Consider the following 230,686-nt stretch of genomic DNA (forward strand, 5'->3'; position numbering starts at 1 on the left):
GACTCGTAGAAGGTGGAGCATCTTCGTACCTGGATGCCGCACTGTCCACGCCGTCGACGAGATGCGCGAGGATCGCCAGACCGCCGATCCCGTCGGCCAGGACATGGTGCAGGACCATCACCGTCGCCGTGTGTCCGTGCGGATCCGCGATGTCGGTGACGAGGAGCGCGCGCCACAGCGGCCGGGACCGAGGCAGCGGTCGGGTGAGGGCCTCCACGGCGAGTGTGATGGCGGCGTCCCGATCACCGGCGGCCGGGCACCGCACCTGCGACAGGTGAGCATCGATGTCGAAGTGGTCGTCGTCGAACCAGTAAGGCCGTCCGAGTCCGGGTGCAGGTCGGATCAGGCGTTGCCGCAGCCGTCGGATGCCGGAGAGCCGCTCGGCGAATGCCGCCCGCAGAGTCGCCGGATCCGAGCCACCCTCGCCGGCGAAGAAGATCACGGCACCGACGTGCAGAGGCACCGGCCCGACGTCGGAGGCGAGTTCGGTCAGGTCGCCGGGGCCGATGCGGTCTATGCGGCTCGAATCCGCCACCATTCGAGGATCGCAGACGGATGGGGCGGAAGAAGCAGTAACCGCAGAGCGTCGTGGATGTCGATCCGCTCGGGGCGATGACCCGCGACATCACCTCGTCGTCGGGCTCGCGCCGCCGACGATGCCCTATTGCTTACGGCGGCGCAGGGGAGCAGTGTGGAACACGGGAAACGACCGGCGACGCCGTGTCGGCGCCGCCCCGAGGAGAGGGGGTGCCGATCGTGTTTGCACGCTCGACCACCATTCACGCCCATCCGTCGTACATCGACTCCGGGATCAAGCACGTACGTGACATCGTCATGCCGGCGCTGGCGGACATCGACGGCTGCCTGGGACTGTCCCTGCTGATCGATCGCGGCTCGGGCCGCTGCATCGCCACCAGTTCATGGCGGGACGAGGATGTGTTGCGCTCCAGCGAAGGCCTGGTCCGCATGCTCCGTGACGAGGCGGCCCGGATGTTCCATGCTGCCACGGAGGTGTCGCAATGGGAGATCGCCGTGATGCATCGCGATCATCATGCGACTCGTGGAGCCTGCTGCCGTGTCACCTGGGTCGAACTCGAACCGGCCCGACTCGATCGTGGAGTGGACATGTGGAAGATGGCAGCGTTGCCGAGGATGGAGGAACTCGAGGGCTTCTGCAGTGCCAGTCTGATGCTCGACCGCGCCACCGGCCGCGGGGTGTCGTCGTTGACTTTCGACAACGCACAGGCGATGGAGAGCAACGGAGACCGCATCGACGCCATCCGGGCCGAGGTGACTCACGCGGCAGACGCGAGGGTGCTCGATACCGGTGAGTTCGAACTCGCCATCGCGCATCTGCACGTCCCCGAACTGGTCTGAACCGAAACGGGAAATATGGAAAACTGCTGCACTGCTGTGGATTCCGACAAACAGTCCGTGCCGCGGCGGGGTGTCATCCGCCGTGTGGTGGCCGGGCATCGTCGATATCGTGACGGTTCTGCAACGACGGCAGTATCCAGAAACCGAAGAACATCACCAGCGCGATGGCAGCTGCGACTATTCCGGCGGGCATATTTGCGACGAAGCTGAAGATCAGCAGGACGACACCGACGATGGCCAGTCCCAGAACGGTGATACCTGCGATCGCCAGTCGTTGTCCGGTCGCGACGAGCGTGGCCAGGGCATGCTGCCGGAACAACAGCCGGTGCAGTCCGACAGGCGCGACCAGCAAGATCACCGCGGTCACCGAGAGAGCGACCGTGACCAGATAGATCACCTTCTGCGCGTCCGACAGCTCCTCGAATCGCTGCTGGAACGGCAACGTGAGCAGGAATCCGGTCAGGAGCTGAACACCCGTCTGTACGACGCGCAGTTCCTGCAGCAGGTTGTTCCAGTTGCGGTCGAGTCGCTGGGTCTCGGTTTCACCGCGCTCCCGGTAGTTCCATGCCGCGTCGTCGCGAGAGCCCGTGTCGTCCATACACTGACAATGCCCCATTTTCGAGGTGATCGAACACGCGCGACACGCCGGGGTCGTGCGGATGCGAAGTACACCGTGTGATCCACCGACCTGGGTAGACGCCGAACCGAGCGCTCTCGAATTGCTCCCTCGTTATCGTCCTGTATCTAATGAACGGGTACGAGCGCGCCGCGGAGGGGAAAGAGGACGCGGCGCAACGCTGAACGATGGGTTGTGGAATGTTCGAAAAGCAAGCTTTGTCGAACCGTCGCCGCACGGGCCGCCGATCCGCGCGGATCGGTGCTGCATTCGTAGGCGCAGCCGCCGTGGCACTGGCCACCGCCGGCCCTGCGAGCGCGGCACCGCTGTGGCCCGGTGGGCCCGAGGTCCCGAGTGTCCAGGAGCTGATCGAAGGACTCACCCCGCCCGGGGTGACGCCGCCGCAGCTCGTTCCCGAGCCGGCCGCACCGTTCTCCGCTCCGTCCGTCAACCCGTCGAACGGGGAGACGGTGGGTGTCGCACAGCCGATCATCATCCGGTTCGACGAGGCCGTCGGAGATCGTGCAGCCGCCGAACGCGCCATCCGCATCACCTCGCAGCCGCCCGTCGACGGGCACTTCTACTGGGCGTCGAACACGCAGGTCCGGTGGAAGCCGTTCGAGTTCTGGCCCGCGAACACCTCGGTCACCGTGAAGGCCGGCGACGCGCAGTCGTCGTTCACCATCGGCGACGCCCTGGTGACGGTGGCGGACGACAACACCAAGACGATCACCGTCACCCGCAACGGTGAGGTCGTCCGCACCATGCCGACGTCCTTCGGCAAGCCCGGTCACGACACCCCGAACGGCACCTACATCGTCGGTGAGAAGTACCGCGACATGTACATGGACTCGTCGACCTACGGAGTTCCTGTCGACAGCCCCGAGGGCTACCGCACCTACGTCGAGTACGCGACGCGGATGTCCAACAGCGGAATCTTCCTTCATGCCGCTCCGTGGTCGGTCGGCGCGCAGGGCAACACCAACGTCAGCCACGGTTGCCTCAACGTGAGCACCGAGGACGGAAAGTGGTTCTTCGAGAACGCGAAGAAGGGCGACCCGGTGATCGTGCAGAACACCGCCGGTGGAACCCTCAACGGCTGGGACGGTCTGGGCGACTGGAATCTCTGATCCTCCGTCGCCCGACCCGATCTCCGTCGCACTGACGGCAAGGCTTTCCGACGCCCCCTGCTCTCCGGTTCGTTTCATCCGGAAAGAGCAGGGGGCGTCGGCTTTTCGATTCTGCTAGGTGGCCACCAGGTCGTCGATCTGGTTGATGGCGGACGAAGCGCCCTCGACCACGCCCATGTCCAGTACCTGCTGGAGTGCTTCGGCGCTCTCGTAGGTGCTGACGTAGATTGCGCGCGTGCCGCCTTCGAACTCTTCGAAGTTGTAGATGCTCCGCGAGACGGGCAGTTCCGGCTTCGGGGTGAAGTCCGGCTCCGCGAAACCGTCGAGGAACGAGAAACTCGTCGGTTCGTCGACGGCCGTGATATCCCAGTAGCCGGCGTACTTCTCGCCGTCGGGGCCGGTCATGTAGTAGGTGGTGCGGGTGCCGGGCTTCAGATTGTGGTCGACCACCGTCGCGGGGAAGGTCGGGGGTCCCCAGATCTTCTCCAGCTGACGGGGATCGGCGTAGACCTGCCAGATGCGGGACACCGGGGCGGCGAACTCGGCGGTGATGGTCAGGGTCAGCTTGTCGGGGTCGTGCCGGACGTCGGTTACAGGCATTTCTCAGCCTTCCTCGGAGGATTCGGATGCGATGAGTTCGTCGATGCGCGCGATGCGACCGCGCCAGACCTGCTCCAGCTCGGTGAGCATGGACGCCACCGACCGCACTGCCGTCACGTCACCACTGGCCAACTGCTCGCGACCGCTGCGTCGCTTCACGAGCAGGCCGGCCTTCTCCAGCACGGCGACGTGCTTCTGTACTGCGGCGAAGGACATGTCGTAGTTCGCCGCGAGAGCGGACACCGAGTGTTCGCCGGCCAGGACGCGTCGCATGATGTCGCGCCGGGTCCGGTCGGAGAGCGCGTGGAACAGGGCGTCGGCCCGGTCCTCGTCGTCTCCGCTCACATCTCCAAATGTACAACCGAATGGTTGTATGTCAAGACTTCGGGGCGATGACGAGCCGGTCGCCGTAGGGTGCGCGATGCTCCTCGTCGAGATCGTCGTCGGTGACGATGGACGTGATCTCGTCGAGGCTCGCGACCCGGGCGAGCGCACGCTCTCCGAACTTCGAATGGTCCGTCACCACGATCGTCTTCTCGGCCGACCGGATCATCGCCCGTTTGATCGGGATCTCCAGCGTGTTGGTGTTCGTGACGCCGGCGGTGGGGTGCACGGCGTCGGCGCCGAGGAACGCCCAGTCGGCCGAATAGTCCGAGAGGAACCGCACGGCGTGGTCCCCGACCAGGGTGTACACCGAGCCGAGGAGTTCGCCCCCGGACACGAGAAGCCGGACATCCGGGAATGCCGCAACGTATTTCGCGATACGCAGGTCGTTGGTGAGTACCGTCAGCGACGCCTTGTGCCGCAGTGCCACGGCCACCTCGTACGTGGTGGATCCGCTGTCGAGCACCACACTGTCGCCGTCCGACACCATGGCGGACGCAACCGCTGCGATGGCCGCTTTCTCCTCGCGACGCACGTCCTTCTTGAGCGCGTACGGCACCTCGAGACCCGCGCCCTCGACCGCTCGGGCACCCCCGTGCGTGCGTTCGACCTTCCCTTCGCGGGCGAGCGCATCGAGATCTCGACGGATCGTGGACGCGTCGACGCCGAGATCGGCCGAGAGGGTCTTCGCATCGATATATCCGTCGGCGAGGATTCGGTGGAAGATCTCACGTCGCCGTGCGGTCGCTGACACGATTGCTCCTAGGGCTCTGGGCACTCGAATTTCTGGGTACTCGGACGCCGTGGTCGGGGTCGGTGCACGACCATAACGCACAGGCGACACACCTTTGCGTGGATATTGACACTGTCTGCGCTCAGTGTGCATGATTTCGTGCAGGATTTGCTCGATTGTGCGTGATCGTTTCGCTGGCACCACGTTGTTCGGAGGTTGCACGGTAATGCTGAAGTTGGGATACAAGGCGTCTGCGGAGCAGTTCGGCCCGCGCGAGCTGGTCGAACTGGGAGTGCTGGCCGAGCGGCACGGGATGGATTCGGCGACAGTGTCGGATCACTTCCAGCCGTGGCGGCACAACGGAGGGCACGCGCCCTTCTCGCTGGCGTGGATGACCGCCGTGGGGGAGCGCACCGAGCGGTTGCAGCTCGGGACCTCGGTGCTGACCCCGACGTTCCGGTACAACCCGGCGGTGATCGCGCAGGCCTTCGCGACGATGGGTTGTCTGTATCCGGGGCGGATCTTCCTCGGTGTCGGTACCGGTGAGGCGCTCAACGAGATCGCCACCGGCTATGCCGGGGAGTGGCCGGAGTTCAAGGAACGTTTCGCCCGGCTGCGCGAGTCGGTGCGGCTGATGCGTGAACTGTGGCGCGGGGACCGGGTCGATTTCGAGGGGGAGTACTACACCACGAAGGGCGCGTCGATCTACGACGTACCCGAGCAGGGCATTCCGGTCTATATCGCCGCCGGTGGCCCGGTGGTGGCGCGGTATGCGGGGCGGGCGGGGGACGGGTTCATCTGCACCTCGGGCAAGGGTATGGATCTCTACACCGACAAACTGCTGCCGGCGGTGGCGGAGGGAGCGGAGAAGGCCGAGCGCGACGTGAACCGGATCGACAAGATGATCGAGATCAAGATCTCGTACGACACCGACCCCGAGCTGGCGTTGGAGAACACGCGGTTCTGGGCGCCGCTGTCGCTCACGCCGGAACAGAAGCACAGCATCGACGATCCGATGGAGATGGAAGCGGCGGCCGATGCGTTGCCGATCGAGCAGGTCGCCAAGCGGTGGATCGTGGCGTCGGATCCGGACGAGGCGGTCGAGCAGGTCAAGGCATATGTCGATGCCGGGTTGAATCATCTCGTGTTCCACGCGCCGGGCCATGATCAGAAGCGGTTCCTGGAACTGTTCGAACGCGACCTCGCACCGCGCCTGCGCGCCCTGGCGTGATGAAAGACCTCGGCAGAAACATGGATACGGAAACGCGAGATGTGACGACCACGAAGGCCTGGCAAGCCCTCGAAGCTCACCGGGACGAGATCGCCGCGGTGTCCCTGCGGGAGCTGTTCGCGATCGAGCCGCAGCGGATACAGGCGTTGACCGCACACGCCGGGGATCTGGTGGTCGACTTCAGCAAACAGCGTCTCACCGCCCGCACTCTCGAACTGCTCCTCCAGCTCGCCGAGCAGACGGGTGTGGCCGCCGCCCGCGAGGCGATGCTCGCCGGTGAGCACATCAACAGCACCGAAGACCGGGCGGTGCTGCACACCGCCCTACGGCTGCCGCGGCAGGCATCGCTGATCGTCGACGGAATCGACGTCGCCGCGCAGGTGCATGCCGTGCTCGACCGGATGGGTGAGTTCACCGACCGGATCCGCGACGGACGCTGGCGCGGCGCCACCGGGCAGCGGATCACCACGGTGGTCAACATCGGCATCGGCGGCTCCGATCTCGGCCCGGCGATGGTCACCGGCGCGCTGCGCCGCTTCCACGACGGGCCCGCGGCACGGTTCGTCTCCAACGTCGACCCCGCCGATCTGACCGCGGCACTGGCCGACCTGGACCCGGCGACGACCGTGTTCATCGTCGCGTCGAAGACGTTTTCCACCCTCGAAACCCTCTCCAACGCCACCGCCGCCCGCCGCTGGCTCGTCGACGCCCTCGGGGAGGACGCCGTGGCGAAGCATTTCGTCGCGGTGTCGACGCACACCGAGCGGGTGGTCGAGTTCGGCATCGACCCGGCGAACATGTTCGAATTCTGGGACTGGGTCGGCGGCCGCTATTCGGTCGGCTCGGCGATCGGGCTGGCGGTGATGTGCGCCATCGGACGCGAGCGGTTCGCCGAGTTCCTCGCCGGCATGCACACCATCGACACCCACTTCGCCACCACCGCCCCGGCACAGAACGCACCGTTGCTGGCGGGGGTGATCGGGGTATGGAATGCGAGCATCCTCGGTTATCGGTCGCGCGCGGTGGTGCCCTATGCGCAGGATCTGGCGCGGCTGCCGGCCTATCTGCAGCAGCTGACCATGGAATCGAACGGCAAATCCGTGCGCGCCGACGGCACACCGGTGGTGTGTCCGACCGGGGAGGTGTTCTGGGGTGAGCCCGGTACCAACGGTCAGCACGCCTTCTTCCAGCTGCTGCACCAGGGCACCGAGATCGTCCCCGTCGACTTTCTCGGCCTGGCCCGTAGCGGCGACGACCTGCCCGCCCGCGACGGGCAGACCAGCATGCAGGTGTTGTTGCTGGCGAACATGTTCGCCCAGGCCAAAGTGTTGGCCTTCGGGCGTGATGCCGACGAGGTCCGCGCCGACGGCGTCGACGAGGCGTTGGTGGCGCACAAGGTGATGCCCGGGGATCGGCCGTCGACGACGATCCTGGCGCCCGAGTTGACGCCGTCGGTGCTCGGGCAGATCATCGCCTTCTACGAGCATCAGACCTTCGTCCAAGGGGTGATCTGGGGGATCGATTCGTTCGATCAGTGGGGGGTCGAACTCGGCAAGACCCAGGCCACCGCCCTGCAGGCGGTGCTCGCCGGCGAGGAGACCCCCGACACCGGCGATGCCTCCACCGACCACCTGATCGAGACCTACCGAACCCTGCGCGACGGAGGGAAGTAAGGACATGCCCGCGCCGAAGTTGCTCTATCTGCCGCCTCCCGTTGCCGAGGAGTGGGATTGGCAGATGGACGCGGCTTGTCGCGACGCGGACGGCTCGTTGTTCTTCCACCCGGACAACGAGCGGGGCGACGCGAGGGAGAACCGCATGGCCTCGGCCAAGAAGGTGTGCGCTCGTTGTCCGGTGCGGCAGAAGTGCTTGCAGTACGCCTTCGATTCCGGTGAACGCTACGGGATCTGGGGCGGGCTCACGGAGGACGAACGCGCCCGGGTGAGAAGGGCCCGCCGGCGCCACACCAGTCGGTGACACCGACCGCTCTCACCCGCCGGAGACGACTTTCCCGATGACCCGGGCGGCCTCTCGGAAGGCCGCCGGATTCGGGCCGGCGAAGTTGAGCCGGAGGTACTGGCCGGTGGGTTCTGCCGGGAACCACTCGTCGCCCGCCGCGACGAGCACCCCGGCGGCCTCGCAGTCGCGCGCGACTGCCTGGGCGTCGGTGTCGTCGGGGAGCCTGCCCCACAGGTTGAGCCCACCGGGCGGTAGTCCGTCGAATTCCACCTCGGGTGCGTGCTCACGGAGTTCGCTCGCGAGGAGGTTGCGGCGGGATTCGAGTTCGCGACGGACTGCCCGCAGGTGGGTCTGCCACGCGGGCTGGGTGACGACGTCGAGCGCGACGGTCTGGAGAACGCCGCTCACGTAGACGGATTCGGCCTGCACGTCGGCGAGGATGCGTTCGCGAGCGGGTCCTCGCGCCACGATCGCCGCGACCCGCACCGACGGTGCGACGCTCTTGGTCAGCGAGCGGATGTAGACGACGTGGCCGGAGTCGTCGCGTGCGAACAGTGGGACGGACGGGGTGGAGATCCCGAAGTCGTGGGCCCAGTCGTCCTCGATGACGAACGCTCCCGCATCGCGCACCGCGTCGAGGACCCGCTCGCCGATCGACGACGACCATTGCGACCCTGTGGGATTCGCGAAGTTCGGTTGCGCGTAGAAGGCGCGCGCCCGGGTCCGGTCGAACGCGCGGGCCACTTCGTCGGGATCGGGTCCGTTGGGACCGCTCGAGACGGGCACGAGTTGTACGCCCGCCTTCGTGGCGGCGAGGATCGCTCCCCAATAGGTGGGTGACTCCACCACGAGGGGATTGCCGGCGCCGACGAGTGCGCGGAAGATCGAACCGAGGCCGCTCTGGCTGCCGGGTGTGATGATCACGTCGCCCGCGAACGGTGGCGCGGTGCGCGCGTTCGTCGCTTCCGTCAGTTCCGTGGCGAACCATGCCTGCAGTTCGGGAAGTCCCGCGGCAGGGGTCCGTTCGACGGCGGCATTGCTGCGGGATGCCCGCGAATACGCTCCGCGGACGAGACGTTCGGGAAGCAGTGTGCGGTCGGGGTAACCGGAGTGGAGCGCAACCACGTCGTTGGCCACCGTGCGCAGGGCAGCAGAGGCGCGGGCAAGCGGGGGAGCTGTTCCGAGCGCTTCCGTCTGCCAACTGTGATCGATCGTGTTCGACATGCGGATCTGCCGTACGAAGGTGCCGACACCGGAGCGGCTCTCCACGAGCCCCCGGGCCTGGAGCGTTCGCAGTGCCTTCTGCACCGTGACGGGACCGACGCCGTACTGCGCGACGAGCGACCTCGTCGAGGGCAGTCGGGCGCCGGGCGCAGCGGTGGCGAGCCACCGGGTCAGTTCCGCGACGAGTTGCGAACTGCTACTGTTCGACATGAGAGTACAGAGTAGCGCTATCATTCCGGACCGGCCAGTGCTATCCCCCGATCCTCGCGGGCTGGCCTGGGGTCTTCTCGGCGTCGCAGGCTTCTCCCTGACAGTGCCCCTCACCCGAATCACCGTCGAGAGCGGGGTGATGTCACCGCTGTTCGTCGCCGCCGGTCGCGCGGTCGTCGCAGCGGTTCTCGCCGCTCTCGCGCTCGCGTTCACGGGACAACGACTCCCGCACGGACATCAGTGGGGCAGAATCGCCGTCGTCGCGGGCGGCGTGGTGATCGGATTTCCCCTGCTCACCTCCTACGCCCTGACCACGGCACCGGCGAACCACAGCGCGATCGTCATCGCAATCCTCCCCGCAGCGACCGCGGTGGTCGCGGTACTGCGTGCCCGCGAACGACCCCCGGCGCCGTTCTGGGTCGCGGCAGCTGCGGGGACGCTCGCCGTCATGGTCTTTGCCGGCCTACGCGATGGAGGCTTCGAGGGCTTCGGCCGAGCCGATCTGCTGTTGCTCGGTGCGGTGGTGGCCGCCGCCCTCGGTTACGCCGAAGGCGGTCTGCTGGCACGGGAGATCGGTGCGTGGCAGACGATCTCGTGGGCACTGGTTCTGGCGTCGCCGCTCATGGTGTCGCTCACCCTCGTCTCGTTCACCGCCGGGCTACCGCAAGGCGATGTGACGCACTGGGCGTCGTTCGCGTATCTCGGCGTCGTCAGCATGTTCCTCGGCTTCTTCGCGTGGTATCGAGGTCTGGCGATCGGGCCGATGGCGCGGGTCGGTCAGGTTCAGCTCACTCAGCCGATCATGACGGTCGGCTGGGCCGCGTGGCTGCTGGGAGAACCGCTGACCTGGGCGGTCGTTGCGTGCGGTGCCGCCGTCGTGCTGTGTGCCGGCACCGCTGTTCGCGTCCGCCGCACCTGAGGTGCGTCAGTCCTTGTCGAGGACGAAATCCCGTCGCGAATCCCGAAGTGAACAGCGACATTCCGTACTTCGACAGCGTGTACGAGGGGTGGACGCCGGCCGGTGGGGCATGTCGACCGTGCACTGTTCCCGTCAGCATCGGGTGCACGTCGAGACAGGCGAGGAGATCATTCCGCAACTCGGTCACGAACCGAACGTAAGTGAACTACTCCCATCAGAGAATGACGTTCTTCCCCTACGCGGTGAATCCCTGCGAGCAGAAGTCCCAGACCTCGTCGGCCGTGATGGGACGGTTCGTGCTGTCGTCGCCCCCGCTGGACTGAGCGATGAACATCACGGTCTGCATCGTCATGGTGGCCATCCGCTTCGGATTCGCCCCTTCGCGCAGACTGCCCTCGGCATCGACCTTCTCCATCAGTTCTGTGAACAGCGCGAGCATGGAGGCGTGCGCGACCTTCACCTCTGCAGGATGGGTGAGCAGCAGCTGCGCCGCGAAGTCGGTGAACAGCGGTCGCTGAGCCGTGGGATCGGGCCGGGACGACTCGAACAACAACTCCACCGCGACACGGAGCTGGTCGAGAGGGGCCTTCTCGCCGGCGGCAGCGGCGCGGATCTGGTCGGCAGAGCGGCTCAAGGCGTCCTCGAAGAGGGCGAGCAGCAGCTCGTGCTTACCGTCGAACTGCAGGTAGAAGCTGCGAAGCGACTGCTTGGAGCGGTCGACGACCTCCTGGACCGTGAAGTCGGTGCTGCCTTTTTCCGTGATGATCGCCTGCGCGGCGTCGAGAAAGCGCTGAACGCGCTGCTCGGCGCGCAGTTTGGCTGTCCGGAGGGAGCGCTCGACTGCGCGTTGCTTCCAGGCCGGTTCTTCCCTGGGGCCCGTCACTGCCGGGATCGCCCTGTGTCGCGGGGGGTGGACATAGGAGCACTGTACCGGAGCGCAGGGGCGCACAGCGGGACCGACCTCCCGTTCCCGCACCGATTCGAGAATAATCCTCTCGCCAGGAGAGAGTGTTATTCTGTCACGCCTACCGGGGCTCGGCGCCGGGAAAGGAGGCAGTCGGACGGTGTGCGACGGCGATCACCTCGTCGTCCACAGCTGTAAGGTCCGGACCTACATCCTTCGGCGCGTGGGGTATTCGCTACCGGAATCGTCGTTCGCTGCGGCAATTTCGGTAGCGGACAACGATTCCGGTAGCGGAGGGGCAGCCCGGAAACGTGTATGTCCGACGTGATTTTCCCGCTCGGATCGTGGAGTGAATCACGTTGTCCCATATACGGACGTGCACCGGAACGAGGTCTTGGAAGGAAGGTTCTCTTCTGAAAGAATAAAATTCCGGACGAGATCGAAGGAGCACTATGACGCCCGACGAGCTGTGCGACAAGTACGCCATCACCGAACTCCTCTACCGCTATGCGACGGCGGTGGACACCAAGGACTGGAAGAAGATGACGTCGGTCTTCACCGAGGACGCCCATCTGGACTACAGCGCCGTGGGTTTTTCGCCCGGACCGAGGGACGACGTGCTGGCGCAGTTGCAGAAGGCACTGTCGTACCTGCCGATGTCGCAGCATTTCATCACCAACGTCGAGGTCGATCTCGACGGCGACCGGGCGACGGTGCGAGCGATGTTCTACAACCCGATGCAACTCCCCGGCGTCGACGGCCTGACCTATTGCGGGGGCAACTATCACCACGAGGTCGTGCGAACGGAAGACGGCTGGAAGAGTTGCCGCCTCATCGAAGAGAGCCTGTGGTTCTCCAACCATCCCGACCCGGCGAAGAACCAGGTGCGCTGATTGCCGATCGTCGACCGGGGTAACCGACCGGCGTGGACCAGTCGGAAGCCCCGTTGCTCGATGCTCTCGCGCAGTACCATCGGCTCGACCGATACGGCTACTCCCCGCCGGGACACCGGCAGGGCCGCGGCGTGGACGACCGGGTCGCGCACGTGCTCGGAAGGGATCCCTTCCGAGCGGATGTCCTCGCTTCGGGCGGCCTCGACGACCGGCTGTCGCGCAACGGTTATCTCAGCAGAGCCGAAGAACTCATGGCCGAAGCAGTCGGAGCCGAGCAGGCCTTCTTCTCGACCTGCGGCAGTTCGTTGTCGGTCAAGGCTGCCATGATGGCGGTCGCCGGCAACGATCCCGGAGGGTTGCTGCTCGGCCGCGACTCGCACAAGTCGATCGTCGCCGGACTGATCTTCAGCGGTGTCACCCCGCGCTGGATCACCCCGCGATGGGACGAGGAGATGCACTTCTCCCATCCGCCGTCGCCACAACAGGTTCGTCGGATGTGGGACGAGTACCCCGACGCAGCAGGGGCGCTGATCGTCAGTCCCAGCCCCTACGGGACGTGCGCCGATATCGGGGGTATCGCCGATGTCTGCCACGAACGTGGCAAGCCGCTCATCGTCGACGAGGCGTGGGGAGCGCACCTGCCCTTCCACGACGACCTGCCGACCTGGGCGATGGACGCCGGAGCCGATGTCTGCGTGGTGAGTGTGCACAAGATGGGTGCCGGTTTCGAGCAGGGCTCGGTGTACCACGTCCAGGGCGATCTGGTCGACGCCGCACACCTCTCGGCGTGCGCCGACCTCCTCATGACCACCAGCCCGAACGTGCTGATCTACTCGGCGATCGACGGTTGGCGGCGCCAGATGGTCGAGCACGGCACCGAATTGCTCGACAAGGCCCTCGACCTGGCCCGGAGCACTCGGGTCAGGATCCGAGGGATCGACGGGATCTCGGTCCTCGACGACCGGCTGCTCGGCGACGAGGCCTCGCACGACCTGGACCGGATGCAGATCCTCATGGACCTCGACGAACTCGGGGTCTCCGGATATCAGTGTGCCGACTGGCTGCGCGAACATTGCCATGTCGACGTCGGCATGACCGATCACCGCAGGATCCTCGCCACGATGTCCATGGCCGACGACGAGGACACCGCCGATCGGCTCGTCGAATCACTCGAGGCGTTGTCCCGGGCGGCGGAGTCCTTCGATGCGCCGCCGCGGATCGATCTGCCGAGTCCGGACGAACTGCAGCTCGAATCCGTGGTGTCCCCGCGTGACGCGTTCTTCGGCCGGACCGAGATGGTGCCGGCAGACCGCGCTGCCGGCCGCATCGCGGCGGAACAGCTCACCCCGTATCCGCCGGGCATCCCCGCGGTGGTGCCGGGGGAGCGACTCGACCGGGCGGTCGTGGACTATCTCCGCAGCGGTGTGGGCGCCGGGATGAACGTGCCCGACGCGACCGACGGTGCCCTCGACGAGTTCCGGGTGGTCGTCGACACGGCGACGGCGTCGATCGACTCGCGGTGACGAAACGAAAAATATTGTGGGCCAGGACCTTTCGGTCCGGGCCCACGACGGTGCGCAGCTTCGATCGGTGACTCAGCCGAGCCGGATCGCCCTTTCGGGACAACCCGCCGTGGCCTCCCGCACGGACTCCTCGTGCTCGGCCGGTACCTCGGACACGAGTGTGACGGCGTACCCGCCGTCGCTCAGATCGAAGACCTCCGGGCAGGCGGCGAGGCAGACACCGTGTCCACGGCAGGCATCGTCGTCGACGAAGACCTTCACTCCGCCTCACCTTCGGCGGGCGTGTACTCGAGGTGTAGTGCGAGCAGGCCGCGCAGGATGAAGGTCGGCAGGTAACCGAACTTCCGGTCGTCCTCGGGGCCGTGCACCTTCTCGGAGATCCGGATCTCGCTGGTGCGCTCGAGCAGGCGCGCGATGCCCACGCGACTTTCCGTGCGGGCGAGCGGAGCACCCGGGCACGTGTGCACGCCGCGGCCGAACGCGATGTGGGTACGGGCGTTCCGGCGGTCGAGGTCGAACTCGTTCGGATCGGAGAACTGGCGCGGATCGCGGTTGGCGGCGCCGTTGACCAGCATCATGATCGTGCCGGCCGAGACGTCGACCCCGCCTACGGTGGTGGAGGTCTTCGTGAGCCGGAAGTCGCCCTTGATCGGGCTCTCGAAGCGCAGCGTCTCCTCGATGAAGTTCGCGATGCGATCGGGTTCGTTCCGCAGAGTCTTCTGGAGTTCGGGCTGTTCGGCGATGATCCGCATCGCGGAGCTCAGCAGACGTACGGTGGTTTCCTGACCGGCGGAGAACACGTTCGCGGCGATGCGGAGGACGTCGTCGACCGGCGGGAGGGTGCCGTCGGGGAAGGTCGCGGTGGCGAGACCCGTCAGCACGTCGCCGGTCGGGTGCGCCCGGCGGTCCTCGATGTACGCACCGAACTTCTTGTACAGGAACTCGAGGGGGTTGAGTTTCAGGGCTTCACCCTCGGTGCTGCCGAGCGAGAATCCCTTCTCCACCTGGATGTTCAGGCCCTCGATGAATTCCTGGTGGTCGCTTTCCGGGACGCCCAGCAGGTCGGCGATGACGAGCATCGCGAACGGCGCGGCGAAGCCGGTGATGTAATCGCCCTCGCCCCGGGCCAGCAGGTCGTCGAGGAGCCGGTCGGCGATGCGTTCGATGAACGCCTCGTTCTCCTCGAGACGCTTGGGGGTGATGAGCCGCATCAGAAGGCCGCGATGGTCGGTGTGCTGAGGGGGGTCCATCGTGGGGAGCTGGTCGTTCATCGGCAGCGAGGGGCGGTGCTCCTCGATGAAGTCGGTGATGTCGTCGCTCTCGGGGCAGGCCGGGAGTCCGGAGAACGGGCCGGTCACCGAGATGCACGACGAGAACGTCTGCTCGTCGCTCAGGACCTGGATCGCCTCTTCGTATCCGGTGACCATCATGACGTCGTGATGGGGTTCGCGACCGACCGGGCATCCCTCGCGGAGGGCGTCGTAGTAGGGGTACGGGTCCTGGACGAGGTCCGGATCGGTGAAGAAGTTCTTCGTCTCGATGTCGGTCATGGTTCCTCCCGGGCCGGGCTGTGGGCTGGTGCGGAGTTCGACCTCGCCCCGCGGCCGTCCCGCGCGCGAAGCCGTGTCTCGCCCGCACATCCAACCACGGCATGGAAAATCCGGCGCGAGGGGATGTTTCGCGCATTTCGGACTTGTGGCCGATAACGTGACAGCCATCGTGAATCTGTATTCGATCTTGAAATGTCGGACCGTCGAAGCGTGGAAACAACAACGCGGCGGGCGGTGTCAGCTGCGGGACAGGGCGGTGGGGTGCGCTTCGGTGTCGACTCCCGGGATGCCGCGTCCGCGCAGCGACGCGCCTGCCGTCTCCGCCACGAAATACAGCGCGACGAGCCCGACCGCGCACGCGCCCATCATGTAGAAGGCCGGGACGAGGTCGTTCCCGGTCCGTTCCACCAACCATTCGTTGATCGCCGGCGCCGTGCCGCCGAACAGCGATGTCGACACGTTGTAGGAGATCGCGAAACCGGCGAACCGAACGTGCGTGGGAAACATCGCGGGGAAGGTCGCCGAGATGGTCGACAGCTGCATCACGTAGAGCAGGCCGAGGATGGTGAAGCCCACGACTGCCCATCCGAAGCCCACGGACATCAGCATGTACATCGGGATGGCGAGAACGAACAGGCCGGCCAACGATGCCGCCCAGAGCGGTTTGCGACCGATCCGGTCCGACAACGCGCCGGCGAAGGGAATGACCGCCATCATCGCGAGCTGGCCGATCAATACCAGGACCAGGGACGCGGTGCCGGTCAATCCGATCCGGTTCTCGAGATAGGTGGGCATGTAGCTCAGCAGCGTGTAGTTGCACACGTTCAGCGCGACGACCAGCCCCATCAGTTCGACGATCGGCCGCCAATATTTCGTGAGCAGGTCCTTGAACTCGGCGCCGACGCTGCTCTCCTCCTCGTGCGCACGCTCGAGCTCCTTGAAGACCGGGGTCTCGTCGAGCTTCGAACGCAGGTAGAGACCGACGAGCGCGAGGGGACCGGCGACGAAGAACGGAAGACGCCAGCCCCACGTCGCCATGAACGCGTCCGTCGACAGCAGATCGATGATCAGGACGAGGCACGCGCCGGCCGAGAAACCGCCCAGTGTGCCGAACTCGAGGAAGCTGCCGTAGAAGCCGCGTTTGCGGTCGGGGGAATATTCGGCCATGAACGTTGCCGCCCCGCCGTATTCACCACCGGTGGAGAACCCCTGGAGCATGCGCAACAGCACAAGCAGCACAGGCGCCCAGAACCCGATCGATTCGTACGACGGAACAGCACCGAGCAATACTGTCGAACCACCCATCAGCAGGATGGTCAGTGCCAGGATCTGCCGGCGCCCCAACCGGTCGCCGAGCGGGCCCCATACGAAACCGCCCAGCGGACGCATGACGAAGGAGACTGCGAAGACACCCAGCGTGAGCAGTGTCGCGGACTCGAGATCGCCGGGGAAGAACGAATCGGCGATATAGGTGGCCGTGTATGCGTAGACGCCGTAGTCGAACCACTCGGTGAAATTACCCATGGCCGATGCGCCGATGGCGCGTCGCACCTGTTCCGGGGGCGCAGACGAGGCCTCCGGCGTCGGGGTGGCGGAACCGGTATCCACGGTCGTTCCCTTCGATCGAGAGATCGAGATCGGTGCCCCCGTGCGTACCCGGGTGGGAAGACCGTGAAACCGACGCCGGCAGAGATTCCTCGAGGCCGGACTCAGGCGGACAGTGCGCTGAGCGGGTGCGCCGACGAGGTGTACCGCACTCGACCACGGCGGTCCACCGCGGAGTCGATGTCGACGGTGCCGAGCCGCTCGTCGCAGATGCGCACGAGTTGCTCGAGTATGTGCGGTTCGAATCGGTTCCACCGGTGCGCGGTCAGCAGACCACGCAGGCGATGGAAGTACTCCTCGGGGGCGATCCCGAACGTGACCCAGATGTCCTCATCGGGCCCGCCGTTCCAGTGCCGCCACTTGACGGCGAAATCGAGCGTCGCAGCTTCGTCGGCCATGACGGAACTCCTGTTCGGTAGGGGGGAGCTCGAATCCCGCCATGCGGTGCGGCTCCAGGCGATCAATTCCTCGGCGGGGACGGGAGCGGGCGAGACGACGAACGCCTTGCTCACCCGGCCGAGCACATCGCCGTCGTCGGCGATGCTCACTTCCGCTCCGGCACAGGGTTTTCCACTCGTGGTGGCGATCTGTTCGACAGTGGCGCCACGACGGGATGTGGGTGGACCGGGCAGCATGGTCACACTCTCTCGCTCGATCAGGTCGAGGACGGCGTCCGTCTCGAAGACCGGGACGGGAATCGTCGTGGCGCCCCGGACGAACGACGCGACGACCGGATCGCGCGCTTCCCGGCTCCCGTCGTCGCTGCATCGCCGGACGTGTGCGTGTCCTGAGGACGGCTGCACACTTTTCCGAGCGGGGGGTCTGTCCGCAGGGTGCGTGAGCCTGCTCGCTCCGGGACGTTTGGATGCGCTCTCCGCGGGGATCCTTCAATGGTCCTGTCCCCTCGACGCCGGGAGCGCCTGTGCCTGCAACGACCGCGACCGTTTCGCCCACCGACGCCGTTCGGCTCCTCGGACAGGTGGCCGTGCCGTTCGTGGCTGTGGGACCGATCGCTCGGCGACGGTGGGCCATGAAGCTGCTCGAGAAGAACCAGTCGGACGCCCGCGTGGTCCGTTTGGTCGCGGATCTGCGTGAGCGGCACGGTGACGGGCCGCTCGTCGTGCCGATCCCCGGACGCACGCTCGCGATCGTCCTGGCGTCGGACGATGTGGATCGGATCCTGCGTACCGACACGGCGTCGTTCACCGCGGCCAACAAGGAGAAGGTGGCTGCGCTCAGCCCGTTCCAGCCCAACGGTGTGCTCATCTCCCGAGGTGACATCCGCGCCCAGCGACGTGCCTTCAACGAGTCGGTGCTCGAACCGGAACACGCCCTGCACCGCCTCGCCGGCGACTGGGTCCCCGTGATCGAGCAGGAGGCGCAGGGGCTGCTCGATCAGGCGAGGTCGCGCGGTGAACTCGACGCCCCGGATTTCGTGCGGGCCTGGTGGCGGCTGGTCCGGCGACTCGCGTTCGGCGACGCCGCTCGTGACGACGAGAGCATCACCGACCAGCTGTGGACGCTCCGCTCGAACGGGAACTGGTCGTTCGCGCATCCCCTTCGGCACCGCCTGCGCGATCGGTTCACCCAGAACCTGCACCACCACGTCACTGCGGCTCCGTCCGAGAGTCTGGCCGGTGTGGTCCGAGACCTCGCAGCACCGGCGTCCGTCGACCCGATCGGGCAGATGCCGCACTGGCTGTTCGCGTTCGACGCCGCGGGCATGGTGGGCGCCCGCACCCTCGCCGTGCTGTCCACGCACTCCGAACAGCGCCTGCGCGTCGAGGCGGAACTGGCGGGCACCGAAGCCGGGACACCGCAGGTCTACGAATACCTGCGGGCCTGTGTACTGGACACGACCCGCCTGTGGCCGACCACCCCGGTCATCCTTCGGGACTCCGTGGAGGAGACCGCATGGAGCGACGGTGCCGGCGGCACCGCGACCATCCCGGCGGGGACGGGCTTCGTGATCCTCTCCTCGGCCTTCCATCGCGCCGACCACCTCCCGTTCGCCGACACCTTCGAACCCGAGATCTGGCTGGACGGCCGAGCCGAACGTCATCCGGCGCTCGTGCCGTTCAGTGCCGGCCCGACGGTGTGCCCCGGACGCAGCATCGTCCTCTTCACGGCGAGCACCTTCCTCGCGTATCTGCTCCGCTCCGCGGACTTCACGGTGGTGTCGAACGTGAAGCCCGATCCGACGGGTCCCTTGCCCGCTACGTTCGACAATTTCGGGTTGCGTTTCGCGGTGCGGTGAACCCCTTCCGGTACCCACTCGGCGCCGTCTCCACGACACCCTGTGCCATGACGTCGCTCACTGTTCGGCCCTGTTCTGCCCCGAACAGGTGAGAGCGATGGTGTCCATGTGACTCCAGTGGGGCAAAACGGGCAGTTTTTGTCCGGTACCGGTCGGTTTTCTGTCAACCCGACACGCTGGCGTAGTCAAACATCGAAGTACTCTGTGATGGAATCGTGACCCTATCGTTACCGAGGGCCTGTCCCAGAGGAACTGTTGTGAGCCGAAATTCTGAATCCACTCCCATCCGAGAAACCACCGACATCCGTCGCCGTGCAGCACGTACCGGCAGGTGGATGGCCGTCGCGGTCCTTGCGAGCGCAGTGACGGTCGGTGGCACGACGGTCGCGAACGCTGCGGGCGACCAGATCCGCACCGAGTCCGGTACGGCATGGACCGGTGCCGGTGAGAACCTGTCCACGGCACCCCAGGTGCTGAAGGTTGCCGATGTCGACGCATCGCACTACACCGAGAAGCTCCGTCGCGCCGCCGACCGTGAAGCGCAGCGCGTCGCCGAGGAGGTCGCCGCGCAGGAAGCAGCGCAGCGGGAAGAGGCCGAGCGGATCGCCCGTGAGGCCGCCGAGCGGGCAGCTCGCGAAGAAGCCGCTCGTCGTCCTGCCCTCGCATTCCCGGCCGCCGGCACCCTCACCTCGGGCTACGGTCCGCGCTGGGGTACGAACCACAACGGCATCGATGTCGCCAACTCCATCGGCACCCCTATCGTCTCGGTCACCGACGGCGTCGTGATCGAGTCCGGTCCGGCCTCGGGCTTCGGCCTGTGGGTGCGCATCGCCCAGGACGACGGTACGACCGGCGTGTACGGTCACATCGACCAGTCCCTCGTGTCGGTCGGCCAGCACGTGCGCGCCGGCCAGCAGATCGCCACGATGGGCAACCGCGGCCAGTCCACCGGACCACACCTGCACTACGAGGTGTGGCAGCCGGGTGGCGCCAAGATCGATCCCATCCCGTGGTTCCACGCGCGCGGCGTTCCCGTGCCCAGCTCGCACCTGGGCTGATCCGGTACTCGACAGCCGTGAACGAAGCCTGAAACGAACACTGCCCCGGCGCATTCCGCGTCGGGGCAGTGTCGTTCTCGCAGCTACCAGATGCGCACGCGCTTCGAAGGGTCGAGATACAGTTCGTCGCCCTCGTGGACGTCGAACGCGTCGTAGAACGCATCGATGTTGCGGATCACGCCGTTGCAGCGGAACTCCGGCGGCGAATGCGGGTCGACCGCGAGTCGGCGGGACGCCTCCTCGTCACGAACCTTCGTGCGCCACACCTGAGCCCATCCGAAGAACACGCGCTGCAGTCCGGTCAGCCCGTCGATGACCGGCGCCGGCTTGCCGTCGAGCGCGATCTCGTAGGCCTTCAACGCGATCGACAGGCCACCGAGATCTCCGATGTTCTCACCGATCGTGAAACTGCCGTTGACACGCTGTCCGGGAAGGGCTTTCGGTTCGAACTCGTCGTACTGCGCGATGAGTGCCGCGGTACGCTTGCCGAATTCCTCGCGGTCCGAATCGGTCCACCAGTTCTCGAGGTTGCCGTCGCCGTCGTACTTCGCGCCCTGATCGTCGAAGCCGTGGCCGATCTCGTGTCCGATGACCGCGCCGATTCCGCCGTAGTTCGCAGCGTCGTCGGCATGCAGGTCGAAGAACGGAGGCTGGAGAATCGCTGCGGGAAAAACGATCTCGTTCATCCCCGGGTTGTAGTAGGCATTGACCGTCTGCGGGGTCATGAACCATTCGCCGCGATCCACCGGGCCACCGAGTTTGCCGAGATCGCGGTCGTACTCGGCGGCGTACCCGCTGCGGTAGTTGCCCACCACGTCGTCGGGCGCGATCGTGACGGCGGAGTAGTCGCGCCAGGTGTCGGGATAACCCACCTTGGGTGTGAACTTCTCGAGCTTGCGCAGGGCCGCCTCACGGGTGGCCGGGCTCATCCATTCGAGGTCGGTGATGGACTGCCGGTACGCCTCGGTGAGGTTGTCGACGAGCACCTGCATCCGCGTCTTCGCCTCGGCGGGGAAGTGCCGTTCGACGTAGAGCTTGCCGACGGCCTCGCCGAGCAGGTCCTGCACGAGCGACACGCCGCGTTTCCAGCGGTCGCGGATCTCCTGCGTACCGGTGAGCGTGCGCCCGTAGAAGGCGAAGTTCTCCTCGACGAAGACATCGGACAGGTACGGGGCTCGCGCGCGCAGCACCCGCCACACGGCCCACGCCTTCCAGTCGTCGAGGTCCTCGCCGGCCCACAGCGCGGCGAACGTCTCGAGGAAACTCGGCTGACGCACCACGATCTCGGCCCACTGTCCGGTGGCCGCGCCGGTAGCGGTGATCCAGCCTGCCCAGTCGAACTGCGGGAGATCGGTGAGCAGCGAGTCGAGCGTGAGCAGGTTGTAACTCAGGTCGGCGTCGCGACGCTTGACCACATCCCAGTGGCCTGCGGCCAGCTTCGTCTCGAGCGCGACCACATTCGCCGCGTCGTAGGGCAGATCGGCGAGCGCGAACATCCGGCCGACGTGTGCGGTGTACTGCTCACGGATCTCGGCGTAGCGGTCCTCGCGATAGTACGACTCGTCGGGCAGGCCGAGCCCGCCCTGCGAGACGTGCACGAGATACCGCTCGGAGTTCTTCGAATCGGTGTCGACGTAGTGCGCGATCGCGCCCGTCACGCCGGCGCGCTGCAAGCGTCCGAGCACCGCCGCGAGCGCAGCACGGTCCGTAGCGTCGGATACCGCTCGGAGTTCGTCACGGATCGGGTCGAGACCGGCGGCCTCGATCGCCGCGGTGTCCATGAACGAGGTGTACAGGTCGCCGATCTTCTGAGCGTCGGTGCCCGGTCCGGCGCCGGACGCCGCGGCTTCCTCGATGATGGCCCGGACGTCGGCCTCGGCCTTGTCGGCGAGCGTACGGAACGCGCCGTCGAGTGCGCGATCGGCAGGGATCTCGTGTTCGGCGAGCCACCGGCCGTTGACGTGTTCGAACAGGTCGTCCTGAGGACGGACCCGCTCGTCGACGTGTCCGAGGTCGATGCCGGAGCGGATCTCCGAGTTCTGCGCGAGGGTCATGCCTCACATCCTTACACTCGATTCGCCCGGCGTGCAGACACCGACGTGCAGATATCTGTGGAAGTGGGCGAACACGCACGCGGCCGGGCGCAGGCTCCTAGCATCGGGCACATGACCGAAGGTTCCATGGCGGAGCCGCCCGCGGCGACCCCGCCGACACAGATGCTGGTCGATCCCCGCTTCATGCCCGTCGCGGATCTGTTCTTCCGAATGTTCTACAAGCCGAGCCAGGGTGGTGGCGCTCTCGCGTGCTGTCTGCACGGTGAACCCGTGCTCGACATCTGGGCGGGCTGGGCCGCGCGCGACAAGCGCTGGACGCGCGACACCGTCGTGCTGTCGTTCTCCACCGGCAAAGGGGTGGCCAGCACGGTGGTGCACCGTCTCGCCGAACGCGGGTTGCTCGACTACGACGCCGCCGTGGCCGAGTACTGGCCGGAGTTCGCTGCGGCCGGCAAGGAGACGATCACGCTGCGGCAACTCATGTCGCATCGCGCCGGACTGCACAAATCGCGAGGTCTCGTGCCCGGCCGCGAGGGTCTGCTCGACTCCGAGGCGGTAGCCGCCGCGCTCGCCGCGTCACCGCCCGATCCTCGCCGATTCCACGGACCGGGCTATCACGCCGTCACCTACGGAAACCTCGTCGCCGAGGTCGCGTCGCGAGTGTCGGGGGTGCCCTTCCAGGAGCTCGTGCGCACCGAGATCGCCGAGCCGCTCGGCATGGACGAGTTCTGGTACCGCGTGCCCGAGGACCAACGGCACCGCATCGCCCGGGTGTTCCCGAAGGTCAACTTCCTGCCGGCGCCGTGGACGACATCTGCGGCGGTGTTGTCGCGCGCACCCGGAGTGCGGGGGCTGGTCGAAGCGGGCATGGCAGAGGGATTCGACGAACTGATGCGCAGTCCGTCGGCTCACGACGCCGTCATGCCCGGATGGAACGGTGTGTTCACCGCACGTGCTCTCGCTCGCATGTACGCGGCGATTGCGAACGAAGGAGCGATCGGCGGTGTCCGCCTGCTGAAAGAGGACACCGTTCAGCAGTTGCTCGAAGTGCAGACCCGGCGGCGGGACTACGTGCTCGGTATCCGGCCCAACTGGCGGCTGGGCTACCACCCCGGATGGGTTGCGCTGCGCGAGCAGCCGCTGCGCTCTGTCGGACACTTCGGATTCGGCGGCTCGGGAGCGTTCGCCGATCCGGAGACCGGGCTGTCGGTCGCATTCGTCACCAACCGCATGGGCAACACCTTCACCACGATCTCCGACGGACGGTTCCCGAGGCTCGGCGCGGCGGCCGTCACCGCTGCGCGCCGCGCAGCGTGATCGGACCTCCCCGGCCACGTCGATCGCCGCGAGGACCCGGTCGCTCCGACGCACGGTGACCGTGGCGCCGCCGGGTCGTGGATCGGGCGGCCGGACGCTCGATGCTCGGTATGAGAGAGCTGGGAGATCCCTGCGAATCAGTTATGCGCGGGGGAACAGCCGGACATTGGCATGCGCGCGCACGTAGACGGTGCCGTCGGCGGCGCACAGCGTCGTCTCGAAGGACGCGAGGCGCCGTCCGGCCCGCACCGCTTCGGACCGCAGTTCGACGACGGGCCCGGGGACAGCGGGCGAGCGGAGGTAATCGAGGCCGATCTCCAGCACGCGATAGTCCTGACCGATGCCGGTCAGCGTCTGTGCGGCCAGACCGGTGACGGCCTCCGCCATCGATACGAGCACACCGCCCTGCACCGAACCGATCACGTTGGCCATCCATTCGCGCGGCGACAAGCGGGCCTGCACGACTCCGTGCTCGGCGGCCGTCACCTCGAGTCCGAGCAGGCCGGCGAGCGGTCCGCGGGGAAGAGTCCCGGTGGAGATGCCCGTGACGATGTCGAGGCCGGGCAGTTCGGCCAGGATCGCCGCATCCGACCACGGTTCCGGCTCACCGCGTTCCGGCACGGTCTCCGCCGCGTCCGGGCCGAGTTCCGTCGGTGTACGCCCGACGACGATGGATCGGCCGACCAGGTGCGCAACGAGAACGCCCTGCTCGTCGTGCACGTCCGTGCGCGACACCGCGGTCGAGTCGTCGTAGTACAGGCTGCTGCCGCGGCCGACGAGGAGGCCCGAGGACGGGAAGGGGTGTGCGAGCGTCGCCGTCACGTGCGACAGCACACCCTGCGGTCGCTCACCGGTCTCCGCGAACCGGGCGATGCCGGCGGGTACGCCCGCGGCGAAGTCGGTGAAGACACCGACGGAGGCGAGGGTGGTCTGCCCGCGGTGGTCGAACAAGTGCGGTCCGACGGCTTGGGTGATCGAGACCGACGCGTCGTCGGCGATCTCGATGTCGACGCCCATCACACGACCGGGACGGTCGACGGAGAATTGTGCGGTCTCGATTGCCATACCTTGCTTCTATCAGGGACGGCGCGGACGAGACCGGGCGGGGAGTGGTTCGCCCCGGTGCAGGATCGCCCCCGGGCTCAGCTCTGCGGCGTCTCCGGACCGCGACGGCCCTCGAGTTCCCGGATCCGCTTCGACGCCTCCTCGAGCCGCTTCTTCCTCTCCGCAGCCTCCGACTTCTTCAGCTCCTCGTAGACCTTCTCGTCGTCGTCGCTGTACTTCAGGATCAGACGCGGAACGCTGAGCGTGACGATCAGCGACGGCCATACGATCCACGCGTAACTCCAGTCGAGGACGATCTGCAGGACGAGGAAGGTCACCAGGGTGATGCCGATGATGATCCAGTCCAGTGTCTCGACCGTACTTCCGCGGTCGCGGAGCGATGCCAGTTCGTCCTCCGCCGACTGCGGCGCCGCAGGAGAGGTGTCGCGGCGAACCGCCGGGGCCGAGACGTCGGGGATCATCCGGATGTGGCCGTCGACCTGCTCGAGAGGCGCCCCGCCGGGCAGCCCCCGGAAGGAGGGGAGCAACGCCGAAAACGTTCGCGCGGAGGATATCTCCCCGGACCGTTCGTAGAACTCGGCGCTGTCGAGGCGGCCCGCGGCGTAGTGCTCGCCGAGCGCGTTCAACGCGTGCATGCGTTCGGCGTCGCTGAGCAGCAGGTCGTCGTGATCGGAGTTGCCGGTCATTTCTTTCCCGCGCTTTCGGAGTCGGTTGTCGAGTCCTCGTTCATCCCTGATCCTAGAGCCGGCGACCGGGCGTGTCCCGGGCGATGATGGCCGCCTGGATCCGCGACTGCACACCCAGTTTGTGGAGCACCCGGGCGACGTGTGTCTTCGCCGTGTGCCGGATGCGCGATGAGTTCGTGCGGGGTGGCCGGTCTGTATCCGTGACACCCCACCGCGTCCCGCACAGGGACGATCGAACACAGGAGAAACCATGTCGCGCATGCTGTTCGTCAACCTCGCCGTCGAGAACGTCGCCGCCTCCCGAGAATTCTTCGACCAGCTCGGATTCACCTTCAACGACATGTTCTGCGACGAGAACACCGCGTGCCTGGAGATCAACGAGCAGACCTACGTGATGTTGCTCGAGAAGCCGCGTTTTCGCGACTTCATCAACGACGACATCTGCGACACCACGAAGGCCCGCGAGGCGCTGATGTGCGTGTCGGCCGACACTCGCGAGGCCGTCGATGCGCTCGTGGACGGTGCCGTCGCCGCGGGTGGCAGCGAATGGGTGACGTCCGGCGGGCAGAAGGCGCAGGAGGAGATGGGGGACTTCGCCCATCAGCGGGCCTTCCTGGACCTCGACGGCCACGTCTGGGAGGTCATGTGGATGGATATGTCGGCCGCAGCGCAGGCGTGGGCACCGGATGACGCCGAGGAGAACGCCACCGCGTAAGGCCGACCGTGCGGTTCAGCGGGCTGCCGGGTCCTCCGGCAGCCCGAATCGGGCGAACAACGCAGTGGTGTCGTCGGAGAAGAAGACGGTGGCGTGCGTGACTCTACCGTCGACGATGTCGAGCACTTGCAGTTGGAAAGGGTGGTGGCGGCCGTCCTCCCCTCGCATGTACAGCCCGAACGCCGGTTGGCCGTTCGCCACGGCGGGAAGCAGCACCTGGTCGCCGGGGCCCTTCGCGGGACAGTTCTTCTTGATGAGGGTGACGATCGCGTCGGGACCCCGGTACCAGCCCTCGAAGGGAGGCATCTCCCAGACGGCGTCCTGGGTGAGCATCTCGACGAGCGAGTCGATGTCGTACTTCTCGAAGCCGTCGACCCAGCGCTGCAGCAACGCCTTGGTCTCGGCGCTGTCGGGTTCGGCGAGCTCGTCGTCGCGGATACGGGCGTCCTTCAGCTGCGCGCGTGCCCGCTGCAGGAGGCTGTTGACCGCGGCCGTCGACGTGTCGAGCGCGGCCGCGACCTCGGTGGCGCGCCACTGCAGGACTTCGCGGAGCAGCAGGACCGCCCGCTGACGAGCGGAGAGATGCTGCAGGGCCGCGACGAACGCGAGACGCACGGAGTCGCGGGAGGCGGCGATGGTGGCAGGATCCGACGGATCGTCGGTGGTGTACCCGGCGGGGAACGGTTCGAGCCAGGGCACCTCGGGACGGGTGACCAGATCCTCGGTGGGATCGGAACTCGGCGCACCGAGCCCGGTGGGCAACGGCCGGCGACTGCGACCTTCGAGCGCCGTCAGGCACACGTTGGTGGCAATCCGGTGGAGCCAGGTGCGCAGTGAGGAGCGGCCGCCGAAGTTCTCGTACCCGCGCCAGGCGCGCAGGTAGGTTTCCTGGACCAGGTCTTCCGCATCGTGCAGCGACCCGCTCATGCGGTAACAGTGTGCGAGCAGTTCTCGGCGGAACGGCTCGGCGAGCTCCATGAAATCGGTCGACGTCGATGTCGAGCCGGTTGATTCCTCGAGCAGTTGTTCGGTCATGAGCGCGATACCCCCGGCTGGTCGGACCCGAATCCGCTACCCGTCAGAGAGTAGTCGGGGGTACCGACAGGCGACAGCGATAATCACGGGGTCTCGATCGGGGCGCCGGATGCAGGTACCGTGCACGCAGTCGCGCCGAGGTGAGCGCGTGGTGGACGGAGTGGGGACAGGTCGTGCACGAGTACACGCTGCGCGAGGGCGTATCGGACGGACCGGGCCACAGCGGACAGGACCACAGCGGACCCGACTGCACCGGACCGGTCGGACCGTACGCGAACGGCCTCCCGCCCGGCGCCCTGGACGTCGAACGACCCGCGCTCGACCGATTCGGGCCGGCCGAGCTCGGGCGGGCCGTGGTCGTCGCCGCCGTCCTGATCGCCTTCGTGGTGTGGGCGGTGCTGCGGTGGACCGTCCGGCCCCGGCAGCACAGCATCGTCGAAGCGGCCGCGCACGGCACCGTCGACGCCTTCGAACATCTCGGACCGACCTTCGTGAAGCTGGGTCAGCTCATCGCGTCGTCGCCCGGATTGTTCCCCGCCCCCCTCGCCGATGCGTGCCTGCGCATGCTCGACGACGTTCCCACCTTCCCGTCCGAGCAGGCCCGCGCGGTGATCGAGGAGGATCTCGGACATCGCATCGACGAGATGTTCGAGTCGTTCGACGACGTGCCGCTCGCCGCGGCATCGGTCGCACAGGTGCACGGTTGCGTGCTACGCGACGGCCGCCGGGCGGTCGTGAAGGTGCAGCGACCGGGGATCGCGCACCGCATGCTCGTCGACCTGCGGGCCGCTTACGTGGGTGCGAAAATGCTGCAGATCTTCGAATTCTTCCGCATCGCGAACACCCCCGGAATCATCCGCGATCTCCACAATGCGACGATGACCGAACTCAACGCGGCCGTCGAAGCGGATCGTCAGGATCGCTTCCGCCGCAACATCTCCGCCTTCGACGACAACCGCTACGTCACGGTGCCCGAGGTGTACTGGCAATGGTGCGGACCGCGGGTGATCTGCATGGAGCGACTGCAGGGCAAGCCGGTCGACCGGGTGGTGCCGGGCCAGGACGATCTCGACACCTCCCTGCTGGTGCGCCGCGGGGTGAAGGTGTGGATGGAGGCGGTGCTGTGTCACGGTCCGTTCCACGGTGACGTGCACGCGGGCAATCTGTGGCTGCTCGACGACGGGCGCGTGGCGCTGCTCGACTTCGGCATCGTCGGCGAACTGCCCGACGAGTGGCGCGCGCTGTTGCGGGCGTTGTTCCGCGCCGCGCTGCTCGACGGGAACTTCACGGCGGTCGCGCAGAGTGTGCGCGCCCTCGGGGTCGCTGCCGATCTCGACGTCGACGACGCGGCGGTCGGACGGCAGGTCGCCGAGATCTTCGGCCCGCTGCTCGGCCAGGACGTGGGGGAGTTGCGGCTCAGTGAGCTGATCGGCGCGCTCGTCTCGCTCGGACGCAAATGGCACACGTCCACTCCCGAGGAACTCGTGTTGTTCGGGAAGCAGCTCGGATACTTCGAGCGTTACGCGACCGCGCTGGCGCCCGGTTGGGTGCTCGGCCGCGATCCGTTCGTCTTCCGGAACATCTTCCCGGAGGAAGTCGCCATAAGAATCGCCGAATCGAACGTGAGCCTGCCCGACTGAGGCAGAACCCCGTTCGGCCTTTACAGGATCCGTCGCGCCCCGTAATTTGAACGATCGTTCGACCAAATTATGGTGCGAGCCACACTGGCTACCGGAAGGACCGCGACCTCAATGGCAACTTCGCAGGACGTCGTACTGAGCACGCGCGACGGAAATGTCGTGACCTGGACGATCAACCTTCCGGAGGCGCGCAACCCGATCTCGGGTGACGCCGTGGTCGACCGCCTCGTCGAGCTCGTCGAGGAGGCCGACCGCGACATCGACACCCGCGTCGTGATCCTCACCGGCGCCGGATCGGCCTTTTCCGCCGGCGGCAACGTCAAGGACATGGACGAGCGTCGCGGCATGTTCGGCGGCGCACCCCACGCCCTGCGGGAGGGTTACCGCCGCGGCATCCAGCGCCTGCCCCGCGCCATCTACCACTGCGAGGTGCCGATCATCGCCGCCGTCAACGGACCTGCCGTGGGTGCCGGTTGCGACCTCGCGATGATGTGCGACATGCGGATCGCCTCGACGACGGCGTTCTTCGCGGAGAGCTTCGTCAAGCTCGGCATCATCCCCGGCGACGGCGGCGCCTGGCTGCTGCCGCGCGCGATCGGTGCGGCGCGGGCCGCCGAGATGGCCTTCACCGGCGATCGTGTCGATGCCGCGACGGCCCTCGACTGGGGCATGGTCTCGCAGGTCGTCGAACCCGAGCAGCTCCTCGACGCCGCGAACGCGCTCGCCGCGCGTGTCGCCGTCAATCCCCCGAACGCACTGCGCATGACGAAGAAGCTGCTGCGCGAGGGCCAGCGCGTCGACCTCGACACGCTCCTCGAGCTGTCGGCTTCTCTCCAGGCCCTCTCGCACCACAGCGAGGACCACCGCGAAGCCCTCTCGGCGTTCCTCGAACGACGCACCGGCGACTTCACCGGCAACTGACATTTCATCCCCAAGAACCCGAGGACACGCCATGCAGCGGACGATCTTCACCGAAGAACACGAGCAGTTCCGGAAGATGGTGCGCGACTTCATCGAACGTGAGGTCGTGCCACATCGTGAGGAATGGGACGAGATGGGCCGTCCGCCTCGCGAGTTCTTCCGTCGTCTCGGCGAATTGGGAATTCTCGGGATCCAGGTGCCCGAGGAATACGGCGGTGGTGGCGAGTCGAGCTTCAAGTTCGATGCCATCGTCTTCGAAGAGGTTGCGCGCGCAGGAGTCTCGTTCGGCTCCTACACCGTGCACGCCTGCCTCATCCTGCCGTACCTGCTCGAATATGCGACCGAGGAGCAGAAGCGCCGCTGGCTGCCCGGCTTCGCCGACGGCTCGATCATGACGGCGATCGCGATGACCGAGCCCGGCACCGGGTCCGATCTCGCGAATATCGCCACCTCGGCGAAGCTGTCCGAGGACGGCTCGCACTACATCCTCAACGGCGCCAAGACCTTCATCACCGGCGGCGTCACCGCCGACCTCATCCTGACGGTGTGCCGCACCAGTCCGTTCGATCCCGAGAACCGCCGCGGCGGACTGTCGATCATCGCGGTGCCCACCGACAGCGAGGGCTTCGCGGTGGGCCGCAAGCTCGACAAGATCGGCCTGCACCAGCAGGACACCGCCGAACTGTCGTACACCGATGTGAAGGTGCCGGTCGAGAACCTCCTCGGCGAGGAGGGTGCGGGCTTCGACTATCTCACCCACAATCTGCCACAGGAGCGTCTGAGCATCGCTCTGAACCAGGTCGGTTTCGCCGAGGCCGCGATCGCCCACGCGATCGCATACACCAAGGAACGCAAGGTGTTCGGAAAGCCGGTCGCTTCCTTCCAGAACACCAAGTTCGTGCTCGCCGAGTGCTCCGCCGAGACCCAGGCGGCGCGGGTGTACGTCGACCACTGCCTCGAACTGCTCGACCGCAAGGAGCTGACCGTCGCCGACGCGGCTCGCGCGAAACTGTTCTGCACCGAGGTCGCCGGACGCGTGATCGACAAGTGCCTCCAATTGCACGGCGGCTACGGCTACATCACCGAGTACCCCATCGCCCGCCTGTACGCCGACACCCGGGTGACCCGGATCTACGGCGGCACCAGTGAGGTCATGAAGACGATCATCTCCAAGGATCTGGGGCTGTAGGGATGTACCCGGGACGTTACGCCGCCGTCGCCCCGGACCGGCCCGCGGTGCACGAGGCCGCGACCGGTCGGACGCTCACCTACCGAGAGCTCGAGGACGCGTCCGTCCGGTTCGCGCACTGGCTGCGCGCACACGACGTCGGGAAGGGCGACCATATCGCGGTCGTCACCGTCAACGACGCCACGGCGTTCGAACTGTACTGGGGTGCAGTGAGGTCGGGCGTGTACGTCACCTTCGTCAATACGCATCTCGCTCCGGCCGAGGCCGCGTACATCGTCGACGACTGCGACGCGAAGGTGCTCGTGGTCTCGTCGCCCCTCGCCGACCTCGCCGAGGCGATCGTGCCGCTCACCCCGAAGGTGGCGCACCGCATCGCATTCGGGGGAGAGGTGCCCGGACATCTGGTGTACGAGGAGGAGGTAGCGGGCCTTCCGGTCACCCCGACGGCGGACCAGCCGCGCGGCAGCGACATGTTGTACTCCTCGGGCACGACCGGCCGCCCCAAGGGCATCGAGCCGGCTCTCTCCGGGGCCCAGGTCGGTGACGAGCCCGGTCCTCCTCTGCTGAAGCAGGTGCGCCGGTTCGGTTTCGACGAGAACACCGTGTACCTGTCGCCGGCACCGATCTACCACGCCGCGCCCCTGCGGTACGGCGTGTCGACGCAGGCGCTCGGCGGCACGGTGGTGCTCATGGACCGGTTCGATCCCGAGCGCAGCCTCGAGTGCATCGAGCACTACCGCGTGACCCACAGCCAATGGGTACCGACGCATTTCGTGCGTCTGCTGAAACTGCCGCGTGAGGTCCGGGATCGCTACGACCTGTCGTCGATGCGGTGCGCGTTGCATTCGGCCGCGCCGTGCCCCGTCGAGGTCAAGCAGGAGATCATGCGGTGGTGGGGCGAGATCGTCTACGAGTACTACTCCGCGACCGAGGCGATCGGCAATACCCTCGTCACGCCGCAGGAATGGCTCGACAAGCCCGGAACGGTCGGGAAGACCGGCGGCCCCGGCACTCTCGGTATCGCACGGATCTGTGACGAGCGTGGCAACCGGTTGCCCACCGGCGAGATCGGCACCGTCTACTTCGAACGGGACGACTTCTCGTTCGAGTACCACAAGGATCCGGAGAAGACGGCGTCCACGCGGCACCCCTTCGAGGAGAACTGGTACACCACCGGCGACATCGGATATCTCGACGAGGGCGATTATCTGTTCCTCACCGGGAGGGACAAGTTCACGATCATCTCGGGTGGGGTGAACATCTACCCGCAGGAGATCGAGAGCGTCCTCGCGCTGCACCCGTCGATCGCCGACGTCGCGGTGGTCGGCGTGCCGGATGCGGACCGCGGCGAACGCGTCGAAGCATTCGTGCAACTCGTCCCCGGTGCAGAGGGATCCGACGAGCTCGAAGAGGCCGTCGTCGAATTCTGCCGGGAGCGACTCTCGCGCTTCAAGTGTCCCCGGCACGTGCGATTCGTCGACGAACTGCCGCGCACGCCGACGGGCAAGATGGTCATGGGCAGGCTCGGCGATCTGATCGCGCAGTACGCCGATACCGGAGCGTCGTCGTGAGAGTGCTGTCGCCGAAACAACGCGTCTTCATCGAGGCGGGACGGAAGGAATTCGTGCGCAACGGATACGGTTCGTCGTCGATCCGTACGATCGCGCAGGAGGCGGGCGTGAGCCTGTCCGCCTTGTACTACCACTACAAGAACAAACAGGATCTGCTGCTGGCGATCCTGCTCGACGGCGTCGACACCTACGATGCCGTCTGCGAGGCAGAACTTGCCCGTGTCGGCGACCATCCGGTCGAGCAGATCCGTGCGTTCGTCAAGGGAAACGTCGTCTTCCGCACGCAGTTCCCCGAACAAGGACGCATGATCGCCACCGAGGTGCGCAACCTCGAACCCGAGGGTGCGCACCTGTACGAGGAGCGCCGGCGTGCCGGTCGGAAGCGGATCCGCGACATCATCGATCGTGGTGTGGCACAGGGCGTCTTCACCACGAAGTATCCCGACGACTGCCGCCGGTCGATCCTGGCGATGGTCTCGGCGATCGCCAACTGGTACGACCCTGCCGGGCCGGACACCTCGGACGAGATCGCAGAACGCTATGCGGACCTGTCGCTGGCGCTGCTGTGTCCCACCGTCACCGGTGGAGAAGGAGGTTCACGATGAGTGCACGACCGGTGCCGAGGGCGGGCACCCCCGACCCGGCACTGACCGAACTCCGCGCCGAGGTACGGGCGTTCCTGAAGGAACAGATCGACGCGGGAGTGTTCACTCCGGGCATCGACACCTGGTTGACCCGATGGAACCCCGGGTTCACGCGTGCGCTGGCCGCCCGCGGCTGGGTCGGCATGACGATTCCCGTCGAATACGGCGGGCACGGACGAACTTTCATGGAGCGGTTCGTCGTCACCGAGGAGTTGCTCGCGGTGGGAGCGCCGGTCGCCGCCCAGTGGGTCGCCGATCGCCAGGCCGCTCCGTCGTTGCTGAAGTACGGTACAGAGGAGCAGAAGCAGCGGTTCCTACCGGGCATCGCGGCGGGTGAGATCTGCTGGGCCATCGGCATGTCCGAACCCGACTCCGGTTCCGACCTCGCGAGTGTGAAGACGAAGGCGACCCGCATCGACGGTGGGTGGCGGATCTCCGGCACCAAGCTGTGGACGTCCGGGGCGCACCACGCCGACGCCTTCTTCGGTCTCGCCCGCTCCGCCCCGCTCGATCCGGCGCACCGACACGACGGACTGAGCCAGTTCATCGTCCTGCTCGACTCGCCCGGTGTGACCATCAGGCCGATCCTGTCGATGTCCGGCGACCACCATTTCAACGAGGTGCTGCTCGACGACGTCTTCGTCCCGGACGATCTGGTGCTCGGGCAGATCGGCGCCGGCTGGGAGCAGGTGACGAGCGAACTCGGCTACGAGCGCAGCGGTCCCGAACGTTTCCTGTCGACCTTCGGGGTGCTCGAGTCCCTCGTGCACGGTGTGGTGGACGGCAACGTCGAACCGGACACCCGTATCGGGGCGGCCATCGGACGCATCGCGGGAATGCATCGCATGTCCACCGCGGTCTCCGAATCACTCGAGCGCGGCGAGAACGCCGAGCTCGCGGCGTCGGTCGTGAAGGTGCTCGGCACGAAGACGGAGGGCGATCTCGCCGATCTCGCCGACGAGATCGCGGGGTACACCACGGCCGACGCGCACCTGGCCGAGCTCGTCCGGTCCGGCGTCATGCAAAGACCGGGCTTCACGCTGCGCGGCGGCACGAGCGAGATCCTCCGCGGGGTCATCGCACGAGGATTGGGGATGAGATGAGCGGGCAGGACCCACTGCAGTCGACGGAACTGCGTGACTTCGCACAGATGCTGTCCGAGGTGTTCGCCTCGGGTGACGACCACCGCATCGGTGAGGTCGTCGAACTCGATCGTGCCCTGTGGAACACCCTCACCGAGCTCGGCCTCGATCGGCTCACCGGTTCGGAGGAGCACGGCGGAAGCGGTGCGGGCTGGCTCGAGGCCGCCCTGCTGCTCGACGCCGCCGGCGGTGCGGCTGCTGCCGTACCGACGGCCGAGAACGACCTGCTCGCGGGGTGGTTGCTCGAGACCGCCGGACTCGAGGTCACGCCGGGTGTGCGTACCGCGGCGGTCCTCGACGCCGACGGCCGGGCACGTCACGTGCCGTGGGCCCGGTTCGCGGACTCCATCGTCGTGCTGTGGGAGTCGCCGCAGGGATGGCAGGTCGCCGAGGTCGCGCGCGGAGACGTCGAACTCGTCGAGGCCGTGAACCTGGCGGCGGAGCCCCGCGACCACCTGTGCGTCGACTTCTCCACACTCACCGGGCGTGACGTTCCGGCAGGTGTCGCCGACGAGTTCCGCTACCGCGGCGCGCTGGCCCGGGCGCTCGCCTCCGCGGGCGCGATGGACCGGATCCTCGAGCTCGTCGTCGAACACACCACGGCGCGAGTGCAGTTCGGTCGCCCGCTGGGAAAGTTCCAGGCCGTGCAGGCGCTTGTCGCCGACATCGCCACCGAGGTCTCGCTCGCGCACGCCGCCGCCGACGCTGCGGTCGATGCCGTTCTCGCCGGAGGATTCGGGGAGGCGTCGACGCGTTTCGCGATCGCTGCCGCGGCGTCGTGCGCAGGTCACGCGGCGTCGGTGGTCGCCCGCAACGCGCATCAGGCGCTCGGTGCGATCGGTTTCACGATGGAACACGAACTGCACCGGCATGCCAACCGTATCCTGTCGTGGCGCAGTGAATTCGGCACCGTCGCCGCGTGGGATTCCGAACTGCTCGCTGCGGCCGGTGAGGCCGGGGACGTGTGGGCCCTCATCACGGGTGGCCCGGCACGCTGACGATCGTGCGGGATCAGGCGGCGTGGCCCGCGGTGTCGTTCTCGGCGCGGTCCGTGACGTCGAGACCGGGGGCCAGGATGTCGAGCAGCATGCGCACCTGACGGGTGGGGGCGACGATCCGGAAGAGGCCGGGGCGAGTATGGCCGGCATCGGCCAGCGTCGAGGCCACCTCGGAGTACATGAAGGTCACCTCGGACAGGTCGACGACGACGTGATCACCCGAGTGCGCGAGGTCGCAGAGCGTCGCGGCGAACTCCGCCCGAGCGGTCATATCGAGATCGCCCTTCGCGCGCAGGACACTGCAGCGACGGGACGGCGAGTGAACGTCGAGGCGGTAGCGCGGCGCGCGGGCGACGGTCGCTGCAGCGGCTCGTGAGAGTGCGCCGGGCGGGGTGACGATCCGGTGGGTGGTGCTCGTACGTGTGCTCACTGCTGTCTCCTGTCGGCGTGGATTCGTGCCGTCCGGTGCGGGCTGGATCCTGAGCAGGCGGGCGGCCTGCTGGGGGTCGGGGTGAGAACTCGCGTCGGGCTTGCACAGAGACTGTCCGATGGATGTTGCTTCCCTACGATCCATTCCATAACGGAATGGTAACGAAAGATCACTGTTCGATAACTAATTCCCCTTGAACTGCAGAAACAATGGAGAACGTAAGATTCGTCGGCCCGCGCGGGCGATCCGTGCCCGGAGGTGGGATGCTGGACCGATGAGCGCTGTTCCTGCCGCCGACGCGGAGACCGCGTTCGGCGGCCTCGTCGTCGAGACGGAGTTCGCCCCGATCCACCGGCTCGACAATGGCGCCCTGTCTGCCGTCGAAGTGCAGCTGCGGGGTCCCGAAGGTTCGTCGTTGCACGACGCGACAGCTTTGAGTGAGACCGCCCGGGCCATGCACGAGAAGTCGGTGCTGGACCGCATCAAATGGCAGCGGGCCGGCAGGTACCCCGACTCGGCGGTGCCGCATCTGGTCACCGTCGATCTCGATTCCCTCGACGAGCTCGGCGAGCTCGGCGATCGCCCGGAACCGGCGAGGGTCGTGCTGATCACCGAGCAGTCGCTGATCGCACGCCCTGCCAGGACGCTGCGCACCATCGCCGCAGCGCGCACGGCGGGCATGCTCGTCGCGGTGGACGGGGTGGGGGCGCGAGCCCAGGCGCTGGCGCTGCTGCCGCTCGTCGAACCGGACGTGATCATCACGTCGCCCGCGTTGATCGGCCGTGCCGCCGACGCCTCGACGGCGAGAGTCGCGCACGCCGTCGCCGCCTATATCGAGTCCAGCAATGCGGTCGTGATCGCGCAGGGCGTCGACTCGGAACTGCATCGCCGCCGCGCTCTCGGATTGGCGGCCCGATACGGTATGGGGCAGCTGTATCGGGTGCGCGCGACGAACAGAGATGCTGCGCAATCGGATTCGGATATCGATCCCCTGCCGCTGCATCCACGTCCGGGTGTCGCGGACGATCCCGCACTCACTCCTTTCGCTCTGGCATCCGAAGGGCGCAGGCGCACAAGCAGCTTCAAGCGGTTGCTGGTGTCGATGAGCAAGCTGCTCGAGACCAATGCGGTGGGAGCCGGACCGGAGACGATCGTCCTCGGCACCTTCCAGCGCGCCGAGCACTTCACGCCGACCTCACGGGCGCGATGGGCGCAGCTCGCCGAACAGGTCGCCTACACCGGGGTCTACGGCGTCGGGATCGATCCCTACGTCGACTCCGCAGTGCACCACGCGCCGTTGGATCCGGACGATCCGATGGTCGACGAATGGAACGTCGTCGTTCTCGGCCCGCACTTCGCGTGTGTGCTCGCCGCGTTCGACATGCACACCGAGGCAGCAGATCTCGACCGTGAATTCCAGTACGTCCTGTCTTACGACCGTGGCACCGTCATCCGGTGCGCCCACAGCATTCTGGCGCGCTTCGAAGGGTGACCCGCGAGGCACGGTTCAGGACGGCGGCGGGGCCTCGGCGGGTGCCGTCCGGGGACGGACCAGGGTCGCGCGCGCCGCGCGGGCGACGGCCCCGCGATCGTAGGAGACGACGTACTCGAACTCCCGCTCACCATCCGCCGATCGACGGTGCAGGTCGAGGGCGGAGAGCGCACACGCGAACGACGCTCCCAGCAGGATGACGTTCCACTCGTCGACGAGGGGATCGTGCGGCTCGATCGGAACGAGGTTCGTGCCCGATATGCCCGCGCCGAAGCCGACCGCGAAGACCGCGACGTGCGCAAGGGCGCCGGCCATCGACATCCAGCGTCTCCTCGCCGCTCCGGTGAAATGGTCGCGGTGCTGGAAGGTGCCCAGCGCGATCACGTCGGCACCGGCCTCTGTGGCTCGGGCCTCGAGATCAGCGCTCATGGAGACCAACAGACCTTTCCCGCTCCGCACGCACTCCCGCCCCGCCGACAGGATGCGGAAAGGGGACGCGGTTGCGGCGTCGAGCGGCGCGCTCCAGGTGGGCTCCCGGAACAACCGGTTGCACCGCGACGAAGGTTCTGTGCCGTCCTCCGGGACAGACAGTGCTGCGCCGCATCCGAAGCCGATGCCGTGAGCGAGCGCGGCCTGGCGATGCAGATCGGAGTCGATGCCCTCGGCGACGACGACCGAGTTCGTGCGCTCGCAGTGTGCCCGCAAGGACAACAGGGTCGTGGCGGCACGCGCATCGGATGCGACGAGCGCCTCCGCCGGCACGACGACCACCTCCGGTTCCACCAGTGCCAGGACGACCGTGGCGCGTGGCGCCGATTCCGCGACGCGCACGGCCACGGCGACTCCGCGTTCGCGCACGGCAGCGATCCAGCGCAGGACCACCGCCGGATCGGCGAACACCTCGTCCTCGTCGACGAGTGCGACGGCATCACGCACGGACGCATTCTCCGCCGCACCGTGGGTGAGCTCGATCAACGGGGCCAGGACGGGGATGTGCCGATCTGCACCGGGATCCGCCGCGATCGACGACACTGCGGTAGCAACCACGGTGCCGTCCACCAGGTCGTGGATCGCGCTCGCGTGCATGACGTGCCGCCTTCCCGCATCACGCGGCGGTGGGTCCGCCGGGCATCACAGGGACGTACGCCGGGCCGCCGAAGGCAGGGTCCGGTGCGTCGTCCGTTGCGGACATCCTGCCAGCCACCGCGTGGGCGCAGTCGACGACCTCCGGTGGGATCACCGCAGATACAGGCGTACCTTGTCGATCTCGTTGCGCAGCAGGTCGATCTCCTCGGCGGTGGGATCCTCGGTGCGCGTGAGGTCGTCGGAGACCGTCAGATCCCAGCCCGTCGCCGCGCGAACCTCGTCCACTGTGACACCGCGGTGGATGCTGGTCAGTACGAGTTCGCCGGACGGATCCTGCCGGGACAACACACCCAGGCTCGTGAACACCTTCGTCACCCCGCGGCCGCGCGGCATGATGCCGACGCCGGCCTGGCGGGCGCGCACCGGGCTCGGCGACGTGCAGAAGTCCAGTTCGGCGGGAAAAGCGCTCGGATCGTGGCGTCGCATGATCACGAAGACCTCGCCCGCGTTGGGCATGATCTCGACGGCTCCGCCGCCACCCGGCAGTCGCACGGTGGGCTTGTCCCAGTCACCGATGACGCTGGTGTTGAGGCTGCCGTAGCGGTCGATCTGCGCCGCACCGAGGAAGCCGACGTCGACGTTGCCGCCTTGCAGCACGTACCCGAACAGCGATGCCATGGACACCACGGATTCGGCGCCGGAGACCACGACGGAGTCGGCGATTCCTTCGGCCATCGCCTCGGGGTGCGCGCCGCAGACGCCGGATTCGTAGATCAGCTCGACGTCGGGGTTCGAGGTGCGGGCGGCGAGGTCGACGGCGAGGGTCGGCAGGCCCACCCCGGCGAAGACCCGGGCCTTGCCGGCCAGGGCCCGCGCGGCGACGGAGACGATCAGTTCGGTGGTGGAGAAGGTTTCGGTGGCAGTCACTTTCGGCTCCCGTAGTCGACGGTCCCGGAGGGGCGCGGCGCGACCTCGAGGGCGGCCCAGTACTCCTCGCCCAGTTTCTCGAGGTATTCGGAGTGATCGCTGGTGGTGAGGACCCATTCCTTCAGCCAGGTGCGCAGCTGCTGGGGGTCCTTGCTGATCGCGGTCCAGCGACGGTAGAACGCACAGTCACGGTCGTAGTAGCCCTGCGCATAGGAGGGATGTGCTCCGCGCGGGCACAGCACGACCGCGTCCACGGCGTGCGACGGGACGAGCGTGCGGCTCGGGTCGGAGCGGATCACGTCGTCGTCGACGATCTCCTCGACCACCACGATGGCCTTCTTCGCCGCGTACACCGCTTCCTGCTGGACACCGGCGATCCCCCAGATCTGGACGTTCCCGGCGCGGTCGGCGCGTTGGGCGTGGATGATCGTCACGTCCGGGTTGAGCGGAGGGACGACGTACACGCTGCCGCCGCCGAAGGGATCGTCCACCGGCCGGATGTTCGGGTTGATCTTCGGCAGGTCGCTGCCCGCATACGATCTCAGGGGGAAGAAAGGCAGCCCGGCCGCCCCGGCCTGGTAGCGGCAGACCATGCCGTAGTGGCTGTACTCCTCGACCTCCAGTGCGACGGGGTCGTGGTTCTCGATGCGCCGGCGGATCTCGTACAGCGACCCCGCCGAGCCGCTCGCGAAGAACGACGCGACGAGTTTCGATACGCAATCGGCGGCGATGAGCTGGTCGGACACGATGTCGGGGGTCATGCGGCACAACGTCAGGTCGCGCCTGCCCTGCCGGATGATCTCGTGCGCCGCCGCGAACGGGATGAGGTGCGAGAAACCCTCGAGGGCAACGGTCGTCCCGTCCTCGACGTAGGTGGCGATCGCTTCGCGCATGGTCATGAGTTTGTCCGGCATACCGGTCGTCCTCCGTGTGGTCGGTGATGCGGTGTCGGGTGTCCGGCGCCTGCAGGCGTGATAATCGACGGGTGGAGATCCAGCAGGTGAAGGCGTTCCTGGCGGTGGCGGAGGAACTGCATTTCGGTCGGGCGGCGCAGAGGTTGCACATGGCCCAGCCGCCGCTCAGCCGCACGATCCGCAGACTCGAGAAGGAGCTCGGTGCCGAACTCTTCGAACGCAACACCCGCAGTGTGCGGTTGACGGAGAGCGGACGGGCGCTCGTGGAACCGGCCCGGAACATCCTCGACGCCTGCCGATCGGCGGAGATGGCGGTGACCGCTGCGGGCTCGGGCCGGACCGGCCGGGTCCGTATCGGTTTCGCCGGTTCGTCCTCGCACTATCTGGTGGGTCGCTGGGCGAAGCTCGTGCGGCGCACTCATCCCGGTATCGAGTTCGTGCTCGACAGTTCGGCCTACGCGAGCGAGGCGCTCAACAAGCTCGCGGCGAGCAAACTCGACATCGGCATCGTGCGACTGTTGTTCTTCCCGCCGGGTATCGCGTCGCGTGTGGTGGCCCGTGAGAACCTCGTCGTGGCGCTGCCCAAGGAGCACCCGCTCGCCGACCGGGAGAGCGTCCGGTTGGAGGATCTCGCGAACGAGGCGTGGGTGATGCTTCCCGCCGAACCCGGATCCATGTTGCGCGAACTGCTGCTCCGGCTCGCCCACGACGTCGGATTCACACCCAGAATCGTTCAGAGTGCCCCGGATTCGCTGTCGTTGATCGCCCTGGTGTCGGCCGGAGTGGGATGTTCGCTGACGGTCTCGTCGGTCGCGGCGAACGTCATCAACCCCGAGGTCGTGTTCGTTCCCCTCGCCGACCACCCCGAGCCGCTCGACGTGCGGCTGGTGTGGCGGGAGGACGACGACAGTGCCGCGCTGCGAGAGGTCCTCCGCCTCTCCGAGGAAGCACTGCCCACTCCGGAGTGACCGGGGCCGGCCGGCGACTGCGCCGGCCGGCCCCGAGTGCGAGCGATCCGTCCTAGGCATGGACGCGATCTCGTGGGGTGTCGTCGGTTCCCGGAGTACGGCGGTCGCGCTCGGCTGTTTCGGACTGTTCGAGGGCGAGTTCCTCGGCGTCGGACTGTTCGGCGACCGAGGGTGCCTTCGGGTCGTACCCGGTGCGCTCGAGCAGGGCCAGGGTGCACACGAGGGAGACCGCGGCGTAGCAACCGGCCGCGATGGCCACGCCGGTGACGTCCCCGGACGAGTTGAGCAGGTACTGCGCGAGCACCGGTGTGCCACCACCGACGATCAGCGAGCACAGCTGGTAGGCCAGCGACAGGCCCGAGTACCGGATGTTCGCGGGGAAGGCCCGGGCCAGGATGCCGGCGATGGCGCCGTAGAACATCGAGTGCGGAATCGTCGCGAGACACATGCCGATCACGGCGATCGCGAAGGTCTCGGTGCGGATGGCGTAGAACATGGCGGGCATGAGGAACAGCTCCGGGACGATCATCAGGAGCATTGCCTTGCGCATGTCGATCCTCGACACGAGGACGGCACCGAAGGGCTGCACGATGAACTGCACGACGAGGGCGATCGCGATGATCGCGAGGAAGGTGCCACGCTCGTAACCGAGTTCGCTCGTCGCCCACGACAGGGCGAAGGTGTTCTTGAAATAGGTCACCTGGGCGAGAGGCAGCGCGCCGGCGCCGAGCAGGACCAGGACCCAGTGCTTGCGCAGCACTTCCTTGATCGGCAACTTGACGGTCTTCTTGCGTGCCAGAACGGCTTTCATGGCATCCGATTCTTCGAGCCTGAGCCGGATGACCATACCGACGATGACGAGCAGCGCCGATAACAGGAACGGGATGCGCCAGCCCCACATCAGGAACTGCGGAGTGGGCAGTGCTGCGAGGAAGAAGAACGCCATCGTCGACAGCAGGTTGCCGGCGGGCGAACCCTGCTGTGCGAACGCCGAATACATGATTCCCTTGCCCTTGGGTGCGTTCTCGCTGGCGATGAGGACGGCGCCGCCCCATTCGCCGCCGACCGCCACACCCTGCACGATGCGCAGGAAGACCAGCAGGACCGGCGCCCACATGCCGATCTGCGCGTAGGTGGGGAGCAGGCCGATACCCACGGTGGCGATGCCCATCATGACGAGTGTGATGACGAGTGTGTTCTTGCGGCCGATCCGGTCGCCGAGGTGGCCGAAGATGACGCCGCCGAGCGGACGGGCGAGGAAGCCTGCCCACAGGGTGACGAACGCGAGGAGGGTCGCGACACCGCTCGAGAGTTCGTCCGAGAAGAAGACCTGGCCGAACACCAGTGCGGCGGCCGTGCCGTAGATGTAGAAGTCGTACCACTCGATGGTGGTGCCGATGAAGGAGGCGATGCCGGCCTTGCGGGCCTTCTTCGCGATCTCCTGATCGGTGGGTGTGGACGAACTCATGCGCCCTCCGTCTGCTACGCCCCGATGGGGCGGGGGAATGTGGTCTGCGTCTCAGCAGAGGGTGTCAGGGCTCGGCTTTACAGTCCAATACCTAATAGGACCCGAATCGATACCGCAGAGGTATTACTGGGGAGTCCGTGTTCGTCCTGGTAGACATGCAGCGACGCCGGATGGGGGAACCGCGAACGCGAAAGGACATCAGGTGACGAGCGACCGAACCGATCGGACCGAGGTGGAGGTTTCTGCCGGCCTGCCGCTGGAGGGCATCACCGTGGTGAGCCTCGAACAGGCGGTTGCCGCGCCCCTCGCGACGCGCCATCTCGCAGACCTCGGAGCCCGTGTCGTCAAGGTCGAACGTGTCGGCGACGGCGACTTCGCGCGCGCCTACGACGGTGCCGTGCACGGCCTGGCCGCACACTTCGTCTGGCTCAACCGCGGCAAGGAATCGTTCGCGGTGGATCTCAAGGCTCCCGAGGGCATCGATGCGGTGAAGGCGCTGATCCGCGGTGCGGACGTCTTTTTGCAGAATCTCGCCCCCGGCGCGGTGGAGCGACTCGGGCTCGGCGCCGAGGACCTGCGTGCGGACCACCCGGAACTGGTGGTGGTCAACATGTCCGGTTACGGCACCGACGGACCGATGCGCGACCGCAAGGCCTACGACATGCTCGTGCAGTCGGAGACCGGCCTGTGCTCGATCACCGGTACGCCCGAGACTGCGGTGAAGACGGGCATCCCCACCTCGGACATCGCCGCGGGTATGTATGCGCTCACCTCCATCCAGGCGGCGCTGTTGCGCCGGCACCGCACGGGCGTCGGCGCGACGATCGACGTGTCGATGTTCGACGCGACCGCCGAATGGCTCGGTTATCCGATGTACCTGCAGATGTATCAGGGGCGGCAGGTCCCGCGGATGGGTCTGTCGCACACGTCGATCGCGCCGTACGACAAGTACCCCACCGCGGACGGGGAGATCCTCATCGGCGTCCAGAACGATCGGGGCTGGCGCACGCTCACCGAGGTCCTCGGCATTCCCGAGCGGGGCGACGATCCGCGCTTCACCACCAATCTCGAGCGGGTGCGTCACCGCGAGGAGGTCGATGCGCTGGTCGCTCGGGCCACCAAGCAGTTCACCAGCGCGGAGCTCGACGAGAAGCTCGCCGACGCCGGGGTACCGGCCGCGCAGCTGCGGGATCTGCGCGGGCTCATCGAACATCCTCAACTCGCAGCGCGCGACCGCTGGCGCGAGGTGCAGACGGAGGCGGGTCCGGTGCGCGGCATCCTGCCGCCGATGAACTTCCGCGACGTCGAATTGCCGATGGGCGCGGTGCCGGGGCTCGGTCAGCACACCGAGGCGGTGCTCGCCGATCTCGGCCTCACGGACGAGCAGATCGCGGGCCTGAAGAGGGCCGGCATCGTCGGCTGATCCGCTCCACGTCGGCTGCTCGTCAAATGTGCGGCCATAGCTTCCGGTGCTTATAGGTATCCGAAGCGACTGCCATCGCCGATTCTGATGGATCCGCACTGCTCAACGATTGACGATCCCCGCCGGGTATCGAAAAATGGCCGTACAAATACTCGTTCGACGAGTGCGGGTCGGCGATGGCCCGATGGGCAAGGAGGCGGCGATGTACGGATCCGGCGACCGCGACTGGGTGGTCGCGGCGCGGTGCCGCGGGGTGGACACGGCGATGTTCTTCCCTCGGCCCGAGGACGGCCGCGGTGCGGTACTCCGGGCCGAGCGGCAGGCGAAGGAGGTCTGTCGCTCCTGCCCGGTGATCGACGCGTGCCTGACGCACGCCGTGCGTACCGGAGAGACGCACGGCGTGTGGGGTGGCATGAACTACGCCGAACGGCGAGCGTTCGAACGCGCGGTGAAACTCGGTCGTCTCCAGTCGGTCTGAGCTCAGCCGACGTTGGTGACGGGGATCAGGGCGCCGGTGATCGAGGCACCCGCATCAGAGATCAGGAACTCGATGACCTTCGCGATGTCGGCCGGTTTGGACCAACGGCTCGTGTCGGCGTCGGGCATCGCGGCGCGATTGGCGGGGGTGTCGATGACGACGGGCAGCAGCGCGTTGACGCGGATGTGGTTGTCGCGGTACTCGAGTGCCATCGTCTCGACGAGCGCCGAGACCGCAGCCTTCGAGGCGATGTAGGACGCGCCGCCCGGGAAGGGGCTGAGCGTCGCGGCGGTGGAGATACAGACGATCGATCCACCGCCGCGGTGGATCAGGTGGGGCAGTGCGGCCTGGCTGACGGAATAGGCGGTGCGCAGGTTGAGATCGAGCTGGGAGTCGAGCACCTCGATCGGGGTCTCGTGCACCCGCGGGCCGGACGTGAATCCGCCGACGAGGTTGACGACGCCGAACAGGGGAGCGTCGGGGTCGTCGCACGCCAGGTTCAGGGCGTCCCCGAGCTGCTGCTCGTCGGAGAGGTCGGCCTGCACGAGCCGCAGGTTCGGATGCGTGCCCACGCGCTCGAGCTCGTCGCGGACCAGCCACGGCACCACGACCCGCCATCCGGTGTCGAGGAGATGTTTCGTCACGGCGCTGCCGAGGCCGCCGGTGCCACCACTGACCAAAACGGTGCGAGCCATGTGCCTGTATCCCTTTCGAGCGTGCCGTTTGTCGTGCTCCGAGAACCCGCCGCACGAGAGACGGCTTCGTACGAAGATCATGACGAACAATCGGAGGAAGGGGAAGGACGGCCGATGGACGACATCGAGGCGGAATTCGTTCACATCGCAGGCCTGCGTGCCTATCTGGCCAGGCCGCTCGGCGGTGCCACCGGAGGAATGCTGCTGCTGCCCATGATCACCGGCATCGACGCCCAGGTCCGCGAATATGCGCACGACATCGCCGGGACCGGCGTGACCGCACTCGTCTGGGACCCGTGGCACGGACCGAGCGCCGACGACACCTCGCGCGAGGCGCTCGCGGAGTCGATGCGTGGTCTCGACGACGAGAAGAGCCTCGAGGAGATGGCGACCCTGCTCGACCACGCGTTCGGTGAACTCCGACTGGAGAAGGTCGGCGTGATCGGATGGTGCCTCGGCGGACGCCTCGCCCTCATCCTCGGCGCCCGCGACACGCGGGTCACGAACGTGGTGGCCTACCACCCGTCGATCATGGTGCCGCCCGCCCCGAATCACACGATCGACGCCGTCGAGCAGGCAGGTCGCGTCGCGGCACCCGTCATGGTGCTGCACGCCGGCGCCGACACGATCATGAGCGCCGAGACCTTCGCGAATCTGCAGGCGGCGCTGCAGCAGCGCGAGACCGGCGCGACCCTCACTCACGTCTATCCGGGCGCCGAACACGGCTTCTCCTCCCGTGGCCGGCACGGCAATCCCGTCAATGCCGATGCCTACGCCGTGTCGTGGCCCCAGGCGCTGAGCTTCATCGGGGATACCGTCCGCTCCTGACGCGGATGGGCAGAATTTTTCGGGAGAAAGGGTTGCACATGGGCGCGTGAGGGCCACGATGGAGCGCATGGCGTCGAGCGCGAAACTCGAACAGGTCGTCATCCGCATCGCCGGCGACTCCGGCGACGGCATGCAACTCGCCGGTGACCGGTTCACCGCCGAGGCGGCCGCCTTCGGCAACGACCTGGCCACCCAGCCCAACTTCCCCGCCGAGATCCGCGCACCCCGGGGCACCCTTCCCGGAGTCTCGAGCTTCCAGATCCAGATCGCCGACCACGACATCCTCACCGCCGGCGACCGGCCCGACGTGCTGGTCGCGATGAACCCGGCGGCCTTCGAGGCCAACGTCGGCGACCTGCCCCGGGGTGGCACCGTCATCGTCGACAGCGACGAATTCACCAAACGGAACCTGAACAAGGCGGGTTACGACGCCGATCCGCTCGGCACCGACGCTGTGGAGCATCTGACCGTCCATGCCCTGCCCATGAGCACGCTCACCGCCGGTGCCGTCGAACCCGCCGGCGTCGGCAAGAAGGACGCGCAGCGCTCGAAGAACATGTTCGCGCTCGGTCTCCTGTCGTGGATGTACGGGCGTCCGATCGCGCCGGTCGAGACGTTCCTCGAGCGCAAGTTCGCGTCGAAACCCGACATCGCCCACGCGAACGTCCTCGCGTTGCGTGCCGGATGGAACTACGGGGAGACCACCGAGGCGTTCGCCACGACCTACGAGGTGGCGCGCGCGTCGCTGCCGTCCGGGACATACCGGCAGATCACCGGCAACACCGCGCTCGCCTACGGTCTCGTCGCGGCAGGTCGCGCGGCGGCGATGGACGTCTTCCTCGGCACCTATCCGATCACCCCGGCCTCCGACATCCTCCACGAACTGAGCAAGCTCGAACACTTCGGTGTGCACACCTTCCAGGCCGAGGACGAGATCGCAGGCATCGGTGCCGCGATCGGCGCGTCCTACGGCGGGGCGCTCGGCATCACCAGCACCTCCGGTCCGGGAATCGCGCTGCAATCCGAGGCCATCGGCCTGGCGGTGATGACCGAACTGCCGCTGATCGTCGTCGACGTCCAGCGCGGCGGACCGTCCACGGGACTGCCGACGAAAACCGAACAGGCCGACCTGATGCAGGCGATGTTCGGGCGCAACGGCGAATCGCCCGTCGCGATCGTCGCCCCGCAATCGCCCGCCGACTGCTTCGACGCGGCGCTCGAGGCCGCGCGCATCGCGATCACCTACCGCACCCCGGTCATGGTGTTGTCCGACGGCGCGATCGCCAACGGATCCGAACCGTGGCGGATCCCCGACATCGACGATCTGCCGCGCATCGACCCGCGCTTCGCACAGTCGCCGGAGGACGACGACCCCGGCTACCTGCCCTACGCCCGCCGTGCCGACACCCTCGCCCGCGACTGGGCGATTCCCGGAACCGCAGGTCGTGAGCACCGGATCGGCGGTCTCGAGAAGGCCGACGGAACGGGCGACATCTCGTACCACCACACCAACCACGAGTTGATGACCCGGCTGCGGGTCGCGCGGGTGGCCGGCATCGACGTCCCGGATCTCGGGGTCGACGACCCCACCGGTGACGCCGAGGTGCTGGTGCTCGGCTGGGGATCGTCGTACGGGCCGATCGGGGAGGCGGTGCGCCGTGCCCGACGGGCCGGGCACCGGGTGGCCCGAGCGCACCTACGTCATCTGGCGCCGATGCCGAAGAACCTCGGTGACGTGCTCGGCCGCTACCGGCGCGTGCTCGTCCCGGAGATGAACCTCGGTCAGCTGTCGTTCCTGCTGCGGTCGCGGTTCGACGCCGACATCCAGCCGGTGACGAAGGTATCGGGCATGGCGTTCCGCGCCGACGAACTCCACGACGCCATCGAAGCCGAATTCGCCGGAACGCTCGCCGACACCGAACGATCCCGGACGCCGGACGCGGTCGCCTCGTCGACGAAACTCGACCCCACAGAAGAGAGGGCACGAGCATGACCGGACTCGTCGGCCACGATCTCGGACTCCGCCCGCACATCGACGCGCTCGAGGGTGTGCCCCGCACCGACGACCCGCAGAAGGCGAAGGACTTCACGTCCGATCAGGAGGTGCGGTGGTGTCCGGGCTGCGGCGACTACGTCATCCTCGCGACGGTGCGGAGTCTGCTTCCCGAATTGGGTGTCCGGCGTGAGAATCTCGTGTTCGTCTCCGGCATCGGATGCTCGTCGCGGTTCCCCTATTATCTCGACACCTACGGTGTGCACTCGATCCACGGACGCGCGCCGACGCTCGCGACCGGACTCGCGGTCACCCGCCCGGATCTGTCGGTCTGGGTCGTGACCGGCGACGGCGACGCCCTGTCGATCGGCGGCAACCACCTCGTCCACGCCTTACGCCGCAACGTGAACATGCGGATCCTGTTGTTCAACAACCGGATCTACGGACTCACCAAGGGCCAGTACTCGCCGACCTCGGAGGTCGGCAAGGTCACCAAGTCGTCGCCCTCGGGCTCGGTCGACGCTCCGTTCAACACCTTGTCGCTCGCACTCGGTGCCGAGGCGAGCTTCGTGGCACGCGCCCTGGATTCCGATCGTGCCGGTCTGACGGACGTGCTGCGCGCGGCGGCACACCACCGCGGTGCGGCTTTCGTCGAGATCCTGCAGGACTGCCCGATCTTCAACGACGGATCGTTCGACGTGCTGCGCAAGGACGAAGCACGGTCGCACCTCATCCCGCTGCGACACGGCGAACCCATCATCTTCGGAACCGACGACGAGCTGTGCGTCGTCAGAAGAGGTTTCGGCGTGCGGGTGGCGCAGCGCGCCGAGGTCGCCGCCGACGACATCGTCGTGCACGACGCGCACACCGACGACCCCGAGTACGCGTACGCACTGTCGCGCCTGTCGGACCAGGGTCTTCGCCACGTCGTCACGGGAATCGTGCGGCAGGTCGGGCGGACGACCTACGACGACGCCGAGCGCGCCCGGGTGCGGGCCGCGCAGGAGTCCGGCACCGCCGACCTGCAGCAGTTGCTGCGGGGTGACAACACGTGGACCGTGCCCTGAGGCCTGTATCCGCTACCGTCCTGGCTGTTCGCCGCCGCAATTGCTGTGGCGGATGGTCGAAGTCGTAGCGGATCGGGCATGTGTGAACAATGTGTTGACAACACCGCGAATATGCGGGGTTGTTCCGGATCGCCGAACGGCACGGCAGCACTCCCGAGCAACGGGCACGGCAGTCGCACCCCGAGATGCTCGACCCGCTCGGCGCCATCCGTCTCGTCGCTGCACTGGCGGGCGGCGTGCACAGTCCCGGTCCCGACGAACCCGACGTCGACGATGCCGACGTCGTCGCCGCGCTGGGCCTCGTCCCCAAGGCGCGCGCCGAGATGGACCAACTCGAGGCGCTGATCCTCCGCATCGCGCGCGAGCGTGGGATGACCTGGCAGGAGATTGCGTTCGGCCTCGGCCTGGGAAGCATTCAGGCTGCCCGGCAGCGCTACGAGCGCCTCGTCAAACGCGTCGATGCGTAACGACGACACCGACGTGGTGTGCGATTTCCCGGAAGATTTCGCGCACGACGTCGGTCTCGACTGGGGCCGTCAGGCCATGAGTGCGGTGAACCGCCAATCCAGGACCGGTGCCGGTTCGACACCGCCGCGGTCACCATTCGCGGCACCGCCGCGGTCACCATTCGCGGCACCGCCGCGGTGCGCGTAGACGAGCGACCGCAGGTTCAACACGCCACCACCCTCGGCGAGGGGTTCGGCGGATTCGACGTGCAGGTCGCTGGTGAGGGTGTCGCCCTCCTGTACCGGCCCGGTGTGGTCGCACGACTTCCAGCCCAACACCGTCACGAGATTCGGCAGGGCGCGGGTCGCCTGGGAGAACGCCAGACCGATGGTGTGTCCGCCGTACACGAGACGACCCGACGCGCCGACCCGCTCGTCGTGGTGCGTTGCCGCGATGTTGAGGCTCAGGCGCGCGAGTTCCGGTGCGCTCGAGACGACGTCGCCGCTGGACTGCAGCACGGCGCCGGCGAGGGCCTTGTCGAAGTGCTCGCCCGGCACCTTCGACCGGTAGACGCCCAGATCCCAGTCGGCGGGTGCCGACCACTGCGGCTCGTCCTGGGGTCCGATGGCCGACAGATCGTCGGAGTACACGACGCGGTCGGGGTCGGGATTCTCGCTCAGCGGCAGCATCGCGCAGCGGTAGAAGTCGAGGACGGTGTTGCCGTCCTGGTCGACGGTGTTCATGCGCAGCGCCGCAAGACCGGTGGGCTTCCGGCCGGGCTTCGCCGAATTCTCCTTCAGGCCCACGACTTCCGTGGTCGTGTAGAGGGTGTCGCCGATGTGGGGGAAGCGATGGAAACGCAGGCCGCGGTAGAAGAGATTGGCCTTGACGTGGTGCGTGACGAGCGTGGACTGGCCGATCGCGATGTCGGTGACGAAGCCGGCATGGGCGACCGGTCCGCCCGCGACGGCAGCGGACAGGTGCTTGTCGAGCGGAAGGCGCAGGCGGTCACCGAGAATGCTCTGGTGCGCGGCGGCGAGACCGTCGGTGAGTGTCACGGCGGGGGCGGTGTCGAAGACCTGTCCGACGGTCAGTTCGTCGAAACAGGGTCCGCCGACGTACGAAGTGGTCATGGTTGTCAGGCTCCGATCTTCGACAGGGTGCGGCGGGCGGCGACGGCGACGGCCTCGTCGAGCATCCGGCCGTCGAGCCGAGCGGCTCCGGCGCCGCGGTTCTCGGCTTCCTCGAGTGCGGCGAGGACCTTGCGGGCGGCGTCGACCTGATCGTCGGTGGGGGTGAAGGCCGCTGCGGCGGAGGTGATCTGCGCCGGATGAATGACCCACTTGCCGTCGAATCCGAGATCGGCGACCCACTGCGCCGAACGACGGAAGGCGTCGTCGTCGGCGATGCCGAGGAACGGTCCGTCGATGGCCTGGACGCCGGCGGCCCGCGCGGCGTGCAACACGCGGTCCTGCACGTACAGCCAGTGCTCGGGCGCGGCGGTACGGGCGCGGCCCAGAGAGGCGCCGAGGTCGGCGTAGCCGATGATCACGCCGGCCACCCGGGGTCCGGCGACGATCTCGTCGATGCGCTGGACGCCGGCGGGTGTCTCGATGAGGGCCTGCACCGGGACGGCCGAATCGGTCCCGAGGATGCGGTCGGCCTCGGCGAGATCGTCGGCGCTCTCGACCTTGGGGATCACGATCGAGGAGAGGGCGTCGCCGAGCGCGGCGCAGGCGCGCAGATCGTCCTCGAACCAGGGGGTGCCGCGACCGTTGATGCGGACGGAGACGGTGCGCGCGGCACCGTGTTCGCGGACCAGTGGAGCCACGAGTTCGCGGGCGGCGTCCTTCTGCGCGGTGGTGACGGCGTCCTCGAGGTCGAGGACGACCTCGTCGGCGGCGGAGGCGAGGGCCTTACCGGCTTTGCGTTCGTCGGAGCCGGGGGCGACGAGAACGGCGCGCCGGCGGAGGTGTTGCTCGGAAGACACGGGGACCTCGGGGAAGTTCGGTCGGCAATGACGGCGCTAAATGTACGGCCATTGTTGGTGACATGCCACCCCTCGGGAGGGTGTGGTCATAGGAAGGTGCAGTCGTTCGTATCACCGAAAACTCTGCAATCACGGCGTCGAATGGCGGTGTTCGCGTTGACAACACCGGAACCTCGTCCACAAAATGGCCGTACAAAGTTTCCCGGGTCCGCGTGGCCCGTCCCCAGCGAAGGATCGCCCGTGAGCTACCTGAACGACGAAGAGACCTTTCTGGTCGAGACAGTCCGCGACTTCATCGACCGGGAGGTCAAGCCGTCGGTGCAGGAGGTCGAGCACGCAGGCGAGTACCCCGAGAAGTGGATCGAACAGATGAAGCAGATCGGCATCTACGGGCTCGCCGTGCCGGAGGAATACGGCGGATCACCGGTGTCGATGCCCTGCTACGTGCAGGTCACCGAGGAACTCGCCCGGGGCTGGATGTCGCTGTCGGGTGCGATGGGCGGACACACCGTCGTCGCGAAACTGCTGACGCTGTTCGGTACCGAGGAACAGAAGCGCAAGTACCTGCCCCGGCTCGCCACCGGCGAGATCCGCGCGACGATGGCGCTCACGGAGCCCAGCGGCGGTTCGGACCTGCAGGCGATGACCACCACCGCCAAGCGGGACGGCGACGAACTGGTGATCAACGGTGCGAAGACGTGGATCACCAATGCGCGTCGCTCGGGGCTGATCGCGTTGCTGTGCAAGACCGACCCGACCGCGCAGCCGCGCCACAAGGGTATCTCCGTCGTGCTCGTCGAGCACGGTCCGGGATTGATCGTCTCGCGCGATTTGCCCAAGCTCGGCTACAAGGGCGTCGAATCGTGTGAGTTGAGCTTCGACAACTACCGCATCTCCGCCGACGCGATCCTCGGTGGCGAGCCCGGCAGGGGCTTCGCGCACATGATGAAGGGTCTCGAGACCGGCCGCCTGCAGGTCGCCTCACGGGCACTCGGTGTCGCGACCGCCGCGTTCGAGGATTCGCTCGCCTACGCGCAGCAGCGCGAGAGCTTCGGCCGGCCCATCTGGAAGCACCAGTCCATCGGCAACTACCTGGCGGAGATGGCCACCAAGCTCACCGCGGCCCGGCAGCTGGCGCGCTACGCGGCGGAGAAGTACGACAGCGGTGAGCGGTGCGACATGGAGGCCGGCATGGCCAAGCTGTACTGCTCGGAGATCGCGATGGAGATCGCCCTGAACGCGGTGCGTATCCACGGCGGTTACGGCTACTCCACCGAGTACGACGTCGAGCGTTACTTCCGCGACGCACCGCTGATGATCGTCGGTGAGGGCACCAACGAGATCCAGCGCAATGTCATCGCGAGCCAGCTCGTAGCACGCGGCGGACTGTGACGACCGGCCGCTAGGATCGGTCCGTCATGGACTACAAGGTGCGGGAAACGGAACCGGCCTACGCGCAACTCGCGCGCCTGCTCCGGGAGGCCGTGGAGGCGGGACGGTACAGCGACGGCACTCGGCTGCCCACGGAAGCCGAACTCGCCGAGGAACACGGGGTGAGCCGGCAGACGGTGCGCCGCGCCTTCCAGGATCTCGTCGCCGACGGCATCGTCTACCGCGTGCCCGGACGCGGCACCTTCGCGAACGAGTCGGGCCGGCGCTATCGGCGCCAGCTCGGCTCGATCGAGGATCTGCTCGCTCTGTCGGCCGATACGGTCATGCAGATCGTCTCGCCGTTGCGGCGCGGGGTCGACATCGATGCGGCGAGCCGGCTCCGCCTCGACACCGACGTGCTGTACACCGCGGTGTTCAAGCGTCTGCACGACGGAACCCCGTTCGTCCTCACCACCGTTCATCTGCCCGAGCACGTCGCGGCACATGTGCTCGATTCGCCCGAGCTGCAAGCGGGCGCGTCGAGCCGGAACACGATGATCGGCCTGCTCGAACCCCATCTCGACAGTCCCATCGTCGAAGCCGCACAGTCCATCACGGTCGCCCTCGCCACCGAACAGGTGGCGACGGAATTGAACTGTGCCGTGGGGCATCCGCTGCTGCGCGTCGACCGGTTGTACTCGGACGACGCCGGAGCCCTCACCGAGCTGTCGGTGAGTTACTTTCTGCCCGAGCACTACACCTACCGCGTCACCCTCCGGCGAGCCGGTCTCTGATCGTCGCCGCAACCACACAGGAGCAACCATGCGGGTCATCAACGGAATCGACGAGGTCGAGAAGGTCGTCGGTGAACACCTCGGCTACAGCGACTGGCTCGAGATCGACCAGAAGCGGATCGACCTGTTCGCCGAGGCCACCGGCGACCACCAGTGGATCCACGTCGATCCGGAGCGTGCCGAGGACGGCCCGTACGGCAGGACCATCGCCCACGGCTACCTGACCCTGTCGCTGCTGCCGGTCCTCGGCACCCAGATCTTCTCGCTCGAAGGGCTGAAGATGAAGGTCAACTACGGCAGCAACAAGGTTCGTTATCCCGCGCCGGTCCCCGTCGGTTCGCGGATTCGTGCCGGTGCGGAGTTCACGTCGCTCGAGCGCACCACCAAGGGCGCGAACCTCGTGGTCGGATACACCATCGAGATCGAGGGAGGGGAGCGTCCGGCGCTGGTCGCCGAGACGGTGGTCGTTCTCGTTCCCTGATCGTCAGGGAATGTCGATCCGGAGGATGCGATCGTCGTCGTCGGCCGGGCTGCCGCGACCGTCCCGGTTGGACGTCGTCAGCCACAGAGAACCGTCCGGCGCGGCGACGACGGTCCGCAGCCTCCCGTATTCACCGCGGAGAAGGCTGGTGACGGTCTCTGCCCCGTCGTCTCCGACGCCGATCCGCCACAACCGTTCTCCCCGCAGACCCGCCATCCACAGACTGCCGTCGAACCACGCCAGCCCGGACGGGGATGCTTCCGAGACCGGCCAGGTGAGTACCGGGTCGACGAATTCGTCGGAGCCACCCATTCCCTCGATCTCGGGCCAGCCGTAGTTCGCTCCGGCCGTCACGAGATTCAACTCGTCGACGTCGTTCTGCCCGAACTCCGACGCCCACAACCGTCCCCGGTCGTCGAACGCGAGTCCCTGCACGTTGCGGTGGCCGAGCGAGTACACCGGCGACGCCGGATCGGGGTTGCCGGGTGCCGGCTCGCCGTCGCCGGTGATGCGAAGAATCTTGCCGCCCAGCGATTCCGGATCCTGGGCGAGTTCGCGCTCGCCCGCTTCGCCGGTGGCGACGTACAGCATCCCGTCGGGGCCGAAGATCATCCGCCCGCCGTCGTGGATCCGGCCGGCCGGGATGCCGTCGAGGATCACCTCCGGTTCCGCGAGGGCGGTGCCGTCGAAGGTGGTGCGCAGTACCCGGTTGTCGCTGTCTGTGGTGACATACAGGTACACGAATCGGTCGTTGCCGAAGGCCGGGGAGACCGCGATCCCCAGCAGTCCCGATTCGCCCTGTGCGAGCGTGTCGTCGATGCGGCCCACCTCGCGGGTCGCGCCCTCGCTGATCTCGACGATCCGGCCGGTGTCGCGCTCGGTCACCAGTGCAGAACCACCGGGAAGAAAAGCAACTCCCCACGGAGTGTCGAGACCGGACGCGACGGTGCCGGTCACGCGCGGAGTACCCGTCCCGGGCGTCGAGGGCTCGGTGACGGTACGGCTCACCCGGGCGGTGCCCTCGTCGACGGACGGACTCGACGGGGACGCGCATGCCCCGAGATGCACGGCTGTTGCTGCGGCGACCAAGCTCGCGAGAAGTGTCCGTGGCATGGGTCGATCCTCTCTTGCCGAGGTCCGTTCCGCCGGCGAATTCCCGGTGCTCGGCGTCAGGACGAGAACGTGAGCCGGACCTGGGTCCTGCCGAGCACCCGCCTGTCGTCGACGGATACCGTGATATCGATGCGTGCGGTGCGCTCCGCCTCGTCGAGGTGGCCGACCTTCGCAGACACCGACAGGACGGCACCGTGCATCGGGTCGACCACCACGGGGCGCGTGAACCGTGTCTCGTAGGAGACGACCGCGGTGGGATCCCCGAGCCACTCCGTGACGGTCTGCAGGGCGAGGGCTGCGGTGAGCATTCCCTGACAGAGCACGCCGGGGAGCCCCTCACCGGCAGCGACGGCGTCGTCGTAGTGGATCGGGTTGAAGTCGCCCGAGGCTCCGGCGTAGCGAACCAGGTCGTTGCGGGTCACCGTCAGCTCGGTCTTCGCGATGATCGCACCGGCCTCGAGCTCGTCGAATCGTCGTGCGGTGCCGAGTGTCATGCGTCGTCTCCTCGGTGAAGCAATGTCGAAGTGACCACCGCGACCGGATCGCCCGTATGGTCCCGGATCTCGCAGACCGTGGACAGGATGTGGCTGCCGGCGCGTTCGGTGACCTCCGTGATGGTGAGCGTCGTGGTGAGATCGTCGCCGGCCACGATCGGGCGCCGGTGCTCGACCTTCTCCGATCCGTGCACCACCCGGTGCAGCTCGAGACCGGTACCCGGCGACTCCAGAAGCTGCGTCACCGAAGGGCTCTGGACGACGGTGGTGAAGGTCGTGGGAGCCACGACATCGGTGAAGCCGGCGGCTCGGGCTGCCTCCGGGGCGAGATGAATCGGATGCGTCGATCGGACGGCGCGGGCGAACTCCCGGATCTTCTCCCGGCCGACGAGATAGGACGTCGGCGGAAAAATGCGTCCGGCGAGGTCGGCGTTCAGCGGCATCAACGCAGCCTAACGGCGTGCGAGGCGGATCGGTGTCGTGTTCGTGACCTACACGAGGTGATCGTGTGGGGACCGCCCCGGAATCACGTGTTGCACCCTCGTGCCGCGACCTTCCATCGCTCGACCACCGTGCCACCGGAGACCGTGATCAACTCGTCCGCGAGATTGACGGCATTGCACACGTGATTGGGAATCACCTGCACCCTCTGCCCCAGATCAGGGCGGGTGGACGGGTTCGGCCACTGCACCGTCGCGTGATGCTCCGACAACGCGGTGATCCGGGCCTCGGGCTCGCCGAGGATGCGTCCGTACCCGGTGGCCCAGGCGGCCCGATCGGCGCCGAGCACCTTCGAACCCGCATCGAGGACGACGATCTCGTCGCGAGCCGAGACGACGGTGGCAAGGACGGTCAGCGCGATGTCCGTTTCGCTCACCGCCCCGAGTTCGAGTTGCTGCGCATCACCGAAGACGTACACGCCGGGGCGCAATTCGGTTGCGACCGTGGGTACCTCGAGTAGCGCCGTAGGGGAGGAGCCACCGCTGATCACGGACGGCTCGATTCCGGCAGCGCGGAGCGACGCGGCGGCGGTTGCCAGTGCGCCGGCCTCCTCCCGGGCGGCGCTGCCCGGCGCGTCGGGTGCGTACGAGTGGCCGGGGAAGGTGAAGACACCGCGTACGTCGAGACCCGCCTCGTGAGCCGCCTGTGCCACGGTTCCGGTCTGCTCGGGCAGCACGCCCGTGCGGTGGTGACCGCTGTCGATCTCGATCAGTACCCCGATCGTCGTGCCGGCGTGTTCTACGAGCTGCCGGGCGCCGGTCTCGGAGTCGATCCCGACGGTGAGCCGCACCCGACCGGCCAGCGCGTGCAAGCGGGCACCGCGAGCCGCGTCGACCCACAGCGGATACGCGACGAACAGATCGTCGAAACCCGCATCTGCGAAGACTTCGGCCTCGGAGACGGTCGCGACGGTCAGGCCGCGGGCTCCGGCATCGAGTTGGCGACGCGCGATCTCGACGCACTTGTGCGTCTTCGCATGCGGTCGCAGCGACAGGCCCCTGGCGCGGGCGGATTCCGCCATGCGCGCGAGGTTGCGATCGAGGATGTCGCGGTCGACGAGCAGTGTCGGAGTGGTGTCGAGATCCATGGCCGAACCGTAGACGTTCGGGACCGGACATTTGGAGAGTGCACGACCTCTTTTTCGTGTTACCCTCCCCCCCATGAGTGGTGCGGGTCACAATTCTGGGGATTTCGACGTCATCGTCCGGGGTGGTCTCTGGTTCGACGGGACGGGTGCGCCGGGCGTCATCCGTAACCTCGGCATCCGCGACGGTGTCGTCGTCACCGCGACTCCCGACGACCTGCCGGCCGGACCGGACACCGAGGTGATCGACGCGCACGGACGCTGGGTGATGCCCGGCTTCGTCGACACCCACACCCACTACGACGCCGAAGTGCTCGTGGGTCCGGGCCTGCCCGAATCGGTGCGGCACGGTGTCACGACCGTGCTCATGGGCAACTGCTCGATCTCGACGGTGTTCGTGCCGCCGGTCGACGCCGCCGACCTGTTCAGCCGCGTCGAAGCGCTCCCGCGCGAGCACGTCCTCTCGGCACTCGAGAAGTCCCGGACCTGGAGGACGCCCCGCGAGTACATCGAGGCGCTGAACACGTTGCCGCTCGGGCCGAACGTGACCGCCTTCGTCGGGCATTCGGATATCCGGGCGTCGGTGATGGGACTCGGGCGCTCCACGGAGGCGGCGAACCGGCCGACCCGCGCCGAACTCGCCGACATCGACGCGCGGGTCGAGGACGCCCTCGACGCGGGCTTCCTCGGCGTGTCCACGATGACGAACCCGTGGGACAAGATGGACGGCGACCGCTACCGTTCGCGCACCCTGCCGTCGACCCATGCGTCGTGGTCGGAATTCCGCCGCCTGCACAAGATTCTGCGTCGGCGCGGTCGCACCCTGCAGGCCGTGCCGAACCTGAACACCAAGTACGACGTCGCCTTCTTCGCCCTCGCCAGCACCGGCATCGGACGCAAGCCGATGAAAACGTCGGTGCTCGCCGCGGCCGACACCAAGGCCGAACGGTGGGTCAACCGCATCTTCGGGCCGATCGCGTTCGCGGCCAACCGGATCGGCAAGGGTGCCTTCCGCTGGCAGCACCTGCCCACGACCTTCGAGGTGTACTCCGACGGCATCGACCTCGTCGTCTTCGAAGAGTTCGGATCGGGCCGTGCCGCACTGCATCTGCAGGACGAACTCGCCCGCAACGACCTGCTGAGCGACGAGGCCTACCGCCGCTGGTTCCGGCAGGACTTCGAGAAGAAGTTCTCACCCCGGGTGTGGCACCGCGACTTCGACGACACCCGGATCGTCGAATGCCCCGACGCCTCGCTCGTCGGCCGGTCGATCGGCGACGTCGCGCGCGAGAGGAGACTGCACCCGGTCGACACCTTCCTCGACCTCGTCGTCGAGTACGGACGGAAGTTCCGGTGGCACACCGTGATCGCCAACGACCGCGCGAAAGTTGCGGACCGGCTCATCCGTACGCCCGGTGTCACCGTCGGATTCTCGGATGCCGGCGCCCACCTGCGGAACATGGCCTTCTACAACTTCGCGATCTGCCTGCTCCGCCGCGTCCACGACGCGGAGAAGAAGGGCGTCCACGACGCCGGGAAGAAGGGCAGGCCGTTCCTGACGCTGCCCGAGGCCGTCCGCAAACTCACCGGCGAACTGGGCGACTTCTACGGAATCGACGCCGGTTACCTGCGGGTGGGGGATCGTGCCGACTTCGTCGTCGTCGATCCTGCCGGACTGAACGCCGACGTCGATGCCTATCACGAGTCGCCGCTCGCGGAGTTCGGCGGAATCCGTCGCATGGTCAACCGCAACGATCGCGCGGTGGCGGCGACGGCGGTCGCCGGCCGGGTGGTCTTCCGTGACGGCAGGTTCGTGCCCGGTTACGGACGCACCGTCGGCACCGGCCGGTTCCTGCGCGCAGGGGTGGAAGAGCGGGGACCCGCGCCGATCCGCACCCCGGCGGGCGAGCCCGTCGCGTGAGTGCACCCGCCGTACGCCGTACCCAGCAGGAGCGCAGGGAGCAGACGATCGGTCGCATCCTCGACGCGACCATCGCCTCTCTCGCCGAGCTCGGCTACACCGCGACCACGATCGGCGAGGTGTGCCGGCGCTCGGGGGTGTCGTCCGGTGGGGTGTTCCGGCATTTCCCGACCCGGCTGGACCTGATGATCGCGGCGGCCGACGCCGTCCGGGAACGACAGTTCGCGAACTTCCAGGCGGGACTCGCGGCGCTCGGTGACGAGCGGGCGGACGCCGTCGAATCGGTGCGGGTGTGCCTCGAACTGCTGCGCACCGCGTGCCGGGCACCGATGAACGCCGCCTGGTACGAACTGCTCGGTGCTGCACGCACCGATGCGGCGCTGCGCGACCACCTGGCACCGATGGCGGAGCGATACCACGCCCAAATCGTGGATTTCGGCAGGTCGCTGCCGGTCGCGGCACGGTTCCCGTCCGACGTCTTCGACACCCTCCTGCTCTCGCTCGTCCACATGTTCGACGGCGAGGCACTCGCGTCGACGGTGCATCCGCAGCCTGAACTCGAGGAGCGACGGATCGACCTCGTGGCCCGAATGCTGACGCTCGTCACATCTGACATAGGTTCGGATGATGAGCACTAATGGATCTGCTCCTCGGTGGTTCGTCGACGCCCTCGCTGCGCCCGTCGAGACGGGGAAGGTCGAGGTAGCCGGTGCGGCCATCGCCTACCGGGCGTGGGGCGAATCCGGCCGGGAAGGCGTCGTGCTGGTGCACGGCGGTATGGCGCATTCGGGATGGTGGGACCATATCGGCCCGCAGCTCGCGGCCGGTCGGCGCGTCGTCGCACTCGACCTGAGCGGTCACGGCGACAGTGACCACCGCGAGCACTACACCCTGGAAGCGTGGACCGAGGAGGTCCTCGCGGCGGCCGAAGCCGGCGGGATCAGCGGCCCGCCGGTCCTGATCGGCCACAGCATGGGTGGGATCGTGTCGTTCGCGGCCTCGCACCTGTACGGCGACAGGCTCACGGGCGTGGTGATCATCGACTCGCCGATCCGCGACATGACGCCCGAGGAACTCGAGATGCGTGCGAAGGCCGTCGCGAGCGCGAGGCCGCCGAAGGTGTACGCCGCGGTGGAGGACGCCGTCGCGAGGTTCCGTCTCGTGCCGCCGCAGGACGACGCCGAACCCTACGTGCTCGAGCACATCGCCCGCGGGGCACTGAAGCAGGTGGACGGGGGCTGGTCGTGGAAATTCGACAATCTCCGGATGGGCCGCGAGGGACGCCGTAGCCTCGAGGTGATGAACCCGGGATGTGCTGTCGCCTACTTCCGTTGCGAACGCGGCATCATCGACGATGCGCTCTACGGGCGGATCGTCGACAATCTGGGCCCGGATGCACTTCTGATCGATCTTCCGGCCTCGGGGCACCATCCGATGATCGATCAACCGCTCGCCGTCGTCGCTGCAGCACGCACGCTGCTGGGATCCTGGGGGAGATAGCCGCATGAATCTGCTCCGACCGGTCGCTGTCCGTATCGGAGCGTTGCCGTGGTTGCCACGGTATTCACGGCCGATCATCGGGGTGGACAAGACCATCCAGCGCGTCACCCGCGGCAGGGTGACACTGCTCGCGATCGCGGGATTGCCGTCTCTCGTCCTCACCGTGAAAGGCCGCAAGACCGGCGAACCGCGTTCCACCCCCCTGTTGTGTGTGCCGCACGAGGAGAAATGGCTCGTGGTGGGGTCGAACTGGGGGCACCCGAAAGCGCCGGCCTGGGCGGTCAACCTGCGCGCGGCCGACCGGGCCGAGGTGCTGTACGACGGGCACGAACATGCGGTGTCGGTGCGGGTCGCGGAAGGTGAGGAACGCGAGCGGCTGTGGCAGGTGCTGCTGCGGACGTGGCCGAACTACGCGCTGTACGCGAAGCGCACCGACCGGGTGCTCCCCGTGTTCGTTCTGACGCCGTTCGGATCCTGATCCGGGATCAGAAGGGGCGGTCGGCTTCCTCCACGCTCACCGGTCTGCGCCGTTCGCGCAACAGGTGCCGCGCCGCCCAGTCGAGCCAGAAACCGAGGAAACCGATCACGACGATCACGGCCATGACCTGGTCGTAGGCGAGCTGGTCGCGGGCGTTGAGGATCTGATAGCCCAGACCGGAACGCACACCGAGCATCTCGGCGGGGACGAGCACGACCCAGGCGATGCCGAGACCGACCCGCAGACCGGTCTGCACTTGCGCGCGGATGGCGGGCAGCACGACGGTGGTGAGCAGTTCGAGACGCGTCGCGCCGAACGAGCGGGCGACCATCGGATAACCCTGGTCGATGCCGTGCACGCCGGCCGCCGTGTTGATGACGATCGGCCAGATCGCCGCGGCGGCGATGAGGAAGAAGACCGGCTGGTGCCCGATACCGAACAGCGCCACCGCGATCGGCGCCCAGGACAGCGGCGAGATCATCCGCAGGAACTGCATGATGGGCATCGTTGCGCGCTCGACCAGCGGGTTGAGTCCGATCAACAGCCCGAGCGGAATGCCGAGCGTGGCGGCGATCAGCAGACCCACCAGCAGGCGCCACAGGCTCGCGAGAGCGTCGGGCAGCAGGACACCGCGCGCGAGCAGATCCACGATCGCCGGGAAGACGTACTGCGGGGCGAACTCCCGCACGAGCGAATCCGGTGCGACGAGCACCGTCGTGACGAACCACCACAGAGCGACGGCGATGACGATGGCGACGGCCTGGGGGACGAACGGCAACCGCCGGGCGGTGCGGGCGGCTTCCGGCGCCGTGCGGGTCGGGGCGCTCACGAAGGATCGACCTCCTCGGTGCGGGTGAGATCGGTGGGAAGGCCGAAGGCATCGGTGCCGTCGACGCGGGTGAGGGACGTGCGGACGAACCGGTCGTCGACGAGATCGCCGTGCACGGTCGCAGGATCGAGACGCGACAGGAAACGCGTGTCGCCGTCGACGACGGTGTCGTGCATCGCCTCGATCAGCGCCGCGGTGAAACTCGGGAACGGGAACGGTTGGTACCCGATACGCTGCGGCTGCCACTGCGGGTGCACAGTGCCGGCCTCGCGGTCGGGATAGGTGAGCGCCTCGGTGATCGCGGGCAGCGGCTGCGGCAGATAACCGGAGGACAGCATCGCGGCGGCGGCCCGACGGTCGGCACCGATCTGCACCTGGGCGGAGACCACCGAGTCGGTGAGGGCCTGGACGGCGACGGGGTCGCGTTCGATCAGATCCTCGTGCACGAGCAGAGCGCAGCACGCATGGTCGCGCCAGACGTCGCCGAGGAACCGGTGGATCCGGCCCACCCCGCGGACCTCGGCGGCGGCGTTGAACGGATCGGCGACGGTGAACGCGGCGATGGACCCGTTCGCCAGGGCCGGGATCATGTCGGACGGTCCCATGACGACGAGTCCGACGGTGCGGGCGGACTTCGACGGCGCCTCCCGCACGACCGGTGTCAATCCGTGCGCCCGCAACAGCTGCTGCAGGGCGATGTTGTGGATCGACCACCAGAACGGGATCGCCACCTGCTGCCCGGCGAGATCGCTGAGGTCGGTGATGTGCGGCGCGACCGTCAGCGCCGAGCCGTTGGTGTGGTTCCAGCCGAGGATCCGCACGGAACTGCCCAGGCTGTACCGCAACTGGACCGCCATGGGCATGAGCAGGTGCACGACGTCGACGCGGCGGCTGACGAACGCCTCGGCGAGCGACGCCCAGCTGCGGAAGAGCACCGGCTTCGCCGCATCGACCACACCGGCGGGATACAGGCTCGACCCGTGCGCGACGAGCAGCGGTGCGGCGTCGGTGATCGGGAGGTAGCCGATGCGCAGCCGTCCCGTGCGGTTGGTGCGGTCGGCGGTCGCGGTGCGCGCGAGGTCGACGACCCCCGCGACACCACCGGCAGCCGCAAGCCCGAGCGCACCGCGCATCAGGGTGCGACGGCTGAACAGACCCGGATCGGTCATGTCGTGGACAGCGACGAATCGCGGTAGTGCGCAAGGATCGCCGGGCGCAGAGCATCGCGGTCGAGTGCCGACATGTCGCCGAGCGTCCATTCCTGTTGCACCACACCCGAACTCCCGAACAGTGCGATGCGGTCGGCGAGTTCGAGCGCCTCGTCGATGTCGTGGGTGACGAGGACCGTCGTGAAACCGAGATCGCGCGCGAGTTCGCCGAGCCACGACCGCAGGTCGGATCGGGTGGCCGGGTCGAGGGCACTGAACGGCTCGTCGAGCAACAGGAGCCGCGGACGCACCGCGACGGCGCGGATGACGGCGATGCGCTGGGCCTGACCTCCGGACAGCTGATCGGGGTAGTAGCCGGCGAGCGAGGAGAGACCGAAGCGTTCGAGGAGCGAATCGGCGTAGGTGGTGTCGAACCGCTCGCGGTGAGCGGCGAACCGCCCGCCGAAGGCGATGTTCTCGCGAACGGTCAGCCACGGCATCAGGAAGGGCTGCTGGAAGACCATTCCCGTGTGCGGACGATTGTCGCCCTCGGTGTCGGGCCAGTCGACGGAGCCGCGGTCGAGGTGATCGAGACCCGCGACGATCCGCAGCAGCGTCGACTTGCCGCTCCCGCTGCTGCCGAGCACGACGAGGAACTCGCCGGTCGCGATGTCCAGATCCACTCCCTGGAGGACCGGGGCGCGGCGACCGGCGAAGCTCTTGTACCCGTTCGTTATTCGTACTGCGACAGTTCCCACCGCAGCTGTCCTTCCGACGGCGATTGAATGGGCAGGAAGGCCGCCTCACGGAATCGGCGGTTGGTGGCGCTCGCCGTCGCGTATCCGGCACCGCCGCGCAGCGTCGCCTCGAGGCGGGTCGCGGCGACCGCGACGACCGAACCGTCGAGGCGCAGACGGATGAACTCTGCGGGAGCGATCGCGCCGGGGTCGGTGGCGAAGCGGTACAGCCGTTCGCGCAGCGAGTCGTATCGGGCCGAGAGTTCTTCGTACTCACCGGTGAATTGTTCGCCGAGTCCGTGCAGGCGGCCTGCGGCCTCGGTGAGCGACGCGCGTGCGATGCCCACGCAGAACGAGGTCTGCAGCATCATGAAAGTGGGCCGGATCGAGCCGCAGAAGCCGGCGAGGTTCTCGGTGAGGATGTGCGACCGAGGTATCCGCACACCGTCGAACTTCAGGGAGGTCGACGCCGTGGCACCCAACGCGAGCAGTTCGGGTGAATCCGCGATGGTGATGCCGTCGGTGTCGGCGCGGACCACGGCGACGAGGCGATCCCCGTCCGCCGTGCGGGCCGGGAAGACGATCACCGAATCGGGAAAGACGTTGGACGCCCAATGGATCGGTCCGGTGACGGTGATCCCGTCGTCGGTCCGCTCGGCGACGAGGGGAAGTTCGCCGAGTCCGGCGAGGTGCTTGAGGGCCGCGGCCATGGCGGTGACGCCGATCGTGCGGCCGGACGCGAGATCGTCCCGATACCGGTCGCGCAGGAACTGCGGTGCGCGATCGATGTATTCGAGTGCCATGCGTTGTGCCCACAGCGAGAAGCCGACGGTGAGCGATGCGGCGGCGACCTCGTCGATGACCGCGACCATCTCGGAGAGACACTCCCCATCCAGCCCCTTGTGGAGCAGGCCCAGCTCGCCCGTGCGGGCGATGTCGGTGCGGATGTCGGTTTCTCCGCGATCGAGAGCAGCGGCGCGATCGCGTACGAATTCTGCGATCGCCGCGCGCTGGTGCTCGCTCGTTCGGTCAATGGCCGCGGTCATCGGGTGCTTATCCTTCGAGGGAGTGGAGACGGTCGATGGGGGTGCTGACGACCTCGCGGGCGCGGACGACCGCGGCCTCGTCGGGGGCGTTGTAGAAGCACAGGCACTTGTCCATGTCCTCGCGGACGTAGGTGCGCAGGAAGCTCACCTCGGGGACGTCGGCGTACTTCGGCGAGTTCGCCTTCTTGCGGGCGAGGTAGGTCTCCATGTCGATCGTGTCGGGGATGTCCCATTCGACGAGGTAACCGGCCTCGGGTCGGGTGGCCTTGATCTGATCGAGCTCGGCGCCGACGAGACGGACCTCGTTCGGCCCGACGATCTCCGCGACGTCGAGGGAGGCGGACTCGAGCTGGGCGGGGCGGCACGCGTCGAACTCGGCGATCGCGAACACGCGCGTGCCACCGGTGGTGACCTGCGATTCGATCAGTTCGCCGCCGGCGGCGACGACAGCCTCGCCGAAGGCCTTGATGGCGGCCTCGGCCCGGCCTTCGGTGGGGACGAGTTCGTAGAGATACAGCGACATGAGGTCACCTTCCGGGAAGTGGAATCGGAACTGTGACCGGTCCGGGCACGGCGGGTCGCCGTTCCGTCTTCGGACGAGGGGGCGACTACGGCATGCGGCACACGCGGGCGAGGCCGGTCAGAAAGGGGAGTGACAACACGCAGCAGTCGACACCCGCACGAGATCCACGTGCAGGCGTCGAGTCAGAAGGCTGTGTGTCACGTGCTCCACCGTACTGTGAATAGAACGGTCTGTCTATCGCGCCGTGTCCGTTACTCTGGGCTCGTGCGTACGTTTGCCGAGGATCGAGCGACCGGCACTCCGAAGGGAGCGGCCGAGCGAGCACCGTCCAAGCCCTCGCCCGCCACCCGTCTGCTCGACACCGCGAGCGCGCTCTTCGCCGAGCACGGTATCCGTGCGGTGGGGATCGACCGCATCCTCGCCGAGGCGGGCGTCGCCCGTGCGAGCCTCTACTCGTCGTTCGGGTCGAAGGACGCACTGGTGCTGGCGTATCTGGACGACCTCGACCGGCGCGACCGGCGGCGATGGCACGCCGCCGTCGAACCGCTCGACGATCCGATCACGAAGATCCTCACCTTCTTCGATCTCGCGATGCAGTCGGCACCGAAGAAGAACTTCCGCGGATGCCAGTACGCCAACGCCGCGACGGAGTTTCCGCAAGAACTCCTCGAACCCGTACTCGCACACCGGGAATGGCTGAATTCGACGCTCGTCGACCTGCTGAATCTCGCCGGGGCGACCGAATCCGAGGTGGTGGCCGGGCGCGTGCAACTGATCTACGACGGTGCCTTGTCCGGCAGCAAGTTCGAGCACTCCGTCGAACCGATCCGGCTCGGCCGCGACATGGCTGCAGCGATCATCGAGACGCACCTCCCCCGCTGACCCGGGGTCCGCGTCGACCCGTGGACTCAGCCTGCCGAGTTGCTCCGCTGCTGTGTGCGGCGCTCCGTGGTCGCGGAGATTGCCGGCCGCGGCACGAGAGCGCGGAAACACACGCTCGCCAACACGAAGGTGCCGAGCGTTCCCAGCACCGCGGCAATGCCCGTCGAACCGGGCCGGCCGTCGATCGTGTAGTCGGCGAGCGCACTGTCGGCGAGCCGGTGTTCCTCGACCTCCCGTGCCATGCAGTCGCCCGAGAGGGCCTCGGCGAGCGCGTCGATCTCGCAACCGCGCGTGGTGGCCACCTCGAGAGCGCCGGGAGTGTCGACGGCGAGCGGCGCCAGGATCCCGGCCACGACGAGCGTGGTGAACGCCAGCCCCACGAACAGCGTCCCGCGAGCGCGCGGATGCGGCGGTGGGGGCGGCGAGGCATTCGCGTCGAAAGGATCGACCGGCAGCCGCGTCAGATGGACCGATTCCGGGGAGACCCGCGCGACGGCGAGCACGACGGCGGCCGTCACCAGCCCTTCGACAACCCCGACCGGAACGTGGGTCGCATACAGGAATCCGATGTTCGACACCGGCACCGTGGAGGTGCCACCGAGTGCGTATTCGACGACGAAGCCCGTCACGGCGGCGAGGACCGAGACGAACCCGCCGACGAACGAGACCAGGCCGAGCGTGACGAACGGTCGAACGCCGCGGTGTTCACACAGTGCGCGCAGTGCCGTGGCGGTGAGAAAACCGGCGGCGACCGCGACGAGCACCATGTTGGTGACATTGGCGCCCAACGCCGACAGGCCGCCGTCGGCGAAGACGAAGGCCTGCACCACCAGGACGATCGTCAGCGCGACCGCGCCCACGAACGGGCCGAGCAGAATCGCCGCGAGTGCGCCCCCCACGACATGCCCGCTGACCGCGGGCAGGACGGGTACGTCGACCACCTGCAGGGCGAACAGCAGGGCGCAGACCGCCGCTGCCGTCGGCACCGTCCGCTTGGTCAGATCGTTGCGCGCGTACCAGGCGGCGATGCTGATCCCGATCACGGCGATGACGAAGAACCACGCGGATGCGCGGCCGGCGATCAGGCCGTCGCCCATGTGCAGGGCGAGGACGTCCGTGCCGGCGAACCCACTCGTATCGACCATCTCCGATGTCCCTCCCACCGACGGAGTGCTCTGCGGCGAAGGCTAGTACCGGCATCGGGGGAGGCGGAGCGTTTTCGAGAGCTCGGCGGGACGGGAGCCTGGGCAAAAAGTGAAACCCGTTCTATATTTGCGTCATGTACGAGTGGTCCGACACAGACCTCATGTTCCGCGATGCGCTTCGCGGTTTCATCGAGAAGGAAATCCGCCCGCACGTCGACAGTCTCGAATCGGGAGAACTGCCGCCGTACGACATCATCCGGAAGTTGTACGCGACTTTCGGCATCGACGAGATGGCCCGGGAGTCGCTCGACCATGCCCTCGCGAAAGAGGAACGCGGAGAGAAGTCTTCGGGATCGTCCGGTGGAACCGGCGGGTCGCCGGGGATGGCGGCGTTGCTCAATATCGAGATCGCCGGGGTGAGTCTCGGGCTCATCGCCTCGCTCGGCGTCAGCCTCGGCCTGACCGCGGGCACGATCCGCAGCCGCGGAACCCTCGCGCAGAAGAAGCGGTGGTTGCCGGAGTTGGTGACCTTCGAGAAGGTCGGCGCATGGGCTATCACCGAACCCGATTCGGGCTCCGATGCGTTCGGTGGGATGAAGACGACGGTGCGCCGCGACGGGGAGGATTACATCCTCAACGGGCAGAAGACCTTCATCACCAACGGTCCGTACGCCGATGTGATCATCGTGTACGCGAAACTCGACGAGGGGGATCCCTCGATCGATCGCCGCGACCGCAAAGTGCTCGCATTCGTGCTGGACAAGGGCATGGAGGGACTCATCCAGAGCCCGCCGTTCAAGAAGATGGGCATGAATTCCTCGCCGACGGGCGAATTGTTCTTCGACAATGTGCGCCTGACCCGCGACCGGTTGCTGGGGGAGACCGAGGAGGGTGGCCGCAGCGACGGCAAGGACAGCGCGCGGGAGTCGTTCGCCGCCGAGCGCATCGGTATCGCCTATCTGGCCCTGGGCATCATCGAGCAGTGCCTGAAGCTGTGTACCGAATATGCGAAGTCGCGGAAGCTGTGGGGCAAGGAGATCGCGCAGTTCCAGTTGATCCAGCTCAAGCTCGCCGAGATGGAGATCGCGCGGGTGAACGTCCGCAACATGGTCTTCAGTGCCATCGAACGCGCGCAGGCGGGAAAGCCGGTGGGTCTGTCGGAGGCCTCCGCGATGAAGCTGTACTCGTCGCGGGCGGCGACCGAGGTGGCGATGGAGGCCGTGCAGTTGTTCGGCGGGAACGGATACATGGCCGAATATCGCGTCGAACAACTCGCCCGGGATGCGAAATCACTGATGATCTACGCCGGTAGTAACGAAATTCAGGTAACACATATCGCGAAGGGATTGCTGGCGCAGTAACCTCCGGATGCAACCGCTCGAAATACGCAAAAAGGACAAATCTCGAGCGGGGGATGACAATTCACCCGATGTGTCGACTATTGTTCGCCATGAGCAAAGTTATGCCGGTCGCCGACGAGGGGAGCGACCGGTTCCAGAGGGGAATCCGAGCGGAAATCGGGGGAGCGATGTACGCGGAACGAAAGGGCGGCGAAAAGCCGTCGGTGACAACGGACGGCCGGAGCGCTCGTGCAGAGCGTACCCGGCAGGCCGTCATAGAGGCTCATATCGCGCTCATCCGAGCGGGAGAGCTCAAACCCACAGGGGCACAGATCGCGTCGCGGGCCGGGGTGTCCCTGCGATCGTTGTGGGGACACTTCGGCGATCTCGAGACGTTGTTCGCCGCAACCGGAACCGAACTGATGCGGCGCCAGGACGACGCCTACGAGCCGATCGATCCGGCGCTGCCGCTCGACGAACGGATCGATGCCTACTGCAGGCAGCGGGCAGAACTGCTCGAGTACATCGCGCCGTTCGCGCGGTCGTCCGAGATTCGCGCCCCGTTCTCGCGCGAGCTGCAACGCAACCGCATGCGCTATCTCGACAGGGCGCGATACGAGATCAGGGCGCTGTTCGCCGACCAGCTCGAGGGCGTCGACGACGCCGTCCGCGCCGACATCGAGAACCTGCTGGGCGTGTCCACGACGTGGCCGACCTGGGTCTCGCTGCGGGACGTGCTGCGACTGTCCGTGCCGGAAGCCGTCGAGGTCATGAAACGGGCAGTGTCGGCGCTGTTGATGGAGGCCTCCGGCGCCGCCCGGCAGCAGACGGTCGCCCGCGCTGCGCAGGAGAAGGCCGCGATGGCGGTGCACCGGATCGCTCCGCAGTCCCGGACTGCCGCGACGATGGCGCCGCGCGAACAGGTCGTCGTCCCGGCCTGACCGGGCAACGCGCCGGTCAGCTCCGGCGGGCGTGTGCCGAGAGGAAGGTCTCGACCGCAGGTAGTGCGGCCGAGACCGTCTCGGCATGATCCACCCCACGCAGGATCGCGAGTCGCGCACCGGGCACGGTGCGCGACAACGCGCGGGTGTCCTCCACCCGCAGGCGATCGTCCGACCCGACGACGGCGAGGACGGGCACGTCGATACCGGCGAGTGTGTCGTCGTCGATCCCCGGTTCCCGATCCGACCGGCGGAAGTAGGCGGCGAGGGCACGCGCGTCGTTCTTCAGGAACGCCGAGCGTGTCGCGGGATCGACAGGCCTGCGACGTCGTTCCTCCCAGACACGGACGAAACCGTCCATGCCGTCGCGTTCGAGCACGTCGACGGTGCCGGGGAAGAACATCGCGTCCATCGACCCCTCCTGGGGCCGGGCACTCCCACCGAGCAGGGTCAGGCTCGCGAGCCGCTCCGGCGCTGCGACGGCCAGTGCGAGACCCGCACGGGCACCGAAGGAATAGCCGACGTAGTGCGCCCGGTGGGCTCCTGCTGCGTCCAGGACGGCGAGCAGATCCCCGACGATCGCGTCCATCGCGTAGGCGTCCTCGTCGTGAGGGGTGTCGCTGCGGCCGTGCCCACGCAGATCGGGCATGACCAGCCGGAAATCCCTACCGAGCGCCGTCACGTAGCCGAATGCGCGCCATACCGCCGACGACAGGGCACTGCCGTGGACGAGCAGAACCACCGGTGAATCCTCGGCGCCCGCCGTGGTGAACCGGATCCGGGTGCCGTCGGCGGGGTTCGTCGCGTGGCTCATCCCAGCAGTATGTCCGAACGGCTCACCCGCCGAGTTCGACCGACCGATCCACCTGCACCTCTTCGAGGAATCGCTCGTCGTGCGAGACCACCACGAGCGCACCGTTGTAGGCGCGCAGGGCCTGGGTCAGATGCGCGAGGCCGGCCAGGTCGAGGTTGTTGGTGGGTTCGTCCAGCAGGAGCAACTGCGGGGCGGGATCGGCCGCGAGCACGATCGCGAGCGCCGCCCGCAACCGTTCGCCGCCCGACAGCGCGCCCACGGGCACCTCGGCGTGACGGCCGCGGAACAGGAAGCGCGCCAGCCGTGCCCGCACCTGTTGCGGAGTCAGGTGCGGAGCACGGTCCTCGGCGTTCTCCGCGACCGAACGGTCGTCGTCGAAGATGTCGAGGCGCTGTGGGAGCACTGCGAAGGGAACGAGCGGGCCCGCGTCGACGATGCGGTGGAGCAGGGTCGTCTTGCCCGACCCGTTGGGGCCGCGCAGTGCGATCCGCTCCGGTCCGACGATCTCGAGCGGTGCGTCCGCCACCCGCCGGCCGGGTGGGACCGCCGTTCCGGGCAGGTCGATGCGGATCTGCGGGTCGTCGCGTACGGCGTCCTGCGCCCGATCGAGGTTCTCCCGCGCCGTACCGAGATCCTCCTCGTGCTCGCGGCGGAAGCGTCCGGCGGATTCCTGCGCCTGCCGCTTGCGCGCACCCATGACGATCTTGGGTTCGCGCTTCTGCTCGTACATCTTCTGCCCGTAGCGTTGCCGTCGGGCGATCGTGACGTGCGCCGCCGCCAGTTCGCGTGCCTGGCGCCGCACGTCGTTGCGGGCGTCCCGCACCGCGGCCCGCGCCGCCTCCTGTTCCTCCGCGACGATCCGTTCGTACTCGCCGAAACCACCGCCGAACAGGCGCAACGACCCGTTGCGCAGTTCGGCGATCGAATCCGTCCCCTCGAGCAGTTCCCGGTCGTGTCCGGCGACCAGCACCGTACCGGGGAACCGGTCGAGCGCGTCCTGCAGTCGCGTACGGCCGTCGGCGTCGAGATTGTTCGTCGGCTCGTCGAGCAGCAGCACGTCCGGTTCGTCGAGCAGGCGTGCGGTGAAGGCGAGCAGCACGGTCTCTCCGCCGGAGAGCTGACCGACGGTGCGATCGAAATCGCCGGTACCGTAAAGGATCCGGTCGAGACCCACGCGATGCATGAGCGCGAGCGCGCGGTCCTCGATGTCCCACCGGTCGCCGACGATCTCGAAGTCCCGATCGTCGATCGATCCGGATTCGATGCGTCGCAGTGACTTTCGGATCTCGCCGATGCCGAGGACGGAATCGACCGGAACCGCCGGATCGAGCGTGACGTCCTGGGGGAGGTAGGCGACCCGCCCCCGTACGGTCGACGAACCCGAGGTCGGGCGGAGTTCGCCCGCGATCAACCGGAGCAGAGTGGTCTTCCCGCTTCCGTTACGGCCCACCAGGCCGATCCGCCCGGCCGGGACGACGGCATCGAGATCCTGTACGGCGGAGGTGCCGTCCGGATGGACGTAGGAAAGTGCGGACAGCGTGATACCGGATGAAGACATGGTGGCTCCCGAAGGGTGAGGGTCGGCTGCGCGAATGCGCGGGGACGGAACCGCTCACAGGAGCAACGGACTTCTCCGATCGACGGGTACGGGATGCGGACACCATGGTGGATCCTGCACCGTCCGGGATGCAACCGAATATTTCACCCCGGCGCCTACCTGCGGTAACAGGCACGGGACCGAAAGTGCGGGCATGATCGGGACCGTGCGGATCCGACTGCTGACCCTGGGTGTCGCGACAGCGACGGTGCTGTCGCTGCCTGCGTGCGCGACCGGCCCCGATCAGCCGGAGACGATCGCGGAGGAATTCGCGGCCGCTCTCGACGTGGGCGACGTCGCGGGGGCGGCCGCGCTGACCACCGACCCGGCGGCGGCGGAAACCGCCATCGGCGCCCTCTTCGAGGGGCTCGGCAACGACGATCCCTCCGTGAGTGTCGCGGGGACGGGCGACGGCGACACCTTCGACCTCGACGTGAGGTGGACCTTCGGGGAGGGCCGCGACTGGTCGTACCGGACCACCGGCAGCGCGACGGAGGATCCGGCGGCCGACGCGTGGCGTGTCCGCTGGGATCCCGCCGTGCTCTCGCCGGAACTGGCGGGCGGCGCATCGCTGCAGTACCTGACCACGGCCGGTGCCCCGCCGACGATCTTCGACCGGGCAGGGCAGCCGCTCATGGGGGAGCAGGTCGTCACCGTCGTGAACCTCGACGCCACCGCCGACCCGGCGGCGGTCGCGCCCGTGCTGGCCACGGTCGTCCCGACCATCACGGCGGAGAGCCTCACCGAGCAGGTCGCGGCGGCCGGTGGCGGTGCCGCGGGGGTCATCACCCTGCGTGAGGACGACCTCGCACCCATCGAGGAGCGCCTCGCTGCGCTGCCCGGCGTGACGCTCGTGCCGCAGACCCGTCTGCTCACCACCGAACGTGCTCTCGCCTCGCCCGTGTGGTCCGGTCTCGCCGAACTCTGGCAGGAGGGACAGGACGCCTCGGCGGGCTGGGTGGTCCGGCGGGTCGCGGCGGACGGTGCCACCACTCGGGTCGCAGGTGAGTCGGGACCGGAGGCCCCCGACCTGACCAGCACGATCGATCTCGGCCTGCAGCGACGGGCCGAGGAGGTCCTTGCGACCTTCGACACTCCCGCGGTGATCGTCGGGATCGAGCCCGCGACGGGCGCGATCCGCACGATGGCCCAGAACGAGGCGGCCGACGCCGAGGGCCCGGTGGCCGCGACGGGTCTCTACCCGCCGGGTTCGACATTCAAGGTGGTGACGACGGCGGCAGCGCTCGGTGCCGGTCTCGCCGAACCGGGCACCGTGCTGCCCTGCCCGGGGGTCGCCTCGATCGGCTCGCGCACGATTCCGAACGACGAGAACTTCGACCTCGGGCCCGTGCCGCTGCACACCGCGTTCGCGTTCTCGTGCAATACGACCATGGGGCGGCTCGCCCTGGATCTGCCTCCCGACGCGTTGCGCGCGACGGCCGAACGGCTCGGTCTCGGCATCGATTACGTCACGCCCGGTCTCGTCACGGTCACGGGTGATGTGCCGGTCACCGACACCGATGCGGCCCGCGTGGAAGCAGCGATCGGGCAGGGAGAGGTGACGGCGTCGCCGTTCGGGATGGCGCTGGTCGCGGCCTCGGTCGCGAACGGCCGGACACCGGCTCCGATGCTCGTCGAAGGGCAGCCGGCCACGCCGGATCGGGACGCCGAAGCGGTGCCGGAGAACGTGCTCGCGGCACTGCGAGAGATGATGCGCGAGACTGTGATCGAGGGTACAGCCGGTACGTTGCGCGACATTCCTGATCTGACGGGGAAGACGGGGACGGCGGAGTACGGTGACAACGTCGGGGCGCACGGCTGGTTTATCGGCTCACAGGATAATCTTGCCTTCGCGGTGTTCGTGGCAGGGGCGGACGGCTCGGCCCCCGCAGTCGAAGCGGCGGGGCGATGGCTGAGGGGGTAGGGCGCGTGGCGCAATTGTGATTGGTTCGTGCACAACGCGTGCTGGTATCTCGTGTGACTGAAGTGAAGGTTGTTACATATGAGATTTCGTGAGTGGCGGGGGAAACGAGGGCGTATCGTCGCGCTCGCCGTATGCCTCGTCGTGGCTGTCGTCGCTCTGACGACAGTTGTGTTCTCGGATTCTCGAAGCGAGGCGCAACGCCTCGTCGACGACTTCGTCGCCGCTCTCGACGATCGGGATGCAGCCACAGCGGCTGCCCTGACCTCCTACCCGAACGCGGCGGAGGAAACGATCGCGCAGATGTACGACGGCCTGTCCGACGGCACCGTCGACTACGACGTCACCCAGCTCGTCGAACTCAACGACGAGTCGGGATACTTCACCCTCTCCGCCGGATGGAACTTCGGCGAAGGTAAGGACTGGTCGTACCAGGTCACCGGAGCGGTACGGAAGCTCGCCGTCGGCTGGCGCGTGTCCTGGGACCCGGAGGTCGTCGTACCCGACCTGTCGGGCGGGCGCACCGTCCACCACGTGCGCACCGACGCCGCGCCGCCGAAGATCTTCGACCGCATCGGCCGTCTCCTCATGGAGGAACAGACCATCAACGCCGTGGTGCTCGATCCCGCGGCGATGCCCGATCCCGCCGACACCACCAACCGCCTCGCCGCGGTTCTCGCGCCGGTCGCACCCGTCGTCACCGCCCAGCTGATGCAGGAGCGGATGGACGAGAACCCCGGCAACCGGGTCACCGCGGTCAAGCTCCGCGACCAGGACTACCAGTTCCTCCAGGACGACATCGTGTCCATCCCGGGTGTCGAGGTGCTCACCACCCCCACCCTGATCAGCGCCGATCGCCGGATCTCCACACCCTTGCTCGATTCGCTGCGTTCGGCCTGGCAGCTCGAACGCGACCGGACGGCAGGCTGGGCGGTCACGCTCGAGGATCCCGAGAGCGGCCCCATCCAGGTGGCCGGTTTCCAGGGCCCGCCGCCTCCGGATCTGCAGGCGACCGTCGACTCCCAGGTGCAGCTCGCCGCGAAGGAAGCGGTCGTCACCGCGGGTACGCCGGCCGCGGTGGTCGCCATTCAGCCGTCGACCGGCGGCATCCTCGCCGCCGACGTCAACAACTGGGCCATGGAACTCGGCCCGGTGCTCACCCACGGTCTCTACCCCGCCGGAGGTGTCCTCGATCCGCTCCGGCTGGCAGCCGGTCTCGAGCGCGGAGTCGACCCGAACGACGTGAGCTCGGACGACATCGCCACGACGGCCCGCAGCCTCGGGCTCGGCGTCGACTACGAGGTACCGGGCTTCGAATTCGAGACCGCGCAGATCGGGCACAATCCCTCCGGAGTGGTCCAGTTCGCCGGATCGGACTCCGACGAGAACCTGATCACCCCCCTCGGGGCCGCGGTGCTGGCCGCCTCGGTCGCTCGGGGCAGCGCCGCTGTCCCCACGATCGTCCAGGGGCAGGAGACCGTCGTCCACGACGCCCCCGAGGCGCTGCCCGCCTCTGTGATCGACGCTCTGCGCGGCATGATGATCGACAACGTGCAGAACGGTCCCGCGTCCTACCTCCGCGGCCACGCCGGTCTCGCGGGTATCGCCGCGGCGAGCGGCGACGACCGGTGGTTCTTCGGTTACACCGGTGGCGACCTGGCCTTCGCGGTCTTCGTCGCCGATGCGGACGGTGGCGACCGCGCGATCAAGATGGCCGACACGTTCCTGCGCAAGCTGAGCGAACCGCTCGTCGGAGACTGATCCGCCGCGCTCGGTACACCGAGGGCGATCGGGACCGCCCCCGGCCGCGTGGCCGAGGGCGGGTGCCCGAGTCGGTGTCTACTGCACGCCGTGCATGAGCTTCTTGATGCGCGGCGAGAACAGGGCGAGCACGACACCCACCGCGATCGACGCTCCACCGATCCACAGGTAGTACGGCACCTCGTCGGTCTCGTCGTAGAACCCGGCGAGAGTACCGGCCATGGCCGTGCCGCAGGCGACGGACAGGTAGAACAAGGCGACCATCTGCGTGTGGAAGTTCTTCGGCGCGAGTTTCGTCGACAGCGACAGTCCGACAGGGGACAGGAACAACTCGGCGAAGGTGAACAGCAACAGGATGAAGACCAGCCCGAGCAGGGGAGCGCTGTTGGCACCGCCACCGGCCATGGGGATGAAGCACAGGAATGCGATGCCCATGATGATCGTGCCGGCCGCGAACTTGATGGGCGACGACGGCTGGCGCGGTCCGAGCTTCGTCCACACGGCGGCGAAGACACCCGCGAACAGGATGATGAAGACGGGGTTGATCGACTGCACCCAGGACGGGGGGAACTCCCACCCGAACAGGTCGCGGTTCAGGCGCGTGTCGGCGTAGACGGCGACCATCGTGAACTGCTGCTGGAAGAGCGACCAGAAGACGGCGCTCGCGATGAACATCGGGATGAACGAGAGTACCCGGCTGCGCTCGATCGACGTGATCTGCTTGCTCGTCAGCATGATGACGAAGTAGGAGACGGTCGCGACGAGCGTCAGGACGACGACGATGTCGGACATGTTGCTCGTCGTGACGAGGCCGGTGAGCGCGGCGACCGCGATGAGGACCACGGCGATCAGGCCGATTCCGGCCGCCTTGGTGCGTGTCTCCGCCGGCAGGGGATGCGGCGGCACCTTGCCGATCTCGCCGAGGTGCTTGCGGTAGATCGTGTACTGCAGCAGACCGAGGAACATACCGACTGCGGCGAGACCGAAGCCCCAGTGGAAGCCGTGGCGATCGGCCAGGAAGCCCGTGAGCAACGGGCCGACGAGCGCGCCGAGGTTCACACCCATGTAGAAGATGGAGAAACCGGCGTCGCGTCGAGGATCCTGCTCGTCGTAGAGATCGCCGACGATCGACGTCGCCGTGGCCTTGAGACCACCGCTACCGAAGGCGACCAGCACCAGGCCTACCCCGACCCCGACGAAACCGGGCAGGACGGCGAGCGCGATATGGCCGAACATGATGAGCACGGCACTGTAGAACAGGGTGCGTTCGGAACCGAGCAACCGGTCGGCGATCCATGCCCCGAGAATCGTCGACAGATAGACCGTGCCGCCGTAGGCGCCGACGATGGAGGTCGCGGCCACCTGGCTGATCCCCAACCCACCCTCGGATGCCGAGTAGTACAGGTAGTAGATCAGGATGCCCTGCATGCCGTAGAAGGAGAATCGCTCCCACATCTCGACACCGAACAGATTGGCCAGGGGCAGGGGCTGGCCGAAGAACCGATGGTCGGATCGGGACCCGGTCAGGGTGGGTGGTTCCAGCGTGGACATGATCTCCACTGTTGCACCGCGCAGGGCGCGAGCGCGAAATATTCGCATATCCCGCGGTCGCATTTCACACTTCGGGTGCGAGTGTGAGACCCGAGACCCGGAGAGACGTTATGCGTCGACCTTGCGGCGCTGGAGGAGTCCGACGACGAGACGCCAGCCCACCAGGAAGAGACCGAGGAAGATCGTGGCGACGATGATGAAGGCGGTCGCGGTGCCCTGGCCGGTGACGGCGCGCAGCAGCATGCCGACCACGAGGGTGCTCACCCACACCAGCAGACCGGTGGGGACGGCGGCGAAGGCGTCGAACTTGTCGCGGTAGAGCCATGCGGTGAGGAACCATCCGACGGTGAGACCACCGAGGAACGGCCACGCCGTTCCTGCGAGCCCCACGAGATCGAGCACTTCGTCGTGACTGGAACGACCGAGCACGGCGAATACGACGACGAGCACGACGTCGGCCACCAACGCCGGGATGTACTTCTTCACGGCTCCAGAGTAGCGGCGACGTGGAAGGAGCAGGAACGCCCGACGCGTGCTCTCGAGCACGATCCGGGCCGGTAGAGCCCGGAACGCCCCTCCCGGAGGAGGGGCGTTCCGCGTGTGAGGGGGCTCAGGCCTGCAGGCCGGCCTCGATCTCGAGAGTGATGGTGATCTTGTCGCCGACGACGGCTCCGCCACCTTCGAGCGGCATCTCGATGCTGATGCCGAAATCCTTGCGGTTGATGACGGTGGTGGCCTCGAAGCCGGCGACCGGACCCTGGCCCATGCCGGGGTTGACGCCGTTGAACTCGAGCTTCAGCTCGACCGGGCGGGTGACGCCGTGGAGGGTGAAGTCGCCCGTGACGATGTAGTCCTCGCCGTCGGCACGGATGCCGGTGGAGGTGAAGGTGGCGACGGGGAACTGCTCGGCGTCGAAGAAGTCGGCGGAGCGGACGTGCGCGTCGCGGTCGGCGTTCTTGGTGTTGATCGACTTCACGTCGATCTCGGCGTTCACCGATGCGGTGCCGTCCTCGGCGACGGTGATGGCGCCGGAGAAGTTCTCGAAGGTGCCGCGAACCTTGCTGACGACGAGGTGCCGGACGGTGAAGCCCACGTTGGAGTGGACGGGGTCGATGGCCCAGGTGCCGGTGGTCAGGCCGGGGAAGGTGGTGGTGGTGGCGGTCGTCATGGTGGTCCTCCTCGATGATTCAACTTTCAACTTCTTGACTGCAACCATGCCACCAAATAGTTGCTTGCGCAACTACATTGTGATGTGAATCACGCAGGTTCCGGATTCTCGACCGGACGACGTCGCCGTTCGAGGGTGCTGCGCTCGTGTTCTGCGCGCTCGGCGATCGGGTCGATCTCGTCGCTGCCGTTGCCCCGGTACATCGCGGCGACCGTACTCCAGCCCGCCAGCGCGACGAACGCGAAGCTCACCATCCGGTACACGAAGACCGCGGCCAGCGACTGCGAGGCGCTCAACCCCGCAGCGGTGAGCGTCGCGATGAGGGTGCCGTCCACGAATCCCAGGCCGCCGGGTGCGAGGGGCACGCTCCCCACGGCCTTCGCCGCAGCGAACGCGATGAACAGGCCGGCCACGGACGGAGAGCCGCCCACTGCCCAGCACGCCAGTCCGAGGCACGCCACATCGGCCGCGCGGTGCACTGCCGACCACGCCACAGCGGCCACGCCGTCGCGACGGGCGAGTTCGACCGCCTCGAGTTGCGCGAGGGTGCGTTCGAAGACGTCGAAGCCGGTGCCCCTCGGCTTCCTCGTGACGCGATTGACCCGGTGGAGAACCCACGCGCCCGCCGACTCGATCGACGTGGGATTCTTCGCGACGTATCGCAGCCCGAACACCAACGCGACCGCCCCGGCGAGCGACAACACGAGGGTCACGGGGCTGATCCGGCTACCGACGGCGAACGCACCGATCATGCCCACCGACGCGAGCGTCGCCGCCGCGATGACGCCGGAGACGGCGAGCTGCCACGACGCGACCACAGGCGTCGCGCCCCACTTGCGCGTCTGCTTGTAGGTGAACGCGGTGGAGAAGACCGGCCCTGCCGGCAGGGTGACCGCCATGGCGGTGCTGCCGTAGATCACCGACGCCGAGCGCCAGTGCCCGACGCGTACTCCGCCTGCCCGGAGCAACCGTTGCTGCACCCCGGCGAAACCGCTGAGGGAAATCATCTGGGCCAGCACGCACGCGGCGAACCAGCCCCAGTGCATCTCGGTGACAGCGCGCCACGAGTCGCTCATCGTCGGCCACAGGTAGATCGCCTCGACGGTCAGCAGGGCGACGAGCGCGACTGCCGACACCCACTTGAGCCACCGGAACGAGCCCCGGCGCGGCGTGGCGTCGGGGCATGGAGGATCGTCGTGCGGCTGCGCCACGCTGTTCACCGTAACCGACCGCAGGGTCGCGGAGAGGGTGCCAGGGGCGTTCCGCCTCGTCGGCAGCTCCCGCGGAACGGGCCGTCACTCGTCCGTCGAACCCTCCGATTCGTCCGTCCGGTTCGCTCCTCCGGGAACACCGGGATAGCGAACCGGCCACGCGAGATGGGTCATCCGCCGCCTGCCGCGCAGCTGCACCTCGTCGCCGAGTTCCCAATGGCTGCGTTCCTCGTCGTCCGCGAAATACAGCGCGCTCGACGACGCGAGAACCCTGCTCGGACGCAGTTTCGCCAACTCGGTCAGACGCGAGGCCTCGTTGACGGGATCGCCGATCACCGTGTACTCGAAGCGCTCGGACGCGCCGATGTTACCGGCCACGGCGAGTCCTGCGGACACACCGATTCCCACGTCGAGCCCGGTGATCTCGTCGAGCGCGAAACGAAGTTCGCGTGCGGCCGCGAGAGCCGCCGTGGGGGCGTCCGGCCGGTCCAGGGGAGCGCCGAAGATCACCAGAGCGGCGTCGCCCATGAACTTGTTGACGAAGCCGTGGTGCCTGTCCACCACCTCCACGACGACACGGAAGAATTCGTTGAGCAGCTCGACGACCTCGTTCGGTGGTCGCTCGGCAGCCGTCGCCGTCGACCCCACCATGTCGACGAACAGCACCGCGACGTATCGGGTCTCGCCGCCGAGTTCGGTGCCGTACTGCAGGGCGCGGCGCGCGACGTCCTCACCGACGTGCTGACCGAACAACTCGCGCAGGCGCCGGCGCTCGTCGGACTCGGCCATCATCCGGTTGAAGCCGACCTGCAGGCGGCCGATCTCGCTGCCGTCGAACACTTCGACCCGCACCCCCGAAGCACCGCGCTGCACGCGTTCGATCGCCCAGCGCAACTGCTTGATGGGGTCGGAGATCTGCGCCGACGTGAGCAGCGACAGCACGAGGGCGAGGCCGATCGACGTCACGGCGAGCGCGAGGACGGACAGAGCCAGAGCGTCGGCGTCGAAGTCGGTGTTCGCGCTCAGCTGGGTCACGCACAGCAGCACGATCCCGGCGACCGGCATGAGCGTGCCCAGCCCCCAGGTCATGGCCAGGCGCGTGCCCACGCCCGGAGCCATCGTCCGGTCGAAGTTGCCCTCGCTCAGCGCCCGCGCGGCGACCGGCCGCAGGATGCGTTCGCCGAGCATGTAGGTGAAACCGAAGGTGCTGGTCGCGGCCATCGCGACGGTGACCGAGACCGCCACTGCGAGCGACGGCATCTCCTCGGCGGTGAGGAAGACGAACAGCACGCCGCCGAGCAGCCACAGTCCGAGGTGGACGATCGCCTGTCGCAGCGGGGCGTGCAGGGCCGCCATCTGTTCCGCCCGAGTGGGCGGGCCGCCGCGGAGCTGCCACCGCACGACAGAGCGCAGCGTGATCGCTGCGGCGCCGAGGCTCACGATGCCGGCGAAGACCAGGTACACCGCGAAGACCGCGAAGTTGCGGACGCGATCGGCGACGATCGCCTCGGTCTCGCCGATAGGGATCCCGTAGCGGACGAAGGCGAACACGAGCAGCGCGCCGAACAGATTCGAGGCGCCCATCGAGGCCATGTAGAGCGGCCAACGACTCCGCAGAGTGGCGGCGACAGCTCGGTACGACCTCAGCACGACTTCAAATCAAACCACTGTGCGGACGGTCACAGCGTGGGGCGGTCACCGTAGGGGGTGCGGAGTGGTTGGATTCACTCGCCACCTACCGAGACGAAAGGTGCGAAACGTACAGATGAGATCGTCTCCCACCGGTCCCGATGCGGATGCACCCTTGTGGCGGGCCGCCCAGGTGTTCCGGCTCGTCACCGTCGTGTACGCCGTGGGATCGCAGTTCTCGACCGTCGTGAACTACACCCGTCCGGGTCTGTCGTGGTTCTTCGTCGGGGTACTCGTGGCGTGGTCGATCGTCTCGGCGATGCTGCTCTCCCACCGGGTACGTCTGCGCCGGACGGTCACCGCGGTGGACCAGATCCTCGCCGTGGCCCTGATGGCGGCCACCAGGCTGGTCGCCGACCACGACTGGTACAGCAACCACCAGACCATGCCGACCACGTTGTGGGTCGCCAACGCCGTGCTGTCGGCGGCGATTCTCGGCGGTCCTCTCACCGGCATCGGATCGGCGCTGCTGATGTCCGTCGTCAGCGCGGTCGTGCGCGACCAGATCACTCTGGATCTGTGGCGGGACGCGACGGCGCCCGTGCTCGTCGCGTGCGGCGTGGCGATGGGATTCGCGACCACCGCCGCGCGCAGCGCGCACCGGCAGCTCGAACAGGCCGTGCGGGTCGCAGCCGCCACCGAGGAACGGGACCGGCTCGCCCGTCAGGTGCACGACGGAGTGCTGCAGGTGCTCGCCCTCGTGCAACGGCGCGGACTCGAGCTGGGCGGGGGCGCGACGGAACTCGCGGAGCTGGCACGGGAGCAGGAGGCCGCGCTGCGGCAGCTGATCTCCGAACAGGACACGCATGTCGACCGCGGTGGCGAGGACGCCGACCTCACAGCCCTCGTGCGGGCCCGCGCCGGTACCGCCGCGACCGTGTCCGCGCCGGCCGATCCGATCATGATCCCCCGCGACCGGGCCGAGGAACTCGCGGCGCTCACGACCGCGGCCCTGTCCAACACGCACTTGCACGCCGGTGCCGGAGCCGCCACGTACATCCTTCTCGAAGATCTCGGCGACGAGCTCGTCCTCAGCATCCGGGACGACGGTGTCGGGATCGGGCCGGGCCGACTCGACGAAGCTCGCGACCAGGGACGCATGGGGGTGTCCAAGTCGATCGTCGGGCGCGCGGAATGGCTGGGCGGCGTCGCGCTGCTCGACAGCGCCGCAGGCGAAGGAACCGAATGGGAGATCCGGGTGCCGAAGGGGGAAACGAATGGCGGAGATCAACACGGAAGCACACGAGAACACCGCACACGAACGTCGTGCCGTCAGCGTGATGGTGGTCGACGACCATCCCATCTGGCGCAACGCCGTCGGACGTGACCTCGAGGAGGCCGGGTTCGTCGTGGTCGCCGAGGCCGACGGTGTCGCGAGCGCCGCGCGACGCGCCGCGGTCGTCCGCCCCGACGTCGTGCTCATGGACATGGCGATGCCCGACGGCACCGGTACCGAGGCGACCCGCGCGGTCCTCGAGGTCTCCCCGGACAGTCGGGTGCTCGTCCTGTCGGCGTCCTCCGAACGGGACGACGTCCTCGGTGCGGTCAAAGCCGGGGCGTCCGGCTATCTCGTGAAGAGCGCCTCGGTGCACGAACTCGTCGACGCGGTCCTCGCCACCGCGCGGGGCCGGGCCGTCTTCACCCCCGGGCTGGCCGGGTTGGTGCTCGGTGAGTACCGCCGCATGTCGAACGACGTCGGCGACAGACTCCCGCCGCCCACCCTGACCGGGCGCGAAACGGAGGTGTTGCGGCTGGTCGCGAAGGGTATGTCGGCGAAACAGATCGCCGCGCGGTTGACACTCAGCCACCGCACGGTGGAGAACCATGTCCAGGCGACGCTACGCAAACTGCAACTCGCCAATCGGGTCGAACTCACCCGGTACGTCATCGAGCAGGGTCTCGAGTGACTGCTGAGGCATACCGAGTGTCCCGTTAAGCTCGTGGGCATGGAACCGAGGGATCTGCGGGTGTCGGACGCCGAGCGCGAGCACGTCGGCGAACTTCTCCAGCGGGCGGTCGGGCAGGGAATGCTCTCGCTCGGCGAGTTCACCGAACGGATGGACACCGTCCTCGCCGCCAAGACCCGAGGCGATCTGAACCAGGTGCTCGTCGACCTGCCGGGCATCCAGATCCGTCCCGAGTTCCAGGAACAGAATCTTCCGGGGATATCGCAGGCGTCCTACCCCGCGCCGACCGCAGCGGCGTTCCCCGCGCCCGGCCAGGCTGCTCCTCTGGTGATCAAGGGGCGTGTCTCCAGCGTCGAACGGAAGGGCCGCTGGCACGTGCCGCCCGCCATCGCCCTGGACACCGTCGCGTCCTCGGTGACCCTCGATCTCACCGAGGCGGTGATGCAGACGCAGGTGGTGCGGATCGATGTGAGCGACTATCTCAGCTCGATCAGCATCGTGCTGCCCGCCGAGGCCACGGCAGACGTCAACGGCGTCGAGAATGTCGCGTCGAGTGTGTCGTCCAAGGTGCGTGGCGGGGCGCCGTACGGACCGCTGCACGTCGTGGTGACCGGCAAGGTTCGCGGTGGAAGCCTCAACGTGACGCATCCGCTGTCCACGAGACTGCGCAAGTTCTTCAACGGCAACTGAAGTCCGACAACACTCGAGGCGACCCGCGAGCGGGTCGCCTCGAGTCGTTTCGGATCGTCAGTCGCGACGCTGCCGGGCGATCAGTTCGCTGACGCTGATCGAGCGGCCACCGTCGGGACCGTGGCGTCCGCGGCTGCGTGAATCCGCGTCGTTCTGTTCCTGCTGCGAGTCGTCCGCTCGTTGTTCCGGTCGCTCGGCACCCCCGGAGCGGGGCGGTTGCTCAGGACCCCGGGACCGCGAGGGCAGAGGCGGACGAGGGGTGCTCTGCGTGGGCGGCTGCATGCCCTGGGTGGGCGGCTGCGTTCCCGGCACGGGCGGCCGGGCCGGTCCCTGTGCCGGCAATCGCGGTCCTTCAGGCCTCGGCGGACGCTGTGCCTCCGGGACGGAAGGTCGCTGGGGTTCCGGCGCCGGGGAACGCTGCGCTTCGCGTGCCGGCGGACGCGGTCCGTCCTGTGCGGGCCGCCGCCGCGGCGCGGGAGGCTCCCCGCCGGGCGAGGTGCGGCGCAACTGCGACAACCAGTTCTCGATCGCCTGCGGGTCCCGTCCCCGGCCGGTGCCGGACTCGCTCGGACGCGAGGCCGGGGCACCGGGCAGAGGCTCCGAATCGCCCGGGACAACGGGTGGCCGGACGAAGGACTGCGGCAGCGGCGGCGGAACCTCCCCGCGCTGACGGCGGGGGAGCGGCGGCACGGCCGACGTCGGCGACGGTTCGGATGCCCGGCTTCCGGGTGTCTCGGACGCACCGCGCTGTGTGGGATCGAGCGCACCGCGCTGCGTGGGATCGAGCGCACCGCGCTGCGTGGGATCGAGCGCACCGCGCTGTGGCAGCGACATGCCGTTCCGCTCGTCCACCTGCGTCCGATCCTCCGCGCGACGTCGCGGTTCCGGTACCGGCTGCGACGGACGTCCCGGACCTGCAGCGGGCGGCGCCGGACGGCTCGCCGGCGTGGGACGGCCGGTCGCGGGTGGCACCCGCTCGCCGTTCCGAGGTGCGGGGGGACGACCCGCAGCGGGCGCTGCGGGACGGACAGGGGGACGACCGGGCGTCTGGCGGCGCACCGGCGGCGGCGTGAGATCTCGGAGTTTGCGCTGTTCGGAAGCCGGACGCGGCGGAGCGATCTTCGGCAGCGGCTGCGTGAGGTCGGAGCCACCCTCGAAGGCGCCCGGGAAGCGATGCGCACCTGTGGCCGCGACCGTCGCCGGACCGAACATGCCGACGGTGATCAGCTCGGGAACGTCCTGGGGCATCAGTTCGTCGGCGAGGATGGGTTCGCCCAGGCCGATCTTCTCCTGGATGCGTTTCATCCATGCCGGAGCCCACCAGCAGTCGTCCCCGAGCAGCTTCATCACGGCGGGCACGAGGAACATGCGGATGACGGTGGCGTCGATGATCAGCGCGGCGATCATGCCGAACGCGATGTACTTCATCATCACCAGTTCGGAGAACCCGAAGGCGCCGGTGACGACGATGAGGATCAGGGCTGCCGCCGTGATGATGCGGCCGGTGTGGGCGGTACCGATGCGGATGGACTCGGTGGTGCTCGCCCCCATCGATCTCGCCTCCACCATTCTGGAGAGCAGGAACACCTCGTAGTCGGTCGACAGGCCGTACACGATCGCGATGATCAGCACGAGCACCGGCGACATGATCGGTCCCGGCGTGAAGTTGAGCAGCCCGGCGCCGTGGCCGTCGATGAAGATCCAGGTGAGGATGCCGAGGGTCGAACCGAGACCCAGGGCGCTCATCAACACCGCCTTGACCGGCAGCACGAGCGAGCCGAACGCCAGGAACATCAGCAGTGTCGTCAGCAGGACGACCACCACGACCATCAACGGCAGGGTGTCGAGGAGGGCTGCGATCGAGTCCTGTTCGATCGCCGGTGTGCCACCGACGAGCACTTCGACACCCTCGGGCCATTCGGCCGCGTGCAGATACTCGATGGTGTCGGCGGACTCGTTGCGGTCGGTCAGGCCGGCCTTGAGTACGCGGACGCCGTCCTTCGCCGGGCCGGTGATCGTGAATTTCTCGACGAGGCCGGGAGCCTCGCTGGCCGTGGTGATGATCTTGTTGAGGTCGCCGCCCTCGGCGCCGCGGACGACGAGCTTGACCGGTTCGGCGCGCTGGCCGGGGAACAGTTCGTCGAAGGTCTCCTGCGCGACACGCGTGGGGTGCTCGGGCGGCAGGTAGGTCTCGTTGATGCCGCCGAACTTGATGCCGGTCAGCGGCATGATCAGCAGCAGCAGGCCGATGACCGTCGGGATGGTCACCTTCATCGGGTTGACCATCACCCAGCGGCACAGGCGGCCGAGGAAGCTGTTCTCGACCTGCTCGTTCGACTGGATCTGCCCGAAGCGCTTCATGCCGAACTTGTCGATGCGCTTGCCGAGGATGCTCAGGATGGCGGGCAGGATCGTGATGGACAGCAGGGCGGCCAGCGACACCGCCGAGATCGCGCCGTAGGCGACCGACTTGAGGAAGCCCTGGGGGAACAGCACGAGACCACCGAGGCTCGTGACGACCATGGTCGCCGAGAACACCACCGTGCGACCTGCGGTCACGACGGTGCGCCGCACCGCTGCGCGTGTGTCGTAGCCCTCGGCGAGTTCTTCGCGGAATCTCGACACCATGAACAGGCCGTAGTCGATCGCCAGGCCCAGGCCGATGAGCGAGACGACCGGCGCGACGAACGAGTTGACCTCGGTGAAGTTGGTGATCAACCGGACGATGCCGTTCGCCGCGACGATCGTCAGGCCGCCGGTGATCAACGGCAGCGCGGCTGCGACGACACCGCCGAAGACGAAGAACAGCAGGATGCCGACCGCGGGGATCGCGAGGATCTCCATGCGCTTGATGTCGTTGGCCATCGTGTCGTTGAGCGCGCCGGAGATCGGTTGCAGGCCGGCGAGCTGCACGTCGATACCGTCGACGGCGAACTCGTCCTTGACCTCGCGGAAGTTGCCGGTCAGTTCCGTGTCGTCCTCGCCGGCGATCGCGACCGACGCGATCGCGTGCTGACGCGACGGATCGGCCAGCGACGGCAGCGACGGCGCGTCGTCGGTCGGCCAGTACGCACCGTTGATCTTGAGAATTTCGTCGGGGTGCTCGGCGACCAGTGAGTTCAGGCTGTCCGTGACCTTCGCCGCGAACTCGGGATCGTCGACCGTCCTGCCCTCGGGCGCCGTGTAGAGCACCAGGACGTCGCCCGCGGTGTCGCGGCCGAAGGTGCCGTCGGCGAGCTTGGCAGCGGCGACGGACTCCGAGCCGGGATCGTCCCAGCCGCTCTGGCTGAGATGATCGTTCAGGCTCAGCCCGTACCCGGCGAGCGCGAGCAACCCCGCGACCATCACCGCGATGACGGTGAAGCGCGCGCGGTAGACGAGCTCTCCCCAACGGTCGAACACGTGAGTCTCCTATTCGGCGACGCTCTTGCGCCCCACCAGGAGAGCAGAAAGCGGTCGGAACGGCTGCAGCCAGGCACCCTCGTCGGGCAGCGATTCCAGGCTGACGCGGGGCAGCGGTTCGCGGAACACACCGGGAATGTCCTCGAGATCGAGGAACTCGATGATCTCGGAGGTCACCGCCCAGCTGGCGTGCTCGCGGAAACCGAGCACCGTGGTGGCGATGCCCTGCTGCGCGAGCAGCTCGAGGGGTTCACGGAAGGCCTGCCCGTCGGCGGAGGCCACCATCACACCGGCGAGACCCTCCCGGTGCCTCAGCTCGATGTGGTGCAGCATGTCGGAGTCGACATCGCTGTCCTCGTCGATCTTCGGCTTGGCGAACACCGCGAAGCCCACATTACGCAGGGCCTCGACCCAGGGGCGGACGACGTCCGCGCTGCCCGGTGCGATGTTGGTGAACACCGTGGCCTCGGGCTCGAGGGTGGCGGAGTGCTGACGCGACAGTTCGGCGGTGCGCCCGAGGAGCCACCGGCCGAGAGCGTCGAAGCGCGGGCGGTAGGCGGCGGTGGGCCGTCCCCCGAGGATCGCGCCGAGGCCCATGTCGAGGTTGGGTGCGTCCCAGACGAGCAGGACCTTACGGACCGGCTCGACGCCGTCGATCGCGGAGGAATCGGTCACGCCGGGAAGCTCTTCATGGACACTCATGCTCCGATCTTCCCCCAGACGAACTCGTTGATCGCGCTCCCCACCTGGTGCGCCTTGTCCTCGAACTTCGTGACGGGTCGCTCGAGGCCGATCGGGGCGGTACCGGAGAACCGGGCGAGTCGAGGTTCGGCGTCGCCCACCTCGGCGATCGCTTCGGCGTAGTCGGCGTGGTCGGTGGCCACGTGCAGCACTCCGCCGGGCTTCAGCCGGTCGGCGATCAGCGCGAACGTCGGGGCCTGCAGGAGCCGGCGCTTGTGGTGGCGGGCCTTGGGCCACGGATCCGGGAAGAAGACCCGCACCCCGGTGAGCGACTCGGTGGTGAGCATCTTCTCGAGCACCTCGACGGCGTCGCCCCGCAGGATCCGCAGATTCTCGATCGGCGCGTCGCTGTCGTAGCTGCGCTCGATGCCCTGCAGCGTCTGGGCGATGCCGGGCTTGTAGACCTCCACGGCGATGAGGTTCACCTCGGGCTCGGCCCCTGCCATGGCGAGGGCAGCGGTTCCCGTTCCGGATCCGATCTCGAGGACGAGCGGTGCGGAACGGCCGAACCACGCTTCGACGTCGAGCGGATCGTCGCCGACCTCCTTGCCGAGTTCGGGCCAACGACGGTCCCAGCACTGCTGTTGAGGGTCGGTCAGCGATCCACGGCGGGACCGGAAACTCGTCACCCTGGGGTACAGGCGGTTCCCGCGGGTCGGGCGCTCGTCGAGCGTCTCGGTGGTGTGCTGATCGGCTTCGTTCACCCGTCCATTGTCGCGTATCTCGGGAGTGTGTGGCGGGAGTGACCTGAGGGACCACAGTGTTTTCTCAGGGAAGCATTCGTTCCGCTGCCCACCGGCGGTCTCTCTGCCACAATCTCCGGCGACGATCGGGGGATCATGACGGGGGAGTTGTGGCATCACCTCGCCGCGCAGGTCGAGCAACTCGACGCGCAGGCCGGGCGGGTCCTGCGCAGCGCGCTGGCCCGGCACGCGGCCGCGCTGCGGGTGCAGGTGGCGGGCCGCGCAGGGACCGGCCGCGCGGTGGTCGAGGCGCGGGTCCGGGAGTCGCTGCCGCACGATGCGGCCGCGGGCACGATCGTCGTCGGAGTGGCAGTGGACACACCGGGCGGTCCCGATCCGGTGCTCGACGCCGACCTCGTCGTCCACGTGGTGCCGCGTCGCCTCGACCCGGCCGTCGCGCACCCTGCCGACCGTGCCGCACTCGCGACCGTCGATCCTCGTCGCGTCGTCCTCGTGGTCTCGGGTGGGGCGGATGCCGCGGAGTGCGCCGTCGTCGCCCGTGCGACCGGCGTGGCCCCGGGGCAGGTGGTCGCGGTTCGCGAGGAGGAGCTGTTCGCAGAACTGATCGCCGCGCGTGCGGCCGTCGCCCGCGGGCTCCGCGACGAGGAGCTGGCCCGGGTCGCTGCGGGAATCCCCGCGGCTCCGCAGGTGCGGGAACTCGTCGAACACGCCCTGGATCTGGTGTCGGCGGGATCGCGGTGAATGCAGCCGACGACGTCCTGCGCCGATGGAACCCGCGCGGATGGATGCAACTGCACGAACCACCCGCGACCGGCGTACGGGTCGTCGGAGTGCCCGGTTCCGGCGCCGGCACGCTGGCATCGGAACTGCGGCACCTCGGCGGTGTGGACATCGTGGACGCCGGCAGGGCTGCTGCCCAGGGGCCCTCGGATCGGGCCGCGGTCACCCTCGTGGTGTTCGACCCCTCGGCCGTGATCGGACGGACCGAACTCGTACTCGTGCGCGCGGCAGCCGCCGAGTCGATCGAGGTGGTCTGTGCCCTGACGGGCATCGACCGTTACCCCGACCGCCGGGCGGTGCGCGACGCCGACGTCGAAATCCTGCACCGGCACGCACCCTGGCTGCCGCGCGTCGTGGTGCTGCCCGTCTCCGCCGAGGCCGCGCGGCGGGCCCGCGAGCACGATGCGAGCGAGGCCCTTCGGCAGACCGCGCTCGCCGGCTCGGGGATCGTCGAACTGCGGGACGTCCTGGCCGCCGCCGTCCGGTCGTCGCACGACCCGCGACGGGTGCGCACAGCGGTCGTCGCCGCCACACGCCCGATGATCGGGGAGGAGATGGAGCGTCTGAGGACGGAGGACGACGGAGCGGACCTCCGCGCCGAACGCTCCCGCCTCACCACCGCTGCACCACCCGCTACCTCCGGTCCCGACCTGCGCCGACTGCAGGTGATGCTGCTGCACGAGGTCGCGGTGCGGGTGCGGGCGGCATCCACCGATGCGGTCGAGGTGCTCGAGACCGCAGACGGGGACGCGGTGGTCGCGACGATCGACGCCCACCTCGACGATCTGTGCGCGTGGCTCACCGACGAGACGACCCGGATCGCACCGGGCACACCCGGCCCGGAAGCCACCCGCACGTCCCGCCCGCCCGGGACCGCGCGGTCGCTGGAGGACACGCTGACGGTGGTGTTCGGCGCGTCGGCGGGGGCGGGCCTCGGCAGGCTGCTCGTCACTCCGTTCGGGAATCTGCCGGGCTGGATGTCGCTGGTGGTCGCGATCGCGTGCGCGGTCCCGGCGGCGGGCTGGTTGATGCGGGTCCGCAGGCGTATCGCGTACCGGGAACGGATGCGCCGCTGGATCGCCGACGAGCTGGCCACCGTGCGCGCGGAGCTCGACAGCCGGATCCGGACCCGCATCCACGAGACGGAACTGCAGTCCACCGCGCTCGCGATCGCCGCGCGCGACCGGCACGCGACCCGCGTGCGCGAGCGCATCGCGGCGATCGACGAGGAGATCACTCGTCGCCGCGGGGAACGGCGCGCCCGCATCGCGGCGTGCGAACGCGACCTCGCGGCGCTCGGACACGACCCGGAACCGCGGGATGCCGGCGTGCGTCGAACCGGATAGAAGCGATCCGGCGACCGCCGGGTCGGAAAGGAAACGATGGCCGAACTCGCCGGCGGATCGGGCGGACCGCCCCATCCGTTCACCGATCCGTTCGATCCTTCCGTGTTCGACCCCTCCGAGGTGGCTACCTGGGCCGATGCCCTCGATCCGGCCACCGACCTCGACGGCGACGGTGTTGCCGAGACGGTGGTCGCCGACAGTGAGCGCTGGGGAGACGGCGGCGACCGGGGCGACGGTCTCGTGGTCGCCACCGACACCGATCTGGACGGCAGCAGCGACCGTCTGTCGGTGATCGCGGACGACGGACGCTACGGAGTGTGGGAATACTGTCGCGAGCTGGACGGATCGGGTCGCTGGAGTCGTCTCGACACAGGTAGCCTGGAATACGACGTACACCACGGAGAAGGGTCGAAGTGATTCATCTCCGGCTGCGTAGCAGGGGGAGGGGACGGTATTGTGTGCACGCTCTGAATCGTTTCTGTGAGATTTCCGACCGGCCCCGAGTGACGCCGGTCGGTCTTCCGACGTTAACCTCTATGAAAAGGACATCCGGCGCCTACTTCGCCGTTCGGCCACGGACGAAGTAGGTGGTACCCCTGCCGAGAGGGGAAAGCCCGGATCTGCCATCGTCTGCACCGACAAAGTGCAGGTCGGCGGCGGGATCCGGTTCCGGGCACACCCCAGGAGAGTTTTGATGACCTCAGCGACCATTCCCGGTTTGAACGGTACCGACGACAAGCTTCCGACCCAGCATGCCGAGTTGCTTGCCTGGGTCCAGGAGATTGCCGAGCTCACCCAGCCCGATCGCGTCGTATGGGCCGACGGCTCCGATGAGGAATGGGACCGTCTGACTTCTCTGCTGGTGGAGGCCGGCACCTTCACGCGTCTGAACGACGAGAAGAAGCCGAACTCCTTCCTCGCGAACTCGGATCCGTCCGATGTCGCCCGTGTCGAGTCGCGCACGTTCATCTGCTCGGAGAACGAGATCGACGCCGGCCCCACCAACAACTGGATGGCGCCCGACGAGATGCGCGCCACGATGACCGAGCTGTACCGCGGCTGCATGCGCGGACGCACCCTGTACGTCGTTCCGTTCTGCATGGGCCCGCTCGGTGCCGACGACCCGAAGCTCGGCGTCGAGCTCACCGACTCGGAGTACGTCGTCGTCTCGATGCGCATCATGACCCGCATGGGCACCGCGGCTCTCGAGAAGCTCGGCACCGACCGTCCGTTCGTCAAGGCGCTGCACTCGGTGGGTGCGCCGCTCGAGGCCGGTCAGCAGGATGTCCCGTGGCCGTGCAACGACACCAAGTACATCACCCACTTCCCCGAGACCCGTGAGATCTGGAGCTTCGGCTCCGGTTACGGCGGCAACGCCCTGCTCGGCAAGAAGTGCTACTCGCTGCGTATCGCGTCGGCGATGGCCCACGACGAGGGCTGGCTCGCCGAGCACATGCTGATCCTCAAGCTCATCTCCCCCGAGGACAAGGCGTACTACGTCGCCGCGGCGTTCCCGTCGGCGTGCGGCAAGACCAACCTCGCGATGATCCAGCCGACCATCCCCGGCTGGCGCGCCGAGACCCTCGGCGACGACATCGCGTGGATGCGCTTCGGTAAGGACGGCCGTCTCTACGCCGTCAACCCGGAGTTCGGCTTCTTCGGCGTCGCTCCGGGCACCAGCGCGGATTCGAACCCGAACGCGATGGCCACCATCGAGGCCGGCAACACCATCTACACCAACGTCGCGAAGACCGACGACGGCGACATCTGGTGGGAGGGCATCGGCGGCGAGACCCCGGCGCACCTCACCGACTGGCTGGGCAACGACTGGACCCCCGAGTCCGGCACCAACGCCGCGCACCCGAACTCGCGTTACTGCACCCCGATGTCGCAGTGCCCGATCCTCGCTCCCGAGTGGGACGACCCGCAGGGTGTGCCGATCTCGGCGATCCTGTTCGGCGGACGCCGCAAGACGACGGTGCCCCTCGTGAGCCAGTCCTTCGACTGGCAGCACGGCACCTTCCTCGGCGCGACCCTGTCGTCCGAGCAGACCGCCGCGGCCGAGGGCAAGGTCGGTAGCGTCCGTCGCGACCCGATGGCGATGCTGCCGTTCCTCGGCTACAACGCCGGCGACTACCTGAACCACTGGATCACGCTCGGCAAGAACGCCGACGAGGACAAGCTGCCGAAGATCTTCTACGTCAACTGGTTCCGTCGTGGCGACGACGGCCGCTTCCTGTGGCCCGGCTTCGGCGAGAACTCGCGCGTGCTCAAGTGGATCGTCGACCGTATCGAGAACAAGGCCGGCGCGCAGTCCACGCCGATCGGCTACGTTCCCACCGCCGCCGACCTCACGCTCGACGGTCTCGATGTCGAGCCCGCCGACGTCGACGAGGCCCTGAAGGTCGATGTCGACGAGTGGAAGGCCGAGATCGACGGCATCGCCGAGTGGTTCGACTTCCTCGGCGAGAAGGTGCCCGCGGGCATCCGCGACGAGTTCGAGGCACTGAAGCAGCGCCTGGGCTGATTCGATCCTGTTACGGCAGATGCCCGCTTCCGGTACCTCCGGAAGCGGGCATCGTCGTCCTTCACGCGTTCTGCTGCGCCGCCCACTCGTCGAGTCGTCGCTGCGCCTCTTCGGCCGGAACGTTCTCGACCCGCGTCATCACGGCCCAGCGGTGACCGAAGGGATCGAGGATCGAGGCGAACCGGTCGCCGGTCACGAAGGTCGACGGCTCCTCGAACACCCGGGAACCGAGGGTGACGGCTCGCGCGAACACGGCGTCGACGTCCGTGCAGTACAGCACGTACGAATGGTCGACGTCGTTCGTTCCGGCGGGCGTGTGCAGACCCATCTCGGGATGCGGATCGCTCAATTGCATTCGGCCGTTGCCGAAGTCGAGTTCGGCATGCACGACCTTCCCGTCGGGGCCGTCCATCCGGTCGACGACGGTCGCTCCGAACGCCTCGCAGTAGAAGTCGATCGCGCGTCCTCCGTCGTGGACGACGAGGAAGGGGGTGAGGGAGGTGTATCCCTCGGGGACCGGATTCACCGAATTCGTCATGGTGCCAGTGTCGGACGGCGACCGTGCGCTCGTATTGTAGAAATCCGACCGGTGAGGATCCGGCTCACGGACGGAAGACCGCGCGCAGGCAGTCGTCCTCCTTGTTCTCGAACATCTCGTATCCGCGTACCGCCTCGGTGAGCGGAAGGTCGTGCGTCATGAGCCAACTCGGGTCCAACCTGTTCTCGAGGACGTGCTCGAACAGGGTGGGCACGTACCGCTGGCCGTGTTGCTGTGCCGTCCGCAACGTGAGGCTCTTGTTCGTCAGGACGGCCATCGGGAACTTGTCGGTGACACCGTAGATGCCGAGCACCGACACCACACCGCCCTTGCCGCAGGACAGGATCGCCTCCCGCAGGGAGGTCGCGCGGTCGCTCTCCATCCGCAGTGCCTGCTTGACCTTGTCGTAGGCCTGCATGACGCCGGTGCCGTGGCCTTCCATGCCCACCGCGTCGATACACGCATCCGGTCCGCGCCCACCGGTGCTCTCGCGCAGCGTCTCGTAGACGCTGTCGACCTCGGTGTAATCCACCGTCTCGGCGCCGACCTTCTTCGTGGCGCGGTCGAGGCGATCGCGGAAACGGTCGATCACGATCACCCTGTCGGCACCCATGATCCTCGCGCTCGCCGCGGCCATGAGACCGACAGCGCCGGCGCCCCAGACCGCCACGGTGTCACCCGGGGAGATGTCGCAGAAATCGGCACCCATATATCCCGTCGGCACCGCGTCCGACAGGAACAGGGCCTGTTCGTCACCGACACCCTCGGGGATCCGGAAGCAGTTGACGTCGCCGAAGGGCACGCGGATGTATTCGGCGTGCGAACCCTGATACCCGCCGAAAGGATGGGTGTACCCGTAGATGCCGCCGGTGGGATAGCCGAGCAGAGGCTGCTGCATGGCGGCGTTCGGATTGGTGGTGTCACACGCGGCGTGCAGTCCGTCGGCACAGTACGGGCACGTCCCGCATCCGATGAACGACGGCACGACCACCCGGTCGCCGACGTGCACCGAGGTCACCTCCGGGCCGGTTTCGACGATCTCGCCCATGAACTCGTGGCCGATCACGTCGCCCTCGCGCATCCCCGGTAGGTAACCGCCGAGAAAGTGCAGATCGGAACCGCAGGTCGTGGTGAGGCGGACCTTCACGATCACGTCGTGCGGATTGACCAGTCCGGGATCGTCTACCGTCTCGACCGACAACTCGTTCACACCCATCCAGCACAGGGCTCGCATCAGGCGTCTCCTTCCGATTCGCGGGCACTCGGACTGCCCTGCAGGGTGGGGATCTCGCCGGTCTGCATGAGGGCGCGCGCACGGTAGAGGGCGGTGAAGGTCCACGCGCCGGTGACCGGGTCGGGAGCGGGAACCTGGGCGCGCAGCGTCATCGCGGTACTGCCGCGCGGTGCGTCGGACACCGCGAGGACCACTCGGGGGCCCGGCGTGTCCGCGTCGTCCTCTCCGACGAATGCGAGCCCCTCCGAGGTGACATCGACCCGGGTGTCCCAGATCGTGGACCTGCCGGCGACGTCCCAGGTCCAGCGCATGCGGTTCGCCTCGACCGTCTCGACCCGCACGTGGTCGCCGAACACTCTGCTCAGGTTCTCGGGATCCCGCCAGAACTGCATGACCTGCGCCCGCGGAGCCGTCACGGTCACCGTCTGCGGTTTCCGCGCGTCGACGGGCCGGTCCCCGGCGCGCCGGACGAGTCCACCGACCGTGTGGCCGGCATGGTTCACCGCCCTGCCCGCGTTGTCGACGACTCTGCTCGCGTTCTCCGCGACCTTGCTCGCGTTCTGCACGACTCTGCCGAAATCGACCACCGTCGTCTCCTCACCGGTACGGACGGACAGGGACCGCCGGTCGCCGGATCGGAGGACGAACGCCACAGTGGGCGTCGGGAAGATCGAGGCGGCCGCTGACGTTGAGTACCCGTGTACGCCGGACCGACACACCGTCGCCGCACTGTGCCCGCGCATGCGCGTGACCGGGGCGGGTGCACGGCTCCCCGGCTGCACAGCACGTATCAGCGAATGATGCAATGGTGTGACGGAAACGACCCGGTCGTCGCTACGACCGCTAGGAGGGATCGGCCCATATGAGCGGTATCTACAACAATGTCACCGAGCTGGTCGGGCGCACCCCGATCGTCAAGCTCAACCGTCTGACCGAGGGGTCCGGCGCGACGGTCGCCGTGAAGCTCGAGTTCTACAACCCGGCGAACAGCGTCAAGGACCGTATCGGCGTCGCGATCATCGACGCGGCCGAGAAGTCCGGTGAGCTGAAGCCCGGCGGCACGATCGTCGAGGGCACCTCCGGCAACACCGGCATCGCGCTCGCGATGGTCGGCGCTGCACGCGGCTACAAGGTCATCCTCACGATGCCCGAGACGATGTCCACCGAGCGTCGCGTCATGCTTCGCGCCTACGGCGCCGAGATCGTCCTCACCCCCGGCTCCGAGGGCATGAAGGGTGCCGTCGCGAAGGCCGAGGAGATCGTCGCGAACACCGAGAACGCGATCCTCGCCCGCCAGTTCGGCAACCCCGCGAACCCGGAGATCCACTACAACACCACCGGTGAGGAGATCTGGAAGGACACCGCCGGTGAGGTCGACATCTTCGTGGCCGGCATCGGTACGGGCGGCACCATCACGGGCGCGGGCCGCAGGCTCAAGGAGTACAAGCCGGACGTGAAGGTCGTCGGTGTCGAGCCGGTCGACTCGCCGATCCTCAACGGTGGCGAGCCCGGACCGCACAAGATCCAGGGCATCGGCGCGAACTTCGTGCCCGACGTGCTCGACCGCGAGGTCTACGACGAGATCGTCGACGTCTCGTTCGAGGATTCGATTCGTATCGCGCGCGATCTGGGCACCCAGGAAGGCATTCTCGGCGGCATCTCGTCGGGTGCGATCGTCTGGGCGGCCCTCGAGCTGGCGAAGCGTCCCGAGAACGCCGGCAAGCTGATCGTCGCCGTCGTCTGCGACTTCGGTGAGCGGTACATCTCCACCCCGCTGTTCGAACACATCCGGGACTGATCGCCGTCGTGGGTATCCTGCACACTCTGCGGGAGGATCTGCAGTCTGCGCGCGGCCACGATCCGGCCGCGCGCAGCGACGCGGAGAACGCCGTCGTCTACTCGGGGCTGCACGCGATCTGGTCGCACCGCATCGCGCACCGGATGTGGCAGGTGCCCGCGCTGAAGGGACCTGCGCGGATCCTCGCGCAGTTCACCCGATTCCTCACCGGCATCGAGATCCATCCCGGCGCGACCATCGGGCGGCGTTTCTTCATCGACCACGGTATGGGCGTGGTCATCGGCGAGACGGCCGAGATCGGCGACGACGTGATGCTCTACCACGGCGTGACGCTCGGCGGCCGGTCGCTGGCGAAGGAGAAGCGTCATCCGACGCTGGGCAACCGGGTCACCGTCGGAGCAGGGGCGAAGGTCCTCGGCCCGGTCGTGATCGGGGACGACAGCGCGATCGGTGCCAACGCCGTGGTCACCCACGACGTGCCGGCGGATTCGATCGCCACGGGCATTCCCGCGACCGTCCGATCCCGCAAGAAGCACGAACCGCTCGTGGATCCGACGACCTACATCGATCCCGCCATGTACATCTGAGGTCGTGTCCTGCCGAGGGGGAGGGTATGTGCGTTCTCGTCGGAGAACTCGCACATACCCTCCCCCTCGACGTACGGGATCAGCCCTCGTAGCCGGGCGGGTAGAGCACGGACTTCAGCTCGCAGAACGCCTCGAGTCCTTCGGGGCCGTTCTCGCGTCCGATGCCGGAATTCTTGAATCCACCGAACGGTGAACCGGGATCGAAGGCGTACCAGTTGATTCCGTAGGTGCCGGTGCGCACGCGCGACGCGATCTCGAGGCCCTTCTCGACGTCGGTGGTGTACACGGAACCGGCGAGGCCGTAATCGGAGTCGTTGGCGATCTTCACCGCTTCGTCGACGCTGTCGTAGGGCAGCACGCACAGCACCGGGCCGAAGATCTCCTCGCGGGCGATGGTCATCGAGTTGTCGACGTCGGCGAAGATCGTCGGCTCGACGAAGTAGCCCTTGTCGAGGTGCGCCGGACGGCCACCGCCGATCACGATGCGGGCGCCCTCCTCCGTGCCCTTGGCGATGTAGCCCTCGACGCGGTCGCGCTGCTTGGCGGAGATCAGCGGACCGATCTGCGCGGCCTCGTCGCCGGGAGGTCCGACGGGGAAGAACGCGGTTGCGCCGGCGACCTTCTCGACCACCTCGTCGTAGCGGGAACGGGGAGCCAGGATGCGCGTCTGGCCGACACAGGCCTGGCCGGTGTTGATCAGCCCCGACATCACCAGCATGGCGACGGTGGAGTCGAGGTCGGCGTCCTCGAGGATGATGGCCGCGGACTTGCCGCCGAGTTCGAGCGAGCAGCGCTTGAGATTGCGCGCCGCGATCTCGCCGATGTGCTTGCCCACCGCGGTCGACCCGGTGAAGGTGATCTTGTCGATGTCCGGATGGGACACGAGGCTCTCGCCGGTGTCCGCGCCGCCCGGAACCACCGACAGCACACCTTCGGGAAGACCGGCCTCGGTGAAGATCTCGGCGAGGAGGTTCACGGCCAGCGGGGCCTCGGGGGCAGGCTTGAGCACCACGGTGCATCCGGCGAGCAGTGCGGGTGCGATCTTGTTCGCGCACAGGAACAGCGGCACGTTCCACGCGATGACGGCGGCGACGACGCCGACGGGTTCGCGGGTGACGCGGGTGCGGCCGAACGAGCCGACCCGTTCCTCGACCCAGTTGAACGAATCGGCCAGTCCGGCATAGAAATTCAGCGTCCCGAGGGCCGGCGTCATCTGCACCATCTGGACGGAGGGGCCCGGCTGGCCGAGTTCGGAACCGAGGACGGCGGCGATCTCGTCGTTGCGTTCCTCGATGAGCGCGACGGCTCTGGCGAGCACCTGCGCGCGTTCGGCCGGCGACGTGCGCGGCCACGGTCCGTCGTCGAAGGCGCGCCGGGCGGCGGCGACCGCGGCGTCGACGTCCTTCGGTCCTGCGACCGGCACGGAGCCGACCCGCTCCTCGGTGGCGGGGGAGAACACCTCGAGTCTCTCGTCGGTCGACGGTGCCACCCATTCGCCGCCGATGAACAACTTGTCGTAGTCGGTCATGTCTTCCTCATCCGTTGCTGTGTGCTCACGTCTCGGATCTCGCGGCCGTCGGGCGCGCCGCGGTGCTGTGACCCCGAACACTAGAACACGTTACAGCCTGAGGCCAGGGGGTCACCAGATCCGATGGGACCGGACGGCCTCACTCCCCGAGGTGGCAGCGCCGGTGCAGCAGGCGGATCTCCTGTTCGAGTTCGTGAGCGGGCCCGTCGACGACGGCGTCCGGCACGACCTCACGGATCGGCAGCGGACGGACCGGGGCCGGAGCCACGCCCATCTCGTCGAGCCACCGGACGAGTTGCTCGGAGGACGCCGCGTAGACGATCCGCCCCAGGCCGACCCAGCCGTGCGCGGCCGCGCACATCGGGCAGTGCTCACCGGAGGTGTAGACGGTGGCGATGGCGCGCCGGTCGGGCTCGAGATGTTCGGCCGCCCACCGCGCGAGCTCGAACTCGGGGTGCCGGGTGCTGTCGCCGCCTGCGACGCGGTTGCGGTCCTCGGCCAGGACCTCGCCGTCCGCGTCGACCAGCACCGACCCGAACGGCTCGTCACCGGTCGAGACCGCCTCCTCCGCGAGTTCGACGCACCGCCGCAGATACTGCAGATCCGTGTCGTTCACCATGGATGTCTCCTTCCTCCCTCGGCTGCACAGTAGAGCGGGGGAGGAGCCGGGTGGCGCGAATCGGCGACCGTCACCACACTGGAGGGTGCCCAACGGTCAGGAGACACGACATGGCGGAGAACAATCCGTTCGGATTCGACCCCGAAGATCTCGACCGCGTGGTGCGGGAGGCCGGAGAGGAACTGCGGGAGCTGAAGGACCGCATCTTCTCGTTCCTCGAGCCACCTGCGGCGCCGACGCGCACGCAGCCACGGCCCGAGACCACCGGTGAGAAGGGCGACGGGGTCTGGGTCGTCTACACCACCGACGACGACGGCGTCGCCCGCGTCGACCAGGTTCATCGCACCGAACTGGACGCGCTGCGCACACTCAAGGGCAACACCGATCCGCGACGCTCGGTGCGGTTCCTGCCCTACGGGATGAGCGTGAGCATCCTCGACCGCCCGAGCGTCACCGAGGACGGGGCCGGCCAGGACGGTGCCACCGAGGACGCTGCTCCCGGCGACGACGCGACCGGCGAGAACTGACCCGGAGGTTCACCCACCGTCGTGGATGTACGAGGCGAGCTGGTCGCGCTCGGTCTGTAGCTCGTCGATGCGGCTCTTGACCACGTCGCCGATACTGACGATCCCGACCAGCCGAGCGTCGACCACGACCGGCAGGTGCCGGATCCGTTGTTCGGTCATGGTCTCGGCGAGACTGTCGACCGAATCGCTGGGCAGGCAGGTCGTCACCGTCCGGGACATCAGTTCGTGTGCCGGTGCCGCAAGGATCGACGGGCCGCGTTCGTGCAGGGCGCGTACGACGTCGCGTTCGGTGACGATGCCGGCGACGGTCTTGCCCTCGCACACCACCATCGCGCCGATGTTGAACCGCGCGAAATCGCCGATGAGTTCGCACACCGTGGTGCCGGGCGCGACCGTGTGCACCGCCGAGCCCTTGTTCCGCAAAATGTCAGCAATCCGCATCCGGTACCGCCGATCCGCTCGCAGAGTATCCCGGCGGACCGCCACAGTTTCCGCCGGGACTCCGATGTGGTCCTCAGAGTAGGCCGGAAAGCACGGCGTGCCCGGTCAGGTTATCCAGTCGTGACCTGCAGCGACGATCGCGGCGCCGGTGAGAGTGCCCAGGGCGCCGAGTTCGGCGGGGACGATCCGCAGGTCCTGCACGAACCTCAAGCGGGCGTGCCGGGCTGCCGATGCGAGCATGGGCCGCCACAGGTGACCGCCCGACTGCGCGAAGCCCCCGCCGACGACCACTCGTCCCACGTCCACCAGTGCGGCCGCCGACGCGATGGCCTGGCCCAGCGCCGTCCCGGCTCGTTCGAGTGCCGCTGCGGCGACGCCGACTCCGGCCTCGGCGTCCGCAGCGAGCGCGACGCCGTCGGGCCCTTGCCAGCCGTGGGCACGGGCCCAGCGCACCGCCGACGGGCCGCTCGCCACCGTCTCGATGCAGCCGACGCCCCCGCACGCGCACACCGTCGTACCGTAGGGCGAGACCACGTGCCCGATATGGCCGGCATTGCCGGTGCGGCCACGCACGATCCGGCCACCGAGTACCAGACCTCCGCCGATACCGGTGCCCAGCACGACGCCGAGCAGGTCGGCGACGTCGCGTCCGGCCCCGAAGCGCTGCTCGGCCAGGGTCGCTGCGGCGCCGTCCATCACCAGGTCCACCCGGGCGCCCGGGAACAGGCCGCGCACGGCGTCGACGAGTGCGAAGCCGGAACTCCACTCGGAGATGTTGATCGGGCCGATCGTGCCGGTCGTCGTGTCGACCGGCCCTGCCGCGGCAATTCCCACGGCGGTCACCGGCCCGGCGCCGATCTCTTCGACCTGCCGTAGCAGTCCCGCGCACGCGCCCCACACGTCGTTCGAGGGGACCGGCACGGACCGGGCTTCGAGCGGGGTGCCGTCGTCGGCGGCGACGGCCGCGGCGAGCTTGGTGCCGCCGACGTCCAGGGCCAATGCGGTCATGGCCACGACATTAAGCGACCGGTCAGCGACGCCGCAGGACCAGTACCAGGTTGCTGACGAGGAACTCCCGGACGCCGGGCACGTGCACGAGCCACCACGCCCACCTCGGGTGGTAGCGGGGAAACGCCGCGAGCAGTTCGCCGTCCGGTGTCGAGCGTGCCCAGCGCAGGCCGTCGTCGGCGCCGACGTCGAACAGCGACACCCCGTACCGGTTCTTCGGTTCCCGGCCGTGCTTGCGGGCGTAACGCCTGGCCGCGTACTCGCCTCCGAAGGCGTGCCACGGACCGGTCTCGTGCCCACCGAACGGACCCCACCACAGGGTGTACGACAGCACCATCAGCCCGCCGGGGCGCGTGACGCGCAGCATCTCGTCGGCCATCGCCCACGGCGTCGCGACGTGTTCGGCGACGTTCGACGAGAAGCACACGTCGACCGCTCCGGTCCGCAGCGGCAACGCCAGCCCGGAGCCGCGGATCGCGCCGCCCACCTGCAGACCGGCGGCGTGCATCTCCGACGGGTCGGGCTCGATCGGAACGTACCGGGATCCCACTTCGGTGAATGCGTCGGCGAAGTATCCGGGACCACCACCGACGTCGACGACCGTGGTTCCCGTCAGATCCGTGCCGGTCAGGCCCGTGTAGAGGTCGCCGATCAGATCGACGGTGTCGCGGGCGAGACCGCCGTAGAACTTCTCCGGTGCCGTCTGCTCGAACCGGAAGCTGCCGAGCAACCCCGCGGAACGGCGCAGTGTGGCGCGGCGGGCGAACAGCCGGGTCACGTCGGTGCGGGGTGGTGTCGTCGAAGGCACGTCCAGTCACCTTAGTGCTGCGCTTGTACTCGTCCCTCACCTGTCGCCGACGGGCACCCGCTACTGTGTCCCTGTCATCGTCCGAGTCACATCTGCCCGGCCGGGTGGTCGAGTCGACACCGGCAGGCTGGTCGAGTCACTACAGGGGGTCGCCGCGTGCGGGAGGTTCTGCTGCTCTGCTGGCGCGACAGCGGGCATCCGCAGGGGGGCGGCAGCGAGCGGTATCTCGAACAGGTCGGAGCGCAGCTCGCGGCGCGCGGCGTCCGGGTCGTCCTGCGAACCGCCGCATACCCCGGCGCCGCGAAGCGCGACCGCATCGACGGCATCACCGTCAGCCGCGGCGGAGGACGGCTCACCGTCTATCCGCGCGCACTCGCCGCGATCCTCGCAGGCAGGTGTGGTGTCGGTCCCCTCGCCGGTGTCCGCCCCGACGCCGTGATCGACACCCAGAACGGCATCCCCTTCTTCGCGCGGCTCGTCGCCGGCGCGCCGGTCACGGTGCTCGTGCACCACTGCCATCGTGAGCAGTGGCCGGTCGCGGGCAGACTGATGGCCACGCTCGGCTGGTGGATCGAGTCGTCGCTGTCGCCGCGCGTGCACCGCCGCAACCAGTACCTCACCGTCTCGCTCCCGTCCGCCGACGAGCTGCGCGCTCTCGGTGTCGACCGGGAGCGGATCGCGGTGGTCCGCAACGGCGTCGACGCCGTCCCCGCCGGTGTCGCGGCGGGTGGCGACGACACGCGAACGGCCCATCCCAGCATGTGCGTACTCTCGCGGCTGGTGCCGCACAAGCAGATCGAGGATGCCCTCGCCGCGGTCGCGGCGCTGCGCGGCACCGTTCCGGGCCTGCACCTCGACGTCATCGGCGGCGGCTGGTGGGAACAGAACCTCCGCGATGCGGCCGCCGAACTCGGTATCGGCGACGCCGTCACCTTCCACGGCCACGTCGACGAAGAGCGGAAACACGAATTGCTCTCGCGCTCATGGGTTCACGTGATGCCCTCGCGTAAGGAGGGGTGGGGACTCGCGGTGGTCGAAGCCGCCCAGCACGGCGTGCCCACCATCGGCTACCGCAGCTCCAGAGGACTCACCGACTCGATCATCGACGGCGTCACCGGTCTGCTCGTCGAGTCGCCCGCCGAACTGACCGCCGCCGTCGCCGATCTGCTCGCCGACGCGGACCGTCGTCGTCAGCTCGGCAACAAGGCCCGCATCCGTGCCGGCGAATTCTCGTGGGAGGCCACGGGTGAGGGTGTCCACGAGGTCCTGTCCGTCACGACCTTCGGGCACACCGTCTCAGGACTGTTCCCGCGCGCCGACGAGCCGTCGTCTCTCACCGACCCGCTGCCCGAGCGCACATCCAGCGCCGCCGGCCAGTACCAGTAGCCACACCACGTGCGCCCCGACCGCCGGCGCCCGGTGGGGTGACGGCGGCGAGGTGACCCCCTCCACCCGGTACAGGCTCAGATCCTCGTCGCGGTAGGCAGTGCCGAGAGCTCCGAGCGTGCTCTGCGCGTCGCCGAGTTCGCCCGGCGTGCCGTGCTCGACGAGCACCCAGCCCACCCCGCGGGCGGCGAGCGCACCCGGGTCCGCACCGGACAACAACAGGGCCTCGACGTCCGCCGCGCGGCGACCCTCACCGTCGACGCTGCCGTCGGCGACGACGAGAGTTCCGGTCTGCAGGACGTCGGCGCGCAGCATCCGCGGGGACGGATCGAGAACCGGCACCGGGCCGGAGAAGTCGAAGACCCGGAACATGCCCGCGGGCAGAACGGCCACATCGCCGTCGCCGGCCGTCACGAGCTGCGACACCCGCTCCCAGCCCGCCGGATACCGCACGGGCCGTAATTGCCCGCCGACACCCCACACCAGGTCGGGGAGCGCGACCAGCACGGTGACGATCGCGGCCGCCGCCCACACCGGTTCGGGCGCCGCGAAGCGCCGCGCGAGGGCCGTCGTGCCGGCGGCCGCGGCGAGCGCGTAGGCGGGCATCGCCCACGCGACCCACTTCTGGGTGTCGCGCAGCAGTCCGGCGCCGGGAACGTGCACCATCGCCCATTCGCCGAGGGCGAGTCCCGGGCCGGTCGCGGCGAGTGCGACGACGAGCACCGCGAGGACGGCCGGCGCGACGAGCGCGACGATCACGGGATTGCCGCGCCGGCGCCACAGTGCCGGCACACCGTACGCCACCACTGCGAGCAGCAGCAGGGTGCCCACCGGCGCCCATCCCGTCGTGCGCGAGGCGGGGACGGCATCGGCGTTCCAGATCCCACCGAGCCCCGCCACCGAACCGATCGTGCCGAGAAGGGGTTCGGCCCGCGCGGCGAACGCACGCACACCGGCGGGATCTGCTTCGGTGCCGCCCCCGGCGAGCGCCGTCGCCACCAGCCACGGCAGCGACACCGTGACACCCAGGGCGAGCGCGGTGCCCACCCGCGGCAGCACCCGCGTCCGTCCACCGGGGGCGGCGAGGACAGCGCATGCCGTCACGATCGCCAGCAGCGCGCCGGTCGGGGTCAGGCCTGCGGAAGCCAGGCAGACTGCCGTCGATGGCCACCCGCCGCGTCGGCGCCGCCGGATCGCGACGGCCGCACAGATCGTCCACGGCAGCGCGGCATACCCGGCGAGCAGACTCCAGTGCCCCTGCAACAACCGCTCGGCGACGTACGGATTCCAGATCGCCACCGTCGCCGCCACGAGCCGGGCACCGGTGCCACTCGTGGGCAGCACCACCGCGACCAGCCGTGCCGCCCCCCATCCCGCGGCCCACAACGACGCGGCCAGAAGTGCCGTGACCGCGACACCGCCGTCGACGACGGTGCTCACCCACGCCAGCAGGGCGTCCTGCGGCACCGCGCGGGCCGCGGCGTCGGACAGTCCGAGTGCGGAATCGGTCGGGAACGACCGGGGAGTGCTCACCGCGTCGCGGAAGAGCAGGTAGCCGGGGGAGACGAGGAACGGACCGAGCACCGCGACGGTCAGCGCCAGCGACCACACCGCGGGCGCTGCCGCCGGCAGTGCCGCCCGGATGGGCATGCGGGACGACTCCGGGCGTGGCATGGCGGCAGAATACGGTGTCGTTCCGGATGGGAGGATGAGCGGATGCCGCGAACACCCCGACGCGCGTCGGAGGGCGCCGAGACCACCCGTGGTTCGACGACGGGTACCGCCGTCACGGGCATGACGTTGGTGACGGTCGGCGCGATGACCGCGAACCTCGCGTCGTATCTGCTGCACCTGCCGGCGGGACGCTGGCTCGGGCCCGCCGGATACGGCGAGTTCGCGAGCCTGCTCGCCGCACAACTCGTCCTCGCCGTGCCGGCCCTGGCGTTGCAGACGGTCGTCGCCCGGGAGGCCGTGCACGGCACGGGTACCGCCGCTCTGCGCCGTCTCGGTTACCGCTGCGCCGTGCTGGCCTTCGTCGTCGCGATGCTCCTCGTGCCCGTCGTGGCGTGGGCGCTCGACACGAGCGTCGGGGGAGCGTTCGGATCGCTCCTCACCGCACCGCTGCTCGTCCTGCTCGCCGCCGAACAGGGTCTGCTCCAGGGGCGGGGCAGGTTCGCTGCGCTCAGTGTCGTCCTGGCCGCCGCAGGCATCGCGAAGGTGGTGCCGGCGGTCGCTGTGCTCGCCGTCGGAGGCGGTCCCGGCGCCGCGCTGTTCGCCGGTGCGATCGGGACAGGTGTGGTCGCGCTGGCCGCGCGCGCGCTGGTGGGCCGGACGTCCGGTGGCGGGCAGGAGCCGGCCCCGACCGCGGGGGCGGTTCTGCGTGCCTCCCAGGTGCAGCTGGCCCTCATCGCGCTCACCTCGCTCGACCTGCTGCTCGCCCGCACGCTGCTCGACCCCGATTCCGCCGGCCTGTACGCCCTGGGAGCGGTCGCCACGAAGGTCGCCTTCTGGCTGCCGCAGGCGGTCGGGGTGGTGCTCTATCCGCGGATGGCGAACCCTGCGCAGTCGGCGGCCGCGGTGCGCTCGGCCCTCACGGTCCTCGTCGCGATCGGCGCGGTGCTCGTCGCCGGGGCCGCGATCTGCGGGCCGCTCGTCCCGATGCTCGTCGGCGACGCCTACGGTCCTGTGCAGGCGCTGCTGTGGCTGTTCGCGCTGCAGGGTGCCTGCCTCGCGGTGCTCCAGGGCGCGTTGCTGTCGGCGATCGCCGGGGAGCGCACCCATCTCGCGCTCGTCGCGTGGGCGGGTCTCGCCCTCGAAGCGGTGCTGATGTTCACGGTGGCATCGACCCTGCGGCAGTTCATCGCCGTCGCTGTCGGTGTGGCCGCCGCGACGGCCGCGGTGGTCGCGGTGCTCGCTCTGCGCGGTGCTGCAGTGGCCCAGTCGTCCACGGACGACGCAGCGACCCGGTCGCACGCGAACGACACCGCCCCCCACCGGGATCGGTGAGGGGCGGCTCGGTTCGTCTACCGGACGATCACTCCTGCGTCGGAGGCTTGCGCAGATCGGTGCGCGGGATCTCCTGCGTTCGATCGGTCGTCCAATCGCGCTGTTGCGCGTTCGGATCGGTCTGGCGCGGGATGACCTCGGTGCGGTCCTCGGTGTGATCGCGCTGCGCGCCGCCCGAATGCGCCGGGCCGACCGTGGTCGTGGCCGGACCTGCCGGGGCGGGACCGCCGGTCGCGGTGGCCGGACGACGGTTGCCGCCGCCGCGCAGGCCGAGCACGAAGCCGACGATCAGCAGGATGACGCCGAGGATGCCGAGGATGATCGGCAGGGTGCGGCCGAACAGCGAGATGGTGTCCTGGCCGTCCTTCGCCTGGCCGATCTGGTACTCGATCGTCTCCTCGTCGAACGGGAGCGTCACGTCGAGGACCGTCACCTCGGGCTTGTCGGCCTCGCGGGCGTAGTACTGGTCCTGCTGCTCCTGGCCCTTGACGACGACACCGGTGACCGGGTCGACCCACAGGTCGCGGATGTTGTTGTACCAGCGGGTCATCGTGATCGGCTCGTCGCCCTCACCGACACCCCAGGTGGAGGCGGGCAGGCTGAGCTTGTAGGTCGGGACCTCGGGGTCGGCCTTCGAGAGGTCGACCGGCCCGATCTCCTGGCTGAAGTGGTAGACCTTCATGCCGTTGATCTCCTCCTCACCGACGAAGTCGATGGGGAAGTTCTCGCGAGCGTTGATGTCGTAGTACGGGTACGACTCCTGCTGGACGTCGAACGGGAACTTGTACTGCAGTCCGGCGCGGTTGTCGATCTCCACCGGCGGCTTGTCGGCGCTCACCTGGATCGTGCTCACGCGCTCCGGGAACTCCTCCTCCGAGACGGGCATGGAGGTCTTCCGGTCGATCGTGAGACGGTCGACGACGGCCGAGACCAGGCCCGTGTCCCCTTGCATGTCGAGTCGTCGCACGGTCTGGCCTGCCTGCAGCGTCATGACCTCGGCGTTCGAGGGATCCTCGACGGTGACGAAGCGCTGCGCGACGATCGGCACGTCGCGATCGACCTGCGCGTTGCCGGCGAGCAGCTGACGGGAATTGAGGATGTCGCCCGTGCCTTCGGCGACCGTGGTCACCTCGAGATCGAGCGGTGTCGTTCTCAGCTTCCCGAGCGTGTACGTCGGCACGAGAATCGCGATCACCAGGAGGAAGGCCCCCAGGCCCACCAGAATCATTGCCAGTATCCGGCCGGAGCTCGAACGCTCAGCCATGCTTTCTCCTCACTCAACGGTCGTCATCGAGTACCCCCACCGGCAGCAGCAGGGCTGCACGGATCGCCTGGCATCCGGCCCGCGAACACCACGTGAGCTCAGACACTAACAGCCCGGTATGGCAATATGCGCGTCCGCTCGCCGCCGGGACGCACAGACAGTCGATCTTCGTCGCCTGCCGGGATCGTCCCGTTCCACGTGATCCTGCTCTGTCCGACTCCGCCCCGGCACGGCACACTGATGCCCGATGACCATCACCACCGACCGGAACCGCAGCGTGAGCGGATTCCTTCCGGCACTCGAAGGGATGCGCGGGTTCGCCGCAGTGGGCGTGTTGATCACGCATGTCGCGTTCCAGACCGGCGCAGTGCACGACCCGCTGATCGGGCGGGTCTGGGCACGTCTCGACCTCGCAGTCGCCCTGTTCTTCGCCCTGTCCGGCTTCCTGCTGTGGCGTCCGCATGCTGCGGCGGCCCGCGGGCTCGGGCCGACCCCCTCGGCCGCTCGCTACTTCCTCTCCCGAGCGACCCGCATCCTCCCCGCCTACTGGACCGTCGTGGTCCTGGTGTTGTGGCTGCTGCCCGGCGCGGGAGGCGGAATCACGGTGTGGTGGTCGAATCTCGCGCTCGCGCAAGTGTTCGTCCCACTCACCCTCACCGAGGGCCTCACCCAGATGTGGAGTCTGTCGGTGGAGGTGGCCTTCTATCTGGTTCTGCCCCTGCTGGCCGTGGCGGTGAGCGGACTGCGCGGGGACGCCGCCCGCTACCGTGTCCCGCTGCTGCTCGCGGTGAGCGGACTGTCGCTGTTGTGGGCGTGGGTGCCGGTCGGCACTCCCGATCACATCAACCACACCAACTGGCTGCCGGGCTTCCTGCCCTGGTTCGCGGCGGGCATGATCCTCGCCGAGCTCGTCTCCGGACCCGAGACGTGGATGCACCGGCTCGCGGCGCGGCGCGCGGCGATGGGACTGCTCGCCGTCGCCGCCTTCGCGGCTGCGGCCACCCCGCTGGCAGGACCGGAGACGCTGACCGACCTCTCACCGGCCGAGTACCTCGCCAAGATCGCCCTGGGGGCGATCATGAGCTTCGCGCTGCTCGCCCCGCTGACCCTCGCGCCGCGCCGGCATCACCGCGTCCTGGCGAGCCCGGCCGCGCTGGCGGTCGGCCGCTGGTCGTACGGCGTGTTCATCTGGCACCTCGCGGTGCTGTCGATCGTCTTCCCCGTGTTCGGGATCCCGGCCTTCGCGGGCCACTTCTGGTTCGTGCTCACGGTGACGATCGTGCTGAGCCTGGCCGTCGCCTCCGTCAGCTACGCGCTCGTCGAGGAGCCGGTGCGGGCCGCCTTCCACCGCTGGGACAGGGCCCGGCGCGGCACCGCTGCCAGACCGACCGCGACCACACCGACGAGCGCCGCGAACTGAATCAGGAACGAATGCCCGACGTATCCGTCGGGTGATCGCCACGGTCCGGTGGACAACAGCGCCATCGCCAGCATCGTCGCGCCGCCGGCGGTGCCCACGAGCACGCGCGACACGAGAGTGGGGCCGCGACGCAGCGCGAGCGCACCGATCCCCACCGCGCCCACCGCCGCGACGACGGCACCGACCCATCCCGCAAGGAGCGTCGCGGCGGCCAGCACACCGGCCAGCGCGACGGTCGACGAACCCCAGGTGCGCGGCATCGGGCCCGGGTCCTCGGTGCGCCGACGGGGCCACAGTGCCGCCGCGAACAGCGGGAGGAGCAACAGCAGTCCGCCGAAGATCCCGAGGCGGTACCAGCGGTCGGTCGCGAACTCGAGGGTCAGCACCTGTTCCGGTCCGGCCGGCACGATCCAGCCCTGTTGCCAGCCGTCCACGACGACCGGCGTGGCCACGGTGCCGTCCGGAGTGCGCGCCACCCAGCCGACATTGGTGCTCTCGGGCACCACCACGAGCCGATCCTCGTCGCCTTCGGGAACCGTCACCTCACGCAGGTTCTCCGTCCAGCGACCCTTCTGCAGTTCGGTCGGCTCCGCAACGGGCGCGTCGGAACCGGGGACGGTGAGCCGCAGGCTCGAGACGACGAAGGCCGCACCGGGCTCGACGTCGATGTCGACGCGGCCGGGGTTCATGCCGACGACGTCGGTGTCGCACAGCGTCGCAGGAACCTCGAGGCCCGCGGCGAGGTCGGCGACGCTCGCGGTGACGGACGTGCGGTAGCTCCGGCCCTCGATGTCGACGACGGGTCCGCTCTCGCAATCGACGGTCACCGTCTCGTCGTAGACGGACTGCTGCGCCCCGATCGGCCCGTCGTCACCGAGCACCGACACCTCCGCGAGCCCGGGCGGGGTGAGCTTCGAGAAACCCAGCACGGTGCGATCGAGGGTGTCGCGCCACCGCACCACCGTCAGCTCGACCCGGTCCGTGACGTGCGGGGTCAGGTCGACGACCGTGTCGTCGTCGCCGAGCTCGCGCACCTGCGGGCCGTTGCCGAGATTCACCGCGACCGTCGACGGTGCGACCGGCAGTGCTCCCAGTGCCGACCTGATGTCCAGCCCGGTCACGCGGTGCTCGCCGGGCAGTTCCAGGGTGAGCGACGGCCGCGGGGCACCCCGTTCGAGCGAGCTCTCCTCGGCGGTCCACGACGTCCGCGGGTCGCCGTCGGTGAGCGCGAAGGCCGACCCCTGCAGGTCGACGACGTCGGCATCCCCGCGCGCGACGACCCGATCGGACCGGTCCACGAGCTCCTCGAGCGCCGGCCCGGGGCGCGCACGCAGGAACAGCTCCGGACGCACCCACGTCTCCTGCGGCACGGTCGGGCTTCGCGTGAACGTTCCGGGTTCCTCCGCGGAGGTGGCGAGCCCGCGCGCGCAGCGCACGCGGTCGCCGGTGTCGACGCAGCTGCCGCGGCCGGGGAACTCCTGGCCGAGCTGCCATCCGCGCACCGTGGTGTCCTCGGCCGGGCCCGGCACCACGATGCGGCGACGGATGTCGATCGGGCGCGGTTCGTTCCGGTCGGTGAAATCCTCGACGACCACCTCGGTGAGACCGAACTGGTTGCCGACCGTGCCGCGTTCGGTGTGCACGGACGTGATGCGGATCCACGACGTCGTTCCCAGCGGGAGTGCCACGGTCTGCTCGCGTCCCGGCTCGCCGACGCGCACCGCCGTGCTGCCCCGGTCGGTGGACACCTCGAGCCACTCGACGGGATCGCCGAGGGCTCCGGAGCTCGTCGTCAGGTGCAGCAGACCCGCGTCGATCGGCCGGTCGAGGTCGAGCTGCAGCCACTGGCCGATCGCCGATTCGAGACCGTTGCTGTGCCAGCCGGTCGTGGGGTCGCCGTCGACCACCGCAGCGGGGCCGCTGGCCACCGAGGTGCCGCCGAGCTGGGTGGCGTCCGATGCCGCGCTCGACACGCTGATGCGGGCGCCTTCCCATTCGGCCCGGACGAGCTCGGTGTCGGGCACCGGATAGTCGGGAACGGCGTTGTGGGTGCGGCGCGGGTCGTCGGCCGCCCGGATCGTCGACGAATGGTGATCGACCTGCCCGTAGTCCGTCTCGCGGTCCGTCGGGGTGTCGGTGATCGTCACCCCGTCGACGGGAAGACCGGCGCGGGCCGCGTCGGCGGCGAGGAGCGTGGGCCCGACGAAATCGGGGTGCGCGGTGTTGCGGCGCAGCAGCGCCTCGGGGCCACCCTGCACGACCGGCGCGTCCGCGACGTCCACGGCGTAGGGACCGAAGGGCGCCCCGGCGGGCTCGGCGACCCGGTAGATCTCCACTGCCGGGTAGACGGGTCGCAGGTCGGCGTCGGTGACGAAGTCGTCGGGGTTGTCGAACACGATGTCGTCGCCGAACCCGGCGACCTTCTCGATGCCCGGCGAGCCCTCGAGCGCCCGGTGCACGAGTGCCGGTCGCGCGGCGGGGGAGGTGTCGGGATCGAGGTCGTTGCGCACCACCAGGAAGCCGATGCCCTGGCCGCGCAGGGTCGCGGCGAGGCCGTCGGACGGACGACCGTCGGCGATGTCGCGCTGCACGGCGTCGAGTGCCCGGATCGCTCCGGGGGGCACGAGCGGGACGGCGTCGCGGACGGCCCACGGCGTCGACGCGAGGGCCTGGAGCGGTTCGTCGCGGGTGAGGCCCCACAGTTGGCTGCCGAACGGCGCGCCGGGAACGATGAGGGCGCGTTCGCCGCGGTCGGTCGTGTTCTCCTCGAGCCACGCCGCCGTGGCATGCCAGTATCCGGGGACCTCGTCGTACGCACCGCGCGGCGCGAGCCGGCCGGTCCACGCGAGCGACGTCGCGAGCGTCGTCGCGACGAGGATCAGCGTCGTCACCGCGACCATCGGATTGCGTTCGGGATGCGCGAAGGCGTTCCGGGCGCGGGACCACGGCACCGACCCCGGCAGGGGCACCGCGCGCAGCAGGTGCGCGAGCCCGAGCACCACCGGCAGCCGCACGAGGGGTTCGAGTTTGTGCACGTTGCGCAACGGCGCGCCGGTGCTGTCGAGGAACGACCGGACCTGCTCGGCGAACAGCGAGTCGAGCTGACCGACGTAGCCGACGCCCATACCGACGAGACCCACCGCGAGGATGAGGATGAGGCGACCGCGCGCGGGCATCGAGCGCATCGCGAGACCGGCGAGCCCGGCCGCGGCCAGGGCGCCGGTGACGAGGACGGCGGCGGGCTGCGTGACGAGGACGGCACCCGCGATGCGTTCGGGGGAGACGAACGGTGTCCAGCTGCTGGTGCCGCGCAGCACCTCGGCGAGCGACGTCCACTCGGTGGTGACACCGGACGATTCGATGAAGTCGAGGAAGGGCGGGCTGACGCGGCCGAGCAGCAGCAGCGGCACCATCCACCACGTCACCGCGACGACGCACAGCGGCAGCCACCACAGGGTGAAGCGCCACCAGCGCCGGTTCGGGCGGTGCGCGGCCCACCACAGGCCCGCGACGAGACACGCCGCGGCGGTCGCGACGGCGTTGATCGCGCCCATGAGGGCGACGGCCATCGCGGATTGCGCGGCGAGCCGGCGGGCAGAGCCGGGATCCGGCGTGTTCAGGTAGCGCACCAGCGGCAGCAGCACCCACGGCGCCACCATCATCGGATGTGCTTCCGACGAGATGGAACCGAGCGTGGTGAGGACGCGGGGGGACAGCACGAACACCGTCGCCGCGATCAGGCGGGAGCTACGGCTCCCGATGCCGAGTGCTTCGGCGAGGCGGACGAGACCCCAGAATCCGGCGACGAGCAGCAGCACCCACCACACCCGCTGGGTGATCCACGGAGGGATGTGCAGCAGTTGTCCCGCGGCGAAGAACGTGCCGTGCGGGAAGAAATAGCCGTACGCCTGGTTCTGCACCTGCCCGAGCGGCGCCACGCTGCTCCACTGGTGAGCGGCGCGCGTGAGGAAGCCGATCGGGTTCTGCGTCAGGTCGTACTTGGTGTCGGCGACGACCAGGCCGGGAACCTGGGCGAAGGACAGGACCACCGCCACCGCGGTGACTGCGTACAGCCACCGCCGGGACAGCGGTTCGGCGGACGGGAGCTCCGTCTCGTCTCGGTACGTGCGTGAACTCGAAGCGTTGCCGGCGCCGTCAGCGGCTGCCGTACTCAACCTGGTTCAGGAGGGACGAATCGGCGTTGCCACTGCGATCGATCTGAGGGCGCGAATTCTCCTGTACGGCGGCCGTCACGCCGAAGACCGCCACGGCGCCGAGTACGGCACCGACGACCACGCTACCCAGGCCCGGTCCCAGGAACTTCCCCATTCCGTCTCCCCATCTCCAGTGACGCAGGCAGTCATCGCCGGACGCCACGCTGTCTATCGGTCCGCGCCAAACTATCACCCCGCACGGCGTTCGCGGACGGTGCGAGCCTCCGAGGTGATCTTCGCGCTCGGCGGGGCGCTCTACACGCCCAGCACACCGAGCAGCGTACGCAGTTTCGCGGTGGTCTCGTCGAGTTCGGCGAGAGGGTCGGAATCGGCGACGATGCCGCCTCCGGCCCAGGCCACGGCACGCCGGCCGTCGGAGCTCAGCTCCGCACACCGGATGGCGACGAACCAGTCGCCGTCGCCCTGCTCGTCGCACCAGCCCACCGCGCCGCCGTAGAAGCGACGGTCGCCCTCGACCCCGGAGATCACGTCCAGCGCGGCCTCGGTGGGGGTGCCCGCCACGGCCGGGGTCGGATGCAGCACGTGGGCGAGGGTGAGCGCGTCGGTTCCGGGGTCGCGGAGGGTGCCCGTGATCGGGGTGGCGAGATGCCAGACATCGGGTGTCGCGGTGAGTTCGGGCTTGTCGGGGATGTCGAGGTCGCTGCACAGCGGCGCCAGCCGTTCGCGGATCCGGTCGACGACGTAACCGTGCTCCGCGAGGTTCTTGCTCGACATCAGCAGTTCCTCACCGGCACGACGGTCCTCGTCCGGGTCGGCCCGGCGCGCGGCGGTGCCGGCGAGCGGACGGCACGTGACGGTCTCACCGTGGCGGCTCACGAGCAGTTCGGGGGTCGCGCCGACCAGTGTGTGCCCCCAATAACGTTCACCCGCCGCACTCAGGTCCAGTGCGTAGGTCGTCGCATCGGGGTGACGTTCGATCATGCGCGCGGCGAGAGCGAGCGGGTCGAGAGGTTCGTCCGCCTCGAGCGCGACCCGCCGGGCGGCGACCACCTTCTCCAATTCTCCGAGCGACAACCGCTCCACGAGCCGGCGCACCCGTTCGACGTGCACCCGGGGCAGGGGGAGTTCGGCGGACACCCGTACCGGAGGCAGTTCCGGCAGGTCGGGTGGGGCCTGCCACGGACCCTCGGTGATCTCCACGTCGTCGGGCTGCGCGAGGGCCACCGGACGGTGCGGCGAGAACGGCAGTGCACCGACGACGAGGGTCGCCTTACCGCTCCGGAGTGCGCGCGTGGCGGAGTGGACGTCGTCGAAGAACCGGCGGGTGCCGGTGGCGTGCACCGAGCGTTCGGCGCGCGAGAGCAGGAATCCGTCCATGGTGGATCGACAATATCCCTGCCTGCACCCGGCGCCGGTGACCCGGTGCGGGGCGTCAGCGCCCCGGCGGCACGATCAGGACCGGCCGGTGACTGTGCCGGAGCACGTGGTCGGCCACCGACGATTGCAGCAGCGAACGCAGGCCGGTGGTGCCGCGGGTGCCGGTGACGATGATGTCGACGTCCAGTTCGTCGGCGGTCTCGATGATCGCCGACCACACCGCGTTGACGACCTCGACGGTGCGGCCCTCGGCGTGCAGACCCGTCGAGCGGGCCAACTCGAGACCCTCGTCGTTGGTCATGCGCGCGTCGGACAGTGCCACGTCCTCGCTGTCCTCGTCGGGCACCCAGTCGGGCTGCATGACACCGGACAGGCCCGACATGCGGGCGGCCTGCCGGACCATCGGTTCCCAGGCGGTGACGACGACGGCGCGGCAGGATTCGAGGAAGCGGCCCGCATACTGCACGGCGCGCTTCGAGTTCTCGGAACCGTCGTAGGCGATGAGGATCAGATCTGCGCCCACCGCGTACCCCCTGGATCGGATTCGGATGTTCGGGTGCACCTTAACCTGCCGGGACGTCCGTGGGGGAGGTTCGAGCTGTGGGTCCTCGAGGTTCGTCCGCTACCGTCGGCACCATGCGGATCCGTCACACTGTCGCCGCCGTGCTCGCGGTCGCCCTCACCACCGCGGGATGCGGTTCGTCCGACTCGGGCGACGACCCGGGCGAGGCGACGTCGAGCTCGGCGACGGCCTCGTCCACGACTACCGCGACCACCACCGAGGCGACCGCGGCCGCGACGTCGGCGACCTGCGGCGACGAGTTGCTCGCCCGGCTGACCCTGCGGCAGAAGCTCGCCCAGCTGCTCAACGTCGGGGTCACCGGTGCGGCCGACGCGCAGGCGATCGTCGAGTCCGAGCAGATCGGCGGCATCTTCATCGGCAGCTGGACCGACGCGTCGATGCTCTCCGAGCGTCTCGTGCCGCAGGTGGCCGCGCAGAGTGCGTTGCCGCTCATGGTCACGATCGACGAGGAGGGTGGCCGCGTGTCGCGCGTGGGCGCGCTGTTCGGTCCCGATCCGTCCGCGCGGGAGACGGCGCAGACGATGACGGTCGACGAGACCTACCGGATGGCATTCGAACGAGGACAGGAACTGAAGTCGCTGGGTATCACGGTCGACTTCGCGCCGGACGTCGACGTGAGCAGTCAGCCCGACGACTCCGTCATCGGCGACCGGTCGTTCTCCGACGATCCCGAGATCGTCTCGCAGTACGCCGGTGCCTACGCGCGGGGACTGCTCGACGCCGGAATCATGCCGGTGCTCAAGCACTTTCCGGGTCACGGCTCCGCCTCCGGGGATTCGCACACCGGTGCGGTGACCACCCCGCCGATCGAGCAGCTCCAGCAGAGCGACCTCGTGCCGTACCGCAGCCTGGTCTCGCCCGAGGTGGGCGTCATGCTCGGGCACCTCGCCGTGCCGGGGCTGACCGACGGGCTGCCCGCGAGCATCAGCCCGGCCGCGGTGGACCTGCTCCGCTCGGGTGCTTACGGCGGCCCCGCCTTCGACGGCGTGATCTTCACCGACGACCTGTCGGGAATGCGTGCGATCACCGACACCTACGACATCACCCAGGCCGTCGAGGCCGCGATGGTGGCGGGTGTGAACCAGGCGCTGTGGTTGACCACCGCCGAGGTGCCCGCCGTGCTCGACCACCTCGAGCAGGTCGTGGCGGACGGCACCCTCTCGCCCGAATGGGTCGACGAATCGGTGCGGACGGTGACACGCGCGAAAGGCGCTCTGGACTGCTGAAACAGTCGGGTTGCTTCGGCGGCAGGCTTCCTACCGTAGAGTCAGAACTTCATTCGAGGAGTCCGGGAGGAGTCATGGCGGGCGGAACCAAGCGGCTGCCGCGTGCAGTGCGCGAGCAACAGATGCTGGATGCCGCCGTCGAGGTGTTCTCCGAACACGGTTTCCACAACACGTCCATGGACGCGATCGCAGGGCGGGCATCGATCTCCAAGCCGATGCTCTATCTGTACTACGGGTCGAAGGACGAGTTGTTCGCGGCGTGCATCGCCCGCGAGGGGCAGCGGTTCGTCGAGGCATTGACCCCGGCGGGCGATCCCACGCTCGCGCCGCGCGAACAACTGCGGGTCGCGCTCGAGTCGTTCCTCGGCTTCGTCGACGAGCACCGGCCGTCGTGGATGGTTCTGTACCGCCAGGCGCTGTCGCAGCAGGCCTTCGCGCCGCAGGTGCAGGGCAGCCGCGACCGGCTGATCGAACTCACCGCGCACCTGCTCGAATCGAGCACGCGCGATCCGGAACCCGGCACGAACTACACGATCATGGCCGTCGCGCTCGTCGGGGCCGGTGAGGCGGTCGCCGATCGCATCGCCGGCGGTGAGATCGACGTGCAGCAGGCCGCGGATCTGCTCGAGAATCTCGCCTGGCGCGGACTCGCGGGCCGCAAGCGTTCCGACCGGTTGCACTGATCTTTCCGGGCGAAACACGTTCGTGTACTGAAGGATTCGGGCGGGACGGAACGCCCCCATCGCGTCCCGCCCCACCCGAAATCTCGGTGCTTTCCCGTCCTACCGCACGGTGGCGGTCAGATGCGGGTAGTGCTTCTTCGGATGCCGCAGCGCGAGATCCCATCCGCCCGCGGCGTACTGCGCGTACAGGCTCAGCGACGACGGCAGCAGGACGGGCTTACCGAAACGCACGGTGTAGGTGACCTTCTCGGGGATGCGTCCCTCGACGGCCGACAGGGCCGCCGCAGCACTCCACATGCCGTGGGCGATGGACGTGGGAAATCCGAATGCCTTGGCGCCCAACGTCGAGACGTGGATCGGGTTGCGGTCGCCGGAGACCGCCGCGTAGCGGTCGATGATCTTCCGATCGACCCGCAGCGTGGAGGTGGGGACCGGTGGGATCTCCTCCTCCTTCGGCTCCGGCTTGGGCTGACCCGACAGCGACGTGCGCTGCTGGTGCAGGAAGGTCGACGTCTGCCGCCATACGAGTTCGCGCCCGACGTTCACCTCGCTGACGAGATCGGCCAGCAGGCCCTTGCGGTGTTCGCGCATGTTCTCCGCGTGCACCGCGATGTCGAGCGGTTCGGTGACCGAGACCGGCCGGAACTGTTCGATCACGTTCTCGGCGTGGACGGAACCCACGGCCGCGAACGGGAAGCCCTTGGACACCATCAGTTTCATCACGAGCGGGAACGTGAGGACGAACGGATAGGTCACCGGCAGCGTGTCGCCGAAACGCAGCCCGCACACCTTGGTGTACTCGGCGAGATTGTCGGGATCGACCTTCAGCGAGCGCAGTACCAGGACGTCGTCGGGCAGGCTGTCGCCCGACGCACCCACCACGGGCAGTGCTCCGAGCACGGCCCGGCTGTAGATGTCGAAGGTCGACGGCAGCGAGGACAGTTCGATCCGTGCCATCTAGGCCCCCAGCATGGACTGGCCGCACACGCGTACGACCTGCCCGGTCACGGCGCTCGACGCCGGGTTCGCGAACCACGCGACGGTCTCGGCGACGTCGACGGTCTCACCGCCCTGCTGCAACGAGCTCATCAGGCGGCCGGCCTCGCGGGTGGCGACCGGGATGGCAGCCGTCATGGCGGTCTCGATGAAACCGGGGGCGACGGCGTTGACGGTGATCTTCTTGTCGGCGAGGACCTCGGAGGTGGCCTGGACGAGGCCGATGACACCGGCCTTGGACGCGCCGTAGTTGGTCTGGCCGCGGTTACCGGCGATACCCGCGATCGAGGACACGTCGATCACCCGTCCGCCTTCCTTCAGCGCACCCTTCTCGACGAGCACCTCGGTGATCTTCTGCGGGGCGATGAGGTTGACGGCCATCACGGCGTTCCAGCGGGCGGCGTCCATGTTCACCAGCAACTTGTCGCGGGTGATGCCGGCGTTGTGGACGATGATGTCGGCGCCGCCGTGCCGCTCGAGCAGGTGCGCGGCGAGCTTGTCGCCGGCGTCGGGTGCGGTGACGTCGAGTGCGAAGGCGGTACCGCCGACCTTGTTGGCGGTCTGCGTCAAGGCGTCGCCGGCTGCCGGGACGTCGGCGACGACCACGGTCGCGCCGTCGCGGGCGAGCACCTCGGCGATCGTCGCGCCGATACCGCGGGCCGCGCCGGTGACGACGGCGACCTTGCCGGCGAGTGGACGCTCCCAGGACTCGGGGGCGGTGGCGTCGCCCTCGCCGATACGGATCACCTGGGCGTCGACGAAGGCCGACTTCGCCGAGAGCAGGAAGCGCAGCGTCGACTCCACCCCGGCCAGGCCGGTGGCCGCCTCGGGGGAGACGTAGACGAGCTGCGCGGTCGCGCCGCGACGCAGTTCCTTGCCGACGCTGCGCGTGAAGCCCTCGAGGGCGCGCTGGGCGATGCGCTCGTCGACCGATCCGGCTTCCTCGGGCGTGGTACCCAGCACGACGACGCGGCCGCTCGGGGCGACATTGCGCAGGGCGGGCTGGAAGAACGTGAAGAGCTGTTCGAGGCCCGCGGGATCGGTGATGCCGGTAGCGTCGAACACGAGAGCGCCGAACTTCGTGTCGGACGGCTCGGCGAACGTGTAGTCGCTCAGGAGGGTGCGGATCGGTTCGACCAGGCGGCCGTTGCCGCCGAGCAGCACAGGGCCGGGCAGCGCGGGCTCACCGGGCTGGTAGCGCCGGAGCTTCTCGGGCTGTGGCAGACCGAACTGCTTGGCGAGGAATGCTCCGGGTGCGGACGAGATGAGCTGGGCGTAGAGCTTGGGTGCGCCCTTGGCTTCGGCCACGATTCCACCTTCTTCGATTCGGTCGTCGGTGCAGTGTTCGACAGCAAGCGTGTTCGACAACAAACTTACCCGTGAGTAAGAATAGTAGCCAGAATTCGAATCCGTCCGAAACCGGGAGACACCAGTGACCACCAAAGCCCGTTCCACGCAGCAGCGCCGTGTCGCCGTTCTCGGAGGCAACCGGATCCCGTTCGCCCGGTCCGACCGCACGTACGCGCGCGCGTCCAACCAGGACATGTTCACCGCCACCCTCGACGGCCTCGTCGGCCGTTTCAATCTCCAGGGCGAGCGGCTCGGCGCCGTCGTCGGCGGTGCGGTCCTCAAGCACGCCCGCGACTTCAACCTCGTGCGCGAGAGCGTGCTCGGCAGCGCGCTGAGTCCCTATACCCCGGCCTGGGATCTCCAGCAGGCATGCGGCACCGGTCTGCAGTCGATCATCGCGGTCGGCGACGCCATCGCCGCGGGACGGATCGAGGCCGGTATCGGCGGCGGCGTCGACACCACCTCCGACGCCCCGATCGCCGTGAACAACCAGCTGCGTGAGTTCCTGCTGTCCCTGAACCGGGCCCGCTCCACGGCCGACCGGGTCAAGCTGCTCGGCAACGTCCGCCCGTCGATGCTCGGCATCGAGATCCCGCGCAACGGCGAGCCGCGCACCGGCCTGTCGATGGGGGAGCACGCCGCGATCACCGCGAAGGAGTTCGGCATCGCCCGCGAGGCGCAGGACGAACTGGCCGTCGCGAGCCACCGCAACATGGCTGCCGCCTACGACCGCGGCTTCTTCGACGACCTCGTCACCCCGTTCCTCGGGCTGACCCGCGACGACAACCTGCGTCCCGATTCGTCGGTGGAGAAGCTGTCGACGCTGAAGCCGGTCTTCGGCAACAAGCTCGGCGACGCCACCATGACGGCCGGCAATTCGACGCCGCTCACCGACGGCGCGTCGGCTGCGCTGCTGTCGAGCGAGGAGTGGGCCGCCGAGCGCAAGCTGCCGGTGCTCGCCTACCTCGTGGACTCCGAGACCGCCGCGGTCGACTACATCCACGGCGGCGACGGTCTGCTCATGGCCCCCACCTACGCCATCCCGCGTCTACTGCAGCGCAACGGCCTGACTCTGCAGGACTTCGATTTCTACGAGATCCACGAGGCGTTCGCCTCCGTGGTGCTCGCCACGCTCCAGGCGTTCGAGTCGGAGGAGTACTGCAAGGGCAAGCTGGGCCTCGACGCACCGCTGGGATCGATCGACCGCAGCAAGCTCAACGTCAACGGCTCGTCGCTGGCGGCCGGCCACCCGTTCGCCGCGACCGGCGGCCGCATCGTCGCCTCGCTGGCGAAGATGCTGCACGAGAAGAAGCAGGAGACCGGAAAGCCCGTCCGCGGCCTGATCTCCATCTGCGCCGCAGGCGGACAGGGTGTGACGGCGATTCTGGAGGCCTGATCGACCCCCTCGGAGATCGTTGAGCAAAAAAGTTCCGTTCGGTGTGTAACGCTCTGCGACGGACCGCGATAGACCCAGCGACCCCGCGCTGCTGCCTGACCCCCGACCTGGTAGCAACGCGGGGTCTTCGCATTCCGGCCGCAGCCGTGCCGAACAGGCGCACTACCCTTGACAGCAGGTAGTTCGGCGCGCGGATTCGACGGCGCGCCCGACTTTGCGAAAGGATCTGGGTGAGCGGCAGCAACGGGACCGACGACTCCCATCACGAGCACGACGACGCACGAACCGAGAATCTCGGTCCGTCGTCGGAGTCCGCTCGTGAGGACGGGGGTGCGTCGGCCCCTACCGAGCGTTTCGAAGCGGTCGATCCTCACCGGCAGGTGGCCGAGCCGACGGCGAGTGATGGCACGGAGCCGACGGCGAGCGATGTTCCGGAGCCGACGGCGAGCAGTGTTCCGGAGCCGAAGGCGAGCGATGTTCCGGAACCGACGGCAGAAGCTGAGGCACAGCAACAAGCTTCCGGCGACTCCCGGAGCGAGAACGAGAATGCGGATCAGGCCCGCACCGACGTTGCAGACGGACCCGCGACCGAGAACGTCCCTCCTTCGGAGGCGCCCACCGCGGTCATCCCCGTCGTCGCGCCCGCGAACCGGGCACCGGGTGACGGATCGTCCGCCGCCACCGAGCGCGTCCACCGCTCGCCGGCGGAGCAGAGCCAGGGACAAGGACACCCGCCGCAGGGCGATCAGCCGACCCGGCAGATGCAGGCGGGACCGCCGCCACAGGGTCCGCCTCCCGTCACTCCTCCGCCCACGGGTGGTCCGGGAGGGGACGGGGACGAGCCGAGCACGCGGGGGTCGAATCTGCCCCGGCGGACGATCGCACTGGTCGTCGGCGGGGTCGTCGCGCTGCTCGCCGTGCTGTACGTGGCCGATCTCGCGATGTCGTCGGGCAAGGTCCCGCGTGGGGTCACCGTCGCGGGGGTCGAGATCGGCGGGATGTCGCTCGACGCGGCCGAGGCGGAGCTCACCGAACAACTGACGCCGCGGCTCGACGCTCCTGTGGACGTCACCGCCGGCGACACTCGGGGACAGCTCGTGCCGTCGGAGGCCGGCATCGGTATCGATTGGCCGGCGACCCTCGACAATGTGGGTGCGCAGCCGCTCAATCCGTTCACGCGATTGGCGTCCTTCTTCGGGAACGACGAGGTAGGCGTGGTCTCCACGCGCGACGAGGCCGCCCTCTCGGCGGCCATCGAGAAGGCAGCCGCCGCCGCTGCGCACGAACCGCGCGAGGGCAACATCGTCTTCGAGGACGGCACACCCGTCCCGGTGACGCCGCAGCCCGGTCAGCAACTCGACGTCGCTGTCGCGGGCGACGTCTTCGCCGAGCGCTGGCCGTCCGGCAACGTGTCGCTGCCCGTCGAGAGCGTCGATGTCACCGTCACCCGCGAGGGCCTCGACCGGGCGCTCGCGGAGGTCGCCGTCCCGGCTGTGGCGCAGGACCTGGTCGTCCGGGGACTCGACGGGGCCATCGGTGTGCTGCCGCGTGATGCGGTGGGCGCCGTCCTGTCGTTCGTGCCCGACGGGTCGGGGGGACTCGAACCGCAGTACGACACCGAGGCCGCGATCGGCATCCTCGCGCCGCAGCTCGCGCCGTCGGAGACCGAACCGAAGGATGCGCGGATCGTCCTCGACGGCGGTCGTCCGACGATCGTGCCCAGCGAGACCGGTGAGATGGTCGACTGGCCCGTCACTCTGGAGAAACTGCCCGACCTGCTGAAGCAGGAGGGCGACCGCAGCATCGACGCGGTGTACAAGAAGGCCGAGCCGAAACTCACCACCGAAGGTGCCGAGAAGCTCGGCATCAAGGAAGTGGTCGCGGAGTACACCACCGGTGGGTTCGAGTACGCGTCCGGTGTGAACATCCGCTTGGCGGCGCAGGAGATCAACGGCGCCATCGTCGAGCCCGGGGAGACCTTCTCCTTCAACGATTACACCGGACCACGTGGTGCGGCGCAGGGTTACATCGAGTCGGGCATCATCGAGGCCGGACGTCCCGGCAAGGCCGTGGGCGGGGGCATCAGCCAGCTCGCGACCACCCTCTACAACGCGACCTACTTCGCCGGCATGGAGGACGTCGAGCACACCGAGCACAGCTACTACATCTCCCGGTACCCGGCCGCGCGTGAGGCCACGATCTACGACGGCGCGATCGACCTGAAGTTCCGCAACCCGTTCGACACGGGTGTGCTGATCCAGACGATCGGCACCAGCTCCGACATCACGGTGCGCATCTGGGGAACGAAGACGGTCGACGTCCAGTCCGTCACCGGCAACCGCACGAACTACACCTCGCCCAACACCATCACGCTGCCCGCCGGCCCCTCGTGCATTCCTTCGAGCGGCGCGCAGGGCTTCACGGTCACCGATACCCGGATCGTCACCGATGCCCGGACGGGTGCGCAGATTTCGAACACGACGCGCACGGTGCGTTACGACCCGGTCCCGGTCGTCAAGTGCGTCAGCCCCGAGCCGGAGCCGAGCGACGAGCCCTCGGGCGGTGAAGACGCTGCGGCTTCCGGCGACGCCGAGGCGGATGCACCCGCGCCGGCACCGCAATCGCCTGCGGCCGGGGAACCCGCGACGGGCGGCCCCGAGGAGGAATAGCGGACGTTCTCGAAATGTGGGGAGGTTGTGTGCGGTTCCGGTGAAGGACTCGCACACAACCTCCCCCTTTTTTTCGTCACTCGGGGAGCTGCGCCGCGTCGGGGTTCTCGCTCTTCCCGAACCCCACTCGGGCTTCTACTCTGGGTGCACGACAACCGTGCGACGGATTGTGGAGACCACGATGTCCCGGTCGGCTGAAAACGTTCCGCCACCTCGACCACGCTCGGACCCGGCCGAGGCGGATCACGATGCTGTGACTCCGCCACCTGCTCGCCGAGCCGCCCCGCGAGTGCTCGAGAGCGCCGTCGGCATGGTTCGTCTGCTTCGCGCACGACGGCTGCACAATCCCCGTAGGAATGTGGGGCAGCGGGTGCGGTTCGCCGACGGCAGTAGCGCTGTGGTGTATCGCGAGACCCGAGTGGACGACGGCAGAGCAGACGACCCGGCCCTACTGGTGGTCGGATTCGTCCTGCGCGGCATCCGCGGTCCCGGTCATCGCGCCTTTCGGCTGGAGAGCTGGCTGAACATTCCGATGTTCGTCGGGTTCCCGGGATTCCGCTCGAAGCTGTGGATGACGCACGACGAGCACGGCTGCTATCGGGGCATCTACGAATGGGACGGCGCCGAGCGGGCCGCTTCCTACGTGCGCGCCTTGAGTTGGGTACTCGGGTTGGTCAGTGTCACCGGCTCGATCAGGGCGCACATCGTGCCGGGAGTGCACCGCGACGAGGCACTGAGCCGCCCGGAACTGTTATCGGGTTCGCACGCAGAGAAGACGAAGACGTGGTGGCAGCCCACGGCCCCGGTCGGCCTGCGCTGAACCGAGTCGACATCCTGGTCGTCGGGGCCGGTCCCGTCGGTGCCGCGGTGGCGCTGCATGCCCACAGGCACGGTGCCGGCGTCTGCGTGGCGGAGCGTCGCACCGAGTTGCAGCGGCCCTCCCGCTCGATGCTGTTGTGGTCGCGCACGCTGGAATCACTGCACCGGCTGGGGGTCGTCCACGAACTCGAATCGCGGTCCCTTGCGCGACTGCGCACACAGCTGCACCTCGGCGAGCGGACGGTCGACGTCGCGCTCGCCGATTTCGCGGTACCGGATCGGTTCCGGCAACCGCTGATGGTTCGGCAGGCGTTCCTCGAATCGGCACTGCACAGGGCAGTGGCCGACGGTGGAGTTCCCTTGCTGACGGGCGCCGAGCTCGACGGATTGTGGAACGACCGGGACGGGGTTCTCGCCCGGTTGCGTACCCGTGGCGGGCACCGATACGTGCATTGCCGGTTCCTGGTCGGTTGCGACGGGGCGGACAGCACGGTGCGCCGCTCGATTCGGATCCCGTGGCACGGTCACACCTATCGCGAGGAGGCGGTACTCGCGGATCTGGACCTCGAGGATCTGTCCCCGACCACGGCTCACATCGGGGCGGGCCCTGCCGGCATCGGCTTCCTCTTCCCGGAAGGGGAGCACGAAGCGCGCTGGCGGCTCGTCGCCACCCGGGCCGCGACCGGAGACGACGTCCCGCCGGGACGCGACGGGCCGCCGGTCTCCGTGTCCGAGATCCGAACCGTGCTCGAGGGAGCGAATCTTCCGGGGCGAGTGGGCGCGGCAGCGTGGTCGACACGCGTACGGTTGCAGCGCGCTCGGGCGGCCCGATTCCGGTCGGGTCCGGTATTTCTTGCAGGGGACGCGGCCCACGTGTTCTCACCTGCCGGCGCGCAGGGAGTGAACACCGGGCTGCAGGATGCCGCCAATCTGGGATGGAAGCTTGCTGTCGCGTGCGGCGGTTCGACCGATCCGGAGCGTCTGCTCGCATCGTACGACGCGGAGCGACGGCCTGTCGCCGACAAGGTCGGCACCCTTACCGAGCTGATCCTGCACGCGGAAGGGGATTCGCGACTGCCGTTCCGGTTCCTCCGTACCGCCGTGCTGCCGGCGGTGGCCCCGGCCGTGCCCACCCTCTTGCGGCTTCATCTGCTCACCGCGACGGCGGGCGCGACGCTGTCGCAGGACTGGGTTTCGTACCGCGCCGGCCCGATCACCGAAGGACATCGGTGCCGCGGGGCCGGCCGACTGCAGGCGGGCGACCCGCTTCCGGACATCGAGGTGGTCACCCGAGGACGAGCGAGGCGGGTGCACGACCTGACCTGCTCACCGGGTATGCACGTACTGCACGGCCCGGCAACACTTCTGCACCCGGTATCCGGGACGGTGCCGGTGACCTGTCATCCGATCGACACATGGCCGCCGCGCCGGATTCTCGCCGTCAGACCGGACGGATACATCGGCTACCGCGACGACTCCGGTGATCCGTCCAGCCTGGATCGGTGGCTGCGCACGGTAACGGGTACGGCCGAGCCTGCCGGGGCAGGGCGGCCCGGCCGATGACGACGGCCGCTGCGACCCTCTTGCCGAGAGTCGCAGCGGCCGTTCGCGCTACCGCGGTGAGCGGTTCGATCAGAACGCGGCTTCGTCGAGTTCCATGATGTCGAGGTCGACGTCGGTGATGATCTGACGCGCGACGCTCAGCTCGGGCAGCACGTTCTTGGCGAAGAAGGACGCTGCCGCGACCTTGCCCTCGTAGAACGCCTTGTCCGCGGCGTCGGTGCCGGCATCGAGCGCACCGAGGGCGATCTCGGCGTGCTCGAGCAGCAGCCAGCCGATCATCAGGTCGCCGAATGCCTCGAGGAATCGGACGGAGCCGAGGCCGACCTTGTACAGCTCGGTGGGCTGTTCCTGCGCACCCATGAGGTACTGGGTGAGCGTCGCGACCATCGTCTGGGTCTCGCCGAGCGCGGTGGCCAGGAGCGTGCGCTCCTTCTTCAGACGCTGGTCGGCATCGTCGCGCTCGACGAACTTCTTGATCTCACCGGCGATGTGGGCGAGCGCCACGCCACGGTCGCGAGCGATCTTGCGGAAGAAGAAGTCCTGCGCCTGGATGGCCGTGGTGCCCTCGTACAGCGAGTCGATCTTCGAGTCGCGGATGTACTGCTCGATCGGGTAGTCCTGCAGGAAGCCCGAACCGCCGAGGGTCTGGAGCGAATCCTTCAGGTACTGGTAGGCCCGCTCGGAGCCGCAACCCTTGACGACCGGCAGCAGCAGGTCGTTGATGCGGTGCGCGAGAGCGGCGTCGGCACCCGAGACCTGCTCGGCGACGACGTCGTCCTGGTGCGCCGCGGTGTACAGGTACACGGCGCGCAGGCCCTCGGAGTAGGCCTTCTGCATCGCCAGCGAACGCCGCACGTCGGGGTGGTGCATGATCGACACGCGCGGCGCGGTCTTGTCGGACATCTGTGTGAGGTCGGCGCCCTGGATGCGCTCCTTGGCGTAGTCGAGGGCATTGAGGTAGCCGGTCGACAGGGTCGCGATGGCCTTCGTGCCGACCATCATGCGGGCGTGCTCGATGACGTCGAACATCTGCGCGATGCCGTTGTGGACCTCGCCGACGAGCCAGCCCTGAGCCGGAACGCCGTGGCCACCGAAGGTGACCTCGCAGGTCGCGGAGGCATTGAGGCCCATCTTGTGTTCGACGTTGGTGACGAACACGCCGTTGCGCTCGCCCATCTCGTCCTTCTCGAAGTCGAAGTGGAACTTCGGGACGAAGAACAGCGACAGGCCCTTGGTGCCGGGGCCGGCACCCTCGGGGCGGGCGAGGACGAGGTGGAAGATGTTCTCGAACAGGTCGTCGGAGTCGGCCGAGGTGATGAACCGCTTGACGCCCTCGATGTGCCAGGAGCCGTCGTCCTGCTTGATCGCCTTGGTGCGACCGGCGCCGACGTCGGAACCGGCGTCGGGCTCGGTGAGGACCATGGTGGCGCCCCAGCCGCGCTCGACGCAGGTGGCGGCCCACTTCTTCTGCTCATCGGTGCCGTTGTCGTAGAGCACGCCTGCGAAGGCAGGGCCGGCCGCGTACATGAAGGCCGCGGGCTGGGCGCCGAGCATCATCTCGTTGACGGCCCACAGGAGGCTGCGCGGTGAGTCGGTGCCGCCGAGCTCCTCGGGGATGCCCATGGACCAGTAACCGGCGTCCCACCAGGCGCGGAACGACTTCTTGAACGGCTCGGGAAGCGACACCGAATGGGTCTCGGGATCGAAGACCGGCGGGTTGCGGTCGGCGTCGGCGAAGCCTTCGGCCGCCGGCCCCTCGGTCAGTGCCTTGACCTCGGCGAGGATGCCGCGCGCGGTGTCCTCGTCCAGGTCGCCGAACTTGCCTGCTTCGAGGACCTTCTGAATCTTCAGGAACTCGAACAGATTGAACTCGAGGTCGCGGAGGTTGCTCTTGTAGTGGCCCATGTCGTCCGTGTCTCCCAGTGTGGTGCGGTCCAGCCGGCTTCAAGTACCGCCCAAGTTATTACTCGTCGGTAACATCTCTATGTTACTCGTCAGGCAACTAACTGCCAAGGGGCGGTTTCCGTGCCACGACGAGCGCGTCGATCGCCGTTCCCGCGTCGGTTTCCCGATAGCGCCGTTCGGCAATCATGATGTCCAGTCCTCCGTCGATTTCGTCGACGAGATCCGTTGGTGTGTAGAGAATTTCCTTGTCCTGCGGTCCGCCCACGCCGTCGTCGGGATTTGTTGCGTCGTGCCCGAGAAATATGAGCATTCCTTCAGGTTTCAGCGCATCGACGGCGCGGTCGAGAAGTGCCTTCCGCTGTGGCGGAGGGAAATGAAGGAAGACCGAGAGAATCAAGTCATATTCGCCGTCGAACGAGTCGGCCGTCACATCACCCCGGACGTAGTGGAGCCGGTCGCGCGAGCGGGACGGTGCCTGTGCGGCGATCCGGCGGGCCTTGTCGAGGGCGACCTCGGAGAAGTCGACACCCACGACTTCCCAGCCGCGCGTCGCCAACCACAAGGAGTGGCGGCCTTCGCCGCAGCCGAGGTCGAGGGCCCTCCCGTGCGGTAGTGACGCCACGTGTTCGACGATCACCGGATTGGGCGGCGTGCCCCAGATCATGTCCGACGTCGCGTACTTCTCGTTCCATGCCTGTGCATCCATGCCCGCGACGCTAGCCCCGCGTCGTGAACGGGACCCCTACTTGCGGTGAGGGTCACGGAAGCACATCGTCGGGGTAGCGCTGTGACGAAATCGTGACCTGCGATATCGTGGACCGGATGCGATGTGCCGACACGCGGTGCGTCGAGGAGGAGGAGTTCGTCTGATGGGTGCACAGATCGCTGTCCCCGCCCCGCTGAGGAACAGCGTGCTGCTCGGTCTGGGTGTGCACCGCCCCGAGCGCATCGTCACCAACGACGAGATCTGCGAGCAGATCGACTCGAGCGACGAATGGATCCAGTCGCGCTCCGGCATCAAGGAGCGCCGCTTCGCCGAGCAGCATCCGAAGGAATCGGTCGTCGACATGGCGACGAGCTCCGCCGAGCAGGCCCTCGCGGCTGCCGGCCTCACCGCTGCGCAGATCGACACGGTGATCGTCGCGACCTCCACCTACCCCTACCAGACCCCGCAGGCCGCGGCGCTCGTCGCCGACCGCATCGGCACCGGCGGTGCCGCGGCGCTCGACATCCAGGCCGGCTGCGCGGGCTTCTGCTACGCCCTCGGCGTCGCTTCCGATCTCGTGCGCGCCGGAACGGCCGAGCACGTGCTCGTCGTCGGTGTCGAGCGCATGAGCGACACCACCGAGCCCACCGATCGCTCCGTGCGCTTCATCTTCGGCGACGGTGCCGGTGCCGTGGTCGTCGGCCCGTCCGACGAGGTCGGTGTCGGCCCCACCGTCTGGGGCTCCGACGGCTCCCAGGCCAACGCGATCCGGCAGGAACCCGACTGGGTCGACTTCGCCACCAACCCGAACCAGAAGCGTCCCTGGATCATCATGGAGGGCACCGCGGTCTTCCGCTGGGCCGCCTTCGAGATGAGCAAGTACGCCCGGCAGATCGCCGACAAGGCCGGCGTGGCCCTCGAGGACCTCGACGCGTTCGTCCCGCACCAGGCCAACCTGCGCATCAACGACGTCATCGTCAAGCAGCTCGAACTGCCCGAGACCGTCGCCGTCGCCGACGACATCATCGAGACCGGCAACACCTCCGCCGCGTCCATCCCGCTGGCGATGGAGAAGATGCTGCGCACCGGCCAGGTCGAGGTCGGATCCACCGCGCTGCTCCTCGCGTTCGGTGCCGGCCTGTCCTATGCGGGCCAGGTCGTGAAGATGCCCCCGCTCGCGAAGTAGGAAGCAGCGGTAGCAGTACGACTCGGTAGCAGTATCGACATATGGCGAGTATTCGCACGTCGTCCGTTCCCCGTTGGGTCTGGATCCTGTGCTTCATCGTGGTCTCCGTGGCCGTCGTCCTCCTCGAACCGATGGGGGACGACGAGCCGGGCGGTACCGGCGGGGGCACGGTCGAGAACCCCTCCGAAGCCCTCGAGGCGCTGGCGGCACTGCCCGTCCGGCCCGCCGAATCGCAGAGTGGCTACGACCGCTCACTGTTCGGCTCGGCCTGGACCGACGAGGTGACCGTCGACCTGGGGCGCAACGGCTGCGACACTCGTAACGACATTCTCCGGCGCGACCTCGTCGACGTCTCCTTCGAGTCCGGGAAGAAGCAGTGCACCGTCACCGCCGGCACCCTCGAGGACCCGTACACGGGGAAGACGATCTCCTTCCGTCGCGGGATCGACACCTCGTCCGCCGTGCAGATCGACCACGTCGTCGCCCTGTCCGATGCGTGGAAGAAGGGCGCCCGCCATCTGGACGATCAGGAGAAGCGGAATCTCGCGAACGATCCGCGCAACCTGATCGCCGTCGACGGCCCCACCAACCAGGGCAAGGGCGACTCCGACGCGTCGGAGTGGCTGCCGCCGAACACCGCCTTCCACTGCGAGTACGTCGTGCGGCAGATCGAGGTGAAGACCGCCTACGAACTGTGGGTCACCCAGGCGGAACACGACGCGATGGCGCGGATCCTTGCCTCCTGTTGATCCCGCCTCCTGCTGATCACCCCTGACGCAGTGCCGCGACGATGTCGTCCTCCGACATCAGTACATGCGCGGCCGCGGGGCCGAGCGGTACGTAGCTGTCCCGGGAGGTGACCCGGGTGATTCTGCCCGGCCACTCATCGTCGACGAGCGCCGCGACGACCGCTTCGGCCACACCTCCGCTGCGACGTGTCTCGTCGGCGACCACCACCCGCTCGAAGCGACGGACGTGTTCGAGCAGCGCGGTCGTCGGCAGCGGCGACAACCATTGCAGGTCGAGGACGGTCGCCGCGACTCCCGCGCGACGGACGGCACGCAGACTCATCGGCACCCCGTTCCCGAAGGTCACCACCAGCACGTCGCGCCCGTTGCCGTAGGTGCACACCGATCCCGGTGGGAGCCCGGCGGTGTCGGGAACCTGCTGCCACAGTCCGTCGCCGTCGTCGTACAGGTCGCGCCCGTGGTACAGCGCGATCGGCTCCAGGTACACGCACACCCGGCCCTCCTGACGGGCCAGCTCGACGCACGTACGCAGCAGGGCGCCGGCCGTGGCGGGTGAGCTCGGCACGGCCAGCACCAGACCCGGGATGTCGCGGAGGACGGCGACGGAATCGTCGTTGTGGAAGTGCCCGCCGAAGCCGCGCTGGTAGGGCAGGCCCGCGATGCGCACGACCATCGGATTGCGGTACCGCCCGTCGGAGAAGAACGCCAGGCTCGCCGCTTCGCCGCGCAGTTGGTCCTCGGCGTTGTGCAGATAGGCCAGGTACTGGATCTCCGGGATCGGCAACATGCCCGCGACGGCGAAGCCCAGTGCGGTGCCGAGGATCGTCTGCTCGTCGAGCAGGGTGTCGAACACGCGCAGGCGTCCGAAGCGCTCCTGCAGTCCTCGGGTGACGCCGTAGACCCCGCCCTTGGCGCCGACGTCCTCCCCGAACACGCAGGCGTGGGGGTCCTCCTCGAGGAGCTGCCCGAGCGTGCGGGTCACGGCCCGGGCGAGGGTGAGCGGTTCGTCGGCCGGATGCGGATCGTCGTCGACGTGCACGAGCTCGGATTCCAGCGGGCGCATCACCTCGGCGGCGGTCGCCAGTCGCGGCGGCCTGCTCAGTGAGTCCGCGACGGAGTCGACCTCGGCCCGCATCCGTTCGTACCGGTCGAGAACCCCTGCAGCATCGAGCACTCCACGCGCGACGAGTTCGCGGGCCGTACCCACCAGCGGGTCCCGTTCGTGATCGGCGGCGAGATCCGACGGATCGCGGTAGGCCGACTCGACGTCGGAACCGGCATGACCGAGGAAACGCACAGCCCGCACGTGCAGCAGGAGCGGAGCCCGGGTCGTACGCACCGTCTCCACGGCATCGGTTGCGGCAGTGAGCATCCCCACCGGATCTGCTCCGTCCGCCGATCGGTACTCGATCCCCGGATACGACGACAGCGACCGCTCGAGCCAACCGGGCGGGGTGGGCACGCTGATGCCGAGTCCGTTGTCCTCGCACACCAGCAGCAACGGCAACGGCAACCCGCGATGACGGCAGTAGGCGGCCGCGTTCAGAGCGCCGGCGGCCGTCGAATGGTTCGCCGAGGCGTCGCCGAAACTGCACACCACCACCGAATCCCACGGCCAGGCCGCGTCGAGCCCGAGACGCCGCATCCGCGGCAATGCGAGGGCCAGGCCCACGGCGCGCGGCAGGTGCGAGGCGATCGTCGACGTCTGCGGCAGGATGTTCAGCGCGGCGTTGCCGAACACCTTGTGCCGACCGGCCGAGATCGGATCGAGCGTGGACGCCGCGCATCCGGCGAGCACGTCGCGGATCGGGGTGCTGCCCTCGGCGAGCGACGCGCGAGCCGCGTAGAAGCCGCCCGAACGGTAGTGCAGCAGAGCGGGATCCGTCACCCGGGTGCACAATCCCAGTGCGGCGTTCGATTCGTGGCCCGCCGACGCGATGGTGTAGAAACCCTCGCCACGTCCTTGCAGGGTGCGGGCCGCGGCATCGAGGTGCCGCGACTGCACCTGGGCGTCGAAGTACCGCACCAGCAGGTCGTCGCCGACCCGCCGGTCGGCCGGCCGTGACGGCGGTGCGTGCCCGGGCAGAGCGCGCACCGCGGTGACGAAACGGTCGTCGAGTTCGTCGGCGGCGGTCACCCCTTCTTTCTACGCCCCGATCACCTCGGAAGGAGGTGGATCGGACCCCCGTCGTTCGGGAACGGCAACGACGTGAAGTTCATCGGCGCGACGTAGTCGGCCGGCACGTGCCAGCGGAAACGCAGCAGCAGATGGTGCAGCACCGTCTTGATCTCAACTCCCGAGAAGTGCATGCCCAGGCACCGGTGCGCGCCGCCGCCGAAGGGCGCCCACGCGTACTTGTGCACCTTGTCCTCGCGGCGCTCCGGCGAGAAACGTTCGGGATCGAAACGTTCCGGATCGGGCCACAATTCGGGCATGTGGTGGGAGAAGTGCATACCGAGATCGAGGAGGGTTCCCTTCGGGACGAAGTGGCCGAGGATCTCGGTGTCCTTCGCCGCGCGTCGCACGACACCCGGCACCGGGGTCACCAGCCGCTGGCACTCCTTGATCACCAGGTCCAGCGAGGTCGGTTCGTCGAGTCGGTCGACACCCGGCGTGGTGGTGCCGAGCGCGTCGGATTCCTCGCGGCAGCGTTGCTGCCATTCGGAGAACTGGCCGAGATACTGCATCACCGTCGACAGGGTGATCGTCGAGGTGTCGTGGGCCGCCATCATCAGGAAGATCATGTGGTCGACCACGTCGTCGTCCGAGAACCGTTCGCCTTCTTCGGATTCGACATGGCAGAGCACCGAGAAGATGTCGTCGCCGTTCCCCGCGCGACGCGCGGGGAGATAGTGCCGGAAGAACTTCTCGAGGCGCGCCCTGCCCACGATGCCGCGACGCCACCGCGTGCCCGGCAGCGGGTAGCGCACGATGGCGGTGGCCGCCTGCACACAGCCGATGAAAGCCCGGTTCACTTCCTCCATTTCGTGATCGGACGAGCCTTCGGCGCCGCCCATGAAGATCTCCGTCGCGAGCCCGAGGGTCAGTTCCTTGAGCGCCGGATACGCGCGGAAACCCTCGCGCGGGATCCAGCCGTCGAGGGTCCGTTCGATCGACGGGTGCATGCGGTCGGTGTAGAGGGCGAGGCGGTCGCGGGTGAACGCCTGCGACATGATGCGGCGGTGCGCGGTGTGCTCGTCGCCGTCGAGCAGCATGAGTCCGCGGTCGAAGAACGGCCCGATCAGGGCGCGCCAGCCCGGTCCGTTGAGCAGTGCGCGGTCGCGGTTCTGCAGGGCCGCGCCGACGGCGTCGGGTCCGAGCAGGACCACCCACGGCCGTCCGGCGAAGCGGAACCACGACACCGGGCCGTGCTCGCGGTAGCGATGTGTATATGCCGCAACGGGATCGCGCATGTATTTCAGCGCGTATCCGACGTAGGGGAGGCCGCTGTCGCCCGGAACGGGAGCGAGGCCGGGAGGTGGGGGAGCAAGCATCTTCGTCACGGGCACATCTCCGGGTGGTCGGATCCGACGCCGGCTGTAGTCGGATTCCAATGTAGCGTGCATCACATCTCGGTTGCATCGATTCGTCCCACGGGACGGACGCTGGTCGGGCGTGCGGGTGCGTGCCATGCTGGCGCCATGGACGTCGAACGCCCGAAACTCGAAGGCACCGTCGCGGTCGGGGAGGGCCGGCGGCTCGGTTTCGCCGAGTTCGGTTCGGCGCAAGGCCGGACGGTGTTCTGGCTGCACGGCACGCCCGGCGCGCGCCGGCAGGTGCCCATCGAGGCCCGCGCCTTCGCCGAACGGAACCACCTCCGCCTCATCGGGATCGATCGCCCCGGGATCGGCTCGTCGACGCCGCACATCTACGAGAACGTCCTCGCGTTCAGCGACGACCTGCGCATCGTCGCCGACACTCTCGGTGTCGACCGCATGGCCCTCGTCGGCCTGTCCGGCGGCGGGCCGTACACCCTCGCCGCGGCCTACGCGTTGCGCGAACGAGTCGTCGCGGCCGCGGTCCTCGGCGGTGTGGCACCGGTCGTCGGTCCCGAGGCGATCGGCAGCAACCTGATGAAGCTGGGCACCTTCGTCGCGCCGGCGCTGCAGACCGCGAGCGTCCCGATCGGCGTGGCGGTGAGCGCGGCGATCCGCGTGGTGCGCCCGTTCGCGTCGCCGATCATCGACCTGTACGGGCGGCTGTCACCCGAGGCCGACCGTCGGCTGCTCGCCCGCCCCGAGTTCAAGGCGATGTTCCTCGACGACCTGCTCAACGGCAGCCGACGTCAGATCTCCGCGCCGTTCTCCGACATCGTCGTGTTCACCCGCGACTGGGGTTTCCGCGTCTCCGACGTGAAGGTGCCCGTGCGGTGGTGGCACGGCGACACCGACCACATCATCCCGATCGAGCACGGTCTGCACGTGGTGGATCTGCTGCCCGACGCACAGTTCCACCACCTGCCCGGAGAAAGCCATCTCGGTGGTCTCGGTGCGTCGGAGGAGATCCTCACTACTGTTCTGGAGTTGTGGGGCGACTGACGCTGCGAGGTAGGTGGCCGTCGGGGGCGACCACGAGTACGGGCACCGCACAATGGCCGCTCAGGTGTTCGGCGACGCTGCCCAGGATCCTGGTGGACATGCCACGACCGCGCCGCCCGACGACGAGGACGTCGGCTCGGCGCTCCTCGGCGAACCAGCGAAGGGATTCGCCCGCCGGGCCGGCCAGAACCGCCATGCCCGCCGGGACGTCCTCCGCGGCGTCGGCAGCGCCCGTGAGTCGCTGCCTCGCCACGTGGAGAGCTTCCGACTCGTCCGTGCCGCCGTCGTCGTACGACACCACCGCGACGAGTTCGAGCACGCCCCCGCCGGGGCCGAACAGTCGACGCGCGACGCGCAGTGCATGGTCGGACTCCGCCGATCCGTCGATGCCGACCATGACGCGGAGATTGCCGGTTTCCGGCGGTTCGGTTCCCCACATCGCGATCGGCGCGGAGGCCACCGACCGGGGTCGACGCTCGACGCGCTCGTAGGCGACCGGAACGAACAAGGGTCCGAGGATCACGGCGATCAGCGTCCACCGCGGGTCGTGGCCCCGCCGCGCCATCCACACCCCGGTTGCCAGCCCGATCAGCACCCACGCGGTGATGAAGACGGCGAAGATCGTCCAGTTCACATTGCCCTCCTGGCAGACGGTGACGAGGCGCGGTCGGCGAGACGCGCAGCGATGACGGTGATCAGCAGCGACCGAACCCGAGGTGTTGCCGGTACCCCGGTCCGGATCGTCACGATCTCCGGTCCTGAAAGACGTCGGGGATACCGTCACCGTCCTCGTCGATCTGCTCGCGCGCGGCGATACGGCGGTACGCACGGTTGCGGGTGGTGAGGACGATCGACGCGAGGACCGCGCTGAGCAGGGATCCGCACAGCACTGCGACCTTCACGTGATCGGCGGCGACTGTGCCGGCTCCGTAGGCCAGGTCGCCGATCAGCAGCGAGACCGTGAATCCGATGCCGCCGAGCAGCGCGACACCGAGTACGTCCGTCCAGCTCAGATCCTCGTCCAGACGGGCGCCGGTGAACCGCGCGACCAGATACGCGACGCCGAAGATCCCGATCACCTTGCCGGCGACCAGCCCGGCGATCACCCCTGCCGAAATGGGGTCGGTGAGAGCGTTCGCCAACCCGTCGAAGCCACCGACGGTGACGCCCGCGGCGAAGAAGGCGAAGATCGGAACGGCGAGTCCGGCCGAGATCGGCCTGATGCGGTGCTCGATGTGTTCGGCGACGGGAATCCTCTTGCCGGCGACCGTCCGGGAGATCGGCACGAGGAAGCCGAGCAGCACACCGGCGATCGTCGCGTGCACACCCGACTCGTGAACGAGCCACCAGGTGACCGCGGCGAGAGGAAGCAGCAACCACCAGGCGTGCACACCGCGCTGCAGTGCGAATCCGAATGCCATCAGCGGCAGCAACGCGCCGGCGAGGTAGAGCAGGTTCAGATCGTCGGTGTAGAAGACGGCGATCACCGTGACCGCGAGCAGGTCGTCGACCACCGCGAGGGTGAGCAGGAAGGTGCGCAAGCCGGCAGGAAGATGGGTACCGATGACGGCGAGGATCGCCACGGCAAAAGCGATGTCGGTGGCAGTCGGTACCGCCCACCCGTTCAACGCCTCGGCACCGCCGCGCATGTTGACCACCGCGAAGATCAGTGCGGGCACGATCATTCCGCCGAGGGCGGCGGTGACGGGCATCGCGGCGCGGCGCAGGTCACGCAGGTCGCCTTCGATGAATTCGCGTTTGAGTTCGACTCCCACCACGAAGAAGAACACCGCCAGCAGCCCGTCGGCCGCCCACGTGCCCAACGACAGGTCCATGTGCAGCGCGGCGGGACCGATCGTGGTGTCGCGCAGTGCGTGATACGAGTCCGACCACGCGGTGTTGGCCCAGATCAACGCGGCGAGCGCGGCGATCAGGAGCAGGATCCCGCCGACGGTCTCCTTGCGGAGGATGTCGGCTACGCGGCGCGATTCCTCCCAGGAACCTCGGGACAGCAGGGGAAGACCGGAGAAGGGGGTGGGCATCACGGATTCCTCGGGGGCAGAGAGATGCGACCGACGAGGCCGGTGCACACCACGGGACACGACTCGCCGACCAGACTTCCCGGCACACCGCTGCCCACCGTACCGTACGGTGCTCTCGGTGTCGTCCGACGACGCCGCATGTCCGGACCGATGCAACTCGAAGGTGCCTGCGGAAGGAACGCCGAATGGTCGATCCCGTCGAGCCGCAACGGTACTCGCCTGCACAGGCGATACATCTGCAGCCGACCGCGTGGGCAGCCGTCGCGGTCGGCGGGCTCATCGGCACCGCAGCCCGTCACGGGCTCGGCACGGCCTTCCCGGCCGGGAACGGCGCGTGGCCGATGACGACCTTCGCGATCAACGTCGTCGGCGCCCTGCTGCTGGGGATCCTGCTCGAGTCGCTGGTGCGGATGGGTCCGGACACATCCTGGCGTCGTGTCGTCCGGCTCGGCGCAGGCACCGGCGCACTGGGCTCGTTCACCACCTACAGCGCGCTCGCGGTCGACACCGACCTGCTGCTCCGCGACGGTGAGTTCGTCGCCGCGGCGACCTATGCGCTGGGCACGGTGTCGGCCGGCCTCGTCGCGACCGGCATCGGTGTCGCGCTGGGAGCGTGGTTCGGGAACCGTCGGGGTGCACCGCGGTGATCGCGGTGTGGGTGGCGCTGGCCGGCAGCGTCGGTGCCGTGACGCGGTTCGTCGTCGACAGCGCGTTGCGCGCCCGGTTCACCGCCTCGCTGCCGTGGCCGACCGTCCTGATCAACATCGCCGGGTCGTTGCTGCTGGGCATCCTGGCCGGCGCCGCGCTGTTCCACGACGCCCCGACCACGATGCTCACGATCGCCGGGACCGGTTTCTGCGGCGGCTACACGACCTTCAGCACGACGAGCGTCGACTCGGTACGCCTGATCGTGCAAGGCCGGTACGCGGGCGCTGCGGCGATCACGTTCGGCACTCTCGCGACCACGATCGCCGCGGCCGCTGCCGGGCTCGGTCTCGCCACCGTGTGGTGATCAACGCGAGCGGTCGATCAGCTCGAGCACCGAGCGCAGCTCGTCGGCGTCGACCTGGCCGGGCGCCGATGCGGTGCCGACCATCCCGAACGTCGCGGCCGATCCGAAGACCTGACCGGCGATCCGCGACACCACACCGAGACCGCCCATCGACATGGTGATCAACGGGCGGTCGGCGTGGTCCTCGTGCATCGTGCGGGTCGCGTCGAGCAGGGTCAGCACGTCGCCGGCCGAGCGGGGCATGACGGCGATCTTGCAGATGTCGGCGCCGAGATCCTGCATCTGCCGCAGCCGCGCGACGATCTCGTCCTTCGGTGGAGTGGCGTCGAAATCGTGGTTCGACGCCACCACCGCGACACCGCGGGCGTGGGCCGCCGCGACGATCCGCTCGACGGCGGCGCGGTCGCGCCGGTACTCCACATCGACGAGATCCACGCTGCCGCTCTCGGCGAGTGCGACCGTCAGATCGGCGTACGCCTCGTCGTCGATCGCGATCTCGCCGCCCTCGTTGGCGGTGCGGCAGGTCGCGAGCAGGGGAGTGCCCTGCAACTGCTCGGACAACGAGCCGGCCTGCGCGACCACGGAGGCGACGTCGTCGACGGTGTGGAAGAAGTCCACGCGCCATTCGACGACGTCGGCCCGATCGGCGACGGCCGCGATCTGTTCGCGCAGCACCTCGGGGGTGCGGCCGGTGACGGGGACGACGATCGTGGGTGCGCCGTCACCGATCACCACGTCCTTGACGCGAACCGGTGTGATCGTTCGTCCCACGTGCCGTCTCCGTTCCCTCGTCCGCTGGCCGGACCTATTCGATCACGTGCGCTTCGAGCCGCTCTCCGCAGCGTCCTCGGACTCCTCGACGACCACGACGGTGTGGTCCTTCGACGATTTCGCGGGGTCGGCGACCGCCTCGCCGCGCGCCACCATGAGCGCTTCGTCGGAGAGCGGGATCTCCTTGATGAAGCACGCGAGGACGAACGCGATGAGCAGGAACGGGATGAGGTACCAGAACACCGGCGCCAGCGAGTCGGCGTAGGCGTCGATGACGCCTTCACGGACGGGATCGGGCAGCAGTCTCATCGCTGCCGGATCGACGGTCGCGGTGGCCTGCCCGGCCTGCTCGGGTGTCGCACCGGCAGCGGTGAAGACCTCGACGAGCTGCTCCGAGAGACGGTTGGTGAAGATCGTGCCGAAGATCGCCACCCCGAGCGCCGCACCGACCTCGCGGAAGTAATTGTTCGAGCTCGTCGCGGTGCCGATCTCGTCGGCGGGCACGGCGTTCTGCACGATCAGGATCACGACCTGCATGATCAGGCCGAGACCCAGACCGAAGACGAACAGCATCGAGCAGATCACCCACAGCGGGGTGTCGCCCTCGAGGGTGGTCAGCCACAGCATGCCTGCGGCGGTGATCAGCGACCCCGCGATCGGATAGATCTTGTACCGCTGGGTCTTGGTGATGGCCAGACCCGACCCGATCGAGGTGATCATCAGACCGGCCATCATCGGGAGCAGCAGCAGACCCGAGACCGCGGCCGACGTGCCCGACGACATCTGCAGGAAGGTCGGCATGAACGCGATCGCGGCGAACATGCCGAGGCCGAGCACGAAACCGATGGCGGTGGCGTTGACGAAGATCGGGTTGCGGAACAGCGACAGCGGGATGATCGGATCCTGTGCCCGCGACTCGACCAGCACGAACAGGGACACGAACACCACGAGACCGGCGCCGAACGACCAGGTCAGCGGATCGGCCCAGCCGCGGTCGGTGTCGCCACCGAAGTCGGTGAAGAAGATCAGGCAGGTCGTGGCGAGCGAGAGCGTGACGACACCGAGGATGTCGATCCTCTTGGTCGGACGCTTCGTCGGCAGGCGCAGCGCGAACCAGGTGATGACGAACGCGATGATGCCGACCGGCACGTTGATGTAGAAGCACCACTCCCACGTCAGGTGGTCGACGAAGAAGCCACCGAGCAAGGGGCCACCGACGGCCGACAGTCCGAAGATCGCACCGAGCGGGCCCATGTACTTACCGCGCTCGCTGGCGGGCACGATGTCGGCGATGATCGCCTGCGACAGGATCATCAGACCGCCACCGCCGAAGCCCTGGATCGCGCGGAAGATCACGAAGGTCCAGAAGTCGTCGGTCGTCGAGCACGCCGCGGACGCGAGGGTGAACACGCCGATGGCGATGAGGAACAGGTGCCGGCGCCCGAAGATGTCGCCGAACTTGCCGTAGATCGGCATCACGATGGTCACCGCGAGCAGGTAGGCGGTGGTGATCCACGCCTGGTGCTCGACGCCGCCGAGCTGCCCGACGATCGTGGGCATGGCGGTGGAGACGATCGTCTGGTCCAGGCTGGCGAGCATCATGCCCGCGATGAGCGCGGAGAAGATGATCCAGATCCGTCGCTGGGTGAGAACCAGTGGTTCCGAGGTGGTGGTCACGGTGTTCCTGTCGGAATAGGAATATCGAGCTGTTATGGGAAGGTGGCCTGCATACGAGTGAGGCGATCGGGAATTGTTGCACTCGGTAACTTCTGCTGCAAGGCAATTCCTCCCGGTCACTCGAACCAGGACCGCGCGGGCGGCTTCACCCACATGATCTTCTCGTCCTCGTCGGTGCGGACCGCTGCCGGATGATCGGGGTGCTTCTGCGCCCACACCGTCTTCTCGTCCATCAATCTCGCGGCGAGCTCCCAGGTCTCCATCGTGCGCGGCGGATGCGCGTCCGCAGCCCGGGCCAGCTTGCGCCTCGTCTCGTCGGTCATGGCGAGCAGTTCGGCTCCCGAGATGCCGCGATTCCATGCATACCGGGCCAGGGTCACGGCCTTGTCGCGACGGTTCTTCTCGGCGCGATCGGTGTGGGCGAAGTCGGCGTCGCTCATGCTCCGAAGGTACGCGTCGCCCCTGACCGAGGGTGTCGTCGACGATGTGCCGAGTTTTCGGCAACGACGACGGTGTCGTGTGCCTACCCTCGATGAGGGGGTTGAGGAGGCGTGATGACGTCCGACGAGATCCCGGAGGGCACACCGGATACGGTCGTGGCGCGTGCCGCCGAACCGCCGAGGGTGCCCGTCGCCGACCCCACCCTCGGCATCGACGTCCCCCGCTCCTTCCGCGGCACACCCCCGCACCGTCTGGTGGCTCTCGGCGACTCCCTGCTGCAGGGCTTCCAGAGCGGCGCGATCTACAACACCGACGTCTCCGTCCCGGCGATCGTCGCCTACGAGCTCGGCACCGGCCTGCGGTATCCGCGCTTCGGCGGGCCGGGCGGGCTGCCGCTGAACGCCGAAGTGCTGTTGCGCCGGATCGAGGAGCGGCACGGGACGACGCTCGACCCGTGGGAACTGCCGGCGGCACTGTTCACGGCGCGCGGCTTCATGGACGAGGTCGAGGACTACTGGGAACGCGGGCCCGGCGCGAGACCACCGCTCGTCGGATATCTCCACAACCTGTCGTGCTTCGGCTGGGATCTGCGCGACGCGCTGCAGAAGACCGCCCGCGACTGCGCGGACCGCATCGGCACACCCCGCGACGACCTCGTGCGGCAACTCGTCGAGAACAACGGGGAACGGGCGGCGCTGTACGTCTATCCGAACGCCGACGAACGACGCCGCGGAATGACCCTGTTCGACGTCGCCCGCGAACTCGGCACCGACCACGGCGACGACACCGGCGAGGGCATCGAGACCCTCGTCGTCTTCCTCGGTTCCAACAACGCACTGCGGACCATCACCGAACTGCGGATCGTCTGGAGCGGCGACGACTTCCGCGACCTCGACGCGAAACAGGCCTACACGATCTGGCAGCCCGAACATTTCGACAGCGAGTTCGCCGAGGTCGTCGCGAAGCTCCGCGACATCGACGCGCGGCACGTGGTGCTGTGCACCGTCCCACACGTCACCATCGCACCCATCGCCCGGGGAATCGGGACGAAGAACGGCTCACCGTACTTCCCGTACTACACCCGGCCCTGGGTGGACGAGCGCCGCTTCGATGCAGCCCGCGACGAACACATCACCGGTGCGCAGGCCCGGATGGTCGATGCTGCGATCGACCTGTTCGACGAGACGATCACCCGGGCCGTCGCCGATGCGCGTCGCGCCGGACTGGACTGGTATCTGCTCGACACCGCCGGCATCCTCGACCGTCTGGCCGCCCGCCGCTACGTCGACGACCTCGAAGCGCGGCCGGCGTGGTGGCAGCCGTATCCCCTGCCGCCGGCGCTCGCCGCACTCGACCCGGTGCCCGACACCCGTTTCCTGTCCGCCGACGGTCACGGTGGTCGCGACAGTGGGGGATTGTTCTCCCTCGACGGCGTGCACCCGACGACCGTCGCCTACGGGATCCTCGCCCAGGAGGTCGTCGACGTGATGGTGCGTGCCGGCGTCGAATTCCGGACGCCGAACGGAACGGTGCGGACCGGTTCCGTCGCCGTGGATTTCGAGCGTCTGATCCGGCACGACACCCTGGTGTGCACGCCACCGCAGAACATCGATTCGACGCTCTCGATCCTCGGATGGGTCGACGAGGTGCTCGACGTGTTCCGGGTGCAGTTGCGTTTCGGTCTGTGAGAGATCAGGTCAGGTTGACGACGTGTTCGTGCGATGCGACGGCGTCCTGCATCTTCTTACGCGAGAGCGTTCGCGGACCGCACGCGCAGCCCGAGGGGATTTCGTCGTCCTCGAACTGTGTTGCCTCGAGGGTGTCCACGAATTCCGAATTGAGTGATGTGCCGTTGTGCGGTGTGGCTTCCCGGTCGCGGTTGCCGCGTCCACCCGGGCCACTGCGGGAGACCACCACCTGCCCCTCGGAAGTCTTGTACACCGCGGCGAGGGTGTGCCCCTTGGGGCAGCGCACCTTGACGACGGCCTTCTCGGTGCGCTGAGGCCCGAGTTCTTTCACCGCCGCCAGTGCGAGCTTGCGACGTTCGGTCGGGGGTGTCGTGGCGATATCCATTTTCCTATTCCACCTCACAGTGCCGGGGTTCACAGGACTTCGGGAGAACCGATTCCGGGTTTGTTTTCAGATGATCTCGTCGGTGAGCCGATGCGGTGTGCCGAATCTGTGTGCGGTGATCGAGACGGCCTGCTCGGCCAGGAACGGCAGCATTTCGATTCGTCCGGCTGCGGTCACCGGATGGTCGAACACTGCGATGTCGCATCGGGTGTTCCATGCGACGGGCGGCGCTGCGCCGATGAGGCGGACACGTGCCGGTGCCACGTCGACCATCCGTTCCTCCCATTCCGCATCGCTCTCCACACGTACACGGCCGTCGAAACCTGCTGTATTCGAACATCTTACGAGATCGACGGCGAAAGCCGAAGAGATGTCCACCGGTGCGCCCGTCCGGGCGGCCGCGCCGAGCACGCGCACGAGTTCGGCCGGCCGTCCACTCTCCCCGAGACGTACGTGTGTGCGAACGGGCCGGTACCGGAACAAGTTCCGCTCCGCCGACAGGCCGGTGACGTCGTGTGGCACAGCGAATTCCGATGCCCACACCCGCTCGTCGTTCTCGAACACCCGGCGCAACGCATCCTCGGCCGGCGCACTGCCCTCCCAGGACCCGAAACCGAAGAGATAATTCGGGCCGCCCGCCTTGAAACCTGCTCCCACCGACGACTTCTTCCATCCCCCGAACGGCTGCCGTCGCACGATGGCTCCGGTGATACCGCGATTCACGTACAGATTTCCCGCCTCGACGCGATCGAGCCAACGGGCGATCTCGTCGGAGTCGAGCGAATGCAGGCCCGCTGTGAGTCCGTAGTCCACCTCGTTCTGGATCGCGATCGCCTCGTCCAGATCGGCCGCGGTCATCACCCCCAGCACCGGACCGAAGAATTCGACGAGATGTGTGCGCGACCCGCGTCGCACGCCGGTGCGCACGCCGGGGCTCCACAGTCGCCCCTCCTCATCGAGGCGTTGCGGTTCGACGAGCCACGACTCGCCGTCCTCGAGTTCGGTGAGCGCGGTGAGCAGTTTGTCCCGGACCGGTTCGATCAACGGCCCCATGCGCGTTCGCGGGTCGTGCGCGGGACCGACCGGCAGCGAACGCACCGCGTCGACGAGCTGATCCCGGAATCGACGCGACGTCGCCACGGACCCGACGAGGATCACGAGCGACGCCGCCGAGCACTTCTGCCCGGCATGCCCGAAGGCCGACTGCACGACGTCGCGCACCGCCGGATCCGGATCGGCGCTCGGCGTCACGACGATCGCGTTCTTGCCGCTGGTCTCGGCGAGCAGCCGCATACCGGGACGCAGCGAGCGGAACAGCTCTGCGGTCTCGTAGGCGCCGGTGAGCACCACCCGGTCGACGCGGGGGTCGGCAACGAGCGTCGAGCCCAGCAACCGTTCGTCGGCGTGGACGAGATGCAACACATCGCGCGGTACACCCGCATCCCACATCGCCTCGGCGAGCACCGACCCGCACCGCGCCGTGAGTGTCGCGGGTTTGAGGATCACGGCCGAACCGGAGGCCAGTGCCCCGAGCGTCGACCCCGCCGGGATCGCGACCGGGAAGTTCCAGGGCGGCGTCACCACCGTGAGGGTCGACGGCACGAACCGCGCACCGTCGATGGTGTCGAGTTCGCGGGCCCGCCCTGCGTAGAACCGCGCGAAGTCGATTGCTTCCGAGACCTCCGGATCGGACTGGTCGAGAGTCTTGCCGCCCTCGGCCGCCATCACCTCGAGCAGATCGGCGCGGCGCGTTTCGAGTACGTCGGCGACCTGCTCGAGAATTTCCGCGCGCTCGGCGCCGCTGCGGGCACCCCACGAGCGCCCGGCGGCGGCCGCGTCGGCCAGCACGCGCTCGAGCTCGTCCTCGGAGGAGAGCATGTGCGCCCGTACCGTGTCGATGCCGAGTTTCGACGACGGTACCCGTTCGAGGATGTGACGACCCCACTCGCGGTTCTGCGGCAGGGAGGGATCGGTATCCGGCGTATTCGCGAACACCGCCGGCGGCGCTGTCGATGGTGGTGGTTCCTGCCGGTTCTGCGTGCGATGGGGGGAGGGGACCGTCTCGTCGAGCGCCGCCACCGACGCGCGGAATCTCTGTTCCTCCCGTCCGAACAGCGCGGGGTCGTCGGCGAGATCGAACACGGCGGACATGAAATTGTCCTGCCCGGACCCCTCGTCGAGCCTGCGCACCAGATAGGAGATGGCGACGTCGAACTCGTCGGGGCGCACGACGGGTGTGTAGAGCAGCAGGCTGCCGACCTGTCGGCGGATCACCTCGGCCTGACTCTGCGCCATGCCGAGGAGCATCTCGACGTCGATCCCGTGCCGCACTCCCCGGCGACCCGCGAGCACCCACGCGTAGGCGATGTCGAAGAGATTGTGACCGGCGACGCCGATCCGCAGGTTCTCGATCCGCTCGGGGGTGAACGCGTAGTGCAGCAGGCGCTTGTAGTTCGTGTCGGTCTCCTGCTTGGTGTGCCATGTGGCGAGCGGCCAGCCGTGCAGCGCCGCGTCGACCCGCTCCATCGGCAGGTTGGCGCCCTTGACCACCCGCACCTTGATCGCCGCGCCCCCACGTGCGCGTCGCGCCGCCGCCCACTCCTGCAGCCGCATCATCGTGCGCAGCGCGTCGGGGAGATAGGCCTGCAGCACGATTCCGGCCTCGAGATGCAGGAACTCGGGCCGGTCCAGCAGGCTCGTGAACGCCGCAACCGTCACCTCCAGGTCGTGGTACTCCTCCATGTCGAGGTTGACGAACTTCGGTGTCGGCGAGTTCGCGGCGAGCCGATAGAGGGGGGTGAGCCGGTCGACGATGTCCGCGACGGTCTCGTCGAACGCCCACGGCGAGTGCGGCGCGACCGCCGCCGAGACCTTGAGCGAGACGTAGTCGACGTCCTCGCGTGCCAGCAGGGCGAGGGTGCCGTCGAAACGGCGCCGGGCTTCGGCGTCGCCGAGCACGGCCTCGCCCAGCAGGTTGAGGTTGAGCCGGATGCCGGGACGACGCAGTCGTGCGATCGCCCGGCCGAGCGCGGCGTCGTCGGTGTCGACGACGAGGTGGCCCACCATCGCGCGGAGAGCGCGGCGCGCGGTGGGAACGACGAGGTGCGGGAAACGGGGGCCGATCGTTCCGCCCGCCCTCACGGCTGCCCGCAGGTGAACGGGCAGGAAATCCGGTATGTTCCGGGACAATTCGGCCAGGGCATGCGCTGCCACCACCGGGTCCTCGGGGCGGATCACCTCGTCGACGAAGCGGACGGTGAACTCGGGTCCGTGCGGGTCTTTCAGGACGTCGGCCAGGTGGCGGGCCGCACGGTCGGGGGCGACATGCGCCGATTCCTCCGCCCACCGGCGGGCCAGGGCGACGGCATCCTCGACGATCCGCACGATGCGCCTCCGATCGACGGCGTTGACGAACCTGACGCCAATCTACCCATCGGAGGCGGTTCGCGTTTGCGGTCCGCGGTCTCGGGAATACAGCGCGAAGGGGACAGTCCCGACCATCGAGGAGACGAGAGTGAACCGTCAGGCCCCGGCGTCGCACGGCGCGTCGGCATCCGCCGACCGCGTCGCGCAGAACGGCGTGTTCGAGAAGTTCGCCCGTGCCGGCTACGTCGGCAGTGGCATAGTGCACCTGCTCATCGGTTACCTTGCGATCCGGGTCGCGTTCGGCCGCGGTGAGCAGGAGGCCTCGCAGTCCGGTGCGATGGCAGAGCTGGGCGCGCAGCCCGGCGGGAAGATCGCGTTGTGGATCGCCGTCGTCGTGTTCGTGATGATGGGTCTGTGGCGCTTCGCGGAAGCGGCCTTCGGCAAGGCGTCGGAACCGGAACGGCCCGACGCCGACACGAAGGACAAGGTGTTCGATCGGTTCAAGGCGTTCTGCGTCGGCGTGGTCTACCTCGCGTTCGCCTACACCGCGTTCGGGTTCGCCCGCGGCAGCGGCAAGTCCAGCGGTGAACAGAACGCGGGACTCACGGCGAAGCTGTTGCAGTCCGGCGCGGGCAAGTTCGTCCTCGTCGTCGCGGGACTCGTGATCCTCGGTGTGGGTGCGTATCACGTCTACAAGGGGGTGTCGAAGAACTTCGTCGACGACCTGAAGGGTCGTCCCAGTACGTTCGTCGAGCGCCTCGGGGTCGTCGGATACGTCGCGAAGGGACTCGCGATCGGTCTCGTCGGTGTGCTGGTGATCGTCGCGGTCTTCCAGGCCGACCCGCAGAAGGCAGCGGGACTCGACGGGGCGCTGAAGACGTTGGGTTCGCAGCCTTTCGGTGCGGTGCTGCTCGTCCTCATGGGTCTGGGTATCGCGGTCTACGGCCTGTACAGCTTCGTCATGGCGCGCGACGCGAAGATGTGACGCTCAGTCGTCCCCGTCGTCGAACCGGAAGTATTCGGTGGCGACGTAGTGGAGGGTCGGTGGGCCCGGCAGGTCGAACTCGATCGCGCCCACCGGCCGCAACTCCCCGTCGTCGTCCTCGCAACTCGCGGTCGCCACATTGCGTCCGGCGGAGATTCCCGTGAACTCGAGGGTCTGGTAGTTCGCGCCGTAGATCTCCGCGGTTCCGGACTCGCCGGTGCCGAGCGCTGCGACGCAGAGGAAGGGATGGTCCTCGTCCGGTGGGGACGTATAGATCAGTTTCAGCACCACGGTGTCTCCGCGGGTGCTGACCGTCCACATTCCTCGGGTGTCGGTGTCCGCTGCGCCCGCGCCGGGTGCGAATCCGGCGAGCAGTGCCAGTGGTGCGAGCAGCGCGACCGTTGCGCGCAGGGTTCTGCGATGGTGCATGGGATCTCCTCGGGACCGGTGAGCCCCCGACGCATTCATCGTCTCCACAGGCATCGGCAGGAGCGGGTGAATCGGATGGTTGTGAAGAAGACGTGACGGCGCCGAGATCGTCGTACCCGGCCCGTGACCCCCGCGGTCACGAAGTGCTGTTGCCGCCCCGAACTAATTGACAATGCAACTAATCGGAGCGATCCTGGTGGTTGAGAACGCAACTACGCCGGGAAAGGGTGGATCGATGACCACCGACGAGCGCCAACGCTCCGACGAGTTCGAGCGCCGGCGTGCAGTCGTTCGCGACGCACACCTGAAGCCGGCCGAATCACGTCCGCGGTCCTCGGCGCGGGGACTGCACCACACCGCGTTGATCAGCAGTGACGTCGAGCGGACCGTGCGCTTCTACCAGGGCCTTCTCGAGTTCCCGCTGACGGAGTTGATCGAGAACCGCGACTACCCGGGGTCGTCGCACTTCTTCTTCGACATCGGTAACGGCAACCTGCTGGCCTTCTTCGACTTCCCCGGTCTCGACCTCGGCCCGTATCGAGAGGTCTTCGGCGGACTGCACCACATCGCGATCAGCGTCGCCCTCCCCACCTGGGAACGCCTGCGCACCAAACTGATCGAGGCGGGAGTCGAACTCGCCGAACACAGCGAGGTCTCCCTGTACTTCCGGGACCCCGACGGCGCGCGGCTGGAACTCATCGCCGACCCGCTCGGCGAGATGTACGGCTCGAAGGTCCTGTAGCGATCGAGGGGGAGGCTGTGTGCGTGTTCGTCCGAACGACGCGCACGCAACCTCCCTCTCGCCTATCGTCGTCGCGCAGGAAGTGGCGCTTTCGACACAGGGAGTCCGCATGACCGTGCACGTGAACGTCGACAACTTCGTCCGGGCCGAGACCGATCGGATGTTCACCGATCTGCAACGCGATGCCGGGGGCGTGAATCTGCTGCTGCACAACCGCGAACCGGCGGCGATCGACCGGCAGACCGTGATCCGCCTCAACCGCGACACCCTGTACAGTTTCGCAGTCGTCGACGTCTCGGAGGGCGCGACGCTCACCCTGCCCGAGCACGGCGACCGCTACGTCTCTGCGATGGTCCTCGATCGGGATCATTTCGTCCGCGCCATCCACCACGAGGCCGGCAGTCACCGTCTCGACGCCGAGTCGCCCCATGTGGTCGTCGCGGTTCGCACCCTGGCGGATCCGGCCGACCCCGACGACCTGAAAGCGGCGGCCGCGATCCAGGACGGAATACGCATCGACGCGGCGTCGGCGCGGCCGTTCACCGCACCCGAGTACGACACGGCGAGTCTCGATGCGACCCGCACGGCGCTGCTCCGACTCGCTTCCGGGCTCACCGGTTTCGATTCGACGTTCGGTCGTCCCGACGAGGTCGATCCGGTGAGGCACCTCATCGGCACCGCGGCCGGGTGGGGCGGTCTGCCGAGCAGCGAAGCCTCCTACATCGGCGTCGCACCCCAGCTCCCGCCGGGGAACTACGAGCTGACGCTCGACGACGTTCCCGTCGACGGGTTCTGGTCGGTGTCCGTCTACGACGCGGAAGGTTTCTTCGCACCCAACCCACGCGAGGCGTACAGCGTCAACAACATCACGGGAAAGCCGAACGAGGACGGTTCGGTCACCGTGCGCTTCGGCGATTTCCCCGAAGGCACGCCGAACGCGATTCCGACTCCGGAGGGCTGGAACTTCCTCGTCCGTCTCTACCGGCCCAGGGCGGCGATCATCGACGGCAGCTGGACGCTGCCGGAACTCACGCCCGCACGGTGACCGCCCCGGACACGCTTGCTATTCGACGATCGGGAAGATCGACTCCCCGTCCTCGGGGGCGCCGCTGATCTGACCGCGGTCGACACGCGAATCCTGCACGATCACCCCGTCGACCTCGTCGGCGAGTTTCGAGTCCTCGGGCGCGCCGGTGGTGGCGTCGTCGATCACCTCGTCGACGTCCTCGGTGAGTTCGTCCTCCGGTGTCGCCGCGACGGGCGTGTCCAGCGGTTCGGCGGGTTCGACGTCGGGTTCCTCCTCGGCGAGGCGCTGGTCCAGCGACTCGCCTTCCTGCTCTTCACGCGGGGTCGTTCCGAACTTGTCGGCGCCGCTCCAGCCCTCGGGCGGGTCGACGATCTCGTCACCGTCGTTGTTCCGCACTTCGTCGGCGTCGAGGCCTTCGCTGGGGCTGAGGGTGTCGCCGGGACCGTCTTCGATGCTCATGTCGAGGAGATACCCGGCCGGTCGGGTGCGAAACCGGCGGCGGTTTCACTCCTGCCGGATGAGGCTATGCCGACGGAACACCACATCGAGGGAGTTTCCCATGGACGAGAACGACCTCTTCCAGCACATCGAGAAGCTGGTGGACGAGGAGAAGACGCTGCGCTCACGAACCGGCGCGGACGGTCCGAGCGACGAGGACCTGCAGCGGCTGGCCGCTGTCGAGAAGAGGCTCGACCAGTGCTGGGACCTGCTGCGGCAGCGTCGCGCGAAGGCCGAGTTCGGCGACGATCCGGACGGCGCGCAGGCACGGCCGGTCGACGAGGTCGAGTCCTATCGGCAGTAGGCGTCGGTGGCGCGCGCGGCGGTCCGGCGCACGAGGTCGACGATGGTCTCGGGACAGTCGGACTGCGGTGCGTGGCCGGCCCAGGGGAGCGGTACGAACCGTGCCCCGGGGATCAGCGGTGCGTACCGCACGGTCTGCGCCGCCGCGACCGTGTCGAGGACGCCCTGCGCGAGGGTGACAGGGCACGAGATGCGGCCGAGGCCTGTGGGCACGTCGGTCAGGACGCCATCCCACAGCATCGACCAGAAGCCGTCGGACTCGGCGAAGCCGCCCTTGACCGACAGCGATTCGGTGTGCGACGTCTTCCACGGCATCGCGCGGAGTCCTGCTGTGAGCGCCGTACGGCCCACGACAGTGCGCGCCATCGGTTCGATGAACGGGCTGCGGGCCTTGTTGAGCAGGCGGGCGGTCGTCATGAGCGCGCCCTGGAAGATCCGCTCCGGGGGCAGTCCGAGACCGGAAGGGGACAGGGCCACCACCGAATGAGCACGGTTGCGCACGGCAAGTTCGATCGCGAGCCGGCCGCCGAGCGAGTTGCCCAGCACGTGCACCCGGTCGAGTCCGTGCGCGTCGAGAGTCTCGACGAGGGTGTCGGTGAGGGCCGCGATCGTGGGACGGCCCTTCTGCTTCGGCGACGAACCGTGGCCGGGCAGGTCGACATTCGGCACGTCGAAGTGCTCGGCGAGTCGCGGGACGAGTGTGGAGAAGTCGTCCATCGTGGCGCCGATGCCGTGCAGGAGGAGGAGAGGTTCACCGGATCCGGTGCGGCGGTATGGCGGTCGTGAGTGCATCGGTTCCATCGTCCTCTCGACGGCGGGCCGGAGTGCCCTGTCGTACAGGTTGTGTGTTCTGTCACATTTAGGGAGGGTGACATGCGATGAGCTGGTCGAACGATGTTTTATAGCCCTTGCTTATCGAATTTCTAGAAACTATCGATTGGCACAATCAATAGTTCGCGGATAACGTCGGAGTCGTCAACCCCATCGAGATGAGTGAGGTTCTTACATGTCGCTGATCAACAAGAAGATCAAGCCCTTCAAGGCCGAGGCTTTCAAGGACGGCGCCTTCGTGACCGTGTCCGACGAGGACATCAAGGACAAGTGGGCGATCTTCTTCTTCTACCCCGCAGACTTCACCTTCGTCTGCCCGACCGAGCTCGGCGACCTCGCAGACCACTACGAGGAGCTGCAGAAGCTCGGCGTCGAGGTCTTCTCCGTCTCGACCGACACGCACTTCACGCACAAGGCGTGGCACGGCTCGTCCGAGACCATCGGCAAGATCAAGTACGCCATGATCGGTGACCCGACCCTGCAGATCAGCACCGACTTCGAGGTGCTCCGCGAGGAGCAGGGCCTGGCCGACCGCGGCACCTTCCTGGTCGACCCGGACGGCGTCATCCAGTTCACCGAGGTCACCGCCGAGGGCATCGGCCGCAACGCCGCCGAACTCGTCCGCAAGGTCAAGGCCGCTCAGTACGTCCGCAGCCACCCGGGCGAGGTCTGCCCGGCCAAGTGGGAAGAGGGCGACGACACCCTCGCTCCGTCGCTGGAGCTCGTCGGCAAGATCTGATTCGTCGACGGAAACCGTTCCGGTGGCACGGGATCGAATGTCCCGTGCCACCGGGCACCGTCCGGGTCCGCTCGGCTCGAGCTGAGAAGTTCGCCGACTCCCATCTCTTCCGGTCACAGTTCTTCCACCTCTGGAGTAGATCCTCATGCTCGATGCCTCCCTTGCCGCCCAGTTGAAGTCCCTCCTCGAGAAGGTCACCCAGCCGATCGAGCTCGTGTCGTCCCTCGACGACCGACCGAAGTCCACGGAACTCGCCGGCCTCCTCGACCAGATCGCCGGCATGTCCGACCTGGTCACCCATGTACGCGACGGTGAAGCCACCCGTCGCCCCTCCTTCCTGATCCGCCGGGTCGGTACCGACATCGAGGTCGAGTTCGCGGGCATCCCGCTCGGCCACGAGTTCACCTCCCTCGTACTCGCCCTGCTGCAGGTCGGCGGCCACCCGTCGAAGGAGGCCGCGGAGCTGCTCAAGCAGGTGCGCGATCTCGAGGGCGACTTCCACTTCGAGACCTTCTTCTCGCTGTCGTGCCAGAACTGCCCCGACGTGGTGCAGGCCCTGAACGTGATGTGCGTGACCAATCCGCGCATCAAGCACACCGCCATCGAAGGCTCCCTCTTCCAGGACGAGGTCGACGCCCGCCAGGTCATGGCCGTGCCGACCGTCTTCCTCAACGGGGAGCTGTTCGGCTCCGGCCGCATGAACCTCGAGCAGATCGTCGGCAAGCTCGACACCGGCTCCGCCGAGCGCGCCGCCGCCGCGATCAGCGAGAAGGACCCCTTCGACGTCCTCGTCGTCGGCGGTGGACCGGCCGGCGCGACCGCCGCGATCTACGCCTCCCGCAAGGGGATCCGCACCGGCGTTCTCGCCGAGCGCTTCGGCGGCCAGGTGCTCGACACCATGGCCATCGAGAACTTTCCCTCCGTCCCCTACACCGAGGGCCCGAAGTTCGCCGCCGAACTCGAGAACCACGTGCGGCAGTACGACGTCGACATCATGAACGTCCAGAAGGCATCGAAGCTCACCCCCGCCCCCACCGAGGGCGGCCTGGTCGAGGTCGAGCTCGAGAGCGGCGCCCGGTTGCTCTCGCGCAGCGTCATCCTCTCCACCGGTGCTCGCTGGCGCGCGATGAACGTGCCCGGCGAGGACGAGTACCGCAACAAGGGTGTCACCTACTGCCCGCACTGCGACGGCCCGCTGTTCAAGGGCAAGCGCGTCGCGGTCATCGGCGGCGGCAACTCCGGTGTGGAGGCCGCCATCGACCTCGCCGGTGTCGTCGCCCACGTGACCCTCATCGAGTTCGACTCGGTGCTGCGCGCCGACGAGGTGCTGCAGCGCAAGCTCCGCAGCCTGCCCAACGTCGACATCATCGTCAGCGCCCTGACCACCGAGGTTCTCGGCGACGGTTCGAAGGTCACCGGCCTGACCTACACCGACCGCACCACCGACGAGTCGCGCACCCTCGACCTGGACGGCGTGTTCGTCCAGATCGGTCTGCTGCCGAACACCGAATGGCTGTCCGGCACCGTCGAACTCAGCCCGCGCGGCGAGATCGTCGTCGACGACCACGGCCGCACCTCGGTGCCGGGTGTGTTCGCCGCCGGCGACTGCACGACCGTCCCGTACAAGCAGATCATCGTCTCCGCAGGTGCGGGTGCGACGGCCGCGCTCGGCGCGTTCGACCACCTGATCCGCACGAGCGCCCCGGCCGAGGGCGAGGAAACGGTCGCCGCGACCGTCTAGACGTCACCGCAGCCCCGTGGCCGTCACTCCCTTCGGGGGTGGCGGCCATGCTGCTTCGGGTGAACTTCTGAGGTTGGGGTCGAGAATGTCGACGGGAGCGACCACAACCTCCCCGTCGTTACGATGTGGCATGGCCGTTGTGGTGATGGGCGTGAGTGGATGCGGGAAAACGACATTCGCGCGGAAGCTTGCAGACGGGATCGGCGGCGTGTTCATCGATGCGGACGATTACCACAGCGCGTCGTCGATCGAGAAGATGCGCGCCGGCCGGGCGCTCGACGACGAGGATCGTGAGCCGTGGCTGCGCGCCGTCGCGGCGGCCACCGCCGCAAGTACCGGGACTCCGGTGGTCGCGTGCTCGGCACTGAAGCGGTCGTATCGAGACATTCTGCGTTCCGGCACTCCGAGCCTCTTCCTGCATCTGGACGTGCCCGTGGACGTCGTGAGGTCGAGGATTCGCGAACGCGGCGGCCACTTCTTCTCCGAGACACTGGTGGCTTCGCAGTTCGAGACGCTCGAGCCGCTCGGGGCCGACGAGGACGGCGTCGCCCTGGACGGCACCCTGCCGCTACCCGAGCTCGTCGATACCGCCTGCTCGTATCTCGTGGACCGGCCGGAACCCTGGGGAGCGAAACCTCGGGACGTCGAATCGCTCAAGTCGCGAGCGCACGATGGTCGCCACAGAGGGGGAACAGGGGACAGATAGGGATCGGCACATCTCATGTGCTGTGGAGCCGATGACGGGAATCGAACCCGCGTATTCAGCTTGGGAAGCTGATGTTCTACCATTGAACTACATCGGCACGCTGGGCGTTCGCCGATTTTCGTCGACTCCCGCCCAAAGCTTCGGAGCACACTGTAGCAGACCCGCAGGGCCTGTGGACGAGCGACCGTCCCGTCCGGATCCGCCGCCCGGTGCCGGCGAGAAGTGCTCGATAGTTTCCTGTGGCACTTGCAATGTCGTGCCGAACATGGCGTCGCGTCCCCTTCACCTGCCGTCATGTGAACGTGCTCGTGTTCGGAGTGGGTTAGGGCGTGACGGTGGAACGCTGCGAAGATGGACTCATGACGACTGGACGGCTCTACGGTGGACGCGCAGGTGAGGAACGGCAGGCCGATCGACGAGCCCAGCTCGTCGAGGCCGGCCTCGACCTCCTCGGCGCCGCCGAGGGCGAGCCCACGTTGTCCGTCCGCGGCGTCTGCAAGCGCGCCGGCCTGGCGTCGCGTTACTTCTACGAGAGCTTCACCGACCGCGACGAGCTGACCGAAGCCGTCTACGACCACGTGGTCCAGCGCATCGCCGAGAGCACGATGGCCGCGGTGACGGCCGCACCGACGAGCGACGACCGCGTCATCGTCCGCGCAGGTGTCGAGAACATCGTCCACGAGATCGAGGAGGACCCCCGGCTCGGCCGCATCATGTTCTCCGTCAGCCAGGCCAATCCGCAGCTGTCCAGGCGGCGCCTGGATTCGACCCGGATGTTCGCCGGCCTCGTCACGGCGCAGGCCGAGAACATCTACGCGGTCGCCCCGAGCCCGCGCCTCGACCTTGCGGCACACTACGTCGTCGGAGGGCTTGCGCAGGCACTGACGGCGTGGCTCGACGGCACGGTCCCGATGGATCGCGACGACGTGATCGAGGAGTGCACCGAGCTGCTGCTGATCATCTCGGAGCAACTGCGTAAGGATCAGTCCACGTAGAGCACCTGTCCGGCCGGCCCCGAGCAGGTTGTTAACCTCTATCCGTGCTGCTCTCCGATCGTGACATCCGCGCCCAGATCGCTTCCGGCCATCTCGGCATCGACCCCTTCGATCCGGAACTCGTGCAGCCGTCGAGTGTCGACGTCAAGCTCGACAGCCTGTTCCGCGTTTTCAACAACACCCGTTACACCCACATCGACCCGGCGGAGCAGCAGGACGAACTGACATCGCTGGTGCAGGTGCCCGAGGGTGAGCCGTTCGTGCTGCATCCCGGCGAGTTCGTGCTCGGGTCGACGATGGAGCGGTGCACCTTGCCGGCCGACCTCGCCGGTCGCCTCGAAGGCAAGTCGTCGCTGGGCCGGCTCGGCCTGCTCACACACTCGACGGCCGGTTTCATCGACCCGGGCTTCGACGGGCACATCACCCTCGAGCTGTCCAACGTCGCGAACCTGCCGATCACGCTGTGGCCGGGAATGAAGATCGGTCAGCTGTGCCTGTTCCGGCTGACGAGCCCCGCCGAGCATCCCTACGGCAGCGCGAAGGTCGGATCCAAGTACCAGGGCCAGCGCGGGCCCACCCCGTCGAAGGCGTACCTGAACTTCGTGCACAAGCACCCCGACGCGCGTCCCAACTGACGTCCGCGTCGGATCCTGCGCTCGGAACGGCCGGATACACCACGGAGGCCGCGATGTTTCCGGCCGGCCCGTGTGCACACGACCGCGCGGGTTAGTCTCTGAACGTGCGCGTCGCTGTGGTTGCTACCACACTTCTGCTCCTGCTCGCGGCCTGCGCGCAGGATACTTCGTCGCGTCCCTCGCCTCCGGAGGATCTTCCGGTGGTCCGCGCGGACGGTGGCCGGCTCGTTCTCGACGACCGTCCGTGGTGGCCCGCCGGGCTCAACGCCTATCAGCTGGGTACGCGCTGGGAGATCAACAGGGGATGCGGTGCCGAGGTGGATCTCGACGAGTTCTTCGGTGCGCTGGCGCCCCGATCGGTGGTGCGTTTCGACGCCTTCCAGTCCCACGCCGTGCACCGGATCGGCGACATGCTCGACTTCTCCGCACTCGACGCCGTCTTCGACGCTGCCGAACGGCACCGGGTGTACGTGATCCCGGTTCTCGCGCCGCAGGACAGTGATTGCGACGCGGGTGGATACAAGCAGGCCGATTGGTACGACACCGGTTGGCGCGACCCGCTGCCCGGTCATGTGCTCGCCTACGACGACTGGGTCGCGACGGCCGTCGAACGGTGGGGATCGTCGCCCTCGGTGGCGATGTGGGAGTTGATCGGCGAACCAGAGACCGCGACCTGCACCGACGACGAATGCACCCTCGAACGACGCGAGTGCTTTCCCGGTGGTGCGCGACTGCTCCGCAACTGGATCGACGAGGCGGCAGGAATCGTCCGCGCACACGACCCGGACCGGCTCGTCACGGTCGGCACCATCGGAGGCGACCAGTGCGGTTCGGCCGGCGACGATTTCGAGATCGTGACGGACGCGGAGCAGCTCGACGTCGTGCAGTACCACGACTACGACGACGCACAGTTCCTCGAGCAGCGGCTCGCCCGGTTGTCGAAGCCGATGCTCGTCGCCGAACTCGGGGTCCGGGCCGGCTCGTGTCTCGACCTACGCGAGCGTGCCGAGATCGTCGACCGCACGCTCACGCGGTACCGCGACCTCGGGGCCGACGGTGCGCTGTTGTGGTCGTTCGTCCCCGACCCGCGGGCGGACGAGTGCACCTACGACATCGGTCTCGACGACCCGGTCCGGTATGTCCTACGGCGTCACCACCGCTCAGGATGAAGCGCGGTCGCTCACGCGGAAGAGCCTCCAATCGGGTTGGTCGGCCCCGTCGTTGGGGATCTCGAGTTCGAGTACGGCGATGTCGCTGCCGGTCTCGTAGATCGTGGGATAACGGCGGTTCACGGCATCCGATGTTCCGCGACCCTCGTTGGGGACGGTCAGGATGTATTCGACTCCGTAGGACGAAGGGCGGTTGAGCACGGCCGTGAAGTCGGAATCCGAAGGGATGACGAACGTCTCGGGGCGTTCGGTGGCCGAGAAGATCGCGAACCCGTAGACCGTGTCCATCAGCACCGAACCCGGTGGCAGGTCCCTCTCGTCGAGGTATTCGGCGATGCGTCGTTCGGTGGAGAACGCCGCGATCACCCGTCGCTGCTGCTCACGCACGTCGGACGGATCATCGTCGTCCGGGAACAGAACCGTGCGCAGCGCGTGTTGTTCCTGCGACAGGGCGGGCGAGCCCATCGCGACGAACGTGATGGGCAGACTGCACACCAGTAGTACCGCACCCAATGGGGCCGCCCCGCTGTGGTCCTCGGCTCTCGGAACGGTGTGCGGGCCGGGACGTCGGGCCGCGAACCGCCCGCGTCGCGGCGCCAGTTGCACGACCCACACGGCGAGCAGCGGGATCGCGCAGATGTAGAAGCGCAGGAACGGGAAGGTCATCCCGCGCGCGTAGGACAGTGCCGCGAAGCCCAGAACCGCGCCGAAGACCACGAACGGTACGAGCGGTTCGAGATCGCGTCGCCGCCACGCGAGCACCGCCACGACCGGAATCAAGAGCGGAAGCGCCGGTCCGAGCACGACGGTCTCGGCGAGCGAGAAGGCGATCGCACCGAGTCCGCCCGACGACCCACCACCGCTCTGCTCGAGGATGGCGGCGTTGCCGTAGGTGGAGGTGAACTGCGCGAGCCCCTCCCCGGTGACGAGCCAGCTCGTGGTGACGAACACGACGAAGGCCAGGGCGAGGGGAGAGGCGACGAGAATGGCGTCCATGATCGCCGGCTGCCATCCGGCGCCGGGAGCGTATCGGCGTGAGCGGTACCGGACGAGCAGCGCGACGAAGACCGTCACCGCCCCACCGACGGCCAGCGCGTCGTACCGCGCGAGATACGCCAGTGCCAGGGCGATGCCCGCCAGGGCGAGGTCGTGGATGTCGTCGGTGCTGCACCACCGGATGAGCCGGCGAGCGGCCCAGCACAACGCGAACAGGAACGGTGCCTCGCTCATCCCGTTCGCGCCGTAGTAGACGATCATCGGATTCAGTGCGAAGGCCGCCGTCACCGTCCACACGAACCACGGGGAACATCCGCGATCGCACGCGATCTTGTGGATCTGCACCGCTGCGCCGGCCATGAACGGTGCCGACATGATCACCGCCGTCACCGAATAGGCCGTCAGTCCGGGGAACCACGCCGACAGACCGGCGAGAGGCACCTGGACGAGTGCGGTGAGCGGCGTGAACACGAATCCGATGGCGGCGAGATGCGGGTCGCGGCTCAGCAGCACCGTCCGCGCAGCGCTCACACGGCTCAGCGAATCCCCTTGGTAGTACTGCACGTCGAGCGCGAGCCACAGACCTGCCGCCAGATAGATCAGGCACGAGGTCCAGAACACCCACCGGCTGCGGGCCTTCACGACGACAACCCGTGGAACGTCTTCTCCCAGTAGGAGGGATTGCGGATGAGCTGATAGGTGCCCTTGATCGCCGCGATGGACATGAGCACCCAGTACAGCGGGACGGTCAGGCACGGCCACCACAGGTTCGCGTGCCCGGTCTCGCGACACGCGACGAAGTTCATGTACATCACGGCGACATTGCCGAACACGAGCGAGATCAAGGCGGGGAAGTAGGCGTACCACGGGAAGATCTCCTCGATGAGATCCGCCTGTCCGAGCAGCCACGACAGCGTCGTCATCCAGAACACCATGTTCAGGCACGCGATGATCGGTGTACCCGCCAGCAGGGTGGTGAACCGCAGCATTCCTGCTGTGCCGATGACTCGCCACAGTCGGACGGGACGGCGCATGTGGACCAGCCAGGTCTGCAGATAGCCCTTGTACCACCGGGATCGCTGCCGCACCCAGTTGATCGGATCGCTGTTCGCCTCTTCCAGTGTGGTCGAGTCGAGAACCGCGGTGGAGTAACCCGATTCGGCGATCCGGACACCGAGATCGGCATCTTCGGTGACGTTGTACGGATCCCACGCACCGATCTCGTCGAACACCGATCGGCGGATGTGGTTCGACGTCCCGCCGAGCGGGATCGGCGAGTGCGACTTCATCAGGCCGGGCAGGATGAAGTTGAACCACAGCGCGTAGTCGGCGGTGAACCAGCCGGTCAGCAGATTCTGGGTTCCGTTGTGGAAGGCCAGCTTCGCCTGCACGCACGCCACGTCGTCGCCGAGGCGGTCGAAGACGACGACCACCCGGCGCAGCTGCAGTGGTTCCGGGAGATCCTCGGCGTCGAAGATCGTCACGATCTCACCCGTCGTGAAGTGCAGTCCGTAATTGCACGCCTTCGGTTTCGTGCGCGGGTCGGCGGCCGGGACGAGCAGGATCTCGACGCTCTCGCCGAGTCCGGCCTCCTCCGCGGCGTCGATCGTGACGGTGTCGTCCTCCTCGAGCAGCAACAGCACCTGGAGCTTGTCGGCCGGATAGTCGAGCGCGGCCATGGCAGCGAGCAGGTCGCCGACCACCTCGGGTTCGTTGTAGGCGGGGACGAGCACCGTGTACGGCGGGAGCCGGTCGTCGGTCAGGGCGAGCGCTTCCTCGTCGTCGACGATGAACTGCGCGTCGCGGGCCATGCCCCGGGTGAAGAGCAGCAACCGGTCGGCCAGGGTCGCGATGTACCCGAAGGTGCACAGCACGGTGAAGACGATCAGGGTAGGTTTCGTCGCTACGACCAGCGAGGCCACGAAGGCCGCGGCGAGTGCGAATCCGAGATACTTCTGCCACGGCACGAATGCGACCGACGCCGACGAGACGGGGCTGCGTTCACGGAGTCCGTGTACGGCCTCGTGCAGGGCCGCCTTCCGGTAGGCGTCGAATTCGATGGTGTTCTCGGCCGGAACATCGTGTCCGGAACCGACGTTCACGCGTCCTGCCATTGTGCCTCCACGAGTTCGCGACCCACCTCGATGAGCATGGAACGGTCCTTGTACTCGGGTTCGGTGTCCTCGACGGTGCCGTTGCCGCGCAGCAACACTCGCATCAGCGTGCGTGCGTTGGCGACAGTGTTCGGCTCGGGCTGCGGGAACGGCGCATCGAGTTCGTGGTTGTCCACCGTCAGCAGGCTCACCCGCTGGGCGACGGTGTCGCTGCGGGTCCAGACGAAGCTGAGCAGGCTCCACGTCAGGAGCAGTGTGTCGTCGACGACGGTGAAGTATTCGGCGGTCACACCGCGACCCAGATCGACGTATTCCTTCGGGCTCACCCGTGATCTGCCCAGTGCGTACATCGATTGGGTGGGATAGACCGCGAACTGGTTCGGGCTGCGCACCTGTAGGGTCTGCACTGCGACGGTGCGGGGGCGCAGCAGCCGATCCCACTCCGGGTTCGGTTCCTCCGCCCGGAGCATCTGCCGGCGCAGCACCGATCCCTGACGGAAGTAGGCGCGCGGCCAGTCGTAGTCGACGGACGACAACTGCACCCATCCGGACGGGACGACCTGGGTGGCGGTGCCCGAATAGGGTGGTCCGACCGAGACGGGTGTCAGGCGCTGGTCGGGGAGCGGCAGGAGTGCGGCGAGCAGGGCGGCCACCGCGATGCACATCGCTCCGCGTACTGCCTGGGCGATCGAGACCGGATTCGGAGGCAATGTGCGCGGTGCGAGTCCGCGAAAGGTCCACAGGTAGGCGCCGGAGCCGACGACCACCGTCGCGATCACCGCCGGGACGTACTGGTCCACGGCGATGGGTGCGTCCGGCCATCGCCGATCGATCACGGCGAGCACGATCAGTCCGATCACGAATGTTGCGGAGCCGTAGAAGAATCCACGAGCCCAGGTACGCCGGGTCGCCAGTCCGATCGCCGAGGCGGCGAGCACGAGGGTGACCACACCGGCGACGAACTTCGTCCCGCCGAGTTCGACGAGCACGATCCGGTACACGACAGGGGAGCTCAGGAAGAGCATCATCCATGCCTCCCAGTAGGCCGCGGTCACCCGCAGGCCGAACATCGCGATGCACGCACCGCACACGAACACCCACGCGGCGAGCACGTCGAGGTGCATCACCTGGTAGGTGGTCGCGTATCTCGGCATCAGCAGGCCCTTGATCGCGAGCGCGATCAGCAGCAGGAGCACCGACGTGATGATGTCGGTCTGCCGGTCGTGGATGGGCAGTTCGTTCCGGCGCCTGCGCGTGACACCGATCGCGACGACCGCGACGAGCGGTGGCACGATCAGGACGTAACCGCCCGTGGTGCCCGTGCGGATCTCCGCGATCAGCTGCAGCCAGGTGGAGTGGAAGCCGATCAGTGTCGCGGCGACTATCACGACCCACCGGATGGTGGTGCGCCGCAGCGCGCTCGTGAAGAACCGTTCGGTGAACGGCGGTTGCTCGACTGTCGTGGTCATCGCGTTCACCGCGACTGCGGGCGGCGCCGGCGGGAGAGCGCCCACACCGCGGCGCCTGCCGCACCGGCGACGAGCAGGACGACACCCGCGACGACCACCGCGGTCACCGTGCTGTTCGTTCCCGACGACGCCGCGTCCACGCCGTCGTCCTGGGCCCGGGGATCGATGAGGGTGATCGGATCGCGGTCGGGCGCGGTGAACAGCACGCTGCCCTCGAGCTCGAACCAGCGGCCGGGCTCGGCGGAGAGCCAGTCGATCGTCCGATCGAGTTCTTCGGGGACGTCGGTGGACGTGGCGACCAGTACGGTGCGTCCGTCCTCGCGCACGACCTGCACGGAGGCGAAGTCCACCTCGGTGCCGAAGGTGAGGCTGGTGCTCTCGCCGGTGGCGTCGCGGACCTCGAACCGGCGGTCCTCGGTGCGGACGAGCGGCAACTCCGACTGCAGTCGGTCGGGGATGACGCCGTTCGCCGCCACGACCAGTGCGGGCGCCGACGAGGTGAGCGCGTCGTCGATCGACACCCAGGTCGGATCCAGCGGGCGCGTGGTGAGCGACTGGAGCCCGGCGACGAGTTCGACGGCACGTCCGACGTCGACGAGTGTGCGAGCGGCGGTGGCGACGTTCAGCTGCGGCATCAGGGTCTGGGGCAGCGACGGAAATCCGGCGGGAACGGGCGGGTCGGCGACGGTGCTCGACACGCGGCTGTCGCCGTCGATACGGAGGGTGACGGGTTGCTGGAGACCGCACTGCTCCTGGGAACCGGTCGTGCGGAGCGCGACGGTGATGTCGGTGAGGCGCCCGAGGGACGAGTTCGGCACCGTGACCATGCGGTCGATGACACCGCTCGAGTCGGCTGCCCATGCGTCGAGCTGGACGTCACCGGCCGAGACGGTGATCAGCCCACCCTGGGTGGCGGGAAGCGGGGTGTAGGAACCCTTCAGATCGATGGCGACATCCCGGACGGGTCGGCCGAACTCGGCCTGATCGAGGAACAGATGTACGTCGGCGATGCCGAGACCGCTCGTCTCGAGATCGGACACCCGCAGGTCGTTCAGGGTGGTCGAGTCCGGAGCAAGGATGGGCGGGACGTCGAAGGTGCCGACGGCCACGTCGGAGCCCACGGCGAAGCCGGACAGGACGCTGTTCACCAGGCGCCCCTGGTCGAGAAGGGTCTCGGCATCGCCTCGGACGTACAGGGCGGGAGGCCCATCGGGAATCGTGCCGATCTCCACACCCGTCTCCTCGCCTTCGCGGACGACGATCTGCCGGACGAACGGACTGTCGGCGGCCGGGGGAATGCCGTTCGGCGGCAGTTCACGCACGTCCACCGGCACCTGACGTCCCGAATAGCGCGCGGTCACGCCGGCGGCGAGATCCAGGGTGACGGTCGACTCGGCGTCCGTCGGTTCTTCTGTCAGATACAACTCGAGGCGTTCGAGGACGGGCGGCAGATAGTCGGCGACCACCGACGGGAGCGTAGGGGTACCGGCGTACCGGATCACACCGTCGTGCAGTCGTACCGAACCGAGGGTCCAGTCGTCGGGGCAGATGTTGTCGACGGCTGTCAAGGTCAGCCCCAGCGAGATCACCGCGGCGTCGTTCTCCACCTTCGCGCCGGTGAGCGGAATCGACAGGGGCACGATGTCGCCGCCGGCCGGCAGTTCCACGCGGGTGAGCAACCGTCCGTCCGAGGTGACGTCGATCCATCCGCGCGCGACGTTCGTGGGCAGTTGGGCTGTGGTGTCCAGGAGAGCGGGGGTATTTCCGGGAGGGACCGGAATTGTGAGCGTGACGACATCGGAATTGCCGCGGAATTCCAGCTTCGGGCCGAGCCCCAGATTGCGGGTCGGGAATGCGACCTCGCCCGGCGAGGCCGGTTCCGTCGGCTCGAGATCCTGTGCTGAAGCAGTAATCGGGTTCGCGCACAACGCTATCGAGGCGGCAAGTGCCAGCATCAGGCTACGGCGGGAACGGCGACCGGTTCGGTGGAATGTCACCCGAACAGCGTATTGTGTCGGATCACGAAAGTATTGCAGGCGCGTCGGCAATTCGTTATGACGTTGCTCTGTTGTAACGAAACGAGGGCCGGTCCCGATTTCAGCCGACGACCCCGAACCGGACGAAACAGGAGGCACCGGTGGCGGAACCGCTGAAGGCGTTGTTCGTGAACGAGAACATCGGTGGACACGCTACGGTGCACCATTCGCTCCGGCGGGCGTTCGTCGAACGCGACGACATCGAGGTGGAGTTCCTCGACGCCCACGGTCCGGGATTCGTGGGCAAGGTGTTCCGCGCGCCGGTGCCCGGACTCGATCGGCTCGATCTCGACCTCCAGGCGCTGCGCGGGCAGCTCGTGCATTCCCGGGGGCTGAGGCGTCGGCTGCAGGAACGTCTTGCCCAGGGAGACATCGACGTCCTCCACGTCTACACCCAGAACTGCATGCTCGGTTCGGCCGACCTGATGCGGACTCGTCCCACGGTGGTCACGACGGACAGCACCAACGAACTCAACGCTTATCTGATCCCGTATCGCACGGCGACCCGGTTCACTCCGTTCGCGGTGCGCGCAGCGGTCCGCTTCGAGCGTCCGGTGCTGGATGCCGCGGACCTGGTGATTGCCAACGGCCGGCGCACCGCCTCGTCGCTGACCGGGGCGACGTACGGATTGCCCGCCGAGAAGGTGCTGACGATGGCACCCGGGATCTGGTCGCCCTTTCTCACCGGGGAACGGGCATTGCCCGATCGTTCGCGGCACCGGCGTCCCACCGTCGTCTTCATCGGCACCAGCATGGAACGCAAGGGCGGCAGCACTCTCCTGCGGCTGCACCAGCAGTACCTGAGGGAGACGTGTGATCTGGTGCTCGTCACACGTGATCCTGTTCCGGATCTGCCGGGTGTGCGGGTGGTGGGTGATCTCGTGAGCGGTGACGACCGATTGTGGGACATCCTCGCCGAAGCGGACCTGATGTGCTTCCCGTCCGGAATGGACCAGGCACCCAACGTGATTCTCGAAGCAGGTGCGGCCGGACTTCCGGTCGTCGCGTCGACGGTGGGGTCGATCCCCGAGATGGTCGTCGACGGCGAGACCGGGCTTCTCGTCGAACACACCGACGACGAGGCGCTCCTCGCGGCACTCCGGATGTTGCTCGCCGACGGGGTGCGGCGACGCAGCATGGGCGCGGCAGCGCACGCGCGGATCGCCGAACTGTTCGATATCCGCACGACCGCCGCGCGACTGACGGAGCTGCTCGGCCGGGTGCACAGGAGGGTCGTTGCGCGGTGAGCGCTTCGCTGCTGTTCGTCGCGCACACCGGTGAGCGGTCGGGTGCCGAGAAGGTGATGCTGGCGCTCGTCGACGTCGCCCTCGCACAAGGCCTGCGAGTCACCGTGGCGTGCCCCGATGGACCCCTGGCCGAGGCGCTCCCGGCCGGGTGCGTGCACGTCGGGTTGCCACGCCTGGGCATGTGGGGTCAGACGGGAACCGGGCGGATCACGGGCCTGGCGAGTCTTCCGGTGCGGTGGCTGGGGGGCGCGCTCCGGCTCCGGCGCGTGCTCGCCGCCGAGCGACCACAGGTGGTGTGCAACTCGTTGTTCGCGTTGCCATCCCTGCGATTCGCTGTCGCAGGTACATCCCATCGCGAACGTGCGAGGTGGCTGGTGCACGACACTCTGTCGTCACGGAAGCAACGCCTCGTCGCCCGCCTCGGCAGAGCAGCGGTGGCGGGTGCCGTAGCGGTCTCCCGCGCCACCGCGGCTCCGGTCCGCGAATGCGGATATCCGGTCGTCGTTGCGCCGAACGGGGTTCCGGTACCGGTTGCACCGTCCCTCGCCGCCCGTCGTGCCGGCTCGGCCGTGCGGGTGGGCATCCTGGCGTCGGTGACGGAGTGGAAGGGGCATCGGGTTCTTCTGGATGCGGTCGCCGAGGTGCCCGAAATCTGCCTCGACGTGGCAGGTACGCCGTTTCCTGGCGACGAAGCGTTCCTCCACGAGTTGCGCCGCCGCGCAGAGCGCTCCGACCTGCGTGGACGCGTGTCGTTCCTGGGGCAGGTCGACCCGGCAGAGGTATTCGCGGTCTGGGACGCGTTGGTCTCGGCCAGTATTGCACCGGAGGCCGGGCCGCTGGGAGTGCTCGAGGCGATGGCGCACGGTGTGCCCGTCGTCGGTACCGATCACGGAGGCACCGCCGAATATCTGTCCGACGGCGCGGGGCTGCTGGTGCCGCCCGGTGACGCGAACACCCTGGCCGCGGTGTTGCGACGGATCGTCGCCGAACCCGAGCTACGAACCGGGCTCGCCGTCACCGCGCGGCGCAGGGTGGAGGACCATCACGATATCGAGGTGACGCTGCCGGCCATGGCGAACGCGCTCTGGGCGACCGGCGTCACGTTGTGAGCCATCCTCGAGTATTGCTTTTGCAACCATGTTGTGATCTCCGGTGTTTGGTGTTGGCGGCGGATTCGCGCACACTGTGAGCCATGTGGGTGTGGATCGCATCGGCGCTGGCGGCGTGGTTGAGCCTTTCGGCTCTCGGCGCGCTCGCGGTCGGTCGGTTCCTGTTCGTCTCCGAGAGGGAGGAACAACTCGTCGAGATGCAGCGCGAGCAGCGTGATTCTGCGAATCCTCCCGTGAGTTCCTGACACGCCGCATCACCGCCGACGCGGTACTCGCGAGTAACAATTTTCCGTGTCTAGACTCGGATCCGCGTCGTCCTCCTGTCCCCCCATGTGAGGACGACCGCACGGGTCGGTTACCCCCATCACCGGTCCGTGCCGAAGCCCCGGCCGATCCACCACCACGATTGCCGGGGCTTCACCTATTTCCGGCGGGAATATCCTGTCGTTCCTGACCGAGCGGACTCCCCGCATTGCGATCGCCCGCTGCGCACGGTGCCGATGGCTGCTGCGTGCCGGGCGGATGGCGCAGGAGCTGCTGGACACCTTCGGTGCCGCGCTCGGTGCGGTTGTTCGGGACCGTAAGGAGGGCAACGGTTTTCCTGAAATCGCTACGCTCGGGCAATGGGTGCGCGAGCTCGTGGATCCGGCTCGTGATCTCGGGCACGTCGATCGGGCCGATCGGACCGACGATGCCCCTCGTCGCGACAGTACCGACATCTCGCGGTAACGTTCCGGTATATGTGCCCGCGTTCTACGCGCGCCGGGCACGGTCGACGGCGTGCCGTTCACGAAGCGGTCGCCGACATCGAAAATACGGGGAGGAAAATCGATGAATTCTGTTGCGAAGAAGGCTGCCGTCGCAGCGTCGGGTGCCGCACTGCTGGCACTGGCAGTGCCGGGCATCTCGTCCGCTGCGGGGCCGAACGTATCGGCGAATGTGGAGAACGGCGCCATCGTCGTCGACTTCGACCTGAGCCGGGCGGACGTCGATCGCGGCGTCACCTGCGTCACCTACGTCCTGAAGCCGGGCACCGTCGACACGGCCGATCCGTCGGGCCGCATCGACGCGCAGCCCGCCGGAACGAGCTTCTCGGTGACCAACACCAGCACCTCGAGCGCGCTGTACATCAAGGACGGCGCACCCTCGCAGGCCGGCCCGGAGTCGATCACCGACGGCACCTACAACGTCTTCTGGGGCTGCCAGGACGCCTCGGGTACGCAGTACGAGAACATCTTCGACGCGTCCGGTCGCCCCTTCACCGGGGGGATCCCCGTGACGGTCGGCGGCGGCGAGTCCGCCCCGCAGGGCGAGTCGGCTCCTGCTCCGCAGGCGAAGTCGGCACCGCAGACCCAGGCCGCTCCCGAGTCCGGCCAGGTTCCTCAGACTCCCGAATCGGAGCAGGAGCCCGTGGATCCTCTCCAGTTCGTGATCAAGTTCCTGCGCGATCTGATCGGCAACCAGTCCTGATCCTCGAGCATGTCCGTATCGGCGGCACCCCCAGGGTGCCGCCGATGCTGTTTCTGTAGTGGCCCGGAGAAGACAGTCCGAGAGTGCGTGAGCCGTGGAAGGGAGGATGTGTGGAGGCCGCTTCGACCGCGACGGGTCTCACATCGTTGCCGCAGCTGCGTCGTTCCTACGGTGAGAGTATGCGTCCACTGACGTCCGGCGGGGGCTGGTCCGCCGGTGACGGCTGGTGGGTGGGCATCACCGGTGCCCCCGACCCCGACTACAACCTCGCTCTCGTCCACGGTGGCGATGTCACCACCCGGGCACATCACGTCTACGAGACCCTGACGGAAGCCGGCAACCCGTCGATCGTCCTGCTCGCCGGAGACGGACTCGGTGCTGCGCAGGTCCTTGCCGACCACAGTTGGGTGTGTGCCGGATCGTTGGATCTGACCTGTCTCGTGGCTCATGACGCTCCCGTCGACCCGGGCTTCCGAACGCTCGGTGAGGCCGATATGGCGGATGCCCGCGAACTCGCCGCCGGGACGTTCGGGATCGCGCCCGGGACTGCTGCCGTCGCCTACGCCGATGCCATGGCACGGACCCCCGGCGTCGAGGTGGTCGGCATCGTCGAGGACGGGGATCTGCAGTGCTGTGCGCTGCTCGTGGACAGTGGGGCGATCCGGACGGTGTGGTCGCTCGGAACTCATCCGGGACGCCGGCGGCGCGGGTTCGCGAACCGGTTGATCAGAGCGGGCGCCGCCCACACCTACGCGCAGCGCGGCCCGGTCGCGATGTGCGGGCTCACCAGGCCGCGCGTCACGCCGCTGTACCTCGCCGCCGGAGCACGCGTCGCGGAGACCTGGCAGATGTGGTCGCGTCCGCGTTGGCTGCTCGGCAGTTGACGGACTGTACGGACGAGTAACGTTTGCCCGATTCGGTGCGACACACTGTCGACCTGCCCAGTGAAGGGCGACAGCGAAAGGCCAGTGCATCGTGTCCGAACGAAGCATCCGCGACGCCGAACTGCGTCGCGAACTCGGTGTCCCACCGACCGTCGATCTCGTGGGTCATGCCCGCGATCTCGCCCGTGTGGCCGTGCCCGCCGCACTCGTTGCCGCCCTCGCCGCGGTCGCGGTGTTCTTCGTTCGTGAGAACGGTCCCGGTGTGTACGAATCATCGCTCGTCGCGGAGATCCGCTCGGCGTCCGCGGTGTCCGGATCCGACGCCACGCTCGGGCAGCTCATCGCGCCGTACGTCGCACTGTCTCAGGACTCGGCGGTCGTGGCCGCGATCGCGACCGAGGCAAACGACGACCCTGCGGGACTTTCATCGAGGATCGACGTGGGGTACGGCTCGTCACCGACCTTGCTCACCGTGACCGCCCGAGCCGATTCTCAGGCCTCTGCAGACCATCTCGCGCAGGTCGTCGTCACCCAGCTCGACCGCGCGCAGACGGATCGGAATCGGGCAGCGCTCGATGCACGCATCGCCGAACTCGACGCCATCGTCGGCGGACTGCGTACCGACCTCGCCGCGAGTACCGCGGCCGACGAGGAGGGTACGGCCGACCCGGCGGTGCAGGCCGACCTCGATGCCCGCCTCGAACAACTCCGCCAGGCGCGCTCGGGCGCAAGCCTCGAATACCTCCAGGTGCTGTCGGTGCCGGCGGGCAGTGGGTCGAAGGTGTCGCCTCAACCTCGGGCCGAAGCCGCGGTGGCGTTCCTCGCCGTATTCGTCCTCGTCGCCGAGTTGCTGGTCGCGCTGAACGGGCGCTTCGGCGCGACGAACGATGCGGCATGGGCCCGGCGCGTCGCGCGTCGCTACCGCTCGGCCGTGCAGGTGGAGAGAGACGCCCGGACGACTCTGCCGCTCGACACTGTCGTCATGCTTCGGCAACGTGCGTCGCTGGGCGACTCCGTACTGCTTCTGCACGGGGACGGCGTGACCATCGACACCGATGCATTCGCCGACGTCGGCGATCGGGTCGTGAGTTGCGGGATCGGCGAGCAGTGGTGGACACGAGTGCACACCGAAGGGCTCGCGCTCGCCGTGGTCGTGCTGCAGGCCGGGGCGGAGGAGCGTGCGGAAACAGAGGACACCCTCCGTGCGCTGGCGGAGATCGAGGTGCCCACGCGTCTCGTCGTGCTCGGTGCCGGACGCGAGTTGATGCCCGTGCTCCCGGCTCGCCGTCGCGGCCCGGCCGTGGAGACCGCTCCCCACGACCCGGCACCCGTACCGTCCGCTCCGGCCCGGGCCGCCGCGCCGCACCCTGTCGTGCCACAGCCTGCTCCGGTACGGCCTGCTCCGGTACCGTCGACTCCCGCACCGCTGGTGGCGTCGCAATCCGAATCGCTGTTCGTGCCGCCCGAGAACCGGGGCTACCCGCAGTACCGCTACGACGAAGGGTACGACTACGGCTACGCGGAACAGCAGGGCTACGTGGAACAGCAGGGCTACGTGGAACAGCAGGGCTACGTGGAACAGCAGGGCTACGGCAAGCACCAGGAGACGTCGCCACGTCACTGATCCGGTTTCCGCTCGAGTTGAATCCCTACCCCGACACGCTATAGTGATGACGGTCACTCCAGGGGATGGGTGTGGCCTGCGCAGCCGAGCACATCGGCGTCACGACGAGGGAATCGATTTGTCTATCTGCATTGCCGGCACCCCGCAGCACAGCACCGCGACGCCGGGAAGCACCGAATGGATCAAGGCTCATCTCGCCCGCATGGACGACGACGTGAGCTCTGTATCGTCCACCGAGGACGTCGCCGCAGAGAGCGTCGTCGACGCGCGTCGTTAGGCTCCTGGTCGACGATTGCGACGAGGAGGGAGCGAGACATGAGGGAATTGTTCCGAGGGCAGCTCGACGACCTGGTCGGACGCCTCGGCGAGCTTGCAGCGGTTGCCGCCGAGGGGCTCGACCTGGCCACTCACGCGTTGTTCGACACCGATCTCGACGCAGCCCAGGCCGCCCTCGATCTCGACGCACGGATCGCCGAACTCGACACCGACTGTTCCGAGCGAGCGGTGCGGATCCTCGCCCTGCAGGGTCCCGTCGCCGCCGACCTGCGGTTGGTGTTCTCCGCGGTTCGTATCACGGGCGATCTCACCCGGATGGGTGAGCTGAGCCTGCACATCGCGCGGGTCGTACGGCGTCGCCATCCCGAGTCGCTGGTGTCCGACCTTCTGCGCGAGGATCTTTGCCGGATGGCCGAACTCGCGGCGGAGATCGTTGCGATCCTGCGCGACGCATTCACCGACTTCGACCTCGAGACGATCAAGGGCACCCATGCCATCGAGACCGAACTCGATGCGGTGCACTCGCGACTGCTCGCCCTGCTCGAGAGCCCCGAGTGGGACGGGGATATCCGGACGGCGGTCGACACTGCACTCCTCGCGCGTTTCTACGGGCGTTTCGGCGACCAGGCCGTCGACGTTGCCGATCGGTTGATCTTCTTCGTCACCGGCCAGCGACCGGCGGCCTGACTTCGGCGCGCGGAGCGCCGGGAACCATGCGATTCTTTCCCCGTGACCAGCGACGAGCGTCTCTCGGTCGGCGGTCCTGGCGTGCCCGGGTTCGACGACCTCGACTTCGACGCCCTGGCGGCGCGGTCCGGTGCCAAGTGGGCACGGGCGGCAGCCGGCGGGTTGACTCCCGCATGGGTCGCCGACATGGACTTCCCGGTCGCACCGCCGATCGCGCGTGCGCTGCACGAGTTGGTCGACCGTAGCGATCTCGGCTATCCCGATTGGTTCCACGGCACGCCGCTGCGCGAGGAGTTCGCGCAGCGCATGCGCACGCGCTACGGCTGGGCACCCGATCCCGGTGCCGTCCGTGAGCAGACGGATCTCATCCAGGCACTACAGCTCGTGCTGCACCTGAGCACCACACGCGGGGACGCGGTGGCGATCCAGACACCGAGCTATCCGCCGTTCCTGGCGTCGCTGCGGCGGATGGGACTGCAGCAGATCGACTTTCCGTTCGTCGATCGAGGTGACGGGTGGGTGCTCGACTTCGAGACGTTCGAGCCGTTGGTGGCGCGGCGTCGTCCGCGGGTGCTGGTGCTCGTCGATCCGCACAACCCCACCGGGCGAGTGCTCACACGTGAGGAACTCGAGCGGATCGCCGACCTCGCCGAACGATTCGACATGCTCGTCGTCAGCGACGAGATCCACGCCGAGCTCATCTACGAACCGCATCGGCACATCCCGTTCGCTTCGCTCGGACCGCAGGTTGCTGCGCGCACCGTCACGCTCACCTCGGCGAGCAAGGCGTTCGATCTCGCAGGGATGCGGTGCGCGGTGGTGCACTACGGGTCCGAGACCCTGCTGAAGCGCCGGGACGCGGAACCCTTCGACCTGTACGGGACGGTCTCGGTTCCGGGAGTGGTCGCCACGCTCGCGGCGTGGCGTGAGGGCGACGCGTGGCAGCGCGATCTGCTGCGCGTCCTCGACCGGAATCGCCGGCGGGTGGACGAGGTTCTGCGCGAACGGATCCCGGACCTGCGGCATCACCTGCCGCAGGGCACCTACCTGACGTGGTTGAACACCGGACCGCTCGGCATCGACGATCCGGTGTCGACCGTGCGCGATCGAGGACGCGTCCTCGCCGACGGCGGGGTGCGGTTCGGCTCCGGAGCGCGCAATTTTCTGCGCATCAACTTCGCGACGTCGGCGCCGATCCTCGATCGGATCCTCGACGGGGTCACCGACGCGCTCGGCTCCTGATGATCACCAGACCGGATCCACTGCGGGCGGGGTCGTGATCTCGAGCGAATCGCTCACGGTCGTGCATGCTTGTGCGGCCGAAGCGACCACGGCGCGTGAAGGTTTCGCCGTGAAGTTCTGGTAGAGCAAGCCGAAGTTCTGCTCTACATCGGCTTGGTTCGTCCCGCGGTCGCGCATCGAGTAGACGAACACCTTCTGCACCCAGCCCAGCCGGCGTGCCTCCGCGATGCCGGTTGCGATGATGTCCGCCTGCCGTTGTGCGCTCACTGCGTTCGAGGCGGTTCCGGTCGGGGCGCCGAACTCCGTCGCCCAGATCGGGGTGGCCGCGTCGCCGTACTGCACCATGGTGTCGCGCATCAGGCGCATGCGGTAGAAGGTGTTCCAGCTCTGTGTGCTCGCGTCGTTCGGCAGCGCCGGATAGCTGTAGGGATGGATCGACAGGATGTCGAAGTACTGCTGTGCACCTCGTGCGTAGAGCTGTTGCACATAGGTGACCGGTGAGATGTTGGTGCCGTCGTCCACAGCGGGGGCGAGGCCACCGTTGAGGATGCGCGCGCCGGGTTGCACGGACTTGATGGCCGGTGCCGCCGCCGCGAGCAGTTCGACATATTTCCCGATGTCGGCCCGGGGCCGGAAGAAACCGGTCAGATTCGGTTCGTTCCAGATCTCCCAATGGCTCACACGGGTCGAATAACGTTGCGCGACCTGGCGGGAGAAGGTGGCGAACGCCGCCGGATCGGCGGGATATCCGTGGGTGTCGGCTCCGCCCGCGACGCGCGCCCAGGCCGGCGTGTACGCGATGATGCCGACCACTTCGAGTCCGCGTGTGCGAGCGCGGTCCACCACGCGGTCCGGGATCGACCAATTCTGTTGCCCGCGGTTCGGTTCGATCACCGACCAGTCGATGTCCACGCGCAGCCACCGAGCGCCCACCGCACGGATCGCATCGAGTTCGCGGTCGAGTTCGGTGTCCGGCAGGTACATCAGCGGGGCGCCGGCCGCGATGCCGATGTCATCACTCCCGCAGGTCGTCGGTGGAGTCGGTTGGATCGGTGGGGCGCACGCTGCGAGTGCTGCGAGGGAGCACGCGAGGACTGCGGTAAGTATGGCGCGTGCTGGACGACCCATCGACTCTCCTGTGGTAGAACGGACAATTCGGGCATCGGTCGTAACGTCGCGCCACCGACCTACGATTCTTCTCGTGGAGCGAGCGGCAGACCGATGCCGCGAATTCACTGTAACGAGGAGAGGACCGGAAGATGCAGGATTCGTGGACTGAAGAATCCGGTGCATGCGCACCGTGAGTTTCGAGATCCACGATGAGGCATCGGCCACCCGGCTCTTCACGGAATGGGACGACCTCGCGCAGGAGCTGGGACAGCGTGTCGCGACCCGGCCTTCGTACGCGCTGGCCTGGAACCGAATGGGACGCGGACGATCGGCGGTGTGCACCGTCCGGCGCGGCGGTCGACTCGTCGGACTCGCGCCCCTGCACGCCCGCACCCGGCTCGGGGTCACCGCGCTCCGGCTGCCGGCCCACGGCCTCGCCACGATAGGAACCTTCCTCGCGACCGACGAGGCGGCACTCGCCGATCTGCTCAACGGCATCGCCGACCGGAACATGGCATTGCAACTCGACCACGTCGATCTCACCGACCCTCTTGTGGAGATGCTGCAGGCCTCGCCTCGCTGGAGCGTCGACATCGCCGGAACCGAACGATGCCTGACCATCGATCTCGCCACCGGCGCCGGCGCCGAATCGTTGCGTGGTCGACGCACACTGAAGACGCTGTCCCGACTCGAACGCTCGCTGGCACGGGAGGGCACCCCGGCCTCCGTCGACGTGGTGTGCGATCCGGACCATCTCGCGCAGAGATGGTCCGACATCACCGCGGTCGCTGCGGCCGCCGACGAGCACAGCGGACGCGACGACTTCTGTGCGCCTCCGTTCACCGCTTTCACCCGGCCGTTGCTCGACGCCGAGGCCCGTGCGGGAAGGTTGCTCGTCGTAGGTCTACTCGTCGGCGACCGGTGGATGGCCCACGAGATCATGTTCCGCACCGGCACGACGGCGGAGATGTGGATCGGCCGCTTCCATCCCGAGGTGCGCCGTCACCAGCCCGGACAGTTGCTGCAGCGACGGCTGACCGATCGGCACGACGAACTGGGCATCAACCGCTTCGACTATCTGCTCGGCACATCCGAATTCAAGGAACAGTGGGCGAACGGTGATTACCGGGTGGGGCGCATCGTCGCCGTTCCCACCTCGCGACCGCACCACCGGTGGACCCTGCGCGCCGCGGACCTCGGAGCCGGTCTCATCCGTCCCCTGCGCCTGGCCGCGCGCGACGCCCTCACGTCGAACCGTTCGTGATCAGAGGCAACCGGGAGTGACCGCCGCCGTGCGCAGCACGTCCCAGGCCGGTTTGGGCGACCCGTCGTACGCGAGGACCCCGAAGTTCTGCTCGCGATCGGCCACGTCGGTGCCCCGGTCGAGCAGACTGTAGACGAACAGTTTGTCCACGAATCCCAGCGCGCGCTGTTCGGTGATCCCGTCGCGCAGGATCTCCGCGTGCTCCGCGAACCCGACAGCGTCGGTGCCCGTTCCGGTGGGCGCCCCGAACTCCGTCGCCCAGATCGGCTTGTCGGAGTCTCCCCTTTCGACCATGACGGTGCGCATCTCGCGCATGCGGTAGAAGGAGTTCCAGTCGGACGTCGACGCATCGGACGGCAGGGCGGGGTAGCTGTAAGGATGCATGCCCACCACGTCGAAGGTCCATGAAACACCCTGGTCGTACAGTTCGGTGAGAAACGTCGTGGGCGCGATGTCCGATCCGTTGTCGGTGGCGGGGGACAAGCCGCCGGTGACCACCACTGCTCCGGGGTCGACGTTGTGGATGGCATCCGACGCCGCAACGAGCAGCTCCGCGTACGCGCCGACGTCGGGTTGCGGTGTGAAGAAGGCCGTCAGGTTCGGCTCGTTCCAGATCTCCCAGTGCGTGACGGTGTCGGAATAACGATCGGCGACGTCGCCCGCGAAGCGTCCGAATTCGCCGGGGTCGGCGGGCATGCCGTGCGTGTCCTCGGGTTCGACCTCCGATGTCCGCGCCCAGCGCGGGGTGTGGGTGAGCAGGCCCAGCACCTGCAGGTCGTGCGACTCGGCCGCGGCGACCACCCGGTCGGTGCCGCTCCAGTCGAAGCGACCACGCGCCGGTTCGATGATCGACCAGTCCATGTCGAACCGGATCCAGCCGGCACCGCTGTCGGCGATCGCCGACATGTACGCCCCGAGATCGGTGTCGTCGAGGGTATCCAGGCCGGAGCCGGTCGCAATTCCCAGGCTTCCGCCCGTCAGATCGGTCCGGCAGTCGCGTGCCTCGGTGCTCTGGGTGCACGACAGAGCGAACACACCGACGAGGGTGACGACGGCGCGGAGTGGCATGGACCGCGGAAGGGACACTGCAACCTCAACGGGACTTGACGAGACCGACGAGGCCGAGCCCGCCGGTGATGGGAAGGACATGGGTTCCGGCCAGAACACAGACTGCCGAGATGACGGCGGTGACGGGCCAGGGGAGATCGTAGCGCTCCGCGAACAGCGACATCCACACGGCCACCGCAACACCCAGCATTGCGATCGCGCAGGTCTCTGCGAAGGGGAACAAGCGCCCGATCCGCACCGTACGGGCCACGACGATCCAGATCGCAACGAGCATCGCGGCCTCGGTGAGCGTGGTCGCCAGAGCTGCTCCGTCGAACGACATGCGGGGGATGAGCACGAGGTTCGCGCAGACGTTCCCGACGAGCGCGGCCGCTGCGACCCAGGGATACACCCGGTGTCGAGCGGTCGCGATGAGCACGGTGAGACCGAGTTGGGTGAGCATCGACAGGGCACTGCCCAGTACCAGCAAGCGCGAGGCGTCGGCGGCGTCGGCGAACCGATCGCCGTAGAGGAGAGAGAGAACGCCGTCGGCCGACGACCAGAAGGCGGCCGCAGCTGTTGCACCCAGCACCGCGAGGAGCATCGCCGCCTCACGTGTGCGGTGGCGGAACTGTTCGCTCTGCGCCGGCCAGGTCGCGACCAGCAGCGTGGTCACGGGACCGACAACCGTCGACGAGACCATCGACAGAAGATCGGCGAACTTGTAGCCGACGGTGTACAGACCTACCGAGTCGAAGGTGTCCATTCGGCCGAGCATGAGGATGTCGACTTTGGACAGCACCGTGAGCAGAGCGAAACCGATGCTGAGCGGGATCGCTTCGACGAGCATCTCCCGCCAGCGCCACAACTGGGCGCGCGCGGCGGGCAGGGGGCCGGCCTTCCCCGCACGTACGCCGCGCACGAGAATGCCCGCCCCGGCGATTTCGTTGATCACGGCCGGCACCACGAGTACGAGCAGCACCGGATTCCACAGCACGGCAGCGATGGTGGCGATCAGTTGGGCGAGTTGGCCGAAGGTCTCGGCTACAGCCACCGACGCCATCCGCAGACGGCTCTGATACATGACGGACAGGGCGTTGTTGGGAGTCGCGATCACCACGACGAGCCCCGCGATCACCGTCGCCCAGACGACATCGGAGGAGTATCCGAGGAGTAGTACGTACCCGATGGCCAGTGCGTAACCGAGCAGACCGAGCACGCCACGCAACGCGATGAACGCGGTGGTGACGTAGGAGACCTCCCATGGATTGCATTCGACGAGCTTGGCGAGCACCACGCGGCCCACGCCGAGATCGGTGACGACGGACAGCAACCCGAGCAGGCCGAAGACGAAGGAGAACTTGCCGAAGTCGTCCGGTGCCAGCGCGCGGGCGACGATCATCGAACCGGCCCAGCCCATCGACGCGACGGCGAGCCGGCTGCCGAGCATCACGACGGTGTTGCGCCGCGCGGCACGCCCGTCGAGCCGGGGTGTCCGGGGTTCGTGGAGAGTGCCCCCGGGGTCGTGCGCCGCGGCGATCCGTTCCATCACGACGGTCTCGGCCATGCGGTCGGCCAGCGAATGTCTGCCCACGGCGGCGGCCTTCTCAGATTCTCAGGCCTGCGATGCGGTAAGCGTCGCGTGTGAGCTCGGCGGTGCGCCTCCAGGTCGAGGTCGCGGCGACCTCGCGTCCGCGTGCGCGCAGCGCATCGGCGGTATCGGTGTCGTGGACGACCACCCGCAACGCCGCGGTCCACGATGTCTCCGTGTGTTCGGTGACGAGCAGTGCTCCGTCGTCGACGATGTCGGGCAGGGCACCGACGGCGCTCGTCACCACCGCGCCCCCGCACGCCATCGCCTCGAGCGGCGGCAACCCGAAACCTTCGTAGCGCGAGGCGTACGCGACGGCGCTCGCCGCGGCGTACAGTGCCGGGAGGTGTGCGGTGGGAACGTAACCGAGACCGATCGAACCGGCCGGCGCGTCGGGTCCGGTGGACCCGGCCCCGGCCAGCACCAGGGGGATGTCGAGGATGCGGCATGCGGCGGCGACGAGCGCGACGTCCTTGCGAGGTTCGACGGTGCCGACCTGCAGGACGAACCGTTCGGGCAGCCGGTAGGCCCTGCGGATGTCCCGCACCTTCTCGGGGGTGGGAGGTTTCGCCCAGACCGCGGGTGCGAGCGGGGTGACCACGGCCTCGCGACCGCACAGGGCATGCAGACGTTCGGCGGTGAAGTTCGAGACCGCGACGAGCACGTCCGCCCGCCTCATGGCATCTCGCAACAGGGCGCGCTCACCGGCGGCACGATACTTGCCGAACGCCCACGGGGTGTCGAAGACGGCCAGGTCGTGGAACGTCGAGACGGTGACGCCCGAACACAGAACAGGGACGTCGACGTCGAGACTGTGGAACAAGTCGACGCCCCACACGGGCATCTTGGCGTAGAGCATCCGTCGCACTCCGTCGGCGACCGGCCGCACGTGCGGGGCCACGCGACACGGCAGCTCGCCCGTCGCGTCATGTTGCACGGAGGCCCGCAGCGCCGCTGCGGGGAGCAGGAGATCGAGCGCGTTCAGGAGTTCCCGGACGTAGGTCTGGACGCCACTACCGGACGGACGGAGTGCGAGGGCGCCGAATCCGATGTGGGGGGCAAGTTTCGGTGAAGTGACCAGTGTTGGGTCAGTGCGCATCCGACAGTTCCTAACAGTAGCCAGAAATAGACGTCGAGAGGGAAGATCTCGAGATAGGTCGCCACCGTGGAGGCGATCGCTGCCGCGACGATCGTGCCGCTGACACCGAGTGCGAGGGCGGAATCCTGCCCGCTCATGATCCGCGATGCGCGCAGCGTCGAGACCGCGGCGCACACGAGTACGAGAACGAACAACCACACCCCCAAGGGGCCCAGTTCCACGGCGAGCTTCATGTAGTAGTTGTCGGGCTGATAGGGCATGAACCCGAACTGCACCGCGGCGTGCAACGACAGATCCGACAGCATGGGGTTGCCGTCACCGAGATGCTTGGATGCGGCCGAGCCGGTCGCGCCGAGTCCCTGGCCGAAGGGGTGCACCCACAGTGACGACAGGGTCTGCGACCACCCGTCGCCGCGTTCGCCGAGACTCGACGAGGAGAACAGCGTTGCGAGAACCGAACTCGGTGCAGCGACGAGGACGATCGGTACGAGCACCGCGATGCTGCCGAAGGCGAGGAACAAAGCCCGGTAGCGGTGGATCGCGAACCACAACAGGGCGACCGCCAGCCCGATATAACTGGCGCGCACGATGGTCACACCCATGCCGAGCAGCATGATCGGCGTTGCGCACAGGAACACCTTGTTGCGGAGCCGATGCGGGTCGGCGAACGCTACTGCGCAACCGACGATCAGGGAGATCATGACGAACAACCCGAAGGCGAACGGCGTGGTGAAGGTGCTGAAACTGCGCAGGATCCCACCGGTGGTGCGGAGATGCTCGTCCCAGCGATAGCCGAGTTCGGCGAGTCGCTCTCCGCCGACGACCTGCTGTGCGAGACCGACCACCGCGGTCAGTACCCCCATACCCATGATGATCGTGACGAGGCGATCGCGGTCGCGGGCGTCGAAGGGCGCGCGCCACAGGATGACAGGGATGACCAGATAGAAATACGTGATCTTGAGCGCCGTGATGCCGGCGAGTCCGGAGACGGCAAGAGCGGACAGTACGCCCATCGCCACCCAGGCGGCCACAGCCGGCCACCACGGATACGACGGAGCGGGAAGTCGGCGACGGTACGGACTGACGAATGTGGCTGCGAGAGTGAGGAGGAGAACGCCTTCCTTCCATGGCGCGAGTGCCTGCCCGCCGGGCACGATCGTCAGCAGACCATGCAGCGGAGTGAGGGCCGCGACGATCAGCAGGCCGTTCTGCGCCCGTAGATACAAGAGCGCGAACAGCGCGATCACTGCCGGAAGGGCGAGCAGCAGGACAGGCGTCGTCACGAGACGCGCTCACTGTTCATCGGCTCGACCGGCACTGTCCCGAACTCGCCGAGGATGGTGGAAGTGACAGCAGACCTGAGGAATTCACGGCCGTCGCGGTGATAGCCGCCGTGATCGCCCACCGGTCCGGCGATGATGTGACCGGTGAATCCGCGGCGTCGCAACCGCATCAGGCCCTCCTCTCCGCGCTGGGATTCGAAGGAACGATGATCCTGGGCCGACAGCACGACCGTGGTCGAAACGTCTGCACGTCGCAGCGCTTCGAGTACGACTTCGGGCACCTGTGTGACGCCGAACCTCCCGAGCAACAGCCACAGCCGGTACGGAAGATGCCTCTGCGCCCACGGTTTGATGCGGGCGCGAAGAGTAACGGAACTGTTGTCGACTTTTCCGGGTGCTTCGGGTGCTTCGGGTGCGGGGGGAGCGAGCATGTTCCGCAGTGACTTCCGTCGATGGGTCGACCACAGGATCATGTTCACGAGTACAGCCGCGCGCGCGTGCCCTCGGATGCCGACCCATGCCGCGTACCATGCTCCGGAGCACAGTCCCATCACGACGAGATCCCCTGGGGCGACGCCGAGCGAGGCGACGGCATCTTCTGCGTCGCGATCGGACGTATCCGAGTACAGCGGAGTGGGGACCGCTCTGTGTGCCGTGCCGGTGTCGCCCACGCCGGTCCTGTCGAAACGTATCGAGGAGACGCCGTGCGCGGCGAGACTGCGCGCGAGATCGACCCACAGTCGGCTCGGCCCGACCCGGTGTTCGTACGCGGTCCCGAAGAACAACACCGTCGAACCGGCGGAGCCCGTGCCTCTCACTCCCTGGGTTCGAAGAGCGAACATCGAGTTCGGGCCGAGGTACTCCGCGCTTTCCGTGATCGGAACTCCGGTGTCGGTAGTCGCGACGACCGCATGTTTCCGGTCGGGGAAGCGGATTTCCGTGGTCGAGCTCGGTGCGGCAGCACCGATCCAGTCGGCGATGCGGCCGAGGTGACCGGTCGGGATCGCCGGGTGGAGGGTGCTGGGTGTGGTGAAGGACTCATGGCCGTGCAAGGAGAGTTCGTCTGCCTCGAGTGCTGCGGCGAGCCGGGCGACCGCTGGCGTTTCACGGGCAGCGGGCCGGGTCGCAAGCAGGGTTCGTGTGCCGGCCAGAGAGCGTGGATCGATCCTCAGAGCGCCGAGCGTTTCGGCGGCCTCGGGGGCGAGCACTCCACCGATCATCGACACCCGTGGATCGTCGGGGTGGTCCATGCCGAGGGCGAGGCGATAGAGAACGCGTTGTTCGCGTAGGAATGCGCGTCCCGAAACGATCGGATCCCACAGGACTGCGGCATCGACCGGACCGCACTGCGGTAGCGAGGTGGCTGCGATCAGTGCTCCCGCGCGCAATCCCACGACGGTGACGTGTGCGGCGCCGCCGGCACGTGCGGTCGCGACCGCCGCGGCGACACTGCGCTGCCATGCCTCGACCGCATCGGGTGAATCCTGATCGCCCGCGGAGTCGCCGGTGCCCTCGTAGTCGAAACGCAATGCCGCGAGTCCGCGCTCGGCGAGTTGTTCGGCGAGGGCCTTGACCCCCCGATAGGTGTCGAGATGTTCCTTGCCGAGAGGCGGGCACAGCACCACCGCACCGCGTGCGCGGCCGCCGGAGGGAAGGTGGACGTGGCCGAGGAGGGGAGACTCGGCGTCACCGAACCACGATGCGTATTGCACATCCACTCCGTGACCTCCACTGTCGAGGGGGTGAAAGACGGGGTGATTTCTCGACCCGTGGTTCAACCCTGAATCTTCTTGTCGTTCGGACGCATTCGGATCGAGGCACCACTCCGGCCCGTTACCGCTCACTCCCGGCAGGGTCATAAAGTACCCCTCGGACGATTCGGGGTTTTCGAAGGGATGGTTGTGCCTGGAATCCTGGTGCACGAATGGATCGCACGCGACGGAGGTTCGGAGAAGGTTCTCGACGAGTTCGTCCGCACCTTCCCCGACTCCGACGTGCTGTGCCTGTGGGACGACGCCGATCGGTATCCGGATCGGACGGTCCACGAGAGCGGCCTGGCGCGCACACCCCTGCGACGGCACAAGGCGCTTGCCCTGTCCGCCATGCCGTACGTCTGGCGGCGGCGACGCGGCTCGTACGACTTCGCGCTGGTCAGCTCGCATTGCTTCGCTCATCACGTCACCTTCCGGAGCGTCCCGAGCGGGTTCGAGAAGTTCGTCTATGTGCACACCCCCGCGCGCTATCTGTGGAATCCCGAGCTGGACGATCGGGGTGCCTCGCTCGCGGTGCGGTGCGCCGCGCCCCCGCTGCGGGCCCTCGATCGGCTCCGCGCGCGGGAGGGTGCGCACTTCGCTGCGAACAGCGATTTCGTGCGCCGGCGCATCGAGCGGGCCTGGGATGTCGAGGCGCGTGTGATCTTTCCTCCCGTCGAGACGACCCGCATCTCGTCGGTGCCCGACTGGCGTGATGAACTGTCCTCGGTCGAATCCGCCCTGCTGGAGAGGCTTCCCGAGATCTTCGTGCTGGGGGCATCGAGGTTCGTACCGTACAAGCGACTGGATTGGGTGATCCGGGCCGCCGACCTCGCCGGGGTGCCCGCGGTGATCGCGGGATCCGGACCGGAGGAGGGCCGGCTGCGGCAGCTCGCCGCCGAGGCGGCGGTACCGGTTCACGTCCTCGCACGGCCGTCCGATGCTCTCCTCTACGCGCTCTACCAGCAGGCGCACGTCTATGTCTTCCCTGCGGTGGAGGATTTCGGGATCATGCCTGTCGAGGCGCGGGCAGCGGGAGCGCGCGTGATCGTCAATTCGCTCGGAGGTGCTGGTGAGACGGTCGCGGAGGGTGTCGACGGCTTGTGCTTCCACGAGGACACGGTGGAGGCCGTCGCCGAGTGCATCGTGGCGATCGACGCGGTGCCGAAGGGGGGCGACGGGTCGGTGGCGCGACTCTCCTCGGAGAACTTTCGCCGACGTATCCGAGACTGGGTGGGCGAGAGAGCCGGACCGGGGTGACTCAGATCATGCTACCGGCGAGTAGCTCTACTCTTGTCGGTGGTTCGTCCCTGTTGTACGGTTCTCCCGGGTCGGGAGCCGTAGGTTGGGATGGGGGATTGCCATGTCTCGATGCCGCCCACCGAACTCCGTTCGATGCTGCTCCCTCGTGCGTGGTCCCGCGAAATAGACCGACTCGCACTCTGTTCGGACCGTTTCGGTATCCGCTCGCGGGTGAATGTTGCCTGCGACACTGTGGCCGTGTGCACTGAAACGAAACTCGCACGTCGTCCGATCAAACGGACAAAAGCACCAAAACGACTATCGGGCTGTCGGGGCCACGCTGTTGGGTGGAGTAGGCAAGCAGGAGAAGCATGGGGATCGGACCCGAGCTGGCGCGCGGCAGTGTGCCGGCCCGTGATACGAGCGGTGGTCGCGGAAGTGTCCCGCGCCGGCGATGGCAGCGGAGTTACCGGAGGTCGTTGACGGTTACCGATACGGCGATCGTGATGGTGACCGTAGCTCTGGCACAGCAGGCCGGCTGGACCATCGATGGGGCGGCCCACAGTGTCGGCCCGGCTGTGGTGGTGGCGGGTATGTGGCTTGCGGTGCTCGCGCTCAACGGATCTCGCAAGGATCCGATCGTCGGCAGTGGTGAGGAGGAATACCGGCTCGTCACGAGGGCCACTGTGCAGACCTTCGGCTTGCTCGCCATCGCATCGTTCGTCGTCGACTCGTTCGCCACCGACCTGAACACGATTCGGGCCTATCTGCTGGTGGCTCTTCCCGTCGGACTGGTCACGTTGCCTCTCGGTCGGCGGTGGTGCCGTCGAGTGATCGAGCGGCGCCGCGTCCGGGGCGAATTCAGGACGTCGGTGCTCGTCGTCGGTTCCGAACACGCGGTGGATGCGATGGTCGGATCGTTCGTCCGCGACACCTCGGCCGGATACCGCGTCGTCGGCGTGTGCACCACCGGGCACACGGGCGACACCGACCGCGTCATCACCGTCGCCGGTCAGGAGATCCCGGTGCTCGGAGCGGAGACGGACGTGATCAACGCCGTCAAGCTCTCCGGTGCCGACACCGTCGCGATCGCGGCCGGAACCCACTGGGGCAACGGCGACATCGGCGATCTGGCCTGGGAGCTCGAGCCCTACCGCGTCGATCTCGTGGTGGCTCCCGGCGTCACCGACATCGCCCTGCCGCGACTGTCGATGCACCCCGTGGGCGGACTGCCGTTCGTGCACGTCGAGGAGCCGCAGTACCGCGGATCGCACCGGCTGGCCAAGACGACCTTCGACCTCGTGTGTGCGGTCCTTGCCCTGACGGTCGCGGCGCCGGGCATGCTCGTGGTCGCCGCGCTGATCAAACTCCAGGACGGCGGCCCGGTCTTCTACCGGCAGGAACGCGTCGGACTGGGCGGCACGGTCTTCCGGATGTGGAAGTTCCGGTCCATGGTCGTCGACGCCGACCGGATGGTCGATACAGTTCGCACGCAGACCGGGCAGGACGACGCGACCTTCTACAAGTCCGCCCGCGATCCGCGGATCACGCCTGTGGGACGGTTCATCCGCCGCACCAGCATCGACGAACTGCCCCAGCTGTTCAACGTCCTCTCCCGCGACATGAGTCTCGTCGGACCGCGTCCCCTCGCGGTCGGTGAGGGGGAGAAGATCCCGGGCTTCGTTCCCCGCCGCATCCTGGTGCGTCCCGGCATGACGGGACTGTGGCAGGTCTCCGGCCGATCCGATCTGGCCGAGGCCGACCGTATCCGGCTCGACCTGTTCTACGTGGCGAACTGGTCGATGGTGCAGGACCTGCTCATCGTCGTGAAGACGGTGCGGGCGGTGCTGGCGAGCGACGGCGCCTACTGACCCGACCGAGCGGCGGGGTTTCGCGGTCGGGGAGCGGGGAACTCTTCGAATTCGTCCTGGAGTGTCGGCAGGAGGAGGAGAAGGTGAACACGTCCGTCCGAAGATTCCATCCCGACCCCGACGACATCCCACTCGTCACGTCACTCGACCAGATCGCCGATCTCGCGACGGATCCGCTGCTGTACCTGAGATATTCGAGGGGACCGGCAGCGGACGCCGAGGACGGACCGAGCCGCGACCACGAGGCGAACCTGACGCTGCCGGGGCTCTCGGTCACCACTCTCGCCCCTGAGCCGTGGTGGCGGCGCCCCGTCAAGGACTGGGTCGCCCGACGTCTCTGCAAGTACACCGAACTCGACGAGGAGGACGGACGCTTCGCGTGGATCCTCACCGGAAGGATGGTCGGACGCGGTCCAGATCACGAACCGTTGCTCGTCGACGTCCGTCCCCACGCGCGGCTGAGCAAGGGTGTCCTGGACGAGGCGAGACACCGGTACGACGAGCATTTCGACGTCGGCAACGATTCACGCAGGAGTGCGTGAGTATCGTTCGCGCAGAACATCGGCAGCCCACCCCGATGCGGCGCGGGGTGGGCTGCCGATGTGCGTGTCACACGAGGTCCCGTGGGATCCGGCGCTGCCAGTTCTGCGCATGGACCCGTCGATCGCCGTGATCGTCGTCGAGTTCGAAGGCATCGAGCTCGGCGTTGATCACGAACTCCTCGGGAGTGGAGGTGAGGATCGTGCGGGTGCGGACCTCGGTGCGCCAGTCGTCCCGTTCGTAGCGGCGCAGGGTGCGGGTCTCACCGCGCACCGAATTCGGATCGTTGCCGCCGAAACTGAACCACTCCTGGGTGCGGCGCCGGATCACGGTGCCGGTCTCGTCGATCCGGAACGACCCCTGGTCGTCGAGGATGTCGAGAGTCGACACGCCGGTCGCGAGGTCGCGGGTGGTCCGCCAGTGGTGTTCACCCGGCTGCAGGAGCGTGATCCCGAGTTCCGGAGCCGTCTCCGGCTCCCCGAATTCGCGTAGGTGTGCGTCCTCCGGTCGCGGTGGCCGTACCGGCAGATGCAGATGTCCACCGGTGTACACCGTGACCTCGGCGGGTGTCGGGGACGGCCACGCCAGGGGGAAGTAGGAGGTGGACAGCGACAACCGGAGGCGGTGCCCGGCCGGGAACACGTGGGCCATCCCGTTGAGCTCGATCCGGATGCGATAACGCCGTCCCGGTTCGAGAGCTTCCGGTTTCTCACTGCTGTCGCGGTGGGTGAGGTTCAGCAACCCGTAGGTCACGCGTGTCGCCTCACCGTTCGGCGCGACGTCGGACAACCGGGCGGCGAGCATCGACACCGGACTGTCCGACGAGACCTCGAGCTCCACCTCGGGGCGACCGAGGATCTCCGTCGTGGTGTCGAGCGCCTCGGTCTCGAAGACGAGCGCACCGCCGTCCTCCTCACGCTGGTCCGACGGCAGGTCGGGCGTCGCAGCGTAGGAGGCCCACTTGCCGGCGAACATGCCCACGCTCAACGGGGATCGGAGCGGCAGCGGCCTCTCGTCGACCGCGAGGGTGCCGTCGTCGTCGGGATGCAGCGCATGCCGATCGAAGGTGAAGCGGCGGTTCTCGATGTTCGGTGACGGCCACGACGGTTCGGCTACCCACCGGCCCGGACGCTCCGCGTAGGACGGGTTCGGTTCGATGGCGTCCTGCATCCAGGCCCGCACCATCGGTTCGTCCATCACCCCCGTGTCGATGCCCTTGAGCCAGTGGTCCCACCACCGCACGACCTCCTGCAGGAAACCGATTGCCGGGCCGGGGACGCCGAGATGCGGATACTTGTGGCCCCACGGCCCGATCAGTCCCTTCCTGGGGACGTCGAGATGTTCCATCAACCGGAAGATGGCGTTGGTGTACCCGTCGGCCCAGCCACCGACGGCGAGGACCGGGCACTGCACGGCAGAGTAGTCCTCGTTGACGGAGGCCCGCTTCCAGTAGTCGTCCCGGTGCTGGTGTTCGAGCCACTTCTCGATCCACAGTCCACTGCCCTCGAGCCGTTCGTGCCACATCTCGCGCCACCGGTCGCCGACGATCGCGGGATCGGGGGGCAGGCTGTTGAAGGCGAACATCACCGTCGCCTCGGACAGGTTGTCGGACAACAGACAACCCCCCATGTAGTGCATGTTGTCGACGTACAGATCCTCGGTGGCGGACGCGCTGACGATCGCCTTCAGGGCCGGCGGCCGGCGCGCGGCGACCTGCAGGCTGTTGAAGCCACCCCACGAGATGCCCATCATGCCGACGGAGCCGTCGCACCACGGTTGCGACGCCAGCCATTCGATGACCTCACAGGCATCGTCGTGTTCGTCGGCGAGGTACTCGTCGCGCAGCACCCCGTCGGAGTCCCCGCTTCCGCGCATGTCCACTCGTACACAGGCGTAGCCGTGGCCGGCCATGTAGGGATGGTTCAGTGCGTCCCGTCCGCGGGTGGTATCGCGCTTACGGTAGGGGATGTACTCGAATACCGCGGGCACGGGGTGCTGTTCGGCGTCGACGGGCAGCCAGATCCTTGCCGCGAGCCGCGCACCGTCACGCATCGTGATGAAGACGTTCTCGATGACACGGACCTCGTTCGGGAGGTCTGTGATCGTGCGCATGCCGACCTCCTCTCAGTTCTCCGGCACCGGATCGAAGGTGAACGGAAGTGCCTCGAGTCCTTGCCGATAGCGCTGCCCGAGCTGTTCGACGCTGTCGGCGCCGATGTACATGGTGCCCAGCTCGTAGCGATAGGCATCCTGGTTGGGCAGGTCGGCGAGCCGGTCGCCGGGAGCGACGTCGATGCACACCAGGGCGCCGGGGATCGTTTCACGCAGGCGCGCGATGTCCGCGTCCGTGGGCACCGACGTGACGATGCCGTCCTCGTAGCGCGGGATGATGCACTTCGCCGCGACGGCGGATTCGCCCTGCCGGTACGGCATCCGGGGCGGCCGGCCGAGCGCGATGTCGATGGCCACCTCGTGGTTGGAACTCCCGTCGACCTTGGCGAACAATTCGCTGTGCGACTGAGAGATTCGCGTGTTGACCTCGATCAGCCAGAGTTTGTCGTTCTCCTCGTCCCACATGAATTCGGAGTTGAAGCAACCGTTGTCGAAGCCGACGTGTCGCAGGTAACGCTCGGTGATGTCGATCATGCGTGCCTGCACCTCGTCGGGCACGGTGCTCGCCGGGTAGTCGAGGCGCTCGAAGCTGTGCCCCGCCGCGTCCTTGCGCATGTCGAAGACACCGTGAATACCGAACTGCCCCTGGAACATCGTGCCCTCGGGAGCGGCCTGGATCCCGCTGACGACCTGCTCGGCGAGGCAGGTGGTGCCGGAGCTCTCCCCGATCTCGTCCGGAAGGTCGACGCGGCGCAGCACTTCGTCGAATGCGTTGCCGACCAGTCCGATCTTCTCCCGGATCTCGACGAGGGCGTCGGCGAACTCCTGCTCGTTGCGGATCTCGAATCCCAGCTGCGAGGAATGCGATTTCACGGGCTTGACCCAGAACGGGAAGTCGAGCTCGATGCTGTCGAGTGCGTTGTCGTCGAAGGGATCGAACGAACTGAACTGCGGGACGCACTCGGGAACGGATTCCTTCTGGGCCAGGCGGCTCCAGTACTTGTGCTCGGTGGCGACGATGCTGCGCAGCGACGGCGAGGGGATGTTGCGTTCGGCGGCCAGGATCGGAGCGAGCACGCTGGTGGGGAAGTCCCAGTGGGCGATGATCCCGTCGACGGTGCCAGGGAAGGCGTCCAGTTCGCGCCGACAGGCGTCGAGAAGATCGTCGAACACGTATTCGTCGGGCTCCACCAGGCTTTCGTAGTCGAGCAACCCGTAGAAGCTCAGCTGGTCGGCGCCGCGTACGGTTTCCAGTTCCTTGCGCTGGATGTCGGTGAGTCCGAGAACGAAGATGTTGGTGCTCATGCAAGAAGCCTTCCCGCTCCCTCGCGGCACGAAACAATCGGATAACGAAACGGACCGCCGGGAAGGTACTTTCACGTGCAACCACCCCGGCTCACAGGAGCCGGGGTGGTTGCATCGAAAGGAAGAATCAGGGAGTGTCGGGGTCGAGGGCGTCCTTGACCTTGCCCACGAGTCCTTTCTCCGTCCCAGTGCGGCGGAGCGGGGCTTTCCCTGGGACCCGTCGTAGGTCGCGTACAGCTTCGGGTCCGGTGGCGGTGCGCTCGCGACATCTCCCAGCGGGACAGGGTCGGCGAGGAACGACATGGGTGTCGTGCCGTCGGGTCCGGTGCCGTGCGCCCAGCGTCCCTGATCCGCGGCTGCTCCGTCCGACAGATGCCACAGGCTCGACGCATGTTCGGAATGTTCCTCGTCGAACAGCGCGTTGGGTGCGATCGGGCTCGGTTCGATGCCGTCGGCCTTCAATTCCTCGATGGCGGCCCAGGGTGGTGGCTACGACCTCGAGTTGACCTACCCGCGGATCGCGCGTCCCGGGCTCGATGTTCCGTGGTCGGTGAAGGTGCATCGCGACGGGGGTTCGAGGGGGAGATCGTCCTCGCGATCGACACGTCCTACTTCGAGATCCTCGAGATGCGAGGGCGCCTGCCCGAACCGGCGTCCGAGACCGCGGGCAACGGATTGGTGCATCTGACCTTCGATCCGCCACCGGGTGACGAGTTCACCTTCGCGCTCGACGTTCGGATCCGCGCCGGGAAACAGTGGGGCGAATCGGGCTCCGTCTCGGTGATGGACGGCGAGAACTCGGCAGTGACAATTTATTTCGATACCTGGTTGGTGCCCTGATGGAGATCGTGATCCGCGCGCTCGTCCTGTTCCTGTTCCTGTGGGGAATCACCCGCCTCGTCGGTCGTTCCACCGTCGGTGAACTCAGTACATTCCAGCTCGTGCTCTTCGTGGCGATGGGTGATCTCGTACAGCAGGGCATCACCCAGGACGACGTGTCCGTGACGACCGCGGTCCTCACCATCGGCGTCTTCGCCGTCCTGACCTTGGGTCTGGCGACCATCAACGCCCGGTACCCGAGGATGCGCGGGATCACCCACGGTGTCCCGGTCGTGATCGTCGAGGACGGCGAACCGGACATGCAGAACCTGAAGCGGGAACGCCTGTCCCTCGACGACCTTCTGGCCGCAGCGCGGCAAGAAGGGATTCGCCGGTTCTCCGACATCGAACTCGCAGTGCTCGAGACGAACGGCCGGGTCTCCTTCTTCACCCGCAGGCGCGCGCAGGACGGCGCGCCGGAGGAGCCGGACCCGGCGTGAGGACGGCCGTCAGTCGGTGCGACGTCCCGTCAGGGCATCGCGCAGACGGTCCACCATGCCGATCCCCGGGCCTACCGTCTTGTGGAACAGTTCGGAATGAGGCGCGGACGGATGCGGTCGGGTCGGCGCCAGCTTCTTGGCGGCCTGTACCTTGGTGCCCACCTCCACGAGCGTGTCGTGCCCGAGGTGTGCCCTCAGTGCCGGAAACTGCTCGGACTCTTCATCGTTCGCGTGGTGGCGTAACAGACTCTCCAGCTTCTTCACCAGGGACGTGAATTCGGCACTCGACGCATCTGCACCCTCGAGTTGCTTCATCACCTGCACGATCTCGTCGTGCTCCTGCTTGTCGTGTTCGACGGCTTCCGTCCCCCCGGGTAGGTGTTTCTCCATTTCCGGATAGACGAACATCTCCTCGGCGACCGAGTGCCTCATCACCTCGGCGATCGCGGCGTCGGTGAGATCCCGGCGCTCGTCCGCATCGAGAGTGGTCTCTGCTCGGCCCAGAAGCTCGAGCATCTCTCGATGGTCGTCGGTGAGGATGGTGACGACATCCGTGTTCTCGTGAGCGGGTTCGTTCATCGTTGTCTCCTTCGAATGGTCAGGATCGTCCGGTATCGCCGGTCTCGGCCGACTCGTCCTCGCCTTCCGCCTGGTCCGGCTGCCGCGGGGCCTTCGAGAGGAGGTTGTCGGGGTCGGCATCGGGATCCTGGGCCGGATCGTACGAATCGGCGGAACCTTCTGTGCTGCTCATGTATGAAGGGGTTCACCGGTGCCGATACCGGCAAACACAGGGATATCGGCGGAACGCAGGGGAGGCGGGAGCCGTGGACGAACCCCGGTCGATGAGGGCGTGGCGAGTGACCGAGCCCGGCCCCGTCGCCGGTCACCCGATGAGCTTCGAATCCGTCCCGCTTCCGGAAGCAGGCGCGAACGATCTGCTGGTGCGCGTGCTGGCGTGCGGTGTGTGCCGCACCGACCTGCACGTCGCCGAAGGTGATCTCCCCGTCCACCGGGCGGGGGTCGTCCCCGGGCACGAGGTCGTCGGGGTCGTCCATCGGGTGGGCGAGGCGGTGGAGGGGTTCGCCCCCGGCGACCGCGTCGGGGTGGCATGGCTGCGGTCGACATGCGGGCGGTGCCGCTACTGTCGCCGGGGCGACGAGAACCTCTGTCCGAATTCGAGATACACCGGTTGGGACGACGACGGTGGATATGCCGAGTTCGTCGCCGTGCCGGCGGCGTTCGCGCTACCGCTCCCCGGCGGATACGACGACGTCGAACTCGCTCCGCTGCTCTGCGCCGGCATCATCGGCTACCGCGCCCTGAAGCGCGCATCCGTCCCGGACGGGGGCAGGCTCGGTATCTACGGCTTCGGCGGTAGCGCCCATATCGCTGCGCAGGTCGCCATGGCGAGAGGTGTCGAGGTCCACGTCATGACGCGGAGCGAGGACGCGCGGACCCTCGCCCGCGAGCTCGGGGCCGCGTCCGTACAGGGTGCTGCGGACGCGCCACCGGTGCCTCTCGACGCCGCCATCCTCTTCGCGCCCGTCGGAGACCTCGTGCTGCCCGCGCTGGAGGCGCTCGACCGCGGTGGCGTCCTCTCGATCGCCGGCATCCATCTCACCGACATCCCGCAATTGAACTATCGATCGCACCTGTTCCAGGAGCGCGAGATCCGGTCGGTCACGGCCAATACCCGCGAGGACTCCCGGGAGTTCCTCGGCTTCGCCGCGAACCACCACATCAGGGTCGCGACGATGCGGTACGGGCTCCCCGACGCCGACCGTGCACTGGAGGATCTCGCAGGCGACCGCGTGCGAGGCGCTGCCGTCCTCGTCCCTTGAGAGTTCGGAGATCGATACTGCTCGGATACGCCCGAGATCACCAAGTCGGGACTTTCTCCCCTACGGCAGAATCCTGTCCGGGGCGACGATAATGGTGTCGGACCCAGGAGGGCCCCTCGGACTTCTCACCTACGAGGAGATGAGGACAATGTCGACATCATCGGCTCACTCTGCAATGCACACCCATCCCGATATCGTCGAGATGCGCGAACGCTACGACCGGATGGGCGAACAGCCCACAGTCCAGGTCACCGACGGATTGATGATGGTCGCCGGGCTGTATGCGGCGGCATCCGCGTGGATCATCGGATTCGCCGACCAGACGGCACTCGCCACCACCAATCTGATCTGCGGGCTCGCGGTCGCACTGCTCGCCATGGCACTCGGTTCGGCCTACGGCCGCACCCACGGCCTGGCGTTCATCGCGCCTCTGCTCGGTCTGTGGCTGGTCGTTTCGCCGTGGCTGGTCAGCGGCGTCGATACCAGCACCTCCATGATCTGGTCCCACGTCATCGTGGGTGTGATCGTGTTCGTCCTGGGCGTGGCCACGGCCGCGATGGGAACCGGTCTGATGGACCGTTCACGCTGACCGGTTCGGTGCAGTAACCCCGGGCGGTGCTGCCGGCTGCAATTCTGAACCGGCAGCACCTGGCCGGGTGCGGCGTCCGGACGCCGCTTCCGGCTACCGGGGGCAATACCCCTCGCTCGAACGCTGCAACCCCGTATTGCGCAGCGGTGGAGGCCGCTCTACCGAACAGGGGACGATGCGCCAGGAGGTCCGGAACTGAGCACCGTGCGCATTCATCGGGTGTGCTGTGGGTCACATCTGATCGAAATGAAGCACTGAAAAATCTTCTGTTGACGAGTTCGCCTAGCCCAATCGACTATTGCTGTACCAAATGACGCGATCGAAGCGGCGCAGACACAATCGGACGCCGCGACGAAGGACGGTGGTACGCAATGACCGAGACCGTGATCCGCGAGAGCGAACGAGTCCCGTACGACCTCGACGACCGATACCGCTCGGGGTCCGGCACCGTGCTGCTCACCGGTGTCCAGGCGATCGCCCGCCTGTTCGTCGAACAACAGGTGCGTGCCATGCGGGAGGGCCGCCGGGTGGCGACCTTCGTCTCCGGATATCAGGGCAGCCCCCTCGGCGGTCTCGACAAGATGCTCCACGGCATGCCGAAGGTCCTCGCCGAACACGACATCACCTTCGTGCCCGGATTCAACGAGGAACTCGCCGCCACCTCCGTGTGGGGAAGCCAGGGGCAGCTCGGCGCCGGCACACCGACCCACGACGGCGTCGTCGGCGTCTGGTACGGCAAGGGCCCCGGCCTCGACCGCGCCACCGATGCCCTGCGCCACGCCAACATGTACGGGGTGAACCCGAACGGCGGCGTGCTGCTCATGGTGGGCGACGACCCGGCGTCGAAGTCGTCGACCGTCCCCGCCGTCAGCGAGCGGTCCCTCGCCGCGCTCGGCATCCCGGTGCTGTTCCCGCGCAACGCCGCCGAGATCGTCACGATGGGCCTGCACGGCGTCGCGCTCTCGCGCGCCTCGGGATGTCTCGTCGCCCTCAAGATCGTCGCGGACGTCGCCGACGGCGCGTGGTCCGTCGACGGCTCCATCTCCGACCTGCCCATCACGGTCCCCGAGGTCGAATGGGAAGGAAAACCCTTCGTCTACACGCAGCGCCCCATGGCCGCGCCCGGCGACAGCGTCATCGCCGAGGCCGACCTCTACGGCCCGCGCTGGAAGGTCGTGCAGGAGTACGGCCGTCTCAACGGCCTCGACGTGATCGAGGTCGATCCGACGCAGGCCCGCGTCGGCCTCGTCGCCACCGGCACCGCCTTCGACGCCCTGCGTCAAGCCCTGCTCGACCTCGGCGTCGACGACGCCGCGCTGCACCGCGCCGGCATCCGTCTGCTGCGCATCGGCATGCCGTACCCGATCGGACCCGAGATCGTCCGCGAATTCGCCCGCGGCCTGGACGAACTCATCGTGGTCGAGGACAAGACCGCCTTCGTCGAGACCCAGATCCGCGAGATCCTCTACGGCACCGCCGGCGCCCCGCGGATCGTCGGCAAGAAGGATGCCGACGGCCGGCCGCTCGTGCCCGTCGACGGTGAGCTCACCGCCGGTCGTCTGCGCGGCCCGCTGCGCCGCGTGCTGCGCGGCCACGTCGAACTCGGTCCCGCACCCCTGCCGCAGCTGTCGCTCGAGGTGCTGTCGACCGCGCGCACCCCGTACTTCTGCAGCGGCTGCCCGCACAACCGCTCCACCGCCCTTCCCGAGGGGTCGATCGGCGGTGGGGGCATCGGCTGCCACACCCTGGTCACCCTGTCCGGCCGCAAGGACAGCGCCGTCACCGGCCTGACACAGATGGGTGGCGAAGGTGCGCAGTGGATCGGCCAGGCGCCGTTCACCGACATCGGTCACATGTTCCAGAACCTCGGCGACGGAACGTATTTCCACTCCGGCCAGCTCGCCGTGCAGGCATGCGTCGCCGCCGGGGTGAACATCACCTTCAAGCTGCTCTACAACGACGTCGTCGCGATGACCGGCGCACAGGACGCCGAAGGCGCCCTGAAGATCCCGGCGCTGACCCACAAGCTCACCACCGAGGGCGTCCGCAAGATCATCGTCTGCTCCGACGAGCCGAAACGTCTGCGCAAGCGCACCCTCGCCCGCGGAACAGAGGTCTGGCACCGCGACCGGCTCGACGAGGCGCAGAAGCTGCTGCGCGAGATCGAGGGCGTCACCGTGCTCATCTACGACCAGCACTGCGCCGCCGACGCCCGCCGCCAGCGCAAGCGCGGCACCCTGCCCGCCCGCACCACCCGCGTCGTCATCAACGAAGCGGTGTGCGAGGGCTGCGGCGACTGCGGTGTCAAGAGCAACTGCCTGTCGGTGCAGCCGGTGGACACAGAGTTCGGTTCCAAGACCCGCATCGACCAGACCTCCTGCAACACCGACTACTCGTGCCTCGACGGCGACTGCCCGTCGTTCGTGACCGTCGAGACCTCGCCCGGCAAGCCCGAGCGCCGCACGGCGCCGACCCCACCGCGGGTTCCGGACGCCGTCGTCGACACCCCCACCGGGACGAGCAACGTCTTCCTCGCGGGCATCGGCGGCACCGGCATCGTCACTGTCAACCAGGTACTCGCGACGGCCGCGCTGCGCGCCGGCTTCGAGGTGGAGTCGCTCGACCAGATCGGCATGAGCCAGAAGGCCGGTCCGGTGGTCTCCCACCTGCGGTTCGCCGCCGACGGCCTCGAGCCCGGCAACCGGGTCGGACCGGGCGGTGCCTCCGCTCTGCTCGCGCTCGACCTGCTCACCGCGACCGAGCCGAAGAACCTCGCGTACGCCGATCCCGCCCGGACCGTCGCGGTCGCGTCGACGAGTCGCGTCCCCACCGGCGACATGGTGTACGACCGCTCGGTCCGGCACCCCGACGAACAGGACCTGCTCGCCCGCCTCGACACCGCGACCCGCACGACCGTCTCGTTCGACGCGCTCGCCGCCGCGCAGGAACTGTTCGGCGAGACCTCGGCCGCGAACTTCCTCGTCGTGGGCGCCGCCCACCAGCTCGGCGGACTGCGGATCCCGGCCGCCGCGATCGAGGAAGCGATCGAGATCAACGGTGTCGCAGTCGCGACGAACCTCGCCGCCTTCCGCTGGGGCCGGGTGGCCGTCGCCGATCCGGCCGCCTTCGCCGCCGCGACCGAACCGGCCCGCGCGGAGCGTGCCGCCACCGTCGCGCCGGAGCGGCTGTTCGCCGGCGCCACCTTCACCGGTGAGGTGGAGCGGCTCGTGCGGATCCGCGCCGCGTCTCTGATCGACTTCCAGAACGAGGCCCTGGCCGCGCGCTACATCGAGCAGGTGCAGTCGGTGTGGGAGGCGGAACGGCGCGTCACCGAGCGCACGGAGTTCAGCGAGGCCGTCGCCCGCGGGCTCTTCAAGTTCACCGCCTACAAGGACGAGTACGAGGTCGCCCGGATGCTCGTCGACCCGGCCTTCCTCGACGAGGTCCAGGGCCAGGTCCCCGGCGGCCACAAACTCACCTATCGCCTGCACCCGCCTGTGCTGCGTGCGCTCGGCCGGGACAAGAAGGTCGGATTCGGACCGAAATCGCATGTCGCGCTGAAGGCCCTGGCCAAGGCCAAGCGTCTGCGCGGTACCAAGCTCGATCCCTTCGGCTACGCCCACGTCCGGCGCGTCGAGCGTGCCCTGCTCGCCCACTACACCGCCACCATCCGGCGGCTCGCCGCCGACCTGGACGTCGATTCCTACGACCGCGCCGTGGAGATCGCGGCACTGCCCGACACGGTGCGCGGTTATGAGGACGTCAAGCTCCGCTCCGTGGAGCAGTACCGGACCCGTCTCGCCGAACTCGGCGTCGACACCGAGTTCTGAGCCGCCACCGACTTCCGATTCGTACAAGTCTTCTGCTGGAAAGGAACACACGCGTGACCACCTCGATTGCCGCCCACCCCGACACCGGACCCGCCTCGGGAGTCTTCGGCCGATCCCGCCGCCTCACCGACCGTCCGCACGAGCAGGTCGTCTTCCATCAGGACGCCGAAACCGGACTGCGAGCGATCGTCGCGATCCATTCCACGGCCCTCGGCCCGGCCCTCGGTGGAACCCGCTTCTACCCGTACGCAGACGAGGCCACGGCCCTCGAGGACGTGCTGCGCCTGTCGTGGGGCATGACCTACAAGGCGGCGGTGTCGGGTGTGGATCTCGGCGGTGGCAAGGCCGTCATCATCGGCGATCCGAAGACGGACAAGAACGACGAATTACTCGCCGCCTACGGGCGATTCGTCGAATCCCTCGGTGGTCGCTACATCACCGCCGCCGATGTCGGAACCCGCGCGGAGGACCTCGACGTGGTGGGCCGGCACACCGCCCACGCGGTGGGGCGCACCGTCGCGGCCGGTGGATCCGGCGACAGCTCACCGCTCACGGCCCTCGGTGTCTTCCAGGCCATGCGGGCGGGGGCCCGGACCGTCTGGGGTGAAACGACTCTCGCGGGTCGCACGGTCGGCGTCGAGGGGCTCGGGAAGGTCGGATACGAGCTCGTGAAGCTGCTCGTCGCCGACGGGGCCGAGGTGATCGTCTCCGACGTCAACCCCGCCGCCGTCGCCCGGGTGCTCGACGAGTTCCCGGCGCAGGTCACCGACAGTGTCGTCGCCTCCTCCGCCGAGGTGTACGCGCCGTGCGCGCTCGGCGGCACGCTCACCCCGTCGACGGCGTCCCTCCTCGACGCGCGGCTCGTGTGCGGTGCGGCCAACAACCAGCTCGCCGTGCCGGAGGTGGAGAACATCCTCGGTGAGCGCGGAATCGTCTGGGTGCCCGACTATGTCGCGAACGCGGGCGGCCTGATCCAGGTCGCCGGTGAGGTCGACGGATCGGACGTCGAGGTCGTCCGCGGACGCGTGGAGTCGATCTTCGACCGCACCACCGAGATCTTCGACGTCTCCGGCACTCTCGGCGTCACGCCGGGTGCCGCCGCGAATCGGATCGCCGAGCGTCGCATCGATACTGCCTGATCCGCACAGGGGAACAAGGGGAGGCGCCGCGCGGTGCCTCCCCTTCTCGTGTCTTCGGGCCGTGCTGTCGGTGTCGGCCGGGCCGTCAGGGGTTGCCGGGCGAGGACGAGCGGCCGTGTCCGGCGTCGCGGGTGATGTGTTCGACGAGCGGCTGGGTCCGGTACGGGATCGGCGTGGTGAGGGCGAGAGTCGTGGTGGTGTGGGCGACGCCCTCGATGGCGTGGATGCGTTCGAGTACCAGCAGCAGATCTTCCTGGGATTGCGCGGCCATCCGGATCAGGAGGTCCTCCCGGCCCGTCGTCGCATGTACCTCCAGGACCTCCGGAAAGCGCCCCAGCTGGGCGATCACGTGACCCATGCGGGCCTGCACGAGCTCGGCACCGATGAACGCCTGCAGCGGCACGCCCAGCTTCGGCAGGTCGACGACCGGCCGGTATCCGGTGACGGCACCGGACTCCTCGAGTTTCTTGATCCGCGACTGCACGGTGTTGCGGGCGACGCCGAGTTTCGCCGACAGGTCGACGATCCCTGCGCGGGGGTTGCGAGTGAGCTCTCCGAGGAGAGCTGCGTCGAGCCGGTCGAGACTGAACACGATGACACCCTTTCCGTTGTGATGCGCGTCACTGCTCGAGCATAATGCTCAGCCGAGCAGAAAGATATTGACACTTCATCAGCCAGTGCCATGATTGCTGAATCAAATGCTCATGCAAACACGCACTGCTGCAACGTAATGCATCGCGCGACGTGAGCGACATGCCTTCCCTGCCCGGACCGGGCGTGGCGGGCGCCGCAATCACCCCGAGGAGCACACAATGCCCGGAGTCGGCATCTGGCGGACCAAATCCGTCGAACAGTCGATCGCGGATACCGATGAACCCGGTTCGCGGCTACGACGAGAACTCACCGCCAAGGATCTGACCGTGTTCGGCGTCGCCGTCGTGGTCGGCGCCGGAATCTTCACCCTCACCGCCCGCACCGCCGGCAACCTCGCCGGACCCTCCATCTCGCTGGCGTTCGTCCTCGCCGCGATCGCCTGCGGCCTCGCTGCGCTGTGTTACGCCGAGTTTGCGTCCGCCGTACCGGTCGCCGGCAGCGCCTACACCTTCTCCTACGCCACCTTCGGTGAATTCGTCGCCTGGATCATCGGGTGGGATCTGATCCTCGAATTCGCACTGGCCTCCGCGGTCGTCGCCAAGGGATGGTCGATGTACCTCGGGGGCATGTTCGGCGGCGACGCATCGATCGACCTGGGGCCGATCACGGTGGACTGGGGGTCGCTGCTCATCGTCGGCGCCATCACGATCATCCTGGCGATCGGCACCAAGGTGTCGTCGCGGGTCTCCGCCGTCGTCACCGCCATCAAGGTCGCGGTGGTCCTGCTCGTCATCGTCGTCGGCATCTTCTACATCGACAAGTCCAACTACTCGCCGTACGTTCCGCCGGCCGAGGAATCGCAGAGCGCTGCGGCCGGCATGCACCAGTCGCTGTTCTCGGCGCTCACCGGCGCCGGTGGCAGCACCTACGGCTGGTACGGACTCCTCGCCGCGGCGAGCCTGGTATTCTTCGCCTTCATCGGTTTCGACGTCGTCGCCACCACCGCGGAGGAGACGAAGAACCCGCAGAAGGCATTGCCTCGCGGCATCTTCGGCTCGCTGGCGATCGTCACGGTCCTCTACGTCGGCGTCACGCTCGTGCTCACCGGCATGGTGAAGTACACCGATCTGCGTACCGGCAGCGAACTGGTCGGTGACGGCAGTGCCACGCTGGCCACGGCCTTCGAGGCGCACGGCATCACCTGGGCGCAGATGGCCATCAACATCGGCGGTCTCGCCGGCCTCACCACCGTCGTGATGGTGATGATGCTCGGCCAGACCCGCGTGCTGTTCGCGATGTCCCGGGACGGGCTGGTCACCCGCAAGCTCGCCGTCACGAACCACAAGGGTGTGCCCGTGCGCATCACCTTGATGGTCGGTGGTGTCGTGGCCGTCCTCGCCGCGGTGTTCCCGATGGGTGTGCTCGAGGAGATGGTCAACATCGGCACGCTGTTCGCCTTCGTCCTGGTCTGCGTCGGCGTGATGGTGCTCCGTCGCACCCGTCCCGACCTGCCCCGTGGATTCCGGGTGCCGCTCGTGCCGCTGGTCCCGATCCTCGCGGTGCTCGCCTGCGGCTGGCTCATGCTCAACCTCTCGGTCGAGACGTGGATCCGGTTCACCGTCTGGATGGTCCTCGGCGTGGCGGTCTACTTCGCCTACGGCCGGCGCAAGTCGGTGCTCGGGCAGCGGCTGAAGCTCGAAGCGGCCCAGCGGGAAGCCGTGCAGCACGAGACGAAGGAACCGGAACCGGTGTAGATCCGTCGCCCCCGAGCCCGCCCGCGCCGAACAGGTGCGGGCGGGCTCGTGTGTTCGGGAGGTTGCGGATACCGGCCAGGAGGAGAGCGGACGCCGTCCGGTCGCGACACCGAACGGAGGGCGAACCGAAGTGAGATCTATGCACGCCGGTGAGCAGATTGATCTATGCTGTGATCGGCGCCGCAGAGACGAGGGTCACAGGGCTCGCCGGACGTTTCGTTCGAATACAGGACGAATTCCGTGTCCGGCACCGACTGCCCTTGGATCTGCCCTTGTCGTCGGGGAGGCCGACAGGGGAAGGCCCCGCCAGCGATTCGAGGGGAGGAGCCGGCGGGGCCTCGCGCTGTATCTCCTGTGTCGGGGAGGACTTTCGGGAGACACGGCCACCTACGCCGTGGCCGCCTTGGAGCTTAGGTGACGACCTGGGCGGTCGTCCAGAGTCGATACTGAAACGAGACCTGAGAAATTTTCTCGGGCTCGAACCGAGATGTTCATCCTGCTTTGCGGCGGAACGAGTCCGTCTCGGCATCGCCCCTGGCCGGAAAGACGGCGGTGGGCATGGCGCGGGACTCGTCCGGATGCCCGCGGTACGACGACGGTCGCGGCGCGCGCCGACGCCGTCGACGGTTCCGCAACGTCCAGAATCCCCAGGCGGCGATGCACACGCCCACTCCGGAGAGCAGGTCTGCCTCCGTCAATCCGTGGTTCGGCGTCACCGAGTACAGCACGCGACCCTCGAGGGGGCCGTTCATCAGTACCCAGAGTCCGGAGGCGACGAGCGCAGCCGAGCTCGACAGCAGATGCGGGCGCGACAGGCACCAGGTCGACGCGGCGAACAGCGAGCACATCGCGACGAGCGAGTAGAACACCGCGTTCTGCACGGTCGACTCCTCTCGCTCCAGCCGGATATCGATCCACTGTACTGGCGGAGGCGCCGGGGATACCGAGTCGCAGGTGGTGACTCTCGCAACAGGGGTATCAGAGCAACGACAGGAGTTGCGGGGTGACCGTCGTCAGGGCGAGTGGCCGGTCGGGAGACGCCCTACTCCGGGCGCGGTGTCTCCGTGAACGAGTCGCGCTGCTCGACCATCCACACCGGGGCGATGAAGATGCCTTCCGCCTCCACGCAGATTCCCTCGGCGTCGGCGACGTGCCCGACGACGAACGCCTTACGCCCCTCGACGCGGTCGAGTTTCGCCTCCACGTGTACAGCGCCGAGGGGAGTGCGTTTGCGGTAACGGATGGTGAGCGTGCCCGTCATCCCGGGGTGTCCCGAGAGGCGCGCGGCGTCACCGAGGATCTGATCGAGCAGTAGCGCGGAGACTCCGCCGTGGACGTGCCCGGCCGGTCCCTCGTAGATCGGACCGAGGTGGATGTCCGCCCGTACGCGGCCGTCGGCGTCCTCGTGGAGCTCGCCGATCGGCGCGATCGCGTTGCGCAGACCGATTGCGGCGTTGCCCCAATTGCGGAAGCGGCCGGAGTCGTTGAAGCGGGTGCCGTACGGGCCGTCCTCCCGGTCGCGTTCGAGGATCTCGCGGGCGGCAGCGAGGTGTTCACGTGCCCGCGCGACGTCGTCGGCGTCCGCGCGCGTCTGCAGTGCGAGCTGGATCAGCTCACGCACGTCCTCGGTGAGCGGGCCGTAGGTGGCCTTCTGCCGGTCGATTTCCTCGTCGGACAATCCGTCGTCGACGTAGAGCTCGAGCATGGAATCGGTCATCAGGGTCTCCGGGATCGTGAGCGTGGTGAAGGAAAGCAGTCGACCGCGCGCACTGTCGGTGAGTCAAGCTCCGCTGCCGCTGCGCGGGAACTCCGCAGGTTCCGTGGAACGGACCGATCGGTACGAAAGTGGGTGAACCCGTCATGGGTGGGAACAAAATGAGAGAACCCCGTCGGCTAACGAGGGGAGGGGCCGACGGGGTCCGTCCGTGCCGAGTCAAAAGGGGAGGAGACCCGGCACGCTTTGTTGCGAGGAGCAACAACGTCTTTACGTTATCGACGATTGTGTCATCTGCCAACCTGGCCTATGGGTGATCGACGGGGTGAAATTCGCCCGATCCGCACCCCTGGCGAGCGTCGTAATACAACCGTACCGTTCGCTTCTGCGTGCGCGGGTATGCGCCGGACAGGAGTCGGTGGTCGTGGCCGTAACCATCCGCAAAGGCCGTGACAGCATCACCAAGCGAGTGCTGCTGGGAAGGCCGCTGCGAAGCGACACGCTCGGCCACACGCTGCTGCCGAAACGGATAGCCCTGCCGGTCTTCGCATCCGACGCCCTGTCGTCCGTCGCCTATGCGCCGGAGGAGATCTTCCTCGTGTTGTCGGTGGCGGGCCTGTCCGCCTACGCATTCTCCGGGTGGATCGGTCTCGCGGTCGCCCTCGTCCTCGTCGTGGTGGTCGCGAGCTACCGGCAGAACGTGCATGCCTACCCCTCCGGCGGCGGCGACTACGAGGTGGCGACGAAGAACCTCGGTGCGATGGCCGGCCTGACGGTGGGCAGCGCGCTGATCGTCGACTACGTGCTGACGGTCGCCGTGTCGATCTCGTCGGCCGCCCAGAACATCGGGTCGGCCGTCCCCTTCGTCGAACACCACAAAGTGCTGTTCGCCATCACCGCGATCACACTCCTCACCGCAGTCAATCTGCGCGGACTCCGCGAAGCCGGAACAGCTTTCGCCGTGCCCACCTACGCCTTCATGTTCTGTGTCGGGGTGATGCTTGTCTGGGGTTTCGTGCGTCTCGTCGTGTCCGATGTCCCTCTACGCGCCGAGTCGTCGCACTACGAACTCGCCGCCGAACAATCCCACCTGGCCGGACTGGCCTTCGCCTTCCTCCTCGCCCGCGCGTTCTCGTCGGGATGCGCGGCCCTGACCGGAGTGGAGGCCATCAGCAACGGGGTTCCGGCCTTCCGGAAACCGAAATCACACAACGCCGCCACCACCCTGCTCATGCTGGGCGCCATCGCGATCACGCTGCTGATGGGCATCATCGTCCTCGCCGAGCGACTGGGGGTCGTCGTCGCCGCAGATCCCGCCACGCAGTTGAGCGGAGCACCGGCCGGATATCACCAGAAGACACTGATCGCGCAGGTCGCCGAAACGGTCTTCACCGGTTTCCCGCTCGGCTTCTACCTCGTCACCGCCGTCACCGCATTGATCCTCGTCCTCGCCGCCAATACGGCATTCAACGGGTTCCCGGTTCTCGCGTCGGTGCTCGCGCAGGACAAACACCTGCCGACTCAGCTGCGCACCAGAGGCGATCGGCTCGCGTTCAGCAACGGCATCGTCTTCCTGGCCCTCGGAGCGATCGTGCTGGTATGGATGTTCGACGCCGAGGTCACGCATCTCATCCAGCTCTACATCGTCGGTGTGTTCGTCTCCTTCACGTTGAGCCAGACCGGCATGGTTCGTCACTGGACGCGACTGCTGGCCACCGAGACCGACTCGCGTCACCGCCGGAGGATGCAACGCTCGCGCGTCATCAACGGTGTCGGGCTCGCGATGACGGGGACCGTCCTGATCATCGTGCTCATCACGAAATTCCTCGCCGGCGCGTGGATCGCCATCCTCGCCATGGTGAGCGTGTTCGTGACGATGCGGGCCGTCAACCGCCACTACCGACGCGTGGCGGTCGAACTCGACCCGGCCAACTGGGACGGTCTGTTGCCCAGTCGCACGTATTCGATCGTGCTCGTAGCCAAGCTGCATCACCCCACGCGTCGCGCGCTCGCATACGCCTCGGCCACCCATCCCGACACGCTCGAGGCGATCACCGTCGACGTCGACGAGGAGGACACCCGGAATCTCGTGCGCGAATGGGAGTCCAGCGACATCACGATTCCCTTGAAGGTGCTGGAGTCGCCGTACCGGGAGATCACACGACCGGTGCTCGAGTACGTCAGGCGGGTGCGGGGCAACTCACCACGCGATGTGGTCACCGTCTTCGTCCCCGAATACGTCGTGGGGCACTGGTGGGAGAACCTGCTCCACAACCAGAGCGCGCTGAGGCTCAAGAGTCGCCTGTTGTTCCAGCCCGGCGTGATGGTGACGAGCGTGCCGTGGCGGCTGCATTCTTCGGAAGCGAAGTAACCGAGCGCGACGGGCTGCGCTCACCGAAGTTCACATACCGATCCGGCCGTTCCAGTCGCTGAGGTCAGTGCCAGTCGCCCTGACGCCCGAGGGTCTCGACGGGAGTCGCGCCGGGTCGGGTCCATTGCGGCGCCGGGCGGCTCGTCTCACCCCATGTCGCGTGCCCCTCGGCGTCCGTACGCCAGAACCAGCACGGGTCGTCTCCCTCCGGCCGGCCCTCGGGCTTGTCCTCCCATCTCTCGCCACGCCCGTACGGGGTCATGTCGAGCAGGCCGGCGGAACTGTTGGCCCGTTCGGTGCCGCGACCCGTCGTGGAGTAGGTGAGGAAGGTCCGGTCGCCGTCCCGGAGATAGGAGGTGAGACAACCCATCGCTCCGCCCACGGGTTCGTCGATGTCGCGCACCGAATACCAGGGTTGGGTGTATCCCATGAACTCGACGAACGCGGCCACTTCCTCCCAGGTACCCGTGGTCACGAACGCGAGCGAGACGCCGCGGGCCTCGAGGTACACGGCGTCGCGGACATGCCAGGCCGTGGTGGTGCACCCCTCGCACTGTCCTTGCGGGGGTGCACCGTCGTACCACATGTGTTTGTAGACGACGAGTTCGTTGCGGCCCTGGAAGAGGTCGAGGAAGGGGACCGGGCCGCCAGGTCCTGCCACCTCGACCGTGCCGTCGAACTCCACCATCGGCAGGCGGCGGCGAGCCGCGGCGATGGCGTCGCCTTCCTTCGTGTGGGCCTTCTCCCGGAGCAGGAGCTCGTCGCGTGCGGCCTGCCAGGTGGCGAGGTCGACCACGGGTGGGCGGCCGGATCGCGGTGTGGTCATGATGAGCTCCCGGATGATCGGACGGATTACACGCGGCTCGGTTGCAGCACGTCGCGGAGCACGGCGGCGAACGCTTCCGGGTCGCCGGGCATGCCCTGCTCGGCGCCCATGAAGCCGCCGTGGTCGCCGGGGAACAGCGTCGGGATGGTGCCGAGCCGGTCGGCGAGCGCTGCGGCGGTCCGCCCGCACAGTTGACGGGCCGACTCGCGGCCACCCGCGACGACGATGCGCGTCGACGCGCTCGCGAGAGCGTCGAGATCTGCGCGGTAACCCGTGCACGACATCCAGTTCTGGCTCAGCAGTACGTCGTCGCGGGTCCCGTCGTCCTCGGTGGGCAGCCCGAAGTCGGAAGGGTTCGGCGACGGGCGACCGAGATGGTCGGAGGTCAGCTCGCCCTCATAACTGATCAGGGCGATGAACTTCGCCATGGCCGGGCCGAGGCCGCTGCGCTGGTAGGTGTCGTGGATGTCGTCGCGCACCGCTTCGGCCGAGGCGCGATCGGGCAGCAGTTCGAGGATCGGCGGTTCGTGGGCGACCAGCGTGCGCACCTGCTCGGGATGCCGCGAGACGAGTTCGAGCGCGTTGACAGCCCCGCCGCTGCTGGCGAAGACGTCGACGGGGCCGAGATCGAGTTCGACGAGGATCCGGTGCAGGTCGTCGGCGTGCAGGGCGGGTGTGGACTGCAGCGACGTGTCGGTGCGCGTACCGCGACCCGTGCCGCGCGGGTCGTAGGTGATCACCGTCCGGTCGTCGAAGCAGGAGGCGAGGCCTGTGAAGCCGCTCGCGTCCATCGGGGATCCTGCGAGAAGCAGCGGCGTGGCGCCGCCGGGGACGGGGCGGACGTCGTAGACGAGGGTCGCGCCGGGAAGGTCGATCGTGCGGGTGACGAGTTCGGGCATGTCGGCTCCTTCGAGTTCGGTGACCATACCGACCCGTGCCGACCGGAAAATTCATCGCACACACGACCGCGTCCGCACCCGTATCGGATGCGGACGCGGCGTGCGCTGGCTCAGTGGATGCTGTCCGGTGTTGTGGGCAGTCCGCCGAGGGGGAGCGCAAGAGATCCGAAGTGCATATGTGTTCCTCCTGTCGTTCGGGAATCCGGACTGCGTCCGCACCGGGACGCTGACGGAGGAGTACCCGCCGCTGCGCCGTGAAACCCTGCCGGCGGTCGAGAACTCACTTCGTTACGTTTTCGTGCCCTCGGGAAGGTTCTGCGCGGTGGGGCAGGGTCGGGGTCTGCGACTCGCTCGACCACGGGATGCCGCGCATCGGTCACCTGCGACTGCAGAACATTCCGCTGCCGGAGTGGGCGTTTGCGCGCATGGGTGCCGGGAATCCGTATCCATGGCAAGCATGGAACCGTTTCTCCCGATCAAGCACACCGGCTCGAACGAGATCGACGCGGCCGATCCGGGTCCGGGTGCGCCCGGCAGCGATCCCGGACCTATGCCTTCGGGCGAGCAGGTCGACCCCGAGATGGCGGAACGGGAGAAAGAAGAATTCGAGAAGCGAATGTCCGAGAAGCGCCGCGAGAAACCGGTTTTCCGAGCTCCCGAGGTGCATCCGGATTCATCCGGGCGATGACCGAACCGCGCCCGCACACAGGGGGGAGTGCGGGCGCGGAGTCGATCTACGGCTGTCAGAGAATGACGCCCAGGGCAGCGAGCAGGCCGACGAGGGTGAGACCGAGGGATCCGAGCAGCATGAGTACCTCCATTGTTGTTCGTACACTGGCATGTCCACGAGGGACTGTGCGGAAGTGGACGTGTCCGAAGACGTTTCCGTTCACTTCCTTCTCATACGTCGCAACCGTCCCATTTGTTGTTACCCCGCATCAACAGCTGTGATTGTTTTGTGATCTTGAAGTCCGATTCGCCCGAAATATCGTCACTTATGGGCGTTTTGAGCCTTTCCTCGTTCGATCACGGAAGCTCGCCGCTCCGCGACCAGCGACGGGGAGAACTCCTGCATCCACGCCTCCGACGTCTGCTGCTCCACGCGCAGAGCGGGTTCGACGACGTGCTCTTCCGCGCGTCGATACGACGCGAGCAGTGCCCGCACACCGGGCTGATCGTTGCCGGCGACCGTCCGCGCGACCTCCAGTGCCGTATCGAGGAGTTCGTCGTGCGCGACGACCTGCGTCACCAGACCGACGCGTAATGCCTCGTCGGCACTCACGAAGTTGCCGGACAGGCTCATGCGACGCGCGAAACCCGGACCTACGGCTGCGGGCAGGCGCTGGGTGAGTCCCCAGCCCGGCAGGACACCGACGCGCGCGTGGGTGTCGGCGAACCGGGCGCGCTCGGACGCGATGAGGAAGTCGCACGCGAGCGCCATCTCGAGGCCGCCGGTGATGGCAGCGCCGTTCACCGCGCCGATGATCGGCTTGGAGATCGGCGTCCACGGGTGACCGACCGGGAGGCCGGCGCCCGAGACCAGCGAGAGGTTGCCGCCGCTCTCTCCGAGTTCCTGCAGGTCGAGTCCGGCGCAGAAGGCCGGATCGGTGCCGGTGAGGATCACGACGTTCGTATCGTCGTCCGTATCCGCTGCGGCGACCTCGGTGCGCAGTGCGTCGATGAGCGCCGAGCTCAGCGCGTTCCGCGCCTGCGGCCGGTTGAAGGTGAGGATGCGGACGGCGTCGCGCTGCTCGACGAGCAGGACCTCTTCGGAAGTCATGGCCCGACAGTATCCGCAACCTCGGTGGATCCGACCCCGCTCGTTCACCGAGTGCACCGTGGATGCGCACCGCTGAGCGGATGCCCCGGAACGTGATCCGCATTCCACGTCCGACCCCGGGCCGACGCGCCGAAACGAGGTTCGCCCCTGCAACACGCGGGGCGAGCCCCGTTTCACCGCGCGAAAGGTGACCGGGAGATCGGTGGAACGCCGATTGTCCCGCTGGGCTGAAAAGCTGTGTCGCCGGACACAGTGCGGTTCCTAGTCTCGGCTCATCCGAGGAAGGGAACCGGCAACAATGCAGTCGCTCGCCTGTCACACCTGTGACGCTCGCGTGCTCGTCGCGAAGTACAGCCCCGCTCATACCAGCATCCAGTGGTCCGACGAGGCCCGGCAGTCGTGCCGTGAGATCGCGGCCGCCTCCGCGGTCGGTCCCGGTGCCTACGTGATGCGGTGCGAGGCACTCGACCGCACGGTGGACGAGGCCGTGTCCGACGGTGTGATCCGGACCGGCCACCGGGTCGACCCCGCCATCGCTCCTCTCGCTTCCACGGAGGCGGCCACCCCGGCCCGGTGACCGCCGTTCGTCTTCACCCCTCTTCAGCCCCTTCACTTCTCGTCAGCGCAGGAGAAACCATGACCGTCCCCCAGGAGCGGATCGAGATCCGCAACATCGATCCCGGTACCAATCCCACCCGCTTCGCGCGCGGATGGCATTGCATCGGCCTCGCCAAGAATTTCCGTGACGGAAAGCCGCACCAGGTCAAGGTGTTCGGCACCGACCTGGTGGTCTTCGCCGACACGGCAGGAAAGCTGCACGTGCTCGACGCCTTCTGCCGGCACATGGGTGGCAATCTCGCGCGCGGGGAGATCAAGGGCGACACCATCGCGTGCCCGTTCCACGACTGGCGCTGGAACGGCCAGGGCCGTTGCGAAGCGGTTCCGTACGCGCGCCGCACGCCGAAACTGGGCCGCACCAAGGCGTGGACGACGATGGAGCGCAACGGCGTTCTCTTCGTCTGGCACTGCCCGCAGGGTAGTGAGCCCACTCCCGAACTCGCGATCCCCGAGATCGAGGGCTACGAGGACGGGCAGTGGAGCGAGTGGACGTGGACGACCATCCACGTCGAGGGCTCGCACTGCCGCGAGATCGTCGACAACGTCGTCGACATGGCGCACTTCTTCTACGTGCACTACCAGATGCCCGAGTACTTCAAGAACGTCTTCGACGGGCACATCGCCGGCCAGCACATGCGCTCCTACGGCCGTGACGACATCAAGACCGGCGTGCAGATGGATCTGCCGGAGGCGCAGACCATCTCGGATGCCTTCTACTACGGCCCGTCCTTCATGCTCGATACGATCTACACGGTCGCCGAGGGCACGACCATCGAGTCGAAGCTGATCAACTGCCATTACCCGGTGACGAACAATTCGTTCGTGCTGCAGTTCGGCACCATCGTCAAGAAGATCGAGGGCATGTCCGAGGAGCAGGCCGCCGAGATGGCGACGATGTTCACCGACGGTCTCGAAGAGCAGTTCGCCCAGGACATCGAGATCTGGAAGCACAAGTCCCGCATCGAGAATCCGCTCCTCACCGAGGAGGACGGCCCGGTCTACCAGCTGCGTCGCTGGTACAACCAGTTCTACGTCGACCTCGAGGACGTCACGCCGGACATGACGCAGCGTTTCGAATTCGAGGTGGACACCTCTCGTGCGCTCGAGTCGTGGCAGCAGGAGGTCGAGGAGAATCTCGCCGGTTCTGCGGAGTGATCCGATGATCCGTCCCGTCGCCTGCGGCGGGACGGATCAGGCCTCTCGGCGGCGGAATCCGTCGACGGCCAGCGACACGATGGCGCGGGCGAGATCGGCCAGGGTGCGGTTCGGTCCCGGCCGGTACCAGCGGGAGGCATGCCAGACCGCGTCGTAGAGAAGTTCCCGGAACGTCTCGGGGTCGATGTCGGTGCGGAAGAGGCCGTCTTCGGTGCCTTCCCGGATGGTGTCGCGCCAGGCGACCTGCATGGCGTCCGCGGAGGCGACCATGTCGGCTTCGACGACGCGTTCGCGCATGTATTCGCCTTCGCGCCGCCAGATGGATGTCGCCCCGTGGTAGTCCTCGGAGGTCTCCAGCGCTATCCGGGTGAGCGCTTCGAGCCGCTCGACGGGCGGCAGGTTGCGCCTGAGTACCTCGCGGCATCGTTCGTTGAGGTCGGTGATGTACTCGCGGATGAGCTCGGTGACGATCGCTTCCTTGGACGGGAAGTAGTGGTAGAGCGCTCCGGAGTAGACGCCGACCGCATCGGCGATCTCGCGGATGGTCGTAGCGGTGACGCCCTTGCGAGCGAAGATCTCCGCGGATCTGTCGAGTATCTGTCTCCTGCGCTCCTGCGGATCCACCGTCGTCCTCTCGTAAAGCCTGGTCGAGGCCTGTTCCGGGCAACATTGTGCCATATCCATTGATCAATCGATCAATGGAGTCCCGTCCCGATCTCTTCAGGAGTATGCATGGCCGTATCCCGTATGGACCCGATCGTTCCCACGCTGCCCCTCGCGGGTGGCACCGCCCTCGTGACCGGAGCCGGTCAGGGCATCGGGCGGGGTATCGCCCTTGCGCTCGCCGCTGCCGGTGCCTCGGTGGCCGCGGTGGGCCGCACCGCGGAGACCATCGGTGCCACCGCGATCGAGATCGAAGCCCGAGGCGGTCGCGCGGTGCCGTACGTGTGCGACGTGACCGACCCGGTAGCAGTGGATGCGACCGTAGCGGACGTGGTGGCGGAGTTCGACGGACTCACGATCCTGGTCAACAACGCGCAATCACCGGCTCCGGGAACGTTGCTCGAACTCGACGAAGCCGTGTACCGCGACGGTATGGAGTCCGGCCCGGCCGCCACCTGGCGGATGATGCGGGCGTGTCACCCGCATCTGCGTGGCGGTGGCTCGATCGTCAATCTCGGATCGGCGGCAGGTATCCGGTGGAACCCCTCGGGGACGGGCGGATATGCGGCAGCGAAAGAGGCGATCCGAGTGTTCACCCGCACTGCCGCCTGTGAGTGGGCGGCCGACGGCATTCGGGTCAATTCCATTCTTCCGCTGGCCGATTCGATCGCCATGCAGGAGTGGGCCGAACGCGAACCGGAGGAGGCCGCGGCGTACGCTGCTTCGATTCCGCTCGGGCGCCTCGGCGACCCCGAAACCGACATCGGTCCTGCCGTGGTCTTCCTGTGCAGCGAGGCGGCCCGGTACATCACCGGCCATTCGCTGCCGGTGGACGGTGGTCAGGCGCTGGTGCGCTGAGACGCCGGTCCGCTCGCGTGCTGCGATTCGTTCGGGGACAACGCGCGCCACACCGCCCGTGCGGCGAGCCGGATCGGGGTGGCCAGGCCGACGGTGTCCACCGTGTTCACGGGGCCGGTCACGGACAACGCTGCCACGTAGGTCCGGCCGTTGCCGATGGGTGCCGCCACGCACGCGGCCCCCGGCGTGGATTCCTCCCGCTCGTGGGCGATGTGCCGCTCGCGGATACGCGCGATCTCGTTGCGGGGCAACAGGTTTTCGACGGGTGGTACACCTCCTGGCGCCGGTCGGGCGACGTCGAATCGGGTATGGGCAAGGAGCGCTTTGCCGAGCGCGGTGCGATGGGCCGGCTGCCGACCGCCGATGCGCGAGGGTAGCGCGAGCGGTCCGCGGCCGACCTTGTCGACGTAGCGCACGTCGCCGCCGTCGAGTACCGCGAGGTGGACGACGAGACCGGTCGCCGAATGCAGTTCGTGCAGGACGGGATTGGCCGCACGATGCAGGCGGTCGTGCTTCCGTGCCAGCGCGCCCCACTCGAGGGGCGTGCGCCCGAGGGCGTAGGCCTTGCCGCGCTTGCTCACCCAGCCGTATTCGGCGAGCTGGGAGAGCAAGCGGTGAGCGGACGAACGCGGCAGGCCCGTGCGTGTCGACAACTCGGACAGTGTGAGGTGGTCGCCGGTGTGGAACTCGTCCAGGAGCCCGGCTATGCGGGCGATGACGGCATCGGGAAAATCGTCGGTGCGTGTCACGAAATCCTCCTTCAACAGGGCGGACAGTGCCGGCTCACTCATTGATCAACCGATCAATCAATCGATGGGTGCGACTGTAACAGGAGGAGGGCTTACGTGGCCAGTGTCACTTCGAGACGATCGGTCGCGCGGCGGAGCCTGCGGGCCGCGTCCTCGGGGATCGCCTCGGTGGGGCCGGCCAGCGACAGTGCGGCGATCTCCCCGTCTCCGGCCGCGAACGTCGCCACCATGTGGCGGAAGCAGGTGCCGCCGTGCACAATCCCGTCGGCGAGTGAGCATCCGCTCCCGGCCTGGGGGTGCGTTCCGTCGCGGCGGGCCAGCAGCGCCAACCCCGCGACGGTTTCCTCGGCGGGTCGCCGTTGGCCGGCCCACGAACTGTCCGCCACCCGGATTCCGCTCACCTTCTCCAGGTAGACGACCTGATCGCCGTCGAGAACCGTCAGGTGGACGACCAGTCCGGTCTCGCGGTGCAGGTCGTACATGGCAGGCAGTGCGGCGCTGTGGATGCGATCGTGGGCCTGCGCGAGAGCACCGAGTTCGACGATCTTCGGGCCCAGACGGTAGGTGGTGCCGGTGCGTCGCATCCATCCGACCCGCACGAGCTGGAGAAGCATGCGATGTGCCGACGAGCGGGGAAAGCCCGTGCGTCGGCACAGTTCGGTGAGGGTCAGTCCGTCGGCGTCGCGGAACGGTTCGAGCAGCAGGCCGACGCGGGCCATGACGGACGAGGGGTTGTCGAGAACTTCGGACATGGTCTTCTCCGAGGCGTGATTCGGCGTTGATTGATCGATCGATCAATGAATGCCTACGACTGTAGCGGTGCACGGCGCTCCAGGGAAGAACGAATTCCAGGAAGAAACGAAAAATGCACCGCGACCAGCGTCGCGGTGCATTTCTCGAACGGGGTGGAACGGTCCGATGTCAGGCGGTCGGCGGCAGGAACGCCTTCAGCGGCTCGGAACCCGACTGATCGTGGCCCCAGTACGCATCCGCGGTGATCTCCTCGGACGTGTAGAAGCGCTCGTCGACGAGCATGCCCTCGGTGCCGAACTCGAGATCCCAACCGCCGGGTGCCCGGACGTAGAACGAGACCATCTTGTCGTTGGTGTGCCGGCCGAGCGTCGACGAAATCGAGAAGTCCAGCCGGTTCACGCGATCGAGCGCCTGGCCGACCGCGTCGAGGGTGTCGACCTCGGTCATCAGGTGCACCATGCCGGGCTCCTCGTTCGGCGGAGCCGGGCACAGAGCGAGACTGTGGTGACGCTCGTTGATGCCGAGGAAACGCACCCGCACGAGACCGTCCTCGTCGAGACGGATCGATCCGCGCGGCAGGAAACCCAGCACCTGCGTGTAGAACTCGTACGTCTCGGCGAAGTTCGCCGTGGGCAGCACCACGTGGCCGAGGCCCAGGCCGCCGGTCACCCAGCGCCCGCCGAACGGCGTCACGATCGGGCTGTGGTCGAGCACCGGACCGAAGAACACCTCGAGCCGGGTTCCGGCCGGATCCTCGAACGCGATCGCGGCCTCGGCGTCGATGTACGTCGCTTCCTTGTGCGAGAGCACCTCGACGGCGCGACCCGACTTCTCGACGGCCTCCCGCACCCGCTGGAGCGCGAACTCGTCACGCACCTCCCAGCCCACGGCCAGCGCCTTGTCGGACTCGCCGGGCAGCACCTGGATGCGCGAGCGGCGCTCGTCGACGCGGGCATAGAAGCCGTCCGGTTCCGGGCCCGAACCCTCGGCCATACCGAGTCCGTCGAGGAGCAGTGCGCGCCAACGGGGTACATCCTGGGTCTGGACGCGAAGGTATCCCAGACCTCTCAGTTCAGTCATGTCGTGTCCTCGAAAGTGAAGGGGGATCAGATCATTGCGCGGTAGGGACCCTGCGGGTCGCCACCGAGCTGCGTGAGGGCCGCGGAGTGGTAGATCATTCCGGGCACGTGGATGGCGTGGGTCAGGCCGACATGCGCGTCGCGCCAGAAACGCTGCATCGGCGTCTTCAGGTGCACCGCCGCACCGCCGGCGCGCGCGAAGATCTCGTCCATCGCCCGCACGGCGCGCCACGCGGCCGAGATCTGGGTGCGACGCCCGATGGCGCGCTCCTCGAAGCTGATCTCCTCACCGCGGTCGGTCTTGTCCCAGAACCGGTCGACGGTCTCGAGCAACGCGAGCCGCGACGCGGAGATCTCGGAGGCGGCCTCGCTGATCGCGAACAGGACGTAGGGGTCCTCCTTGATCGGGACGCCGGTGACCTGCACGCGCTCCTTCTGCGCGGCGACGTAGCAGGCCAGCGCACCCTCGGTCATGCCGATCAGCGACGAGGTGATGCCCAGCGGGAAGATGTACGAGAACGGGAACTTGTACAGCGTCTCGTCGCGACCCGCATGCCGCCAGCCGTTGCCGCTCAGGACGATGTCGGCGTCGAGCGTGCGGTATTCGGGGAGGAAGGCGTCCTTGACGATCAGGTCCTTCGAGCCCGTGCCGCGTAGGCCGATGACGTTCCAGCTGTCCGCGTCGATGTCGTAGTCGGAGCGGGGGAGCAGCACGTGCAGGACCTTGTCGGTGCGGTTGCCGTCCTTGTCGCCCACGGCAGCACCGATCATGACCCAGCCGCAGTGGTCGGTGCCCGACGAGAACGACCAGCGGCCGTTGAGGATGTACCCGCCGTCGACGGGCACCGCGACCCCCATGGGGGCGTACGGCGACGCCATCCACATGTCGTTGTCCTCGCCCCAGACCTCTTCCTGGGCCTTGGGGTCGAAGAAGGTGAGCTCCCACGGGTGTACGCCGACGATGCCCGACACCCAGCCGGTCGCACCGTCGAGTGCGCCGACGGCCATGACGGTCTCGGCGAATTCGCGAGGATGAACTTCCATGCCGCCGAACTGCTTCGGCTGCAACATGCGGACGATGCCGGAATCGCGCAGGTGCTTCGCGGAGATGTCCGACAGTCGCATCTGCTCGTCGCCGACGACGCCTTCGGCGCGGATCTCCTCCGCGTGCTGCATGATCCTGTCCAATACCTGACCCATGACGGTGACTCTTCCTGGGAATCGGCTGCTGACGAGCCGGGACTGCGTGGGAGGGGTGCCCCGCGGAACGGAGCGATCTGCGCTGTGCAGGTGTGACATTCCGAACGGTCCCAGCCGCACTATGAGCGCGCACCGGTTTTTCCGTTGAGCGGGACGTTCCGGGCGGTCTCGATGGGAGACCCGGTAGACAGGCGCGAGACGGCAGCGTGCTGCCGTCGCAGCTGACCGTCGCTCCGGAAGGATCCTCATGACCGACACTGCAGACCTGGTGGCTTCGCTCGTCGAGCGCGTGCAGCTCCTCGAGGACAAGGCCGCCATCCACGAGGTACTCACCGCCTACGGCCCGGCCGTGGACGCCGGCGACGCCGACGCCGTGGGGGAGTTGTGGGCGGAGGATGCGGTCTACGACGTCGACGTCCGGGTGATGGAGGGTCGCGACGCCATCACCGAGATGGTCCGCACCCGGCCTCATCAGGACTACATCAACGAAGGATGCGGTCACCTGCTCGACCCGGTCCACATCCGCGTCGACGGCGACACCGCCGTCGCGACCTGCCATTCGCTGTTGTTGCGACGTAACGTCGATGCCGATTCGTTCCGCGTGTGGCGGGTGACGGCCAACCGCTTCGAGCTCGCGCGCATCGACGGACGCTGGAAGATCAAGCTTCGCATCGCCCGCGTGCTCAATGGCAGTGCCGAGGCGCGCGAGCTTCTCGCGAGGGCTTCCCGGTGATCGAACTGTCTGCTGCCGAACAACTTCTGGCAATTCACGAGATCCAGCAGCTCTTCTCGGCTCGCCTGCGGGTGATGGACACCAAGCAATGGGATCTGTACCCGACCCTGCACACCGAGGACGTGGTGAGCGAAACGTGGGGTGGACTGCCCAGCGACAAGCAGCCCCGCACCGGTGAGGAAGCCGGTCGCGTGGTGGGTCGCGAGGCACTGACCCGTGCCATCAGCAACCTCCTCGACGGTCCGGTGTCGGTCACCTCGGCCCATCACGGCCACTGCCCGGAGATCGTCCTCGAATCCGACACCACCGCCCGCGGTATCTGGGCGATGGAGGATCAGCTGTGGTGGGACAACGACGGCGTCGAGGAATCGCTGCACGGGTGGGGCCACTACCACGAGGAATACCGCAAGGTCGACGGCGTCTGGCTGATCTCCTACCGCAAGCTCACCCGCCTGCGCGAGGTGCACACCCCCGGTTTCTTCAGCTTCCTGAAGCGACTCTGAACGACGCCGGACGGACGCGATCTCGGGGACCGCTCCTGGGCTGATGCCCGGTTCGACATCGTGCTCGCCTCCGCGGGCATCCGACCCCCCATACTGACGCGCTGAAACGGGGTTCGCCCCTGCAACACGCCGGGCGAGCCCCGCTTCACCGCGCGAAGTTGTTGCGCAACAGCCGAACCCCACCGGTGCCGGAGACGGCCTCGGTGGGGTTCGAGTCGACGTGTTCTCAGTAGAGGTTCTCGAGCTTGTCGAGATCGACACCCTTGGTCTCGCGACTGGTGGCCACGGCGATCACCGTGATCGACATGGTGATCACCAGGTAGACGATGACTGCGGTGGCACTGAAGCGGTCGACCAGCCACACCGCGATGAACGGGGCAGGAGCCCCGGCGATGATCGACGAGCCCTGGAACACCAGCGACGAACCGGCGAAGCGGTACTTGGTGGGGAACAACTCGGTGATCCATGCGGCTTCGGGGCCGGCGAGCATGCCGTGCAGCAGTGCGCCCACGCAGACACCGACACCGAGTGCGGTCATGTTCTCGGTGTGCACCAGGGAGAAGAAGATCGGTGCCCAGATGATGAGCGAGACGGCCGGGACGAGCATGGCGATCTTGCGTCCCACCCGGTCGGACCACCATCCGCCACCGATCATTCCGAGGAACTGGCAGACCGACGCGAAGGCGACGGTGGTGACGATCGCGCCGCGGGTGTAGTCGAAATAGGTCGTGGCGTATGCGATGACGAAGATCGTGTAGACGTAGAACGCGATGTTCTCGCCCAGACGCATGCCGAGGCCGTGGAGCAGAGGACGGGGCTTACGCAGGGCTTCGATGATGCTGGACGACTCCTTGGGCGCCGCCTGTTCCCCAGCCGATTCGGCCTTCGCCTGCGCGGCCTGATAGACCGGCGATTCTTCGACACCCCGACGGATCAGGAACCCGATGACGAGAAGAGGGACGGCGAGGAGGAAGGCCACGCGCCAACCCCATTCGTCGAATGCGTCTCCGGGGAAGACGATCGCGAGGATGCCGACCGTGACCGTGGCCAGGACGGTGCCGGCCGGAGCCCCGGACTGGGGCCATGCCGCCCAGAAGCCGCGACGCTTGGGTTCGCCGTATTCGCTGACGAGGATCACCGCAGCGCCGAACTCACCACCGAGAGCGAAGCCCTGGATCATGCGCAGGACCACGAGGGCGACGGTGGCCCAGATACCGATCTGGCCGTAGGTCGGCAGCAAGCCGATCGCAGCGGTGGCACCGCCGAGCATGAGGAACGTCGCCACCAGGATGGGTTTGCGCCCGAACTTGTCACCGAGATGACCGAAGACGATGCCGCCGAGGGGCCGGGCGACGAACCCGAGTCCTTGTGTGGCGAGTGCCATCAGCAAGGACGCTACGGCGTTGCCGCTGGGGAAGAACAGAGGGCCGAGGACGGTCGCGGCAAGGATGCCGTAGATCGCGAAGTCGTACCACTCGAGGACGGCGCCGGCCATGCTGCCGGCCAGAACCCGCTTGAAGGGGGTTCTGGTGGTCGGTGTGCCGGAATCCGGTGGAACCGACGGCGTACCCGACTGCTCGATGGTGGTCATGTCGTGCCTTTCGGATCAGTTTCGGGGGCTGCTGTGTGTCACAGCTGGAGGGTCAGCTTGTCGCCGCATGCGCGGGAGCAGCAGGTCATCATGGTTTTCCCGGCTGCGCGCTCGGCCTTGGTGAGGACCAGGTCGCGATGGTCGACCTCGCCGTCGAGGACAGGTACCTCGCACGCACCGCAGATGCCTTCCTCGCAATCGCTCTGCGCGTCGATGTTGGCGGCTCGAAGTGCCTGGAGCACTGTCTGATCGGCGGCGACCGGGACGGTGATGCCGGAATCCTTCAGCACTACGTCGAAGCCGTGTTCCTTGGACGGGTCGAGTTCTTCGAGCGTGGAGGAGAAGTGCTCGACGTGCAGGGTGTCGTCGGGCCAATGGGCGGTGGCCTCGCTCAGTGCGGAGAGCAGACGTTCGGGACCGCACGAGTACACCTGTGTGCCGTCTTCCGGGTCGGCGAAGAGCGAAGGAAGATCCATTCGGACGCCTTCGTCGCCGGGATAGACCCGGACACTCTCGCCGTGGTCGCGGGCGAGCCGGTCGAGGAACGCCATCGAGGTACGCGAGCGTCCGGCGTAGTGGATCTCGTAGTCGCCGCCGGCGGCCTTGACCTGGTCGGCCATCGCGATCACCGGGGTGATGCCGATGCCGCCGGCGACGAAGACGTACCGCTTCGCGTCGGGGTCGAGTTTGAAGTGGTTGCGGGGACCGCGTACACGCAGCGTGGCGCCGACGGCAAGTTCCGTGTGGATCCAGCGCGACCCGCCCCGACTCTCCCGATCGTGGAGGACGGCCACCTGGAAAGTGGTGCGGTCGTGCGGATCACCGCACAGTGAGTACTGCCGCGATACTGCACCGCAGTCGACGTCGATGTGCGATCCCGCCGACCACTTCGGGAGCGGCCGCCCGGAGGTGTCGCGCAGGGTGATCAGCAGGATGTCGTCGGCGATGCTCTCCAGCCCGGACACCGCCATCGTGCGTGCGATCGTGTTCTTCGACGGTTCGCCGATCTTCACCGGCTGTCGCCGGGACAGCAGTTCCGGATCGGCTCGTTCGGGGTTGCGCGCCGGATCCCAACGAACCCACACGTGATCGGGTCCGCGGAAGGAGGTGTTGGGCAGGTAGGTGAATTCCTGATCGGGTACCAGTTCCATGTGGGGCAGGCGCCGGGTCAGCTCTTCGAGGAAGATCTGAATCTCCATGCGTGCGAGGTTCTTTCCCATGCACTGATGGCTGCCGTAACCGAAGGTGAGATGGTCGCTGGCGTTGTCGCGCCGGATGTCGAAGTCATCGGCCTGATCGAAGTGACGTTCGTCGTGATTGGCGGACGAGTTGACGATCAGCAACTTCGCCCCGGCCGGAACCTCGACCCCGTTGATCGTGGTGTCGGCAGTGACGAGGCGGCGCCACGCGGCGACCGATCCGGAGTGACGCAGGCATTCCTCGACTGCGTTGGGGATCAGGCTCGGGTCGGCGCAGATCTCCTCCCATACGTCGCGGTGCTCGAGCAGTAGCCGTAAGGCATTCGCGGAGGCGTTGGCCGTCGTCTCGTGCGCGGCGACGATGCCGGCCATCATCATCGAGTGCAGGTAGGAGTCGGTGACGACATCCGGTTGTTCCTGCTGAACGCGGATGCCGAAAGGCATCCAGCCGTGCCCGTCGGGATCCTTGCGCATCTTGTCGAGGACGGTGCCGGCGAACTGCCAGAACTTGCCGACCGCGTCGGCGACGGCGACCTGTTGCTCGGGAGCAGGTCGTCCCCACGTGTTGACGGTGTGCGCGATCGAGTACTCGCGCAGGGTGTCCATGTCTTCCTCGGGCACGCCGAGGAAGTGCAGGGCGACGGTGAGCGGGACCTCCCACAGCATCTCGTCGACGAGGTCGACGTGGCCGGTATCGATGAAACGATCGACGTATTCGCGGGTCAAGCGGCGCACCATCGGTTCGTGGTGGGCGAGCGCGGCGGGGGTGAAGGGTTCCATCAGCGCGCGGCGTCGCGGCATGTGCGCCGGTTCGTCCTCGTTGACGAGGGTGCGGTTCATGGCATAGCCGTATCGGGCCAGAACAGCGTTCGCTTCGTCGGAGGTCGGGGTGATCTTCTCGAGGGCGATGGAGGGGGAGAACAGTTCGTTGTCGCGGAAGACGGCTTTGACGTCTTCGTAGCGCGTGACGACCCAGTAACCGAGTTCGGGACTGTAGAAGACCGGCTCTTCGTCTCGGGACCATCGCAGAGATGCGGCCGGATCCACCTGGTACGGCCCGGTGAAGGGATCGAACGCTGCGGCGCGCGGGGAGACAGGGCAGCCGGTCGGGGAGGTGAAGGCGGTGTGGTCGATGGGGCAACGGCTCTCGGGGCCGGTTCGAGGGGTTTCGAGGACGGTGCCGGTCGACTGACTCGTCATGATGCTCTCCAAGCTACGAACTGCTGATTTACTAATAACGAACACATGTGTTCGTTGAACGCACATGGAGACAGTAACCGTGGTCACATCCGACGTCAACGTCGGGTCCGATCTCCGTGTCGAGAGCACAAAAAAAGGACGCCTCAGCGGGCGTCCTCGGTCGAGCGGTACCGGTCAGGTGTCGAGCAGGCTGTTGATCCGTGCTGCGGTCGCCACAACCGCCGACGCTGCAACATCGGTGTCGAGTCCTTCGATCGCGACGACCCCGACGCTCGATTCGAAACCCACGCCCTCGTGGTCGAGCGGGGAGCGCACGCTGGCTGCCACGCCGACGGCTCCGTGTTCGAGTTCGCCTGCCGTGATGCTGAAACCGTCCTCGCGGGCCCGGCGGATCGCCTCGGTGTCGGTATCCGATGGGGGGCGGCCGGCGAGGATCGCAATACCCGCAGCGCCCCGCGACACAGGATGTCGCGTACCTATTCGGTAGCCCACGCGCAGGATCCCCGTATCGGGCTCTGCTACTGCGATCACCACGCACTCGTCGCCCTCGAGCGTCGACAGGAATGCGGTGGCCGACGTCTGTCGAGCCAGGTCGCGCAGTAGCGGCTGCGTCACCTCGCGCAATCGGGGGCGGAATCGCGAACCGAGTAGTGCTGCTCCTGCGGCCAGCCTGATCCGGCCGTCCTGCATGCGCGCGACGAGCGAATGGGCCTCCAGTGTCGCCACGATCCGGTAGCCGATGGCACGAGCCACCTCCAGCTCGGCTGCGAGTTCGGCGATCGAGATTCCCCCCGGGCGTTGGGACACGATGTCCAGCGCGCGTAGACCGCGATCCAGGGTCTGGAGGGTGCTCAACGGTTCTCCTCGGGCTCTCACTAGGGGATACCGAAGCCTATCCCGACCGTATCTCCGGGTATCGGCGTGAGTGGGCGGGCGTCGACATGCTGCGTCTCCGGTTGGTGAGTGCACACCGATGCGCGCCGCATGATGTTTTCACCGACTACGGGCAGGCGCTCGATGTTTCGGAAACTCGCAGTAACAGTATTCGCCGACCGTACTCCGTCTCGACGAGATCGGCGTGGATGAAGAAGGAATCGGCCGGCTCGTGAATCCGGGCGCAAACCTTACGCAAAAGTGATTATCGTCACTTCGGGTTTTCCGGCCGTTCGGACTACGCCCGGGCAGGCGCACCCGAAGTCCAAGGGATTCAACCGAACACACGACACGACAGGCTTTCGCGTGTCCGACATCGGGTCTGGATTTACCCGCTGATCTGCGACAAGACTTCAATTCACACGTAACGCTCAGCTATTTCTCAGTGATAGCTCGGGTAACGCTCGCACGAGTCCTGTTCCAGAGCCGGGCCGGGACTCGCTCGGGGAAAGTTCTGTCTCGGGGAGGAGACACATATGGGGAGGACTGCGGGATGACGACGGTCGACGATCGAGGGCTCGACCCGTCCGACGCTCCGCGGGGTGCACGGAACCGTGCCCCCGCGGATGCGTCGCCCGGCACCGGCGTGAATCGGTGGAAGTGGCAGAACGCCTACGTCAAGCGACTCCACGTCACGGACGCGCTCGTCGTGGTGCTGTCCGTATTGCTCGCGCAGTGGGTGCGGTTCGGATCCGAGGAGCTCTTGCGCGCCGGGGAGGGCGCAGAATTCGAGTACTCGTTGACATCCGCGACCATCATCGTCGCCTGGCTGGGCGCGTTGAGCGTCTTCCGTACGCGGTCGCGTCGCGTCATCGGTGCCGGCTACGACGAGTATCAGCGGGTCGTCTCCGCGACCATCGGCATGTTCGGTGCGATCGCGATCATCGCGCTCATCTCCAACGAGCAGATCGCGCGCGGGTTCCTCGCCATCGCCCTGCCGGTGGGTCTCGTCGGTTTGCTGCTCTCGCGGTGGTTGTGGCGGAAGGTGATCGCGCGCAAGCGGGCTCGGGGTGAGTTCCAGACGTCGGTGCTGGTGGTCGGTGGTGCGCGGGCGGTGCGGCATATGACGCGCACCTTCTCCCGTAAGGACGGGGAGGGTTACCGCGTGGTCGGGGTGTGTGTGCCGCGTTATTCGGGGGCGCCGGGTGAGGTGATCGATGTCGACGGCCGGGAGATCACCGTCTACGGCGACGAGCATTCGGTGGTCGACGCATTGAAGTTGTCGGGGGCGGACACGGTGGTGGTCACCGCGACGGAGACTCTGGGCAGCGAGGGTCTGCACGATCTGGTCTGGCAGCTCGAACCGCTCGAGACGGATCTGGTGGTCGCGACGGGCGTGGTCGATGTGGCGGGTCCGCGGATCGAGATGCGTCCGGTGGCCGGTCTGCCGCTGATCCATGTGGAGAAGCCGAGTTATCACGGGGCGAAGCGGTCGGGGAAGCGGATTTTCGATCTCGCGTTCGCGAGTGCGGCGTTGGTGGTGTTGGCGCCGGTGTTCGCGGTGGTTGCGTTGTTGATCAAGCTCGAGGATCGGGGTCCGGTCTTCTACCGGGCCGAGCGGATCGGTCTCGACGGCACGCCGTTCGGGATGGTGAAGTTCCGGTCGATGGTCACCGATGCGGACAGGTTGGTCGACACCTTGTTGGCGCAGAACGAGGGTGCGGGTCCGTTGTTCAAGATGAAGGACGATCCGCGGGTTACTCGTGTGGGGAAGGTGATGCGGCGGTTCAGTATCGACGAGTTGCCGCAGTTCCTCAATGTTCTTTGTGGGGAGATGAGTGTGGTGGGTCCGCGTCCGCCGTTGCGGCGTGAGGTGGAGGCCTACGACGGTCGGGTCCAGCGGCGGCTACTTGTGCGTCCGGGGGTGACGGGGTTGTGGCAGGTGTCGGGTCGGTCGGATCTGTCGTGGGACGAGTCGGTGCGGCTGGATCTGTCGTATGTGGAGAACTGGTCGATGGTCTCGGATGTGTTGATCATCGGTAAGACCGTCAAGGCGGTGCTCGCCAGCGACGGCGCCTACTGAGAAATGCCCTACAAGAACGGCCTCGGAGTCCGACTCCGGGGCCGTTCTCGCATGAGCATCCGACCGAAGCGGCGTCGCTCAGTCGGAAGTGCGCTTCGTCGAGCGCCGGGGACGCGACCCGTTCTCGAGAGGTTCGAACAGGACGGCGGTGTTGAGGGTGGCGAGTTCGCGGCTCGCGGCTTCGTACAAGCCGGTGAGTACCTGCATCGATCGCGACGCGTGCCGCAACTTCGTCGTGATGTCGCTCAGTTCCTCGAGGTTGGACACCAGGGTTTCGCGACGCAGCTGGGCATAACGGTCGGTGACGGCCCGACCCTTCTCGGTGACGGTGAAGACCGAGGAGGTGCCGGCCTTCCGTCGTTCGAGTAGGCCGAGACTGACGAGCTTGCGGAGGTTGTACTGCAGGTTCGGCAGATCCTCCCGGTTGGTCAGCTGGGCGATCGTCGCGGTGTCCTTGGACCGCTCCTGCATTCGTACGACGTGCAGCGCCACGATCTCGTTGAATGCCAGGTCGAGATCTGTGGCGGCTCGGATCGCCTGGATGGCGAAGCGCTGGAAGCCGCCCTCGGCTTGGAGGATCGCGAACTCGAAGGACGTCAGCGCGTCCTCGTAGGCGTTCTCGGCGAGATGCCAGCGTCTGCCGGTGGGCAGGGGTGCGGTATCGCTGGTCGGCTCGGAGTCTGCGCTGGTCATCACTGTCTTCCGCGATCGGCCCGGGCTTGCGCCCCGCGGCGGTGGCGCCGCGCGAGTTCACGGTATCAAGATTGCGCGCATGTGTTCAATGTAAATTTCGTGGAATTTCTATTGACGTTTCATGAAACTTCGATACTGTGGCTTCAGACACAGCGATGTGTCACCCCACACTTCTCCGAAACCCGGCTTCCGGGTCCCTCGCGGTCGTGCCGGCCCACGAGCCGACCGAAACCCCACCCACCACCTCCAGGGAGGTTGTCCCATGACCGCTATCTCGCACAGCGGATCGTCGGCGGGAGTCACCCGCCAGTACGCCCCATATGTCCAGGCAGACTGGGGCTTCGCCAACCATTGGTATCCCGCTCTGCTCTCCCACGAGCTCGAGGACGGCAGCGCCAAGGGCGTCACCATCGGTGGACATGACATCGCGTTGCGCCGCAGCGCCGGCAAGGCCTACGCGGTATCCGATCGGTGCATCCACCGCGGGGTGAAGCTCTCGGCGAAACCGATGTGCCTGTCCGAGGGCACGATCACCTGCTGGTACCACGGCTTCACCTACGGACTCGAGGACGGAAGCCTCACGACGATCGTCGGCAACCCCGACGACTCGCTGATCGGAAAGGCCGGCATCCGGACCTACCCGGTGGAAGAGGTCAACGGGATCATCTACGTGTTCGTGGGTGAGGAGGATTTCGGCACCCCTCCGCCGCTCGCCAACGATCTTCCTGCACCGGTCACCAACGATCCCAACGATTCTCCGGTTCCGCACCTACTCGACGAGGGCATCGTGATCCGGGGGATCCACCGCAAGCTGGTCGGCAACTGGCGCCTCGCGGCCGAGAACGGCCTCGACCCGGGGCACCTGCTGGTGCACTGGGACAACCAGATCCTTGTCGCTCTGGACCGCGCTCTGCCTCTCGGCGTCAACGCTCTCACCGACTCCGCGACCGAGGAGATCGACATCGAGAACGGTCCCAAGGGTGTGATGAACCGCTACGACCGTCCCGACCTGTACCAGCCGGTTCTCGACAACCCCAAGGTCAACATGAAGGCCCGCGGCACGGTGCCGCACTACTTCCGCACATCGCTGTGGGTTCCCGGTGTCCTGATGGTCGAACACTGGCCCATCACCGATCACGTCCAGTACGAGTTCTATGTCCCGATCGACGATCATCATCACGAGTACTGGGAGGTCATCGCTACCCGCGCCCGTACCGACGAGGAGATCGCGGAATTCAACTTCAAGTACGACAACTTCATGCTGCCGCTGGCACTGGAAGGTTTCAACAACAGTGACGTCTTCGCGCGTGAGGCCACCGAGGAGCACTACACCCGCTTCGACGGCTGGAACAACGAGATGCTGTGCGACATGGATTATTCCATCATCGCGTGGCGCAAGATGGCAGCTCGTCACCCCCGGGGCTTCTTCGAGTCGCCGTACCTCGACGAGGACTGAACCATGACGATCACCCCGACCGAAGCGGTCGCGACGTCCGGTACAGATGTCACCCACACCGTGGACCTGACGTTCGCGGACGGCACCAAGACGGTGACCGTGCCTGCAGGCTCGACGGTCCTCGAGGCGGCAGAGGCCGCCGGGGTCCGCCTGGTCAGCCAGTGCACCGTCGGTACGTGCGGCACCTGCGTCGGCAAGGTCGTTCGCGGCGACCTCCAGATGCCTCGGGATCGAGTGTTCTCCTTGCGACAGGACGAGATCCGCGACGGACAGCGCCTGTTGTGCCAGTCGGTGGCGTGCGTGGACAGTGAAGTCGAACTCGACTATCCGGCCTCGATGCTGGACGACTACCCGCTCGTCGCCGCCACCGCCAAGGTCGGGGCGATCACCTGGCTCGGAGAGTCGGTGGTGGAGCTCGTGCTCAAATTGCCGAAATCCGTCCGGTTCGCCTTCCGTGCGGGGCAGTACGTCCGGATGCAGGTGCCGGGTACCGAGGAGTGGCGCTCGTACTCGATGGCCTCGGGTGAGCGCGACCGCAAGAAGCTCACCTTCACCATCCGGGTCCTGCCGTCGGGGGCGATGTCGGACTATCTCCGCAACGGTGCCGTGGTCGGCGACAAGATCGAAATCGAAGGCCCCAGCGGCGCATTCGGTCTCGTGGAGGAATCCGGCCCCACGTTGATGATCGCCGGCGGCACCGGTCTCGCGCCGATGCTGTCCATGCTCGAGAATCTGCAGACCGCTCGCGAGGACACCCCGATCCGCCTGGTATTCGGATGTACCAGGGAAGCGGATCTGTTCCACCTCGACGAACTCCGTGCACGGCAGAGTTTCATGCGCACTCTCGACGTCCGGGTCGTGTCCGATGAGCCGACCTCCATCGACGGGGTCCTCACCGGAAACCCGGTCAGCGTCCTCACCGCGGACGACGTTCGTGACCCCCGTACTACCGCCTATCTCTGTGGACCTCCCGCGATGCTCGCCGCCGCGCACGACCGGCTGGTCGAACTCGGCCTGCCGGCCGAGCGCATTCACGCCGAGCAATTCCTTCCCAGCTAGCCGCTCGCCGCGGCACCCCTTTCGAAACAGAGGACGATATGAGCATCACCCGCTTGGGCGCTCTGAGTGTCGATGTCTCCGATCTCGACACCTGGCGTCAGGTCTTGGTCGATCTGCTCGGCCTGCAGGCACGCCCCCGAGTCGACGACAGCGATCCGCTGCTGATCCGGCTCGACGACCATCACCACCGCATTGCGTTGTACCCCGCGGACGAGGACCGGATCCGGGCCATCACCTGGGAGGTCGACGACCTCGACGATCTCCGTGATGTCGCGGAGCGGGTCGCGGCCGAGGGCATCGACGTCGAATGGATCGACACCGGCTCACCGGAAGAGCGACTTGCCGTCGCGGCGTTCCGATTCACCGACGCCGACGGTTTTCCGAACGAGGTGGTCTTCGGGCCCACGATCGACCACACCCCGCTTGCCGGGGGAGGGGTGATCAGTGGGTTCGTCACCGGTGAACTCGGCCTCGGTCACGTGGTCCTGATGTGCAAGGACTACCCCGCCGCGGTCGACTTCTACACCCGAGTCCTCGGTTTCGATCTCACCGACTACATCGTCTGGGACGGCGCGGACGCCACCTTCCTGCACTGCAATCCGCGGCATCACAGCCTGGCCTTGATGAACGAGTGCTTCAGCTTCACAGGCGGCGACTTCAACCATCTGATGATCGAAGTGGCATCCCTGGACGACGTGGGCCGCGCCTACGATCTCGTCACCGGTGCGGGGATCGCACTGCAGATGACCTTCGGCCGACATACCAACGACGGCGTCACGTCGTTCTACATGCGTACACCGTCCGGCTTCGCGATCGAGATCGGCTACGGAGGCGAGAGGATCGACTCCGACAGCTGGGAGGTCAAGACCTTCCGCTCGCCGTCGCGGTGGGGCCACGAGCCACAGAAGGCCGGATGAATACCGTGACCGGTTCCGAGACCGGCTCTCCGATCGCCGGCATCCTCGCCGACGAGCACCCGAGTGTGTCTGCCGTCGAGCGCTGTCTGGACCGGATCGCGAAGCGTGATCACGTAGTCGGGGCATGGGCGCACCTCGACCCCGGTCTTGCGATCGAGCAGGCCCGGGCGCGTGACGGAGAAGAGCGACGATCTCCGCTGCACGGCATTCCCATCGGGCTCAAGGACATCATCGAGACCGGCGACCAGCCGACCGGTTACGGGTCGAGTCTGTGGTCCGGTTGGCGACCCGTGCAGGACGCGGAGGTCGTCCGCCGGCTCCGGCGCGACGGCGCCGTGATCCTCGGCAAGACGACCACCACGGAGTTCGCTACCTACCGGCCTACTGCGACCCGGAATCCGCACGGGCTCGGTCGAACTCCGGGCGGATCGTCGAGTGGGTCCGCGGCTGCCGTCGCGGACGGTCAGGTGCCGCTCGCACTCGGCACCCAGACCGCAGGGTCGGTGCTGCGGCCGGGTTCGTTCTGCGGGGTGTTCACGCTGAAGCCGACCTACGGGCGGTGGCCGTTCGACGGGGTCCTTCCCGTCGCGCTGACTTTCGACACCGTCGGTGCCTTCGCTCGTCATCCGGCATGGCTGGGTGCGATGGACGAGTCGCTCTCGACCGACGGAGCCTCCACTCCGCCGGCGTCGGTCCTTCCGGCGTTGCACGAACTTCGGGTAGGGATTCTCCGGCCGCCGTGGGCGGACCGGGCCACCTCGGCCGCAGCCGCGCTGCTCGACGAGTTCGCGGAGAATCTGCGCGGTGTGGTGGCCGACGTACGGGACGTGCCGGTCCCGGACGCGCTGGGCGCGCTGGACGGTGCGCACACCCTGATCATGGCCGCGGAAGCCGCCGCCTCGCTCGCCGAGCGTGTCGCCCGGCCACACGCCGAACGCGTCTCCGAGCAGTTGCATCGCTTTCTGCACGACGGCCGCACCGCCACCCCCAGCGAGATCCAGTCGGCGCGTCAGGTGCTGCGGGACGTCCGAGCGTTCGTGGGAGGTGTGTTCACCGAGGTCGACGTCCTGGTCACGCTCGCGGCGCCGGGTGAGGCCCCGCCGATCGAGGCCGGTACCGGGGACCCGGTGTTCAACAAACTTGCCAGTATTGCCGGATGTCCGGCCGTCGGTCTGCCTGCGGGACGTGGGGTCGAAGGTCTGCCCCTCGGCATCCAGATCGTCGCGCCGCACCACGCCGATCAGGGGCTGGTCCGTATCGCGACGTGCCTGACCGACCGCGTGGGACTGGCGCATCGTTTCGAGGTCCACGAAGGGGGCCGACCGTGACCGACACTCTCGATACCACCGACGCCGTGACGCTGGACCCCGCTCGGCGGGAGATGTACGAGAAAGTCTGCGCGAAACTGAACCCCGACCGGTTCAGGAACCTGCTCGTCGACCTGGTGAATATCCACAGTCCGACCGGTCGGGAGCGTCCCGCGTCCGAATACATGGCGAACTACTTGCAGGAGAAGGTCGGTATCGGTGCCCGGTACCAGCCGATCTCCGAGCACACCGGCAACGCGATCGGTGAGCTGCCCGGTTCCGGTTGCGGTAGCCGACTACTCCTCTACGCGCCCATAGACACCCATATCGACCCCGAGGCCGACGTGCCATGGGTCGGGAAGTCGTTGCGGCCCGACATGATTCCGGAGGCGAAGGTCGACGGTGATCTGGTGATCGGGCTCGGTGCATCGAATCCGAAGTGCATGGTGGCGGGATTGACCGAGGTGCTGCACGCGGTCGTCGACGCCGACCTGCCGTTGCTGGGTGATCTGGCCATCGGGTTCGCCGGTGGTGGGATGCCGGTGAGTATGAGCAACCGCGACCAGGTCGGTATGAGCTCCGGTGTGTTCCACCTGCTCACCCACGGTATGATGCCCGACCACGCGATCGTGCTGAAGCCGTGGTGGGCGGTGTACCCGGAGGAACCCGGGATGTGCTGGTTCAAGGTGACCGTGCGCGGGACCTTCGGGTACGCCGGTATCAGTCGCGGTACCGAGGGTTTCCGGTCGTCGATCGTGCCCGCGGCCACGGTGATCCACGCGATCGAGGCGTGGCTGCCGGAATACACGGCACGCAACACCTCCGGGTCGACGCTGCCGGAAGGGTGGATCTCGGCGGTCCGCTCCGGAAACCCGGACAAGCCGGCCTTCCCGTCCGCCGCGACCGAGATCTATCTCGACGTGCGGGTCAATCCACGGACCACACCCGGCGAGGTGCGCCACCAGTTCGCCGAAATGATTCGTGCCCTGCGCACGCGGCATCCCGACATCGAACTGGATTGGGAGATGTACGGGTCCCTGCCGGGCGGCATGACCGACCCCGACAACTGGATCATCCGGAGCTGTCGACGCGGTTGGGAAGAAGTCGAGGGCAGGCCCTACGAGTCCACCCCGCTGCTGGGCGGACAGACCGACGGGACCCTTATCCGTCGTCTCGGAGTTCCCTGTGCCCGAATCGGTTACCCCTGGCCACCGGCGAGTGCCCCGGCCGAACTCGACGAGGGTCTCGGCGGCATGGGCGTCGCCTCGGTGACCGACGTGATGATGGCGACCCGGGCGATCGCGTTCGCGGTCGTCGACACCCTGACCCGTACCCGAGAGGAACTCGACCTGTGAAGCGCGTACTGAACATCGTCCCCGTTCCGGTTCCGCCGGAAGCGCTGGACGCTTTCGCCGCCCAGCTCTCCGGTGACTTCGTGCACCCGGCGTTCGAGAACGTCTTCGTCTCGGCACGCAATGGCGGCGGCGCCCTCGACAGCGCCTACGAGACGACCCTCGCGGACGCCTTCGTGCTCGACGCGGGTTGTCGTGCGGAAGAGCAGGGTTACGTCGGGGTCTGTGTGAACTCGATGAGCGATTCGGCGCTCGCCGCCTTGCGCTCGAGGCTGTCCATCCCGGTCGTCGCACCGAGTCAGGCCACGATGCTGCTGGCCTGCCTGCTCGGCAGGAAGTTCTCGGTGATCACCATGTGGCCGCAGTGGCACGAGTTGTACCACAAGGCTGCTCGCGAGAACGGCATCACTTCCCGGCTCGCTTCCGTGCGTGACATCGGTGTCCGTCCCGACACCGCCGAACTACTGGCAGGCAAGGAGGATTTCGTCTTCGCAGCACTCGAGCGCGAGGCGAAGACAGCGATTGCGGAGGACGGCGCCGACGTCATCATCCTGGGCTCGACGACGATGCACCGGAGTCATGCCCACCTGTCCACCGTCCTCGACGTGCCGGTGCTCAATCCCGGTGTCGTGGCCTACAAGATGTGCGAGATGCTCGTGCAGACCGGCCTGTCGCACAGCAAGCAGGCATACCCCTCTCCCGAGCGGCCGCAGGACGACCTGCTCGCCGCGGTGGCTTCCGTCTTCACTTCCGAGGAGTTCTGATGCAGGTCGATGTCAATCCCGAAGTTGCACAGACCATCCGCACCGCCGGATTCGAAACCAACTATCACGACGTAGGGGAGGGAGACGGCATTCCG

At 67.7% G+C, this 230,686-nt stretch carries 211 protein-coding genes, 1 tRNA gene and 3 pseudogenes (2 of these 215 cut by a window edge); 110 read left to right on the forward strand and 105 right to left on the reverse strand.

Features of this window, described 5'->3' with window-relative positions; genetic code table 11:
• Window positions 1-538 carry the 5' end (the start) of a wax ester/triacylglycerol synthase domain-containing protein gene (locus tag EQ874_RS03555; RefSeq protein ID WP_129975598.1) on the reverse strand. The gene continues 818 nt to the left of window position 1, outside the view, so only the first 538 of its 1,356 coding nucleotides appear in the window; its start codon is at window positions 536-538; the stop codon falls past the left edge of the window.
• 209 nt (window positions 539-747) lie between these two features.
• Here EQ874_RS03555 and EQ874_RS03560 point away from each other — a divergent pair, with 209 nt between their 5' ends.
• Window positions 748-1,377 (forward strand): hypothetical protein, encoded by a 630-nt coding sequence (locus EQ874_RS03560; RefSeq protein WP_129975600.1) that lies wholly within the window; start codon window positions 748-750, stop codon window positions 1,375-1,377.
• Window positions 1,378-1,450: 73 nt separating this feature from the next.
• Here EQ874_RS03560 and EQ874_RS03565 read toward each other — a convergent pair whose 3' ends face one another.
• Window positions 1,451-1,975, reverse strand: a complete 525-nt coding sequence (locus EQ874_RS03565; protein ID WP_064065241.1) for a DUF6328 family protein — start codon at window positions 1,973-1,975, stop codon at window positions 1,451-1,453.
• Window positions 1,976-2,193: 218 nt separating this feature from the next.
• Between EQ874_RS03565 and EQ874_RS03570 the strand changes: the two genes are divergently transcribed.
• Entirely contained in the window at window positions 2,194-3,123 is a 930-nt protein-coding gene (locus EQ874_RS03570; protein ID WP_129975602.1) for an Ig-like domain-containing protein, read from the forward strand.
• Window positions 3,124-3,237: 114 nt separating this feature from the next.
• Here EQ874_RS03570 and EQ874_RS03575 read toward each other — a convergent pair whose 3' ends face one another.
• Genes EQ874_RS03575 through EQ874_RS03585 form a run of 3 tightly spaced genes read right to left on the reverse strand, consistent with a single transcriptional unit; the run spans window position 3,238 to window position 4,861 of the window.
• Window positions 3,238-3,723 (reverse strand): SRPBCC domain-containing protein, encoded by a 486-nt coding sequence (locus EQ874_RS03575; RefSeq protein WP_064065243.1) that lies wholly within the window; start codon window positions 3,721-3,723, stop codon window positions 3,238-3,240.
• Window positions 3,724-3,726: 3 nt separating this feature from the next.
• Window positions 3,727-4,068 (reverse strand): metalloregulator ArsR/SmtB family transcription factor, encoded by a 342-nt coding sequence (locus EQ874_RS03580; protein WP_064065244.1) that lies wholly within the window; start codon window positions 4,066-4,068, stop codon window positions 3,727-3,729.
• A gap of 31 nt (window positions 4,069-4,099) precedes the next feature.
• The gene (locus tag EQ874_RS03585; protein ID WP_129975604.1) at window positions 4,100-4,861 is read right to left on the reverse strand and encodes a DeoR/GlpR family DNA-binding transcription regulator; all 762 of its coding nucleotides are present in this window, start codon (window positions 4,859-4,861) and stop codon (window positions 4,100-4,102) included.
• 205 nt (window positions 4,862-5,066) lie between these two features.
• Here EQ874_RS03585 and fgd point away from each other — a divergent pair, with 205 nt between their 5' ends.
• The 3 genes from fgd to EQ874_RS03600 are packed head-to-tail and all read left to right on the forward strand — an operon-like array spanning window position 5,067 to window position 8,048.
• Window positions 5,067-6,071 (forward strand): glucose-6-phosphate dehydrogenase (coenzyme-F420), encoded by a 1,005-nt coding sequence (gene fgd / locus EQ874_RS03590; RefSeq protein WP_064065246.1) that lies wholly within the window; start codon window positions 5,067-5,069, stop codon window positions 6,069-6,071.
• A 20-nt stretch (window positions 6,072-6,091) separates the two neighbouring features.
• Window positions 6,092-7,744, forward strand: a complete 1,653-nt coding sequence (gene pgi, locus EQ874_RS03595) for a glucose-6-phosphate isomerase (protein ID WP_129975606.1) — start codon at window positions 6,092-6,094, stop codon at window positions 7,742-7,744.
• Window positions 7,745-7,748: 4 nt separating this feature from the next.
• Complete coding sequence (locus tag EQ874_RS03600; protein ID WP_129975608.1) at window positions 7,749-8,048, forward strand: WhiB family transcriptional regulator; 300 nt, start codon at window positions 7,749-7,751, stop codon at window positions 8,046-8,048.
• 12 nt (window positions 8,049-8,060) lie between these two features.
• Here the strand turns inward: EQ874_RS03600 and EQ874_RS03605 are convergent, their stop codons facing one another.
• Complete coding sequence (locus tag EQ874_RS03605; protein ID WP_129975610.1) at window positions 8,061-9,464, reverse strand: PLP-dependent aminotransferase family protein; 1,404 nt, start codon at window positions 9,462-9,464, stop codon at window positions 8,061-8,063.
• 37 nt (window positions 9,465-9,501) lie between these two features.
• On the opposite strand from EQ874_RS03605, the gene EQ874_RS03610 reads away from it, so the two are divergent.
• Window positions 9,502-10,383 carry a DMT family transporter gene (locus EQ874_RS03610; protein WP_129975612.1) on the forward strand — a complete coding sequence of 294 codons (882 nt, stop codon included), beginning with the start codon at window positions 9,502-9,504 and terminating at the stop codon, window positions 10,381-10,383.
• A gap of 235 nt (window positions 10,384-10,618) precedes the next feature.
• Here EQ874_RS03610 and EQ874_RS03615 read toward each other — a convergent pair whose 3' ends face one another.
• The gene (locus EQ874_RS03615; RefSeq protein ID WP_207213466.1) at window positions 10,619-11,266 is read right to left on the reverse strand and encodes a TetR/AcrR family transcriptional regulator; all 648 of its coding nucleotides are present in this window, start codon (window positions 11,264-11,266) and stop codon (window positions 10,619-10,621) included.
• 473 nt (window positions 11,267-11,739) lie between these two features.
• Between EQ874_RS03615 and EQ874_RS03620 the strand changes: the two genes are divergently transcribed.
• Window positions 11,740-12,180: a nuclear transport factor 2 family protein gene (locus EQ874_RS03620; protein WP_129975614.1), complete on the forward strand. Its 441-nt coding sequence runs from the start codon at window positions 11,740-11,742 to the stop codon at window positions 12,178-12,180.
• Between the two features lie 32 nt (window positions 12,181-12,212).
• A complete protein-coding gene (locus tag EQ874_RS03625; RefSeq protein ID WP_129975616.1) occupies window positions 12,213-13,703 on the forward strand; it encodes an ornithine decarboxylase in 1,491 nt (496 codons plus the stop codon).
• A 72-nt stretch (window positions 13,704-13,775) separates the two neighbouring features.
• Here EQ874_RS03625 and EQ874_RS03630 read toward each other — a convergent pair whose 3' ends face one another.
• The 4 genes and pseudogenes from EQ874_RS03630 to EQ874_RS03650 form a co-directional block, all read right to left on the reverse strand.
• Window positions 13,776-13,964, reverse strand: a complete 189-nt coding sequence (locus EQ874_RS03630) for a ferredoxin (RefSeq protein ID WP_016931668.1) — start codon at window positions 13,962-13,964, stop codon at window positions 13,776-13,778.
• Complete coding sequence (locus EQ874_RS03635) at window positions 13,961-15,253, reverse strand: cytochrome P450 (RefSeq protein WP_064063898.1); 1,293 nt, start codon at window positions 15,251-15,253, stop codon at window positions 13,961-13,963. The genes EQ874_RS03630 and EQ874_RS03635 overlap by 4 nt, the downstream gene beginning before the upstream one ends.
• A 237-nt stretch (window positions 15,254-15,490) precedes the next feature.
• Complete coding sequence (locus EQ874_RS03640) at window positions 15,491-16,777, reverse strand: MFS transporter (RefSeq protein WP_242496653.1); 1,287 nt, start codon at window positions 16,775-16,777, stop codon at window positions 15,491-15,493.
• 593 nt (window positions 16,778-17,370) lie between these two features.
• Window positions 17,371-17,589, reverse strand: a pseudogene (locus EQ874_RS03650) (hypothetical protein); the annotation flags it as partial.
• A 191-nt stretch (window positions 17,590-17,780) separates the two neighbouring features.
• Between EQ874_RS03650 and EQ874_RS03655 the strand changes: the two are divergent.
• Together EQ874_RS03655 and EQ874_RS03660 are read left to right on the forward strand one after the other, a co-directional pair.
• On the forward strand, window positions 17,781-19,115 hold the full coding sequence (locus EQ874_RS03655; RefSeq protein WP_129975620.1) for a cytochrome P450: 1,335 nt from the start codon (window positions 17,781-17,783) through the stop codon (window positions 19,113-19,115).
• A gap of 335 nt (window positions 19,116-19,450) precedes the next feature.
• On the forward strand, window positions 19,451-20,173 hold the full coding sequence (locus EQ874_RS03660) for a M23 family metallopeptidase (RefSeq protein ID WP_129975622.1): 723 nt from the start codon (window positions 19,451-19,453) through the stop codon (window positions 20,171-20,173).
• An 83-nt stretch (window positions 20,174-20,256) separates the two neighbouring features.
• Here the strand turns inward: EQ874_RS03660 and EQ874_RS03665 are convergent, their stop codons facing one another.
• Window positions 20,257-22,227, reverse strand: coding sequence for a M13 family metallopeptidase (locus EQ874_RS03665; protein WP_129975624.1), 1,971 nt, complete (start codon window positions 22,225-22,227; stop codon window positions 20,257-20,259).
• Between the two features lie 111 nt (window positions 22,228-22,338).
• Here EQ874_RS03665 and EQ874_RS03670 point away from each other — a divergent pair, with 111 nt between their 5' ends.
• On the forward strand, window positions 22,339-23,544 hold the full coding sequence (locus tag EQ874_RS03670) for a serine hydrolase domain-containing protein (protein ID WP_016931677.1): 1,206 nt from the start codon (window positions 22,339-22,341) through the stop codon (window positions 23,542-23,544).
• Between the two features lie 141 nt (window positions 23,545-23,685).
• On the opposite strand, the gene EQ874_RS03675 is transcribed toward EQ874_RS03670, so the two are convergent.
• The 3 genes and pseudogenes from EQ874_RS03675 to EQ874_RS23095 form a co-directional block, all read right to left on the reverse strand.
• Window positions 23,686-24,609: a PaaI family thioesterase gene (locus tag EQ874_RS03675; protein ID WP_016931678.1), complete on the reverse strand. Its 924-nt coding sequence runs from the start codon at window positions 24,607-24,609 to the stop codon at window positions 23,686-23,688.
• A 77-nt stretch (window positions 24,610-24,686) separates the two neighbouring features.
• Complete coding sequence (locus EQ874_RS03680) at window positions 24,687-25,295, reverse strand: DUF1707 domain-containing protein (RefSeq protein WP_016931679.1); 609 nt, start codon at window positions 25,293-25,295, stop codon at window positions 24,687-24,689.
• A 52-nt stretch (window positions 25,296-25,347) separates the two neighbouring features.
• Window positions 25,348-25,449: pseudogene (locus EQ874_RS23095) on the reverse strand (DNA-binding response regulator); the annotation flags it as partial.
• 96 nt (window positions 25,450-25,545) lie between these two features.
• Between EQ874_RS23095 and EQ874_RS03690 the strand changes: the two are divergent.
• On the forward strand, window positions 25,546-26,010 hold the full coding sequence (locus tag EQ874_RS03690; protein WP_064063909.1) for a hypothetical protein: 465 nt from the start codon (window positions 25,546-25,548) through the stop codon (window positions 26,008-26,010).
• A gap of 15 nt (window positions 26,011-26,025) precedes the next feature.
• On the opposite strand, the gene EQ874_RS03695 is transcribed toward EQ874_RS03690, so the two are convergent.
• A complete protein-coding gene (locus EQ874_RS03695; protein ID WP_129975626.1) occupies window positions 26,026-27,045 on the reverse strand; it encodes a sigma-70 family RNA polymerase sigma factor in 1,020 nt (339 codons plus the stop codon).
• A 140-nt stretch (window positions 27,046-27,185) separates the two neighbouring features.
• On the opposite strand from EQ874_RS03695, the gene EQ874_RS03700 reads away from it, so the two are divergent.
• The 7 genes from EQ874_RS03700 (at window position 27,186) to EQ874_RS03730 (ending at window position 35,150) form a co-directional block, all read left to right on the forward strand.
• On the forward strand, window positions 27,186-28,685 hold the full coding sequence (locus tag EQ874_RS03700; protein ID WP_129975628.1) for an AarF/ABC1/UbiB kinase family protein: 1,500 nt from the start codon (window positions 27,186-27,188) through the stop codon (window positions 28,683-28,685).
• Between the two features lie 111 nt (window positions 28,686-28,796).
• A complete protein-coding gene (locus EQ874_RS03705) occupies window positions 28,797-29,606 on the forward strand; it encodes a crotonase/enoyl-CoA hydratase family protein (RefSeq protein ID WP_064063912.1) in 810 nt (269 codons plus the stop codon).
• Between the two features lie 31 nt (window positions 29,607-29,637).
• The gene (locus EQ874_RS03710; protein ID WP_064063913.1) at window positions 29,638-30,795 is read left to right on the forward strand and encodes an acyl-CoA dehydrogenase family protein; all 1,158 of its coding nucleotides are present in this window, start codon (window positions 29,638-29,640) and stop codon (window positions 30,793-30,795) included.
• A gap of 2 nt (window positions 30,796-30,797) precedes the next feature.
• Window positions 30,798-32,366, forward strand: a complete 1,569-nt coding sequence (locus EQ874_RS03715; protein ID WP_129975630.1) for an acyl-CoA synthetase — start codon at window positions 30,798-30,800, stop codon at window positions 32,364-32,366.
• The gene (locus EQ874_RS03720; protein ID WP_242496621.1) at window positions 32,363-32,971 is read left to right on the forward strand and encodes a TetR/AcrR family transcriptional regulator; all 609 of its coding nucleotides are present in this window, start codon (window positions 32,363-32,365) and stop codon (window positions 32,969-32,971) included. The genes EQ874_RS03715 and EQ874_RS03720 overlap by 4 nt, the downstream gene beginning before the upstream one ends.
• A complete protein-coding gene (locus EQ874_RS03725; RefSeq protein WP_129975632.1) occupies window positions 32,968-34,113 on the forward strand; it encodes an acyl-CoA dehydrogenase family protein in 1,146 nt (381 codons plus the stop codon). The genes EQ874_RS03720 and EQ874_RS03725 overlap by 4 nt, the downstream gene beginning before the upstream one ends.
• Window positions 34,110-35,150: an acyl-CoA dehydrogenase family protein gene (locus EQ874_RS03730; RefSeq protein ID WP_129975634.1), complete on the forward strand. Its 1,041-nt coding sequence runs from the start codon at window positions 34,110-34,112 to the stop codon at window positions 35,148-35,150. The genes EQ874_RS03725 and EQ874_RS03730 overlap by 4 nt, the downstream gene beginning before the upstream one ends.
• Window positions 35,151-35,163: 13 nt before the next feature.
• Here EQ874_RS03730 and EQ874_RS03735 read toward each other — a convergent pair whose 3' ends face one another.
• Complete coding sequence (locus tag EQ874_RS03735; RefSeq protein ID WP_129975636.1) at window positions 35,164-35,580, reverse strand: STAS domain-containing protein; 417 nt, start codon at window positions 35,578-35,580, stop codon at window positions 35,164-35,166.
• Between the two features lie 274 nt (window positions 35,581-35,854).
• Between EQ874_RS03735 and EQ874_RS03740 the strand changes: the two genes are divergently transcribed.
• Window positions 35,855-37,072, forward strand: a complete 1,218-nt coding sequence (locus EQ874_RS03740; protein WP_129975638.1) for an EAL domain-containing protein — start codon at window positions 35,855-35,857, stop codon at window positions 37,070-37,072.
• A 15-nt stretch (window positions 37,073-37,087) separates the two neighbouring features.
• Here the strand turns inward: EQ874_RS03740 and EQ874_RS03745 are convergent, their stop codons facing one another.
• The 3 genes from EQ874_RS03745 to EQ874_RS03755 all read right to left on the reverse strand — a co-directional run bounded on the left by EQ874_RS03745 (window position 37,088) and on the right by EQ874_RS03755 (window position 39,999).
• Window positions 37,088-38,158, reverse strand: coding sequence for a DICT sensory domain-containing protein (locus EQ874_RS03745; RefSeq protein ID WP_129975640.1), 1,071 nt, complete (start codon window positions 38,156-38,158; stop codon window positions 37,088-37,090).
• Between the two features lie 150 nt (window positions 38,159-38,308).
• A complete protein-coding gene (locus EQ874_RS03750) occupies window positions 38,309-39,085 on the reverse strand; it encodes a CoA-transferase (RefSeq protein ID WP_064063920.1) in 777 nt (258 codons plus the stop codon).
• Window positions 39,082-39,999 carry a CoA-transferase gene (locus EQ874_RS03755; RefSeq protein ID WP_129975642.1) on the reverse strand — a complete coding sequence of 306 codons (918 nt, stop codon included), beginning with the start codon at window positions 39,997-39,999 and terminating at the stop codon, window positions 39,082-39,084. Before EQ874_RS03755 ends, EQ874_RS03750 begins: the two co-directional genes overlap by 4 nt.
• A 71-nt stretch (window positions 40,000-40,070) precedes the next feature.
• Here EQ874_RS03755 and EQ874_RS03760 point away from each other — a divergent pair, with 71 nt between their 5' ends.
• Complete coding sequence (locus EQ874_RS03760) at window positions 40,071-40,967, forward strand: LysR family transcriptional regulator (RefSeq protein ID WP_129975643.1); 897 nt, start codon at window positions 40,071-40,073, stop codon at window positions 40,965-40,967.
• 52 nt (window positions 40,968-41,019) lie between these two features.
• Here EQ874_RS03760 and EQ874_RS03765 read toward each other — a convergent pair whose 3' ends face one another.
• Window positions 41,020-42,435, reverse strand: coding sequence for an MFS transporter (locus tag EQ874_RS03765; RefSeq protein WP_129975645.1), 1,416 nt, complete (start codon window positions 42,433-42,435; stop codon window positions 41,020-41,022).
• 202 nt (window positions 42,436-42,637) lie between these two features.
• On the opposite strand from EQ874_RS03765, the gene EQ874_RS03770 reads away from it, so the two are divergent.
• Window positions 42,638-43,858 (forward strand): CaiB/BaiF CoA-transferase family protein, encoded by a 1,221-nt coding sequence (locus tag EQ874_RS03770; protein ID WP_129975647.1) that lies wholly within the window; start codon window positions 42,638-42,640, stop codon window positions 43,856-43,858.
• Window positions 43,859-44,042: 184 nt separating this feature from the next.
• Window positions 44,043-44,336, forward strand: a complete 294-nt coding sequence (locus EQ874_RS03775) for a WhiB family transcriptional regulator (protein WP_064063971.1) — start codon at window positions 44,043-44,045, stop codon at window positions 44,334-44,336.
• A gap of 2 nt (window positions 44,337-44,338) precedes the next feature.
• Here EQ874_RS03775 and EQ874_RS03780 read toward each other — a convergent pair whose 3' ends face one another.
• Complete coding sequence (locus EQ874_RS03780; protein ID WP_064063925.1) at window positions 44,339-45,031, reverse strand: SDR family NAD(P)-dependent oxidoreductase; 693 nt, start codon at window positions 45,029-45,031, stop codon at window positions 44,339-44,341.
• Window positions 45,032-45,145: 114 nt separating this feature from the next.
• Here EQ874_RS03780 and EQ874_RS03785 point away from each other — a divergent pair, with 114 nt between their 5' ends.
• The 4 genes from EQ874_RS03785 to EQ874_RS03800 all read left to right on the forward strand — a co-directional run bounded on the left by EQ874_RS03785 (window position 45,146) and on the right by EQ874_RS03800 (window position 49,386).
• On the forward strand, window positions 45,146-45,859 hold the full coding sequence (locus tag EQ874_RS03785; protein ID WP_129975649.1) for a dienelactone hydrolase family protein: 714 nt from the start codon (window positions 45,146-45,148) through the stop codon (window positions 45,857-45,859).
• A 58-nt stretch (window positions 45,860-45,917) separates the two neighbouring features.
• Entirely contained in the window at window positions 45,918-47,852 is a 1,935-nt protein-coding gene (locus EQ874_RS03790; protein WP_129975976.1) for a 2-oxoacid:acceptor oxidoreductase subunit alpha, read from the forward strand.
• A complete protein-coding gene (locus EQ874_RS03795; protein WP_064063928.1) occupies window positions 47,849-48,919 on the forward strand; it encodes a 2-oxoacid:ferredoxin oxidoreductase subunit beta in 1,071 nt (356 codons plus the stop codon). Before EQ874_RS03790 ends, EQ874_RS03795 begins: the two co-directional genes overlap by 4 nt.
• A 119-nt stretch (window positions 48,920-49,038) precedes the next feature.
• A complete protein-coding gene (locus tag EQ874_RS03800) occupies window positions 49,039-49,386 on the forward strand; it encodes a DNA-binding protein (protein WP_242496623.1) in 348 nt (115 codons plus the stop codon).
• 69 nt (window positions 49,387-49,455) lie between these two features.
• Here EQ874_RS03800 and EQ874_RS03805 read toward each other — a convergent pair whose 3' ends face one another.
• Together EQ874_RS03805 and EQ874_RS03810 are read right to left on the reverse strand one after the other, a co-directional pair.
• The gene (locus tag EQ874_RS03805; RefSeq protein ID WP_129975651.1) at window positions 49,456-50,499 is read right to left on the reverse strand and encodes a MaoC family dehydratase; all 1,044 of its coding nucleotides are present in this window, start codon (window positions 50,497-50,499) and stop codon (window positions 49,456-49,458) included.
• Window positions 50,500-50,504: 5 nt separating this feature from the next.
• Window positions 50,505-51,356, reverse strand: coding sequence for a CoA ester lyase (locus EQ874_RS03810; protein ID WP_064063934.1), 852 nt, complete (start codon window positions 51,354-51,356; stop codon window positions 50,505-50,507).
• Window positions 51,357-51,596: 240 nt separating this feature from the next.
• Between EQ874_RS03810 and EQ874_RS03815 the strand changes: the two genes are divergently transcribed.
• Genes EQ874_RS03815 through EQ874_RS03825 form a run of 3 tightly spaced genes read left to right on the forward strand, consistent with a single transcriptional unit; the run spans window position 51,597 to window position 54,002 of the window.
• Window positions 51,597-52,748 (forward strand): acyl-CoA dehydrogenase family protein, encoded by a 1,152-nt coding sequence (locus EQ874_RS03815; RefSeq protein WP_129975653.1) that lies wholly within the window; start codon window positions 51,597-51,599, stop codon window positions 52,746-52,748.
• A gap of 26 nt (window positions 52,749-52,774) precedes the next feature.
• On the forward strand, window positions 52,775-53,521 hold the full coding sequence (locus tag EQ874_RS03820; RefSeq protein ID WP_129975655.1) for a GntR family transcriptional regulator: 747 nt from the start codon (window positions 52,775-52,777) through the stop codon (window positions 53,519-53,521).
• A 28-nt stretch (window positions 53,522-53,549) separates the two neighbouring features.
• Window positions 53,550-54,002: a MaoC family dehydratase gene (locus tag EQ874_RS03825; protein WP_129975657.1), complete on the forward strand. Its 453-nt coding sequence runs from the start codon at window positions 53,550-53,552 to the stop codon at window positions 54,000-54,002.
• 3 nt (window positions 54,003-54,005) lie between these two features.
• Here EQ874_RS03825 and EQ874_RS03830 read toward each other — a convergent pair whose 3' ends face one another.
• From EQ874_RS03830 to EQ874_RS03845, 4 genes are all read right to left on the reverse strand, one after another.
• Entirely contained in the window at window positions 54,006-55,115 is a 1,110-nt protein-coding gene (locus EQ874_RS03830; protein WP_242496624.1) for a PQQ-dependent sugar dehydrogenase, read from the reverse strand.
• A gap of 56 nt (window positions 55,116-55,171) precedes the next feature.
• Entirely contained in the window at window positions 55,172-55,609 is a 438-nt protein-coding gene (locus tag EQ874_RS03835; RefSeq protein WP_129975659.1) for a MaoC/PaaZ C-terminal domain-containing protein, read from the reverse strand.
• Window positions 55,606-56,052, reverse strand: coding sequence for a MaoC family dehydratase N-terminal domain-containing protein (locus tag EQ874_RS03840; RefSeq protein ID WP_129975661.1), 447 nt, complete (start codon window positions 56,050-56,052; stop codon window positions 55,606-55,608). The genes EQ874_RS03835 and EQ874_RS03840 overlap by 4 nt, the downstream gene beginning before the upstream one ends.
• Before the next feature lie 83 nt (window positions 56,053-56,135).
• A complete protein-coding gene (locus EQ874_RS03845; protein ID WP_129975663.1) occupies window positions 56,136-57,197 on the reverse strand; it encodes a D-TA family PLP-dependent enzyme in 1,062 nt (353 codons plus the stop codon).
• 73 nt (window positions 57,198-57,270) lie between these two features.
• On the opposite strand from EQ874_RS03845, the gene EQ874_RS03850 reads away from it, so the two are divergent.
• Genes EQ874_RS03850 through EQ874_RS03865 form a run of 4 tightly spaced genes read left to right on the forward strand, consistent with a single transcriptional unit; the run spans window position 57,271 to window position 61,093 of the window.
• Window positions 57,271-59,115, forward strand: a complete 1,845-nt coding sequence (locus EQ874_RS03850) for an amidohydrolase family protein (protein ID WP_129975665.1) — start codon at window positions 57,271-57,273, stop codon at window positions 59,113-59,115.
• Complete coding sequence (locus tag EQ874_RS03855) at window positions 59,112-59,753, forward strand: TetR/AcrR family transcriptional regulator (RefSeq protein WP_129975667.1); 642 nt, start codon at window positions 59,112-59,114, stop codon at window positions 59,751-59,753. Before EQ874_RS03850 ends, EQ874_RS03855 begins: the two co-directional genes overlap by 4 nt.
• Entirely contained in the window at window positions 59,743-60,615 is an 873-nt protein-coding gene (locus tag EQ874_RS03860; RefSeq protein WP_129975669.1) for an alpha/beta hydrolase, read from the forward strand. Before EQ874_RS03855 ends, EQ874_RS03860 begins: the two co-directional genes overlap by 11 nt.
• Window positions 60,616-60,619: 4 nt before the next feature.
• Window positions 60,620-61,093 carry a nitroreductase family deazaflavin-dependent oxidoreductase gene (locus EQ874_RS03865; RefSeq protein WP_129975671.1) on the forward strand — a complete coding sequence of 158 codons (474 nt, stop codon included), beginning with the start codon at window positions 60,620-60,622 and terminating at the stop codon, window positions 61,091-61,093.
• A 7-nt stretch (window positions 61,094-61,100) separates the two neighbouring features.
• Here EQ874_RS03865 and EQ874_RS03870 read toward each other — a convergent pair whose 3' ends face one another.
• The 5 genes from EQ874_RS03870 to EQ874_RS03890 are packed head-to-tail and all read right to left on the reverse strand — an operon-like array spanning window position 61,101 to window position 65,376.
• The gene (locus tag EQ874_RS03870) at window positions 61,101-61,922 is read right to left on the reverse strand and encodes an ABC transporter permease (RefSeq protein ID WP_016931600.1); all 822 of its coding nucleotides are present in this window, start codon (window positions 61,920-61,922) and stop codon (window positions 61,101-61,103) included.
• Window positions 61,919-63,091 carry an ABC transporter substrate-binding protein gene (locus EQ874_RS03875; protein WP_016931599.1) on the reverse strand — a complete coding sequence of 391 codons (1,173 nt, stop codon included), beginning with the start codon at window positions 63,089-63,091 and terminating at the stop codon, window positions 61,919-61,921. The genes EQ874_RS03870 and EQ874_RS03875 overlap by 4 nt, the downstream gene beginning before the upstream one ends.
• Window positions 63,088-63,828 carry an ATP-binding cassette domain-containing protein gene (locus EQ874_RS03880; protein ID WP_207213467.1) on the reverse strand — a complete coding sequence of 247 codons (741 nt, stop codon included), beginning with the start codon at window positions 63,826-63,828 and terminating at the stop codon, window positions 63,088-63,090. The genes EQ874_RS03875 and EQ874_RS03880 overlap by 4 nt, the downstream gene beginning before the upstream one ends.
• Entirely contained in the window at window positions 63,804-64,853 is a 1,050-nt protein-coding gene (locus EQ874_RS03885) for an acyl-CoA dehydrogenase family protein (RefSeq protein WP_129975673.1), read from the reverse strand. The genes EQ874_RS03880 and EQ874_RS03885 overlap by 25 nt, the downstream gene beginning before the upstream one ends.
• 7 nt (window positions 64,854-64,860) lie before the next feature.
• On the reverse strand, window positions 64,861-65,376 hold the full coding sequence (locus EQ874_RS03890) for a DUF4242 domain-containing protein (RefSeq protein ID WP_129975675.1): 516 nt from the start codon (window positions 65,374-65,376) through the stop codon (window positions 64,861-64,863).
• Between the two features lie 351 nt (window positions 65,377-65,727).
• On the opposite strand from EQ874_RS03890, the gene EQ874_RS03895 reads away from it, so the two are divergent.
• Window positions 65,728-66,258 carry a TetR/AcrR family transcriptional regulator gene (locus EQ874_RS03895; protein WP_232284639.1) on the forward strand — a complete coding sequence of 177 codons (531 nt, stop codon included), beginning with the start codon at window positions 65,728-65,730 and terminating at the stop codon, window positions 66,256-66,258.
• 26 nt (window positions 66,259-66,284) lie between these two features.
• Here the strand turns inward: EQ874_RS03895 and EQ874_RS03900 are convergent, their stop codons facing one another.
• Window positions 66,285-67,403 (reverse strand): energy-coupling factor ABC transporter permease, encoded by a 1,119-nt coding sequence (locus EQ874_RS03900; protein ID WP_016931594.1) that lies wholly within the window; start codon window positions 67,401-67,403, stop codon window positions 66,285-66,287.
• 134 nt (window positions 67,404-67,537) lie between these two features.
• Between EQ874_RS03900 and EQ874_RS03905 the strand changes: the two genes are divergently transcribed.
• Together EQ874_RS03905 and EQ874_RS03910 are read left to right on the forward strand one after the other, a co-directional pair.
• Entirely contained in the window at window positions 67,538-68,764 is a 1,227-nt protein-coding gene (locus EQ874_RS03905; protein WP_129975677.1) for an acyl-CoA dehydrogenase family protein, read from the forward strand.
• An 89-nt stretch (window positions 68,765-68,853) separates the two neighbouring features.
• Window positions 68,854-69,684 (forward strand): TetR/AcrR family transcriptional regulator, encoded by an 831-nt coding sequence (locus EQ874_RS03910; RefSeq protein WP_242496625.1) that lies wholly within the window; start codon window positions 68,854-68,856, stop codon window positions 69,682-69,684.
• A 16-nt stretch (window positions 69,685-69,700) separates the two neighbouring features.
• Here the strand turns inward: EQ874_RS03910 and EQ874_RS03915 are convergent, their stop codons facing one another.
• Together EQ874_RS03915 and EQ874_RS03920 are read right to left on the reverse strand one after the other, a co-directional pair.
• Window positions 69,701-70,498 (reverse strand): alpha/beta hydrolase, encoded by a 798-nt coding sequence (locus EQ874_RS03915; protein WP_129975679.1) that lies wholly within the window; start codon window positions 70,496-70,498, stop codon window positions 69,701-69,703.
• Between the two features lie 22 nt (window positions 70,499-70,520).
• Window positions 70,521-72,056 carry an ATP-binding cassette domain-containing protein gene (locus EQ874_RS03920; protein ID WP_129975681.1) on the reverse strand — a complete coding sequence of 512 codons (1,536 nt, stop codon included), beginning with the start codon at window positions 72,054-72,056 and terminating at the stop codon, window positions 70,521-70,523.
• A 193-nt stretch (window positions 72,057-72,249) separates the two neighbouring features.
• On the opposite strand from EQ874_RS03920, the gene EQ874_RS03925 reads away from it, so the two are divergent.
• Both EQ874_RS03925 and EQ874_RS03930 read left to right on the forward strand, forming a co-directional pair.
• A complete protein-coding gene (locus EQ874_RS03925) occupies window positions 72,250-74,019 on the forward strand; it encodes a penicillin-binding transpeptidase domain-containing protein (RefSeq protein ID WP_129975683.1) in 1,770 nt (589 codons plus the stop codon).
• A 78-nt stretch (window positions 74,020-74,097) separates the two neighbouring features.
• The gene (locus tag EQ874_RS03930; RefSeq protein WP_129975684.1) at window positions 74,098-75,777 is read left to right on the forward strand and encodes an NTF2-like N-terminal transpeptidase domain-containing protein; all 1,680 of its coding nucleotides are present in this window, start codon (window positions 74,098-74,100) and stop codon (window positions 75,775-75,777) included.
• 78 nt (window positions 75,778-75,855) lie between these two features.
• Here EQ874_RS03930 and EQ874_RS03935 read toward each other — a convergent pair whose 3' ends face one another.
• The 5 genes from EQ874_RS03935 to EQ874_RS03955 form a co-directional block, all read right to left on the reverse strand.
• Window positions 75,856-77,328 carry a peptide MFS transporter gene (locus tag EQ874_RS03935; RefSeq protein ID WP_129975686.1) on the reverse strand — a complete coding sequence of 491 codons (1,473 nt, stop codon included), beginning with the start codon at window positions 77,326-77,328 and terminating at the stop codon, window positions 75,856-75,858.
• A 108-nt stretch (window positions 77,329-77,436) separates the two neighbouring features.
• Complete coding sequence (locus EQ874_RS03940; protein WP_016933226.1) at window positions 77,437-77,814, reverse strand: DUF3054 domain-containing protein; 378 nt, start codon at window positions 77,812-77,814, stop codon at window positions 77,437-77,439.
• Window positions 77,815-77,938: 124 nt separating this feature from the next.
• The gene (locus EQ874_RS03945; protein WP_129975688.1) at window positions 77,939-78,496 is read right to left on the reverse strand and encodes a YceI family protein; all 558 of its coding nucleotides are present in this window, start codon (window positions 78,494-78,496) and stop codon (window positions 77,939-77,941) included.
• A gap of 89 nt (window positions 78,497-78,585) precedes the next feature.
• A complete protein-coding gene (locus tag EQ874_RS03950; protein WP_037222710.1) occupies window positions 78,586-79,716 on the reverse strand; it encodes a YbhN family protein in 1,131 nt (376 codons plus the stop codon).
• A gap of 75 nt (window positions 79,717-79,791) precedes the next feature.
• Entirely contained in the window at window positions 79,792-81,300 is a 1,509-nt protein-coding gene (locus tag EQ874_RS03955; protein ID WP_129975984.1) for an adenylate/guanylate cyclase domain-containing protein, read from the reverse strand.
• A 172-nt stretch (window positions 81,301-81,472) separates the two neighbouring features.
• On the opposite strand from EQ874_RS03955, the gene EQ874_RS03960 reads away from it, so the two are divergent.
• Genes EQ874_RS03960 through EQ874_RS03970 form a run of 3 tightly spaced genes read left to right on the forward strand, consistent with a single transcriptional unit; the run spans window position 81,473 to window position 83,993 of the window.
• Window positions 81,473-82,723, forward strand: a complete 1,251-nt coding sequence (locus tag EQ874_RS03960) for a DUF5931 domain-containing protein (RefSeq protein WP_016933222.1) — start codon at window positions 81,473-81,475, stop codon at window positions 82,721-82,723.
• The gene (locus EQ874_RS03965; protein ID WP_016933221.1) at window positions 82,677-83,303 is read left to right on the forward strand and encodes a response regulator transcription factor; all 627 of its coding nucleotides are present in this window, start codon (window positions 82,677-82,679) and stop codon (window positions 83,301-83,303) included. Before EQ874_RS03960 ends, EQ874_RS03965 begins: the two co-directional genes overlap by 47 nt.
• A 39-nt stretch (window positions 83,304-83,342) precedes the next feature.
• Window positions 83,343-83,993, forward strand: coding sequence for a DUF1707 domain-containing protein (locus EQ874_RS03970; RefSeq protein WP_016933220.1), 651 nt, complete (start codon window positions 83,343-83,345; stop codon window positions 83,991-83,993).
• A gap of 57 nt (window positions 83,994-84,050) precedes the next feature.
• On the opposite strand, the gene EQ874_RS03975 is transcribed toward EQ874_RS03970, so the two are convergent.
• The 3 genes from EQ874_RS03975 to trmB are packed head-to-tail and all read right to left on the reverse strand — an operon-like array spanning window position 84,051 to window position 88,840.
• A complete protein-coding gene (locus EQ874_RS03975; protein WP_129975690.1) occupies window positions 84,051-87,395 on the reverse strand; it encodes an MMPL family transporter in 3,345 nt (1,114 codons plus the stop codon).
• Window positions 87,396-87,404: 9 nt separating this feature from the next.
• The gene (locus tag EQ874_RS03980) at window positions 87,405-88,097 is read right to left on the reverse strand and encodes an NYN domain-containing protein (RefSeq protein ID WP_129975692.1); all 693 of its coding nucleotides are present in this window, start codon (window positions 88,095-88,097) and stop codon (window positions 87,405-87,407) included.
• On the reverse strand, window positions 88,094-88,840 hold the full coding sequence (gene trmB, locus EQ874_RS03985; RefSeq protein ID WP_084421719.1) for a tRNA (guanosine(46)-N7)-methyltransferase TrmB: 747 nt from the start codon (window positions 88,838-88,840) through the stop codon (window positions 88,094-88,096). The genes EQ874_RS03980 and trmB overlap by 4 nt, the downstream gene beginning before the upstream one ends.
• Window positions 88,841-88,975: 135 nt before the next feature.
• Here trmB and EQ874_RS03990 point away from each other — a divergent pair, with 135 nt between their 5' ends.
• The 4 genes from EQ874_RS03990 to EQ874_RS04005 all read left to right on the forward strand — a co-directional run bounded on the left by EQ874_RS03990 (window position 88,976) and on the right by EQ874_RS04005 (window position 93,493).
• Window positions 88,976-89,581 carry a hypothetical protein gene (locus EQ874_RS03990; RefSeq protein ID WP_129975694.1) on the forward strand — a complete coding sequence of 202 codons (606 nt, stop codon included), beginning with the start codon at window positions 88,976-88,978 and terminating at the stop codon, window positions 89,579-89,581.
• Complete coding sequence (locus tag EQ874_RS03995) at window positions 89,578-90,966, forward strand: hypothetical protein (protein WP_242496626.1); 1,389 nt, start codon at window positions 89,578-89,580, stop codon at window positions 90,964-90,966. Before EQ874_RS03990 ends, EQ874_RS03995 begins: the two co-directional genes overlap by 4 nt.
• Before the next feature lie 36 nt (window positions 90,967-91,002).
• Window positions 91,003-91,383 carry a DUF6802 family protein gene (locus tag EQ874_RS04000; RefSeq protein ID WP_129975696.1) on the forward strand — a complete coding sequence of 127 codons (381 nt, stop codon included), beginning with the start codon at window positions 91,003-91,005 and terminating at the stop codon, window positions 91,381-91,383.
• Between the two features lie 277 nt (window positions 91,384-91,660).
• Window positions 91,661-93,493: a phosphoenolpyruvate carboxykinase (GTP) gene (locus EQ874_RS04005; protein ID WP_064063962.1), complete on the forward strand. Its 1,833-nt coding sequence runs from the start codon at window positions 91,661-91,663 to the stop codon at window positions 93,491-93,493.
• A 61-nt stretch (window positions 93,494-93,554) separates the two neighbouring features.
• On the opposite strand, the gene EQ874_RS04010 is transcribed toward EQ874_RS04005, so the two are convergent.
• From EQ874_RS04010 to EQ874_RS04020, 3 genes are all read right to left on the reverse strand, one after another.
• On the reverse strand, window positions 93,555-94,031 hold the full coding sequence (locus EQ874_RS04010; protein WP_129975698.1) for a VOC family protein: 477 nt from the start codon (window positions 94,029-94,031) through the stop codon (window positions 93,555-93,557).
• 64 nt (window positions 94,032-94,095) lie between these two features.
• Entirely contained in the window at window positions 94,096-95,265 is a 1,170-nt protein-coding gene (locus tag EQ874_RS04015) for a zinc-dependent alcohol dehydrogenase (RefSeq protein WP_129975700.1), read from the reverse strand.
• Entirely contained in the window at window positions 95,265-95,852 is a 588-nt protein-coding gene (locus EQ874_RS04020; RefSeq protein ID WP_129975702.1) for a hypothetical protein, read from the reverse strand. The genes EQ874_RS04015 and EQ874_RS04020 overlap by 1 nt, the downstream gene beginning before the upstream one ends.
• A 275-nt stretch (window positions 95,853-96,127) precedes the next feature.
• Between EQ874_RS04020 and cysK the strand changes: the two genes are divergently transcribed.
• Window positions 96,128-97,063, forward strand: coding sequence for a cysteine synthase A (cysK, locus tag EQ874_RS04025; protein ID WP_016932539.1), 936 nt, complete (start codon window positions 96,128-96,130; stop codon window positions 97,061-97,063).
• An 8-nt stretch (window positions 97,064-97,071) separates the two neighbouring features.
• A complete protein-coding gene (gene epsC / locus EQ874_RS04030; protein WP_016932540.1) occupies window positions 97,072-97,650 on the forward strand; it encodes a serine O-acetyltransferase EpsC in 579 nt (192 codons plus the stop codon).
• Between the two features lie 79 nt (window positions 97,651-97,729).
• On the opposite strand, the gene EQ874_RS04035 is transcribed toward epsC, so the two are convergent.
• Together EQ874_RS04035 and EQ874_RS04040 are read right to left on the reverse strand one after the other, a co-directional pair.
• On the reverse strand, window positions 97,730-99,178 hold the full coding sequence (locus EQ874_RS04035; protein WP_129975704.1) for an aldehyde dehydrogenase: 1,449 nt from the start codon (window positions 99,176-99,178) through the stop codon (window positions 97,730-97,732).
• 139 nt (window positions 99,179-99,317) lie between these two features.
• Window positions 99,318-99,797 carry a nucleoside deaminase gene (locus EQ874_RS04040; protein WP_129975706.1) on the reverse strand — a complete coding sequence of 160 codons (480 nt, stop codon included), beginning with the start codon at window positions 99,795-99,797 and terminating at the stop codon, window positions 99,318-99,320.
• A gap of 110 nt (window positions 99,798-99,907) precedes the next feature.
• Here EQ874_RS04040 and EQ874_RS04045 point away from each other — a divergent pair, with 110 nt between their 5' ends.
• The gene (locus tag EQ874_RS04045) at window positions 99,908-100,324 is read left to right on the forward strand and encodes a hypothetical protein (RefSeq protein ID WP_064063965.1); all 417 of its coding nucleotides are present in this window, start codon (window positions 99,908-99,910) and stop codon (window positions 100,322-100,324) included.
• A 9-nt stretch (window positions 100,325-100,333) separates the two neighbouring features.
• Here the strand turns inward: EQ874_RS04045 and EQ874_RS04050 are convergent, their stop codons facing one another.
• The 3 genes from EQ874_RS04050 to EQ874_RS04060 all read right to left on the reverse strand — a co-directional run bounded on the left by EQ874_RS04050 (window position 100,334) and on the right by EQ874_RS04060 (window position 102,551).
• Complete coding sequence (locus EQ874_RS04050) at window positions 100,334-100,765, reverse strand: CBS domain-containing protein (protein ID WP_026002933.1); 432 nt, start codon at window positions 100,763-100,765, stop codon at window positions 100,334-100,336.
• A 105-nt stretch (window positions 100,766-100,870) separates the two neighbouring features.
• Window positions 100,871-101,773: an ROK family protein gene (locus EQ874_RS04055; RefSeq protein WP_064063966.1), complete on the reverse strand. Its 903-nt coding sequence runs from the start codon at window positions 101,771-101,773 to the stop codon at window positions 100,871-100,873.
• A 22-nt stretch (window positions 101,774-101,795) separates the two neighbouring features.
• A complete protein-coding gene (locus EQ874_RS04060; RefSeq protein WP_064063967.1) occupies window positions 101,796-102,551 on the reverse strand; it encodes a class I SAM-dependent methyltransferase in 756 nt (251 codons plus the stop codon).
• A 186-nt stretch (window positions 102,552-102,737) separates the two neighbouring features.
• Here EQ874_RS04060 and EQ874_RS04065 point away from each other — a divergent pair, with 186 nt between their 5' ends.
• Window positions 102,738-103,967 carry a glycosyltransferase family 4 protein gene (locus EQ874_RS04065; protein ID WP_129975708.1) on the forward strand — a complete coding sequence of 410 codons (1,230 nt, stop codon included), beginning with the start codon at window positions 102,738-102,740 and terminating at the stop codon, window positions 103,965-103,967.
• Here EQ874_RS04065 and EQ874_RS04070 read toward each other — a convergent pair.
• The gene (locus EQ874_RS04070; protein WP_129975710.1) at window positions 103,878-105,641 is read right to left on the reverse strand and encodes a hypothetical protein; all 1,764 of its coding nucleotides are present in this window, start codon (window positions 105,639-105,641) and stop codon (window positions 103,878-103,880) included. The two genes, EQ874_RS04065 and EQ874_RS04070, sit on opposite strands and share 90 nt — an antisense overlap.
• A 120-nt stretch (window positions 105,642-105,761) precedes the next feature.
• Here EQ874_RS04070 and EQ874_RS04075 point away from each other — a divergent pair, with 120 nt between their 5' ends.
• Complete coding sequence (locus EQ874_RS04075; RefSeq protein ID WP_129975988.1) at window positions 105,762-106,973, forward strand: polysaccharide biosynthesis protein; 1,212 nt, start codon at window positions 105,762-105,764, stop codon at window positions 106,971-106,973.
• Window positions 106,974-107,001: 28 nt separating this feature from the next.
• On the opposite strand, the gene EQ874_RS04080 is transcribed toward EQ874_RS04075, so the two are convergent.
• Entirely contained in the window at window positions 107,002-108,237 is a 1,236-nt protein-coding gene (locus EQ874_RS04080; RefSeq protein WP_165369191.1) for a DUF3068 domain-containing protein, read from the reverse strand.
• Window positions 108,238-108,484: 247 nt separating this feature from the next.
• Here EQ874_RS04080 and EQ874_RS04085 point away from each other — a divergent pair, with 247 nt between their 5' ends.
• The gene (locus EQ874_RS04085) at window positions 108,485-109,657 is read left to right on the forward strand and encodes an acyltransferase (RefSeq protein ID WP_129975712.1); all 1,173 of its coding nucleotides are present in this window, start codon (window positions 108,485-108,487) and stop codon (window positions 109,655-109,657) included.
• Here EQ874_RS04085 and EQ874_RS04090 read toward each other — a convergent pair.
• The 4 genes from EQ874_RS04090 to EQ874_RS04105 form a co-directional block, all read right to left on the reverse strand.
• Entirely contained in the window at window positions 109,546-113,832 is a 4,287-nt protein-coding gene (locus EQ874_RS04090) for an alpha-(1->3)-arabinofuranosyltransferase (protein WP_129975714.1), read from the reverse strand. The genes EQ874_RS04085 and EQ874_RS04090 overlap by 112 nt on opposite strands.
• Window positions 113,813-113,986 (reverse strand): DUF2613 domain-containing protein, encoded by a 174-nt coding sequence (locus tag EQ874_RS04095; protein WP_006552672.1) that lies wholly within the window; start codon window positions 113,984-113,986, stop codon window positions 113,813-113,815. Before EQ874_RS04095 ends, EQ874_RS04090 begins: the two co-directional genes overlap by 20 nt.
• A 140-nt stretch (window positions 113,987-114,126) precedes the next feature.
• A complete protein-coding gene (locus tag EQ874_RS04100) occupies window positions 114,127-115,209 on the reverse strand; it encodes an isochorismate synthase (protein ID WP_129975716.1) in 1,083 nt (360 codons plus the stop codon).
• A gap of 55 nt (window positions 115,210-115,264) precedes the next feature.
• Window positions 115,265-115,732 (reverse strand): universal stress protein, encoded by a 468-nt coding sequence (locus EQ874_RS04105; RefSeq protein WP_064063504.1) that lies wholly within the window; start codon window positions 115,730-115,732, stop codon window positions 115,265-115,267.
• Between the two features lie 113 nt (window positions 115,733-115,845).
• Here EQ874_RS04105 and EQ874_RS04110 point away from each other — a divergent pair, with 113 nt between their 5' ends.
• Both EQ874_RS04110 and EQ874_RS04115 read left to right on the forward strand, forming a co-directional pair.
• Window positions 115,846-117,018, forward strand: coding sequence for a glycoside hydrolase family 3 N-terminal domain-containing protein (locus EQ874_RS04110; RefSeq protein WP_129975718.1), 1,173 nt, complete (start codon window positions 115,846-115,848; stop codon window positions 117,016-117,018).
• Window positions 117,019-117,092: 74 nt separating this feature from the next.
• Window positions 117,093-117,701 (forward strand): TetR/AcrR family transcriptional regulator, encoded by a 609-nt coding sequence (locus tag EQ874_RS04115; protein ID WP_016932524.1) that lies wholly within the window; start codon window positions 117,093-117,095, stop codon window positions 117,699-117,701.
• 99 nt (window positions 117,702-117,800) lie between these two features.
• Here the strand turns inward: EQ874_RS04115 and EQ874_RS04120 are convergent, their stop codons facing one another.
• Together EQ874_RS04120 and EQ874_RS04125 are read right to left on the reverse strand one after the other, a co-directional pair.
• The gene (locus tag EQ874_RS04120) at window positions 117,801-118,658 is read right to left on the reverse strand and encodes a MaoC/PaaZ C-terminal domain-containing protein (RefSeq protein WP_129975720.1); all 858 of its coding nucleotides are present in this window, start codon (window positions 118,656-118,658) and stop codon (window positions 117,801-117,803) included.
• Window positions 118,659-120,005: a 3-oxoacyl-ACP reductase gene (locus EQ874_RS04125; protein WP_064063574.1), complete on the reverse strand. Its 1,347-nt coding sequence runs from the start codon at window positions 120,003-120,005 to the stop codon at window positions 118,659-118,661.
• Between the two features lie 124 nt (window positions 120,006-120,129).
• On the opposite strand from EQ874_RS04125, the gene EQ874_RS04130 reads away from it, so the two are divergent.
• The 4 genes from EQ874_RS04130 to EQ874_RS04140 all read left to right on the forward strand — a co-directional run bounded on the left by EQ874_RS04130 (window position 120,130) and on the right by EQ874_RS04140 (window position 126,494).
• Window positions 120,130-121,443, forward strand: a complete 1,314-nt coding sequence (locus EQ874_RS04130; RefSeq protein WP_129975722.1) for an acetyl-CoA C-acetyltransferase — start codon at window positions 120,130-120,132, stop codon at window positions 121,441-121,443.
• Window positions 121,444-121,673: 230 nt separating this feature from the next.
• Window positions 121,674-124,112, forward strand: a complete 2,439-nt coding sequence (locus EQ874_RS04135; RefSeq protein WP_207213468.1) for a VanW family protein — start codon at window positions 121,674-121,676, stop codon at window positions 124,110-124,112.
• Window positions 124,113-124,422: 310 nt separating this feature from the next.
• The gene (locus EQ874_RS23030; RefSeq protein WP_242496627.1) at window positions 124,423-124,932 is read left to right on the forward strand and encodes a hypothetical protein; all 510 of its coding nucleotides are present in this window, start codon (window positions 124,423-124,425) and stop codon (window positions 124,930-124,932) included.
• A complete protein-coding gene (locus tag EQ874_RS04140) occupies window positions 124,896-126,494 on the forward strand; it encodes an FAD-dependent monooxygenase (RefSeq protein WP_207213469.1) in 1,599 nt (532 codons plus the stop codon). Before EQ874_RS23030 ends, EQ874_RS04140 begins: the two co-directional genes overlap by 37 nt.
• 69 nt (window positions 126,495-126,563) lie before the next feature.
• Here the strand turns inward: EQ874_RS04140 and EQ874_RS04145 are convergent, their stop codons facing one another.
• Together EQ874_RS04145 and EQ874_RS04150 are read right to left on the reverse strand one after the other, a co-directional pair.
• Window positions 126,564-128,399 carry an acyl-CoA dehydrogenase gene (locus EQ874_RS04145; RefSeq protein ID WP_016932654.1) on the reverse strand — a complete coding sequence of 612 codons (1,836 nt, stop codon included), beginning with the start codon at window positions 128,397-128,399 and terminating at the stop codon, window positions 126,564-126,566.
• Window positions 128,400-128,496: 97 nt separating this feature from the next.
• Entirely contained in the window at window positions 128,497-129,105 is a 609-nt protein-coding gene (locus EQ874_RS04150; RefSeq protein ID WP_064063510.1) for a class I SAM-dependent methyltransferase, read from the reverse strand.
• 163 nt (window positions 129,106-129,268) lie between these two features.
• Between EQ874_RS04150 and EQ874_RS04155 the strand changes: the two genes are divergently transcribed.
• A complete protein-coding gene (locus EQ874_RS04155; protein ID WP_129975726.1) occupies window positions 129,269-130,291 on the forward strand; it encodes a beta-ketoacyl-ACP synthase III in 1,023 nt (340 codons plus the stop codon).
• 41 nt (window positions 130,292-130,332) lie between these two features.
• Window positions 130,333-131,040: an HNH endonuclease family protein gene (locus EQ874_RS04160; RefSeq protein WP_129975728.1), complete on the forward strand. Its 708-nt coding sequence runs from the start codon at window positions 130,333-130,335 to the stop codon at window positions 131,038-131,040.
• Between the two features lie 16 nt (window positions 131,041-131,056).
• Here the strand turns inward: EQ874_RS04160 and EQ874_RS04165 are convergent, their stop codons facing one another.
• Together EQ874_RS04165 and EQ874_RS04170 are read right to left on the reverse strand one after the other, a co-directional pair.
• Entirely contained in the window at window positions 131,057-133,177 is a 2,121-nt protein-coding gene (locus EQ874_RS04165) for a thiamine pyrophosphate-dependent enzyme (protein WP_129975730.1), read from the reverse strand.
• A 20-nt stretch (window positions 133,178-133,197) separates the two neighbouring features.
• The gene (locus EQ874_RS04170; RefSeq protein WP_129975732.1) at window positions 133,198-134,544 is read right to left on the reverse strand and encodes a cytochrome P450; all 1,347 of its coding nucleotides are present in this window, start codon (window positions 134,542-134,544) and stop codon (window positions 133,198-133,200) included.
• Between the two features lie 138 nt (window positions 134,545-134,682).
• Between EQ874_RS04170 and EQ874_RS04175 the strand changes: the two genes are divergently transcribed.
• Window positions 134,683-135,579: an alpha/beta hydrolase gene (locus tag EQ874_RS04175; protein WP_064063513.1), complete on the forward strand. Its 897-nt coding sequence runs from the start codon at window positions 134,683-134,685 to the stop codon at window positions 135,577-135,579.
• Here EQ874_RS04175 and EQ874_RS04180 read toward each other — a convergent pair.
• Entirely contained in the window at window positions 135,551-136,213 is a 663-nt protein-coding gene (locus tag EQ874_RS04180; RefSeq protein WP_129975734.1) for a universal stress protein, read from the reverse strand. The two genes, EQ874_RS04175 and EQ874_RS04180, sit on opposite strands and share 29 nt — an antisense overlap.
• Window positions 136,214-136,322: 109 nt before the next feature.
• Entirely contained in the window at window positions 136,323-137,621 is a 1,299-nt protein-coding gene (nhaA, locus tag EQ874_RS04185) for a Na+/H+ antiporter NhaA (RefSeq protein WP_084421612.1), read from the reverse strand.
• A gap of 185 nt (window positions 137,622-137,806) precedes the next feature.
• On the opposite strand from nhaA, the gene EQ874_RS04190 reads away from it, so the two are divergent.
• Together EQ874_RS04190 and EQ874_RS04195 are read left to right on the forward strand one after the other, a co-directional pair.
• On the forward strand, window positions 137,807-138,268 hold the full coding sequence (locus tag EQ874_RS04190) for a CrcB family protein (protein WP_064063515.1): 462 nt from the start codon (window positions 137,807-137,809) through the stop codon (window positions 138,266-138,268).
• Window positions 138,265-138,633, forward strand: coding sequence for a CrcB family protein (locus tag EQ874_RS04195; RefSeq protein ID WP_165369192.1), 369 nt, complete (start codon window positions 138,265-138,267; stop codon window positions 138,631-138,633). Before EQ874_RS04190 ends, EQ874_RS04195 begins: the two co-directional genes overlap by 4 nt.
• Here EQ874_RS04195 and aroD read toward each other — a convergent pair whose 3' ends face one another.
• The 3 genes from aroD to EQ874_RS04210 all read right to left on the reverse strand — a co-directional run bounded on the left by aroD (window position 138,634) and on the right by EQ874_RS04210 (window position 141,521).
• The gene (aroD, locus tag EQ874_RS04200; protein WP_129975737.1) at window positions 138,634-139,404 is read right to left on the reverse strand and encodes a type I 3-dehydroquinate dehydratase; all 771 of its coding nucleotides are present in this window, start codon (window positions 139,402-139,404) and stop codon (window positions 138,634-138,636) included. It lies immediately after the preceding gene.
• A gap of 42 nt (window positions 139,405-139,446) precedes the next feature.
• Window positions 139,447-141,081, reverse strand: coding sequence for an MDR family MFS transporter (locus EQ874_RS04205; RefSeq protein ID WP_129975739.1), 1,635 nt, complete (start codon window positions 141,079-141,081; stop codon window positions 139,447-139,449).
• A gap of 116 nt (window positions 141,082-141,197) precedes the next feature.
• Window positions 141,198-141,521, reverse strand: coding sequence for a hypothetical protein (locus EQ874_RS04210; protein ID WP_064063518.1), 324 nt, complete (start codon window positions 141,519-141,521; stop codon window positions 141,198-141,200).
• Between the two features lie 114 nt (window positions 141,522-141,635).
• Here EQ874_RS04210 and EQ874_RS04215 point away from each other — a divergent pair, with 114 nt between their 5' ends.
• The gene (locus tag EQ874_RS04215) at window positions 141,636-143,210 is read left to right on the forward strand and encodes a hypothetical protein (protein WP_064063519.1); all 1,575 of its coding nucleotides are present in this window, start codon (window positions 141,636-141,638) and stop codon (window positions 143,208-143,210) included.
• 4 nt (window positions 143,211-143,214) lie between these two features.
• Here the strand turns inward: EQ874_RS04215 and EQ874_RS04220 are convergent, their stop codons facing one another.
• Together EQ874_RS04220 and EQ874_RS04225 are read right to left on the reverse strand one after the other, a co-directional pair.
• On the reverse strand, window positions 143,215-143,595 hold the full coding sequence (locus EQ874_RS04220; protein WP_064063520.1) for a hypothetical protein: 381 nt from the start codon (window positions 143,593-143,595) through the stop codon (window positions 143,215-143,217).
• A gap of 66 nt (window positions 143,596-143,661) precedes the next feature.
• Window positions 143,662-146,979: a bifunctional proline dehydrogenase/L-glutamate gamma-semialdehyde dehydrogenase gene (locus EQ874_RS04225; RefSeq protein ID WP_129975741.1), complete on the reverse strand. Its 3,318-nt coding sequence runs from the start codon at window positions 146,977-146,979 to the stop codon at window positions 143,662-143,664.
• A gap of 130 nt (window positions 146,980-147,109) precedes the next feature.
• On the opposite strand from EQ874_RS04225, the gene EQ874_RS04230 reads away from it, so the two are divergent.
• The gene (locus EQ874_RS04230; RefSeq protein ID WP_064063522.1) at window positions 147,110-147,946 is read left to right on the forward strand and encodes a DUF1206 domain-containing protein; all 837 of its coding nucleotides are present in this window, start codon (window positions 147,110-147,112) and stop codon (window positions 147,944-147,946) included.
• A 3-nt stretch (window positions 147,947-147,949) separates the two neighbouring features.
• Here the strand turns inward: EQ874_RS04230 and EQ874_RS04235 are convergent, their stop codons facing one another.
• Complete coding sequence (locus tag EQ874_RS04235) at window positions 147,950-148,375, reverse strand: hypothetical protein (RefSeq protein WP_064063523.1); 426 nt, start codon at window positions 148,373-148,375, stop codon at window positions 147,950-147,952.
• A 235-nt stretch (window positions 148,376-148,610) separates the two neighbouring features.
• On the opposite strand from EQ874_RS04235, the gene EQ874_RS04240 reads away from it, so the two are divergent.
• Both EQ874_RS04240 and EQ874_RS04245 read left to right on the forward strand, forming a co-directional pair.
• A complete protein-coding gene (locus tag EQ874_RS04240; RefSeq protein WP_129975743.1) occupies window positions 148,611-149,117 on the forward strand; it encodes a VOC family protein in 507 nt (168 codons plus the stop codon).
• 109 nt (window positions 149,118-149,226) lie between these two features.
• On the forward strand, window positions 149,227-150,162 hold the full coding sequence (locus tag EQ874_RS04245; RefSeq protein WP_129975745.1) for a DUF1214 domain-containing protein: 936 nt from the start codon (window positions 149,227-149,229) through the stop codon (window positions 150,160-150,162).
• Window positions 150,163-150,180: 18 nt separating this feature from the next.
• Here the strand turns inward: EQ874_RS04245 and EQ874_RS04250 are convergent, their stop codons facing one another.
• A complete protein-coding gene (locus EQ874_RS04250) occupies window positions 150,181-150,603 on the reverse strand; it encodes a hypothetical protein (protein WP_129975747.1) in 423 nt (140 codons plus the stop codon).
• Between the two features lie 100 nt (window positions 150,604-150,703).
• Between EQ874_RS04250 and EQ874_RS04255 the strand changes: the two genes are divergently transcribed.
• On the forward strand, window positions 150,704-150,946 hold the full coding sequence (locus EQ874_RS04255; protein WP_064063527.1) for a DUF2630 family protein: 243 nt from the start codon (window positions 150,704-150,706) through the stop codon (window positions 150,944-150,946).
• Here the strand turns inward: EQ874_RS04255 and EQ874_RS04260 are convergent.
• The gene (locus EQ874_RS04260; protein ID WP_242496628.1) at window positions 150,934-151,737 is read right to left on the reverse strand and encodes an alpha/beta hydrolase; all 804 of its coding nucleotides are present in this window, start codon (window positions 151,735-151,737) and stop codon (window positions 150,934-150,936) included. The genes EQ874_RS04255 and EQ874_RS04260 overlap by 13 nt on opposite strands.
• 214 nt (window positions 151,738-151,951) lie before the next feature.
• Here EQ874_RS04260 and ahpC point away from each other — a divergent pair, with 214 nt between their 5' ends.
• From ahpC to EQ874_RS04275, 3 genes are all read left to right on the forward strand, one after another.
• Window positions 151,952-152,515 carry an alkyl hydroperoxide reductase subunit C gene (gene ahpC / locus EQ874_RS04265; protein ID WP_016933943.1) on the forward strand — a complete coding sequence of 188 codons (564 nt, stop codon included), beginning with the start codon at window positions 151,952-151,954 and terminating at the stop codon, window positions 152,513-152,515.
• A gap of 145 nt (window positions 152,516-152,660) precedes the next feature.
• Window positions 152,661-154,256: an alkyl hydroperoxide reductase subunit F gene (gene ahpF / locus EQ874_RS04270; protein WP_129975751.1), complete on the forward strand. Its 1,596-nt coding sequence runs from the start codon at window positions 152,661-152,663 to the stop codon at window positions 154,254-154,256.
• Window positions 154,257-154,386: 130 nt separating this feature from the next.
• Window positions 154,387-154,962, forward strand: coding sequence for a gluconokinase (locus EQ874_RS04275; protein WP_242496629.1), 576 nt, complete (start codon window positions 154,387-154,389; stop codon window positions 154,960-154,962).
• Window positions 154,963-154,985: 23 nt separating this feature from the next.
• Here the strand turns inward: EQ874_RS04275 and EQ874_RS04280 are convergent.
• Window positions 154,986-155,059 (reverse strand) — tRNA-Gly (locus EQ874_RS04280).
• A 262-nt stretch (window positions 155,060-155,321) separates the two neighbouring features.
• Between EQ874_RS04280 and EQ874_RS04285 the strand changes: the two genes are divergently transcribed.
• The 3 genes from EQ874_RS04285 to EQ874_RS04295 all read left to right on the forward strand — a co-directional run bounded on the left by EQ874_RS04285 (window position 155,322) and on the right by EQ874_RS04295 (window position 157,761).
• Window positions 155,322-155,957: a TetR/AcrR family transcriptional regulator gene (locus tag EQ874_RS04285; protein WP_129975753.1), complete on the forward strand. Its 636-nt coding sequence runs from the start codon at window positions 155,322-155,324 to the stop codon at window positions 155,955-155,957.
• A 44-nt stretch (window positions 155,958-156,001) separates the two neighbouring features.
• A complete protein-coding gene (gene dcd / locus EQ874_RS04290; protein ID WP_129975755.1) occupies window positions 156,002-156,592 on the forward strand; it encodes a dCTP deaminase in 591 nt (196 codons plus the stop codon).
• A 104-nt stretch (window positions 156,593-156,696) separates the two neighbouring features.
• On the forward strand, window positions 156,697-157,761 hold the full coding sequence (locus tag EQ874_RS04295; protein ID WP_129975757.1) for a beta-mannosidase: 1,065 nt from the start codon (window positions 156,697-156,699) through the stop codon (window positions 157,759-157,761).
• Here the strand turns inward: EQ874_RS04295 and EQ874_RS04300 are convergent.
• From EQ874_RS04300 to EQ874_RS04315, 4 genes are read right to left on the reverse strand one after another with little or no spacing between them, the layout of a single operon-like run.
• Window positions 157,753-159,399, reverse strand: coding sequence for a glycosyltransferase family 39 protein (locus tag EQ874_RS04300; protein ID WP_207213470.1), 1,647 nt, complete (start codon window positions 159,397-159,399; stop codon window positions 157,753-157,755). The genes EQ874_RS04295 and EQ874_RS04300 overlap by 9 nt on opposite strands.
• Complete coding sequence (locus EQ874_RS04305; RefSeq protein WP_016933270.1) at window positions 159,396-160,871, reverse strand: glycosyltransferase; 1,476 nt, start codon at window positions 160,869-160,871, stop codon at window positions 159,396-159,398. Before EQ874_RS04305 ends, EQ874_RS04300 begins: the two co-directional genes overlap by 4 nt.
• Window positions 160,856-162,340, reverse strand: coding sequence for an archaeosortase/exosortase family protein (locus tag EQ874_RS22820; protein ID WP_242496630.1), 1,485 nt, complete (start codon window positions 162,338-162,340; stop codon window positions 160,856-160,858). The genes EQ874_RS04305 and EQ874_RS22820 overlap by 16 nt, the downstream gene beginning before the upstream one ends.
• A gap of 5 nt (window positions 162,341-162,345) precedes the next feature.
• Window positions 162,346-164,337: a hypothetical protein gene (locus EQ874_RS04315; RefSeq protein WP_242496631.1), complete on the reverse strand. Its 1,992-nt coding sequence runs from the start codon at window positions 164,335-164,337 to the stop codon at window positions 162,346-162,348.
• Window positions 164,338-164,477: 140 nt separating this feature from the next.
• Here EQ874_RS04315 and EQ874_RS04320 point away from each other — a divergent pair, with 140 nt between their 5' ends.
• The 10 genes from EQ874_RS04320 to EQ874_RS04355 all read left to right on the forward strand — a co-directional run bounded on the left by EQ874_RS04320 (window position 164,478) and on the right by EQ874_RS04355 (window position 172,915).
• Window positions 164,478-165,623 carry a glycosyltransferase family 4 protein gene (locus EQ874_RS04320; protein WP_064063542.1) on the forward strand — a complete coding sequence of 382 codons (1,146 nt, stop codon included), beginning with the start codon at window positions 164,478-164,480 and terminating at the stop codon, window positions 165,621-165,623.
• Window positions 165,620-166,732, forward strand: coding sequence for a glycosyltransferase (locus EQ874_RS04325; RefSeq protein WP_129975759.1), 1,113 nt, complete (start codon window positions 165,620-165,622; stop codon window positions 166,730-166,732). Before EQ874_RS04320 ends, EQ874_RS04325 begins: the two co-directional genes overlap by 4 nt.
• An 83-nt stretch (window positions 166,733-166,815) precedes the next feature.
• The gene (locus EQ874_RS22825) at window positions 166,816-166,977 is read left to right on the forward strand and encodes a hypothetical protein (RefSeq protein ID WP_016933265.1); all 162 of its coding nucleotides are present in this window, start codon (window positions 166,816-166,818) and stop codon (window positions 166,975-166,977) included.
• A 232-nt stretch (window positions 166,978-167,209) separates the two neighbouring features.
• Window positions 167,210-167,461: an Rdx family protein gene (locus EQ874_RS04330; protein ID WP_347400864.1), complete on the forward strand. Its 252-nt coding sequence runs from the start codon at window positions 167,210-167,212 to the stop codon at window positions 167,459-167,461.
• Between the two features lie 102 nt (window positions 167,462-167,563).
• The gene (locus tag EQ874_RS04335) at window positions 167,564-168,202 is read left to right on the forward strand and encodes a hypothetical protein (protein WP_129975761.1); all 639 of its coding nucleotides are present in this window, start codon (window positions 167,564-167,566) and stop codon (window positions 168,200-168,202) included.
• Between the two features lie 179 nt (window positions 168,203-168,381).
• On the forward strand, window positions 168,382-169,086 hold the full coding sequence (locus tag EQ874_RS04340) for an N-acetyltransferase (RefSeq protein WP_242496632.1): 705 nt from the start codon (window positions 168,382-168,384) through the stop codon (window positions 169,084-169,086).
• Between the two features lie 91 nt (window positions 169,087-169,177).
• Window positions 169,178-170,710: a hypothetical protein gene (locus EQ874_RS04345; protein WP_129975765.1), complete on the forward strand. Its 1,533-nt coding sequence runs from the start codon at window positions 169,178-169,180 to the stop codon at window positions 170,708-170,710.
• A gap of 118 nt (window positions 170,711-170,828) precedes the next feature.
• A complete protein-coding gene (locus EQ874_RS22830; RefSeq protein ID WP_165369194.1) occupies window positions 170,829-170,987 on the forward strand; it encodes a hypothetical protein in 159 nt (52 codons plus the stop codon).
• Window positions 170,988-171,025: 38 nt separating this feature from the next.
• A complete protein-coding gene (locus tag EQ874_RS04350; protein WP_129975767.1) occupies window positions 171,026-171,673 on the forward strand; it encodes a PhoU domain-containing protein in 648 nt (215 codons plus the stop codon).
• A 42-nt stretch (window positions 171,674-171,715) separates the two neighbouring features.
• Window positions 171,716-172,915, forward strand: coding sequence for an aminotransferase class I/II-fold pyridoxal phosphate-dependent enzyme (locus EQ874_RS04355; RefSeq protein WP_129975769.1), 1,200 nt, complete (start codon window positions 171,716-171,718; stop codon window positions 172,913-172,915).
• A 3-nt stretch (window positions 172,916-172,918) separates the two neighbouring features.
• Here the strand turns inward: EQ874_RS04355 and EQ874_RS04360 are convergent, their stop codons facing one another.
• Entirely contained in the window at window positions 172,919-174,043 is a 1,125-nt protein-coding gene (locus EQ874_RS04360) for a glycosyl hydrolase (RefSeq protein ID WP_129975771.1), read from the reverse strand.
• Window positions 174,044-174,206: 163 nt separating this feature from the next.
• On the opposite strand from EQ874_RS04360, the gene EQ874_RS04365 reads away from it, so the two are divergent.
• Window positions 174,207-175,289: a GNAT family N-acetyltransferase gene (locus EQ874_RS04365; RefSeq protein WP_129975773.1), complete on the forward strand. Its 1,083-nt coding sequence runs from the start codon at window positions 174,207-174,209 to the stop codon at window positions 175,287-175,289.
• Here the strand turns inward: EQ874_RS04365 and EQ874_RS04370 are convergent, their stop codons facing one another.
• From EQ874_RS04370 to EQ874_RS04390, 5 genes are read right to left on the reverse strand one after another with little or no spacing between them, the layout of a single operon-like run.
• The gene (locus EQ874_RS04370) at window positions 175,290-176,357 is read right to left on the reverse strand and encodes a cellulase family glycosylhydrolase (RefSeq protein WP_129975775.1); all 1,068 of its coding nucleotides are present in this window, start codon (window positions 176,355-176,357) and stop codon (window positions 175,290-175,292) included.
• Window positions 176,358-176,382: 25 nt separating this feature from the next.
• Window positions 176,383-177,930 carry a flippase gene (locus EQ874_RS04375; RefSeq protein WP_242496633.1) on the reverse strand — a complete coding sequence of 516 codons (1,548 nt, stop codon included), beginning with the start codon at window positions 177,928-177,930 and terminating at the stop codon, window positions 176,383-176,385.
• 13 nt (window positions 177,931-177,943) lie between these two features.
• A complete protein-coding gene (locus EQ874_RS04380) occupies window positions 177,944-179,026 on the reverse strand; it encodes a glycosyltransferase family 1 protein (protein ID WP_129975777.1) in 1,083 nt (360 codons plus the stop codon).
• Window positions 178,909-180,309, reverse strand: coding sequence for an O-antigen ligase family protein (locus EQ874_RS04385; RefSeq protein WP_129975779.1), 1,401 nt, complete (start codon window positions 180,307-180,309; stop codon window positions 178,909-178,911). The genes EQ874_RS04380 and EQ874_RS04385 overlap by 118 nt, the downstream gene beginning before the upstream one ends.
• Window positions 180,306-182,021: an alpha/beta fold hydrolase gene (locus EQ874_RS04390; RefSeq protein WP_242496634.1), complete on the reverse strand. Its 1,716-nt coding sequence runs from the start codon at window positions 182,019-182,021 to the stop codon at window positions 180,306-180,308. The genes EQ874_RS04385 and EQ874_RS04390 overlap by 4 nt, the downstream gene beginning before the upstream one ends.
• 183 nt (window positions 182,022-182,204) lie before the next feature.
• Here EQ874_RS04390 and EQ874_RS04395 point away from each other — a divergent pair, with 183 nt between their 5' ends.
• The 3 genes from EQ874_RS04395 (at window position 182,205) to EQ874_RS04405 (ending at window position 185,715) form a co-directional block, all read left to right on the forward strand.
• Entirely contained in the window at window positions 182,205-183,320 is a 1,116-nt protein-coding gene (locus EQ874_RS04395; protein WP_242496635.1) for a glycosyltransferase, read from the forward strand.
• Between the two features lie 461 nt (window positions 183,321-183,781).
• Entirely contained in the window at window positions 183,782-185,173 is a 1,392-nt protein-coding gene (locus EQ874_RS04400; protein ID WP_242496636.1) for a sugar transferase, read from the forward strand.
• Window positions 185,174-185,256: 83 nt separating this feature from the next.
• The gene (locus tag EQ874_RS04405; RefSeq protein ID WP_129975785.1) at window positions 185,257-185,715 is read left to right on the forward strand and encodes a DUF6098 family protein; all 459 of its coding nucleotides are present in this window, start codon (window positions 185,257-185,259) and stop codon (window positions 185,713-185,715) included.
• 67 nt (window positions 185,716-185,782) lie between these two features.
• On the opposite strand, the gene EQ874_RS04410 is transcribed toward EQ874_RS04405, so the two are convergent.
• The 3 genes and pseudogenes from EQ874_RS04410 to EQ874_RS23415 form a co-directional block, all read right to left on the reverse strand.
• On the reverse strand, window positions 185,783-187,825 hold the full coding sequence (locus tag EQ874_RS04410; RefSeq protein ID WP_129975787.1) for a CocE/NonD family hydrolase: 2,043 nt from the start codon (window positions 187,823-187,825) through the stop codon (window positions 185,783-185,785).
• A 12-nt stretch (window positions 187,826-187,837) separates the two neighbouring features.
• Window positions 187,838-189,130, reverse strand: coding sequence for an ATP-grasp domain-containing protein (locus tag EQ874_RS04415; protein ID WP_129975789.1), 1,293 nt, complete (start codon window positions 189,128-189,130; stop codon window positions 187,838-187,840).
• Between the two features lie 127 nt (window positions 189,131-189,257).
• Window positions 189,258-189,607 (reverse strand): annotated as a pseudogene (locus tag EQ874_RS23415) (catalase); the annotation flags it as partial.
• Between the two features lie 66 nt (window positions 189,608-189,673).
• Between EQ874_RS23415 and EQ874_RS04425 the strand changes: the two are divergent.
• A complete protein-coding gene (locus tag EQ874_RS04425) occupies window positions 189,674-189,970 on the forward strand; it encodes a hypothetical protein (protein WP_242496637.1) in 297 nt (98 codons plus the stop codon).
• The gene (locus EQ874_RS04430; protein ID WP_016931901.1) at window positions 189,970-190,449 is read left to right on the forward strand and encodes a YetF domain-containing protein; all 480 of its coding nucleotides are present in this window, start codon (window positions 189,970-189,972) and stop codon (window positions 190,447-190,449) included. Before EQ874_RS04425 ends, EQ874_RS04430 begins: the two co-directional genes overlap by 1 nt.
• Before the next feature lie 9 nt (window positions 190,450-190,458).
• Here the strand turns inward: EQ874_RS04430 and EQ874_RS04435 are convergent, their stop codons facing one another.
• Both EQ874_RS04435 and EQ874_RS22835 read right to left on the reverse strand, forming a co-directional pair.
• Window positions 190,459-191,028, reverse strand: a complete 570-nt coding sequence (locus EQ874_RS04435; protein ID WP_129975791.1) for a hemerythrin domain-containing protein — start codon at window positions 191,026-191,028, stop codon at window positions 190,459-190,461.
• A 19-nt stretch (window positions 191,029-191,047) separates the two neighbouring features.
• Entirely contained in the window at window positions 191,048-191,200 is a 153-nt protein-coding gene (locus EQ874_RS22835) for a hypothetical protein (protein ID WP_165369195.1), read from the reverse strand.
• Window positions 191,201-191,291: 91 nt separating this feature from the next.
• Here EQ874_RS22835 and EQ874_RS04440 point away from each other — a divergent pair, with 91 nt between their 5' ends.
• The 4 genes from EQ874_RS04440 (at window position 191,292) to EQ874_RS04455 (ending at window position 197,848) form a co-directional block, all read left to right on the forward strand.
• On the forward strand, window positions 191,292-192,290 hold the full coding sequence (locus EQ874_RS04440) for a zinc-binding alcohol dehydrogenase family protein (protein ID WP_129976006.1): 999 nt from the start codon (window positions 191,292-191,294) through the stop codon (window positions 192,288-192,290).
• Window positions 192,291-192,465: 175 nt separating this feature from the next.
• Complete coding sequence (locus EQ874_RS04445; protein ID WP_064851748.1) at window positions 192,466-192,879, forward strand: SPW repeat protein; 414 nt, start codon at window positions 192,466-192,468, stop codon at window positions 192,877-192,879.
• A gap of 371 nt (window positions 192,880-193,250) precedes the next feature.
• Window positions 193,251-196,709, forward strand: coding sequence for an indolepyruvate ferredoxin oxidoreductase family protein (locus EQ874_RS04450; protein ID WP_129975793.1), 3,459 nt, complete (start codon window positions 193,251-193,253; stop codon window positions 196,707-196,709).
• 53 nt (window positions 196,710-196,762) lie between these two features.
• Complete coding sequence (locus EQ874_RS04455) at window positions 196,763-197,848, forward strand: Glu/Leu/Phe/Val dehydrogenase (RefSeq protein WP_207213471.1); 1,086 nt, start codon at window positions 196,763-196,765, stop codon at window positions 197,846-197,848.
• A gap of 85 nt (window positions 197,849-197,933) precedes the next feature.
• Here the strand turns inward: EQ874_RS04455 and EQ874_RS04460 are convergent, their stop codons facing one another.
• Entirely contained in the window at window positions 197,934-198,440 is a 507-nt protein-coding gene (locus tag EQ874_RS04460) for an Lrp/AsnC family transcriptional regulator (protein WP_016933667.1), read from the reverse strand.
• Window positions 198,441-198,660: 220 nt separating this feature from the next.
• Between EQ874_RS04460 and EQ874_RS04465 the strand changes: the two genes are divergently transcribed.
• Window positions 198,661-200,196: an amino acid permease gene (locus EQ874_RS04465; RefSeq protein WP_129975795.1), complete on the forward strand. Its 1,536-nt coding sequence runs from the start codon at window positions 198,661-198,663 to the stop codon at window positions 200,194-200,196.
• 491 nt (window positions 200,197-200,687) lie between these two features.
• Here EQ874_RS04465 and EQ874_RS04470 read toward each other — a convergent pair whose 3' ends face one another.
• Both EQ874_RS04470 and EQ874_RS04475 read right to left on the reverse strand, forming a co-directional pair.
• The gene (locus tag EQ874_RS04470; RefSeq protein ID WP_129975797.1) at window positions 200,688-201,077 is read right to left on the reverse strand and encodes a hypothetical protein; all 390 of its coding nucleotides are present in this window, start codon (window positions 201,075-201,077) and stop codon (window positions 200,688-200,690) included.
• A gap of 161 nt (window positions 201,078-201,238) precedes the next feature.
• Window positions 201,239-201,913 carry a PaaI family thioesterase gene (locus tag EQ874_RS04475; protein ID WP_129975799.1) on the reverse strand — a complete coding sequence of 225 codons (675 nt, stop codon included), beginning with the start codon at window positions 201,911-201,913 and terminating at the stop codon, window positions 201,239-201,241.
• Between the two features lie 421 nt (window positions 201,914-202,334).
• Here EQ874_RS04475 and EQ874_RS04480 point away from each other — a divergent pair, with 421 nt between their 5' ends.
• Entirely contained in the window at window positions 202,335-204,281 is a 1,947-nt protein-coding gene (locus tag EQ874_RS04480) for an APC family permease (protein ID WP_129975801.1), read from the forward strand.
• 64 nt (window positions 204,282-204,345) lie between these two features.
• On the opposite strand, the gene EQ874_RS04485 is transcribed toward EQ874_RS04480, so the two are convergent.
• Window positions 204,346-205,107, reverse strand: a complete 762-nt coding sequence (locus EQ874_RS04485; RefSeq protein WP_129975803.1) for a DUF899 family protein — start codon at window positions 205,105-205,107, stop codon at window positions 204,346-204,348.
• Between the two features lie 26 nt (window positions 205,108-205,133).
• Window positions 205,134-206,006, reverse strand: a complete 873-nt coding sequence (locus tag EQ874_RS04490) for an alpha/beta hydrolase (RefSeq protein WP_129975804.1) — start codon at window positions 206,004-206,006, stop codon at window positions 205,134-205,136.
• 178 nt (window positions 206,007-206,184) lie between these two features.
• Between EQ874_RS04490 and EQ874_RS23100 the strand changes: the two genes are divergently transcribed.
• Window positions 206,185-206,694 (forward strand): hypothetical protein, encoded by a 510-nt coding sequence (locus EQ874_RS23100; RefSeq protein ID WP_242496638.1) that lies wholly within the window; start codon window positions 206,185-206,187, stop codon window positions 206,692-206,694.
• 303 nt (window positions 206,695-206,997) lie between these two features.
• Here EQ874_RS23100 and EQ874_RS04500 read toward each other — a convergent pair whose 3' ends face one another.
• A complete protein-coding gene (locus EQ874_RS04500; protein ID WP_129975806.1) occupies window positions 206,998-207,786 on the reverse strand; it encodes an enoyl-CoA hydratase in 789 nt (262 codons plus the stop codon).
• Window positions 207,787-208,084: 298 nt separating this feature from the next.
• On the opposite strand from EQ874_RS04500, the gene EQ874_RS04505 reads away from it, so the two are divergent.
• Both EQ874_RS04505 and EQ874_RS04510 read left to right on the forward strand, forming a co-directional pair.
• Window positions 208,085-208,363, forward strand: coding sequence for a hypothetical protein (locus EQ874_RS04505; RefSeq protein WP_016933467.1), 279 nt, complete (start codon window positions 208,085-208,087; stop codon window positions 208,361-208,363).
• Window positions 208,364-208,422: 59 nt separating this feature from the next.
• Window positions 208,423-209,559 (forward strand): Rieske 2Fe-2S domain-containing protein, encoded by a 1,137-nt coding sequence (locus EQ874_RS04510; RefSeq protein ID WP_064063564.1) that lies wholly within the window; start codon window positions 208,423-208,425, stop codon window positions 209,557-209,559.
• A gap of 36 nt (window positions 209,560-209,595) precedes the next feature.
• Here the strand turns inward: EQ874_RS04510 and EQ874_RS04515 are convergent, their stop codons facing one another.
• A complete protein-coding gene (locus EQ874_RS04515; protein ID WP_064063565.1) occupies window positions 209,596-210,183 on the reverse strand; it encodes a TetR/AcrR family transcriptional regulator in 588 nt (195 codons plus the stop codon).
• A 108-nt stretch (window positions 210,184-210,291) separates the two neighbouring features.
• Between EQ874_RS04515 and EQ874_RS04520 the strand changes: the two genes are divergently transcribed.
• Window positions 210,292-211,080 carry an SDR family oxidoreductase gene (locus tag EQ874_RS04520; protein WP_129975808.1) on the forward strand — a complete coding sequence of 263 codons (789 nt, stop codon included), beginning with the start codon at window positions 210,292-210,294 and terminating at the stop codon, window positions 211,078-211,080.
• On the opposite strand, the gene EQ874_RS04525 is transcribed toward EQ874_RS04520, so the two are convergent.
• From EQ874_RS04525 to EQ874_RS04540, 4 genes are all read right to left on the reverse strand, one after another.
• Window positions 211,062-211,829 (reverse strand): IclR family transcriptional regulator, encoded by a 768-nt coding sequence (locus EQ874_RS04525; RefSeq protein ID WP_129975810.1) that lies wholly within the window; start codon window positions 211,827-211,829, stop codon window positions 211,062-211,064. The genes EQ874_RS04520 and EQ874_RS04525 overlap by 19 nt on opposite strands.
• Window positions 211,830-211,921: 92 nt before the next feature.
• Entirely contained in the window at window positions 211,922-212,581 is a 660-nt protein-coding gene (locus EQ874_RS04530) for a helix-turn-helix domain-containing protein (protein WP_129975812.1), read from the reverse strand.
• Between the two features lie 169 nt (window positions 212,582-212,750).
• Complete coding sequence (gene bphC, locus EQ874_RS04535) at window positions 212,751-213,662, reverse strand: biphenyl-2,3-diol 1,2-dioxygenase (protein WP_064063569.1); 912 nt, start codon at window positions 213,660-213,662, stop codon at window positions 212,751-212,753.
• Window positions 213,663-213,688: 26 nt separating this feature from the next.
• Window positions 213,689-214,861: an acyl-CoA dehydrogenase family protein gene (locus tag EQ874_RS04540; protein ID WP_064063570.1), complete on the reverse strand. Its 1,173-nt coding sequence runs from the start codon at window positions 214,859-214,861 to the stop codon at window positions 213,689-213,691.
• Window positions 214,862-215,108: 247 nt separating this feature from the next.
• On the opposite strand from EQ874_RS04540, the gene EQ874_RS04545 reads away from it, so the two are divergent.
• Complete coding sequence (locus tag EQ874_RS04545) at window positions 215,109-215,594, forward strand: nuclear transport factor 2 family protein (protein WP_064063571.1); 486 nt, start codon at window positions 215,109-215,111, stop codon at window positions 215,592-215,594.
• Complete coding sequence (locus EQ874_RS04550) at window positions 215,591-216,097, forward strand: nuclear transport factor 2 family protein (protein WP_129975814.1); 507 nt, start codon at window positions 215,591-215,593, stop codon at window positions 216,095-216,097. The genes EQ874_RS04545 and EQ874_RS04550 overlap by 4 nt, the downstream gene beginning before the upstream one ends.
• 226 nt (window positions 216,098-216,323) lie before the next feature.
• Here EQ874_RS04550 and EQ874_RS04555 read toward each other — a convergent pair whose 3' ends face one another.
• The 3 genes from EQ874_RS04555 to EQ874_RS04565 all read right to left on the reverse strand — a co-directional run bounded on the left by EQ874_RS04555 (window position 216,324) and on the right by EQ874_RS04565 (window position 220,942).
• Window positions 216,324-217,688 (reverse strand): MFS transporter, encoded by a 1,365-nt coding sequence (locus EQ874_RS04555; RefSeq protein ID WP_207213474.1) that lies wholly within the window; start codon window positions 217,686-217,688, stop codon window positions 216,324-216,326.
• 38 nt (window positions 217,689-217,726) lie between these two features.
• Window positions 217,727-220,087 (reverse strand): cytochrome P450/oxidoreductase, encoded by a 2,361-nt coding sequence (locus EQ874_RS04560; protein WP_129975816.1) that lies wholly within the window; start codon window positions 220,085-220,087, stop codon window positions 217,727-217,729.
• 174 nt (window positions 220,088-220,261) lie between these two features.
• Entirely contained in the window at window positions 220,262-220,942 is a 681-nt protein-coding gene (locus EQ874_RS04565; RefSeq protein ID WP_016933687.1) for a helix-turn-helix domain-containing protein, read from the reverse strand.
• Between the two features lie 571 nt (window positions 220,943-221,513).
• Here EQ874_RS04565 and EQ874_RS04570 point away from each other — a divergent pair.
• A complete protein-coding gene (locus EQ874_RS04570) occupies window positions 221,514-223,043 on the forward strand; it encodes a sugar transferase (protein ID WP_129975818.1) in 1,530 nt (509 codons plus the stop codon).
• Window positions 223,044-223,121: 78 nt separating this feature from the next.
• On the opposite strand, the gene EQ874_RS04575 is transcribed toward EQ874_RS04570, so the two are convergent.
• Complete coding sequence (locus tag EQ874_RS04575; RefSeq protein ID WP_064065193.1) at window positions 223,122-223,736, reverse strand: winged helix DNA-binding protein; 615 nt, start codon at window positions 223,734-223,736, stop codon at window positions 223,122-223,124.
• A gap of 262 nt (window positions 223,737-223,998) precedes the next feature.
• On the opposite strand from EQ874_RS04575, the gene EQ874_RS04580 reads away from it, so the two are divergent.
• The 7 genes in view from EQ874_RS04580 to EQ874_RS04610 are tightly spaced (at most 38 nt apart) and all read left to right on the forward strand, a layout consistent with a single transcriptional unit that may run on beyond the window.
• Complete coding sequence (locus EQ874_RS04580; RefSeq protein WP_026003435.1) at window positions 223,999-225,192, forward strand: Rieske 2Fe-2S domain-containing protein; 1,194 nt, start codon at window positions 223,999-224,001, stop codon at window positions 225,190-225,192.
• Window positions 225,193-225,195: 3 nt separating this feature from the next.
• Entirely contained in the window at window positions 225,196-226,251 is a 1,056-nt protein-coding gene (locus EQ874_RS04585; RefSeq protein WP_129975820.1) for a 2Fe-2S iron-sulfur cluster binding domain-containing protein, read from the forward strand.
• Window positions 226,252-226,289: 38 nt separating this feature from the next.
• Window positions 226,290-227,168 (forward strand): VOC family protein, encoded by an 879-nt coding sequence (locus EQ874_RS04590; protein WP_129975822.1) that lies wholly within the window; start codon window positions 226,290-226,292, stop codon window positions 227,166-227,168.
• Window positions 227,165-228,496, forward strand: coding sequence for an amidase (locus EQ874_RS04595; RefSeq protein ID WP_129975824.1), 1,332 nt, complete (start codon window positions 227,165-227,167; stop codon window positions 228,494-228,496). Before EQ874_RS04590 ends, EQ874_RS04595 begins: the two co-directional genes overlap by 4 nt.
• Window positions 228,493-229,830, forward strand: coding sequence for an acetylornithine deacetylase (locus EQ874_RS04600; RefSeq protein ID WP_242496639.1), 1,338 nt, complete (start codon window positions 228,493-228,495; stop codon window positions 229,828-229,830). Before EQ874_RS04595 ends, EQ874_RS04600 begins: the two co-directional genes overlap by 4 nt.
• Window positions 229,827-230,591 (forward strand): aspartate/glutamate racemase family protein, encoded by a 765-nt coding sequence (locus EQ874_RS04605; protein WP_016932023.1) that lies wholly within the window; start codon window positions 229,827-229,829, stop codon window positions 230,589-230,591. The genes EQ874_RS04600 and EQ874_RS04605 overlap by 4 nt, the downstream gene beginning before the upstream one ends.
• Window positions 230,591-230,686 carry the 5' end (the start) of an alpha/beta fold hydrolase gene (locus EQ874_RS04610; RefSeq protein ID WP_129975826.1) on the forward strand. 765 nt of this gene lie beyond the right edge of the window, so the window shows 96 of its 861 coding nt (coding positions 1-96); its start codon is at window positions 230,591-230,593; its stop codon lies beyond the right edge, outside the window. Before EQ874_RS04605 ends, EQ874_RS04610 begins: the two co-directional genes overlap by 1 nt.

The sequence above is a fragment of the Rhodococcus sp. Q1 genome (genome assembly GCF_004153645.1).
Taxonomy (GTDB): Bacteria; Actinomycetota; Actinomycetes; order Mycobacteriales; family Mycobacteriaceae; genus Rhodococcus; species Rhodococcus gordoniae.

Coding starts and splice junctions, on each gene's coding strand:
- EQ874_RS03565 (WP_064065241.1), bottom strand. CDS start 1,975: ATGGACGACACGGGCTCTCGCGACGACGCGGCATGGAACTACCGGGAG.
- EQ874_RS03570 (WP_129975602.1), top strand. CDS start 2,194: ATGTTCGAAAAGCAAGCTTTGTCGAACCGTCGCCGCACGGGCCGCCGA.
- EQ874_RS03575 (WP_064065243.1), bottom strand. CDS start 3,723: ATGCCTGTAACCGACGTCCGGCACGACCCCGACAAGCTGACCCTGACC.
- fgd (WP_064065246.1), top strand. CDS start 5,067: ATGCTGAAGTTGGGATACAAGGCGTCTGCGGAGCAGTTCGGCCCGCGC.
- pgi (WP_129975606.1), top strand. CDS start 6,092: ATGGATACGGAAACGCGAGATGTGACGACCACGAAGGCCTGGCAAGCC.
- EQ874_RS03600 (WP_129975608.1), top strand. CDS start 7,749: ATGCCCGCGCCGAAGTTGCTCTATCTGCCGCCTCCCGTTGCCGAGGAG.
- EQ874_RS03605 (WP_129975610.1), bottom strand. CDS start 9,464: ATGTCGAACAGTAGCAGTTCGCAACTCGTCGCGGAACTGACCCGGTGG.
- EQ874_RS03620 (WP_129975614.1), top strand. CDS start 11,740: ATGACGCCCGACGAGCTGTGCGACAAGTACGCCATCACCGAACTCCTC.
- EQ874_RS03635 (WP_064063898.1), bottom strand. CDS start 15,253: ATGACCGACATCGAGACGAAGAACTTCTTCACCGATCCGGACCTCGTC.
- EQ874_RS03640 (WP_242496653.1), bottom strand. CDS start 16,777: ATGGGTAATTTCACCGAGTGGTTCGACTACGGCGTCTACGCATACACG.
- EQ874_RS03660 (WP_129975622.1), top strand. CDS start 19,451: ATGGCCGTCGCGGTCCTTGCGAGCGCAGTGACGGTCGGTGGCACGACG.
- EQ874_RS03665 (WP_129975624.1), bottom strand. CDS start 22,227: ATGACCCTCGCGCAGAACTCGGAGATCCGCTCCGGCATCGACCTCGGA.
- EQ874_RS03670 (WP_016931677.1), top strand. CDS start 22,339: ATGACCGAAGGTTCCATGGCGGAGCCGCCCGCGGCGACCCCGCCGACA.
- EQ874_RS03675 (WP_016931678.1), bottom strand. CDS start 24,609: ATGGCAATCGAGACCGCACAATTCTCCGTCGACCGTCCCGGTCGTGTG.
- EQ874_RS03680 (WP_016931679.1), bottom strand. CDS start 25,295: ATGACCGGCAACTCCGATCACGACGACCTGCTGCTCAGCGACGCCGAA.
- EQ874_RS03690 (WP_064063909.1), top strand. CDS start 25,546: ATGTCGCGCATGCTGTTCGTCAACCTCGCCGTCGAGAACGTCGCCGCC.
- EQ874_RS03695 (WP_129975626.1), bottom strand. CDS start 27,045: ATGACCGAACAACTGCTCGAGGAATCAACCGGCTCGACATCGACGTCG.
- EQ874_RS03705 (WP_064063912.1), top strand. CDS start 28,797: ATGGCAACTTCGCAGGACGTCGTACTGAGCACGCGCGACGGAAATGTC.
- EQ874_RS03710 (WP_064063913.1), top strand. CDS start 29,638: ATGCAGCGGACGATCTTCACCGAAGAACACGAGCAGTTCCGGAAGATG.
- EQ874_RS03715 (WP_129975630.1), top strand. CDS start 30,798: ATGTACCCGGGACGTTACGCCGCCGTCGCCCCGGACCGGCCCGCGGTG.
- EQ874_RS03725 (WP_129975632.1), top strand. CDS start 32,968: ATGAGTGCACGACCGGTGCCGAGGGCGGGCACCCCCGACCCGGCACTG.
- EQ874_RS03730 (WP_129975634.1), top strand. CDS start 34,110: ATGAGCGGGCAGGACCCACTGCAGTCGACGGAACTGCGTGACTTCGCA.
- EQ874_RS03740 (WP_129975638.1), top strand. CDS start 35,855: ATGAGCGCTGTTCCTGCCGCCGACGCGGAGACCGCGTTCGGCGGCCTC.
- EQ874_RS03745 (WP_129975640.1), bottom strand. CDS start 38,158: ATGCACGCGAGCGCGATCCACGACCTGGTGGACGGCACCGTGGTTGCT.
- EQ874_RS03755 (WP_129975642.1), bottom strand. CDS start 39,999: ATGCCGGACAAACTCATGACCATGCGCGAAGCGATCGCCACCTACGTC.
- EQ874_RS03765 (WP_129975645.1), bottom strand. CDS start 42,435: ATGAGTTCGTCCACACCCACCGATCAGGAGATCGCGAAGAAGGCCCGC.
- EQ874_RS03775 (WP_064063971.1), top strand. CDS start 44,043: ATGGGCAAGGAGGCGGCGATGTACGGATCCGGCGACCGCGACTGGGTG.
- EQ874_RS03780 (WP_064063925.1), bottom strand. CDS start 45,031: ATGGCTCGCACCGTTTTGGTCAGTGGTGGCACCGGCGGCCTCGGCAGC.
- EQ874_RS03785 (WP_129975649.1), top strand. CDS start 45,146: ATGGACGACATCGAGGCGGAATTCGTTCACATCGCAGGCCTGCGTGCC.
- EQ874_RS03790 (WP_129975976.1), top strand. CDS start 45,918: ATGGAGCGCATGGCGTCGAGCGCGAAACTCGAACAGGTCGTCATCCGC.
- EQ874_RS03795 (WP_064063928.1), top strand. CDS start 47,849: ATGACCGGACTCGTCGGCCACGATCTCGGACTCCGCCCGCACATCGAC.
- EQ874_RS03805 (WP_129975651.1), bottom strand. CDS start 50,499: ATGACCACTTCGTACGTCGGCGGACCCTGTTTCGACGAACTGACCGTC.
- EQ874_RS03820 (WP_129975655.1), top strand. CDS start 52,775: ATGGACTACAAGGTGCGGGAAACGGAACCGGCCTACGCGCAACTCGCG.
- EQ874_RS03825 (WP_129975657.1), top strand. CDS start 53,550: ATGCGGGTCATCAACGGAATCGACGAGGTCGAGAAGGTCGTCGGTGAA.
- EQ874_RS03830 (WP_242496624.1), bottom strand. CDS start 55,115: ATGCCACGGACACTTCTCGCGAGCTTGGTCGCCGCAGCAACAGCCGTG.
- EQ874_RS03835 (WP_129975659.1), bottom strand. CDS start 55,609: ATGACACTCGGCACCGCACGACGATTCGACGAGCTCGAGGCCGGTGCG.
- EQ874_RS03840 (WP_129975661.1), bottom strand. CDS start 56,052: ATGCCGCTGAACGCCGACCTCGCCGGACGCATTTTTCCGCCGACGTCC.
- EQ874_RS03845 (WP_129975663.1), bottom strand. CDS start 57,197: ATGGATCTCGACACCACTCCGACACTGCTCGTCGACCGCGACATCCTC.
- EQ874_RS03850 (WP_129975665.1), top strand. CDS start 57,271: ATGAGTGGTGCGGGTCACAATTCTGGGGATTTCGACGTCATCGTCCGG.
- EQ874_RS03860 (WP_129975669.1), top strand. CDS start 59,743: ATGAGCACTAATGGATCTGCTCCTCGGTGGTTCGTCGACGCCCTCGCT.
- EQ874_RS03865 (WP_129975671.1), top strand. CDS start 60,620: ATGAATCTGCTCCGACCGGTCGCTGTCCGTATCGGAGCGTTGCCGTGG.
- EQ874_RS03875 (WP_016931599.1), bottom strand. CDS start 63,091: ATGACCGATCCGGGTCTGTTCAGCCGTCGCACCCTGATGCGCGGTGCG.
- EQ874_RS03885 (WP_129975673.1), bottom strand. CDS start 64,853: ATGACCGCGGCCATTGACCGAACGAGCGAGCACCAGCGCGCGGCGATC.
- EQ874_RS03890 (WP_129975675.1), bottom strand. CDS start 65,376: ATGTCGCTGTATCTCTACGAACTCGTCCCCACCGAAGGCCGGGCCGAG.
- EQ874_RS03900 (WP_016931594.1), bottom strand. CDS start 67,403: ATGGTCGATACGAGTGGGTTCGCCGGCACGGACGTCCTCGCCCTGCAC.
- EQ874_RS03905 (WP_129975677.1), top strand. CDS start 67,538: ATGTACGAGTGGTCCGACACAGACCTCATGTTCCGCGATGCGCTTCGC.
- EQ874_RS03910 (WP_242496625.1), top strand. CDS start 68,854: ATGAGCAAAGTTATGCCGGTCGCCGACGAGGGGAGCGACCGGTTCCAG.
- EQ874_RS03915 (WP_129975679.1), bottom strand. CDS start 70,498: ATGAGCCACGCGACGAACCCCGCCGACGGCACCCGGATCCGGTTCACC.
- EQ874_RS03920 (WP_129975681.1), bottom strand. CDS start 72,056: ATGTCTTCATCCGGTATCACGCTGTCCGCACTTTCCTACGTCCATCCG.
- EQ874_RS03925 (WP_129975683.1), top strand. CDS start 72,250: ATGATCGGGACCGTGCGGATCCGACTGCTGACCCTGGGTGTCGCGACA.
- EQ874_RS03930 (WP_129975684.1), top strand. CDS start 74,098: ATGAGATTTCGTGAGTGGCGGGGGAAACGAGGGCGTATCGTCGCGCTC.
- EQ874_RS03935 (WP_129975686.1), bottom strand. CDS start 77,328: ATGTCCACGCTGGAACCACCCACCCTGACCGGGTCCCGATCCGACCAT.
- EQ874_RS03945 (WP_129975688.1), bottom strand. CDS start 78,496: ATGACGACCGCCACCACCACCACCTTCCCCGGCCTGACCACCGGCACC.
- EQ874_RS03955 (WP_129975984.1), bottom strand. CDS start 81,300: ATGGCCTCGATGGGCGCCTCGAATCTGTTCGGCGCGCTGCTCGTGTTC.
- EQ874_RS03960 (WP_016933222.1), top strand. CDS start 81,473: ATGAGATCGTCTCCCACCGGTCCCGATGCGGATGCACCCTTGTGGCGG.
- EQ874_RS03965 (WP_016933221.1), top strand. CDS start 82,677: ATGGTGGTCGACGACCATCCCATCTGGCGCAACGCCGTCGGACGTGAC.
- EQ874_RS03970 (WP_016933220.1), top strand. CDS start 83,343: ATGGAACCGAGGGATCTGCGGGTGTCGGACGCCGAGCGCGAGCACGTC.
- EQ874_RS03980 (WP_129975692.1), bottom strand. CDS start 88,097: ATGAGTGTCCATGAAGAGCTTCCCGGCGTGACCGATTCCTCCGCGATC.
- EQ874_RS03990 (WP_129975694.1), top strand. CDS start 88,976: ATGACGGGGGAGTTGTGGCATCACCTCGCCGCGCAGGTCGAGCAACTC.
- EQ874_RS04000 (WP_129975696.1), top strand. CDS start 91,003: ATGGCCGAACTCGCCGGCGGATCGGGCGGACCGCCCCATCCGTTCACC.
- EQ874_RS04005 (WP_064063962.1), top strand. CDS start 91,661: ATGACCTCAGCGACCATTCCCGGTTTGAACGGTACCGACGACAAGCTT.
- EQ874_RS04010 (WP_129975698.1), bottom strand. CDS start 94,031: ATGACGAATTCGGTGAATCCGGTCCCCGAGGGATACACCTCCCTCACC.
- EQ874_RS04015 (WP_129975700.1), bottom strand. CDS start 95,265: ATGCGAGCCCTGTGCTGGATGGGTGTGAACGAGTTGTCGGTCGAGACG.
- cysK (WP_016932539.1), top strand. CDS start 96,128: ATGAGCGGTATCTACAACAATGTCACCGAGCTGGTCGGGCGCACCCCG.
- EQ874_RS04035 (WP_129975704.1), bottom strand. CDS start 99,178: ATGACCGACTACGACAAGTTGTTCATCGGCGGCGAATGGGTGGCACCG.
- EQ874_RS04040 (WP_129975706.1), bottom strand. CDS start 99,797: ATGGTGAACGACACGGATCTGCAGTATCTGCGGCGGTGCGTCGAACTC.
- EQ874_RS04045 (WP_064063965.1), top strand. CDS start 99,908: ATGGCGGAGAACAATCCGTTCGGATTCGACCCCGAAGATCTCGACCGC.
- EQ874_RS04050 (WP_026002933.1), bottom strand. CDS start 100,765: ATGCGGATTGCTGACATTTTGCGGAACAAGGGCTCGGCGGTGCACACG.
- EQ874_RS04055 (WP_064063966.1), bottom strand. CDS start 101,773: ATGACCGCATTGGCCCTGGACGTCGGCGGCACCAAGCTCGCCGCGGCC.
- EQ874_RS04070 (WP_129975710.1), bottom strand. CDS start 105,641: ATGCCACGCCCGGAGTCGTCCCGCATGCCCATCCGGGCGGCACTGCCG.
- EQ874_RS04075 (WP_129975988.1), top strand. CDS start 105,762: ATGACGTTGGTGACGGTCGGCGCGATGACCGCGAACCTCGCGTCGTAT.
- EQ874_RS04080 (WP_165369191.1), bottom strand. CDS start 108,237: ATGGCTGAGCGTTCGAGCTCCGGCCGGATACTGGCAATGATTCTGGTG.
- EQ874_RS04085 (WP_129975712.1), top strand. CDS start 108,485: ATGACCATCACCACCGACCGGAACCGCAGCGTGAGCGGATTCCTTCCG.
- EQ874_RS04095 (WP_006552672.1), bottom strand. CDS start 113,986: ATGGGGAAGTTCCTGGGACCGGGCCTGGGTAGCGTGGTCGTCGGTGCC.
- EQ874_RS04100 (WP_129975716.1), bottom strand. CDS start 115,209: ATGGACGGATTCCTGCTCTCGCGCGCCGAACGCTCGGTGCACGCCACC.
- EQ874_RS04110 (WP_129975718.1), top strand. CDS start 115,846: ATGCGGATCCGTCACACTGTCGCCGCCGTGCTCGCGGTCGCCCTCACC.
- EQ874_RS04115 (WP_016932524.1), top strand. CDS start 117,093: ATGGCGGGCGGAACCAAGCGGCTGCCGCGTGCAGTGCGCGAGCAACAG.
- EQ874_RS04120 (WP_129975720.1), bottom strand. CDS start 118,658: ATGGCACGGATCGAACTGTCCTCGCTGCCGTCGACCTTCGACATCTAC.
- EQ874_RS23030 (WP_242496627.1), top strand. CDS start 124,423: ATGGTTCGTCTGCTTCGCGCACGACGGCTGCACAATCCCCGTAGGAAT.
- EQ874_RS04145 (WP_016932654.1), bottom strand. CDS start 128,399: ATGGGCCACTACAAGAGCAACCTCCGCGACCTCGAGTTCAATCTGTTC.
- EQ874_RS04150 (WP_064063510.1), bottom strand. CDS start 129,105: ATGGATGCACAGGCATGGAACGAGAAGTACGCGACGTCGGACATGATC.
- EQ874_RS04155 (WP_129975726.1), top strand. CDS start 129,269: ATGGGTGCACAGATCGCTGTCCCCGCCCCGCTGAGGAACAGCGTGCTG.
- EQ874_RS04160 (WP_129975728.1), top strand. CDS start 130,333: ATGGCGAGTATTCGCACGTCGTCCGTTCCCCGTTGGGTCTGGATCCTG.
- EQ874_RS04175 (WP_064063513.1), top strand. CDS start 134,683: ATGGACGTCGAACGCCCGAAACTCGAAGGCACCGTCGCGGTCGGGGAG.
- nhaA (WP_084421612.1), bottom strand. CDS start 137,621: ATGCCCACCCCCTTCTCCGGTCTTCCCCTGCTGTCCCGAGGTTCCTGG.
- EQ874_RS04190 (WP_064063515.1), top strand. CDS start 137,807: ATGGTCGATCCCGTCGAGCCGCAACGGTACTCGCCTGCACAGGCGATA.
- EQ874_RS04210 (WP_064063518.1), bottom strand. CDS start 141,521: ATGAGCGACGCCGACTTCGCCCACACCGATCGCGCCGAGAAGAACCGT.
- EQ874_RS04215 (WP_064063519.1), top strand. CDS start 141,636: ATGACGTCCGACGAGATCCCGGAGGGCACACCGGATACGGTCGTGGCG.
- EQ874_RS04220 (WP_064063520.1), bottom strand. CDS start 143,595: ATGGATATCGCCACGACACCCCCGACCGAACGTCGCAAGCTCGCACTG.
- EQ874_RS04235 (WP_064063523.1), bottom strand. CDS start 148,375: ATGCACCATCGCAGAACCCTGCGCGCAACGGTCGCGCTGCTCGCACCA.
- EQ874_RS04240 (WP_129975743.1), top strand. CDS start 148,611: ATGACCACCGACGAGCGCCAACGCTCCGACGAGTTCGAGCGCCGGCGT.
- EQ874_RS04245 (WP_129975745.1), top strand. CDS start 149,227: ATGACCGTGCACGTGAACGTCGACAACTTCGTCCGGGCCGAGACCGAT.
- EQ874_RS04250 (WP_129975747.1), bottom strand. CDS start 150,603: ATGAGCATCGAAGACGGTCCCGGCGACACCCTCAGCCCCAGCGAAGGC.
- EQ874_RS04255 (WP_064063527.1), top strand. CDS start 150,704: ATGGACGAGAACGACCTCTTCCAGCACATCGAGAAGCTGGTGGACGAG.
- EQ874_RS04260 (WP_242496628.1), bottom strand. CDS start 151,737: ATGCACTCACGACCGCCATACCGCCGCACCGGATCCGGTGAACCTCTC.
- ahpC (WP_016933943.1), top strand. CDS start 151,952: ATGTCGCTGATCAACAAGAAGATCAAGCCCTTCAAGGCCGAGGCTTTC.
- ahpF (WP_129975751.1), top strand. CDS start 152,661: ATGCTCGATGCCTCCCTTGCCGCCCAGTTGAAGTCCCTCCTCGAGAAG.
- EQ874_RS04275 (WP_242496629.1), top strand. CDS start 154,387: ATGGCCGTTGTGGTGATGGGCGTGAGTGGATGCGGGAAAACGACATTC.
- EQ874_RS04285 (WP_129975753.1), top strand. CDS start 155,322: ATGACGACTGGACGGCTCTACGGTGGACGCGCAGGTGAGGAACGGCAG.
- EQ874_RS04305 (WP_016933270.1), bottom strand. CDS start 160,871: ATGGCAGGACGCGTGAACGTCGGTTCCGGACACGATGTTCCGGCCGAG.
- EQ874_RS22820 (WP_242496630.1), bottom strand. CDS start 162,340: ATGACCACGACAGTCGAGCAACCGCCGTTCACCGAACGGTTCTTCACG.
- EQ874_RS22825 (WP_016933265.1), top strand. CDS start 166,816: ATGTGGGTGTGGATCGCATCGGCGCTGGCGGCGTGGTTGAGCCTTTCG.
- EQ874_RS04335 (WP_129975761.1), top strand. CDS start 167,564: ATGAATTCTGTTGCGAAGAAGGCTGCCGTCGCAGCGTCGGGTGCCGCA.
- EQ874_RS04340 (WP_242496632.1), top strand. CDS start 168,382: ATGCGTCCACTGACGTCCGGCGGGGGCTGGTCCGCCGGTGACGGCTGG.
- EQ874_RS04350 (WP_129975767.1), top strand. CDS start 171,026: ATGAGGGAATTGTTCCGAGGGCAGCTCGACGACCTGGTCGGACGCCTC.
- EQ874_RS04360 (WP_129975771.1), bottom strand. CDS start 174,043: ATGGGTCGTCCAGCACGCGCCATACTTACCGCAGTCCTCGCGTGCTCC.
- EQ874_RS04365 (WP_129975773.1), top strand. CDS start 174,207: ATGCGCACCGTGAGTTTCGAGATCCACGATGAGGCATCGGCCACCCGG.
- EQ874_RS04370 (WP_129975775.1), bottom strand. CDS start 176,357: ATGCCACTCCGCGCCGTCGTCACCCTCGTCGGTGTGTTCGCTCTGTCG.
- EQ874_RS04380 (WP_129975777.1), bottom strand. CDS start 179,026: ATGCGCACTGACCCAACACTGGTCACTTCACCGAAACTTGCCCCCCAC.
- EQ874_RS04395 (WP_242496635.1), top strand. CDS start 182,205: ATGGTTGTGCCTGGAATCCTGGTGCACGAATGGATCGCACGCGACGGA.
- EQ874_RS04410 (WP_129975787.1), bottom strand. CDS start 187,825: ATGCGCACGATCACAGACCTCCCGAACGAGGTCCGTGTCATCGAGAAC.
- EQ874_RS04415 (WP_129975789.1), bottom strand. CDS start 189,130: ATGAGCACCAACATCTTCGTTCTCGGACTCACCGACATCCAGCGCAAG.
- EQ874_RS04430 (WP_016931901.1), top strand. CDS start 189,970: ATGGAGATCGTGATCCGCGCGCTCGTCCTGTTCCTGTTCCTGTGGGGA.
- EQ874_RS04435 (WP_129975791.1), bottom strand. CDS start 191,028: ATGAACGAACCCGCTCACGAGAACACGGATGTCGTCACCATCCTCACC.
- EQ874_RS22835 (WP_165369195.1), bottom strand. CDS start 191,200: ATGAGCAGCACAGAAGGTTCCGCCGATTCGTACGATCCGGCCCAGGAT.
- EQ874_RS04440 (WP_129976006.1), top strand. CDS start 191,292: ATGAGGGCGTGGCGAGTGACCGAGCCCGGCCCCGTCGCCGGTCACCCG.
- EQ874_RS04445 (WP_064851748.1), top strand. CDS start 192,466: ATGCACACCCATCCCGATATCGTCGAGATGCGCGAACGCTACGACCGG.
- EQ874_RS04450 (WP_129975793.1), top strand. CDS start 193,251: ATGACCGAGACCGTGATCCGCGAGAGCGAACGAGTCCCGTACGACCTC.
- EQ874_RS04465 (WP_129975795.1), top strand. CDS start 198,661: ATGCCCGGAGTCGGCATCTGGCGGACCAAATCCGTCGAACAGTCGATC.
- EQ874_RS04475 (WP_129975799.1), bottom strand. CDS start 201,913: ATGACCGATTCCATGCTCGAGCTCTACGTCGACGACGGATTGTCCGAC.
- EQ874_RS04485 (WP_129975803.1), bottom strand. CDS start 205,107: ATGACCACACCGCGATCCGGCCGCCCACCCGTGGTCGACCTCGCCACC.
- EQ874_RS04490 (WP_129975804.1), bottom strand. CDS start 206,006: ATGCCCGAACTCGTCACCCGCACGATCGACCTTCCCGGCGCGACCCTC.
- EQ874_RS04500 (WP_129975806.1), bottom strand. CDS start 207,786: ATGACTTCCGAAGAGGTCCTGCTCGTCGAGCAGCGCGACGCCGTCCGC.
- EQ874_RS04505 (WP_016933467.1), top strand. CDS start 208,085: ATGCAGTCGCTCGCCTGTCACACCTGTGACGCTCGCGTGCTCGTCGCG.
- EQ874_RS04510 (WP_064063564.1), top strand. CDS start 208,423: ATGACCGTCCCCCAGGAGCGGATCGAGATCCGCAACATCGATCCCGGT.
- EQ874_RS04520 (WP_129975808.1), top strand. CDS start 210,292: ATGGCCGTATCCCGTATGGACCCGATCGTTCCCACGCTGCCCCTCGCG.
- EQ874_RS04530 (WP_129975812.1), bottom strand. CDS start 212,581: ATGTCCGAAGTTCTCGACAACCCCTCGTCCGTCATGGCCCGCGTCGGC.
- bphC (WP_064063569.1), bottom strand. CDS start 213,662: ATGACTGAACTGAGAGGTCTGGGATACCTTCGCGTCCAGACCCAGGAT.
- EQ874_RS04540 (WP_064063570.1), bottom strand. CDS start 214,861: ATGGGTCAGGTATTGGACAGGATCATGCAGCACGCGGAGGAGATCCGC.
- EQ874_RS04545 (WP_064063571.1), top strand. CDS start 215,109: ATGACCGACACTGCAGACCTGGTGGCTTCGCTCGTCGAGCGCGTGCAG.
- EQ874_RS04555 (WP_207213474.1), bottom strand. CDS start 217,688: ATGACCACCATCGAGCAGTCGGGTACGCCGTCGGTTCCACCGGATTCC.
- EQ874_RS04560 (WP_129975816.1), bottom strand. CDS start 220,087: ATGACGAGTCAGTCGACCGGCACCGTCCTCGAAACCCCTCGAACCGGC.
- EQ874_RS04570 (WP_129975818.1), top strand. CDS start 221,514: ATGACGACGGTCGACGATCGAGGGCTCGACCCGTCCGACGCTCCGCGG.
- EQ874_RS04575 (WP_064065193.1), bottom strand. CDS start 223,736: ATGACCAGCGCAGACTCCGAGCCGACCAGCGATACCGCACCCCTGCCC.
- EQ874_RS04580 (WP_026003435.1), top strand. CDS start 223,999: ATGACCGCTATCTCGCACAGCGGATCGTCGGCGGGAGTCACCCGCCAG.
- EQ874_RS04585 (WP_129975820.1), top strand. CDS start 225,196: ATGACGATCACCCCGACCGAAGCGGTCGCGACGTCCGGTACAGATGTC.
- EQ874_RS04590 (WP_129975822.1), top strand. CDS start 226,290: ATGAGCATCACCCGCTTGGGCGCTCTGAGTGTCGATGTCTCCGATCTC.
- EQ874_RS04595 (WP_129975824.1), top strand. CDS start 227,165: ATGAATACCGTGACCGGTTCCGAGACCGGCTCTCCGATCGCCGGCATC.